Genomic DNA, 163,119 nt, shown 5'->3' with positions numbered 1-163,119 from the left:
AACCGGGGGCCGGCCCCGCAGGCTTTAGAAGAAGCCGAGCGGCTTGTCGCTATAGCTGACGAGCATGTTCTTCGTCTGCTGATAGTGATCGAGCATCATCTTGTGATTCTCACGTCCGATGCCCGACTGCTTGTAGCCGCCGAACGCCGCGTGCGCCGGATACGCGTGATAGCAGTTGGTCCACACGCGTCCCGCCTGAATCGCGCGGCCGAAGCGATAAGCCCGCGTGCCATCGCGTGTCCACACGCCCGCGCCAAGACCATAGAGCGTATCGTTCGCGATTTCGAGCGCCTCTTCCTCGGTCTTGAAGGTCGTCACCGACAGCACCGGCCCGAAGATTTCCTCCTGGAAGATGCGCATCTTGTTGTGGCCTTTGAAGACCGTCGGCTTGATGTAGTAGCCGTTCTTCAGTTCGCCGTCGAACGTGGCGCGCTCGCCGCCGGAGAGGCACTCCGCGCCCTCCTGCTTGCCGAGATCGATGTACGACAGGATCTTCTCCAGTTGCTCCTGCGACGCCTGCGCGCCGATCATCGTCTTCGTGTCGAGCGGATGGCCCTGCGCGATCGCCGCGACGCGCTTCAACGCGCGTTCCATGAAGCGCTCGTAGATCGATTCCTGCACCAGCGCGCGCGATGGGCACGTGCACACTTCGCCCTGATTCAGCGCGAACATCGTGAAACCTTCGAGCGCCTTGTCGAAGAAGCTGTCGTCGGCGTTGAGCACATCCTCGAAGAAGATGTTCGGGCTCTTGCCGCCCAATTCCAGCGTCACGGGAATCAGGTTCTGGCTCGCGTACTGCATGATGAGGCGGCCCGTCGTGGTCTCGCCGGTGAACGCGATCTTCGCGATGCGCTTGTTCGACGCGAGCGGCTTGCCCGCTTCCAGACCGAAGCCGTTCACGACGTTGAGCACGCCCGGCGGCAGCAGATCTCCGATCACTTCGAGCAGCACGAGAATCGACGCCGGCGTCTGCTCGGCCGGCTTCAGCACGACGCAGTTGCCTGCGGCGAGCGCGGGCGCGAGCTTCCACACGGCCATCAGGATCGGGAAGTTCCACGGAATGATCTGCCCGACGACGCCGAGCGGCTCATGGAAGTGATACGCGACCGTGTCGTGATCGATCTCGGAGATGCCGCCTTCCTGCGAACGCGCGGCGCTCGCGAAATAGCGGAAGTGATCGATCGCGAGCGGAATGTCGGCGGCCATCGTCTCGCGTAGCGGCTTGCCGTTGTCGATGGACTCGGCCAGCGCAAGACGCGGCAGGTTCTGCTCCATGCGATCGGCGAGCTTGAGCAGCACGTTCGCGCGATCGGTGACGGAAGTCCTGCCCCACGACACCTTCGCCGCGTGCGCCGCGTCGAGTGCGGCTTCGATATCGGCTTCGCGCGAACGCGGAATCGACGTGAAGGGCTCGCCCGTGATCGGCGAGATGTTGTCGAAATACTCACCGCCCGCCGGCGGCACCCACTTGCCGCCGATGTAGTTGCCGTACTGCTTCTTGTAGGGGTATTCGGTGCTCAGGAACTGCATCTCTGCGTGATTCATTTCTATGTGCTCCTCGCATGTCGACGTGAACGGGCCGGTACTGCCGATGTCCGGCGCCGGTCGCTCTTGATTGCGAGTTCCATGCCATGGCGCGCGCGACGATGCGACCGGCGCGCAAGCCGCATCGGCACGCGGTTTCGGGACGAATCGTCAGGGTTTCTACGAGGCCGATGTGAACTGTTCACATTCAGAACACCTGCCCCGTCGCTGTAGCGATGCGACACAGCATCCCGGCAAACCGGACGCGCCCGGTTCGCCTCGGGCAAACGCTTATGGCACGGGTGTTCATATTGCAAAGCCTTACGCAGTTGTCTATGGTCATGCCAGCCGTGGCAAAGCGCCGCACCTATATGGCATTTGATCGCATGTTTGGATGGCGCGAAATGGCCTTGCGAGCGCGCGATGCAGACCGCATCGACGTTCGCACGACCACGGCGGGCTGCTCGTGTCCGGCCACCCCGGACGCCGGCACCTCAAGCAAACGATGAGCGCGCACGTGCATGCATGACGCGCCACGGAGACCACAATGAACAGCACAATCAATCAGGGGGCCGTGCACGGCCCGACAAGCTTCTTCTCCAAGGAGGCGACCATCGCCCGGCCCGGGTTCTCACGCTGGATGGTGCCGCCCGCCGCGCTGGCTGTTCACTTGTGCATCGGGCAGGCGTATGCGTTCTCGGTGTTCAATGCGCCGCTCACGAAGATCATCGGCATCACGAAGTCCGCGCCGGATGACTGGTCGCTGACGACGCTCGGCTGGATCTTCTCGCTCGCGATCGTGTTTCTCGGCTTGTCCGCCGCGTTCGCCGGCAAGTGGCTGGAGAAGGTCGGCCCGCGCCGCACGATGTTCACCGCGGCCTGCTGCTTCGGCGGCGGCTTTCTCGTTTCGGCGCTCGGCGTCTATCTGCATCAGATCTGGCTGCTGTATCTCGGTTATGGCGTGATCGGCGGCATCGGGCTCGGGCTCGGCTATGTGTCGCCGGTATCGACGCTCATCCGCTGGTTCCCGGACCGCCGCGGCATGGCGACGGGCATGGCGATCATGGGCTTCGGCGGCGGCGCGATGATCGCGGCGCCCGGCTCCGTCGCGCTGATGAACCACTTCAAGAGCGCAACCAGCGCCGGCGTCGCGGAAACGTTCGTCGTGCTCGGCGTGCTCTACTTCATCTCGATGACGATCGGCGCCCTCGCGATCCGCATCCCGCCGGCGGACTGGAAGCCGGCTGGCTGGACGCCGCCCGTAACCGCCAGCAAGATGATCACGAGAAACCACGTGCACATCGATCAGGCGCTGAAGACGCCGCAGTTCTATCTGCTGTGGCTCGTGCTGTTCCTGAACGTGACGGCGGGCATCGGTGTGCTCGGCCAGGCTTCGGTGATGATTCAGGAGAGTTTCAAGGCCTCGATCACGGCGGGCGCGGCGGCGGGCTTCGTCGGATTGCTGTCGCTCTTCAACATGGGCGGGCGCTTCGTGTGGGCGTCGGCATCGGACTGGATCGGGCGCAAGAACACTTACTTCGCCTTCTTCGCGCTGGGCGCGGTGCTGTACTTCCTCGTGCCGCACTTCGCGGGCTCGGGCAATATCGCGCTGTTCGTGCTGGCGTACGGGATTATCCTGTCGATGTACGGCGGCGGCTTCGCGACCATTCCGGCCTATCTGGCGGACATGTTCGGCACGGCGTTCGTCGGCGGCATTCACGGCCGGCTGCTGACCGCGTGGGCGGCGGCGGGCGTCGCGGGTCCGGTGCTCGTCAATTACGTGCGCGCGTATCAGGTGGCGCACGGCGTCGTCGGCGCAGAAGCGTACACGATGACGCTGCACATCATGGCCGCGCTGCTCGTCGTCGGCTTCGTCTGCAATCTGCTCGTCACGCGCGTGCATGAGAAGCATCACATGGACACGTCGGCGCAGATGGCAAGCTAAAAATCAAAGAGGAGATTCGCGATGAATACCCGCATCGATACTCAGGAAGCGCATCCGTCGAATAAGGGGCTGCTGGTGCTGTTCTGGGCGTATGTGCTGATTCCGCTTGCATGGGGCGTCACGAACACGCTCACGCAGGCAGTCAAGCTGTTCCACTGATTCGGCAGGTGATGTTTGCGCGCGCCGGACGGCCGATGTGATTCATCGGCTCACGGCGCGCGTTTCATTTGGCGACGGGAAGTTATTCGGCTTCGCCGAGGTGAGCTGAAAGATCCATCTGCTGATGGAGAATCCGTACGATCTGGATCGTGTCCGCGGCATCTTTGAAGAAGAGCACGTGCATGCCGACGAGCGCCTTCCGATAACCGTCACGAATGTCTTGTGCAGACAGGCTGCGCTGCGTGCCCGCGCCGAGTCCGACGACCGTGTCCTGGATAATGCGCAGATAGCGCTCGGCCTGCGCGGGGCCCCACTTGTCAAATGTGTAGTCCCAGATGCCATCGATATCCTGAATGGCCGCAGGCGTGAATACGCACTGCTTCATCGGGTGGACTTGCGCTTACGTGCGATGAACGCATCGAAATCGAGCGGCTTCGATGGGCCCGACTGCTCCCCCGCTTCAAGCGCAGCGCGCAATGCACTGAGTTTTACTTCCTGTTCTTCGAGCAGGCGCAAGCCGGCGCGGACCACATCGCTCGCGGTGCTGTAGCGGCCAGCGCGTACCCGATTCTCGACGAAGTCCGTGAAATGATCGCCGAGCGAGACTGACGTGTTCTTGGGCATGACATTCCCCCGTTGCTTGAGCGTCGATAATACCAAAAGTTGGTATTGTCGACGAGCACAGGGGAATGTAACCCGACTGTTCTGGATGCTCTCAGTGACCGCGATCCTCCACCCTGCTCAAGCTGCGGCGCGCGAGCACGCTCATGAAGAGCGTGCCGCTCACGAGCGCCGCCATGTACACGCCTGCCATCATCCAGTCCAAGTCACTCACGGTGGTTCTCCTTCGAATTGAGCCGCGGCCGGGGCGCCGCGCGGGGTTGATTCACGCAATTTCAACTACGTTCTGGCCTGATTTACGGCACGCACGCGCAAAGGTTTAGTGCGATGGAATGAACGACGTTGGCATCACGTTGAAAGAGAATGCGAAAACGGGCTTCGGAGAAACCGATCGCGCGTGCGATTCCGCAAACGTATGGCATGCAACCACCGCGATCCGGGCAGGCCGGCGTGCGTCGAGGTATCGTTCGACTAGCGCCCCGAGAGCGCATGAAAACATTCCCCGCAGACAGAAAAACGGTCCACGACAATGAACACGTCCCGTCGCAGCTTCATGGTTGTCAGCATCGGCATGGGCACGGCGCTGTGGCTCACGCGAGCCCGCGCCGATGCGCCGCACTTGAGCGAATCCGATCCGGCGGCGGTCGCCGTCGGCTATAAGGAGGATGCCGCGCAGGTGGACAAGGCGAAATATTCCAACTTCGCGGCAGGACAGACGTGCGCGAACTGCTCGCTGTATGAGGGCAAGTCGAGCGACGCCTGGGGTGGCTGCTCGCTATTCAGCGGCAAACTCGTGGCCGGACGAGGATGGTGCGCGTCCTACACGAACATGTGAAGCCGGTTCAGCGCACCGAATAGCCGGCGAAACGCCAGACCTTGTCCGAATCGAGAAAGAACGTCACCATCTCGCGCGACGACTGATCGGGCCGACTGAACTGGGTGTCGTAGAGAACGTTGATATATGCGCCCGCGGGCAGATTGCCGGTGCCGTCGTAGCGATAGTGCTTCTCGCCCATGGGCATGCGCAGACCCGGTGCGCCGAGCGGCGAACGGTCGCGCGCGACCTTCTTCATGAAGTCATCGCGGGAAATAATCTGCTTCGCGATGGGCGAGGCCTGGTCCCACACTTCCCCCGCCTTGTTCTGATCGATCAGCGTGACGACAGCCGACGCGACTTGCGCGATGTCACGGTCCTGCTGGTCGAGCGCCGTTTGTTGCTCCTTCGTAAGCGATCGAGGAGCAGCGGACTGAGTCGGGTTCTGCGGCAACTGAGATTGCTGTGCACGGCAGGCAATGCCGGCGGAGAAAAAAAGGAGCGTGGCAAGCGCGGCGGAGATGCGTGATTTCATGATACAGACGACATAGGTTTCCAGGGCGTAGATTGTATCGCCGGCAGTGGCTGAAAACGGTAAGAAATACTTAGTTTCAGAATTTCGCATGGAAGCGCGAACGCACCGTGCCAAGCACACGTCTTGCTGCCGGGAAAGTACGAGCACCTTCCAACGCTTTTTCGCCGAGGCTGAACATGCGACTCGTCGACTGGAACATCCAATGGGGACGCGGCGTGGATGGCCGCGTCGATCTCGCGCGCATCGTCGCCGAAGCGAAGGCGCTGCACGACTTCGATATCCTGTGCCTGCAGGAAGTGACGCGCGGCTTTCACGAAAGCGAACAGGCGGGTGGACTTGCGGGCCACCCGAGCGCGGACCAATTCGCGGAACTCGAAGCGCTGATTCCCGGCGCGACCGTCATCGATGCAATCGGCTCGGATCTGCCGCCCGTGGGCGCCGGCATCGCACGCCGTCAGTTCGGCAACGCGATCGTCAGCCGACTGCCGGTGCGTCAGGTTCTGCGTCATTCATTGCCGTGGGCCGCCGATCCCGCCAAGCCGTCGATGCTGCGCGTCGCGCTCGAAGCCGTCATCGATACCGACGTCGGCCCGCTGCGCATCATCAGCACGCATCTGGAGTTTTATTCGGAGAAGCAGCGGCTCGCGCAAGTCGCGCGCTTGCGCGAACTTCACGCCGAAGCATGCGCGCACGCACGTCAGCCCGCGAAGGCCGAAAGCCAGGCAAGCCCGTTCGCCGACACCGCGCGGCCGATCTCCGCGATCGTCTGCGGCGACTTCAACAGTGCCTTCGACAGCTCGGCCTATCGCGCGATGCTGGAGCCGCTTGCCGATGCGCCCTCGTTCATCGATGCATGGACCTGCGCGCATCCGAACGAGCCGCGCGCGGCGACCGTCGGTCTGTACGATCACGATCAATGGCCCGATGGCCCGTTTGCGTGCGACTTCATCTTCGTCACCGAAGAGCTGAAGCCACGCATTGCGGGCTGCGAAGCGGACCAGTCGAGCCGGTCATCGGATCATCAGCCGATGTGGCTCGAACTGCGTTAAGCGCCCTCTTCGCGCGAAAGGCCGTAGAGCGCCTGCAACACCGCCGCCCGCGCCTGACCGATGATCATCCCGCGCCAGATATCGTCGTCGATATAGAACGCCGCGCGAATCTGGCGGCGAATGTCGGCCTTCAGCGCATCGGGCGCATCCGCGTGATGGCGCACCCAGACATCCGCGCGCAACATGTCGAGCATGTCGGTGAGCGGCACGGTGCCGTACTCGATCGCGATCGATGCAATCGCGGCATGGGCGCACGTCTGCCGCAAGGTATCGAGCAAGGGCCCGGCGACATCCGCCGCGATCGACGTGCCATCCGCCGGGCTCGTCACGTCCGCGCCCCACCAGCGCCGCGCGCGCGCCACATCGCCGACGCAGATCTTCGCGCCGAAGCCGCTCGGGCCGAGTCCCGTATGAAAATCGATCCAGCCGATCGCCGTGCACGTCTCGCCGTATTCCGCGAGCAGATTGCGCATCGTGCGCGTGCTCCACGCCGTCTCTTCGCCGCCGTAGAACATGCCCTGCGCGTGCGTGTACTGGCCCGTCGTCACCGCCTGCTGATACGTCCATTGACCGCGCGTGTCGATATAGGCACGAATTGCCGCGACGTTCGCTTCGTCGGGCGGCCAGGTCGCGGGAACCAGCAAGTCATGCAGTTCCGCGTAGCCGGGGTTCTGCGGCAATGGCCCGCTGAAATCCACGCTGTTGCGATTCAGATCGACATTGCCCTCCGTCGTGCGGCTCAGATACGAAAAGCCATACGGATTGATCGCATGCACGAGCAGCATTGCGACGCCGAGCTTCTCCATCAGCGCGGGCAAAGCTTCGTCGCGCATCAACGCGATCTGCGCGCCCGAGCCGCAAAAGCCTTCGACGCCATGCGTCGCGGACGTGAGCACGAGCAAACGCTTCGCATCGGCCGGGCCGATACGCACGACATCGGTTGCGAGCGTCTCGCCTTCGAGACCGTCGACACCTTCGAGCACGCGCGTATCGACTGCGAGTTTTCGATGAGCGGCCGTATCGAGAAATCGCTGGCGCGCCTCGCGATATGTCGATGAAAACATGTCCGCCTCCTCAGGCGCGCGAGAGAAATGCTTCGACCAGACGCACCCAGTACGTCGAGCCGAGCGTGAGGACGTCATCGTTGAAATCGTAGCTGCTGTTGTGCAGCATGCACGGCCCGATCCCATGACCGTGATCGCGATGCGCACCCAGTCCGTTGCCGATATACGCGTAGCAGCCAGGCCGCTCCAGCAGCATGTACGAGAAGTCCTCCGCGCCCATCGTCGGATCGATGTTCGTGTTCACCTTCTCCTCACCGACGACCTTTTGCATCACGCCGAGCGCGAACTGCGTCTCGGCTTCCGTGTTTACCGTCGGCGGATAATTGCGCACGAAACTGACTTCGGCCTTGCATCGATACGCCGACGCCGTCGCCGCGACGATCTCCCTCATGCGCGTCTCGATCAGATCGAGCACGTCGACGGAAAAGGTGCGCACGGTGCCGGCAAGCGTCGCGGTCGTCGGGATTGCGTTGATCGCGTGGCCCGCCTGCATGCGCGTGATCGAGAGCACGGCGGCGTCGATGGGCCGCTTGTTGCGCGTCACGATGCTCTGCAAACCCGTGCCGATCTGAAGCGCGGTGAACACGGGATCGACGCCATCGTGCGGAATCGCGGCATGTGCGCCCACGCCTTCGATGCGGATCTCGAACTCATTGCTCGATGCCTGCGTCGCACCGACGCGCGCGCCGAATTCGCCCGCCGCCATGCCCGGCCAGTTGTGCAGCGCGAACACGGCATCGACGGGAAAGCGCTCGAAAAGGCCGTCTTCGATCATCGCTTTCGCGCCGCCGCCGCCTTCCTCCGCAGGCTGAAAAATGAAGACGACCGTGCCGTCGAAGTCGCGATGCTTCGCGAGATATTGCGCGGCGCCGAGGAGCATCGCGGTGTGGCCGTCGTGGCCGCACGCATGCATCTTGTTCTCGTGGCGCGACGCATGCGCGAAGGTGTTCAGCTCGGGAATCGGCAGCGCATCCATGTCGGCGCGCAGGCCGATCGCACGCTTGCTCGTGCCTTTCTTCAACACGCCGACGACGCCCGTCTTGCCGAGCCCGCGCGTCACTTCGATATCCCAGCTCTCGAGCTTTTGCGCGACCAGTTCGGCCGTGCGCGCTTCTTCGTAGCAGAGTTCGGGATGCGCGTGAATATCGCGGCGAATGGCCTGAATCTCGTCGCGCGACCGGGCGATCTCGGGAATGATCGACATGCTTTTCCTCGTGTGTGATTGAGTGACCGAAGCATTGTCGATGGCCGGAAATAACAGCGAAAGCTGATATTTCTTGTCCGTGACTTAAGGAAAGCTTTAGCTTTCCTTCGACGGTATCGCGCCCCGCGAACGCATGCGGATGCGTTCCTGCACGACGCTCATGACCGCATGACGGTCGTGAATCCTGCGCTCCAGCATGCCGACGACACGGCGCGGCGTGTTCTTCGCGAGCGGCATCACGCGCAACGCCGGATCGCTCGCCCACGATCCGTATTCGAGCAGCGGCACGACGGAAACGCCCGCATCCTGCCGCACGAGTTCGACGATCACTTCGAGCGAATTCAGTTCGAGAAACTCGTTTACCGCGAGACGGTTGTGCTTCAGCGCGCGATCGATCAGCGCGCCGGTGCGCTGCGCACGATCGAAACGCAGGAATGGCCGGCTCGCGAGCATGTCGGCCACGCTGGCCGGGGCGATGGCGCGCGAACCAACCGCGACGAGCGGCTCCGAATAGAGCGGCGTCCAGTTGAGACTCGCCGGCGTCTTGCCTGCCATCTCGACAATCACCGCGGCGTCGATCTCGCCCGCTTCGACTTGCGGCGCGAGCGCGAGCGCCTTGCCGGTGAAAAGCCGCACATCGAGCCGCGAATACTGGCCTTTCAATTCGGTGACGACAGACGCGAGCGCGCCCATCGCCGAATCGACCGCGCCGATGGCGACCGATCCGGCGATTTCATCGTCGAGGCCGGTGAGACGCATGCTGTCGTACAGCGCAACGATGCGCTCCGCCTGCGGCAAAACCTGCTTGCCGATGCTCGTCAGCCGGTTGGTGCGCCCCACGCGATCGAAGAGCGGCCGCTTCAGGTCGTCTTCGAGCGATTGCATCTGCATGCTCACCGCGGCTTGCGTGAGCGCGACTTTTTCGGCGGCGGCGGCGAAGGAGCCGTATCGCGCGACGGCGATGAAGGTGCGCAAAAAACGAATGTTGCTCATCGTGCGTTGGGGACAACCCGGATCGTTCGATCAGGTTTCCTTGAGTGTCAGTTCAGAAATTCTATATTTTCTTATTTCAACTCGGCGTAATGTTTGCGTGTTGCAGCGGCTCGCGTGCATGGTGCGAGCCGACATAAAAGCGGATGTCGTCGCCCCTGATCAATCGCCCCACGCCCACGGAGTGCATTCGATGAGCACCGTACTACCCGCAGCCCACGCGGCCGAAGAGAACGCCGCGATCAACATGTCCGGCCGGCGAGCGATCGTCGTATCGACCATCGGCAATGCGCTCGAATGGTTCGACTTCATGGTCTACGGCTTCTTCGCCGTGATCATCGCCAAGCTGTACTTTCCCGCGACGAACCCCACCATCTCGTTGCTCGCGACCTGGGCGACGTTCGGCGTCGGCTTTCTGACGCGGCCGCTCGGCGGCATCGTGCTGGGCGCGGTCGCGGATCGCGTCGGGCGCAAGTCGGCGCTCACGCTCACCATCTCGCTGATGGCGGTGGGCATCGCGATCATCGCGTTCGCGCCGACGTATGCCGCGATCGGCATCGCCGCGCCCTTGCTGATGCTGCTCGGCCGCCTGATTCAGGGCTTCTCGGCCGGCGGCGAAGTAGGCTGCGCGACGGCGTTTCTCGTCGAATACGCACCCGCTAACAAGCGCGGCTATTTCGGCAGCTTCCAGATGGTCGCGCAAGCGGCGGCGAGTCTCGCGGGCTCGTTCTTCGGCGCCGTCCTCACGCGCACGCTTAGCCCCGAGCATCTCAATAGCTGGGGCTGGCGCGTTCCGTTCGTCTGCGGTCTGCTCATCGTGCCGGTCGGTCTGTACCTGCGCTCGAAGCTCGATGAATCGCCGGTGTTCGTCGAGAAGGCGCAGAAGAACGAACTGAGCGCGCGGCCGATCCGCGACACCGCCACGAAGCACTGGATGCCCGTGCTCGCGGGCTTCGGCCTCACGGTGTTCGGCACCATCGGCACGTACATTTTCCTGCTGTATCTGCCGACGCACGCCACGCGCGTCCTGCACATGGCGCTCACCGACGGCCTCATCAGCTCGACGATCGGCGCGCTCGTGTATCTCGTCTGCTGCCCGATCTTCGGCCGGCTGTCGGATCGCGTCGGCCGCAAGAAGCTGATGGCGACCGCGCTCGCGCTGTCGCTCGTCACGGCGTATCCGATCTTCGCCGTGCTCACCGCGCATCCGAGCCTGCCGATGCTGATCGTCTGCCAGGCGCTCCTGATGACCTATCTCGGCATCTTCCAGGGCTGCTATCCGGCGTTCATCTCCGAACTGCTGCCTTCGAGCGTGCGTTCGACGGGCATTTCGGTGAGCTACAACGTCGCGGTGATGATCTTCGGCGGCTTCGCGCCGGCCATCGTGCAATGGCTGACGATGACCACGGGCGACCCGCTTTCGATCTGCTACTACGTGATCTTCGGCAGCGCGGTCGCGCTCCTGACGATCCTCCCGCTGCGCGACCGCTACAGCGACGCGCTGCGGTAAGCCTGCTGCATTGCGCTCGCAAAGGAAGGAGAATGGGCGGCCCGCACGGAAATCCGGCTCGCTTAAGTCTGAATTAAGAAAGCGCGCTTACGCTGAAGACTGACTGACCCAACCCCTCCTTCCGGCCGCGCATGCGGCCATTTTTTTTGGAGCGCCACGATGCAGATGATTCTTCGCCTGATCCTGATCCTCGTGGCGCTCGTCGTCTTTACGACGGTCGGGGAGTTCCTCCTGTCGCTCGTCGCGCGGGCCGTGCTCACGCACTGAACCATTTTGCCGCTGCGGGCATGCTTCGTGCACCCGCAGCATCTCGTGGCCCCCGCCAAGCTTTCGATCGGGAAAGTTTCGCGTCAGGTGCCTATACTGGCTGAGTGTCGTCTTCGCCGCATCGCCGGCGCACGAAGGTCCTGCGCCCGCCGCACAGACCCTTTTTCGCCGCCCTTCCTTCGCGCCATCGGCGCCCGACACGCTTCGCCGCATCTTCGCCTCTCTCACGCCGTGCCGCTTCATCGCCGCATTCGTGCAGCAGCTTGCTGCACAATTCCAGGAGATTGCCCGATGCCACAACGTCACATCCCCCAATCGAAAACCACGCACGCCGACACACCCAACAAGATGCGGCGAGCCAAAGCCGACGACTCGACCGCCACGTTCACCTTCACCGTCAACGGCAGCAGCCACACGCTGTCGCTCGATCCGCGCACGACGCTATTAGATGCATTGCGCGAGCATCTTCATCTGACCGGCACGAAGAAAGGCTGCGATCACGGCCAATGCGGCGCATGCACCGTTCATGTGAACGGCCGCCGCGTGAACTCGTGTCTGTGCTTCGCCGCCGCCTGCGATGGCGACACCATCACGACGATCGAAGGCATCGGCGAAGTCGAGGCGCTGCATCCGCTGCAGGCCGCGTTCGTCGAATGCGACGGCTATCAGTGCGGCTACTGCACGGCCGGCCAGTTGATGTCGGCGGTGGCGCTGCTCGATGAACCCATCGGCCCGAGCGACAGCGACGTGCGCGAAGCGATGAGCGGCAATCTGTGCCGCTGCGGCGCGTATCAGAACATCGTCAGCGCGATCCAGTCGGTGCGGGCGACCAAGCCGTCATCGAAATAAGGAGAGCCGACATGGACACGTTCCAACTCTCCCGCGCGCGCGACATGCGCGACGCGATCAACGCGGGCGCGCTCGCGCATACCGCGCAGCAAGGCGCGGAAGTGCGCTTTCTCGCGGGCGGCACGACGCTGCTCGACCTGATGAAGCTCAATGTCGAGCGGCCGATGCGCGTTGTCGATATCAGCCGCCTGCCGCTCGACAAGATCGAGGAAACGAAGGACGGCGGCGTGCGTATCGGCGCGACCGCGCGCAACTCGGATCTCGCGCATCATCCGCTGATTCGCGATCGATATGCGGTGCTGTCGCAAGCGGTGCTCGCCGGCGCGTCCGTGCAGTTGCGCAACATGGCGACCACCGGCGGCAATATCCTGCAGCGCACGCGCTGCGTGTATTTCCGCGACACGACCTCGCCGTGCAACAAGCGCGAGCCGGGCAGCGGCTGCTCGGCGATTCAAGGCTTCAATCGCATGATGGCGATTCTCGGAACGAGCGAGTCGTGCATCGCGAGCAATCCTTCGGACATGTGCGTGGCGCTGCAGGCGCTCGAAGCGACGGTTCATGTGGAAGGCACGGCCGGCAAGCGCGCGATTCCCATCGACGAATTCTTCCTCGTGCCCGGCGCCACGCCCGATCGCGAGAACGTGCTCGATGCCGGCGATCTGATCACGCACGTCACGTTGCCGCCGCCGGTCGAAGGCGCGCGCTCGGCTTATCTCAAGCTGCGCGACCGCGCGTCGTATGAGTTCGCGCTGGCGTCGGCGGGCGTCGTGATCGGCGTGAAGGATGGACGCATCGCCCATGCGCGCGTGGGCCTCGGCGGTGTCGGCACGAAGCCGTGGCGATCGCGCGAGGCGGAGAAGGAACTGCAGGACGCCGCGCCCGATGAAGCCACCTTCAGGCGCGCCGCCGATGCCGCGCTCGCCGATGCGAAGCCGCAAAGCGAGAACGGCTTCAAGGTCGAGCTATCGAAGCGTTGCATCGTGCATACGCTCAAGATGGTCACGCAAACATCCTGAACCCGACCGAGGAACCCGAACATGTCCACCGCGCCCGACATCACGCAGTCCTTCATTGGACGGCCCCAGTCGCGCATCGACGGACCGCTGAAGGTCTGCGGCCGCGCGACTTACACCTCCGACGTCGACTTGCCCGGCATGCTGTATGCCGTGCCGGTCGGCGCCACCATTGCGAGCGGCAGGATCACGTCGCTTGAATTCGCCGCCGCGCAAGCCATGCCCGGCGTGAAGCTGATTCTTCATCGCGGCAATATCGGCCGCTTCTATCGCATCTCCGGCAATTCGATCGATACCGGTTTCGTCGACGAGAATCGCCCGCCGTTCGAAGACGACGTCATTCGCTATTACGGGCAATACGTGGCGCTCGTGGTCGCGGACACGTTCGAAGCGGCGAGCGCCGCGGCCGGCGCGGTCAAGGTCGGCTACGACAAGACGCCGCACGACGTGAGCGCGACGCTCGATACGGACAAGAAGCTCGACGTGCACAGCGAGCGCGGCGATCCCGACAAGGCGTTCGACGACGCGCCCGTGAAGATCGACGAAAACTATGTGACGCCGGTCGAAACGCATAACCCGATCGAGCTGCACGCGACCGTCGCGCACTGGAACGGCGAGAGCTATACGTTCTATGAGACGAGTCAGGCGGTCGCCAATCATCAGGGCACGCTGATGCAGATGCTCGGCCTGCCGAAAGAGAAGGTGCGCGTGATCTCGCGCTATCTCGGCTCGGGCTTCGGCGGCAAGCTGTGGATGTGGCCGCATTCGCTGCTCGCTGCGGCCGCGACGCGTCAACTGGAGCGGCCCGTCAAGCTCGTGCTGTCGCGCAAGATGATGTTCCAGAACGTCGGGCACCGGCCGACCACGCAGCAGCGCGTGCGGCTCGCGGCGACGCAGGACGGCAAGCTCGTCTCGTTGCAGCACGATTTCGTGAATCACGAAGCCATCGCCGACGACTACGCGGAAGACTGCGGCGAAGCGACGCCGTCGATGTACAGCACGCCCAATCTGCGCGTGACGGGCGGCACCGTGAAACGCAATGTCGGCTCGCCCACGTCGATGCGCGGACCCGGCGCGGTGCCTGGCCTCTTCGCGCTCGAATCGGCGATGGACGAACTGGCCATCGCGTTGAAGATCGATCCTGTCGAGCTGCGTTTGCGAAACGAGCCGAGCGTCGATGAAAGCAGCGGCCTGCCGTTTTCGTCGCGGCATTTCGCCGAGTGCCTGAAGACGGGCGCGGACAAGTTCGGCTGGTCGAAGCGCACGCCGGAAGTCGGCTCGATGACGCGCGACGGTCTCACGCTCGGCTGGGGCGTCGGCGCTTGCAGCTGGCCGGGTCTGCGCTTTTCGGCGGACGCGACCGTCGATCTGCGTTCGGATGGCACCGCGCGTGTCGCATGCGGCACGCAGGATATCGGCACGGGCACGTACACGATCCTCGCGCAGCTTGTCGCGGAGCATACGGGCATACCGCTCGACAAGATCGAGGTCGGTCTCGGCGATACGTCGCTGCCGCTCGGTCCGGTGTCCGGCGGATCGGCGGCGACGGCATCGGTGATTCCGGCGGTATCGGACGCCGTTCGCGCGGCCATCAAGACGCTGCTCGCGCGTGCGGTGAAGGCGGAGGGATTGCCGTTCGCGGGCGCCAAGGCGGAAGAGCTCGCGATGAGCGGCGGTCATGTGCATCGCAAGAACGAGCGGCCCGAAAGCGGCGTGCCGTTCGGGCGCATTCTCGAAGCCGCGAAGCTGCATGCGGCGTCGGGTAGCGGCAGCGCGAAGGGCGGCTTCGACGATCCTCTGAAGAAGAAGTGGTCGATCCACTCGTACGGCGCGCACTTCGCCGAAGTGACGTGGGAACCGTCGACGGCGCGCTTACGGGTGAGCCGCGTCGTCACCGTGATCGATGCGGGCAAGATTCTCAATCCGCGTGCGGGACGCAATCAGATCGAAGGCGCGGTCGTGATGGGTGTCGGCATGGCGCTCTTCGAACACACCGTCTACGACGAGCGAAGCGGCGCGCCGGTCAACAGCAGCCTCGCAGATTACGTGGTCGCGACCAATGCTGATACGCCGAAGATGGACGTCACGTTCCTCGACTATCCCGACACGATCTTCAATGAGCTCGGGGCGCGCGGGATCGCGGAAATCGGGCTTGCGGGGATCGCGGCGGCGATTACCGGTGCGGTGTATCACGCGACGGGCGTGCGCGTGAGGAAGCTGCCAGTGATGATAGAGGATTTGCTGTAAGCGCGTTTGCGGCGCGTCCCGGCTTCCGTAGCGTTCGACGATGCGGAAGCCGGGCTGATTCCGTGCGACCGGTTTGTATAATGAGGTCCGTGGCGAATCGGATTTCGAATCGCGCATCCATTGGGCAAATGCATGAAAGACCGCACTTACAAAGCGCTGACCGAGCGCGAATTCGAGCGCCTGGAAGACTTCCTCGACTCCCTCGGCGATGAAGCGATGACCGTCGAAATGATAGACGGCTTTTTCGCCGCGCTCATTTGCGGCCCTGAATTGATCATGCCCAACGAATGGCTTTCCGCAGTACTGGGAAACAGCGTCCCCTTTACGACAACCAAGGAAGGCGAGCAGATCCTCGGTCTGATGATCCGCCACTGGAACACGATCGCAGATGAACTCGAGCGAACGCTGTACGATGAAGAGGCGCTTTATTTTCCGGTGCTGTCAGTGGACGAAGACGGCACTGCCTTGGCCAACGAGTGGGCCGTTGGCTTCATGAGCGGTGTGGAGATGCGGCACGGAAGCTGGCACGAGTTGTTCGATGACGACGACCACGCTGGATCGTTGGTGCCTATCTTGATGCTGTGTCACGAGCATGATCCAGACCCCAAGGCACGCACCGACCCGAAGGGACTCGAAAATCGGGAAGACGTGATAACAATGATGATCGCGGGCCTGAGCCACATCTACCGATATTTCGAACCGCATCGACGGGCAAGAGCGAATGCAGGCGTGCCGCAAACGGCGCGGCTGAAAGTGGAGAAAATCGGCCGGAATGAGCCGTGCCCCTGCGGCAGCGGACGCAAGTACAAACACTGCTGCGGCGCCGACGCGTCTTCGCTTCATTGAGTGGCGCGTGGCCACTTCATAAGATCGAATTCGAGTCAGGCGGCAACGCCCTTTCCCAGGAGACGCTACGGCAAAATCGCTATGCTAGACTGCCTGCGCGGTGCTACGTCAAAGAAACAGACACCGGACAACCGTCGAGTCGGGCAACAGATCAACCTTCCAGACAGCCATGAAGCCCTCGGTCGCACTAGAAGCTCATCGTGACGAGATCCGTCGCATTATCGAAGCGCATCGCGCGAAGAACGCGCGCATTTTCGGTTCGGTCGCACGCGGTGAAGATACGGAGGAAAGCGACCTCGATCTCCTGATCGACCCTACCCCGAAAACATCACTGCTCGATATCGGTGCGATTCGCCATGAGTTGCGCGAATTGCTTGGCGTGAAAGTGGATGTGTTGACTCCCCGCTCGCTGCCTGACCGGACTCGCGATGCAATCATCGCAGGCGCCATCCCGGTATGAGCCGGGACGCGCTTACGTTAAGCGAATACGTCGATCACGTTATAACGGCGATCGGACGAATCGCGCGCTATACAGACGGGTTGAACGAAGCAGCCTTCAGCGCTGACGAACTGGTGCAAGACGCCGTGGTCCGCAATATCGAAGTCATCGGCGAAGCGTGTCGAAATATCCGCCGATACTTTCCTGCCTTCGTCACCCAGCATCCCGAAGTCCCGTTCCAGTCCGCGTACGAAATGCGAAACGCCTTGACGCACGGCTACCATAAGATCGATTTCGGCGTCGTCTGGGTGACGATCTGTGAAGACCTGCCCGCGCTTGGCAAACAGTTCGAGTCGCTCGCCGTCGAGCTGAAGAGCGCCAGTTAGCGTCCTACAGGACGATTCCATCAGGCGCGGCTCCGGTCCCGCGCGCACACAGGCACACCGCTTGCAACGCCTCCACGCTTCGATCCTCCCCCAAGACGCGCTACCATAGCTACCTGCCCATCCCCAAACCCCTGTGCAGCAGCAAACTCAGCCGGAGTGCCCATGACCGACATGATCAAACAACACGGCCTTCAGGTCGACGCGAATCTCGCGAAGTTCGTCGATGAAGAAGCCATCCCCGGCACGGGCGTCGATAGCGCGTCCTTCTGGAAGGGATTCGATGCCATCGTCCACGATCTCGCGCCGAAAAACCGCGCGTTGCTCGCCGAGCGCGACCGTCTTCAGACCGAGCTCGACAACTGGCATCGCAGCAACCCCGGCCCGGTGCGCGATCCGCGCGCCTATCGCAAGTTTCTCGAAGAAATCGGCTATATCGTGCCCGCGCCCGCGCATGTGCAGGCGAGCACCGCCAATGTCGATCGCGAAATCGCCGAGCAGGCAGGCCCGCAGCTCGTCGTGCCGCTCTCGAACCTGCGCTATGCGCTCAACGCCGCCAACGCGCGCTGGGGCAGCCTCTACGACGCGCTCTACGGCACCGATGCAATCGATGAAAGCGACGGCGCCGAGCGCACCGCGCAGTTCAATCCGAAGCGCGGCGCGAAGGTGATCGCCTATGCGCGCGCGTTCCTCGACGACAACGCGCCCCTCGCGCACGGCTCGCACGCCGACGCGACGAAGTACAGCGTCGAACAGGGCAAGCTCGTCGTCACGCTGAAGGACGGCGCCAAGATCGGCCTCGCCAACGCCGAACAATTCGCGGGCTATCAGGGCGACGCGAAAGAACCCGTCGCGATCCTGCTCAAGCACAACGACCTGCACTTCGAGATCCAGATCGACGCCAGCAATTCCATCGGCAAGACGGATGCCGCGCATGTGAAGGACGTGCTCATCGAAGCGGCGGTGAGCACGATCATCGACTGCGAGGATTCGGTCGCGGCCGTCGATGCCGCCGACAAGACACAGCTCTATCGCAACTGGCTCGGGCTGATGCAGGGCCATCTCGCCGAGCAGGTGACGAAGAACGGCAAGTCCTTCACGCGCAGCATGAATCCGGATCGCGAATACACCGCGCCGAACGGCTCGACGCTCAAGCTGCACGGACGTTCGCTCTTGTTCGTGCGCAACGTCGGCCATCTGATGACGAACCCCGCCGTGCTCGACCGCGACGGCCACGAGATTCCCGAAGGCATCCTCGACGCCGTGATGACCACGCTCGGCGCGTTGCACGATCTGAAGAACAAGATGAACTCGCGCACGGGTTCCATCTATATCGTGAAGCCGAAGATGCACGGTCCCGCCGAAGTGGCGTTCGCCGACGAACTCTTCTCGCGTGTCGAAGACCTGCTCGGCCTGCCGCGTCACACCATCAAGATGGGCATCATGGACGAGGAGCGCCGCACGAGCGTCAACCTCAAGGCGTGTATCGCGGCGGCGGGCGCGCGCGTCGCGTTCATCAACACGGGCTTCCTGGACCGCACCGGCGACGAGATGCATTCGTCGATGGAAGCCGGCCCGATGATGCGCAAGGGCGACATGAAGTCGTCGAAGTGGATCAGCTCGTATGAGCGCAATAACGTGCTCGTCGGCCTGAACACCGGCTTGCGCGGGCGCGCGCAGATCGGCAAGGGCATGTGGGCGATGCCCGATCTCATGCACGCGATGCTCGAACAGAAGATCGCGCATCCGAAGGCCGGCGCGAACACCGCATGGGTGCCCTCGCCCACGGCAGCCACGCTGCACGCGCTGCACTATCACATGGTCGATGTGCAGCAGGTTCAGCAGGAACTCGAAAGCATCGACTACGACGGCCAGAAGAACGAACTGCTCGATGGCCTGCTGACGATTCCCGTCGTCGACAAGCCCGCGTGGTCGGAAGAGGACATCAAGAACGAAATCGAGAACAACGCCCAGGGCATTCTCGGTTATGTCGTGCGCTGGGTCGATTCGGGCGTCGGTTGCTCGAAGGTGCCGGACATTCACGATGTCGGCCTGATGGAAGACCGCGCGACCTTGCGCATTTCCAGCCAGCACATTGCGAACTGGCTGCGTCACGGCATCGTCACGGAAGAGCAGGTTCGACAGACGCTCGAACGCATGGCTGCCGTCGTCGACAAGCAGAACGAAGCCGATCCGTACTATCGCCCGATGGCGCCGTCGTTCGACAGCTCGTTCGCATTCAAGGCCGCGTGCGCGCTCGTGTTCGAAGGACGCACGCAACCGAGCGGATATACGGAACCGCTGCTGCACAAGTTCCGTCTCGCCGTGAAGGCATCGGCGTAAAGCGATGAATCGCGCACATACGGCATCGCGCCGTATGTGCGCATCGACAACTTACTGCTCCGACCAGAGCTTGCCCGCGGTCGCCCAGTTCTCGCGCTTCACGTCCGTCAGAATGATGTCCACCGAGCCCGGCTCGCAGCCGAGCGTCTCGCACGTCGTGCGCGTGATCGCCTCGACGAACTTGCGCTTCTCTTCCGTCGTGCGGCCTTCGAACAGCTGAATGTTGAATGTCGGCATGCCGTTGATCTCCTGTTTGAGTTGAACCGGTATTCAGTCGCGATACGACGCGTCGATGCGATCGAGCTTGCGCAATAGCGCGGGCCATTCGAGCGCGCCTTCGACGGCGTCGTCGTCGTGCAATTGCGCCGCGGTGCGCGTGACCACGTCCGGCGTCGGCACGATCATCTTGCTCACGCCCGCGAGCGCGCGCAGTTGAATATCGCATGCCTTGACGAGCATATCCATCAGCACATAAGCCTCGGCGATGGTGCGCCCGAGCGTGAGCGGCCCGTGATTGCGCAGCAGCATCGCGCGATGCGCGCCCAGACTCGCGACGAGGCGTTCGCCCTCCGCCGGCGAAAACGCGAGGCCTTCGTAGTCGTGATACGCGAGATGGCCGTGAAAGCGCATCGCGTGTTGCGACGCGGGCAGCAGGCCATGCGGTTGCGCCGATACGGCAATCGCCTCGCGCACGTGCAGATGCATCACGCACGCGGCGTCTTCCCGCGCGGCGTGCACGGCGCCGTGCAGCGCGAAGCCCGTCGCGTTCACCGGATGCGAGCTCTCGCCGATCACGTTGCCGTCGATATCGATTTTCACGAGATTCGACGCCGTGACTTCATCGAATGAAAGCCCGAACGGATTGATCAGAAAGCGACCCGGCTCGCCCGGCACGCTCGCGGAAATATGCGTGTAGACGACATCGTCCCAGCCGTTGAGCGCGACGAGCCGGTACGCGGCGGCGAGTTCGACGCGCGTCGCCGCTTCGGCTGCCGAGCGCGGCCCGCTTTCCGCGATCCTGCGCTCAGGCGTGTGGGTGAACGACATGCGAATCTCCTTGTATCGATGGTCCGGTCAAGCGCCGCTGCAGGGCGATGACCGCCCATGACGCCAGCACGAACGGCGCGGTCAATGCAGCGATGCCGATGCAATCGATCACGCGCTCGATGAGCACCGCCGCGACGATCGCGATGATCGCATAGCGTTTGCCGAGCGGCGCGGCCGCGAGCGCCGCAAGCGCCGCGTTGAAGCCGCACGCGCCCGAGAGCACGACGGCATCGCTCGCGCCGCCGAGGCCGTGCAGCGTCGCGCCGAGCGCGCTGCCCGCGAGCGCCCAGCCCGCCTGCGATGGCCGCGACGCGAACAATCCCGCTGCGATCAATGCGCCCGCGAGCGCGCCGGTCGCGAACGTGATCGGCGCGAGCCCGGCGAACGCGGCCTGAAGCAACGGAATGACGCCGGCGGCGACTTGCGGGATCGCGCCCGTATCGCCGCGATCGGCGAAGAGCGGCAACCAGCACCAGGTGACGATGATGGCCGGGCTCGAAAAGGTCGGCAACCGGTAGCGCGAGAGAACGTGCGTTAGCTTGCTGGCGAGAAAGGTCGCGAACATCGCCGCGACGATGGCGACGGCCGTGGCCTGCGACGCATCGCCGATGAAGGCGAACGCGGCGAGCGCGGCGAGCGCGCCATTGAAGCCGTAGAGAGCGTCGCGAAACGCGGGCGCGTCGTCATCCTCGATGATTACGCTGATGACATTGCCCGTCAGCGTGCCGATCAGCAGGCCGCACGCGAGGCGCGGGCTCGCGCACAGGACCGCGAGAAACAGGAGCGCGCCGGTCGCGGCATTGCGCTGAAGCACGATTTGCCCGATCGCGCGGGCGAAACTGCGGAGTTGGTCGCCGAAGGCGGCGTTCGAATGGAGAGCGGAAGACATGCTGGGCGGCGACGGCACGGGAAGCCGCCAGCATAAAGCAGTCAGCGCGCGCCGGGCGGCGGTGCGCCGAATAACCTGTATGTGACCTGAAGCAGAGGGTGCGGCAACGCTTAATTGAAGGCCATCGGAACCAGCGGAGTCGGCTCGCCGACGCCCGGATTGGCCAGCGAAAGATCCGCGCTCATTTTCACGATTTCCGTGACATTTTCGCGGAAGTTGGGGTGGCTTTCCCAGGTGATGTAGCTTGCGTCCATGACAGCGGACAGCGTGAGCAGGGCAAAAGCAACTTTTTCGATGACTTCGTAACGGCGGCGCATGGCAAGGTCCTCAAACTTTGTGACATTGTAACAGATTTAAGGGTTTTCCCTTAAGGGTATGTTGCAACGCCGCAAATCCGCCGCCGTTACTGCGTTTGCGCTCCGGCCCTCATTCGGTGAACACGTTTCAAAAGCGAAAATCGTTGAAGAACTTTTCGCGGTCGATCACGGTGAGCGCGGCGCGCTTGTGCGGGAAGTCGAATTCCTTCAGCGTATGAAAGCCCATGCGATGCATGTACGCGATATGCCGCACATGATCGACGCGCGGTTCGCCGACGAGCCGCTCCGTGCGCGGATCGTCGATGAACATGTAGTGCAGCACGCCGCTCCACCATGCCTTGAGCTTGCCTGCGCTCTGGAACTGCGCATCGCCGATGAGCAGATGCAGGCCGCGATCGAAGTCGCCCGCATCGTAGAACGGGCCCAGGCGATCTTCTTTCGCCCAGTAGAACTCGAAGTAACCGAAGGGATGGTCGTTGAAGTAGCCGATCATCGGATGCATGTGCGGATCATCGCGACGTTCCTTCAGGTAAGCCGCGTGCTCGGCGCGTGTGCCGCGCTGGTCCCAGAAGTGCGCGACGCGGTCGAGATTCATCCAGTCGCTGAAGACTTGCGAATCCGCTTCAGGGTCGGCGGTGCGCAGGCTGAAGGTCATGTCGATCTGAGGGAAGTGACGTTCGTAGATCGTGCCTTCGGTGTTGTTTGGTCTCACCGGATGGGTGACATCGCCGGTTTGCGTGTAGCTGAGCAAGGTTTCGCTCGATGCGGGGGCCTTGAGCCACGGTTTGGCGATTTGCCAGAACGTCTGGCGTGATGTCGTCAGCCGCAGTTGGTCTTCGACGTGTTCTGCGTTGTCGATCAGGTTTTGGTTTTTCGCTTGTGCTATGAAGGCTTCGGCTCTTTGTGCGTCGGTGCTCGAATAAGGTAGTGCAAGCGTCGCCGTGCGGCGCTCAGGCTCGTTGCAGTAGATATCGCATAGCGCTTCTAGCAACGCGTCGGCGTTCCATGTTGTTAACGTGCGGTTCGCTGGTTGCTTTGCGGTAGCCGCTAGGTCTGGATCGAAACGTATGTTCATCGGTGAGTCTCGGGTAGGTTTGGGTTTGGGTTCGCTTGGGCTTTCGGTAAATCCTGTTTTCGTGTCGGTCTATTAGCTCTGCCCCTCCCCGGGGCGGGGGTCACTTTCTTTGCTGCTGCAAAGAAAGTAACCAAAGAAACAGCTATCCCCAGCCTAAGCACTTCACACCGGCCGCGGCACAGACGATTGGCCTAATGGCCCGGCAGTAGCGAGTGCCCCCACAAGCAGATAAGGGCTTGGATCGCGCACGGTCCGACACATCGCACCACACAACGAACTGGCTCAGCACCAAATAGCTCCGGCCTGCTTCGCGGCCGATGGGTCAATCGGGTCTGCGCGTGCTTCTTTGCTGATGCCCCTCCTATAGATGGTTTCCTTTGCAAACCCCACGGCAGCGCGCAGCGCTGTGCCGAAGCTATTTCGTGCTGAACCAGCGCACTGAAACGTCTCGGGCGGCAGACCGTGCGCGAGCCAAGCCCGGTAAGTCCTTCGAGGGCGACACTTAGGCGAGGGCCACCGCGGGCTGGCAAGCATGGCCAAACTGCGTGTGACCGCGGGCCTAAACGAGCTGCTTTCTTTGGTTACCTTCTTTGCAGCAGCAAAGAAAGTGACCCCCGCCCCGGGGAGGGGCAGTGCTAATAGACCACTGCGAATCCGGGATCCGGCGAAAACAAAAAACCCCCTAAACAACATCCCCGGCAAGCGTTTCGGCCATAGCCAAAAGCCCTCCTTCAAGCGCAGGAAACAAACTCCGCTGAAAGTTATTCCAGCGCAGTTCGAGAATAGTGTCGACGGGATCGATACTCGTGCCGAGCACATCGAAAATCACTTCACCCGAATCGATCCCGTTATCGACGTAATGAAACGAAGCCCCCGTCCGATCGATCACCGGAGCGGACTGCACGCGCATCGTGCTCCAGTCCACCACGCGCTGACCCCGCACGCCATAAAGCGCATCGAGCGTCGCATAAGCTCCGCGCCGCTCAAACGGCGAGCCCAACCGCGTGACACCCGGATGAATATTCGCGATACGCCGACAAAATTCCGCCCCCGGCCGAACGAGCTCATCGAGAATCACAAGCAATCCATCGAGCACAACGAAATCCGCATCGAGCGCATGAAGCTTGTCGAGCAGACGCTTCTCGAACACGCTCTTCTGCACCGCGCGCTCGCCAACCGCATCCAACGCCAAACGCCGATAAGAAGACGGAATCGCATGCAGCAGACTCGTCACCCGCACGCCTTGCACCGAAAGCTTCGGCGGATGAATCCACTGTCCACCCGGCGCGTGACGAAACCCATATCCTGCGAGCTTTTCGCGATCTCGCGGCGAGCCTTCGTCATCGTCATAGATCACGCCTTCGAGCGAATAGAGATCGCCCAGAGGCGAAACATTGAGTTGCTCAACAAGGTATTCCAGCGGCGACTTCATATAACGCGTGCCGCCCTTGTACTCGATATGCTGTCCCGCGCGATCCGCCGCGGCGTTGCGCAAGGACATGATGTAGACCAGCTTTATCTTCGTCATTGAATCCTGCTCGAAAGAATGGCGGCGCGAATCATGAGCCAAGCGCGCCGCCGACGATCATCACCAGTTATAACGGGCGCTCGCGATCACCGTGCGCGGATTGCCATAGAAGCAGGCCGAATCAGACTGGCATCCGCTCACGAACGTGCGATTGAAAATGTTCGACGCGTTCACCGCGAAACGCCAATGCTGCGTGTCGTAATGAACGGCCGCGTCGTAGACCGTATAGCTCGGGATATAGAGCGAGTTGTCCGCCGCGCCCGCAAGGCCGCTTTGATAGCGGATGCCCGCGCCGAAGCCGAGGCCGTCGAGCGGTCCCGAATGCCACGTCCAGTCCGCCCACAGCGACGCCATCTGGCGCGGCAGCGGAATCGACACCGGCCACTTGTCGAGCGTCACGTCGTTCGCGCGGATGTTCTTCACATCCTGATAGACGTATGCCGCGATAACGGACAGATTGCGCGTCACGTTGCCCACCGCGGAAAGCTCGATGCCGCGCGAACGCACCTCGCCCGTCTGCACGGAAAACGTGCCGGTGGGATCGGTCGGATCGGGCGTGAGGACGTTCGTCTGGTTGATCTGATACACGGCCGCGCCGAGCATCAGGTTCTTGCCCGGCGGCTGCCAGCGCAGACCCGCTTCGATCTGACGTCCCTTCGTCGGCGCAGGCAGGCCGCCGTCGGCCATCTTCACGCCGATGATCGGATTGAACGAAGTCGAATAGCTGATGTACGGCGAAAGACCGTAATCGCCGAGATATGTCAGGCCGACGCGTCCCGTGAATGCGCTGTCGTCCTGCTTCAGTTGCGTGCCGCCGACGATGTCGTCCTGCTTCGTGTTGCTCCAGTCCTCGCGGGCGCCCACGGTCAGCATCCAGCGATTCCACTTCACCTGATCCTGCGCATAGAGGCCGAAGCTATCGAGCGTCGTGCGCGTGTTCGTCTGGCCGAAGGAATCCGGACCGCTGAAGATCGCGGTCGATACCGGCGTATAGACCGGGTTGTACATGTTCAGGCTCGGAGCCTGCGCGAGCCATTCGCTATCGGTCGAATTCTGGCGGTTGTACTCGAAGCCGAGCAGCACCGTATGTTCGAGCGGCCCCGTCCCGAAACGTGCCTGCGCGTTGTTATCGATATCGAAGCGGCTGTAGTTCGGCTGGAACAGACCCGCATAACGCGCAAGCGTCTGCTCGCTCGGATCGCTCGGATCGAGACCGCCGCCCCACACCGCGCCGTTGTCGAGCGAGAGATGCATCCAGCGCGTGTTCTGGCGGAACGTCCAGATGTCGTTGAACTTGTGCTCGAACTGATAGCCGACCGACCATTCCTTCTTGCGATAGTACGAGTAGGTCGGATCGCCCGTGTAAAGGTTCTCCGAAATCTTGCCATTCGGATTGGGCAGCACCGTGCCTTGCGCGGGCAGGAAGTTATTCGATGCATCGCCCCAGTCCTGCAGATAACTCGCCGCGATCGTCAACGACGTGTTCGCGTTCGGCTGCCAGCGCACCGATGGCGAGACCGCGAAGCGCTGCTCCGCATGCGGACCGGTCATCGAATTGCCGTCGCGCCCGACCGCGAGCACGCGATACGACAGCGTGCCGTCCTTGTCGATCTTGTCGCCGATATCGAACATCACCTGCTTGCGCGCATAGTTGCCGATCTGCACGCCCGCCTCGCGATAACGCCCGCCATCGGCGAGCTTGCTCTGCACATCGACGATCGCGCCGGGATCGCCCTGACCGTATAGCACCGATGTCGGCCCGCGCAGGATCGTGATGCTGTCGATCATGTACGGATCGACACGCCAGCTCGACAGATTCAGCGTATTCGGCACCTGCAGTCCATCAACGAAGACCGTCGGCGTGAAGCCGCGCAACGCCGAATACCAGTCCGAGCGAACATCCGAGCCATACGACGAAAAGCCCGGCACATAGCGCAGCGCTTCGTTGATGGTGGTCGCGCCCGTTTCCTCGATCTGCGTCGACGTGACCACGTTGATCGTCTGCGGAATCTCGTCGATCGGCGTATCGGTCTTCGTGCCCGTGCGGCTCTTGCGCGCGACGAGCCCGACCGTATCGTTCTTGTCCGCCGCCGCGTTCACGCGAACCGCGGGCAATGTGCTCGTCTGCGGCGCATCCTGCTGCGCTGCCTGTGCCTGTGCCTGTTCCTGTGCCAGCGCATGATCGGCGGCCGCCAGGCTGAATGCCATGCTCGCCGCTATGGCAATCGCACGGCGCGTCCCTCTTCCCCACGTCATTCTTCTACTCTCCATCGCAATGCGGCTTCCTGTGCGCCGCTACTTTGTCAAAGAGCCACGGCCACGCGGCCGCCGCTCACCCCGGTTTTCCTCGTATCCGCCGCTGGTTGCGCGGCGTGTTCCTGTCCCGCACCGGCAAGCGATGCGGCGATCTCGTCCGAGCGCACCGCAAGCACCGAAAGCAGCGTGTCGGAGAGACCGTGGCTGTCTTCACAGCAGCCTTGCAGATAGATGCGCGCCTTGAACTTCGAAGGCGTGACGAGCCGATAATCACGGCCGACATTGCGTTGCGCGAGCGCGTCGTCCAGATGCGGCGCGAGGTCGTCGAGCAATGCGAGATGCGTGTCGCGCCGATAGCCCGTCGCGAGCACGAGCGCGTCGAATCGCTCCGCGCGCGCGTGGCCGGTCAGCACGTCGCGCATCGTCAGTTCGATCTCGCCGTTCGCGCGGCGCGCGGCGTTTTCGATCGCCGTGTTCGCCAGCAGCCGATGCCGCGTTTCATCCGAAACCTTCTGCAGATAGAGCATTTCGTAGATCTGCTCGATCAGCGGACGATCGACGACCGCGTAGTTCGTGTCGCGAAAGCGCTCGATCAGCGAGCGGCGTCCGTCTTCCGATTGTGCGAAGACGACATCGGTGAATTCAGGGCTGAAGATCTCGTTGACGAAGGGTGTATCGTCGGCGGGCTTGAGTGCGCTCGCGCGAATCACGAGCGTCGCATCGACATGCGGGAAGCGGCGCGTGAGATCCGAGAACACTTCGGCCGCGCTCTGTCCCGCGCCGATCACCGCGATGCGCTTCTTGCCATCGCGTCCATCTCCCGCGACGCGCTCGATCGAACTCAGATACGCCGACGAATGAATCACGTTATGCGGCCCGAGCGATGCGAACGGTTCCGGCACGCGCGCCGTGCCGCCGACGCCGACCGACAACGCCTTCGTCACGCGCCGCCATTCGCGGCCGTCTTCGTCCTGCGAAACCACGCGCAGCGCGCTTACGTCGCCGTTCGCTTCGAACACCGGTTCGATGGCCGTGACGCTCTGTCCGTAATGCACGCGATCGTCGAAGGCTTGCGCGACCCAGCTCAGGTAATCGTGAAACTCGACGCGCGTCGGATAGAAGTTCTTCAGGTTCACGAATTCGTTCAGACGTCCGCGCTCGAACAGATAGTTGATGAACGTGAAGCGGCTCGTCGGGTCGCGCTGCGTGACGAGGTCCTTCAGAAACGAAATCTGCATGCGGCAATCGTCGAGCAGCATGTCGCGATGCCAGCCGAACTCGGGCTGCCGCTCGATGTAGCACTGCTTCATGTCCGACGTGCCGCGCTCTTCGGCCAGACGCACGGCGAGCGACAGATTCGACGGCCCAAAGCCGACGCCGATCAGATCGAATACGGTTTCTTTCTTCATTTCCCTGTGTCTCTCAGATGTCATTGGTCGATGCCAGCGAGAAGCGGCGTGCGAGCGTCGAGGCGAGGCCCGCGAAATGCGGTGTGGCGAATACGTCGCGAATGGCGATATCGAAACCGGCCTTGCGTGCCGCTTCGACGAAGCGCACGACGGCGAACGATGTCGCGCCTGCTGCGAAGAGATCGTCGTGCGGCGTGAGGGTTTTGCCATCGAAGAGTTCGCTCCAGATGGTCGCGAGCGTTTGCGCTTCGCCGGTCTCATCGTTCTCTTTGCTCTCTTCGTTCGATGGCTGCGGCGTGATACGCGCCACGCTTTCGAGCGTGGCTTCACACGCGTCGAAGACTTCCTGCGGCGCGTGCGCGAACTGTTCGACAGTCGCGAGATAACGCTGCGCAAGCATCTCGACGAACGCAGCATCGACGCGTTCGTTCGCATAGGAAAACGCGCAACTCACGCGGCCATCGGGATGTTCGGTCACGTCCAGTTCCAGATCGAACACCACGCGATGACGCATGTCATCGAAGCCTTCGATTGCGAGGCCCGCCCAATCGCGCGAGGCCATCGCGGCCGGGCGAAGGTAGTTGAACATCACCTGGAAGAGCGGATTGGCCGCGCCGGGCCGCTCTGCATTCAGCGCAGACACGACATCGGCGAACGGCGCATCGGCGTGTGCATAGGCGGCGAGCGCCGCGTCGCGCACGGTGGCGAGCAAGGTCGCGGGCGTATCGTTCTTCGACATGCGCGTGCGCACGACGACCGCGTTGATGAAGAGCCCGAGCGCATCGCGTGCGGCATCGCCCGTCGATTCGCGTGTCGATGCAAGCACGCCGATCGGCTGATCGAGCGCGCCCGTCAGACGATGCAATGCCGCGTTGAGCGCCGCATGCAGCAGCATCGGCAGCGTGGCGTGGCATTCCATCGCGAGCGCGCGGCTGCCTTCGACGAGCGCATCGTCGAGATCGAACGCGATGCGGCTTGCGAGCCATTGCGGGTCTTCCACGCGGCCCGATGCCGGCGCGGGCAATGCGATCGCGGGCAGTGCCTTTAGCGCGTCGCGCCAGAACGCGAGACGCGCGCCCGTCGCTGACGACGGCAGCACCAGCGCATTCGATACACGTTCCGCCACCGACGCGCCCTTCTGCAAGGCTACATACGTCGCGCGGATATCGTCGAGCCAAAGATCGATCGACGTGCCATCCGACACGATGTGATGCACGACGAGCGACAGCACGTGGTCGTCGTCGGCCAGGCGCAGCAGACGCGCGCGCCATAGACGCTTCGCGTGCGCGAGATCGAAGGGCGTGAGCGCGTCTTCATCGGTGATGCGCTTCGCTTCATCGATGCGGCCCGCGACATCGATCACCGGCAACTCGAAACGCCACATCGGCGCGATGCGTTGACTTGGCGCTGCGCCCTCGCGCTCGACCAGTTGCGTGCGCAAGGCCGGATGACGCGCGGCGGCTTGCGCAAGCGCTTCGCGCAACGCGTCGGCATCGAGCGGACCGCGCAGGCGCACCGCGACCGGAATGTTGTACGCGGCGCTTTGCGGCTGCGCCCGCCACAGGAACCAGAGGCCGAGTTGCGCGGCGGACAGCGGCCATATGCCGTTCTCGTCGGGCTCGAAGGTGTCTTGCACCGTATCCGATGCGCCTTCGCATGCGCTCGCCTGCTGCACGCGTTTCGCGTATTGCGACAACACCGGCGTTTCGAACAATGCGCGCACCGGCACATCGCGTCCGAGCATCTCCGCGATGCGCGTGACCACGCGCACGGCCGCGAGCGAATGCCCGCCGAGTTCGAAGAAATGATCGGCGCGTCCGACGCGCTCGACGTTCAGCACCTCGCGCCAGATTTTCGCGAGCGCGGCTTCGGTGCCCGCGGCAGGCGCTTCGTAGCGGCGCTCCTTCTTCGGCGGCTCCGGCAACATCGCGCGATCGACCTTGCTGTTCGCGTTGCGCGGCAATGCATCGAGCACGACGATATGCGCCGGCACCATGTAATCGGGCAACGTGCGGCGCAGATGCGCATCGAGTTCGGTGGCATCGGCGGCACGGCCGAGCGCGGCACGTTCGCGCGCATCGGCCTTCAGTTCGACATACGCGACGAGCGCCGCTCGCGCGCCCTTGCCGCGCACCACGGCGCATGCTTCGCGCACATCGTCATGCGCGGCGAGTTGCGCTTCGATTTCACCAAGCTCGATACGCAAGCCGCGCAGCTTCACCTGATGATCAACGCGACCGATGAAGTCGAACACGCCATCGGCGCGGCGTCGCACGAGATCGCCCGTGCGATACAGACGCGCGCCCGGCTCGCCATACGGATCGGGCACGAAACGCTCGGCGGTCAGCGCGGGACGGTCGAGATAACCGCGCGCGACGCCGACGCCTTCGCCGCCGAGATAAAGCTCACCGATCACGCCGACGGGCAGCGGATTCAAACGCTCATCGAGCACATGCGCGGTACGCGCGCCGACGAGCGTGCCGATCGGCAGATACGCGCAATACGCGAGCTTCGCGGGATCGTCGCCGGGATTGAACATCCACAGCATCGGCGTGATGACAGTTTCAGTCGGACCGTAGCCATTGACGATGCGCGCGTTCGGGAACGCGCGGCGCATCAACGCGAAGGCTTCGCGCGACGTCGCTTCGCCGCCGACCGTGATCGACTTCAACGTGGGCGGCGCGCCGTGCACGAGCGCCCATTCCGCGAGTTGCGTCGCGCAGCCCGGCGGCACGTAGGTCATCGTCACGCCTTCTTGGCGCATGAGCTTGCATGTCAGCGCGGGCGGCCAGAGCGTGTCGGCGGTGATCGCGACCGCCGCGCCCGAGATGTACTGCGAGAACCAGCCTTCGTGCGCACCATCGAAATTAACCGACTGGAACAGCATGAACGTGTCGCGCTCGGTCGCGCCATAACGTTCGGCGATGGCCACGCAATGACGCGCGAACGAACCGTGATCGACGATCACGCCCTTCGGCTTGCCGGTCGATCCCGATGTGTAGATCGCGTAGGCCGCCTGTTCCGCCGCGACTTCGGCCAACGCGACGCGCGATGTGTGATCGCCGGCGTAGAGGCTTTCATCGTCGAGCAGCAGGATGCGCGCGTTCGCGGGCACGGGCAGCGCATCGAGGCTCGCGCGTTCGGTGACGATGTGATCGATGCGCGCATCGTCGAGAATCTGTGCGAGACGTTCGCGCGGATGGCTCGGATCGAGCGGCACGAATGCACCGCCCGACTTCAGCGCCGCGATCAGGCCCACGAGCAGATCGACCGAACGGCCCAGCGCGACGCCCACGCGCATCTCCGGACGCACGCCCGCATCGATGAGACGTTGCGCGATACGCGTCGCGCGCGCATCGACTTCGCCGCGCGTGAAGGCTCGCTCCATATCCGCGACGCCGCGCGCATTTGGCCGAGCGCGCGCATGACGGGCGATGTGTTCGTGCACGGAGATGAATTCCGGCGCGCGTTCAGGCGCATTGCGATTCCATGCCTCGAGCTGCGCGCGCTCGTCCTGCGGCAGCCATTGCAGATCGCCGACGAGCGTGTGCGGCGCATCGAGCGCGTTGCGCAACAGTTCGACGAAGCGGCGCGCAAGACGCTCGATCGCATCGGCATCGAAGAGATCGAGCGCGTAGATGAACGCGGCATCGAGCGAGCCGTCCGCGCGTTCCTCGAAGTTCGCGGTCAGATCGAACTTCGCGAACGGCGTGCCGGAAGGTAATTCGGTTGGGCGCACATCGGCGAATAAAGGCAGTGAACGACGCGCACCATAGGCCGCCATGACCTGAAATAGCGGATGATGACTCGCGCTGCGCACGACGCCGAGCGCTTCGACCACTTGCTCGAACGGCACGTCCTGATGCGATTGCGCATCGACGAGCGCGCCTTGCGCGGCATCGACGAGTGTCGAAAACGGCTGCGTTACATCGACGCGCGCCGCGAGCGTCAACGTGTTGACGAAGAAGCCGATCAGACCCGCCATTTCCGCGCGCTCGCGATTCGCGGCGGGCACGCCGATCTGGATATGCGCTTCGCCCGATGCGCGCGCGAAGAGCGCATCGAGTGCGGCGAGCAGCACGGCAAAAGGCGTCGCGCGGCGTTCGTTGGCAAAGGCGCGCAGACGAGCGGCGAGCGCTGCATCGAGCGTGAACACATGACGCGCGCCGCGCGCGCTGCGTTCGCCGGGACGCGCCGCCACGCCCGGCAACATGAGCACGTCGCGCGAAGGATCGAGCCGAGCGCGCCAGAAATCGAGTTGCCGTTCGCGCTCGCCCGCATCGAGCCAGCGACGCTGCCAGAGCGCGTAATCCGCGTATTGAATCGGCAATGGCGCGACGGACACCGCTTCGCCTCGTGCATACGCGCGATAGAACGATGCGAGTTCGGCCAGCGCGATATCGGCGGACCAGCCATCCGACACGATGTGATGCGTCGTCAGCGAAAGCCAGTGCGTGTTTGTATCGAGCCTGATCAGATGCGCGCGCAAGAGTGGCGCATGCGCGAGATCGAAGGCGCGCGATTCGTCGGCGAGTGCGAGCGCGGCGGCACGCGTCTCACGCTCCGCGACGGGAACATGCGTGAGATCCACCGATTGCCACGGACAGCGCATCGGTGCATGCACGGTTTGCAGCACGCCGTCCGCGCCTTCCGAGAAGGTCGTGCGCAGCGCTTCATGACGCGCGATCAACGCATCGCACGACAGGCGCAGCGCGTTCGCATCGAGCGCGCCGTCGAGTTGCATGCGCTCGGTGATGTGATACGCAGCCGGCTCGTCGATCATGCGCGCGTGCAGCCACAGACGCGCCTGCGCAAACGATGCGGGCACGGCCGCCACCGGTTCGTCACAGGCCTCGCTTCTTGCGCGCGGCGGAATCGGCAGCATGCGAAAGTCGATGCCCGCGTCGGCGAGCCGCGCGACGAACACCTTGCGCTGCGCATCGGGCAACTGCGCGAAGCGCGTCGCGAGCGAGAGCAGATCGGGTTTGGCCTGCGTCATGCGTTTCCTCTTTTTCTTGCGGTTCTCATTGCGTCTCCAGTTCGCCGAGCAGTGCGTCGATGGCGCTCGCCGCGTCATGTGCGCCGCCCGTTGCATCGCGTTGCGTGAGCGCGGCATCGATCGCGACGGCGCAGCGCGCAAGCGTCCGCTCATCGAAGAGCGTGCGCAGCGGCAATGTCAGTGACCAGTGCAGGTTGGCCTGCGCGTTGGCCTGTGTCGCGAGCAGCGAATGGCCGCCGAGCGCGAAGAAATCGTCATCGCGGCCGATGGCTTCGAGATGCAGCACGCGCTGCCAGATCGCGGCGAGTTCGCGTTCGGTCGGTGTCTGCGGTGCTTCGATACTTCCTTGCGTGCGTATCGGCGCGGGCAGCGCGTTGCGGTCGCACTTGCCATTGGGTGTCACCGGCAGCACGTCGAGCGCGATCACGTGCGACGGCACCATGTAGGCGGGCAGTTGCGAACGCAACGAATCGAGCACGGCGGATTCATCGAACGCATCGGGCGCGGCGCATGCGATGTAGCCGATCAACTGCTCGTCGCGCACGATCACGACGGCATCGCGCACATTCGGCTCGACGCGCAGCAGCGCCTCGATCTCGCCCAGCTCGATGCGCTGCCCTCGCAGCTTCACCTGCGTATCGATGCGGCCGAGATAGTCGAGCGCACCATCGTCGCGACGACGCGCGAGATCGCCCGTGCGATAAAGACGCGCGCCCGCGATGAACGGATCGGGCACGAAGCGTTCGGCGCTCAGCGATGCACGCCCGAGATAACCGCGCGCGAGACCCGCGCCGCCGAGATACAGTTCACCGATGCCGCCGGAAGGCACCGGATGCAGCGCCGCATCGAGCACATGCAGTTGCAGATTCGCGATCGGATGACCGATCGGCACGGAAGCCGATTCGATATCGCGCGCACCGCATGTCCAGTGCGATACATCGATGGCGGCTTCGGTCGGACCATAGAGGTTGTAGAGCCGCGCGTTCGGCAGCAGCCTGGCGACGCGCGCGACGAGTTCCGGCGCGAGCGCTTCGCCGCTTGCGACGATTCGCTCGATGCTCGCGCAGCGATGCGCGTCGCCGAACTCGTCGATATGCGCGACGAACGCCGCGAGCATCGACGGCACGAAGTGCAGCGTGCTCACGCGATGCGCTTCGATGGCCGCGACGAGCCGCGCCGGATCGCGATGATCGCCGGGCGCAGCAATGGCGAGCTTCGCGCCCGTCGCGAGCGGCCACACGAATTCCCAAACGGACACGTCGAAGCCGAATGGCGTCTTGTGCAGCACGACGTCGTCGCGCGTCAGGCGATACGCGTCCTGCATCCACGCGATGCGATTCGCCAGCGCGCCGTGCGTGTTGCCCGCGCCTTTGGGCTTGCCCGTCGAGCCGGATGTGTAGATGAGGTACGCGAGTTGCGCATCGCTGACTTCGATGGGCGTTGCGAGCGTCGCGTCGTTCTGCATGAGCGTGGCGATATCGAAGACGCGCGCATCGGAGGCAACGGCCTCGACACGTTCACGCAAATGCGTTTGCGTCAGCACGACGGAGGGCTTCGCATCGTCGAGCAAGTACGCGATGCGCTCGGCCGGATAATCCGGATCGATCGGCAGATAGGCCGCGCCCGCCTTCAACACGCCGATCAGCGCGACGACCATTTCGAACGAACGCTCGACGCACAGCGCGACCGCCGTGTCCGGCGCGACGCCCACGCTCACGAGCGCGGCAGCGACGCGCTCCGCGCGCTCGTTCAACTCGGCATACGTCATATGCTTCGAAGCGCCATCGCCAGCGTTCATTTCAAGCGCGATGGCATCCGGCGCAGCCTTGGCCATGCGCTCGAACTGCCGATGCAGCGGCGCACGTTCAACATCGTTCCAATCGCGGGCCGTTGCATTGAAACGCGCGGCGTCTTCGGCAAGCGAGATCGCGCCCAGCGGCGCATCGGCGTTCGCGGCAAATGCATCGAGACAGGCGGACATCGCGCGATGCAGCGCCGCCACGCGCGATTCATCGAGACGCGCCGCGTCATACCCGTAAGCGATGACGATGGACTCGCCCGCCTCCACCACGAGCGTCAGGGCGAAGTCCGTCGCTTCGATATTGCGCAGATCGCGCATCGCGAGCGCGCGTTCATCGCGGCCGGCCCATGCTTCATCGACGGGATAGTTTTCGAAGACGACGAGCGTGTCGAACAGCGCACCGCCGCCCTGACCCGCCCAGCGTTGAATCTCCGCGAGCGGCGTATGGGCATGTTCGTTGGCCGCGGCGTTGTCCGCCTGCAATTCTCGAAGCCACGCGGACGCGGCACGCTGCGGCAGCGGCGCGGTGATCACCGGCAGCGTGTTGATGAAGAGGCCCAGCACGTCGTCGATATCGGCGAGCGTGTCGGGGCGGCCCGCCACCGTCGAGCCGAACGCGACGCTCGTCCGATGCGTCATGCGCTGCAACGCGAGCGCCCACGCGCCCTGCACGAGCGTGTTGAGTGTCACGCGCAGACGGCGCGCGGTATCGATGAGGCGTGCGGTCGTCGCGGCATCGAGCGTCGCGCGCCACGTACGGTGATCGTCGAGCGAAGGTCGATCGCTCGCCTCGCGTTGCGCGATAAGCGTCGATTCGTCGAGACGTGCGAGACGTTCGAGCCAGAATGCCTCGTCGGCCTGCGCGTCGCGTGCGGCGAGCCATGCGATGAAGTCGCGATAGCGCGTCTTCATGGAATGCGCGGCGAAAGGCTGCGCGCGAGGCGGCTCGATGTAATCGCGCAACACGTCCGCGAACATGCGCGCCGTGCTCCAGCCATCGAGCAGCAGATGATGACGCGTCCACACGATGCGCCATTCTTCATCCGAAAGTCGAATCAGCGTGACGCGCATCAAAGGCGGCACCGCGAGATCGAAGCCGCGTGCGCGGTCGTCCGCGAGCCACGTTTCGAACGAGGCAAGCGCATCGCTTCGATCGCGCCAGTCGAGCACGTCGAACGGCATGCGCGCCTGGCGATGCACGATCTGCATCGGCGCGGCTTCGTCGGGCGTGAAGCCGGTGCGCAGGATATCGTGACGCGGCACGGCCGCTTCGAACGCGGCGCGCAAGCGCTCGACGTCGGGCGCGATCAACGTCGCCGCGAGCTGGTTCACATACGTCGATTGTTCCGGCGCGAACAGCGAATGAAACAGGATGCCCTGCTGCATCGGCGACAACGGATAGATGTCGGTCACGCCGCGCAGATCGACCGGCAGACGTTCGAGCGCCGCTTGCGTCAGGCCACCATCGCGTGCGAGCGGGAAATCGCCCGGCGTCGCGCCTGCGCCTTTGATCGCGATGCGTTCCGCGCACGCGCTCACGATTTCGGCAAGCGCGCTTTCGAACCGTTGCGCGAGCGCTTCGATCGTCGCGCGCTCCAGTTGCGTCGAACCGTAGACCCAGTGCAGTTTGAGCGTGCGTTCGTCGCTGTCGTCCACGTAAGCATGAATCGCGAGTGCATTGCCGAGCGGGCCCGAAGGATCGCGCTCACAACCCGCGCCGCCAAAACGCGGCGTGAACGCGGTGTCCCGCGCGTTCTGTGCTTCGAACTGGCCGAGATAGTTGAAGGTCACGCGCGGGCGCGGCAATGCTTCGAGCGATGCGCGCGTCGCTGCGTCGCCGTAATGGCGCAGCACGCCGAAGCCGAGACCTTTGTGCGGCACCGCGCGCAACATGTCCTTCGCGGCGGCGAGCGTGGCGACCGGCGATGCTTCCACCGGCACCGACACCGGATAGTGACTCGTCAGCCAGCCGAGCGTGCGGCTTGCGTCGATGTCGTCGAAGAGCGCTTCGCGGCCATGTCCTTCCAGCTCGATACGGCACGTCTTGCCGATCGCATGTGCGAGCGCGGCGATCAGCAGCTCAACCGTCTGCGTGCGATAAGCGGCGTTCGCTTCGGCGAGCACGGCGCGCGTGAGCGTGACATCGAGTGTCTGTTCGATGACGGCGGCATCGGCGTTCGTCGCCTTCGCTTGCGGGTGATCGAGATGCAGCTCATCGCCTGTCGCGAGTTGCGTCGTCCAGTATTGCGCTTCTCCGGCGAACGGCGATTGCGAATCGCGTGCCGCCTTCGCAAGCCGCGCCGCCCATTGCGACGCCGTTGCGCCGGTGCGCGTGAGGCTCGCGATGCCGCGCGTTGCGGCCGCGCGATAAGCATTGAGCAGATCATCGAGCAGGATGCGCCACGACACGCCATCGACGATCAGATGATGAATCGCGAGGTACAGCTTCGTGCGTCCGTCGGGCAGCGATGCGGCGAGCGCGCACGCGAGCGGGCCGCGTGAAATGTCGAGCGTACGCTGGATCGCATCGAACTGCGCGAGCGCATCGGCTTCGTCGTATGCGGTGACAGCGGCGAGCGGCAACGTGTCGAACGCCTTCGAAGCCTGCACGATGCGCCATGCGTTCGTCGCGGCGTCGTGCTCGAAGCGTTGCCGGAAAATCTCGTGATGCGTCAGCAGCGCATCGAAGGCGCGCGCGAAGGCATCGAGATCGAACGATGCGTGCGCATCGAATTCGATCGACTGATTCCAGTGGCCGCGTTGCGCAATATCCAGCGCGAAGAAGCGCAATTGCGCGGGCGTGAGCGTTGCGTTTTCATCCGCTTGCTTCGTTGCGGCGACGGGCGCTTTCGCTTCGGCCGTCTCGATCGGCTTGGCAACGCGCGCAAGTTGCGCGACCGTCGCGTTGTCGAAGATCTGCTTCGGCGTCGCGCGAAGGCCGCGTTTGCGCAGGCGCGCGATGATTTGCAGCACGAGAATCGAATCGCCGCCAAGCTCGAAGAAGTTATCGTCGCGGCCGATGTGCTTCGCCTTCAACACGTCCTTCCACACCGATGCGATCGTTTCTTCGACTTCGCCTTGCGGTGCGTCGCTCGTTGCGGCGGCTTCGACCGGCTTCATCGCGATATCGCGCAGTGCGGCGCGGTCGATCTTGCCGTTGGCCGTCACGGGCAGCGCGTCGAACACGACGATCGTCGCGGGCACCATGTATTCGGGCAAGCGTGCGGCGAGCGCATCGCGCAGCATGGCTTCGCTTCGCACCGTGCCGCTCACGAACGATGCGAGTTGCAGACGGCCATCGCGATCGATCGGCAAGGTCTCGGCCTGAGTCACGCCTTCGATCGCGCGCAACGCCGCGCTGACCTCGCCCGGCTCGACACGATAGCCGCGAATCTTGACCTGATCGTCGATCCGCCCGAGGAACGCGATGCGTCGATCTGCGAGCAGGCGCGCACGATCACCCGTGCGATAAAGCCGCTCGCCATGCGCAAACGGATGCGGCACGAAGCGCTCGGCCGTGGCGGCCGCACGTCCGAGATAGCCGCGCGCGACGCCCGGGCCGCCGAGATACAACTCGCCGATACCGCCCGGCGGCACGCACGCGCCCGATGCGTCGAAGACATAGGCGCACGCGTTCGGCAACGGACGGCCGAGCGGCGCGCCCTGCGCGTTGCGTTCATCGTCGGCGAATGCGGATGCCTCGCACGCGATTGCGCCGACCGTCGCTTCGGTCGGACCATAGTGATTGATCACGCGGCACGAAGGCTTCAGCGCCCTGACACGATCGACGAGCGCCCACGGCAAGGACTCGCCACCCGTCACGAGCGCATGCGAAGGCAATACGTCGGCGGGATGCTGAGCTTCCAGGAGCGCGTGCAGATGACTCGGCACGATCTTCAACACGCCCACATCGCGCGCGCGCATCTCGGCGGCGAAACGGTCCGGATCGAATGCGCATCGAGCGGGCAGCAGATGCAGCGTGCGCCCCGAGCACAGCGCGCCGAAGAGCGTCGTGTGACCGAGATCGGCAGCGACGGTCGAGACCATCGCCATCGACGCGCCCGGCGCGAACGCGAGTTCATCGAGCATGCCTTGCACGTAGTCCGCAAGCGCGCGATGCGATACGGCGACGCCCTTCGGCGTGCCCGTCGAACCCGATGTGAAGATGACGTAGGCGGTTTGTTCCGGCGCGGGTTGCACGCGCTGCACGGCGGCATTCGCGAGCGATGCATCGTGCGCGAGCGTATCGACATCGAGCAACTGCGCGTTGCCGAGCGCAGGCGGCGCGTTGTCGTCGTTCGTCGCGACGAGCGCGAGTCGCGCGCCGCACGCTTCGATCGCGCCATCGAGGCGTGCCTGCGGCATCGACGAATCGAGCGGCACCGCGTATGCACCCGACTTCATCGCGCCGATCAGCGCGACGACGAAGCGCACCGAACGTTCGATGCACACCACCACTGCGCGCTCGGCCTGCGCGCCCTCCTGACGCAACGCGAGCGCGACGCGGTTCGATGCGTCGTCGAGTTCGGCGTAGCTGATTTGCGTGTGCGCATCGGCGAGCGCGATGCGATGCGGCGTCGCGCCCGCATGCCGTGCGATCAGCGCGAGGATATCGTCGGCGGCGAACGTCAGCGCGCGGCCGCGTTGCGATTCGCGTTGCGTCGTGCAATCGAGCGATGCGATCGCACGCGAAGGATCGCGCACCGCATCCGCGACGAGCGTCGCGAAGCTCGCGAGCCATGCGTGCGCGGTGGCGTCATCGATGCAATCACGCGCATGAGCCGCGACGAGTTCGATGCCGCGCGCATCGTCGGTGAAATCGAGCGCGAAATCGAAGCGCGCCGCGAGATCGGGACCGGGCGTGGCGATTGCCGTTGCGTTCGGTAGCGCCGCCTTCAATTCGGCATCGAACTGCTGGGCGAATTTCACGCGCAGCCATTCTTCGCCACGCGCGACGGGCGGCTTCACTGCATCGAGCACGCGATCGAACGGCACGTCCTGATGCGCGAATGCATCGAGCGCATGTGCGCGCACATCGTCGAGCAGACGGGAAAACGATTGACGGGAATCGACGCGCGCGCGCAAGGCCAGCGTATTCAGACACAGCCCGATGAGCGATGCAGTCTCGGGCCGCTGCCGATGCGCGACCGGCGTCGCGACAACGAAATCGTTTGCGCCGGTCAGCCGATGAAGCCATGCATCGAACGCCGACAGCAGCACGACGAACGGCGACGCGTGCCTGTGGCGCGCGAGCTTACGCAACGCGTTCGATGTCTCGACGGACAAACGCAACGACACACGTCCGCCACGATGATCGCGTTCGGCGGGACGCGAGCGGTCGTATGGCAGTGCGAGCGGCTCGGGCGCCGCATCGAGCGCCTTGCGCCAGAAGCCGAGTTGACGCTCGCCCTCCGCGCCTTCGACCAGATCGCGCTGCCATTGCACGTAGTCCGCGTATTGAATCGGCAGCGCGGGCAGCGACGGCGCTTTGCCTTGCACGTAAGCGCCATATGCGTGCGCGAGTTCTTCGAAGACGATGCGCGAGCTGTAGCCATCGGTGATTGCATGATGCGCGGTCAACATCAGGCGATGCGATTCATCGCCGAACGTTACGAGCGTCGCGCGCAACAGCGGACCATTCGACAGATCGAACGCTTCGCTCGCGTGACGTTGCGCAAGCGCTTGTGCATCATCGATTGCATCGGCGTTCACGCGCGCGATCGTCACCGGCAACGACGCGTGAACGCGCTGCATGACGATGCCGTCGTCGTTCTCGACGAGCGTCGTGCGCCATGCCTCGTGACGCTCGATCACATGATCGAGTGCGCGCTGCAAGGCGTTCGCATCGAGCTTGCCGCTGATATCCCAATGGCACGCGATGTGATACGCCGAACCCGCATCGCGCGTTTGCGCCAGCACCCAGAAGCGTTGCTGCGCGAACGATGCCGGCCGATCGATGTGACGCACGTTCGTCGGTGCCGCGCTTCTCACGATGACCGTATCGCTTGTCTCCGCGTCGCTTGTGTCGATCAGCGCGGCGAGTGCTTCCAGCGATGGATCGTCGAAGATCGCGTCGAGACGCAGGTTCACGCGCCAGTCGATGCGAATCGCCGCCTGCAACTGCATCGCCGCGAGCGAATCGCCGCCACGTTCGAAGAAGCGATCCGCGCGGCCGATGGGCGCGGCATCGTCGAGAATGCGTTGCCAGGTTTGCGCGAGACGTTGTTCGGTATCGGTCGCGGGTTCGATGTACTCCGCGCCACGCACGGCCGACGCTGACGCAATCTGAGTGTTCAACGCATCGCGATCGAGCTTGCCGTTCAACGTATAAGGCAGGCGCGCGAGCCGCACATAGCGATGCGGCTGCCACGCTGCGGGCAAGTGTTCCGCGAGATACGTCTTCAACGCGGCATCGCTCGCAGCTTCATGTGCGACGACGAGACAGGCGGTTAGTTGCGTGCGGCCAATCGTCGATTCGGCAAGCACGGCGGCATCGCGAATCGATGGATGCGCGCGCAAACACGCCGCGATTTCCGCAGGCTCGACGCGCACGCCGCGAATCTGCACCTGATCGTCGATGCGCCCGAGATAGTCAAAGGCGCCATCGGGGCGTTCGCGCGCGAGATCGCCCGTGCGATAGATGCGCGCGCCCGGCTCGCCCGAAGCATCCGGCACGAAGCGCTCGGCCGTCAGCGCCGCGCGTCCGTGATAACCGCGCGCGATGCACACGCCGCCGAGCAGCAGCTCGCCATCGTCGATGCGCGCGACACGCGGACCGATCACGCGTCCGATGGGCAGCGACGCGTAGGCATCGGCATCGCTCAGATCGGGCGTGACGTGCGGCTCGACGGGCCACAGCATCGGCGAAATGACGGCTTCTGTCGGCCCATAACCGTTGATGAGACGCTGCGCCGCGAACACGCGCCGCACGCGTGCGAACGCTTCGCGCGACAGCGCCTCGCCGCCGAACGCGAGCACGCGCAACGTCGCGGGCACGCCCTTGCGCTCGGCAAGCGCCGCGAATTCGCGCAGGTAAGCCGGCGGAAACGCCGCGACGTTCACGCCTTCGCGCTCGATCAACGCATGCGCCGCTTCAGGCGCGAACGGCGGCGGCGGGGTAATGACGATGCGCGCGCCCACCGCGAGCGGCGCAAGCCAGCACTCGTGCGCGGCATCGAAATTGACCGACGCGAAATGCAGCAGACTATCGCCCTCGCCGATGCAGAGCGCTGTCGCGAGCGCGTCGCAATGCGCGGCGAGCGGACCATGTTCGACGACGACGGCCTTGGGCAAGCCCGTCGATCCCGACGTGTAGATCATGTATGCGGCGGCGCGCGGATGCACGGGCGTGTCTTCATCGAGCGCGGGCGCATCGGCGTGATCGTGATGGACATCGAAACATTGCGCGAAACGTGCGCGCATCGCATCGTCGGCGGTGGCATCGACGATGCCGTGCGCAAGGCCCGCATCCTTCGCGATCCAGTCGAGGCGCGCAGCGGGATGATGCGGATCGAGCGGCACGAACACGCCGCCCGCCTTCAGCACGGCAAGCAGCGCGACGAACAATTCGCACGAACGCTCGACGCACACGCCGACGCGCACTTCCACGCCGACGCCTGCCGCGCGCAGTCGCGCCGCGAGCCGGGACGCGCGAGCGTCGAGTTCGCCGCGTGAGAGACGCGCGTCGTCTTGGGCGTTGAAAGCGAGCGCGGGCGCATCGGGTTGAAGGCGCGCAAGGTTCTTGATACGAAGATGCAGCGCGGTCGGGAAACTCGTCATCGGCATGAATTCCTTCGGTTCTGGCCGCATCGGAAAAAGCTGCGGCATGAACGGTGGGCCGCTGAAAGTGCGGCTTCACTCGGGATGACGATTCGCGCGAAAAAATATTTACCGCTTTTCTGGTGCTAAAGATTCGCCGCGCTGAAACGTCTCTATGTAGAGGTGCCTTCAGCACCGCTTTCCCGACTTCAGTGACGCCTTGCCAATGACTGCCATCAACGAGCCTTTAGATTCCTCCGCCACGCAGAAGCCCGCGGCGCGCCTGATCCTTGCGTTGCTCAGGCGCTCGCGCGGCGCGTTCGCGACCGCGCTCGTCGCCTGTGTGATGAACGGCATCGCGAGCGTGATGCTCGTCGCGACGCTCAATCGCGCGCTGTCGACGCCCTCTTCCGCCGATGGCGCGCTCGCATGGCGCTTTGCGTTATGCGCGGTGATCGCGCTCTTCACGCGCGTGATATCGGGCGTGCTGTTCGCTAGGCTTTCGCAGGACACGATGGCGCAGTTGCGCGAACACGTCGCGCGACGCGTGGCGGCGGCGGAGTTGCGCGATGTCGAGCGCATCGGCGCGGCGCCCGTGCAATCCGTATTGACCGACGATGCCACCAACGTATCGATGCTCTTCTTCGCGTTGCCGAACATCGTCATGCACGGGTCGATCGTGTTCGGCTGCCTCGGCTATCTCGCGTGGCTGTCGTGGCCGGTGTGCCTGCTCGCGCTCGCGGCCATCGTCACGGGATCGCTCGGCTATCACCTCGGCGACAAGCGCGCGATCGCATCGCTCGAAGCCGCGGGGCAATCGCAGGACAAACTGTTCGGCTATCTCGGCGCGTTATTCGCGGGAGCGAAGGAACTGAAGCTGCATCGCACGCGCTCGCAACAGTTCGTCGACGGGCAACTGGGCGCGGCGATCGGCGAAGTGCGCGATCATCGCCGGCGTGCGTTCAGCGCGTATGCGGTCGGCGTGGGCTGGATCATCTTTCTGTTCTACGGCTTTCTCGGCGCGGCGGCGTTCTGGCCGACGCTCGGCGTGCGCGCCGATGCAGGCTCGACGGCGGGCTATGTCGTCGTGTTTCTCTTCATGCTCGTGCCGCTCGATGGTCTGCTCAACAACATTCCCACGCTGAACGCGGCGCGTGTTTCGCTCGCGCGCATCGAGAAGGTGATGGCGGAGTTCGGCAGTCTGCGCGTGCAGGCGTCGCCGGTTTCATCGACGCACGATGCGAGCTTCAAAACGCTCACGATGCGCGGCGTCACGCACTCGTATTTTCATGAGCGCGACGAGCGCATGTTCCGCATCGGTCCCGTCAATCTGACGTTCAGGCCGGGCGAGCTCGTGTTCATCGTCGGCGGGAACGGCAGCGGCAAGACCACGCTCGCGAAAGTGCTGACGGGGCTTTATGAACCGGAGTCGGGCGTGATCGAAGTCGATGGCAAGGCGGTCGATGCCGATAGCCGCGCCGCGTATCGCGAGCGCTTCACGGCCGTGTTCAACGACTTCCATCTTTTCGATGCGCTGCTCGGCATCGTCGATCCCAACGATGCATCGCGCGCCGCCGCCGATGCGCGCGCGAATGCGCTTGTCGCGCGGCTCGCGCTGGATCACAAGGTGAAGGTGATCGATGGCGCGTTCTCCACGCGTTCGCTTTCGACCGGTCAGCGCAAGCGGCTCGCGCTGGTGGTCGCGTATCTGGAAGACCGGCCGCTTTATCTTTTCGATGAATGGGCCGCGGATCAGGACCCGGCGTTCAAGGCGGTGTTCTACGAGCAGTTGTTGCCCGAGTTGCGCGCGCGTGGGAAGACGGTGATCGTTGTCACGCATGACGACCGGTATTTTTCGCTCGCGGATCGGGTGCTGAAGCTGGAGAACGGGATGGTGGTGAATGAGACGCGCAGTGGGGTGAGGTCGGCGGTGATGGATGTGGCCGCGAATGGGACGATGGGGTGAAGGAACGGGGCGCGGAGCCCCGTTTTTTGCAGGCGAGACACGCAGCCGCCCCATGTATCTCGAAATTTTTCTTTGATAGAGTGCGAACCCTCGTTCGCGATGCACGCAAGCTGAGCGCTTCAATATCTCTATCGATAAGGAAAACAAAATGGCCCGCAACTCTTCTCAACAGCCTTCATTCGCTTTCGTATCCGCATCGTGGGGCGCATTGCTCGCCGGCTTTTGCGCCTATCTCGCCGGCCTCTGGAACGCAGGCATGCAGCTCAACGAGAAAGGCTATTACTTCACCGTGCTGGCATATGGGCTCTTTGCGGCGGTCTCGCTTCAAAAGAGCGTCCGCGATCGCGTGGAAGGCGTTCCGGTCACCGGGATCTACTACGGCTTGAGCTGGCTGTCGCTCTCGCTCGCCATCCTGCTTCTGGTAGTCGGCCTGATGAACGCGACGCTCGCGCTCAGCGAGAAAGGCTTCTACGCAATGTCCTTCGCGCTGACGCTATTCGGCGCGATCGCGGTTCAGAAGAATACGCGCGATATGCAGGCCGCGCCGCACCCCGCCGAATAACCGGCCTTCAACCGATTTCGCCCGCTACGGAGCAGTTCGCGGCAACGCCAGCAACTTCTCCGTAATCACATCCCCGAGCCTCAACGCCGACATCGGCCCGCCGAATCCCCAGATATTCGGTTCGACGAGCGTCACGCGCCCTTCCTTCTTCGCGGGCACGAAGCGCCACACGGGCGAATCGAGTTTCGTATCGACGGGCGCGTCCGCACCCGAAGTCGTCACGAACAGCACGGCCACATCCGGCTGCTTCAAGAAGTCCGCCGACGTCAGATACACCGTGCCCTCGCGCGTCGGCTTCTCCGGCCACAGACGAACGCCAAGCGCGCGCGCCACGCCCGCCGCCGTGCTGTTGCCCGTATAGGCCCAGTATCGATCGGGCAAGCCGAGTTCCTGCAACAGCGCGAAGCGCGTGCCCGTCAAACCCGCTTCTTTCAAACGCGCCGCGTCGCGCGCGAGACCCGCATCGAGTTTCGCGTCGGCATCGCGGGCTTGTTGCTCGCGCCCCGTCATGCACGCAATCGTGTGAAAGATGCTGCGTGTCCATTCGAGCTGCGTGCGCGCGCCGTCGCCGTTGCCGTTCTCGACATCGGGACTGAACTGAAAGAGCACCGTCGGCGCAATGCGATCGAGCGCCGCGAAAATCGGCGCATGACGGTACCCCACGCCGATGATCAGATCCGGCTGCGTCGATGCAATCGCTTCCAGGCTCGGCTCCTGCCGCGTGCCGACCGTCGGCACGCCCTTGAAGCGCGCGCTGTCGTAGCCGATCCAGCCGTCGTAGTACTCGGGATCGACCACGCCGACCGGCGTCATGCCGAGCGCGGCCACGTCCTCCGCGAACATGAATTCGAGCACGACGATGCGCTTCGGATGCACGGTCATCGTCTTGCTGAACTGCGAGACCGTCGGATTGCCGGCGAGCGGCGCGCATGCCTTGCTTTCGTCTGCGAACGCATGACGGCCCGCGAACGCGATGCACAGACACGCCGCAAACGAAACCGCGCGCTTCAGCGGATGGCGTCCTGCAACGCGAGTTCGTCGTCGCGCATCGTCAAAAGCAGCGGGCAGCTTGCGCACAGTTGCGTCTCTCCGGGAATTTCATAGCGCACGCAGCACACGCGGCGCGCGCGGAACGGGTTGGGCAGGAGCGGCGAACGCGGCGTCGTGTCACGGAGCGGCGCGCGCAGCGGGTTGTCATCGGTCGCGCGGAAGAGCCATGTCGAATCGATGTCCGCGTCGCTGAGAATCGAAGGGCAATGCGCGAGCAGATAATCCAGCAGATTGCCCGCGTTGCTCCACAACACGCGCGGCGCGATCTTCGTCATGCCCGCAATCATGCCGATCACGCCTTCCAGATGCGCGACGAGGCTCGTATAGCGGCGCGCGGGATCGGCGTCGGGCGCGCGCAATGCATCGGCATCGAAATGAAGGGCGACGGGCATGCCTTCCTTCAGCACGAGATGCGTGCGTTCGGGCGACATGTCGAGCGGACGGCCGAGCAGCCGCGCCGCCGCCACGCCCGCCGGCGCGGCAAGTCCGAAGTAGTACTTGCTCCACTGCGACAGCAACGCGCGCGCGTGCAGACCGGCATCGCCGCCGTAGAGCGCGATCATCGCGGCGAGCAATGCATCGCGATGATCGACGAGCGCTGTCAGTGGAATGCGCACGGCGTCATCGCCGGGACATTCATCCGGCGTGCCGAGCCACACGTTTTGCAGATACGGCGCGAGTTCGGGCGGCGCGAACGCGGCGAAGCTGCACGCTTCGGGCTTCATCGCGCGCGGCCTCGTCCCTTGTCGCGGCGCGTTTCGATCACGAGCAGCGCCAGCATGTATGGCGCGCCGATCAGCGCAGTCAGCACGCCCGCCGGAATCTCGCGCGGCGCGAGCAGCGTGCGCGCGGCGAGATCGGCGGCGGCCAGCACGAGCGCGCCCAGCAACGCCGCGAGCCAGAGCCGCGTGCCGTGCGAACGCGCGCCAAGCATCGTCGCGAGATGCGGCGCCATCAGACCGATGAAGCCGACCGGTCCCACGGCCGCGACCGCCGCGCACGCGGCGAACGTCGCCACTGTGAGCACGAGCGGACGCAGCAACGCGATCGGCAATCCGAGCGCGGATGCCTGATCGTCGCCGAGCGCGAGCAGATCGAGCGGACGCGCGATCAGCGCGAACACCGGCAGCGCCAGCACGCACCACGGCAGGATCGTCGCGACTTCGCCCCAGCTTCGCCCATACGTGCCGCCGACCAGCCACACGACGAAGCGCGCCGGCTGCACGCTCTGCTGCGTGATGAGCCATTGCGCGAGCGTCGTGCACAGCGTGCCGATGACGATGCCCGTCAACGCCACCGCGAGCGGCGCGTATTGATGCCGTCGATTGAAGAGCAGCGTGACGACGAGCGTCGCGCCGCCGCCGACGAGCGCGGCCGCGGCGAGAAAGAGATGACCGGCGAGCGGCCAGATCATCAGCGCGGCGAGCGTCGCGAGTCCCGCGCCTTGCGTCACGCCGAGCACTTCGGGACCAGCGAGCGGATTGCGCACCATGCTCTGCATCAGCACGCCGCTCGCCGCGAGCAACGCGCCCGCGAAGAGCGCGCACAAGAGACGCGGCACGCGCAGTTCGAGCAGCATGCGGGCGATGTCGTCGCGATGCGCGAGTGCATCGATCCAGCGCGCGGGGCCGAGCATCGTCGGACCGATGGATGCGCCGATGACGAGCACCGCGCATCCGATGACGACGAGCAGCGCCGCGAGCGCGGGCCACGGCAGCGCCGACAACATCCGCACCGCGCGCATGCCGCGTTTCACCGATTCACCCGCCTGGCCCGCATGCAGCGCGCCGGACCACGCCGCGCCGCTGCGGATCATCGCGAGCATCAGCGGCGTGCCGACGAACGCGATCGCGACGCCCGTCGACAGGGTCGAATCGAGATCGAGCGCGAGCACGGCGCTGTCGGTGGCGAGCACGAGCGCGCCGCCCGCGAGCGCCGAAAGCGGCACGAGCGCCGCCAGCTTCGACGACTTCGCGCCGCGCATCATGCGCAGCAGATTCGGCGCGATCAGCCCGACATACGACAACGGCCCCGCGATCGCCACCGCGACGCTCGCGAAGCCGACCGCGACGGTCATCGCGAAGAGGCGCGTCGCATCGACGCTCACGCCGGCGGCTCTGGCGGCATCGTCGCCGAGCGCGAGCGGATCGAGCGGACGCATCACGAAGGGCAAGGCGGCGAGCGGCAGCACGAGCCACGCAAGCGCCGACATCAAGCCCGACGCGCCGGGCTGGTACAGACTGCCGCTCGCCCACAACGACGCCCCGACGACCGTCTGCTCGAACAATGCAAGCAGGAGCGTCGAGACCGCGGAGAAGAGCAGCATGCACACGCTGCCCGCGAGCACGAGCCGCAGCGGTGTCGCGCGCCAGCCGCCCGCCGCTGCCGCGACGCAGCCCGCCGCCGCGAGTCCGCACACGAACAGCAAGGGCACCGACGCCGCGCCGACGATCTGCGGCACGATCATCGCCGCGAGCAGGCCGAGTTGCGCGCCGCCGGTGATGCCGAGCAGATCGGGCGCGGCGAGCGGATTGCGCGTCAGCGCCTGAAAGAGCGCGCCCGCGACCGCGAGACACCCGCCCGCGACGAGCGCCGCCGCGACGCGCGGCGCACTCAGATCGAAGAGGAAAACGTGCGCGAGCTGCGCGGCATCGCTGCCCGGCGGCGCACCGAGCCACGCGCGAAATTGCGGGCCGAGACGCCACGCGGCGAGCGCGAGAATCGTCGCGATCAACGCAGCCGCGATCACGCCGACGCGATTGCGCGCAGCCACGCGATGCGGCGACGCGTTGGCATAAACATGCGTCGTCATGCGGTCTTCCGTCCGACGATCAGTTCGATCACGAGCGACACGCGCCGCCAGAACGAAGCCTTGTGACGCCAGCGGCGCCGGGTAGCGAGCGTCGTCATGCAGCGATATCCCTTTGCCCGATGCCTTCGTAAGCGGGCACGCACATCGGCGCGCCGGTCTGCGGATGCGTGACGCGCAGCATGCGCACGCCGAAGGTCTCCAGCAAATGACGCGGATCGATCATCGCCTCGGGCGAGCCTTGCGCGATGATGCGTCCCGCGCGCATCAACACGATCTCGTCGGAGAACGCCGCCGCCTGATTCAGGTCGTGCAGCACCCAGACGATCGTGAGTCCGCGCTCGCGATTGAGCCGTCGCAGTTCCTGGAGGATGTCGAGTTGATGATGGATGTCGAGATACGTCGTCGGCTCGTCGAGCAGCACGATGGGCGCTTCCTGCGCGAGCGCCATGCCGATCCACGCGCGCTGCCGCTCGCCGCCCGAGAGCGCGGCGACATCGCGTGCGGCGTCGTCGATGAGTCCGCTCGCATCGAGCGCCGCATCGATCGCCGCGTGGTCCGCGCGGGTCAAGCCGCGCATCCAGCCGCCGTGCGCATAGCGGCCATACGCGACCAGTTCCCGCACCGTAAGCCCCGCCGGAATCTGGTTGAACTGAGCGAGCATCGTGAGCGTGCGGGCGAGCTCGCGGCGGCGCATCGATGCGACCGGCTTGCCGTTCACGTCGACGATGCCCGCCCGCGCGGGCTGCAATCCGGCGAGCGTGCGCAAGAGCGTGCTCTTGCCGCAGCCGTTCGGCCCGCACAGCGCGGTGACGCGGCCCGCGGCGATATCGATATCGAGGTTCTCCAGTACGACGTCGTCGCGATAACCGACCGTCAATGAACGCGCGCGAAGCGCCGGACGAACTGTCATCGCGGCTCGCGATAACTCTGCGCCATCGCGACGACGACCTTGCGCGGCCCTTCGAACGGATCGCGTGCGTGCGCGCTCAGCATGTTGTCGAGCATCAGCAGATCGCCCGTGAGCCACGGGAACGTGATGCGCTCATCGTCGAGCGCAGCGCGGATTTCGGCGAGCGCATCGGCTTCGAGCGGCGCGCCGTCGCCGTAAAAGACGTTGCGCGGCACGTTGTCCAGACCGACGGCATCGACGAGCGCTTCCTGCATGTCTTCGTCGAGCGTCGAAAGATGGAAGAGATTCGCCTGATTGAACCAGACCATGTCGCCCGTGCGCGGATGGCGCGCGACTGCCTGACAACGCTCCTCCGTGCGCAGCAGCCGTTCGCCGTCCTCGCTGTCGCGCCATGCGCAGGCGATGCCGCGCGCCGCGCAGATCCGCTCGACCTCGCGCGGATCTTCCGTGCCGAACGCGTTCTGCCACGGCAGATCGAGCCCTTGCCCGAAGTTGCGCACGTAGAGCAGTTCGCGCTTCGCAAAGCGTTCGACGAGCGATGGAGACAACGCGCGATACACCGCGCGGCTGTCCGCGATCGGCGTCGCGCCGCCCGAGCGCGCGGCGAGCGCGCAGTGGAACCAGATGCGCATCGGCCATTCGCGCGTGTACGACTGCTCGTTGTGCAGCGGAATCGAGCGATGCGGCGGATATTCCGTCGACGTGTACACCGCGCCTTCGACCTGGCTGCGCGGCGTCGATGCGAATTCATAGCCGATCAGCGGATCGCCGAACGACGCGGCGAAGCGCTGGAACGCCTCGATCGACTCGACGCGAAAGCCGGTGAAGCGCACGCCGCCCGCGCGTTCGAGCGACTCGGCGACGATTCGTTGCAGCAGCGGCGCGGCGTCGGCGAGCGTCATGTCGGCGCCCGCGCGCGGCGATACGACGACCGGCAGGCCCGGCTCGATGCGCAGATCGGCCAGATCGGGCGCGGTCACGGATAGTTCGGTCATGCTGAATCCTCGAAGCGTGCGGATCAGTTGAGGCGCGACTTCGCCTGCGCGTTCAGCGCGTCCATGTGACGCCGCAGGCTCGCGGGCCGCATGTCGGTCCACGCGCTCTCGATGTACGCGAGGCAATCGGCCTTCGCGCCGCGCTTGCCGGCTTCGCGCCAGCCCGCCGGCACTTCGCGGAAGGTCGGCCAGATCGAGTACTGCTCTTCGTCGTTGATGACGACCGTGTAGACGAGATCGTCCGCTGCGTGATTCTGGTTTTGCTGTTGCGTCATGGTGATGGGTCTCTCTGATGCGAAATGGGCCTTCATCGAATAGACGTTCGACGCGCGCGCTTTTTTACCGCCGACGCGCCCGCCCGCCGACGAACACCGGACACGCGACATTGCGTTCGCGCGCATCGAGACAATCGGCGCAATGCTGTTGCGCGTCGCGCACCATGAAATGCACGAGCGTCTGCGAGACGTTCAGCGCGCGCGCCGTGCTCTGCAGCGTCTCTTCGCCGAGGCGAACCATTTCGAACGCGGTGCGGCTGCGATCGGGCAACTGCGCGAGCGCATCGCAGACGCGGCGCAGCGTGTCGCGCGCCTGCACGCGCGCTTCGGGCGTGAGTTCCTGCGAGGGCACGTCGAAGCCGTCTTCCTCGTCCGCGCGATAGATGTTTTCGAGGCTCTGCCGGCGGCATGCGTCGATCGACGCGTTGCGCACCATGCGCGCGATGTAGCCCATCGGCTGACGCACCGCGTCCTGTTGCGGCAAGTCGATGAGACTGACGAAGACGTCGTGCACCACGTCCTCGGCGCGGCTCGCGCAACCGACGACGCCGCGCGCCATGTTCACGAGCATCTGCCGGTTCGCGACGGCGATATCGAGCAGGCTCGGCTCGACCGACGGACGCTCGGGCGCCGGTTCGGGCGCGACCGGATCGAGCCGATGCCAGTACGCATCGAGAGACAGATTCGAGGGCGGCGGCGAGATCGAAGAACGCTTCGACGATGCCGGCTGGACGCGCATGTAAGCCATAAATCGTGCTCCACTTTCGTAGGAGCCGCAAAGCTAGCGTAAACGCGAATCATTCTCAACATAGCCCCTGCGCGTCAGGAGGTTGTAAGTTTATGCCCGACTTCGGCGCATTCCCTGTGTGGGCGCGGGAGTCCGCGAGGCGGACAAAATGTCAAGAACGTCCGCCGAATCAATATTTTTTATCGCGCGTGCAATCTCCATCGCTCGCGTTCACCGGCGGCCGCCTGCCTAAAGTTTCGATCCGAACGACCGTTATCCGATGTGTGGTCCGGCTTTCCCGCGAGGGTTCAGCCATCGCCGGACCGCCGCCGGAATCCAACATGGACCAACAGACTGAGGTGTTCACCCTGCCGCGCGGACGTGCGGCAACGTGGTTGCTGCACGCGGGAGCCGATATTCCCCGCGCGATTCGTGTCGCCCTCGTCGGGAGCCTGTTCGGCACGCTGCCGATTTTCGCGGGCGGCGTGCTGAATACGGTCGCCGTCGCGTGGGTGCTGGCTCGCCGGCATCCGACGACCGCCTTCCACATCTGGCTCGCGCTCGAAATCGCCGTGTGCCTCGTGCGGCTGTGCGTGCTCGTCGTCGCCCGGCGTCGGGCGCGCGCGCGCAAATCCACGCTGACCGACACCTACGTGCTGCTCGCGCCGCTGTGGGGCGCGACGGTCGGCTACGGCGCGCTCGTCTCCGTGCTATCGGGCGACTGGATCGCCTCGACGCTCTCGTTTCTATCCGCGGCCGCGATGGTCGGCGGCATCTGCTTCCGCAATTTCGGCGCGCCGCGTCTCGTCGCGGTGATGATCTTTCTGTCGCTCGGGCCGTGCTGCATCGGCGCGGTGCTGGCAGGCGAACCGACGCTCTGGCTCACGCTGCTGCAAATCCCCTTTTATCTCTTCGCGATGAGCGCCGCGGCATGGCGGTTGAACGGCATGCTCGTCTCGACGATGAAAGCGGAGCAGGAAAACGATCGCCGCGCGCGCCACGACGAACTGACCGGCCTGTTGAACCGCGCGGGCCTCTTTCAGGCGGTGCGTTCGCGCGTAGCGGGGCATGCGCGAGACAGCGCGGGCACCGCTCTGCTGTATCTCGATCTGGACGGCTTCAAGGCCGTCAACGATGCCCACGGCCACGAAGTCGGCGACACGCTGCTCGCGCTCGTCGCGCGGCGCCTGCGGCATCTGTCGGGCGAAGGATCGCTGGTCGCGCGGCTCGGCGGCGACGAGTTCGTGATCGTCACGCCGCCGCACGCCGATCCGCTCGCGCTGCCCGATGTGATCGTGCGCGAACTGTCGAAGCCGTTTCTCACCGATGGCGGCGTGACGCTCGAAATCGGCGTGAGCATCGGCATTGCGATGTTCGACCATCACCACGACGAGCTCGACGGCGTGCTGCGCGACGCCGACAACGCGCTTTATGAGGCGAAGCGCGCGGGCAAGAGCCGCTGGGTTTCGGCGGGCGTGCGCGAGGTGGTCGGGCTCGTGGCCTGAAGCGTCAGCCGCTCAGGGTGCGCCTTCTCAAGCACGATCTTCGAACAACCGCCGATCCCACAGCACCGGGCGCGGTTTCGACACGTCGAACCTGGCGGCATCCGGATGCGCCGGATTCACGATCGCGTTGTACTCCGCGCGCGCCACGACGGATGGCACGAACAGGATGGCCGACCTCGCTTCATCCAGCCATTGATCGCCGATTCGACGTGCGATGCGCAAATCCGGGCCGTCCCATCCTCGGGGCAGATCGGCGGCTTCGATGCGCTCGATGCCGACATCGTCGGGCACGGTCGCCTCGACCCAGACATGCGTCTTCGGCACTTTGCCGATGCGTGCATGCACCAGCACTTCGAGCATCGCGCCCGCAAAATTCAGCGCGGCATAGATGGCGAACTTTCCCGGACTATTGAAGCGTCCCCCGACCAGCATGGCCCCCGTGCCGTTCCAGACCGGGTAGCGCCCATCGGAAATGCGGAACAGCCTCCGTTGACCCGCGCCTTGTTCTTTTTGCTTTCTTGCAGCGTTCACGCAGGCAGCCCATAGAAGAGTTTCCACATCAACTCTTCGACGCGCCGGGCGCCGAGTTCCGTGAGCGACACCTCGAGCGGCGTGCGCCCTTCGAGCATCGGATGGGGAACATTGAGGAATTCGCGTGCATCGTCCTCGTCGTCCCACACATACTGCGCGGTCGCGACGACGCGCGCGAGCCGCTCCGTCCTCTCCGATTCATCGGGACTCAAACGATCGCGGCGACGCTTGAAGGTCGCCTCCGGAACGATGCGCGCCAGCAGCGCGCGACGTTCTTCGGCGCTGCGCGTCGCATGTTCGACCCCTTCCTTCAATGCGGATTTCGGCAATCCGCCACGAATCTGCTCGTCCAGTTCCGCGACGGAATGAGGGACGGGCTTGAGCGCCATTACTGCGGCGATTCTTTCGGGGGATACGAGTATCATTCTGACCACCTCGGCATCATATGATGCTTACTGATAGCTCAAATGATACCGTATTTCGGCATCGCACTCAGCGCTTCTCCACTTCCACCGTCTTCGCGTACCCCGTCAGTTCGAGATACCCGCGCCCATTCCCGCCATCGCCGTTCAACGTCACCGCGCCTTCCCAATACAGCGCCCCGGTCGAATCGCGCGAGTCGAGTTCCTGATCGTCGATGAGCGGAGTCAGCCGCCAGCGCATCCCGCCGACGCGCACGTCCATCGCGACCGGATAAACCGTGTTCGTGCGCGGCGAGCGCCATTGCCGCTCGGGCGTGAACTCAACATCGCCCGGGCCGAACTGCCGCATTCGACCGTCGGGCTCGCGCAGCGCGGCGTGCGCCCAGACCGCATGGCCGTCGCGGGCGCGGACCTTGAAGGCCATCAGCGCGGCGCCGTCGTCGAGGTTGGCGCCGAGCCAGTCCCAGCCCGCTGCATCAGATGACAACAGCGTGCTCGACCATTCGTGATCGAGCCACGCGCGGCCCGTCACCGCGACGCTCGCATTCGCCTTTCCCGATGCCGATGGCCGCGTCACGCTGCCCGTCACCTGCAACTGCGGCTCGCTGTAGTAGTAGCTCGCCTGTTCCGGCGACGGACCCTTGCGCGAGTAGCCCTGCTCGCCCTGGATCATCGGCGGCTGCGTCGGCGTGAAGGTGAGATGGAGCGCGAAGCCGGCGGCATCGGCGATGACCGAATAGCGGCCATCCGCCTCGCGCGTCATGCGCCACGCGTCGAGCTTGACGTCGGTGTTGCCGTCCTTCGCATACGCGAGGCCGAAGCCCTGCCGCGCGACGTTCTGATCGTGCACGAGCCGTCCATACGCGGGATCGGACAACGCCGCGTGCGCGATGATCAGTTGCGACGGATCGAACGCGCTCCCGCCCTGCTTCTTTCCCGTGTTCGAGCGAAAGAACGTGATCTGAAAACCGAGCGGCCGATGATCGGGCGTTTCGAGCCAGCCGGTCGCGTACCACCATTCCGTGCGATACGACGGATGCGCCCCAGTATCTTTCGGCCATTCGATCGCGTGTCCCGGCACGACGGGCGCGAATGCTGGTTCATCGGCGAATGCGGCCAACGACGAAAACAGCCACGCGAGCAGCACGACGCGCATCACCAGTCCTCCCGCACGGCGCGCACCGCATCGACGGAAACGGCGCGTCGGCCCGACAGCACCGCCGTCGCGCACGACGACGCCAGCATCACGCACGCGATGATCGCGATCATCGTCCACGGAACATGCAGCGACATGCTCCAGTGAAACGACTGCGGATTCACGACGAACACGAGAATCAGGCTGATCGCGAAGCCGAGCACGCAGCCCATCGCGATGCCGAGCAGCGTGAGCCATCCCGCTTCGGATGCCAGCAACGCGAGGATCTGCGCGCGCGTCACGCCGACGTGCCGCAGCATGCCGAATTCGCGCGAACGCGCGAGCGTCTGCATCGAAAACGTCGCGCCGACGCCGAACAGGCCGATCACGATCGCCACCGCCTCCAGCAAGTACGTCACGGCGAAGCTTCGATCGAAGATGGTCAGCGTGCGCGCGCGAATCTCGCCGGGTTGCGAGAATTCGAGCGCGTCGCCGAACGGGAGTTTTTTGATCGCGCCGATGACCTGCGCCGCGCTCGAACCCGCGCGCAACGTGATCGCGACATCGGTCGCGGTCGTGTCGCCGGTGAGCCGCCGGTAATCGGCGATACGCATTTGCAGCGCGCCCGTCTGCCGCACGTAGTCGCGCCAGATTCCCGCGACGACGAAGCGCTCGTTCGCCCCGCCGACAGGCAAGCTCACGCGCTCGCCCACGCGATAGCCGTACAGATCGGCCATCGCTTCCGAAGCCCACACCGGGGTCTCGTCCGCGCGCCACGACGAAGGCGGCAACACGTCGCCGGTCATTTGCAAGCTCGCGCCGGGATCGGCGGCGTCGAGTTCGCGGGCGATCAGCGCGACGGGCGGTTTCGCGGCATCGAGCGTCAGTTTCGACGCCCGCGTGAACGCAGCGTGCGCGACGCCGTTCGCCGCGGCGAGCTGCATCTGCTGATCGGGCCGCAAGCCGCCCGTGTCGCCGCTCGACGCCATGCGCACATAGAGATCCGCCGACAGCAGATGCGCGAGCCAGTCTTCCACCGACACGCGAAAGCTCGTCACCATGATCGCCATCGCGACGATCAGCGTGAAGCTCGACAGCACGCCGCCCATCGCGATCGACGCCTGTCCCGGCGCATTCGCGATCCTCGCGAGCGCGAGCGCCGCGACGGCGTTGCGCGGCATCGGCGCGCGGCGAAACACGATCGCCGTGAGACGCGGCATCAGCGCGATGCCGCCGACGAGCAGCAGCGCGACGGCGACATATCCGGCGATGGGCGTATCGAAGACCGGCGGCGCCTGCGTCAGCGCGGCCCCGGCCGCGAGGCACACGAGCGCGGGCCACGGCGTGCCGAGCGGCGCGAGCGCGGCTTCCTCGCTGCCCGCCTTCAACGCCGGCGCGGGACGCGCGCGCGCCGCCTCGAGCGCGGGAACGAGCGTGCCCGCGAGCGCGACGCCGATGCCGAGCGCGAGAAAGATCGCGCTGGCGACCGGCTCGAAGGCGATGCGCGGCTCGACGCCGGGGAAATATCCGCCGCCGAGATCGCTGCCGAAAAAACGCAGCGCGAGCGCCGCGACCGTGAAGCCGAGCGCGATGCCGAGCACGCCGCCCACGACGCCGAGCAGCGCGCCTTCGAGCATGATCTGCCGCACGAGCGACGCGCGCGTCATGCCGAGCACGCGCAGCATCGCGAATTGCGCGCGGCGGCGCACGACGCCCGCTGCCTGCGTGGAAAACACGAGAAACGCGCCGGTGAACAGCGCAACGAGCGCCAGCACGTTCATGTTGATGCGATACGCGCGGGAAAGCCGGTCGGTGCGGCTTTCGATATCCTGCGTTTCCGTGACGACGAGCCGCCCGCCGAGTTCGCGTTGCAGCGTCTGCCGGAACGCATCGCGATCGACGCCGCGCGCGAGCTGCAGATCGACGCGCGAGAGCTTGCCTGCGAGCGCGAAATGCGTCTGCACGGCGGCAATGTCCATCACCGCGATGCGCTGCCCGGCACGCGTGCGCGCGATGCCGCCCGCGACCCGCAGCGTCACCGGCGACGTGCCGCTCTGCAACTCGACATGCCCGCCATCGTGCGCGCCGAGCCAGGTCTGCGCGGCAGGCGAAAGAAAGATGGCGTCGCCGTCGAGCACATCGAGCGATGCTTCCGGTCTCGGCACGCCGGTCAGATCCGGCGCGATGCGTTTCGCGCGGAACACGTCGATGCCGAGCACCTTTAGCGGCGTGTTCTTGCCGGGCACGGCGACATCGACTTCGAGCACCGGACTCGCGAGCGCGACGCCCGGATGCGTCGCGAGTTGCGGATAGACGTTCTCGTCGATGAAAGGCTGCGCGCCGCGCACCTGCAAATCCGCTTGCCCCGAGAGACTGCGCGCGGCGGCGGAAAACTCGTTGAACGCCGCGCCGTTGATGAGCTGCACCGCATATCCCAGCCCGACGCCCAGCGCGATGGTCAGCATGGCGACCAGCGCGCGGCCCCGATGACTGCGCCATTGCGCGCCGAGCAGCCAGCGCGTGAGCATGTCGAAACCGCGGCGCGTGACGGCGACAGCGTTCATCGTGCGAGCGTCGCGGCGTGCAATGCGCCGTCGCTCAGAATCACGATGCGATCGGCGAATGCGGCGGCCGCTTCCGAATGCGTGACCATCACGGTCGCGGCTTGCGTCGCCTTCGTTTCGGCGCGCAGCAATTCGAGCACTTCGTGCGCGGTCTGCGGATCGAGATTGCCCGTGGGTTCGTCGGCGAGCAAAAGGCGCGGCCGATGCACCAGCGCCCGCGCAATCGCGACACGTTGCAGTTCGCCGCCGGAAAGCTGGCGCGGCATGTCGTCGCCGCGTCCGTCCAAGCCGACCGCCGCGAGCATCGCCCGCGCCGGTGCGGGCGGCATGCCGTTCAGCAGAAGCGGGACCGCCACGTTCTGATAGAGCGTCAGATGCGGCAGAACATGGAACGCCTGGAACACAAAGCCGAGCTTTTGCCGGCGCAAGCGCGTGGCGGCATCGTCGGAGAGCGTGGAGATCGATGTGCCGTCGATCAGCACGTCGCCGCTGTCGGCGGTATCGAGACCCGCGATCAGATTCAGCAGCGTGGATTTGCCGACGCCCGAATCGCCCATGATCGCGACGAACTCGCCCGCCCCCAGCGCGAAGTCGAGCGCGTCGAGCACGATGCGGCCGCTGCCGTACTTCTTCGAGAGGCGGCGGCATTCGAGGGCGGGAGAAACGTCCGGGTCGGCGGGTCGCATTGCGGGTTGGATGGGGAGGATGTCGCGGTTCGGGATTTCGCAAGCATTGTGCCCAACGATCGCGCTTTCGGCTTGAATGCGTCGCGAGGCATGTCGGGTTATCCCTGATGCGCTCCGCATTGACTTAAAACGACGTCGAAATCAAACTGTGATCACAGATCAAAGATCAGCAAGGAAATGCACGTGTCGCCCCGATCCCTGACGCAACCCATGCCGCAACTCGAAGTCATCGCCACGGAAACGATGGCGACCAAGGTCTATCAGCAACTGCGCGAAGCGATCATGAGCGGCAGTTTCGCCGCCGGCCAGCCGCTGAGCCTGCGCGGCGTCGCCGAAGCAGTCGGCCTCTCGACGATGCCCGTGCGCGCCGCGCTCACGCGACTGCGCGCGGAAGGCGCGCTGGTCGATGGCCCGTCGCGCGGCCTGATGGTCCCGCCAATGACGCTCGACCTGCTCGAAGAACTGCGCGACGTGCGCATCGCGCTGGAAGGCTGCGTCGCGGAGCGCGCGGCGGCGCGCATGACGAACGACGACGTCGCCGCCGTGCAGCGCATCTTCGACGAAATGGATGCCCACGTCGAAGCCGACGATGCCCGCGCCTATCTGCGCTGCAACTTCGCGTTCCATACGAGCATCTATCGGCACGGCGCAAGCGAGATGACGCTCGCGACGATCCAGAACATGTGGATGCGCATCGGTCCGTTCCTGAACATGGTCGCGCCCGACGTGGCGCACATGCGCGTGTCGATGCAGGCGCACCGGCAGATCATCGATGCACTGTGGAAACACGACGGCGCCGCCGCGCGCGAAGGTATCGCGAAGGACATTCGCGACGCGGCGAGCGATCTCGAAGCGCGTCTGCGTTCGCAGGAACCGCGTATGCGGCGTCACGCGCAAAGCTGAACGACGAAGGCGCAACGCGCGCCTCTTCATACGATCATCAGTATTACTAATCGCTTGAGCGAGGACGGCGCACGTCCCGCAAAACATAACCAGAAAGGAGTCACTCGATGGATTTCACCAAAATGCTCGTCCCGCGCGCAGGCCTGCGTGTGCTGATCACGGGCGGCGCGTCGGGCATCGGTCTCGCGATCGCGAAAGCGTTCGTATCGACAGGCGCGCGCGTGCATGTCTGCGATGTCGATCCGAAAGCCATCGACGCGGTGTCGACCGTTTCGCCGTCGATCACCGGCACGCGCGCGGATGTCGCGAGCAAGGACGATGTGAAGCGCGTCTTCGAAGACGTGCGGCGCGAGCTCGGCGGCCTCGACGTGCTGATCAACAACGCGGGTATCGCGGGGCCGACGGGCGGCATCGACGCGATCGATTCCGACGACTGGGAAAAGACCATCGACGTGAATCTGAACAGCCAGTACTACTTCTCGCGCGACGCGGTGCCGATGTTGCGAGACGCGACCGATGGCGGCGTGATCGTGTTCATGTCGTCGGTGGCGGGACGTCTCGGCTATGGCTTCCGCACGCCTTATTCCGCGACGAAATGGGCCGTGGTCGGCCTCGCGAAGAGTCTCGCCATCGAGCTCGGCCCCGACAACATTCGCGTGAACGCGGTGCAGCCGGGCATCGTCAAGGGTCCGCGCATGGAAGGCGTGATCGCCGCGCGCGCGAAACAGCTCGGCATCGGCTACGAAGAGATGGAGAAGCAATATCTCGCGAAGATTTCGCTGCGCCGCATGGTCACGCAGGAGGAAATCGCCGCGAGCGTGCTGTATCTCAGTTCGCCCGCCGGCAGCGCGGTCTCGGGTCAGGCGCTCTCCGTCTGCGGCAACGTCGAAACGCTTTGAAGCAAGAGGAAAACATGGCAACGAAACGCAAAGTCATCATCACGTGCGCACCGACGGGCGCGATCCATACGCCGTCGATGTCGCCGTATCTGCCGGTCACGCCCGACCAGATCGCCGAAGCCGCGCTCGCGGCGGCGAAGGAAGGCGCGGCGATTCTGCATCTGCATGCGCGCGATCCCGAAGACGGACGCCCGACGCAAGACCCCGCCGTGTTCCAGCGCTTCCTGCCGCGCATCAAGTCGCAAACCGATGCCGTCATCAACCTGACGACGGGCGGCAGTCCGCACATGACGGTCGCGGAACGCCTCAAGCCCGCGCATCACTTTCAGCCGGAAGTGGCGTCGCTGAACATGGGCTCGATGAACTTCGGTCTCTATCCGATGCTCGACCGCTTCAAGGATCTCAAGCACGACTGGGAACGCCAGCATCTCGAGAAGAGCCGCGATCTCGTGTTCAAGAACACGTTCGCCGATATCGAATACATCCTCACGTCGTGCTCGGCCAACGGCACGCGCTTCGAGTTCGAGTGCTACGACATCTCGCATCTGTATAACCTCGCGCACTTCGTGGATCGTGGGCTCGTCAAGGGACCGTTCTTCGTGCAGAGCGTGTTCGGCTTGCTGGGCGGCATCGGCGGGCATCCGGAAGATCTCGCGCACATGAAGCGCACCGCGGATCGGCTGTTTGGCAACGACTATGTGTGGTCGATTCTCGGCGCGGGCCGCAATCAGATTCCGCTCGGCTCGATCGGCGTCGCGCAGGGATCGAACGTGCGCGTGGGTCTCGAAGATTCGCTGTGGATCGGGCCGGGTCAGCTCGCCGAGTCGAGCGCGGCGCAGGTGCGCAAGATCCGTCAAGTGATCGAAGGCTTGTCGCTCGATGTCGCGACGCCCGCCGAAGCGCGGCAGATGTTGTCGCTCAAAGGCGGCGACAACGTGAACTTCTGATTTTCAAACGCACGCGCCGCGTGACCGGCGCGTGCGCTCGCCATTAAAAATACAACGCTTAACGGAGACACTTTCTTGAAACGCCTTCCCGACACCGCATTGCCCGCGCGCCTCGCGCGCCCCTTCTGATTCCGGGAGTCATCATGTCCAAGCCCAACACGACGAGCGCGTCGCACGCATCGCTCAACAGCCTGATGCTGCGCAAGCTGATGCCCTTGCTGGTGATCGTCTATGTGATCAGCTTTCTCGATCGCACGAACATCGCGCTTGCGAAGCATTCGATGAGCATCGATCTCGGCATCTCCGCCGCCGCATACGGACTCGGCGCAGGTCTCTTCTTCCTGACCTATGCGGCCTTTGAGATTCCCAGCAACCTGATCATGCATAAGGTCGGCGCGCGTTTCTGGATTACGCGCATCATGGTGACATGGGGCGCGCTGTCCGTCGCGATGGCCTTCGTCACCGGCGAGACATCGTTTTATGTGATGCGCCTCTTGCTCGGCGCGGCCGAAGCCGGACTCTTCCCCGGCGTGATGCTCTATCTGACGTACTGGTTCGGTCGCGAGGAACGCGCCCGCGCCACCGGCTACTTCCTGCTCGGCGTGTGCGTGGCGAATATCGTCGGCGGCCCGCTCGGCGGCGCGCTGCTCGAACTCGACGGCCGGCTCGGCTTTCACGGCTGGCAATGGCTCTTCGTGATCGAAGGCGTGCCCGCGATCCTGCTGGCGTTCGTCGTGTGGAAGATGCTGCCCGATCGTCCGACGAGCGCGTCGTGGCTTTCACGCGATGAAGCCGTCGCGCTGGAACGCCGCCTCGCCGCCGAACAGGACGCGCAGGGCGGCGGCCACGGCGCGGGCGCATTGCGCAGCGTGCTCGGCGATCGTCAGGTGTGGCTCGCGATTCTGGTCTACTTCTGCCATCAGCTGACGATCTACACGGTCATCTTCTTCCTGCCTGGCATCATCGGCGCGTCTGGGAAATTTTCTCCGCTGATGATCGGCATGCTCAGCGCGACGCCCTGGGTCGCAGCCGCGATCGGCGCAGCCACGCTGCCGCGCTTCGCGAGCGATTCGTCGAAGAGCCGTCGCATCCTGATCGCCGGACTCGTCATCATGGCCTCGGGCATGCTGATCGCGGCATGGGCTTCGCCGGTGATCGGACTGCTCGGCGTGTGCCTGTCGGCGCTGATGTTTTTCGTGGTGCAGTCGATCATCTTCACGTTCCCGCAGTCGCGCCTGTCGGGCAGCGCGCTCGCGGGCGGTCTCGGCCTCGTCAATTCGTGCGGCCTGCTGGGCGGCTTCGTCGGACCGACGGTGATGGGCATCATCGAGCAGACGACGGGCCGCGCGATGAACGGGCTCGTGTGTCTCGCGGTCGCGCTCCTGTTCGCCGCGGTGTGCAGCACGCGCCTGCGTCATGGCAACGAGGATTGCGCCGACGACAAACGCGGCGTGATGTCGAACGCGTAATACGCCGACGCTTCAACCCTGCGGCAACGTGCCGGGCCGGATATACGCGAACATGTGCGCGATGTAATCCGGCTTGCCGAGCGGCACGCCGTGATTGCGCAGGATCGCGTACGCGGTCACGGCGTGAAAATAAAACTGCGGCAAGCACCAGTCGCGCGCGTATTGCTCGCCGGTCATATCGAACACGATGCCGTTGGGCAGATCGAGCGCGATCTGCGCATCGGCACCGGCATCGAGCGCATCGGGCGCAAGGCCTGAAAGAAACGCGATCGCTTCCGCAATGCGCGCCTGCGCGTCGGCGAACGAGCCGGGCTGCTCGTTCGACTTCCATCCTTCTTCACGCACGCTGCGCAAGGTCGGCGGCACGGCTTCTCCGCGCAATCGATACGCCGGCTCCTGCGCCTGAAAGCACACGAAGCGCACTTGCGCCGCGAGCGGATACATATCGGGCGCGAGACGCAGGGTCACGAGCGCATCGGGATTCGCGTCCTTTTCCTGCTGATGCGCGGCGGCCTTGTCGAGCCATGTCGACAGGTTCTTCAGCGTCTGCAAGAAGGTCGGAACGAGAAGACGGGTCAGTTGCATGAAAAACGCTCCACGGGTTGAAGTTCCGCGATCTTATCCCGATGCGGAACTTCCTCGCGCGGAACGCTTCATAGCAAGCCGAATACGACGACGCCCGTTTTCGTGCCCACGTAGACCTTGCCGTTCGCGATGGTCGGCGAGATGAACTTGTTGTTGCCGAACTGATCGCGCGTGCCCGCCTGATTGCTGTTGTACAACTCGGTCGCGAGATTGCCCGCGTTGTACGCATGCAGCACGGCAGTGGGCGTGGTGTTCTCGACGCCCCATACGATGCCGTTCGTGTTGCCGTTCGCGGAGATGACGGGCGCGAGGCCGGGGAAATTCCAGTTTCCCGCCGGGCTCGTGGTCTGACTCGACGCGACCGTCGCCACCACCGCATTCACGACCGGCAGCGCCTTGAGGTGATCGCCCGCAGGACCGATATAAATCGTGTTGTTGTAAAACGCGGGCGCGGTGAACACGGGGCCGGTGATCGTCGAGTACAGCGGCTGATAGATGTGATCGCCGTTCGAATCGAACTTGCCCATCGAGTCTCGATTCACGACGTACAGCACGCGCGTCTTGCCGCCGCCTATCGCGAGATGCTGCACGTTGCCGTTGAAATCGGTGACATCGGGGAGGACCAGCACGCCGCCCGAGCCGAGATCGAGGTCCGCGTTCGATTCCGCGATGGTATCCGACGGCTCGAAATAATCGCTCACCTGAAGCGCCAGCGTCGGCGTCGGCGTGACCTTCAGGAAGCCGTTGCCGAAGTCGTTCTTGTTGGGCATCTCCTGGGCGTTGGTGGTCGGATCGAAGGTGCCGTTGCCGTCGAGGAAATAGATCGACGTGCCATCCGATGCGAGGCCCGCGCCGCCCATCCAGATGCCGCCCATCTGGCCGTTCGGCGTCACGTTGACGATGCCTGTCTGCTTGAGCGTATCCGCGCTGTAGCCGATGACCCAGCCGGTGTACGGCAAGGCGTCGCAATGCGAACTCCATGCCGTATAGACGACGCCGTTCATGAGCAGCAACGACGCGCGCTCGATGTACTGACCGGGCGTGAAGGGCACGACGCCGTTCACGCTGCCCGATCCGGTGCCGGGATACGAACCGGTGATTTCGGTCGGGCCGCCGAAGAGCTCGGCGCCTGTCGCGATGTCGATCGCGTGAATGCGCTGGTGATACGCGCCGCCGCTGTCCTTCGACATGCCGACGACATACATCGCGCCATTCGGCCCACGCGTGCGATCGATGACGGGCGTCGCCGTGATGCCGATGGTCGGCGTGGTCTGGTCGCAACCGTGATCGTCGCTCGGAACTTCGCCTGCGAGCAGCGTGGAGACGTGCCAGAGCACGGTGCCCGTGTCGGCATCGAACGCGTAGATGCTTGCGTTCTCCGTTTCGACATACAGCACGTTATGCGTGCCGCCCGCGATCGGCACGTTGCCGAGAAAGAGCGGCTGGGCATCGACGGCGCCATCGACGGTATAGAAGCCGAGCTTGCCGAATGTCGAGCTGTTGACGTTGGCCAGCGTGAGTTTGGTTTCGGCGAGCTGCTGCGCGGTGCGGCGGATGTCGTTGTGATACGTGGTGACGTCCATCGGCGTCGATGCGGACGGCCGGGTCGTCGCGGGCGTGCTCGCGCCCGACGGTGCGCTCGCGCCGCTTGCCGGCGATGCCGACGATGCGGGTGATGCCGGCGACGCCGGCGTCGCCGGACTCGACGCCGCAGCCGGCGATGATGCCGATGCCGCGCCTCCGGATGTCGTGGACGGATCGGAGCTGGAACTGCCTCCGCTGCATCCGCCGATGATCGCTGCAATGGCAACTGCGGTCACGCCAACCGATAAATGCCCTTTCATCTGCGGATCTCCGTTTCGGGACGAGCGGCCGGCCCCCGATGCTCGCGATTATTGTCTGCGGCGGCTTAATACGGGAAAAGATCGTCGGGGGACGGCTAGGATTTGGCGGAACGGTCGGTCTCGCTCCCGTGCGCCCTTCCCTCTGAGTTAAGCACACGCCGGAGAAAAGTAAAAAAGCTTAAATCGGATAAGCCGACAAAAATTGAACGGTTAGGCTTATTGCTTACGGAATGAAGGGCATCACAAGTGCCACTCCACCGAAAACATAGAACCTGAGAGAACGATGACCCAATCAGAAAATGTCATCTACAAAGGCCATGTGCTGAGCGCGACCGCCGTGCTTGAGCAGGACCGCTATGCCGCGATGCTCATCGTCCGGGAACCGGACGGCACGCGCCGCTCGAGCGGCATGCTCGGCGAATTCGCCAGCGCGACCGGCGCGGTCCGCTACGCGTTCGCTTATGGCATGGCCGAGATCGATCACCGGCAGTCCATGCAGCACCCGCGCCCTTCCAGCGGCGCCCGCGTTGACCAGCACGCCTGATCCCGGGCGCAACTCGCGGCACGCATGCCGCCCGCGCCTCCGACCATTCCGACAAGTCAAATCTATGATCATCTATCATCGGGGAGCGGCTTTTCAGCCCTCCGTCACTCGTGTGGGCAATGCGTTCGTCGCGACCGCGTCGATTCTGGAAGAGGACGGCCACGCCACCTCGCTCGGCAATCTCGGCGCGTTCGCAAGCAAGGACGGCGCGCTCGGTTTCGCGGTGCGCTGCGCGACCGCCTTTCTCGATGGCGACGAACTGCCCATGCCGCCTTTCCGGCTGACTACGCAATAGCATTGCAGCGCGTCGCACGTTGCTTGCGCGCCTGCCCCTTGCAACGATGACGAACGCACCCGCAACCGAACCCGTCGATCCACGCGCGCCGCTCTCGCCCTCGCTGCAGACGGATGCGTCTTTCCGGCTTCTCGTGGAGGCCGTCGAAGACTACGCGATCTTCCTGCTCGACGCGCACGGCAACGTCGCGACATGGAACAACGGCGCAAAAAGGATCAAGGGCTATGACGCGCGGGAAATCGTCGGCAGTCATTTTTCCGTCTTCTATCCGCCCGAGGACATCGCGGCAGGCAAACCGCAAAGCGAGCTCGCGATAGCGGCGCAGGCCGGGCGCGTCGAAGACGAAGGCTGGCGCGTTCGCAAGGATGCGAGCCGCTTCTGGGCGAACGTCGTCATCACCGCGCTGCACGACGCGCGCGGCAATCTGCTCGGCTTCGCCAAAGTCACGCGCGACATGACCGACCGGTTGCGGCTCACCGAACTGCAACACGCGCGCGAACTCTCCGCGCACGTGCAGAGCGCGCTCGAAAACGAGCGCGCGTCGATCGCCCGCGAACTGCACGACGATCTCGGTCAGCAACTCGCCGCGCTGAAGATGCAGATATCCCTCCTCGACACCGGCGCGCACGATGCGCATATCGCGAAGCAATCGCTCGCGCAGATCGACACGATCATCGGATCGGTGCGGCGCATCGCGGCAGGCCTGCGTCCGCCCGTGCTCGACGACCTCGGTCTCTTCGCCGCGATCGACTGGCTCGCCTGCGACTTTCGCCGGCGCTACGATCTGACGATTCATCTGGATCTCGAAGGCGAGGAAGACGGATTCGACACGACCGCCTCCACCTCGGTCTTCCGGCTGGTTCAGGAAGCGCTCACGAACATCGTGCGCCATGCGCGGGCCAGCGAGGCGCGCATCGCGATCGTCTGCGCGCAGTCGCGCTGCACGCTGACCATAGAAGACGACGGCTGCGGCGCCGATGTCACGCGCGGGCGCGCCGCCGGCGCGTTCGGCCTGCTCGGCATGGGCGAGCGCGTGCGTCAACTGGGCGGCGTCATCGCGTTTCGCAGCGCGCCCGGCGAAGGCTTTCGCATTCGCGCGGAGATTCCGCTCGGGCATCGCGCCGGCGACGGCTTCCCTTGATTTGAATCAAGCGCTACGAGGCTGTCGTCGGTAAACTCGAACTCCGCGCGAGTCGGTCGACAAAAGGAATCGCATCGATGACGATAAGAGTGCTGATTGCCGATGACCATGCACTCGTGCGCGACGGCCTGCGCCACATCCTCGCGAACGCACACGGCTTCGAGGTCGCCGGCGAAGCGAGCGACGGACCGGCCACCCTCACGCTCGCACGCGCGACCGATGCCGACGTCCTCGTGCTCGATCTTTCGATGCCGGGCCGCGGCGGCCTCGACCTGCTCAAGCAGATCAAGGACGAAAAGCCCGAAATGCGCATCCTCGTGCTCACCATGCACGCCGAACAGCAATACGCCGCGCGCGCCTTCAAGGCGGGGGCGTCGGGATACATCACCAAGGAAAGCGCGAGCGCGGAACTGGTCGCGGCGGTCGGCAAGGTCGCGTCGGGCGGCGTCTACGTGAGCCTCGCGATGGCCGAACGCTTCGCGCAGAGCCTCAGCGAACCCGCCGACGCGCTGCCGCATCAGCGCCTGTCGAACCGCGAGTTCGAGGTGTTCCGGCGCTTGTGCGCGGGCGAGTCGATCAGCGATATCGGCGAGGCGCTGTGTGTGAGCGCGAAGACCGTCAGCACCTACAAGGCGCGCATCCTCGACAAGATGCGCATGCCGCACGAAGCAGCGCTCGTGCGTTACGCGGTGCGCCATCAGCTTTTCGACGACGACGGCGCCTGATCCGTTTCGACGCGTGTCAGCGTTTCCCTACACGGCTTCCCGATCGCCTACAGCACGATCCGCCTGCGCCGATTTATTTTCGAGATGAAACGGCCAATAATCCGATGCGAGGCATTCAGGATCGCGCATCGATGCGCGATCCGGTCCGACAGGAGGCGCAGCATGATTCCCGCGAGCGCAGAGACTCTCGGCACGAGAGCCGAGGTGAAGCGCACGAACACACGTTGTTCGACATGCTCGATGCAGCGCATCTGCATGCCGTCGGATCTATCGCCGGTCGATTACGAACGTCTCGACGCGATCATCTGCTCGACGCGCTCGGTGCGGCGCGGCGAAACGCTCTTCCGTTGCAGCGATCCGTTCCAGAGTCTCTACGCGGTGCGCAGCGGATGCTTCAAGACCGTCGTCATGCACCGCGAGGGCCACGAGCAGGTCACGGGTTTTCATCTGCCGGGCGATGCGCTCGGGCTCGACGGCGTGAGCGCCGATCGCCACACGTGCGATGCGATCGCGCTGGAAGACAGCGTCGTCTGCATCATTCCGTTCGATCTGCTCGAATTGCTGTGCCGCGAAGTCAGGGCGCTCCAGCATCACGTGCATCGCGTGATGTGCGGCGAAATCGTGCGCGAATCCAACCTCATGATGATGCTCGGCACGATGACGGCGGAGCAGCGCGTCGCGGCCTTCCTGCTCAATCTCTCGACGCGCATGAAGGCGCGCGGCTATTCGCCGGCGCAGTTCGTCCTGCGCATGACGCGCGAAGAAATCGGCAGCTATCTCGGCCTGAAGATCGAAACCGTCAGCCGCATGTTCTCCAGGCTGCAGAAAGCCGGCGTGATCGATGCGCGCGGCCGCGACGTGCGGATTCTCGATCAGGCCCGGCTCGAAGAAGTCTGAGCGCGTGCCTGACGGAAGCGGAAAAATCCGCTGCGCAGCATGACCGATGTGCCGCCGACGCGGCTCAGCACATGTTCGGCGGCCCCTTCGATCGACGAGCGATGGCTCTCGAAAGCCTGCTGTAAATCTTCCTCCCGCCACGACGCAGCACCGAAGTGATCTTCCAGCGCCTCGGCGGAAATGGTGCACGCGATGCGCTCGCCATCGGCGAAGGCGGCGAACGTGAGTGAAGGGACATCGCCCTGATAGACGGGCGGCTGGCTGGGAAAGGTGATGTTCATGCCGATACCTCGCAATGGTTTCGACCTGCGGCGCATATCCACTGAGTCTCGGCCATGAATTCGCGCTGCGTATTGATCTGGATCAATACCGCTCGCGCAGGATTCGCACGGCGTCGTCGAAGGCGTGATGCATCGCCACGGTCGGGTCGGCGTCGGCGTTGCGTTGCACCGTGACCTGCTCGGAGTCGCGCGTGAGAAGCACCAGTTGCGCATCGTAGACGGGTTGCCCTGACGGATCGGGACAGGCCTTGATCGTGAGCCGGCAATCGACGATATCCGTCGCGACGCCCGCAAGCCGCACGAGTTCGACGCCCGCTTCCCGTTCGATCACGTTCGAGCCGGAAAAGCCGAGGTAGGCGATCTGCATTCCGAGGCCCATGTGATTGTTTCTCCTGTCAGGCCGATGATCCTCACCCATCCTTGCCCTCACCATTCGACGCACGCATCAGCAGCACGGGACACGTCGAGCGTCTGACGAAAGCTTCGGCGACGCTGCCAAGCGCAAGCCGCCGCAATCCGGTCCGGCCATGCGTGCCCATCACGACGAGATCGGCGGGCATATGCGCCGCGCGTCGCTGCAGGCATTTCGCGATCGTGTCGGTCACGTTGCGCGTTTCGGCGAGTTCGGTTTCGCAGTCGATGCCGGCCGCGATCGCGCGCGCCTGCGCGGTCTCCAGCGTGCGCGTGCCGTCCTCGCGCACGCTCACGCGATACTGCGCAGGAAACGACGAAAGCGCGGCCACGTCGATGACGAAGACGATGTACACCCTGGCGAGCGCGCCGATACGGATCGCCTCGTCGAGCGCGCGTTGCGAGCATTCACTGCCATCGAGCGCAACCAGGATATTGCGGTACATCGTCTTTCGTCCTTCACGTCTGTGCGATGCGATCGCCCACACGGCGCGGCGAACGCACTCACTCTATCGCGGTGCCCGTCTGCGCAATTGACCTGAATCAAGCGCAAGCGCATCGGCGCGCGACCCCGCTTCCGTTGATCTGAGTCAAGCGAACAATGGCGGCGTCTCCTTAGACTCGGGGCCATCAACTCTCAGTGGACTCCAGGAGTCATTCGATGAGCTACAAGACGATCCTCGTGCACCTCGATACGAGCGTGCGCGCCCATCCCCGTCTGGAAACCGCGCTGCAACTCGCGAGGCAATTCGACGCGTATGTGATCGGCCTCTATTCGGTTTTCGAGCCGAACGCGCGCGCGTTCAACGTGATGGCCGGCACCGCCGCCTATTACGAAGCGCGGGCGGCCGTGCGCCGCGAACAGGCCGGCGCGCTGGAACGGCTCTTTCACGCGGAATTGAACCGTGCGGGCGTATCGGGCGAATGGCTCGCGCCAGCCGAACCGGCGGACCATGCGGTGCCGCATCACGCGCGCTGCGCCGATCTCGTGATCGCGGGCCAGGACGATCCCGGCGATCCCGAGTCCTATATCGGCGACGGCTTTCGCGAAAATCTCATCCTGTCCGCGGGACGTCCGGTGCTGCTCGTGCCCTGCACCGGTTTCTTTCCCTCCATCGGCCGGTTTCCGATGATCGCGTGGGATGGCGGCCGCGAAGCTGCGCGCGCGGTCCACGACGCGTTGCCATTGCTGAAGGCGGCCGGGCGCGCGACCATCGTCAGGGTCGATGAGAAAGCGGACGAACGCATCGCGGACGCGGACATCGCCGCTTGCATCGCGCGGCATGGCGTGGAGGTCGATATCGTGTCGGGCGCGAGCGGCGCGGATGCATCGGCGGGCGACATCCTCCTATCGCGCGCCGCCGATCTCGGCGCGGATCTCGTCGTGATGGGCGGCTACGGTCATGCGCGCTGGCGCGAACTCGTGCTCGGCGGCGCGACGCGCACCTTCCTGCAATCGATGACCGTGCCGGTGCTGATGTCGCATTGATGTGCGCCGTGTACGATAGACACGTCGACTATCGGATTTCAGGAGGCGCCATGAAAGCGGTATGCCCGCTGCACGGGCCGACGACCATCGTCCGCACGAACGCGTACGGCTTTCCGGTCTACGCGTGCTGCTGCGACGACGTGCCTTATGCCACGCCGCCGGATGCATGCACGAGGGCGCCGACGCAACGCGGCGCCCCTTCCGAGCCGCAGAAGCCCCGGCAGCCGAAACCTCGAAAGGAATGATTGCGGGGCGCGCGCAATTGCTTCAAACCGGATCGGCCTGCGCAGCGGGAATGGCGCCAGCTTTTCGCGGTGAACGGCGCGAATCGATCAGGCACACCGCCAGCATCGCGATGACGCCAGGAATGGCAATCGCGACGAAGTTCTGCTGAAGCGGCAACGCGCGGCTCACGAGAAAACCGATCACGATGGGCGCGAGAATCGCACCGCTGCGCCCGATGCCCGACGCCCAGCCGATGCCCGTCGATCGAATGGCCATCGGATAGAACTGGCCGGCGAACGCATAGGTGACGATCTGCGTGCCGATGGTCGATGCGCCCGCCAGGCCGACAAGGAAAAACAGCACACCGATCGGTACCTTCACGCCCAGCAGGCTGATGGAGATAGCCGCGAGCGCGTACATCGCGATGAGGACGTATTTGATGTTGAAGCGGTCGGCGAGCCATCCGCCGCCGATCGCACCGATCATCGCGCCGAAGTTCAGGACGAGCACGAACGTGAGGGCCGAGCCGAGGCTATGTCCGGCACTCGCCATAAGCTTTGTGAGCCATGAACTCAGCGCGTAGACCATGAAGAGGCACATGAAGAACGCGATCCACAACATGACCGTGCTCAGGCCGCGACCTTCGGCGAAGAGTCGTGCGATCGTCGAGCCGGGGACGGCTTCGCGGTCGGAGAGCGAGAAGTTGTCGCCTTGCTGCGGCACGTATGCTGGGTCGACGCGCGGAAGAATGCGTTTCAGGTTATCCGCGCGATTGTTTCGAATCAGGAACGCAAGCGACTCGGGCATGTACTTCAAAATTACGGGCGCAAGCAGAGCCGGAAAGCCCGCGGCAATGAACACCGATTGCCAGCCGTAGCGCTCGATCATCGCCTTGCCGACGAGCGCCGCAAGCATGCCGCCGATGGAATATCCGCTGAACATCACCGTCACCATCGTGCTGCGGATCTTGCGCGGCGAATACTCCGTCATCTGCGCGACGACGTTCGGCATAACACCGCCGATGCCGAGTCCCGCGAGAAAGCGGGCAATGCCGAAGATCACGGGGTCGCGTGTGAATCCCGCGGCCGCCGTGAATACGCTGAACAGCAGGAGACAAATCACGATTGCGGGCACCCGGCCGATTCTGTCGGCGATCGTTCCGAGGAACACCGCGCCGAGCATCATGCCGAGCAAGGCGGAACTCACCATGAATCCGGCGCTCGTCGGTTGAATGCCCATGTCGCTCATGATCGACGGAAGCGCGATTCCGACGACGGCGAGATCGTATCCATCGAAAATAATGATGAGCGCGCACCAGCAGAGAAGCAGCAAATGAAACTTTCTGAACCGGGCTTCGTCGCATAACTTTTGAACGTCGATATGACGCATGGTGTCTCCTTTAATGTAGGACTTGCTTTAAATCCGCGTTTTCTATTTCGATTGATTCGACGGCTCGATGCACGCGCGCGCGTTTCCCTTGCCGATTCCGAAGAGCAGCAAAAGTCGAGGCGGGCTGATGAATTCCTGCGCTGACGTTCTTATGTGTTAGTCGGCTCAGGATAGGCGAGCCGGTTATACACCGTCCAATACCGAATTGGTGCCCGGCTATACCTTTCGGGAATGAAAGAAGTTATCCGCTTTCGCTTAATTGAATTCGGCGCGAAGCCGGTCTTTCAGATCGAGCAGGTTCGTTTCATGGGTTTGCAAAACGTCCTGCAATCGCGCGGCCTGATCGATCGATCGTTCAATCGAAGTCCCGCATTGCGCGGTCGCGTCGCGGCAAAGGCGCAGGATATGTTGACGAATCGCATTGCCCAGCGCGGCGTGCAGGCGCTGATAGTCGATACCGGCGACGGTGTCATCGAACGCGGCATCGTCATCGAGGTGAATAACCGCGAGCGAGGCGTCCGGTTCGACGACGTAATCATGAAGCCGTTCGTTTGCCTCGCGCGAAAACGATTCGAAGATCGCCTGCGATAAGCGATCGACGATAGCTTTCACGTCGCGTGAGGACGAATGCGCATCGAGCAATGCCGGCAAGGTCGGAGCGACGCTGCGCCGCACGGCATTCGCGATCTGCTCCTGCCGCTGTTCGAGCGCCACGATAGCCGCATCCGATAACGCGCGCAGGTTAGCAAGCAACGCGTACACGTCGCGGCACAATGCGCTCATCACGTTTTCTTCCAGATGATGCAGGAACACTTCGGCCTGCTTGCGCCGCTTATAAGCCAACGTCTCTTCGGCAATCGCCATCAGCGCCGCGTAGAGCTTTTCGAATCCCGCATCGCTCATTGCCGCCTGTGTTTGTCGCTGCTCGCGGGCGAGATATGAGGAGATCGATACGGGCGTCTTCAACAGGCTTGTGGCCACGCCCATCGACACGAGCTTTTCTTCCGCGCGCATCTTTACGTCAGTCTCCTGCTCGGCGCGGTTCTCCGGCGTTTTGTTGCGCAGGTACTTGACGATTTCACCATCTATCTCGTCTTCCTCGTACACGTCGCTACGCGTGACCACGGGCAGCAGCGGCTTGTTGCGATGCAGTTCGCGGCCGAGTTCATCCAGTTCCTGCACTTGTCCCGGCGATGTGGAACTCGTCAGCCATAACACGCCATCGGCGCTATCGGTGAAGCGTTGAGTGAGCACCGCGTTTTCCGGCGTTACCGAATGCAATCCCGGCGTATCCACGAGAACCAGCTTTCCCGCGAGACGTACGCCTTGCAGTCGCGCGGTGGTTTCCGTCACGCCTTCCCTGAAGCGTTCCGGCGTCTCGACGATACGCCCCGCATCGAGATAGAAGTACTCCACCGTCTTGCCGTGCGCTGTAAATCGATCGGCGAGCAGATTGCAGAAAGAACTCTTGCCCGCGTTGAACTTGCCGAATACGAGCAGCAGAACTTTATCGTCGAAGGTTTCGGCGAGCGCCTTTGCGGGTTCGAGATGCGCCCATTGTTGCGACCATGCGTGCATGCTTTTCTGCACTACCGCGTTGATCGTCTCCGCAAGTTTCGCCAGCGCGCCCTGCTCGTTCAGCCCTGCGCACACGAGACGGCTGGATTGAAGGTTCGCGCCCAGTTGCGCGAGCCAGTCTTCCATCGAATGCAAAATGCGCCCGAGATCATGCGCGATGAATTCGAACGCATCGACATCGGCGATGAAGCGTTGCTCGTTGCTCGCGTCCGCTTTCATGTGGCGCCTTCCAGCGCGCGCAATGCATTCGACGCGTTGTTCAAGGCATCGATCATCGATTCGCTTTGCAAGATCCGCGCCGCCAATGCTTTCCTGTCGGCCGACAACTCGAAGTAATGCGCGAAGTCGCGCTGCATCCGTTCACGGCCCGCGTCCGTGCAGAACATCCTGCGCAAGTCCTTGCGAAATTTCACCGACACGCCCATGACCGCCACCATCACGGAATTGAGCGCGCGCGCCACCGTTTCCTGTTCCGATGGCAAGCCGATTACGCCGTGCCCCGCGAGAAAGCTATCGATTGCGATACACGCACGCGAATAAGCGATCTGTATATGCGCGCGTTCGAGCTTGCCCGCGGTGATCGCATAAGCGTCCTTCGCGGTATCCGGCACTGAAGCGTGGTCCGTACCGAGCGCGTTCAGCATCGCGTCGATATCGCCGCTTACTTTGTCGATGACGCTTTTCAATCCATGATCGAAGTCCACGCGCTGTTGCCGCTGCGTCTGGCGCAAATCATCGAGCAACTTCTCCTGCGCGATCAGAAGCTGCGCCAGTTCCTCGCGGGTTTCGTCGAACAACAGCGCGGCTTCATGCGCGCGTGCTTCCGGCACGCGAGCGAGCGCGGCGTCGATAGTCGCGCGCAGCGAAGGCATGCCGCTCTTTTCGAGCATCAGCTTCTTGCCTTCGTCCAGCCCCTTTCGATAACGCGTCGACGAAACGGCGTTCAAGCCGATGTCAGGCCATTGAGCACCGATCGCGTGACTGACTTTCTGCAACTCTGCATCGTCGGCAAGCTGGTCCACTTGCGACAGCACGAACAGCGTCTGACGTTTCGACCGCTCACCGTCCGCGCAGAGTTCGGCGAGCAAGGCCAGTTCCTTCGCGTCGAGTTCCCCTTCCTTCGCGGCATGCACGAACAGGCGGATATCCGCATGCAGCCACGCGGCATGCAACGCGTGACGATCGTCTTCGGTGCCGACATCCGCATCGAGCCCTGGTGCATCCAGCCAGCGCACGCCCTGATGGACGCTGTCCGACAGCTTCACCGTCTCGCGTTTGTCCGCGACGGCGAACGTGTCCCGTCCGATCAACTCGTTCAGCAGACGGCTCTTGCCGTGGTTGTATTTGCCGATGACAGTGACGATCGGCTCGCCGTCCGCGAGCAGGATCGCGAGACGCGCCATGTCGTCCGCGCGATCCGGCAGCACGGACACGACCTCATGCAATGCCCCGCCGCGCGCGTTCATTTCCCCGCTTCTGGCAAGACCGCGACCGCCTTGATTTCGACGATATAACCCGCCGCGCCACCGAGCATATGCGCGCCGACGGCCGTCCACGCGGGAAGCGGATGCGTGTTGAGATAGCGCTCGCGCACCTGCATGAACAAGGGCAGATCGCGCATGTCTGTGTGGAAGGTGGTCACGTCGACGACATCGCTCAACGACGCGCCCGCCGTTTCCAGCACGAGCTTCAGATTCTCGAAGGCCTGCACGATCTGCGCTTCGCGGTCTTCGACCAGTTGCATCGCCGCGTCGCGGCCGATCTGCCCGGACACGTAAATCGTGTTGCCAGCCCGGACTGCGGGTGCGTAGCGAATCTTCTCGTACACCGCTTCCATTCCCGGTGGAACGATAGCTTTGTGTTCACTCATGGCATGCGTCTCCTGCACACTCAACCGTTATCAACCGTTATCGCCGCCGGCGACCGGCAGCACCGCGCCCGTGATATAGCCCGCTTCGTCCGAAGCGAGGAACAGAATCGGCGCGACCTGCTCTTCGAGGGTGCCATAGCGCTTGAAGAAGGTCGATTCGGTAACCTGCTTCACCGCTTCGCCCATCCAGATTTTTTCCTGCTCGCTGTCGCCGCTGGCGTTGCGCGGGACGCGTCGGGCAGGCGCTTCGGTTCCGCCGGGCGCTGCGGCAACCACGCGGATATTGTGCTCGCCATATTCCATCGCCAATGCCTGCGTCATCGCGTTGACGCCACCCTTCGCGGCCGAATACGGCACGCGTCGAATTCCGCGCGTGGCATTCGAAGACACATTCACGATGGTTCCACCGCCGCGTTCGAGCAAATGCGGCAACACCGCGTGGCAGGCGTAGAGCGTAGGCATGAGCGAGCGTCGAATCTCGGCGTCGATCTGCGCGGGCTCGAACTCCGCATACGGGCGCATGCGGATCGCGCCACCGACGCCGTTCACGAGAATATCGATGCCGCCGAACCTGCTCACCGCGAAAGCCATCGCGGATGCCGCGCCTTCATAGGTTTCGAGGTCGGCGATGAAGCCGGCGGTATCCGCGCCCTCTGCTTCGGCCGCCACTTCGGATACGAAGTCCGCACGATCGACGAACAGCACTTTCGCGCCCTCGGCGGCCGCACGCAGCGCCACGCCGCGTCCGATGCCCTGCGCCGCGCCAGTCACTACCATTACCTTGCCGGCAAATCGTTGCGTGTTCATGCGGTCACCGGCGCGGCGTTGGGCGTGAATTTCTCGTAGTGGAAGCTGTTGGGCTTCACACCGTTGTCGTCGAAGTGCTTGCGCACCGCATCGACCATCGGAGGCGGACCGCACAGGTACACATCGACATCGCCGTCGTTCAGCGATTCAGCCGGCATGTGCTGCGTCACCCAGCCCTTGCGCGGATGATTCGAATCCGCATCGGCGACGACGGTGCTGAACGTGAAGTTCGGCAGCTTCGCCGTGTAGGCTTCGATCGCTTCGACCTGCACAAGATCGAGGTCGCGCGTCACGCCATAGATCAGGTGAACCTTCTGCTGCGAGCCGGTGCGCGCGAGCACTTCGAGCATCGAGAGGAACGGCGCCAGGCCCGTGCCGCCCGCGAGGAACAAGAGCGGCCGCTCCACGGCGCGCAGATAGAAGCTGCCGAGCGGGCCGGTCAGTTCCACCGCTTGTCCCGCCTGCGCGGATTCGAGCCACGTGCTCATCACGCCGCCGGGAATCTTCTTGATGAGGAAGCTGATCTTCGTCTGACCCGGCGCGGACGAGAACGAATACGAACGATGCTGGCCGCTGCCGGGCACATCGATATTCACGTACTGGCCCGGCAGGAAAACCGGTGCGGGTGTGGCGGCATCCACGTCCAGTTCGAGCACGACGGCGGCATCGTTGTGCGGCTCGATCTTCGTGACCGCCGCGGCGAACTTGCTTTGCGCCGTCTTGCAGGCCGTGGAAGACGCCGGGACCGCGATCACGCAATCGCTCGACGGCACCATCTGGCAGGTGAGCACGAGACCGCCTTCCTTCTCGTCGTCGGAGAGCGCGTCTTCGATGTAGTCGTCGCCGAGATCGTAGCTGCCGCTTTCGGCCCGGCACTTGCAGGTGCCGCACACGCCGTCGGAGCAATCCATCGGCAGATTGATCTTCGCGCGGAAAGCGGCGTCGAGCACCTTCTCGCCCGCCTTGCATTCGACGAACCGCGTGACGCCATCTTCGAAATTCAGTGCAATGTTGTAGCTGGACATGTTGCCTCCTACTTACTGTCTCATCACCGGGAGCATCAGACGTGGTAGACGTCGAGCACCTGACGGATATAGTCGTTCTTCAGCACAATCTTCTTGTGCGCGATCACCAAAATGTCGCCGACCTTGCGCAGCGTCACGAAGATCGTGCCGAAGAAATGATCGGTGATCTTGTAGCGATGACTGAGCGTGTCGAAGTTGTAGCGCACATCCACTTCGTTCTCGCGCTCGGCCAGCACTTCCACGTTGGTGACGTTATGGCTCGTGCGCGGCTCGGGCATCGATGCGCCGCTGCGCTCGGTCTTGATGCGGAACACGCGATCTTCGAGGCCGCCGCGATCCGGGTAATACATCAGCGAGATCTGGCTTTCGTGATCGTCGGTGATCCGGTCGTCGTCGTCCCACGCGGGCATCCAGTAGGTGACGTCTTCCGCGTAGCAGCCCAGCCATTCGTCCCACTGACGGTCATCGAGAAAGCGTGCTTCGCGATACAGCGTCGCGCAGATTGTGTGGTAATCGAAGCTCATGCCAGTGCCTCCGCTTGTTCCTTCTTCAGGGCGTCGCGCATCACGTTCACCCAGTATTCATGCTGCACGACGAAGAGGCCTTCGTCCTCGCTGCGTTCGCCCGAGATGAGCGGCTTGAGACCCATGTTCTTCGCGTTGTCGTCCGGACCGTGAACCCACAGCGGCGCACCGCGCGACAGGTCGTTCCACATCGCCGTGATGCCGGCATAACCCGACTGGCAGGCGCGGAACTCTTCGAGGTCGTCGCTCGTGCCCATGCCCGAGACGTTGAAGAAGTCTTCGTACTGGCGAATGCGAATCGCGCGGTCCTCGGCGCTCTCGCCCTTCGGCGCGAAGCAGAAGATGCTGACTTCGGTCTTGTCGACACCGAGCGGGCGCACCACGCGAATCTGCGTGCTGAACTGGTCCATCAGGAACACGTTCGGATAGAGGCACAGGTTACGCGTCTGATTGACGATGAAGTCTGCCTTCTCTTCGCCCACGCGCGCCTTGATTTCCTCGCGATGCTGATAGACCGGGCGCACTTCCGGGTTCATCGTCTTGGTCCACAGCAGGATGTGGCCATGATCGAAGCCATATACGCCCGCGACCGACTTGCTCCAGCTATTGGCATCGACGGCTTTGGTGCCTTCGACCTTGCGGCGGCCCATCGTCGCGGCGTAGTTCCAGTGCACGGTGCTGACGTGATAGCCGTCGCAGCCGTTCTCCATCTGCATCTTCCAGTTGCCGTCGTAGATGTACGAGGAATTGCCGCGCAATACTTCGAGTCCGTCCGGCGCCTGATCGACGATCTGATCGATGATGACCTTCGTCTCGCCGAGATAGTCTTCGAGCGGCATCGAATCCGCGTTGAGGCTGCCGAACAGGAAGCCGCGATAGCTCTGGAAACGCGGCACCTTTCGCAGATCGTGCGAACCGTGCGTATTGAACTGAATCGGATATTCGGTGGTCTTTTCGTCCTTCACCTTCAGCAGCTTGCCGGTATTGGAGAACGTCCAGCCGTGGAACGGGCACGTGAAGCTGCCCTTGTTGCCATGCTTGCGACGGCACAGCATCGCGCCCTTGTGTGCGCAGGCATTGATGACCGCGTGCAGTTCGCCGGTCTTGTCACGCGTGACGACCACGGGCTGGCGGCCGATCCACGTCGTGTAGTAATCGTTGTTGTTGGGAATCTGGCTTTCGTGCGCCAGATACACCCAGTTGCTCTCGAAGATATGCTTCATCTCGAGTTCGTACAGATCGGCGTTGGTGAAGATATCGCGGCGGCAACGGAATACACCGTTTTCCTTGTCGTCCTGAACGGCCGTTTGCAGCAGTTCGTCGAGCTGGCTGACTTTGTTGGTAATGGCGGACATGTGTGCTCTCCCTATGCGGCTCCGGTCATGGAGCGCTTGCATCGGTATCGAATGAATCTTGCGGAGTGTCGAGCGGCGACAGAACTGTCGCCGCTCCGGGCGCGCGCCGGGCGATTACGCCGTGGCGGATACGCGCGGGCGATGGACGAGCTGGTTGTCCTTGCCATGCAACAGCGGCGTCAACTGGATGTCGAACGCGATTTCCTTGTAAGCGTCGGCCTTGAGCCCCAGCGCCGTGCCGCCGGTCTTTTCGACGACGTGCGGCACCAGTTCCTCGCGGGTCGCGTAGGCGAAGTCATCCCAGATCAGCGGATCGCCTTCGATATTGATCTGCGTCGTCAGCTTGCGATGGTTCTCGCTCGTCGCGAAGAAGTGCACGTGCGCCGGACGATTGCCGTGACGCGCGAGCGTGTTCAGCAATTGCTGCGTCGCACCGTGCGGCGGGCAGCCGTAGCCCACGGGCATGAGCGTGCGGAATTCGTAGGTGCCGTCGGCGCCCGTCTTGACCGCGCCGCGCAGGTTGAAGTCGCTTTGCGCGCCGGTCGGGTCGAAGTGCGAATAGAAGCCCTTCGAGTTGGCGTGCCAGCATTCGACCACCGCATTCGCGACGGGCTTGCCGTCCGTGCCGGTGACCGTGCCGCGAATGATGAGCGGACCGGCATCTTCATCGGGATCGAGATCGATCTTCGACACGCCGTCGCGCACCGGCGCACCGGCCACATACAGCGGGCCTTCGATGGTGCGCGGCGTGCCGCCGTGGATGTCCGCCTCGCGGTCCTCGGCATCCATGCGGATGTCCAGATACTTTTCCAGACCGAGGCCGGCGGCCAGCAGCGCCGCTTCGCCGTCCTGACCCAGCTTGTTGAAGTAGGTGACGCCGGCCCAGATTTCATCGGGCGTCATATTGAGGTCGTCGATCGCCTTGAACAGGTCGCTCAACAGGCGGTGCGTGATCTCCTTCGCGCGAGCACTGCCGTCCTGACTTCCGAGGTTGGCAGCGGCCTTCAGCAGGTCCTGCACTTCCTTCGTATCGAACACTTTGATGCTCATGTCTGCTCCTGAATCTCGCAATTTTATGGTGGGGGTTAACCCTTGCTTCAACACCGGTACGAATATGCTCGGAAGGTATGGTCGGGTGTTGAAACAGAGCGTGAAGGCAGGATAATGGACGCAAAGAAGGCCAGTCCAACACTGATTTAGTATTGGGCCATATCCAGGAGGTATAGAGATGGAGCTGCGGCATCTCCGCTATTTCGTAGCGGTGGCAGAAGAACGCAATTTCACGCGCGCCGCGCAGCGACTGCATATCGCCCAACCGCCTTTGAGCCGTCAGATCCAGCAGCTCGAAGAGACGCTCGGCGTGCAGTTATTCGAACGCAACTCCCGGCCGCTGAAGCTCACGGAGACGGGCAAGTTCTTCTATTCGCACGCGGTGCAACTGCTCGCGCAGACCGCCGAGCTGGAATCGATGACGCGTCGCGTAGGCAATATCGAACGCAGTCTTTCGGTGGGTTTCGTGGGCTCGACCCTATATGGGATGCTGCCGAAGATCATCCGGCGCTTTCGCGACGAGAACGCCACCGTCGAACTCAGTCTGCACGAAATGTCGACGATGGACCAGATCCGCGCGCTCAAGGATGGCCGCATTGACGTGGGTTTCGGCCGCATTCGTCATGAGGATGCGAATATCCGCCGCGTGATTCTGCGCGAGGAGCAGATGATCGTCGCGCTTCCCGTCGGTCATGCGCTCTCGCTCGGCAAGCCCATTCTCTCGCTTCGCGACCTGACCAACGAGACCCTGATCATTTTCCCGAAGGCGCCGCGCCCCAGTTACGCGGATCAGGTGCTCGCGGCCTTCCAGGACCGCGCGCTCGCGCCGCGCAAGATCTATGAAGTGCGCGAATTGCAGATCGCGCTGGGTCTGGTCGCGGCGGGCGAAGGCATTTCCGTCGTGCCGAGCAGCGTCAATGGCCTGAAGCGCGACGACGTGATCTACCGGGAACTCGACGACCCGACGCTCACCTCCCCCGTCATCATGAGCATGCGCGCGCTCGACGAATCGCGCGACATCAAGGAAATGCTCGAACTCGTCTACCGGCTGTACGAGGAGGAGCACATCAGCTATACGCCGCGCACCGATCGCGGGTGATGACGCGCGTCATACCTTCGGGGTATGGCACTAGACGTCAACGGTGTTGGACAGGCGGCAAATGGGCGGGCAATACTGCAGCAACCCTTCCTTTCCGACATTCCAGGTATGAACGCCCAAATCACATCCGTCGAAGCGATTCTGGTTGACCTCCCGACCATTCGCGCGCATCAACTCGCAATGGCGACGATGCAGCAACAAACCCTCGTCATCGTCCGTCTGCGCACGAGCGACGGCATCGAGGGCCTTGGCGAAGCCACGACGATCGGCGGCTTGTCTTACGGCGATGAAAGTCCCGAGGGGATCAAGCTGACCATCGATACTTACCTCGCGCCCGCGCTCGTCGGACAGGATGCGACCAATATCAACGGCGCGATGCTCAGGCTGAACAAGATCGCGCGCGGCAACCGCTTCGCCAAGTCCGCGATCGAAACGGCGCTGCTCGACGCGCAGGGCAAGCGCCTGGGCGTGCCGGTGTCCGAATTGCTCGGCGGCGCGGTCCGCAAGACGCTTCCGGTGCTCTGGACGCTCGCGAGCGGCGATACCCAGCGCGATATCGAAGAAGCCGAAATGCTGCTGGCCGAACGCCGTCACAACACGTTCAAGCTGAAGATCGGCCGGCGCGGCGTTCGCGACGATGTCGCGCATGTGTCGAAGATCAAGGCCGCGCTCGGCGACCGCGCCAAGGTCACCGTCGATGTGAACCAGGCCTGGAACGAAACCGATGCGGCGCTCGGCATCGAAGCGCTGGAAGCGGCGGGCATCGACCTGATCGAGCAGCCGACGCCGCGTGAGCAGCGCGGCGCGCTCGCGCGGCTGTCGGCGCGCTTCATCGTGCCGATCATGGCCGACGAAGCGGTGACGGGACCGGAAGACGCGCTCGAACTCGTGCGTCATGCATGCGCCGACGTGTTCGCGCTGAAGATCGCGAAGTCCGGCGGCATCTACGGGATGATGCGCACGGCCGCCATCGCCGATGCGGCGGGTGTGTCGCTCTACGGCGGCACGATGCTCGAAGGCAGCATCGGTTCGATTGCATCGGCGCATGGCTTCAGCGCGCTGCCGCAACTCGCGTGGGGCACGGAACTGTTCGGGCCGCTGCTGCTGAAGGACGACATCGTGACGGCGCGCCCGCAGTACCGCGACTTCGATCTGCATATGCCGGAAGGACCGGGCCTCGGTCTTCAGATCGATGAAGAAAAGCTCGCGTTCTATCGCCGCGACAAGCACTGAACGCTCACACTCAACACCTGATCGAGGACACTATGCTTTATCTCGTAAGAATGGACGTACACCTGCCGCACGACATGCCCGCCGCGAAGGCCGATGAAATCAAGGCGCGCGAGAAGGAATACTCTCAGGAACTGCAACGGCAAGGCAAATGGCAGCAGTTGCATCGCGTCGTCGGCGAGTATGCGAACTACAGCGTCTTCGATGTCGATTCGCACGATGAACTGCACACCATCCTTTCGGGCCTGCCCTTGTTTCCCTATATGACGATGAAGGTCACGGCGCTCGCGCGTCATCCTTCGTCCATCCGCTGACACGGCAAAAGGATTTCATGAAGCGCGACCCGGAACCCGGTCTGATGTCGGCCGCGCCGAAGGGCAGCGGGTCCGTGGCGGCGGTGAGCGCCGGGCTGCTTGCCGTCATCATCTCGTATGCCGGGCCGCTCGCGATCTTCTTTCAGGCCGCGCATGCGGCGCATGTCGGCAACGACGTGGTCGCGTCGTGGGTCTGGTCCATTTCGATGGGCGCGGCGGTTTCGGGCATCGCATTGAGCTGGTGGCTGAAGCAGCCGATCATCACGGCGTGGTCCGCGCCCGGCACGGCCTTGCTGGTCACGCTGTTTCCCGGCATGCCGGTGAGCGAGGCGATCGGCGCGTATATCGTCGCGGGTGCGTGCATCTTCGCGCTCGGCGTGTCGAGATGGTTCGACCAGATCGTCAAGCGCATACCGAAAGGCATCGCCTGCGCGATGATGGCCGGCATCCTGTTTCAGTTCGGCACCAATGTGTTCAAGTCGGTAGCGCTCACGCCGTGGCTCGCGCTCGGGATGGTGGCGAGCTTCCTCGTTTTCCGCCGATGGGCGCCGCGCTACTGTCTCATTCTGGTTCTGCTCTCTGGCGGCGCGCTCGCCGTGGCGCTCGGCCTGACGAATTTTTCGTCGGTCAGCTTCCATCTCACGCGCCCCGTCTTCACGATGCCGACGTGGACTTGGCAATCGACCGTGAGTCTCGCGGTGCCGCTCGTCATCGTCAGCCTGACGGGTCAGTTCCTGCCCGGCTTCGCGATCCTGCGAGCCTCCGGCTATCACACGCCGACGCGGCCCGTGCTCCTCACGACCAGCCTCGCATCGATGCTGGTCGCGTTCTCGGGCGGCATCACGATCGTCATCGCGGCGATCACGGCGGCGCTGTGCACCGGGCCCGATGCGCATCGCGATCCTGGGCGCCGCTATATCGCCGGCATTGCGAACGGACTCTTCTATCTCGTGGGCGGATGTTTCGCCGGAACGGTCGTGATGCTGTTCGCCGCGCTGCCCAATGCATTCGTCGCCGTGCTCGCCGGCCTCGCGCTGCTCGGCGCGATCGTGGCGAACGTCGTCGGGCTGGTGCAGGACGAGGCGCATCGCGAGGCGTCGTTCATCACGTTCATCGCCACGGCGTCCAACATGAGTTTTCTGGGGCTGGGTTCGGCGTTCTGGGGGATCGTGTTCGGCACGCTCGCCCATCTGATTCTCGGACGGGCGAAGCACACGCGCTGACTCACGAGGCGCTTTGCGAGTCTCCATCGACGGGAATGATCTGACCGGCGATGGATCGTCCCGCGCCCGATGCGAGAAATACCGCGAGCGCGGCGATATCGGCCGGATCGACGAAGTGCTTGATCGACTGATTCGCGAGCGCCGCCGCTTCCTCCTCGGCCACGCTGCGGCCGCTCACCGATGCGCGTCCCGCGAGCACCTGCTGAATGCGCGGACCTTCCACCGCGCCGGGCAGAATGGCGTTGACCCGGATGCCGAATTCGCCCAGCTCGCGCGACAGCGTCTTCGTGAACCCGACGAGCCCCCACTTGGTCACGGCATAAGGGCTGCGGTTCGGATAGCCGAACCGGCCGGCAAGCGAGGACATGACGACGATCGTGCCCGCGCGAGACTGCTTCAGATGAGGAATCGCATGTTGCGTCACGATGAAGGTGCCGGTGAGATTCACGCGCAGCACGCTTTCCCACGCGTCCGGGTCCATGTCCGCGACACTGGCGGCGGGACCGGCGATGCCCGCGTTATTGACGAGCACATCGATGCCGCCGAGCGCGGCCGCGGCCTCATCGACCATGCGCGCGGCGGCAACGCGATCGCCGATATCGCATACCAGCGTCACGACGTCCGGCATCTGCGCACGCAATTGCTCCAGCGCGGCTTCGTCCAGATCGCAGACGCAGACCTTCGCGCCCGCGGACACGAACGCCTGCGCGATCGCGCGCCCTATACCGCTCGCGCCGGCGGTCACCAGCACGCGTTGAGCCGTCGATATCGTCATGGAAGTCTCCATCAGACGCAGGCAGCGCGGATGAACTCGGGGATGGGAACGGCCTTGAGGCGTCCGTCCGCCTGCTTGACGCACAATGCGCGCGTCGCGCGGCCTTCGCAGATCAGCGTGTCGCCGCGCATGATGCGATGTTGCTGGATAAACACCTTGCCGCGCCATTCCTCGATGCTGCTATGAACCTCGACGGTTTCCCCGTAGGTAACGGAAGTATGGAAGCGCGTGTGCATCTCCAGAAGCGGCGCGCCGATGCAGTTCGGCAGGTCCGTCATCGCGCGCCACGGCGGCAGGCCGCACTGGATGAAATAATCGTGCGAGGCGGCGTCCATCCAGCGCGAAAAGTTCGGGAAGAAGACGATTCCCGCCGGGTCGCAATCGCCGAACTGCACGTCGATACGGTAGATAGTTTCCTTGCTCATGAGCTCATGGCCTCCCTTCGATTACCTTCATTGTGCCCGTCCCGGCTTCGCGACACTGTCGATCCCGCGACAATCGTGAGCGCGACCCGATGACCCGGCCCAAGCGCATGCCGGTTCCATCGCTCACGCTCGACGAACTGCTCGCGCAGTCGGCGTGGTTCGCGCGGCTCGACGAATCCGCGCGAGCGCGCGTGCGCGCGGAAGCCTCGGAGCGCGTCGTCGCGATGGGTCAGGTGCTCGGGCATCATGGCGAGCGGCAGCACATGTGGTTCGGCATGCTCGAAGGCCTCATCAAGTGGTCGATCACCGCACGCGACGGACAGACCGTGACCCTCGGCGGCCAGTCCGTCGGAAGCTGGTTCGGCGAAGGCACGCTGATTCGCAATGCGCCGCGCCAGTCCGATCTCATCGCGCTGCGCGACAGCCGTGTCGCACAGATTCCGTCCGCCACGTTCAACTGGCTGCGCGAACGTCAGCCCTCGTTCAACGAGTTCCTGCTGTTGCAGGTCAATGAACGTCTGCACTGGTTCATGGCCGTCGCCGCCGCGCACGGACTGCTCGATACCGACAGCCTCGTGGCACGGGCGCTCGTGGGCATGATTCATCCGCTGTCGAATCCGGGCGGCACGAATCATTTGCGCATTTCCCAGGAGGAACTCGCGAACCTCGCGGCCGTGTCGCGGCAGACCTGCAACAAGGCGATGAGCCGCTTCAAGAGCGCCGGCCTCGTGCGCGCCGAATACGGCGAAATCGTCATACTCGACCTGCCGGGATTGCAGGACATCGCGCAATGAGGGCTTCGCGTATACGCTGACCCGGACTGTCGCCCGATCGACAGTTGCCATAAACGGATGTCGAAATAATGCGTGTCATACAAGACAGGGAGACACGCAATGAATCGCATTCGTTCGCTGACCGGCGCGGCGGTTATCGAGAGTTCAATCGGCCGCTCGGAAGAAGACGCCGTCTTTCGCAAGATCAGTCTGCGTGTCATGCCGCTCGTGCTGATCGCTTACGTGTTCGCGTTTCTCGACCGCATCAACATCGGTTATGCGCAACTGCAGATGAAGCAGGATCTCGCGTTCTCCGATGCCGTCTACGGTCTCGGCGCGGGCATCTTCTTCGTCACTTATCTGCTGTTCGAAGTGCCCAGCAACCTGCTGCTCGAAAAGATCGGCGCGCGGCTGACGTTTCTTCGAATCATGGTGCTCTGGGGCCTCACCTCGGCGGCCACCGCGTTCGTCTCGGCGCCGTGGCAGTTCTATGCGATCCGCCTGATGCTCGGCATCTTCGAGGCAGGCTTCTTTCCCGGCATCATCCTGTATCTCACGTACTGGTATCCGAGCCAGCGACGCGGCCGCGTGACGGGACTCTTTCTCTTCGGCATGCCGATCACCGGCGTGCTCGGCGGCCCGTTGTCCGGCACGATCATGAGTGGCATGGAAGGACTTGGCGGCATGCACGGCTGGCAATGGCTCTTCATCGTCGAAGGACTGCCGACCGTGCTGATGGGCTTCCTGCTGTATCGCATGTTGCCGAACAAGCCCGCCGAAGCGTCGTGGCTCGACGATGCCGAGAAGGAATCGGTGCGCGCGGCCATGAGCGCCGATCACAAGGATGAGGCCGCACACGGCGGCCACGGCAAGCTGCTCGCAGCACTGGCCGATCCGATGACCTACGTGCTCGCCTTCATCTACTTCTGCTGCGCATGCGCCGTCTACACGCTGACCTTCTGGCTGCCGACGATGATCAAGGGCATCGGCATCGCCAGTCTGTCGACGATCGGCTGGTTCACCGCCGTGCCGTATTTCTTCGGCGCACTCGGCGTGCTCATTATCAGCCGCAGTTCGGATCGTTTCGGTGAACGTCGCTGGCATGTGGGCGGCACGCTCGCCATCGGGGTGATCGCGCTGGCATCGACGTCGTTCGCCGGTTCGGGCGTCAGCATGGTGATGACGCTGCTGTGCGTCGCATCGTTCTTCATTTTCGGCGGCGGCTCGCTCTTCTGGTCGATCCCGCCGACGTACCTCGGCCGCAATGCAGCGGCGGCAGGCATCGCGGTGATCAGCTCGCTCGGCATCCTCGGCGGCTTCGTCAGCCCGACGCTGATCGGCTGGATCAAGGGTGCGACGGGCAGCATTCAGCTCGGTCTCTTCGCGTTGACCGCGGTCGTGCTCGCCGGTTGCCTGACCACGCTGATCGGTCTGCCGAAGCGCGCGCTTCGCGTCGGTCCCGGCGCGAACTGAAGCGCCCACGAATCAAAACCTATATCTGGAGAGAAAGATCATGAGCAAACCCAAAGTCATCGTGACGGTGGCGCCCACTGGCGGCATGGCGACAAAGACGATGAACCCGAATCTGCCGACGCAGCCGCGCGAAATCGCCGACGATACCTACCGCTGCTACAACGCGGGCGCGAGCGTCGTCGCCGTGCATGCGCGCCGTCCGGACGATCAGGCCACCTGCGATCCCGCGATCTACAGCGAGATCAACCGGCTGATCCGCGACAAGTGCGACATCGTCCTGAACAACTCCACGGGCGGCGGCATCAACGGCGACATGGTCCGCGAGCTGGACAACGGCTTGTGGGAGATCATGTGGGAAGAGCGCCTGAAAGGCATGCAGGGCGATGGCGTCGAAATGTGCACGCTCGATGCGCAAACCGTGATCGCGAGCTTCGAAGGCAAGGAGATTCTCGTTGCGACGCCGCCGTCGCGCATCCGGCAGATCGCCGGCATGATGAAGGAACGCGGCATCAAGCCCGAATGGGAAGTGTTCGGCCTCGCCGATATCGTTCAGGACGTGCAGCGCGCGCTCAACGAAGGCCTCGACGATGCGCCGCATTTCATCAACATCGTCATCGGCGCGAATGCGTTTCAGGGCGCGCTGCCCTACACGCCGCGTCTGTTGCAGACCATGGTCGATCATCTTCCGGCGCATACCGTGTTCAATGTCAGCGCGATCGGCGCGGCGCAATTGCCCGCCGCGATGAACTCGCTGTTGCTGGGCGGACACGTGCGCGTCGGGCTCGAAGACAATCTGTACTACCGGCACGGCCAACTGGCGACGAACGTGCAACTGGTCGAACGGCTCGTGCGACTCGTGCGCGAGATGGGATACGAACCGGCCACGCCCGACGAGGCGCGCGAGATCATCGGGCTCAAGCCCTTGCGCGCGGAAGCCGGCGTTGCCTGCCTGGAGCATTGAACATGACGGCGAATGGTATCGAACGCGTCGCGGTTGTCGGCACGGGCGTAATCGGCGCGAGCTGGGCCGCGTATTTTCTGGCGCGCGGGCTCGCGGTATCGGCGACAGACCCTGCACCCGGCGCGCGCGAGCGGCTGATGACGGCCGTCGCCCGGCATTGGCCGACGCTCGAAGAGATCGGCCTCGAGCAAGGCGCTTCCATAGCGAATCTCACGTTCCACGACGATCTGGAAAGCGCGCTGTCCGGCGCGCAGTTCGTGCAGGAGAACGGACCCGAGCGCGAAGACCTGAAGCTCGATCTGCTAAAGCGAATCGATGCGGCGCTGCCTGAAGATGTCGTGATCGCATCGAGCACGTCCGGTCTCCTGATGAGCCGCATGCAACGCGCGTGCCGTCATCCGGAGCGTGTCGTGCTCGGGCATCCGTTCAATCCGCCGCATCTGATTCCGCTCGTCGAGGTGATCGGCGGCGAGGTCACGTCGGCGGCATCGCTCGGACGCGCGATGGCCTTCTACACGGCGATCGGCAAGCGTCCCATCCATCCGCGAAAGGAGCTGAAGGGCCACATTGCCAATCGCTTGCAGGCGGCGCTCTGGCGCGAAGCGTTTCATCTCGTGTCGATCGGCGCGGCGAGTGTCGCGGATATCGACGATGCCATCGCGTACGGTCCCGGCCTGCGATGGGCGGTGTCGGGACCGTTCGCCAATCTGCATCTCTCGGGTGGCGAAGCGGGCATTGCGCATACGCTCGATCATCTCGGCCCGCCGATGCAGGATTGGTGGGATGACCTCGGCACGCCGCGACTGACGCCGGAACTTCAGCGCAGAGTCGTCGAAGAGATGAAGACGGCGCTCGATGGCCGGTCGTCGGCGTCGATGGAGACGGAGCGCGATCGCGTCATGCTGGCACTGCTGAAGGCGAAGCGCGCGGCCTCTCCTCGCTGACGACGCCCGCATTCGACGCGTCCCTGCATAACCGCCCGATCGCCGCGCGATTCACTTTCCCCTGCTCGGTGAGCGGCACGCGTTGCACGGCGGCCATCCGCACGGCCTTCGCAACGTCCACGCCGCACGCCGATTCGAGCGTGCGCATGCATCGCGCGATATCGACACGCTTACCCGCCCACGGCACGACGACGACATCCCACAGATAGCCGCGCGCGACATCCGCCGATGCCACGGCGCGCGCATAGCGGACATCGGGCAACGCGCACAGCGGCGTTTCGATCCGCGCCGGACCAATGACCGCGCCATCGATCTCGGCGACATCGGCGGCGCGTCCGAGCACATGGAGATGCACGTTTTCGTCGATGAAGCCGATATCGCCCGTCAGGCACCAGCCGTCGCGAAACTTCTGCGCCGCTTCGATCGGCTGCCGGTAATAGCCCTGCGCCACCGCTCTCGATCTCACCTCGATGGCGCCGTGCTGCCCCTCGCGCGCGAACCTGCCATCGGCGCGGCGCAGGCGCACATCGACGCCCGGACGGATGCGGCCCGCCGTGTCCAGCAAACCGGGATCGGCGAGATAATCCGATGGCGTCAGCACGCTCACGAGCCCCGCCTCGCTCGCCCCGTACATGTGCGTGAGCACGGGTCCGAGCCGCGCGATCGCGCGCCGCCGCAGAATCGCGGGCGCCGATCCGCCGATATGCGCGATCGAGCGCAGCGATGACAGATCACGCCGATCGACGTCCGGGTGATCCATCGTTTCGAAGAGTTGCGGCTCGACGAGGAGCACATCGGTGATGCGTTCGGCTTCGATCGTCGCGAGCGTGCCGGCGGGATCGTAGGACGGTTTCAGCACCACCGTGCCGCCGCCCGTCAACGTGTTGTCGACGAGCACTTGCGACAGATAGGCGAGCGCCCCGTTGACGAGCTGACGGCGGTCCTCGGGACTCGGCGCGCTCACCATCGTCGAATACACCGCGAAGCTGCGGCGGCTCGCTTTCGGCGCGCCGGTCGAGCCGCCCGACGACACGACCACCGCGAGATCATCGCGCCGTGCGCGGCTTTGCACGGGCACATCGTGCTGCACGCGTGCGCGCATGTCCAGACGCGAACGCGCCGGGCCCGTGCCGACATAAGCGAGACGCGCGCCGCTGCGCTCGGGCACAAGATGTTTTGTCTCCGCGTACGCGACAAGCAATGCCGGTTGCATGCGCGTCACGAAGGCCGCGCGCTGCTCGGCCGATGCGATCGCGGGCAGGAACATCGTCGCCGCGCCGAGCAGGTTCGTCGCGTAACGGATGGCGAGCGCGTCGGGGCAATTCGGCGCGAAGATCGCGACGAGCGCGCCGCGCGTAATGCCGAACGACGCGAGCGCCCGCGCGTAGCGATAGATCGACGCGCGTAGCGCGCCGCCCGTCACGTCCTCGTCGAGATAGCGCAGCACCGCGCGATCGGCGTGCGCATCGAGTTGGTCGAGCAGGACATCGACATAGGACCGATAGGCCGCTTTTTCACAGGTTTCCATGACTGCATCCCTCCTTTGTGAGCGATGGATGCAGTGTGCTTATGGAGAATGAGGTGAAAATGAGCGGCTACGCGATCTCTTTCGAAAGCACTTCGCCGATGGCGCTCGCCGTCGCTTCCACATTCCGTTCGTTCAACGCCGCGACACACATCCGGCCCGAACGAATCAGATAGACGCCGTGCCGCTCGCGCAGCGCATCGACCTGTTCGGCGGAAAGTCCCGTATAGGTGAACATGCCCCGCTGCGCCAGATATCGCGCGAGCATCGCGTCGGGCACGTTGCCGCGCAGCCGTGCGTGAATCTCGCCGCGCATGCGCGCGATGCGCGTGCAGATCGACGCCAGCTCCTCTTCCCACGATTGCCGCAGCGCCGGCGTCGTGAGCACGCGCGCGACGATCATCGCGCCGTGCGTCGGCGGGTTGCTGTAGTTCGCGCGCACGGCGCCCGTCAGTTGCCCGAGCACGCGCGGAGCCGATTCCGCCGACTCGCAAACCACCGACAGCGCGCCGCAACGTTCGCCGTACAGCGAGAAGTTCTTCGAGAACGAATTGGCGACGAACGCCGGCACGTTCTGGCGCACGAGCTCGCGAATCGCGAACGCGTCCGCATCGAGCCCGGCGCCGAATCCCTGATACGCCATGTCGATGAACGGCAACAGGTCTCGCTGCCTGATCGCTTCGATCAGCTTCACCCATTGCGCATCGGTCAGATCGACGCCGGTCGGGTTGTGGCAGCACGCGTGCAGCAGGACGACGCTTTTGGCGGGCAGATCGCGGATGGCCGAAAGCATCGCGTCGAACTTCAGGCCGCCGCTCGCTTCGTCGTAGTACGGATACGTGCCGACCGTGAAGCCCGCGCGCTCGAAGATGAAGCGATGGTTGTCCCACGTCGGATCGCTCACCCAGACTTGCGAGCCGGGAAAATAGCGCTTGATGAAGTCCGCGCCGACCTTGAGCGCGCCGGAGCCGCCGAGCGTCTGCACAGTTGCGATGCGGCCTTCGGCTCGCGCCACGGAGTCATCGCCGAAGACGAGCGACTGCACGGCGTCGCGATACGCTGCAAGCCCCGACATCGGCAGATACGGCTTCGCGGCGGGTTGCGCGAGCCACTGCGCTTCGGCCTCGCGCACGGCGCGCATCACGGGCAGACGGCCTTCGTCGTCGTAATAGATGCCGATGCTGAGATTGACCTTGCTCTCGCGCGGGTCCTTCGCGAAGTCTTCGTTCAGCGAGAGGATCGGATCGCCGGGATAGGCATCGATGTGTTCGAACATGACTGTCTCCTTCAGACGCGCGACAACGCCGCACTCGCGCGACGACGGTTGCGAATGGCATAACCCACGCCCAGCACCACGAGCCACACCGGAATCAGATAGACCGACATGCGCAGGTCGGGAATCAGGCACATCACCACGAGAATGCCGCCGAGGAACGCGAGGCACAGATAGTTGGTGAGCGGATAGCCGAGGCTCCTGAACACCGTCGTCTCACCGGCACGCGCCTTTGCGCGGCGGAATTGCAGATGGATGAGGCTGATCATCGCCCAGTTGATGATGAGCGCCGACACGACGAGGCCCATCAGCAGCTCGAACGCCTTGCCCGGCATCAGATAGTTGATGAGCACGCACGCTGCCGTCGCGATGGCGGAGACGCCGAGCGCGATGAGCGGAATGCCGCGCTTGTTCACCTTGAGCAGCGCGCGCGGCGCGTTGCCTTGTTGCGCGAGGCCGTAGAGCATGCGGCTGTTGCAGTACACGCCGCTGTTATAGACCGACAACGCTGCCGTGAGCACCACCGCATTGAGCACGTGCGCGACGAAGTTGCTGTTCATCGCATGGAAGATCAGCACGAACGGGCTGCCGCCGGTCACGACCTTCTGCCACGGATACAGCGAGAGCAACACGCCGAGCGCGCCCACGTAGAAAATCAGAATGCGGTAGATCACCTGATTGGTCGCACGCGGAATGGTGTGCGACGGATCGTCCGCTTCGGCGGCGGTGATGCCCACGAGCTCGAGCCCGCCGAACGAGAACATGATGACGGCCATCGCCATCACGAGACCCGAGACGCCGTTCGGGAAGAAGCCGCCATGACGCCACAGGTTCGTGACGCTCGCTTCCGGTCCGGCGCCGCCCGAGACGAGCAGCCAGCCGCCGAAGCCGATCATGCCGACGATCGCGACCACCTTCACGATCGCGAACCAGAACTCCAGCTCGCCATACGACTTCACGCTCGTGAGGTTGATCGCGTTGATCACGCAGAAGCACACGAGCGCGGACACCCACGTCGGGATGCCGGGCCACCAGTACTGCACGTAGATGCCGACCGCCGATAGCTCGGCCATCGACACGAGAATGTAGAGCACCCAGTAATTCCAGCCCGACAGAAAGCCCGCATATTGCCCGCAGTACTTGTCCGCGAAGTGGCTGAAGGATCCCGCGACAGGTTCATCGACGACCATCTCGCCAAGCTGACGCATGATGAAAAAAGCGACGATGCCCGCGATCGCATAGCCGAGCAGCACCGACGGTCCGGCCGTCTTGATCGTCTGGGCGATGCCGAGAAAGAGCCCGGTCCCGATCGCGCCGCCGAGCGCGATCAGCTGAATGTGACGGTTCTTCAGGCCGCGCTTGAGCGTGCCGTGTCCCTCATGTGCCACGTGTCTCTCTCCTGTGCTCAATTTAGGGGAATCAGTGTAAATTTGATACGGCACAATATGATTTCCTAAGACGCGCAGACAAACCCTAGTTTCCGCGTCCGGATTTCATGATTGGGCTCATCGGAGAAAGAAAATTGCAGACTATCGAGTTCGATCGTATCGACCTGCGTTTGCTCGGGATTCTGCAGTCGCGCGGACGCATCTCCAATCTCGAACTGGCGGAAGCGATCAATCTGTCGCCCGCGCAGACGCTGCGGCGTCATCGAAGGCTGGAGGAACTGGGTGTGATCAAGGGCTACGAGACGCGGCTCGATGCGCAGGCGCTCGGTTTCGGCGTGGTGGCCTTCATCCAGGTGACGATGGAACGCGGCCACGTGCGCGATCTCGCGAAGTTCAAGAACGTCGTCGCCAAGCTCGCGGAGATACAGGAATGTTTCGCCGTGACCGGCGATATCGATTACATGCTGAAGGTGATTGCGCGGGATCTGAAGGGGCTGTCGGAGTTTCTGCTCGATACGCTGATGCGCATTCCCGGCGTGAGCGGCGTGAAGTCGAGCGTGTGTCTCGACGAGCTTAAGTGCGTGAGCGCGGTGCCGCTGGACGCATAGCGCGGCCCGCGCTCGCTTGCGCGATGTTCAGATCGACATCCCGCCTGACACTTCGATACGTTGCGCATTGACCCAGCGATTGTCCTCGGACAGCAACGACGCGATCATCGGTCCGATGTCGTCGGGCAGGCCCGCGCGGCCGAGCGCCGTCATGTCGGCGATGCGTCTGTTCAGCTCGGGATTGTCGCGCACCATGCCGCCGCTGAAATCGGTCTGGATCGCACCCGGCGCGACCACGTTGACGGCGATGCGGCGCGGCGCGAGTTCCTTCGCCATGTACTTCGTCAGCACTTCGACCGCGCCTTTCATCGAGCCGTAAGGCGCGCTCTCCGGCACGATGATGCGTGTCAGGCCCGAGGACATATTCACGATGCGACCGCCGTCGCGAATCAGCGGCAGCAGCTTCTGCGTGAGGAAGAACACGCCCTTGAAGTGGACGTTGTAGAGCGCATCGAGCTCGGCTTCCGTCGTCTTCTCGATGCTGTTGTGATGCGACGTGCCCGCGTTATTGACGAGAAAGTCGAAACGGTCGGCGCCCCAGTCGGCGAGCGTCGTGCGCACATCGTTCACGAAGGCGTCGAAGGCGCTCGTGTCGCCGGTATCGAGTCGCAGCGCGCGCGTCTTGCGGCCCGCTTCGGCGACGAGCGCCGCGACCTGCCCGGTTTGCGCCTCATTGCTGTGATAAGTGAAGATGCTGTCGATGCCTCGCGCGGCAAGGCTCAGCACCGTGTTTCGGCCAAGCCCGCGGCTGCCGCCCGTGACGATCGCGATCTTTTCCTTCGACATGGCTCACGCTCCTTCAAAGCCCACAGAATAGCGAGCGGAGCGCTGATCGATAATCCACTTCAATCCGCACGGGCCGTGCGAAAAGTCGAACAGCCGCACGATCAGGCGCGTTGAAGCACGCGCGAAAGCACTTGCTCTTCGAGTTCGGCGAAGCCCGGCGCGGTGCGCGTGCGCGGTCTTTGCAACGAGACCGCGGTATCGAGCGTGATGCGCCCCGCATCGATCAGCACGATGCGATCGCCGAGCGACACCGCTTCCTGCACGTCGTGCGTGACGAGCAACGCGGTGAACTTGTGTTCGCGCCACAGCCGCTCGATCAGCCCCTGCATCTCGATGCGCGTCAACGCATCGAGCGCGCCGAGCGGCTCGTCGAGCAGCAGCAGATCAGGCCGATGCACCAGCGCACGCGCGAGCGCCACACGCTGACGCTGCCCGCCCGACAGCCGCGACGGCCAGTCCTTCTCGCGCTCGGCGAGGCCCACTTCGGCGAGCGTCGCGCGGGCGTCGTCGCGCTTGCTGCGCGGCAACCCGATCATCACGTTGTCGAGCACGCTCTTCCACGGCAACAGGCGCGCGTCCTGAAACATGATGCGCACCTGCAGCTCGCTTGCGCTCGCCGGTGCGTTGCGCTGCACGACGCCGCCCGTCGGCTGATCGAGACCGGCGACGAGCCGCAGCAAGGTCGACTTGCCGCAGCCGCTTCGTCCGACGATCGACACGAAGCTGCCGCGCTCGATCGAGAAATCCAGTTGATCCAGCACCTTGCGCTCGCCGAAGCGCTTCTCGACGCCGCGCAGCGAGACGGCGAGATCGCGGCCCGCGAACGGCGCGCGCGCATGCGGTTGCGTTTCGGCGCGCCTGAATACGGGCGTAAGCGTATCGATATCGATCAGATTCATGATTGCGCCTTCGTTTGATAGGCCGGATGCCAGCGCAGCGTCGCGCGTTCGATCGCGCGCGCGGCCATGTCGGCGAACTTGCCGAGCAGCGCGTAGAGCAGGATGCCGACCACCACGACATCGGTTTGCAGGAATTCGCGGGCGTTCATCGTCATGTAGCCGATGCCCGATTGCGCGGAGATCGTCTCGGCGACGATCAGCATCACCCACATCAGGCCGAACGCGAAGCGCACGCCGACGAGAATCGAAGGCAACGCGCCCGGCAAAATCACATGCCGATACAACGCGAAGCCGGACAGACCATAGCTCTTCGCCATCTCGATCAGATCGCGATCGACCGAGCGAATGCCGTGATACGTGTTGACGTAGACCGGAAAGAACACGCCCAGCGCGACCAGCACGAGCTTGGCTTCCTCGCCGATGCCGAACCACAGGATCAGGAGCGGAATCATCGCGAGTGCGGGGATGTTGCGGATCATCTGCACGGTCGAGTCGAGCGCGACCTCGGCGGGCTTGAAAAGACCCGTCGCCAGCCCGAGTACGAAGCCGATGCCGCCGCCCATCGCGAAGCCCGCGAGCGCGCGGCCCGCGCTGACCTTGACGTTGGCCCACAGATCGCCGGATTCGATCAGCGTCCACGCCGCCTTCACCACCGCGAGCGGTTCGGGCAGCACGCGCGATGAAAGCCCGCCGGTGCGCGCGGCGCTTTCCCATGCGATCAGGATCAGCACCGGCACAAGCCACGGCAACGCGCGGCGAGCGATGGCATTCAGCGTCATGATGCCGATACCTTCGGCAACTCCGACGTGCCGATGACTTCGCCGAACGGCCCCGACAGCGGCCCGCTCGCCTGCTCGCGCTGCTTGCGCGGCAACAGCGGAAACACCAGTTCGGCGAAGCGATACGACTCTTCCAGATGCGGATAGCCTGAGAGAATGAAGGTATCGATGCCCAGTTCCGCATATTGCTTCATGAGGCCGGCGACCTGCTCCGGATTGCCGACGAGCGCCGTGCCCGCGCCGCCGCGCACGAGCCCGACGCCCGCCCACAGATGCGGATACACCTCCAGCTTGTCGCGGCTGCCGCCGTGCAGCGCGGCCATGCGGCGCTGGCCTTCCGAATCCATCTTCGCGAACTGCGCCTGCGCGCGGCGAATGGTGTCGTCGTCGAGCTTGCTGATGAGCTTGTCGGCGTCCGCCCATGCTTCCTCTTCGGTCTCGCGCACGATCACATGCAGACGAATGCCGAACTTGATCGAGCGCCCTTCGTCGGCGGCGCGGCGGCGGATGTCGGCCAGTTTCTTCCCGACGTCTTCGGGCGGCTCGCCCCACGTCAGATACGTGTCGATGTGCTTCGCCGCGATGTCATGCGCCGCCGCCGACGAGCCGCCGAACCACAGCGGCGGATGCTGCTTCTGCACCGGCGGATACAGCACCTTGCCGCCCTGCGATTGCAGATGCTTGCCGTCGAAATCGAAGCTGCCGTTATCGTGCGACTGTTCGAGCAGGCCACGCCAGATGGTGAGGAATTCGTCGGTGATTTCGTAGCGCGTGTCGTGATCGTGGAAGACGCCGTCGCCGGCGAGCTCGTTCGGATCGCCGCCCGTCACGACATTGATGAGCAGACGCCCGTTCGAGAGCCGGTCGAACGTCGACGCCATGCGCGCCGACAATCCGGGCGAACTCAGTCCCGGACGGATCGCGACGAGAAACTTCAGGCGCTTCGTCGCCGGAATGAGGCTCGACGCGACCACCCATGCGTCCTCGCAGGAACGTCCCGTGGGCAGGAGCACGCCTTCATAGCCGAGCGTATCGGCGGCGACCGCGATCTGGCGGAAGTAGTCGTAATTCGCGGCGCGCGCGCCTTGCGAGGTGCCGAGATAGCGACTGTCACCGTGAGTGGGAATGAACCAGAAAACATTCATCGCGGAATCTGCCTCGTCTGTTCGTCGTATGTTGAATGAGTGCTTGCCGCGCACGATGGCAGCGGCGCTCCGACGAGTCTAACGACGCGTCGCGCGCAGCCGAACCATCGATTCGCGCGAAGGATATGCGTGATCGTGCTAACGCCCGGAACGCGCTCAGGCGACGTTCCAGCGCGCCTCGGTCACGTCGAGTTTCTTCGGAATCAGCTTGAGCCCGGTGAAGGTATCGGCGATCTGCTGCTGGTACGCGAGCGTCGCCGGCTCGATCGGCTGCACGCCGTACGACGTGCGCCTGAGCGCGATTTCGAGGATGTCGGTATCGAGCCCGACGAGCGGCGACAGTTGCGCGGCCACGGCCGGCACGTTGTCGCGCGCCCAGCGATCGACCTGATCGAGTTCTTCGAGCACCGTATGCACGAGCTGCGGCTGCGCCGTGGCGATCTTGCGCGTCGCGAGGTAGTACTGCACGTTGCGCACGAGCCCGCTCGCGTCGGTGAGCTGACGGGCGCTGGCCTGCTTCTCGGCGGCGGCGAGATACGGGTCCCAGATCGCCCATGCGTCGATGCTGCCCTGCACGAAGGCGGCGCGCGCATCGGCGGGCGCGAGATAGACGGGCTGGATATCGGACCAGGCGAGGTTCGATTTTCTGAGCGCCTCGACGAGCAGAAAATGAACGTTCGATCCTCTGTTCAGCGCCACTTTCTTGCCGCGCAATTCCGCGACCGACTGGAGCTTCGAGTCCTTCGGCACGACGATGGCCTCGGCGCGCGGCGCGGGCGGCTCGTGTCCGATATAGACGAAATCGACACCTGCCGCCTGCGCGAAGATCGGCGGCGTTTCACCGACCGTGCCGATATCCACCGCGCCCGCGTTGAGCCCTTCGAGCAGTTGCGGCCCGGCGGGAAATTCGAGCCATTGCACGCTGATGCCTTGTGCTGCCAGGCGTTTGTCGAGCGATCCGCGCGCCTTGAGCACGACGAAGTTGCCGTACTTCTGATAGCCGATGCGCAGTGTCTTCGGCGCGTCGGCGGCTTGCGCGATGCGCCCGGCGAGTCCGCCCGACAGCCCCGCACCGAGCGCGGCGAGCGTGAAAAGCGTGCGGCGACGCGCGGGAAGAGAGGGCGTGTTCTTTCGGTCGGACATGCGGGTTTCCTCGTTGATCGAAGGCATCTTTACCGATGCCACTCCGAGGATGCTATCAACGCCCGCCTGTGCGGCTAAACGAGAAATCGTGATATCGATATCGCTCGCAGCGAATCTCAATCGTCACGCATATCGATAGCGCCCGATGTTATTTGTCGCGCACGCGCCGCGCCTCTAGCATCACGCTTCCCTCAATAGCATGCGTGTGCATCATGAAGATCAAGCATCCATTCAAAGCCACTCTGTTCTCGATCCTGCTCGCGTGCGGCGTCGTGAGCGCAGAGCCGTCGTTCGCGGCGAATCAGACCGTGCGGGTCGGCATCATGTCCGGCGAGGACGAAGACGTGTGGCGCGCGGTCGCCGCCAATGCCGCGAAGCATGGCATCACGGTGAAGGTCACGACCTTCTCCGACTACACGCAGCCGAACGAAGCGCTCGCGCAGCACGACCTCGACGCCAACTCGTTCCAGCACAAGCCCTATCTCGATGCGCAAATCCAGGCGCGCCACTACGACATCGTGCCCGTGGGCTACACCTATGTGCAGCCGATCGGCCTGTATTCGCGCAAATGGAAATCGGTCGATGCGCTGCCGCAGAACGCGGCCATCGGCGTGCCGAACGACCCGAGCAACGAAGGGCGCGCGCTTCTGCTGTTGCAGGCCAACGGCGTGATCAAGCTGCGCGAGAACGTCGGCCTCCTGCCGACCGCGCGCGATATCGCCAGCAACCCGAAGCACGTGCAGATCAAGGAACTGGATGCGGGCATCGTCGGCCGCGCGATCGGCGATCTCGACGCCGCCGTCGTCAACACCGACTGGGCGATCAAGGCCGGCATCAAGATTCCGCAGGAACGCATCGCGCAGGAGCAGGTGCCGGGCAATGCGTATCGCAACTTCATCGCGGTCAATGCGAAGGATGCGCAGGCGCCGTGGGTCAAGGCGCTCGTCGAAAGCTATCAGCAGACCAATGTCGCTTCGTCGATTCTGAGCGTGTATCGCGGCGCGACGCTGCCCGCGTGGGAGGGCGCGCCCCAGCATTGAATCGCCGAAGTCTCGATGACGCGGCGGCGCAATGCCGCCGCGTTGCCTGAAGTCGTTAGCCGCACAAACCGATTGTCGCGCGCCGTTCTCCAAAGCGTCTCCCTGACGGGCGTTTATCCGCCCGCGCCTAGCCGACATACTCGCGCTCATTGCGACATTTCGATGCGGCGGCATTCGCCGATCAGGCAAGAGACTCATCATGAACATTTCACGGTTCTTCATCGACCGGCCGGTTTTCGCGGCCGTGCTGTCGGTGGTCATTCTGCTCGCGGGACTCATCGCGCTCACGAAGTTACCCACTGCGGAATATCCCGAGGTCGTGCCGCCTTCGGTCGTCGTGCGCGCGCAGTATCCCGGCGCGAATCCGAAGGTGATCGCGGAGACGGTTGCATCGCCGATCGAGGAACAGATCAACGGCGTCGAGAACATGCTGTACATGCAGTCGCAGGCGAACAGCGACGGCAACATGACGACGACCGTCACCTTCAAGCTCGGCACGGACCCCGACAAGGCGCAGCAACTCGTGCAGAACCGCGTGTCGCAGGCGTTGCCGCGTCTTCCCGAAGACGTGCAGCGGCTCGGCGTGACCACGGTGAAGTCATCGCCTACGCTCACGATGGGCGTGAATCTCGTATCGCCGAACGATCGTTACGATCTCACCTACCTGCGCAACTATGCGCTCATCAATATCAAGGACCGCTTCGCGCAGGTGCCCGGCGTAGGTGAAGTCGTGCTATGGGGCTCGGGCGATTACTCGATGCGCGTATGGCTCGACCCGACGAAAGTCGCGCGCCAGAACATGACCGCGACCGATGTCGTGAAAGCGATCCGCGAGCAGAACGTGCAGGTCGCGGCGGGCATCGTCGGCGGCGCGCCGATGACGACCCACGTTCCGCTGCAACTGAGCGTGAATGCGCAGGGGCGTCTGAAATCCGAAGACGAGTTTCGCCGCATCATCCTGAAGACTTCGCCCGATGGCGCCGTCACGCATCTCGGCGATGTCGCGCGCGTCGAGCTGGGCGCGTCGGAATATGCGCTGCGCGCGGGCATGGACGGGAAGAAGGCGGTGCAGATCATCATCTTCCAGCAGCCCAACGCGAACTCGCTGCAAATCTCCGACGATATTCGCAAGATCACCGCCGAGCTGCAGAAGGACATGCCCGAAGGCGTGAAGGCCGAGATCGTCTATGACCCGACGCAGTTCGTGCGCGAGAGCATCGACGCCGTGGTGCATACGCTCTTCGAAGCGGTCATTCTCGTCGTGCTGGTCGTGATCGTGTTTCTGCAGACATGGCGCGCATCGCTCATTCCGCTGCTTGCCGTGCCGGTGTCGATCGTCGGCACGTTCTCGCTGATGCTCGCGTTCGGCTTCACCATCAACGCGCTGTCGCTGTTCGGCATGGTGCTCGCGATCGGCATTGTCGTCGATGATGCGATCGTGGTCGTGGAGAATGTCGAGCGCAACATCGCGTCCGGTCTGTCTCCGCTCGAAGCGTCGTATGAAGCGATGCGCGAAGTGAGCGGGCCGATCATCGCGATCGCTTTGACGCTCGTCGCGGTGTTCGTGCCGCTCGCGTTCATGTCGGGGCTGACGGGACAGTTCTACAAGCAGTTCGCGATGACCATCGCCATCTCGACGGTGATATCGGCGTTCAATTCGCTCACGCTCTCGCCCGCGTTGTCCGCGCTGCTGCTGAAGGATCATCACGCGCCGAAGGACTGGCTCACGCGCGCGATGGATCGTGTGTTCGGACCGTTCTTCAAGCTCTTCAACCAGGTGTTCAATCGCGGCTCGGAGCGTTATGGCAGCGGTGTGCGCGGCATCATCAACCGCAAGCTCGCGATGAGCGTGATCTATGCCGTGCTGCTCGGCGGCACGGTCCTCTTCGGCAAGATCGTGCCCGGAGGCTTCGTGCCCGCGCAGGACAAGGACTATTTCGTCAGCATCATGCAACTGCCCGCGGGCGCATCGCTCGATCGCACCGAGAAGGTCGTGAGCGATATGGGCCGGATGGCGCGCCAGCAACCCGGCGTCATTCACACGCCCGAGTTTCCGGGGCTTTCCGTCACGGGCCTCATGAACTCGTCGAGCAGCGGTCTCGTGTTTTCGGTCGCGAAGCCTTCGAAGGAACGCGGCAAAGGAGAAACGGGCGCGGATATCGTCGCGGGTCTCGACGCGCAGTACAGCGCGATCAAGGATGCGGCCATCGCCACGTTCCCGCCTCCGCCGGTTCAGGGGCTCGGGACCATCGGCGGATTCAAGCTGCAGATCGAGGATCGCGGCGCGCTCGGCTACGAAGCGTTGAACAAGGCGACGCAAGCCTTTCTCGCGGCGGCCGCGAAAGCGCCCGAGCTCGGGCCTGCGTTCTCGAGTTACCAGATCAACGTGCCGCAACTGAATGTGGAGCTGGACCGCGAGAAGGCGAAGCAACTCGGCGTCTCCGTTACCGATGTCTTCGACACGATGCAGATCTATCTCGGCTCGCTCTACGTGAACGACTTCAACAAGTTCGGCCGCGTCTATCAGGTGCGCGCTCAGGCCGATGCGCCCTTCCGCGCGAACGCCGACAGCATCCTGCAACTGAAGACACGCAACGAGCGCGGCGAGATGGTGCCGCTGTCGTCGCTCGTGAAAGTCACGCCGACGTATGGCCCAGAGATGGTCGTGCGTTACAACGGCTTTCTCGCCGCCGATATCAACGGCGGTCCGGCGCCCGGCTACTCGTCGGGTCAGGCGATGGCGGCGGTCGAGCGCATCGCGAAGGAAACGCTTCCGCGCGGCATCCGCTTCGAATGGACCGATCTCACCTATCAGCAGATCCTGACCGGCAATGCCGCGTTCTGGGTGTTTCCGATCAGCGTGCTGCTCGTGTTCCTCGTGCTCGCGGCGATGTACGAGAGCGTCACGCTGCCGCTCGCGATCCTGCTGATCGTGCCGATGAGCATTCTGTCCGCGCTCGCCGGCGTGTGGCTCACGCGCGGCGACAACAACATCTTCACGCAGATCGGCCTGATGGTGCTCGTGGGGCTGTCCGCGAAGAACGCGATTCTGATCGTCGAGTTTGCACGCGAGCTGGAGATGCAGGGGCGCTCGATCGTGCAGGCGGCCATCGAGGCGTCGCGGCTGCGCCTGCGTCCTATCCTGATGACGTCGATCGCGTTCATCATGGGCGTCGTGCCGCTCGTGGTGTCGACGGGCGCGGGCTCGGAAATGCGCCGCGCGATGGGCATCGCCGTGTTCTTCGGCATGCTTGGCGTGACGTTCTTCGGCCTGATGCTCACGCCCGTGTTCTATGTGATCCTGCGCAAGCTGTCCGGTTCGAAGCCGCTGCGCGACAGGCGCAACCGATCGACTCCGGCTGCGTCACCCGTGACGCGTGTGCACGCCGAAGAGAAAGCGCGAGAACCCGCGTTGCTCGACTAACGCGATTACGCCGTGCGCTGCAAGGTCTCGGCGAGATGATTGACGACCGCGCGCGTCTTGGCGGCCATCTTCTGGCCGAGCGAAATGATCGCGTGCACGGGCGGGCCGTCGACATCGGCTTCGGGCAACACGTGCACGAGCCTGCCTGCGCGCACATGCGGCAGCGCAACGCGATCGAAAATCTGCGCGATCCCGAAGCCCGCGACGGCCGCCTCGACGAGCGCCTGACCGTCCGCGAGCACGAGCACCGGCTGCGGCGCGAACTCTTTCGCCGATGCACCGTCGCGCAAGGACCAGGACCGCAACCGCCCCATCGGACCACGGAAGATGACGGCGTCGTGATCGCCCAGTTGATCGATGCTCTCAGGCGTGCCTTTGCGATCGAGATACTCCGGCGACGCATACAGGCCGCTGCGCAGATCGCAGAGCTTGCGCACCGTCAGTTCGCTGTCCTCGGGCAGCGCGCCGATGCGCACGACGACATCCCAGCCCTCGCCGATCGGGTCCGACATGCGATCGGTCAACGCAAGCTCAAGCGTCACCTTCGGATGCTGCGCGCGAAAGTCGAGAAAACTCGGCAGCAGCAGCCTGCCGAAGCCCGCGGGCACGTCGATCTTCACGCGTCCGGCCGGCTCCGAGCGGCGCGCCGCGAGTTGCTGCTCGGCTTCGCGCAGTCCGTCGAGCGCATCGCGCGCGGCTTGCAGATAGGTCTCGCCATCTTCCGTGAGCCGCACGGCGCGCGTCGTGCGTTGAAAGAGGCGCGTGCCGAGCCGCGCTTCCAGCCGCTGCACCGCCTTGCCCACGTTCGACTTGCTGTGGCCCATTTCTTCCGCGGCGCGCGTGAAGCTGCCGGTTTGCGCGACCGCCACGAAGACGGCGATTTCGTTGATCGGTGCATCGACGCGCTCGCTCATTGCTCGCCCCTTTTGTTGGTGCAAAGCACTGTAGCAGCGTTGCCCGGACGTCGCCCGCCATGCCGATTGTCTCCGCGCGAGCGACGGTGCGACGCCCGCGGCGGCGTTTATCGGCGCGACGATTCCCGCGATACTTCATTCCAACGGGAAGCACTCCCGGCACTCCTTCAACGATACAAGGCACACCATGAAACTCTTTATCGCTCAGGCCACCTGTTCGCTCGCGGTGCAAGCCGTCGCCAACGAACTGGGTCTCGCGCCCGAACTCGTGCATTTCGATGTATTCGGCAAGACGACCTCCGATCAGTCCGACTTCGCCGAAGTGAACGATCTGCTCTATGTTCCCGCGCTCCAGATCGACGGCGAAGCTGAACCCTTGACGGAGACGATCACGATCGCTTCATATCTCGCGGACCAGCATCCGGAGTCCGGACTGATCCCGAAACACGGAACGATCGAGCGCGCGCGCATGGATCAGTTGCTGACGTTCGTCGCAACCGAGATCGCGCAGAAGCATATCCCGCTCATGCGCAAGCTGATGACGCCGGAAGGCATCGCGTTTCACAGCAACAAGCTGCTCAAGGCGTACGGCAAACTCGACGCGCGTCTCGCCGATGGCCGCGCGTATCTCACGGGCGAGCAGTTCACCGTCGCCGATGCGTATGTGTGGGCAACGATGTGGCACGAACGCTCGGGCGTCAACCTCGATCATCTGACGAACCTGAAGGCGTATATCGAGCGCATCGAAACGCGCGCCTCGGTACGCAAGGCGTTACGCGACGAGGCGGAACTCGTCGCGGCGCACAAGGAACGGCTGGCGGCGTAAATGTGGCGGCGAACCCGCCGGTCGATTCAATGAAGACGCCGCACCGCACGCAGCAGCAGGTCGCCGTCTTCCGTGATGCGAGGCAGGCGGGCGCCGCTCACGAGTTGTTCCATCGCGATGAGCTGGCGTTCGAGAAGCGTGTCGAGTTCGTGCCGGTCGCCGATCTGGTCGGCGGCGTCCTTGACTAGCATAAGGGTTGCAAATTCGTGTGCGCTGAGCATACCTGTCTCCCGATCGTTCGAATAACTGATGTAGGTCGGCGTCGGTTGAAGGCAGGGGCGCGCATGATTTCAGCGCGCGCTTCAGGACACATGACCCGGGGGTACCTCTGGCCGCGAAAAGCAGCGGGATTTGATAATAGGGCGGGGTCGTCATCCGGGGCAATTCGGGTCGTCCCGGATATTGGGAGTTTGAAAGCCGCCAATCGCGATTCTCACAGCCCGTGCACCACCTCCCTCACAAACGCCGCAATGACCTCCTCGTTCCTCGACAGAAGCAGAAACGATCCCACCCGTTTCGACACGAGCAGCCCCGCTTCGATCATCGACGCGACATGCGCCGAAACGGTCGACTGCGAGAGCCCGCTACGTACCTGAATCGCGCTTAGGGGCACGCCGCCATCGAATGCGGCGTGCGTCTGCGTGAAACCTTCCGGCGCTTTCAGCCACGCAAGAATCTCGCGCCGCAAAGGATTCGCGAGCGCCTTGTGTATGAGATCGGCGTCCATTTCAGAACATGTCCGCCGCAGGTTCGCTCTTCGCGGCCGGGACGACCGTCTCTTGCCCGGACCGCGATGCGATGAACGGACCCGTGATCATGCTCGAATAGCTCTGCCCCGGTCCGACCATCGGAAACACATCGGCGTTCTGATCGATCATCACTTCGAGAAAGGCCGGGCCATCGAACGCGACGAAGTCACGCAGCTTGTCTTCCAGTTCGCCCGGCGTCCGGACGCGACAGGCAAACTCGAAACCATCGGCCTGCGCCGCCAGCACGAAATCCTTGCGATGCAGCGCCTTGTCGCTCACGAACATGCGTCCGTCGTAGAAGAGACGTTGCCACTGCCGGATCATCCCGTCGCCGCAATTGTTGAGCAGCAGCACCTTGACCGGCACGCCGTAGGTGCTCGCCGTTTCCAGTTCGCCGACATTCATGCGGATGCTGCCGTCACCATCGATATCGATCACGAGCGCATCCGGCCGCGCGAACTGCGCGCCGATCGCCGCGGGCAATCCGAAGCCCATCGTTCCCATGCTTCCCGATGTCAGCAGGCTTCGAGGCTCGACGAAATCGAAGAACTGCGCGGCCCACATCTGATGCTGGCCCACGCCCGTGCTGATGATCGCCCGCCCGCCGGTGATGTCGCTGAGTTTCTCGATGACCCATTGCGGCTGAATCGCGCGACTGTCGCGATCGTAGTTCATGCCATGACTGCGCTTCAGATCGTTCACACGCTCGATCCAGTCGGAAGGCGCCCGCGATGCCGGACCGTGTTCCATCAGCGAAAGCAGCGCGCGTTTCGCGTCGCCTACGTGATTCCAGTGCGTCCGTTTGACTTTGTCGATCTCCGCTTCGTCGATGTCGATATGCGCGACATGGCGCGCTCCCGGTGCAAACGCATCGGGACGGCCGCCGGCCACGCGGTCATCGAATCGCGCACCCACGGCGATCAGGAAGTCGCAGTCTTCCACCGCGTAGTTCGCGCACGCAGCGCCGTGCATGCCCAGCATGCCGAGCACACGCTCATGTTTCGCGGGCATCGCGCCGAGTCCCATCAACGTCGTCACGACGGGAATCTCGTAGCGTTCGCTGAAGCGGCGCAATTCGGCCGTCGCACCGGACGCGATCACACCGCCGCCCACGTACAGAAGCGGCCGCCTGCTTTGTGCAAGCAGATCGAAGAATGCCGCGCATTTGCGTTCATCGAGACGATCGCCCTTCGCCATCTGACGAAGACGCTCCGAATAGCCGCGAAGCTGCAACGTGCCCTGCCCGCGATACACGCCCTTCCAGTTCTGGATGTCCTTCGGCACGTCCACGACGACCGGCCCTGGCCGTCCCGTGCGCGCGATCTCGAACGCGGTGCGCAGCGTCGGTTCCAGCTTGTCCGGATCGGTCACGAGAAACACCTGCTTCGCGCACGCCGACATGATGTTGAAGACCGGCGCCTCCTGAAACGCATCGCTGCCGATCGCGGCGCGCGGCACCTGTCCGCAGATGAGCACGACGGGCACCGAATCCCCGTTGCAGTCGGCGATCGGCGTGACCGCGTTCGTCGCGCCCGGACCCGACGTCACCATGAATACGCCGACCTTGCCGCTGGCTCTCGCATAGCCCGCCGCCATGAAGCCAGCCGCCTGCTCGTTGGCCGGCACGACGAAGCGGATCTGCTTCTGCGGCTCATCCGCATGCATTTCGTTGAAGCGGAAGACCGCGTCGTAGGTCGGCAGGATGGCGCCGCCGCTATATCCGAACAAGGTATCGACACCTTGTTCGGCAAGCACGCGCAGGATGATGTCGGCGCCTGAAATCGCCTCGTCGATGTGCTGGGTCATCGCCGCCTCACTTCGCGAATGCACGCGTGATGACATCGCTCTGTCGCGCGATATGCTCGCCGTGATAGCCCGGCGCCGTCGATGCGGAAGCAGCGGGTCCCACATACGACAGCGTCGCGCCCGCTGGCAGAATCTCACGCAACTGCGGCTCGACGAAACTCCACGCGCCCTGATTGCGTGCTTCCTCCTGACACCAGATCACGCGCTTCACGTTCGGATAGCGCGCGAGCACCGCCGCGAGCCCTTCGGATGGAAACGGATAAAGCTGTTCGACGCGGATGATCGGCGTATCGTCGATGCCATGCTTGCGGCGATAGTCGAGCAGCTCGAAATGCGCCTTCCCGGAAGTGACGATGACACGCTCCACGTTGCCGTCACGCGCCGCGTCCAGGGCTTCATCGGGCAGAATTTCATGGAACGCGCCGTGAGCCAGCTCGTCGAGCGTGCTGACCGCTTCCGCGTGCCTGAGCAGCGACTTGGGCGTCATCACGACGAGCGGACGGCGATCGAAAGCAAGCGCCTGCATGCGCAGCAGATGGAACATTTGCGCGGGCGTCGTCGGCTGCGTCACGCGCATGTTGTCCTGCGCGCTCAGTTGCAGATATCGTTCGAGCCGCGCCGATGCGTGCTCCGGGCCCGCGCCTTCCTGCCCGTGCGGCAGCAGCAAGGTCAACGCGCTGCGCTGTCCCCACTTGGCCGCGCCCGCCGCGATAAATTGATCGATGACGACCTGCGCGCCATTCGCGAAGTCGCCGAACTGCGCTTCCCAGATCACGAGCGCGTCGCGATTCACCGTGGAATAGCCGTATTCGAACGCGAGCACGGCTGCCTCGGAGAGAATCGAATTGGTCACCGTGAAGCGGCCCTGCACGTCGCGAACGTGATCGAGCGGGATGAACACGCCGTCGGCACGGCTCGCGCGCTTCTGGTTATGCAGCATCGCATGCCGATGATTGAACGTGCCTCGCGCGCTGTCCTGTCCGCTCAGACGCACATCGACGCCCGCGTGGAGCAGCGAAGCGAACGCGAGATGTTCGGCCATGCCCCAGTCCAGCGCCTTCGTTCCGCTCGCCATGTCGCGGCGCGCGTTCAGCAGCTTGTTGACGAGCGGATGAAGCTCATAGCCATCGGGCACGCTGGCTATGCGTCGCGCCAATACGCTCACTTGCTCTGGCGACGGCGGCTCGTAGCGCGTCGGGATAACCGCATCCGCTGCGCCCGATGCTTCGATGACCTCGCTGCCGCGCGCCTGATCGAAGACCTCACGCCGAGCGCCGACCAGCGCCTCCACCTGCTCCGCCGTCATCGCGCCCTGCGCGATCAGCTTGCGCGCATAGAGCGTGCGCACGCCGGGATGCGCCGCGATCGCGCGATACATCAGGGGCTGCGTGATCGCGGGCGTGTCCTGCTCCTGATGCCCGTGCTTGCGGAAGCAAACGAGATCGATCACCACGCTGCGCCTGAACTCCGTGCGATAGTCGAGCGCGAGGCGCACGGCCATCGCCACCGCTTCCGGATCGTCGCCGTTCACGTGCAGAACCGGCGCCTCGATCAGCTTGACGATATCGGTCGCATAGAACGACGAGCGCGTATCGCGCGGGTCCGAGGTCGTGAAGCCAATCTGATTGTTCACGACGACATGCACGGTCCCGCCCGTGCCATGCCCGCGCGTGTAGGAAAGGCTCAGCGTTTCCATCACGACGCCCTGACCCGACATCGCGGCATCGCCGTGAATTTCGACGGGCAGCACGCTGCCGGCATCGTCGGATATGATCGCATCCGCTTTCGCGCGCGCCATGCCCTGCACGACCGGATTCACGATTTCCAGATGCGACGGATTGAATGCGAGCACGACCTCCACCGCTCCGTCGGCGGTTTGCGTGAAGGTGCTGAATCCCTTGTGATATTTGACGTCGCCTTCCGGAAGCGTGTCCGCGTGCCTGCCTTCGAACTCGTCGAAGAGCGCGTCGAGCGGCTTGCCCGCGACGTTGACCAGCACGTTCAGGCGTCCGCGATGCGCCATGCCCATCACGACGGAGCGCACCTTCTTCGACGCGCCGTATCGCACGAGTTCATCGAGCAATACGATCAGCGATTCGCCGCCTTCGAGCGAAAAACGCTTCTGTCCGACATAGCGCGTGTGAAGATGCTTTTCGAGTCCCTCGGCCGCGCTCAGGCGTTCGAGAAAACGGCGCTGGTCCGCGGTCGAAAACGATGGCTTCGCCCGCGTGGATTCGAGTCGCATCTGCCACCAGCGCCGTTCGTTCGCGTCGGTGAGATGCATGAACTCCGCGCCGAGCGTGCCCGTGTAGGTTTGCTCCAGCGCAGCGACGATCTCTTCGAGCGTCGCGTCCTCGTCGAAGAAGTACGTGTCGGCGGTGCTGAATCGCGTGGTCATGTCCGCCGCCGTCAAACCGTAGTACGCGGGCGTGAGTTCGACAAGCGCGCGCGGCGGCTCCCATTGCAGCGGGTCCAGGCGGGCCGTGCGCGTGCCGACCGTCCTGAACGCCGCGATGAGCGCCTGCACCGCGACCTGCTTTCTTGCAAGCGCAAGTCCGCCATCGCGCGACATCGGCGTGTCATGCCGCCCTTTGGCAAGCTCGATGAAGCTCGACACCACGGGCGCGTGCGGCTCGTCATCGCGATCGCTTCCGTCGATGGCGGGTGTGTCGTTCAGCGCATCGAACCAGGCGCGCCATTCATCGGTGACCGATGACGGATCGCCCAGATAGGCTTCGTACTGCTCTTCGACATACGGCGCATTGGCGCCGAACAGAAATGAGTTTTGATGTGTCTCGATCAACATGATGACTATCCTTCGAATGCTTTCTCGAGATGAAGTCTAGTCAGCCACGCTCGCTGCGGCTCATGCATTTGGCGCGTTGTCTGGCCAGTCGATGCCGGATTTGGGCCACGCCCGCTTGGGCGCGATCAGGCGTTCGCTTGTTACATCGAAGCAAAAGTCAATTACCGGGCAAGGCGTACTTCGCGCGCGAGCGTTGGGATAGACTGGGCCGTCCCCAGCGATTGAAGCTCCTACTTAACGAAGGTCACGGCATGAAAGTCGCCATTGTTCTGTTCGACGGCGTGCAGGCACTCGACGTTGCAGGCCCGCTCGACGTGTTCGCGGAAGCCAACACGCATCTCCCCGATCATCAGCGTTATGAAGTCTCGCTCGTCGGGCGCGAAGCGGGCATGGTCACGTGCTCGAACGGGATGCAGATCGTCGTCCCGGTCGGCTATCTCGATTCCGATACGCAATACGACTTGCTGCTGGTGGCCGGCGGACCGAACCTGCCCGACTGGAACCCGCCCCACGACTTCATCTCGTGGCTTCAAAAGCAGGTGCGCGGCGCCGCGCGGTTCGGCTCGGTCTGCAACGGCGCATTCGTGCTGGGACATGCCGGCTTGCTCGACGGCATGCAGGTCACGACGCACTGGGCCGATGCGGGCCGCCTCGGCAAGGCGTTCCCGCGCGCATGCGTGCAGCCCGACAAAATCTTCATTCGCGATGGCCGCCTTTTCACCTCCGCCGGCGTATCGGCGGGCATCGATCTGTGTCTGGCGCTCGTGGCGGAAGACTGGGGACACGAACAGGCGGTTCGCGTCGCCAAGCGCCTCGTGGTCTACATTCAGCGCGAAGGCGGGCAGTCGCAGTACAGCCCTTATGTCGCGGCGGACAAGGAAGAAGCGCCGATCATCGGCAAGGTGCATCAGTATGTGACGGATCATATCGGCGACGCGCTTTCCATCGAGCAACTGGCCAGCGCGGTTTCGGTGAGCCGTCGCACGTTCTCGCGAGTGTTCGCGAAGTACGCGCAGGTGACGCCCTCGGCGTTCGTCGAACAGGTTCGCGTCGATACCGCGAGGAAGCTGCTCGAATCGAGCGATGCGCCGCTGAAGACCGTCGCATTCAAGTGCGGTTTTCATAACGCCACGCACATGCGCACGACTTTCTCCCGGCGCCTGAACGTCACGCCGAAGCAGTATCGCGAGCGTTTTCGTGGCACGGCGCAAATCAGCACGCTGCCGAGGCCGCTGGCTCATGAAGACGTCGCCAAGGAATTCGTGCTGGAGGAACTGGCGGAAGCCGCATAGGTCTTGCATGAGCACGACGCCTGTGACCGACACCTCGCCCTTTCTTGCGGATATCGTCGCGCCGAAGTTATCGGTGATTTTCTGCGGCATCAATCCGGGGATGCTTGCCGCATCGACGGGACATCACTTCGCGGGACGAGGCAATCGCTTCTGGCGGGTCGTGCATCTCGCTGGCTTCACGCCGGAGCAGTTGCAGCCCGAAGACGATCTCGCGTTCCTTCGATACGGATACGGCCTCACCACCGCAGTCGCGCGTGCGACCGCGCGCGCCGATGAGTTGTCGCGGTCCGAGATCGAGGCCGCGGCGTCGGCGTTCGAGCAGAAGATCGCGAGTCTCGCGCCCCGGTATATCGCGTTTCTGGGGAAGATGGCGCTGTCGGCCATTACCGGCAAGCGCGATATCGCATGGGGACTTCAGGCCGAACCGTTCGGCGGCGTGCATGCATGGGTGTTGCCGAACCCGAGCGGTCTGAATCGCTCCTTCAGCCTCGATGCATTGGAGAGCGCATATCGCGAGCTTCACACGGCCGTTGCATCGGCAGATGAGGATCACGCCGCGCGATCGGCGTAAGCGCGCGGCGCTTTTTCTCTGTGCCCGCATCGCAACTGCGTGTTCTTGCGCAAGGTCTCGGTCACGAATTCCAGAAACGCGCGAACCTTTCCGCTTGCGCCGCGACGCTCCACATGCAGCACGCTTACCGGCAAGGGATCGGTCTCGAATGACGTGAATATCGGCTTTAGTCTGCGTCTCAACACGTCGGGCGCCGCCTGATAGGAAAGCAACTGCGTGATGCCGACACCATCGCGCGCGGCGGCGATCGCAGCAGGCGCGAGATCGACGATCATGCGCGGCTGAAGCCGCACCGGCAACCTCGCGCCCCGCTCCGCGAACACCCATTCGTGCGGATGCGTGACGCCCGTGAAAGACACGCAGTCATGCCGCGTCAATTCCCTCGGATGAACAGGTTCGCCGCGAGCTTCGAGATAGGCCGGCGCGGCGTACGTCCGACGCCGAACGAAACCCAACGGCACCGCGAACGTCGTCGAGTCACCGAGATGACCGATACGAATGGCGACATCCACGCCTTCCTCCAGCAAGCGCGTGGTGCGGTCCACATACACGGCATGGATGCCGACATCCGGATAACGCAACGCGAACGCATTGATGAGCGGCGCCACGAATCGCTGGCCGAAGAGCACGGGCGCCGAGATGGTCAACGTTCCCACCGGCTTGACGTGATAAGCGCCGATGCTCGCGTCCGCATCCGCGACGGCATCGAGCACCTGCCGGCAGGTGTCGAGATACACCGTGCCTGCATCGGTTGGCCGCACTGAACGCGTCGTGCGCGCGACGAGTTGAGCGCCGATGCGCGCTTCGAGCGAGTTGAGCGCACGCGAAACCGCCGCCGTCGACAAGCCCAGCTTTTCCGATGCCCTCGTGAAGCCGCCGCCATCGACGATGGCGACGAACACTTCCATCTCACGCAATCTGTCCATTCCGAATCCCGCCCACAAGCTGTTTGCGTTGCGATTGTAGGCAGCATGTCCGGCGAAGCGGTGAGCGGCGCATCGACATGGCCCGAATCGGACGCACTTTGGCCGATGGCGAACCGTTGCATGCGCATTCGATGACCTTGGCCGAATCGGCACATTCATTGGCCCGATTGCGCTGTCGCTCGTCCTTCAACAACGAAGTTTCGTCGCCGACAATAAAGCTACGCGATGCGTGGCCAATATGCCCCATCGATTTGCATCGTTTCACTAACTAATCGAAGAGCCTCATATGTTCTCTGCCATGCTGGAAGTCAATCCCGTTCCCGAGCAATTCGACGCCTACCTCGGCATGGCGAAGATGCTGCGGCCCGAGCTCGAAAAGATCGATGGTTTCATCGACAACATGCGCTACGCGAGCCTGACCCGCGACGGCTGGCTGCTGTCGTTGTCGAGCTGGCGCGATGAGAAGTCGCTCGTGCGCTGGCGTACCGAGGCTCGGCATCACAAGATCATGCAGGCCGCGCGCGACCGCGTGTTCGCGGACTATCGTCTGCGCATCGGTCAGGTCGTCGCGGACACGCACATTCCCGAAGGACAAGCGTTGCTGGAACAGCGTCTGGATGCCACGGAAATTGGTGAAGGCAAGGCCGTGACGCTGCTCGATGCGAGCCGCAAGCCCGCGTGGATAAAGCAGACAGGCGCGCAAGGCGTCGCTGAATCGCTGGGGCTCGATCTGGCAGCGCCTGGCCTCGTCGCGTGGGATGTCTTCGATGCGCTGCTCGCGCCGGGGAACGTCATCGCCGTGGCGACGTGGCGCGATCAAAGCGCCGCCGATGCGTTCTCACGCGAAGCCACGCTGCCGATCGATGTGCGCCTGCGCCACATTCGCGTGATTCGCGAGTACGGCATGTTCGATCGCCGCGAAGCGCCGCAATACTTCGAAGAGGCACAACGCAGGATGTGATGGGCACGCATATGAACACGACCGAATCCGTTCTCGACGCGCCTCGCGAAACAACCGCCGAACGCGCGCCCGTGAAGCAGCCCGCGCTCTCGCGGCGTCTTGCCGCGGGCCTGATCGGGATGCTGCTCGCGTCCCTGCTCGCGATATTGAACGAGCAGGTCACCGCATTCGCGATGGCCGACATCCAGGGCGCGCTCTCGATCGGACACGACGACGGAACCTGGCTCACCACCCTGTTCGAAGCGGCCAACGTCGCGACGATGGTCTTTGCGCCGTGGTTCGGCATCACGTTCACGCTCAAGCGATTCACCATCGGCGCCGTACTGGCCACGATGTTCTTCGGCGTACTGTGTCCGTTCGCGCCGAACCTTCCGGCGCTCTATACGTTGCGTGTGTTGCAGGGCATCGCCGGCGGTTGTCTGCCGCCGATGCTCATCATCGTGGCGCTGCGTTATCTGCCGCCGAAAATCAAGCTATACGGGCTTGCCGGATACGCGATGACGGCGATCTTCGGGCCCGCGCTCGGAACGCCGCTCGCCGCTTTGTGGACCGAGTATGCGAGCTGGAAGATGGCTTTCTGGCAGATCGTGCCGCTCGGCGTGCTGAGTTGCATCGCGATCCAGCAAGGTCTTCCCGACGATCCGCTCAAGCTGGAACGCATTCGCGCCTTCAACTGGACGGGGTTCCTCACCGGATGCCCGGCCATCGCGATGCTCGTGATCGGCCTGTTGCAAGGCGATCGTCTGGACTGGCTGAACTCGGATTTCATACGCGTGATGTTCATCGGCGGAACTGCGTTGCTGGCGGTGTTTCTCGTCAACGAATGGTTTCATCCGGTGCCGTTCTTCAAGCTCCAGTTGCTGTCGCGAAGAAACTTTGCGCACGGACTCACGACGCTCGCTGGCGCCGTGATCCTGCTGGTCGGCGTGGCCGCGATACCGGGACAGCATCTCGCGAGGATTCACGCGTACCGGCCGCTGCAGACGGCGCCGCTGTCGTTGCTGGTCGCGCTTCCGCTCCTGCTTGCGCTGCCATTGACGGCCGCGCTGCTGAACCTGAAACGCGTCGATTCGCGCTGGGTGATGGCGGGCGGTCTCTCGCTGATGATCGCGACCTGCCTGATGGGAAGCTTCATGACGTCCGAATGGATCCGCGACAACTTCTATCTGCTTCAGTCCTTGCAGATCGCCGCGCAACCGATGGTGATTCTCGCCATCCTGATGGGCGTTACCACAGGTTTGCCGCCAGCCGAAGGCCCCTTCGCCTCCGCGATGTTCAACTCGCTCAAGACCTTCAGCGCCGCTGCCGCGACCGCGTTGATCGAAGGACTCGGCACGGCTCGCGAACGCTTCCATTCGACCATGCTCGTGGATCAGCTCGGCAATCGGGCGCTCGTCACGAGTCAGGGCATCGATACGGCCAGTGGTCTCAGCGAACTCGCCCATCGCGTGCATGAACAGGCATTGGTGCTGATGTCCGCCGATCTCTATCGCGTGATGGCGTGTGTTGCCATCGCGCTTCTTTTCCTCGTTCCGGTGTTGCCCGTGCGGATCTTTCCGCCGTGGACCGCTACGCCGCCCTCTTCCCATTAAGGGAGGCTTTCATGTCATCCATCATCCGCTCTCGTTCCAGACTCATTCGCATTGCAACGCCGGTGATCGCGCTCGCCGTCGTCGCGTGGGCGGGCGTCAGGCTTCTTTCCGATTCGACCAGCCAATCCACGAACGATGCCTATGTTCAGGCCGATTTCACGCTCGTCGCGCCGCGCGTCGCTGGCCAGATTGCCGATGTGCTCGTCGATGACAATCAATCGGTCAAGGCGGGCCAGGTGCTCGTGCGTATCGACGATAGCGATTTACACGCCGCGCTGATGAGCGCGCAGGCCGACGTAAGCGCGGCGAGCGCCGCCGTCGCGAACTTCGATGCCGAAATCGCGCGGCATCCGTCGCTTGTCGATCAGGCTCGCGCGACACTGCGATCCGACGACGCCGCCATCGAGTTCGCGCGGGCCAACGCATCGCGCTATCAAAATCTTTCGGACACGGGCGCGGGCACCGCGCAGGAGCAGCAGCGCGCGGCCAGCACGCTCGCTCAGCAGCTCGCGCAACAGGCCCACGACCGCGCCGCGCTGACCACGACCGAGCAGAACCTCGATGTGCTGCGCACCCAGCGCGACAAGGCGGCAGGCGCGCTGGCACGCGCGGAAGCGGCGCTCGCGCAGGCGAAGCTGAACCTGTCGTACACGGAGATTCACGCGCCCGTCGACGGCAAGGTCGGAAGGCGCTCCGCGCGCGTCGGCGCATTCGTCACGGCGGGCGCGCCGATGCTCGCCATCGTTCCGCTCGCGGATGCTTATGTCGTCGCCAATTTTCAGGAGAACCAGATCACGAAGATGCGTCCCGGAGAGAGCGTGCGGATCAGGATCGACAGCTTTCCCGGCGTGATCATCAAAGGCCGTGTCGATAGTCTCGCGCCCGCCACCGGCGTGAGCTTCGCGCCGATCGCGCCGGACAACGCAACCGGCAACTTCACGAAGATCGTCCAGCGCGTGCCGGTCAAGATCACGATCGATCGCGGGCAGAAAGCCGCATCGGCGCTGAGCGTGGGTCTTTCGGTCGAGGCGGAAGTGGCGGTCGGCCGGCATGGCGAGACGCTTGCGCAAGAAGGAGGTGCGAAATGAACGAGAACGACATTTCCCTGCGCGCGATCGCGCTCGCCATCCTGGCTTGTCTGACGATGGCGGGCTGCACGGTCGGGCCGGACTTCGAGCACCCGAAGACCGCGACACCGGACGTCTTCGAGCGCACGCAGACGGCGCAGGCATCGAGCAGGACGGTGGAAGCTGACTTCAATCCGGACTGGTGGACGCTGTTCGACGATCCCGTTCTGAACGCGCTGGAAAAGCGCCTCGCCGACGATAACCTCGACGTGGCCGCGGCGTCCGCACGTTTGCGTCAAAGCCGCGCGGAACAGCGCGTTGCGGGCGCGGCCGCGCTTCCGACGCTCGACGGCGCGGCATCGTATAACCGCGAGCGCGGCAGCGAGAACGGCATTCTGTCGTTGCTCGGGGTCACGCCGTCGCAAAGCCAGCCGCAATCGGCGTCGGGGAACGCGCCGCTCGGCGTGTCGGGGATGCCGGGCTCCAAGGGCTCGCCCGCCTACAACCTGTATCAGGCCGGCTTCGATGCCTCGTGGGAACTCGACATCTGGGGCCGCGTGCGGCGCGGTGTCGAAGCCGCGAGCGCCTTGTCGGATGCTTCGTTCGAAGATCGCAATGCGATTCTGCTCTCGGCGCGTGCGGAGCTCGCGCGCGACTATATTGAACTGCGCGATACGCAGTCGCTGCTCGATATCACGAAGCAGAACCTCGATATCGCTCGCGATGCGGTGAGGCTCACGAAAATCCGCGTGCGCGAAGGCGTTACGACGGACCTCGATGTCGCCAATGCTTCGGCGCAAATGGAAACGATCGAGAGCCTGATTCCGACGCTCGAATCGCGCCGCGATACGACGATCAACGCGATCGGCGTGTTGCTCGGCGAGCAGCCCGGCGCGCTGCGGGACATGCTGGGCGATGCGCGCGATGTGCCGAAGCTGCCTGCGCAGGTGCCTATCGGATTTCCATCGGAGCTGGCGGAGCGCCGGCCGGACATCAAGAAGGCCGACGCGCAACTGCATGCGGCCACGGCGTCGATCGGCATGGCGAAGGCCGATTTCTATCCGCGTATTTCGTTGAACGGGAGCGCGGGGTTTCAGAGTCTTCAGCTTTCCAGTCTTGCCGATTGGGCGTCGGGGCAATTTGTTGTCGGGCCTTCGATTACGTTCCCGATTTTTGAAGGCCGGCGGTTGAAGGGCACGTTGGAGCTTCGGGAAGCGCAGCAGCAGGAAGCGGCGATTCTCTATAAACGCACGGTGCTCGAGGCTTGGCGTGAGGTGGACGATGCGCTGCTCGTGTATGACGCTGAGCAGCGGCGGCGTGATCGGTTGGCTTCGGCGGTGAGTTTGAATGAACGGGCGCTCGGGGTCGCGCAACAACGGTATAAGGCTGGGGCGCTTGATTATCTGGACGTGCTTAATGTGCAGAAGCAATTGCTCGCGGCGCAAAGCGATCTTGAGCGGAGTAAGGCGACGGCTGCGGAGAATCTCGTTACGTTGTGCAAGTCGCTGGGGGGGTGGGTGGGAGGGGGGTTATTAGGGGCGGTGAATGTGGATGATCGGAGGGTGGCAGTCGGGTTAGTTTGGGCTCGGTTTTTTGCGCGTGTTGTTTAGTGGTTGTTCGCGGATTTGCGGGGGCGGCGCTTGTCGACTCGTTGCGGCAACTAGGGCCGATTTGGGCGGCTCTTAAGGCGTAACGGACGTTCGTCGAGTCGCATTGGAAGGCGGGAGGTCGGCCTTTGCGGACGCTCGACGAGCTTTCCTTGGACGTCGGCAATATGGCGGATTGTCGCCGTTGACAGCTCGCGCAGCGGATGGGCCGTTTCCTGCAATCGCCAACTCACAATTTCGATCTGTACAGTCGATGATTGACCGCCGGGAGAAGCTCGGGCTCCCCTCATTTGTCTGAGGGGAGAACGGCGCTTTTTTCAAGGCGTTACTACATGGCATCTTCCACCTTCTTACTCCACCTTCTGACTCAGCCAAAAATATTGGAAGGATGGCCGAGTTCCCCGTCATAGAGCGTCGCCGCAAGATCCGAAGATGCCCAGCCGCGACTTTTTGCATCGGATCGTTGGGCGTACAATCGCATCTCAAAAAAGAACTCGGTCAACATCGCCGACCAATGAATACGAAGGGTAGTCATCCGTGAAAGTCGCATTTATCTATGCAATCTCGGCTGTGATCTGCAGCATTATCCTAGCGGAAGCCTTCAAGGGTGGAATGGACAAGCTCCGATTCATGCCGACTCAAGGTAACTGGACCGTCCAACGTCAGGACAGCGAGGGCTGGCTTCTTTTTGACAAGGAAACGGGCCAGATGTGCTATGTGCGAGCGGGCTCCAATGGCCGGGCCGACTGCACGAAGCTGACGACGTACTAATGACGCGTTATGACATGGAGCACAGCCTCTGTCGGGCTAGTGCCACTCAATTCCATTGCTACGGATTGGACCCGCATGCAGCCGAATCTGTTTGACTTCGCACCCTCGGAACTGTCGCAGGATGCATTTTTGTGCTGGGCTCTGACCCACGCGGACCCGGAGCGCGGCAAGGACCGTTCGGAGATTCAGGCCCTTGGGCACGCGTTCCTTAGTGCGATATTCGCTAAGGATGATACGGCCTCGCCGCCACCGCAGATTCGAAGCGTCAAGGTGCGACGCCAGGTCCAGAGCATTGATATCCTCGTTGAGGTGAACGAGAGCATCGCGATTGTTCTAGAAGACAAGGTTGGCACCACTGAGCACTCCGACCAACTCGCAAGGTATAGAAAGGTTGTCGCGAAGCGAGGTTACGGCGAGGAAGGCAAGCGGATCATTCTAATTTATCTTCAAACCGGCAACCAGTGCACCTATAAACAGGTCCGGGACGCCGGCTATCACGTATTCAGTCGTCTCGACCTGCTCGCGCTTCTGGAAGGACCAGTCGGCAGTTTTGCACAGGATCGAAGCGATATCGTACTGGATTTCACGCGACGTCTTCGACGCATCGAGGCGGAGGTTCAGAGTTATAAGGAGCTCGCCTATAAAGACTGGACGGCCAACGCGCGGATGGGTTTCCTTATGGCGTTGCAACAGGCATTTCCTTCGGCGCGATGGCGCTATGTGGCGAACAAGGGCGGCGGGCTATTCGCATTCTTCTGGGGCGGAAAGAAAGCGGAAGAGGATGTCAATCTCTATTTACAAGTGGAGGCGTCGACGGCCCGTCTCGGTCTTTGCGTCAAGCTCGACACAACACGTAAGGAGGATCTTAAGGTCTTGCGGAAGAAATGGCATAAGGTCATCCTCGCATTAGCTCCTTCCCTGGAACTGGAAGCCACTCGCCCTTCCAAGTTTGGGAGCGGCAAGACGATGACCGTCGCCACGTTCCGCGACTTTCCTATTCTTGACGCGCAAGGTCGAGTCGACGTGCCGATGATATGCGATTTAATGGGCAGAGCAGAGAATCTGTTGGAGGTGTGCTTGGCACATACTGTTCGTCCGCGCGAGGCAACGGAGCTTCCCTGCCCGCGATTACGGTTGCTGGAGATTCGGTCGCGACGTTCGAAGGTAGATCTCTCCATGATTGGTCAACGGGCTTGTTATCGCCACCCACCGATTGTCGACAATTCAGCGCTGGACATCGAATGACCCTCCTTGGCCGAACCCAGAACTTTTTGCAGCCGGACATGCTCTTCCAGAGAGCCAGATAAATGAACTGCCCTTCGAGAACTTCCTTTGACGCTGATTGCAGTGTCGTAACAACTCGCTGACAATGATGCAGGCGTGCTATTACGCAAATGCCTTAAAGCGCGGATCACGTTGCGGTCGGGCTTGCGGTCGTCAACCGACGCATCGCGACTGCAGCGCCGTTCACGATGGGCGCGCTCCACGGATCGGCCGGCAAACTCCACGTGCGCAATGCCTTGGCGGAGGCCGCCACAAACGCTCCCCGATGCCTCATTGATGCATCGGCGCAAAGGCCACAACGACGCGACCTGAATACAATGGACGACCCAGAATCGCTTTCCCTGGCACTGCCCGACGGCTCTCAGGTCTCTGCGCTCCTCCGAGTGCCGGAGGACGCGCGAGCCCTATATGTCTTCGCGCACGGTGCCGGGGCGGGCATGCGGCACGCCGGCATGTCGTCATTGGCCGACGCGCTTGCGGCGGCCAATGTCGCCACATTGCGCTACCAGTTTCCGTACATGGAGCGGGGCTCCAAGCGGGTAGACTCGCCGGCCGTGGCACATGCTGCTGTGCAAGCAGCCGTCGCAGAGGCCCGCCGGCGGCTGCCAGCCCTGCCGCTCTTCGCGGGAGGCAGGTCGTTCGGCGGCCGCATGACGTCCCAGGCCCAAGCCATCTCCCCGCTCGACGGCGTGCGTGGCCTCGCTTTCGTCGCGTTCCCGCTGCACCCGGCGGGCGCGCCCGGCGTGGAGCGGGCACACCACCTGGCGGACGTCACGGTGCCGATTCTCTTCCTGCAGGGCACGCGCGACAAGCTGGCCGAACTTCACCTGCTGACGTCCGTCGTCGAGACGCTCGGGCCACGCGCCACGCTGCGTGTGGTGGACGACGCAGATCATTCGTTCCACGTGCGCGCGTCCTCCGGCCGGACCGACGCGGAGGTCGTGCTCGAACTAGCACGGACGATGTCGGCGTGGTTCTTCGCCGAAGGAGAGTCCGTGCGCGTTACCTGAGCAAGTGCAGGAATGCTTGTAGCAGAGTCGGGACGGGGAGCCGGCGAACTCGCCGTGCTGCATTCGCCCGCTCGATCCCTTTGCTATCCCCAGATGGTCTGTCGCATAGCCACGATAAGCGACGCCTGTCGCGTCGGCGGCGTTTTCCCAGTGCCGAGTGAGTGAATTTGTCAGATCCGCTTGCGGTGATCTCGCCCCCGGAAATCGCGGAGGGCCATCTGCTTTGATTTGGCTGGCGCCGATTCGTGAGCGACCGCTTAAGGATGCGGCCGGAACCAGATGGCGGAGCGTCGAACAACGCGCACTGGCCGGTCACCGCCAGACGCGGTCGCTCGAAACCGCCCCCCTACCGGCCGCTCGAGCCGGCGTCGTCTGTACGACCGCTATCAAGGAGAACCGGCTGGCCGCAGCCTCACCGATAACTGGAATCTCGACGATAAGAGTTGTACTGCCATGTCATCGACGCAATCCACCTTGCGCGACATCGACCGCCGCTATGCGGGCGCGCCGGCCGTCGCCACCGACGCCGCGCGGGAAACCACCGGACAGATTGGCGCGCGGCTCGACCGGCTGCCGGCGACGCGCACGATCTGGTCGCTGGTCGTGCTCATCTCGCTCGGTGGTTCTTCGAGTTCTACGAGTTGTTCGCGACAGCGTACATCGCACCGGGCATCATCCGTTCAGGACTGCTGCATGCCACGTCGAGCGGCTTTTTGAGCTTCGACAGCGTGGCCAGCTTCATCGCCGCCTCGTTTCTCGGCCTGCTGATCGGCACGATGATGTTCGGCACCGTTGCCGACCGGCCCGGCCGCCGCTCGGTGTTCACGCTGTCGCTGCTCTGGTACACCGCGTCGGCCGCCATCATGGCATTCCAGACCACGCCGCTCGGCCTTAACTTCTGGCGTCTGATGGTCGGCATCGGGCTAGGCGTCGAGCTCGTGACGATCGATGGTTACCTGAGCGAGCTGGTGCCGAAGCACGTGCGCGGCCGCGCTTTCGCGCTGAATCAGCTCGTCACGTATCTCGCGGTGCCGGTCATCGCGTGTCTCGCGTGGCGGCTCGTCCCGCTCGCGCCGTTTGGCTTCGACGGCTGGCGCTGGGTCGTATTGATGGGATCAGCGGGCGCAGTCGTGATCTGGGTGGTCCGGTTGCGCGTGCCGGAAAGCCCGCGCTGGCTCGCCGCGCGTGGCCGCCACGAGGAAGCGAACGCGGTAATGGAAGCGCTCGAAGCACGGGTCGCGCGCGAATCGGGCGCTTCGCTGCCCTCGCCTGCTGCGGAGACCGGAGAGGTGGTCGAACAGGGCCGCCTCAGCGAGATATTCCGTCCGCCGTATCGTTCGCGCACGCTGATGCTGTCCATCTTCCACGTGTTCCAGACGGTCGGGCTCTACGGTTTCTCGAACTGGGTGCCGACCTTCCTGATGCATCAGGGAATCGAAGTGACCGCGAGCCTCGCGTACACGCTCGGTATCACGCTCGTTGCGCCTTGCGGGCCGCTCATTGCGATGTGGTACGGAGATCGTGTCGAGCGTAAATAGCAGATCGTCGGTTCGGCGATGCTGGTGGCCATCGCCGGACTCTGCTTTGCGCAATCGCGCGCGCCCGGCCTGACGGTGCTGGCCGGCGCGCCGGTGACGCTCGGAGCAACGACACTGTCGTACAACTTCCATGCCTATCAGTCGGAGCTCTATCCGACGCGAGTGCGGGCGCGGGCGATCGGCTTCGTCTATGCGTGGAGCCGGCTCTCCGGCATCTTCAGCGGCTTTCTGGTCGCCTATGCGCTGCGCGGCGGCGGTGTGTCGGCCGCGCTTCTGTTGATCGCCGCATGCATGGGCATCGATGCCCTGGTGATTGCCGTTCTGGGACCGGCGACGCGCGGGAAGTCGCTGGAGTCGATTTCGCACTAAGCTTTGCAAAGCGCGCCTGCGACGGTGCAGACGGTCGCGTGTGGCCGGCCGCCGTCCGGACTTTCACACGGCGTCAAAAGCTGGCCCAAAACGTTTCATTCGACGTGTCGATACTGGACAGTAGCCACGCCCAGGCGATGCCCATCCGCGTAAAGGAGTTCCGCCCATGCGTTCCTTCCTTCGCCCGCTCAAACGCTCGTCGTTCGTACTCGTTGTCCTCGCGGCGACAGTGGGCACATCTGCTGTCGCGTTTGCGGCCGATCCCACCGATACGAGCGTCGAAGAGGCACCCTTTCTCGCCGAAAACGACAAGGCGATGACGAAGATGATGGACGACATGTCCATCAAGCCCACAGGCGACGTCGATCGGGACTTCGTGGCGATGATGGTCCCGCACCATCAGGGCGCGCTCGACATGGCGCAGGCCGAGTTGCGCTACGGACACAACGAACAACTGCGCCGCATTGCCCAGGAGATCGTGGTCGAGCAACAGCAGGAAATCGTCGCGATGCGGCTCGCGCTGGGTCAGCCGCTGCCGGCGCGCGCCACAGCACCCGACCAGCCGGCGCACGCATCCGCCCCGGCACCGTCGCATTCGATGTCTCATGACACGGCTCACATGAACATGCAGAAGGAGTCTCGATGAAAACCACGTCCAGTGTCGTGACCGCCCTGGCGGTCTTCGCCCTCGCCGCAGCGCGGTCCGTGCTGGCTGGCCAGGCGCCAGGTTTGCTGGCCGATCCGGACATCCCGGTCAGCCACCATGACCGCGTGTATGCGGCCGAGCAGTTCTCCAACACAGTCTCCGTGACCGACCCTGCGGATAACCACCTGGTCGGGGTCATTCGCCTCGGCGATCCGGCGCCCGCCAGCTTCAGCCCGCTGTACCGTGGGCAGGTGCTCGTGCACGGCATGGGCTTCTCGCCGGACCACCACACACTCGCAGTCGTGTCGATCGGTTCCAATTCCGTCACGTTCATCGACACGCAGACGAACGCGATCAGGCATGTCACCTACGTCGGCCGCTCCCCGCACGAGGCGTTCTTCACGCCGGACGGCAAGGAAGTCTGGGTGACCGTGCGCGGTGAAAACTATGTCGACGTCCTTGACGGCAAGACTTTTGAAGAGAAGATGCGCATCACCGTTCCCGCGGGGCCCGGCATGCAGATCTTTTCTCCGGACGGCAAGTATGGATATGTGTGTTCGTCGTTCAATCCCGAGATCGAGGTGATCTCAGTGGCCGACCACCAGATTGTTGGCAAGGTCATGCAGGCAAGCCCCTTCTGTCCCGACCTCGCGGCGACGCCGGACGGCAAGCAGGTCTGGTTCACGCTGAAGGATATAGGAAAGACCCAGGTGTTCGACGCGCACCCGCCCTTCGCATTGCTGACAACGATCGACACCGGTCCGATCACCAATCACGTCAACATCGTACACAACGCAAATGGGATGTTTGCCTACGTGACCGTGGGCGGGCTTAATCAGGTGAAGGTTTTCCGGACCGACGATTTCTCGCAGGTCGCGACGATTCCGGTCGGCAACTTGCCGCATGGCATCTGGCCGTCAGGCGATGGCAGCCGCGTCTACGTTGGCCTCGAGAACGCCGATATGATGACTGCCATCGATACGCTAACGAACAAGGTCATCGCCAATGTAGCGATCGGGCAGGCGCCACAGGCGGTCGCCTATGTGCCGAATGCCGTGCCGGACGGCGATGGCACCCAGAATATACAAGCGCTCGGATTGGCTGGGCAAACCATCCATCTCGCGCTAATGCCCGCTGGCACGGGCAAACCGGGGGGCGCCGCGAACGCCCCCACCACCGTCACTCTGTTCGATCAGGGACTGGTTCAGGTTCTCCAGGCTGCCGTCACCGGGTTGCAGCCGAAGCAGTCCTACGTGCTGGGTTTTTCGGACAAGTTCGACGGCACCGGCAACGTAGAGCCGCTCGCCAACTTCACGACGAACCCGGCCGGCGCTGCAATTGTCAATGCGCTGGGCCAGATTCGCCAGGTCGTCGCACCGGGAGACGCCACGGATCGCGACAGACGCCGCTATCTTGTGATCGCTCCGCTAGTATCGGGTAAGCCGGGTGCGGTGGTGCAGATTCAGGCGCTTTAAAAGCCGCAACGCGTTCGGTCGCTCTTTCCAAATCAAACGTGGGCGATCTGAGGCAACATTCGGACGAGGCGCGGAAGCAACTCCGTGACCGGCACGCGTACTGCATCGGTCAACTCCCGGATAGCGACGCGTTCCCCGCCGGCAGACGAACCAGGCATGCGCATCGCCCGCGAGTCGCGCGCCACCGCGAGATTCGCAGCGATCGCGCCTTCATCGATGTCGACCCGAGCAGGATGCAGCAAAGTTGATAGTGCCTGTGGATGATCGCGACGGTGAGTTCGTACCAACCCGCCGTGCAACCATTTCATGCTTTGCGGGCTCCTCACGCCTTTAAGCCTATGCTTTTCAGGCATGGAGACGAGCCTCGAAAGTCTTTCTCGTCTGAAGGCCTAACCGCTAATCTGCGTGCAGGAGCCAGAGCATTCCGGCGGACCTGAACAGATCGCGGTCTTCCAGTTTTTCTCGTTTCCCGTCGACGCGCGCTACATATCGAGTGATGAATTCGACGCGCGCACCTGGGCGCCATAGCTCTGGCGACTTGCACTTGTCATGATCTACTCTATCGGAGCCACAAATGACCCAATCCGTAGTCCTTATCACTGGCGCCCTCACCGGCATCGGCCGCGCAACCGCTTTTGCGTTTGCCCGCTCGGGCGCACGCCTCGTCGTGTCGGGCCGCCGCGTCGCACAGGGTGAGGCGCTCGAGGCAGAACTCCGCGAATCAGGCGCAGAAGCGTTCTTTGTACAGGCCGACGTACGCCGCGACGAAGACGTGCGTCGCCTAGTCGATGAAACCGTTGCCCGCTTTGGCCGGCTCGACATCGCAGTCAACAATGCCGGCACGGAAGGCCGGCCGGGGCCGGTGATGGAGCAGACCGCCGAGAGTTATGCCGATACCTTCGACACCAACGTGCTCGGCACGTTGCTGAGTCTCAAGCACGAACTGCGCGTGATGACCGCGCAGAAAGCCGGAAGCATCGTCAACATATCTTCGACTTATGGTCACGAGGGCGCCGCGTTCGCCTCGGTGTATGCGGGCAGCAAGCACGCCGTGGAAGGCATCACGAAATCGGCCGCGCTCGAGGCCGCACCGGCGGGCGTTCGTGTCAATGCTGTCGCGCCCGGTCCCACTGACACAGGCATGCTGGACCGTTTCACGAGCACGCCGGAGAACAAGGCAGCGCTCGCCGCAACGGTGCCGCTCGCGCGAATCGGCAGGCCCGACGACATCGCCGCGGCCGTGCTCTACCTGGCAAATGAAGGTGCTGCGTTCGTCACGGGGCAGATTCTCACCGTCGACGGCGGCAAGACCGCAGGCTGAACGCTCAGCGCGTATTCGCCTTCCTGCTCAAGCGGCAAAACACCATATAAGCGACGTTTCTGGATAACAGACAATGAACACCGATCTCACCTTCTTCGAATCCAAGGCCTCCCCCAACTCTCGCAGGGTCCGTATCTTCCTCGCCGAGAAAGGCATCGAATTTCCAACCAAACCGGTGGACCTCGGCGCGAAGGAGCAATTTTCTGATACCTACGTCGCAATCAACCCGCGCCGGCAGGTTCCCACGCTCGTGCTCCGAGACGGCACTGCGATTGGCGAAGTCCCGGCAATCTGGCGCTACGTCGAAGAGGCCTACCCCGAGACGCCCGCGCTGCTAGGCACGACGCCAACGACGAAGGCGCTCGTCACGATGTGGGAACGACGCGCTGAACTGGACGGATTCTCGGCAGTGATGGAGGGCGTCAGGAATGCCGTCGCGGGGTTGAAAGGCCGGGCGCTGTCAGGTCCGCATGGATATGAGCAGATTCCCGAAATCGTCGAGCGCAGCAAGTTGCGCGTCGCGAACTTCTTCGGCGATTTCAATGACCGGCTCAAGACAGTACCGTTCGTCGCGGGCGATGCGTTTTCAGTGGCGGACATCACGACGCTGGTGACGATCGACTTCGCGGCGGGCGGCATGAAGCTCGGCATTCCCGCCGGGTTCGATGCGCTGCAGGCGTGGTATGACAAGGTGTCGGCGCGTTCATCGTCGAAGGCATGACCGATGCCGCGCGCTCAGTGCCCGTGCGCGCGGCTTCGGTGCTTGGCCTCAGCGCCGGTAAGCGCTGCGCCGGCCCGTGTCGCGCCCGCGTCCGCGGACTGCCGCGTCGCGGGAAAGATGGCCTCCAGCGCGGCTTGCGCGTCGCCTTTCATGTGCCGGAGCCTGGCGAGACTCATCGCGCAACGCGACTGCCACGCGACGAAGCCGAGTTCCCCCGCCATCTGAAGGGCTTCGCACAGAATCGATTCGGCCGCCGGTATCGCCTCGTCGCCCCGGCTCGCAACCAGCATCTCCGCCTTCGCTCTCCACAGCTCGGGCAGAGCGCACCGGTCGTCGGTGCGAACCGCGCGTGTCAGCGACGCGTCGATGACCTCGGCCGCCTCGGCAATCATGCCCCGCCTGCACAACGACTCGGCGAGCGCCGTGACGTAAGGCGAGAGCGACACGTAGAAGCGCTTCGAACCGATGTTCGTCATCGCCGGGGAGATGGTCCGGCCGAACGCGGCCGTGTCGCCCGCGCGCAGATCGAGCAGTCCTTGCCACATCCGCGCACGGGCGCGCCAGGTCGAAATACTGTGACGCCGCGTTTCCACCGCGAGAGACGCGACGGCCTCCTCGAGCGTGGCATCGTCACCACACAATACGGCCAGCGTGCAAACGGCTTCGCTCAGCGCATAACAGATCGAGACGGGATGGTCGAACTCTCGCGCATCATCGAGCGATTGTCGTGCTGCCTGCCGCGCCTCATCCACGTTCCCCATGAACCACAGCGTGAGTGCGAGCGATGCGTGAGACAGCATCTTCTCGTCGTACAGGAAGCGCATCCGTTGCGCGCGCGTCAGCGGCGAAGGATCATTCGATGCGCGTTCCAGGTTCACGAGAGCGCCCTGGAGATCGCCGCCGAATAGATGCGACATGCCATTCAGACGACAGGCTGCGAGTTGATCGCATTTGCATGCCGACGTCGATGCGAGGTCACTGAACCGATGAGCAAGCGGGATGGCCCGCGCGTATTCGCCATTCAGGTAGTGGCACATCCAGCGCCCCCACATGCCCAGCAGTTGATAATCCGGGTTACCGACCCGCGCCGCGATTTCCACGACTGATTCGAAGGCATCACTGGTGCTGGCTGCGACGGTATGACAAAGCAGACACATCCCTCGCGCCGCATGAAGCTTCATGTGCCGCTCGTCGACCGGACCGCCTTCGACCGACAGCCATTCCAGCGCCACGTCCACTTTCTCGAGACACTCTTGAAGCAGCGCCAGATGCATCAGAAACGGAATGCCGGCGACCGTGAGTTCGATTGCCAGCGGCATGTCCCCTTCGGCGCTGAAGCCCCACAGCATCGCGGCGCGAAGGTCGTTCAGATGCGGCGCATAGCCATTTTTCCAGTCGACATCGGCGCGCACCTCTGTCTGCCGCTCGGCCGCCCGGAAGATTTCGAGGAAGTAGCTTGCGTGCCGCCTCGACCATTCACGCATCGCACCGCTCTCGCGTAGCGCGTCCCGCGCGTACGCACGCGTCGATTCCAGCAACCGATACCGGACATAGCCGCTGCCAGGAACCACCGAAACAAGCGACTTGTCGACGAGCTGCATCAAGGCCGCCACAACTGCGTCCGGGGAAAGCGCCGCGCAACTCGCCATTTCCTGCGCGGATGCCAACGTGAACGTTCCCGAGAAAAGGCTCAGCCGATTCAGCACGGATCGCTGATCATCGGACAGAAGGCTGTAGCTCCAGTCGAGCGTGGCGCGCAGCGTCTGCTGCCTCGGCAGCGCCGTGCGCGCGCCGTGCGTGAGGATCTGGAAGCGATTCCCGAGCCGGTCGGCCACACCCTGCAGACCGAACGCCGGCACGCAAGCCGCGGCAAGTTCCAGCGCGAGCGGAATGCCGTCGAGCTGTCGGCAAATTTGCGATTTCAGCCGCAACGCCGCACGTGTATCCAGACTGACGGCGCGCGAATTCACGCGCTCGTCGAAGAGACGCACGGCGCTGTAATGGAGCGCGCCGTCGCAATCGTCGTCCGGCGGCACGTCGAGCGACGGAACGCGATAAAGCAGTTCCCCATCGATGCGCAACGGCTCGCGGCTCGTCGCGACTACAGTCGCTTGCGGGGCAATATGCAGCAGCCGCTCGGCGATCCTCGCGGCACCATCGATCAGATGCTCGCAGTTGTCCAGAACGAGTAGCAGATGCCGCGACACCAGGCTCGGCGCGAGCCGGTCGAGCGAAGGCGTTCCATCGCCCGGGGGAAAACCGAGCGCGACGGCGACGGTCGTCGGGATATGGTCCGCAGATGTGGTTGCGGCGAGTTCGGCCATGAACGCGCCATCGGCAAAGAGAGGCGCCGCCTGACGCGCAGCTTCGAGCGCCAGCCGCGTCTTTCCCACACCGCCGGTACCCACGAGCGTGACCAGACGATGCGTTTGCAGGCCACGGCAAATCTCGCGCACGGCCGCTTCCTGACCAATGAGAGGACTGATCGCGGCAGGCAGCCGCGAGCCCGAAAAAAACGGACCGTCCGCTCGCATGGCAGTTGACTGGTCCGATTCCCTCGCTGGCGCGAGCGGTTCCGCGGTGAACTGGTATCCGCGCCCCGTCACCGTACGTATTGCCGCCCGATCGTCTCCGAGCGCCCGGCGAAGCGCGGAAACCTGAGCTTCGACGGTATTGTCCTCGACGACGCGGTCGTGCCACACGCTCGCGATGATCTCGTCCTTGCTCACAACGGAACCACGCGACTCCACCAGAACGAGGAGCAGGTCGAACGCCCGCTCGCCGATGTCGACTCTGATTCCGCGATGCAACACCTCTCGGCGGCGCGGCGCGACGATCGTTGCCCCGAAAGCGAAGTCATCGTGATGCGGCATGCACGCGTTCATGCGGGCCTCCTCGTGACGAGGTGCGGACAACCGGGATCGAGCGTGAATCCGGGGCGCTCTCTTCATTCACCGGTTCAGCGCGCGCATCCGATTGTACCGCCGGGCCTGCGATGCAACGATGGGCGTGACCTCCTGCTGCCGTGGCATCAGCACGTTTCAGCAAGTTTCAGCGCGTAGAGGGCCGCATCACGCAGATGTCAGAGTTTCGAGCCGCCGTCGACGCGCAGCGTATCGCCTGTGACCCAGCGGGCCAAATCGGATGCCAGGAAAACCGCGGCCCCGGCGATGTCGTCAGGCTGGGCCACACGCTTGAGCGCCTGCATGCCGAGCGTGAAGTCGCGGCCCGCATCGGTTTTCGCGAAGTTCGACATGTCCGTCTCGACGACACCCGGCGCAATCGCGTTGACACGAATGCCGCGTTCGCCGAGCGCGGATGCGAAGTGCCGCACGAGCGTATCGATCGCGCCCTTGGTCGCTGCGTAAGCGGACAGATTGTTCACGGCGCTGCGTGCCGCGAGCGACGACAGCAACACGACGCTGCTGCCGTCGCCGAACATCGGCAGCAATTGCTGTACGAGAAAGTACGGCGCGCGCACGTTGACCGCGAAGAGGTCGTCAAAGTCTTCGACGGTCGTTTCTTCGATGGTGGCCGCCTTGGAGATGCCAGCGTTCGCGACCAGGACATCCAGCCGGTCGCCGGCCAGCGCACGCACCCGTTTTGCAAGCTCGTGCGGGCCATCCGCCGCGCGCAGATCGGCCGCGACCTTTTCTGCGCTGCCGCCCGCGGCGCGAATCGCTTCGACGACTGAATCCGCGGCGTCTTCAGCGCTACCGAAATGAACGAGTACGCGCGCACCGGCCTTGGCCAGTGCCAGGGCGATGGCCCGGCCGATGCCGCGTGAAGCGCCCGTGACGAGCGCGGTTTTTCCGGTCAGACTGGTCATGATCAAACTCCTGAGGATGATTGGCGAGGACGTCGGCGGTTGTGCTCAGGCGTACGGGCGTTCCGAGAGAAACTGCGCAACGTGCGTGACGAAGCGCTCGGGATACTGATACAGCGAGCCGTGATTCGCATCGGGATAGATGATCAGTTGGGCATCGGGTATGTGCTGCTGCAGGATCCACGAGTTGATCGAATAGATGATCACGTCGTTGTCGCCGTTCACGACGAGCGTCGGCTGCGTGATGGCCTCCAGATAGGCATACGGGTTTTCGCGCGCGGCGCCCCACTTGGCGAGCGCGGCGAGCTGAGCCGGCGCGACCTTGTCGTTCGCTTCGGGATCGCGGTTTTCCTTGCGCAGACGAAACCGTTCGAGGAAAGCGCGCCCCGCTGTCTGGCTCGCGGCAGACGGCGCGAAGTGCACGCGTAGCCAGAGGTGGTCGGGCTCGTCATAACTCACGCCGAAGATCTCCTGTGCCTCCGGAGTCAGCGAAGCCATGCCTTCACCGCTGCGCGGGCCGGTACCCACGAGAATCAGCCTGCGCACCAGCGGAGGTCTCGTGAGCGCGAGTTGCTGCGCGATAAGACCGCCCATCGAGAAGCCGAGCACGTCGACCTGTTTCAATTCCAGTGCATCGATGAAAGCCGCCGCGTTCGCCGCCATTTCCTCGATCGATTCCGGCACCGTGCCCGAGCTGCTGGAGATGCCCGCGTTGTTGAACAGGATCACTTCGCGGCCTTGGGCGAGACCGTCGCTGACGGCCGGATCCCAGTGATCCATCGTGCCGGTGAAGTGAATGTTCATGATGAGCGGCACGCCTTGCGGATTCCCGAACCGGCGGTATGCGAAACGGATGCCGTTCGCTTCGACGTACTGCGTGGGTGCTGTGTGATGGGTATGGCGGGTCATGGCTGTCATCCTTTGAGTCCGGAAAAGAGTCAGGTGACTCATATCTGGAACGTATGGGGCATCCGCTGATGCGCTGCCTGCTGATGCTCAATGTAGGCGCATCGCGCACGCTTGAAAAAGACTTTTGAGGCAGCGCCCCATGCGTGACAGGCATGGCTAACAACGTGCTGCCGCGCGCGGGATCAGTCTGGAAACAGGTCGCCGAACATCGGCAGGCCGCTGACGGATTGGGATTCGGTTGCCTCTTCCTGCAAGACGTCCCAGTGCTCGGCCAGCTTGCCGTTTTCGAAGCGTACGATGTCGGCCGCGATCCACGCCGCCGCACGCCCGTTGCCGGAGAAGCGACCATGCGCGATCACATAGTCGCCTTCCGCCACCACGAGCTGGTTTTCGTAGCGCAAGGTATCGGGCAACGTGCGGATCAGATCGAACAGGCCGTCGCGTCCGGGCGCGATGTGCGCGCTGTGCTGGATATAGTGCTCGGACCAGAAACGGTTTGCGGCTGCGTAGTCCCGCTTGTTGAAGAGCGTGTCGAAGGCTTCCAGCAGCAGCGCCTTGTTGCGCTCCGAAGATGTGTTGGTCATGTCAGTCTCCATAGGTCGGCTTGACGATCGTCGCTCGTTCAGGCGGTCAGTTCGCAGAGGCTGTTCCCGCGGCGGTGCGCGCCGACCGGCCGAACAGCATGATGGCGAGCATCGCAAGCACGCACAGCGCGGCCCCGGAGTACATCGCGTCGAACAATCTGTAACGGTCGACGATCACACCGCCTGCGAATGAGCCGAGCGCGATCGAGATCTGGAAGACCGCGACGAACAGCGCCATGCCGCACTCGCGCATGTCAGGAGCGGCTTGCGCCATCCACATTTGCAACGCGACTGGCATCGCACCGTAAGACACGCCCCACACCGCGAGGGCCGCGATCGCCGAGATGCGATGGATGCCGAGCGCAGGAAGCATCGCCACCGGGAGCGCGATGAAAAGGATCGTAGCGAGCAAGGTCGTACGCACATCGCGTTGCGCCCCTGCGCCGCCGATGAAATTGCCGAACAGGCCGATCAACGTGTAGCCGAGCAACAGCGACGAGATCGTCTTGCCGTCGAACCCCGAGACCGTCGCCAGGAACGGCGTCACGTATGTGTAGGTCGTGAACTGGCCGCATAGCGCGAGCATCATCGCCACGAGCCCGACTCGCCCCGGCCGCCTTGCCAGAATGCCCAGCAAGTCGCGCCCGCTGATGCGCTGTATCACGCGAAGCTCGGGCAGCACCGCCATTTGTACAAGCAACGCGAGGAGCGACATCGCCAGCGTAGCCCCGAATGCCGCGCGCCAGCCGGCAAGCTCTCCGATCAGGGCGCAGCGGGACCGCCGATCAGCATGCCGAGCGATACGCCGGCGAATATCAGCGAGGTCGCGCGCCCGACATGCCGTTCGGCCACCAGCCTCGCGCCCAGGCCCGCCCCGATGGCCCAGAATCCCCCAATCCCGATACCGAATAACGCGCGCGCGAAAACGAGGACAGCGAAATTCGGCGCAAGCATGGCGATCAGGTTCGATGCAACCAGGATGAAGCCCAGGCCCTGAAGCACGCGCCGGCGATCGACGCGCCGCACCGCGACCGTCACCGCAGGCGCGGCGATGGCGGCCAGCAGCCCGGGCGCGCTGACCATGATGCCGGCAGCGCCCTCGCTGACGGCGAGTCCTTGGCTGATGTAGCGCAGGAGGCCTACGGGAAGAAACTCGGTCGTGCAGAATACAGTCGCGCTCAAGGCAACCGAGAGGACTGCAAACCATTCCGGTGACTGGGTGGATCGACAATTTTCGGACGGGTTCATGATCCTTTTCCTTTTGGATGTGATGAAATATCGATAGCTTTCTTCAGCCAGTGGTTCGGTCATTGACTCGCACGACTTCACCAGTGACCCAGCGCGCCGCGTCAGACGCGAGGAATGTGACGACGCTGCCAACGTCATTGGCGGCGCCCTCGCGTGTCTGTTCAGCCAACGCTGGCTTATCCCCCTCTACGAGGCTTTCCGCGACTCCGTTGACGCGGATGCCGCGGCCCCCCAGAGCGAAGGCGAAATGCCCGACCAATGTCTGAATGGCGCCGCCGATCGCCGCGTCGACTGCGTGACGTCCACCCGCGGCTTGACGCGCTGGCAGAAGAAGAAACGTGACGTTGCTTCGCATGCACATGATGGGAAGCAACTGCTGGACGAGAAAAAACGGCGCGCGGACGTTGAGCGCGATCTGATGATCGAAATCGTCGGCGGACATGTCGCCTATGACGTCGCTCGTCGACATTCCCGCGTTCGCGACGAGGATGTCGAGTCGGTCGCCCACGATAGCGCGGACCTGCCGTGCGAGCCGATACGGTCCCTCACGCGTCGTCAGGTCTGCGACGATCGCACCGGACCTGCTGCCAATGCCGCGGATCTCGCGCACGACGGTCTCGGCCTCGCCCGCGCCCCGACCGTCGTGAACGATGACCTGCGCCCCGGCTCTCGCAAGCGCCAGAGCGGCGGCGCGGCCGCTGCCGCGCGAGGCGCCCGTGACGACAGCGGTCTTTCCTGCGAGGACATTCATGTCGTCTTCCTTTCGGCCTGTCTTTGCGGTGGCGGCGCGTAGGGTTGCGCCGCCGATGGACACGAAAGATAGGCTGTGCAGGCCGTCGCGAGAAAGACTTTATAGGCTGGTCTCCATACCTGCGAGGCATGGACGGGAGATGGCGTTTTGCCGCTGGCGATAGTTCATCGACGTAGCGGAAGAAGGCAGGCTGACGGTGGCAGCGGCGTGCCGCTACTGATGCGAAGTGCGCGTGGAGTCGAGCCGGCCGATGCTAGCGAACGTCGGGTGAGGCGATCTGGGCACAGACGGCTCTTAAGCCCCGAAAATCACCGACTACGACGCCAGCACGCACCACCGCAGCGTGAAGCCGTCGGACATCAAGAAGCGCCGGGTGGACGTCGTGGATGACAACCAGACCGCCCCGCGCGCTCTACGCCACCGTGAACTGCGCCATCATGGCGGAGTCCTCATGTTCCAGGATGTGGCAGTGCGCCATGTAGGGCGCGTCGGCAGCGGCCGGGTGAGGAAAGCTCAGCAGCAGTTCGCTCACGCCCGCATTTGTGATCGGTGCGATGTCCTTCCAGCCGGCCCGATGCGGCTGCGGCGGTCGCCCGTTCTCGGAGAGGATGCGGAACTGGCAGCCATGGATGTGCACCGGATGCAGCATCTTGTCGTCGCCCTCGGAAACCCGCCAGCGCAGCAGGTCGCCGCGCCCGGCCGTGAAGCCCGGTTCCTTCAGTGCGAAGGGCTTGCCGTTGACGCCGTTAAGCGCAAGCTGCTCGGCCATCGGCAAGGCCGGCTCGCCCTCGATCAGCCGGGTAACGCGAGCGACCACCTCAGGTGCAACGGGGCCCGGCATCGCCATGCCCATCATCAGCCCGGCCTTCATCAGCGGCATCATGCCGGCCTCATCGCGGAACATGTTCATGACCAGCGCCTGGCTGACAGCGGGCGGCTCCGCCGGCAATGAAGGCAAGCTCGCCAGCACGTCGGGAAGCTTGCCCTTTCCTTCCGCCCCCGTCGGCCGGATCGTCAGCAGGCGCAGCGGCGCATCGAAGGGCGGCAGCCGCATGACGGCTTCACCCTCGGGCTGCGCGACCAGGTCGAACGGCTTGCCGGAGCGGCAATCCACCATCAGTTCGAAGCGCTCGCCCGCGTGCAGGACGAGTTCGTTCACTTTCACCGGACGCTCCAGCAATCCGCCGTCGGAGCCGATGACGAAGAGCGAGCGACCGTCCGAGGCGCTCAGCCGGTAGCTGCGCGCATTGGACCCGTCCAGCACGCGCAGCCGCACCCAGCCGCGCGCGGTGCGTGCCTCGGGATAGTTTGCGCCGTTGACCAGCGGCCGGGTGCCGACATAGCCGTTGATCGCCGTGATGATGTTCATCGTATCGAAGAAGGCGCCGTCGCTGCGAAAGCGGCGATCCTGGATGATCAGCGGAATGTCGTCGATGCCCCAGCGCGAAGGTAGCGCCAGCCGGTCCGCCTCTTCGTCGTCGACGATCAACAGGCCGGCCAGGCCCTTGATCACCTGCGCTGCGGTGGTCGGATAGAAATGCGGGTGGAACCAGAGCGTGGCGGCGGGCTGGTCGATCGGCAGCGTCGGCCGCCAGCGCTCGCCGGGTGCCACGGGGCGGTGTGGACCGCCATCGACATCGCCAGGGATGATCAGCCCGTGCCAGTGCACGGTCGTCGCCTCGGGCAGGCGGTTGGTGAAGTCGATTGTCACCGCCTGGCCGCGCCGCACGCGCAGCGCCGGACCCAGGAAGTCGCCGTCATAGCCGTAGGTCGGCGTGTTCCGGCCCGACAGGAAGCGGCGGCTGCCGCTGCGGGCGTCGAAGGCGATGACGCCCTGCGCGTCCGGCCTGCGTTCCGGCGGGATGGGCAGGCTAACCCGGGCATCGCTGGCCCAGCTGGGGAGCGCCGCCAGCGCGCCGAACGCGGCAACGGTCTGGAGCGCCTGACGGCGTGACATGGGCGTCATGGTGAGTTCCAAGGCAAAGCCGGCATGCCGGCGTCAGGATTCGTATGACGTCTTCACCGCGTCATGCAGGTTCACGGACAGCTTCGAGACCATACGCATCGGTAACCACTGCGCGGTCCATCACGGCATCCAGCTCCCCACGGGCGCTCACGCGCGCTGATCCAGCCATCGCAACCCGGCGCCTGCAGGCAACCGCCTAACGCGGGGGGCGATGTCATTGTAGGCGACGGCAAGGCCCGTGCAGCGCGACGTTTCGATCGAGTAGCCGTCGTTGTTCCGTACGAAAATTACCGGCTCAGGTCATCCCGGCCGAGCTTGCCCGGCATGTGGCCGCACACGTAAGCAAGGCTCTCGACTGCGCCCTGAACTTCGTGATGCCGAGCATGACTGGATAGCCCGCGCGCGGCCTTCCCGAATGGAGCAAGGCTAGGTTCCGGCGGGATGAAAGTCCCGAACATCAGCCGAACTTTTGCCGAGATCGCGGCTTGGTCGCGTTCGGATATGATTTGCCGAGACGAACGGGAACAACTCAGCCATGGGTGCCGATGATCGCGCAGTTATCCGGTTTGACGAATTCGCCCTGAACACGGCGAGCGGTACGCTGCACGATGCGCGCGGCGCCGAGATCATGCTGCGCCCGAAGGCGTTCGCGCTGCTGCTCTACCTTCTCGAACGCCCGTGCGTGTTGCATCCGCGTGAGGCACTGCTCGACACCCTTTGGCCCAACCTCGCCGTGACCGATGACAGTCTGACGCAATGCGTGGGCGATCTGCGGCGTGCGCTGGGCGATCGCGCAACCACCGTGCTGCGTACCGTACCGCGGCGCGGCTACATGCTGACGACGGCTGTGCTGCGAGAGACTGCCGCCGCCGACGTTCCCGCCTCGGCATCCACGACCCTTTTGCCGATTTCAATCGCAGTGCCGCCGGATGGCGATCTGCTGTTATTCGAGGCGCTCGAGCCGGCATCGGACGATGTCGAGGCCCAGCGCTTCGCCCGTGCCCTCGGCGCGGAGTTGCTGATGACCTTCAGCCGGTCCGAGACGATTCTGGTCCAGACGCGGGTGACGCAGCCCTTGCCACCCGAGAGCTTTCGCCTGTCGGGCGCGGTGCGGCGCAGCGGGGAGGAAGCGCAGCTTTCGCTGCTGCTGGAGGAGGCGGATAACGACCGCGTCTTGTGGGCCGATCAGTTGACCTTGCCCCCGCCGGACCAACGAGAGACGGCATTGGCCGCCCTCGCCGCCCGGCTGGAAACGCTGGTTATGGGAGAAGGATTGCGCCGCGCCCGGCAGAAACCGGCACACGCGCTCAGATCCTATGACTTCGTCCGGCTGGGCGCCGCGCTCTACGGCCGTGGCGGCGAGGAAGAGAAACACGAGGCGGAACGGCACTTCCTGCGGGCTATTGCGATGGATTCCGGGATCGCGATCGCGCATGCCTTCGTCGCCATGATCCTCATGAATCGCCTGCACGTCGCGCAGGGGCAGGACCGAGCCTCCGAACGCCGAAGGGCGCTGGATTCCGCGCGCCAGGCGGTCGAGTTGAAGCCACGGTCCGGCTTTTGTTTGGCTGCATTCGCCTATGCGCTCGCCCGTTCGAAGCAATGGGATACGGCGGTCGAGAATGCCCGGCTGGCGGTGCGGCTCAGTACCCTGTCAGCCATCGGCACACGTACGATGGCCGCGGTAGCGCTGCTGGTCAGCGGCGAGGCCGCCGAAGGGCTCCTGGCATTGCAGCCAGCGATCGCGCTCGACCCCCTTCAGCGCGGCAGGACCGCGCTCCGCGCTCGGTACCATCCTGCTGCTAACGGGCCGTCGCGAAGAGGCCTCGGCCGAATTGCGACGCGCCGCCGCGCATCTGCCCGATTTTCCGCCTTGTTTGCGTTCCACGGTCGTCGCTGCCGCCGAACTGGGACGGATGGACGAAGCAAAGGAAGCGCTGGCGCGACTGAGCCGGATCGATCCGGACTGGCTCGGCAGCCTGAGAGAATTTCTGTCGTTCATGCGGGATCGGCAAGTCGTCGACCGCTTTCTGAACGCCTTCGCGGCCTGCGGTGAGTCAGAGATGGAATGCGCGGGCCCTTCGGTCGCGGCGGATGGCGGCGCGGATCGAGGCTGAGCCTTCCGGGCACTGATCCGTCGCCCCCTGTCAAGAACTGGCGGTGACCCATGTCCTGGACGTCCACTGCGTTTAGGCCGAAGGCTTCGGCCCATCCTCCGCGCATCCTGTTCTGCAACACTGGCTGCGCCGGCCAAATCAGCGAAAAGAGGCCAGAAAAAAGGTCTTTTCGCGACGCCAACATATGCAGGTGATCGATAGAATTTCGTCCTGTATCCACGTTACGCACCGTCACGCATCTGATATCTGTCAGATCGCTTTTCCACATCGGATTTCCGGTTCATCCAGCATGACACGGCTCGCACGCCACTACGTCCCGGCACAACCACAGCACGTTATCTTGCAGGGGTTCACCGGCCCCGCCTTCCTGGACGAAGGAGACTATCTGTACTTCCTCTCCTGCCTGGCAGACGCAGCGCGCGTCGCCGATCTGGCCGTGCACGCGTGGGTGCTGATGCCTGAGGCGGTACAGTTCCTCGTCACCCCTTCATATCAGTCGAGCGTGGCCATTACGATGCAGGCCGTAAGCCGTCGGTATGTCGAGACCTTCAACCGCCGCCATGGGCGCCGCGGCGCGGTATGGGGCGGCGGGTACGGCGCAGCAGTGATTGAGCCCGAGCGGTACTTCCTGCTCGCGAGCCAAGCTATCGATCATGCGCCGGTGCGTAGCCGACTTGTAGCCGACCCGGGAAGCTACCGGTGGTCGAGCTACACGCACCATATCGGGCTGCGTGTCGATAGCTTTATCAAGGACCATCCACTTTACGGCGCGCTCGGCAATACGCCGCTCGAGCGCTACCGGGCATATGAGGCTTTGGGCGCACAACCTCCTGACGAACGCGAGGTCGATAACCTGATGCAATCGACCCTGAAGGGCTGGGTGCTCGGCAGCGCCGCGTATTGCGAGTGGGCGGCGCAAACAGCCAACCGGCGTTTGATGCCACTGCTCCTGCGCGACCGGCCGCAGAAGGAACGATTGCGTACCTAGGAAAGTCATCTGCTCGCTTCAAGCAGGCCGCAGGGCCGAATGGGTTCGCGACCAACCCGGCCGCTGCGAACGTCGCCCTTTGAAGGTGGCGTTGAGCCTAGCCCGGCACACAGGCCCCTTACCGTGTGTGGCCGTTCAAAGGCTCGTTCAGCAAGGCTGTTTCAGGCGGCTGTTGCTTTGAAATCCCCGAGCTGTTGCTTTTCAACGATGCTCTTCAATGCCTCATGCCGACCCAGAGCGGTCCACCGGCACCAAGTCGTTGGACTGCGGCTTGCACGAGACCATCGGACTTTTCGAGGACGCCGGTGCAACGCGGGACCGACATCATGGGCGAGATCGGGGCGGCGTCAAATAAGCATCATCGCGCACTACCCCTTCATCCGCTCTTCCAAATACCTCACCGCCCGCGCGCAGGGCGCGGGTAACGGCCATTCCGCGCGATGGATGAGCCATAAAGTCTCGACCACGGGCGACCCGCACTCCACCACTTCGATCTTGTACTGCTGCGCGAACGCTGCCCGCGCATAACGCGGAATGACCGTGAATCCCAGCCCGCGCGCCACGAATTCGAGGATGAGTGCGATCTGGTTGCTGAAACCGTTGCGCGGCAGGTCCGCGACGCTTGCGTTCTTCCGAAAGCGCCGGCTCAGCAAGCGATTCGCCATCGCCCGCCCATCCGGATGATCGATGAAACCGAGCGTTTCGAGATGGCTCCACGCACGCACTTTTGCACCCGCTGGCACGACAAGTTCCAGGGGCTCCTGCATGAATTTGCTCGCGGTGAGACGCGTATCATCGGGCTTGAGTGTGACGATGCCGAGGTCGTATCGATTGGTCAGCACCGCGTCGAGCACTTCAGGATCCGGCGCGAAACAATAGCGAATCTTCCATTGCGGATGCTGCGCCTGCCAATCCAGCATTAACGGAAACAACGCCAGCCCGATGCTTTCCGGCGTGATCAACCCGATCTCTCCAGCTTCTGCAGGACCGGACACGCGCGCATCGAGCCGCCGGCGTGCCTGTTCCATCGCTTCGCAATAGTCGAGCAACGCGCGCCCGGCAGGCGTCAGTTCGATGGCACGTGGTCGGCGTATCACCAGCAGACCGAGCGCATCTTCCAGATGGTGCAAATGTTGAGAGACGGCCGCCTGCGTCAGATCGAGCCGTTCCGCCGCGCGCGTGAAGTTGCCGAGTTCGGTCAGCGCAGCGAACGTGCGCAGCCATTGCGGATTGAGCATGATGAGTTGTAGCTGCACCTGGCCATTCGTCGGTAAGGGCTTCGTGTAAGGGCCGATCACCTCGGCGGCGAGGGTCTCCGATTGACCTCGGGCGGTCAACCACCAGCACTGACATCGAAGCAAAAGCGGTCGCACATGCGACGCGCATCCGCTCCTGATGCTGTCCCCATCGGTTCCGTCAACTGCGTGCGATTCCCTCGACTAGCACCGCTCGGTAGGTTGCACCCCTAAACCGATCACGGCGCCGCCGCAGTGTCAGCGAAATGCTTGGCGGCCCGGGTCAGGCAATCCATCCGCCGTCGACCGTCAGGCTCTCGCCGGTCGTATAGCCCGCTTCAGGGCTGGCTAGATAAGCCACGGCCGCCGCGATTTCTTCCGGTTTTCCGAAACGGCCAACGCTTGCGAGCTTCGTCATCGTTGCGTGGTCTTCCGTGCCAGGTTGCGGAGCGAGTTCTGTATCGATCGGGCCGGGTTGCACGGCATTCACGGTCACGCCGAATTTCCCGAGTTCACGCGATAGCCCGCGCGTAAAGCCTCTGAGGGCGAATTTCGAGGCGATGTAGAGCGTCACGCCAGGCAAGGGCGCGGCTTCGCCGAAAGCCGAGCCCACGTTGATGATGCGCCCCCAGCCTGCCGCGACCATGCGCGCTGCCGCGTCTTTTGCCAGTTCGATCGGCGCGCGCACATTCAGGTTGAAGTGCGTGTCGTACGACGTGTCCGACGAATCGAGGAACGGCCCATATTCGACTGTGCCAGCGTTGTTGACGAGAATATCGAGCCGCCCTTCGAAGCGGCCGCCGAACGCACCATACAGCGAGTCAATGAGGCTCTTGACGCCTTCTGGCTGCGACAGATTGGCGCCGACAGCCTCAGCCTCGCCGCCGGCATCGCGGATTTTCTTGACGACGGCTTCGGCCCGCGCGGCACTCGATGCGTAGTGAACGATGACGGATGCGCCGTCGCGCGCAAGACGCGCCGCAATAGCTGCGCCGATTCCACGCGAAGCGCCCGTCACGAGCGCGAGTTTGCCTTTCAGAGCTTGGGTCATGCTTTTCCTCAACAGTAGGTTTTGAAGCGGTCCTCCGGCTTGATGAGCCGGAAGGGACTGCTGCATCGGAGCCAATGTTTCGTGCATTGGTTGATGCGTATCCTCCGCTGAGGCGGAATCGCCCGGTAGCCGCGGGCGGGGAATAGCGCCTATTCCTGCTGCGAGGGGGCAAAGGTGCGCAGCGTCTAGCCGGTGAGGCCTGCGCCAGAGTTGCGCTCATTGAGAAGGTGCTCGACAAACGCAACGAAGGCACGCGCCTTCGTGGTTGCCATGCGACCGGACGGGAAAACCGCCCACAGGTCGATCGGCGGCAACGTCCAGTCAGTCAGGACGGCCTGAACCGTGCCGTTTGCGAGTTCGGGGGCGAACATCCATTCCGAAGCGACGGCAAGGCCCATGTGCCCGAGTACCGCCGTGCGCATGCCTTCAGCCGCGTTCACGCTTATCCGGCCGGACAAGGTCACGGTCGAGTCGGAGCCGTCACTGCGGCTGAACAACCACGATTCACCGCCGCCTCGCAGAGAGTAAACGACTGCCTGATGCCGGTTAAGGTCGACAGGTGTTTGAGGAATGCCGGCTTCGGCGAAATATGATGGTGTGCCGACGACGAACCGCCGCGCGCTGGAGATGCGACGCGCGGTCATGGTCGAATCGTCCAGCGTGCCCATACGCAATGCGACATCGACGCCCTCTCCAAGCAAATCGACGGATCGATCGTCAAGTACGATGTCGATGCTCAGATTGGGGTGCTGATCCAGAAAAGACTTGAGGGCTGGCAAGACATGCAGCCGGGCGAACGTAACGGCAGCGCCGATGCGCAATCGTCCCGACAAGCCTTCCGACGACTCGCGCACAGCCTGCTCGGCCTGATCGGCCTCATCGATGGCCCTCAGTGCGTGATCGTAGAAACGCTGACCGGCATCCGTCGGCGCGAGGCCACGCGTCGATCGCAGCAGCAGACGGGCGCCTAGACGTTCTTCTAGTTGTGCCACCGCCTTTGAGACGGCTGGCTGGCCGAGCTTCAAGCGGCGTGCGGCGGCAGAAAACGAACCCGCATCGACAACTGTTACGAAGGTCTCCATCGCCACCATGCGGTCCATGCGCCTTCTCCTAGCAGATCGTTAGCGAAAGTGCGCAGTGTAGCGAAACGACGACCTCCCCAGACAAAGCACGCGTTAGGTGGGACGCCGACCTGACTTAGGCGATCAGATGCTGGGGGCCGCTTCTTTTTTCCTGACTCCGATGACTGCCTTCGAGTAGAGTGCGGCCCCTTGGCAGCTTGATCTCAAGCGCGGCTGGGTGTCGCTGATTGGCCGGCAAGCGCACGCTCGCCGGCCTTGAAAGCCTTCAAGTCGTCCGCGTCGGTGACCGTTGTTCGCCAAAACGGTCTCCTTGATATTGAGTCGCCGCAGTCTCTCGCGAGTTTGGGGCAAAGCTTCCTCTCCCCGAAGACCAACGGCCGATGGGCCACGAGAATCTCTGCCTCCGATATGCTTGCTCAACGTGTACACACCAGCTATGAGGCAAAGGAACTGGATCCTATTGTCCTTAAGCGTTTGTGACTCGCCTCCATACACCTTCCAGCATCGCCGGTACCCATTGCTCGGCCGGGCACCGACTCCAAGTATCGGCAAGGAAAATCATCGATTCGTCACCGCTCGCCTGCCGAGCTTTCTCCAGCTCCAACAACAGCAGCGTACCCGCGGTGTAGGGGCAGCCACCCACCGTTCCATTCGATGTCGCTTGACGAAGGACCACGCCCGGAGCAAAAAGGCAGCGTTCGCTGGCCATCTCGGGCGCGAGTGTCTGCCGCACCGAGGTGTCGAGATAAAGACAGCGCATTTGATTCAGGCCTCTTACGACATTGTGTATTGCTACACTGACCGCATGGACGCCTGCAAGGTCTCCACCGACCATCGAAGCGAGCAACGCCTTGGCGCGCGTCACCTTGCCCGTCACTTTCGAAGCCAAATTGCGCACCGCATTACCCGGCGCTAGCGACGCAGCAATCACTTCCGCAGCGGCCCAGGTATTGTCGTCAGCTTCGAACGTGGGGCTGAATAAGCGGCCGATGATCTGCTGCACGAGCGGCCCGACCGCGACATCGGGGTTCGACTCGCGAATCCACGCTGCCAATGGCTCCAAATCGGCGGGGGCCGCACGGATATTCGGTGCGGCCGTGTTGAGTTTCTTCCACAACGCGTCCTGTTGAATTTCTCGTCCGATTGCCTTTCTCGCGCTCATCGTTGGGAATCGGTGTCCATTGTAGGACAGCACCCCAAGTATGCGGCGGACCAACAGACTGTTGAGCAATGGCTTGCCAGAGCCAAAAACGCGGTCAAGCGTGTCGTCACGTGCGATTTGAAGGATGTCAGCAGGCTGATCCACCTTGATGACATCGACAAGACCCGGAATGTGTTTATGTTCCACGACTGTGTACCTCGAAGGAGTCATTCTTTCAGCTCGCGTGGGGCGGCAGGCCCAGGCTATTTCCATCGCTGCCACTTGCGCCGCTCGAAGGGCTGACGCCCGCGATGACCTTCCCGCGTCGTCAGATATGAGCCCCGATCATGCCGTCGAAACCGGCTAATATCTATCAGCTACCCGACAGATTCGCACTCTATGACTTCCGATGCGCAGCGCTATCGACCACAACTTGCAACAACACCGTGGTTCAAGGATTTGCCGATCGAGCTTCAGGACTATCTTGTCGCTCGCTCTGACCTGCTCCGATTAGAGAAGGGGCAACAGCTTTATCGGCGCGGCGAACAGTCGTTCGGCCTGTACGCAATTCTTGATGGTGCATTGTCGATTGGCACCGTCGGCGCGGATGGAAAAGAAGCGTTGCTCGCCGTCGTTGGGCCGACCGCCTGGATCGGCGAAGTCTCGATGTTCGATGGGCTGCCTCGCCCGCACGATGTGTCAGCCATGCGTAAGACTCTCGTGCTTCACGTACCCGGTCCCGCGTTGGAAAGCCTGCTTAGAGTTCATCCTGCTTACTGGCGGAATTTTGGCTTGTTGATGGCGCAAAAAATCCGGATCTCTTTTGAGACCAGCGAAGCCATAATACTGTTGCCCGCCGCTCAGCGCCTAGCAAGTCGCTTATTGCTGATCGCTGGTGGCTACGGCGGGATTAATGCGGAACACAGCAAGATAATGCTCTCGCAAGATACCTTGGCTTCAATGGTTTCGCTTACTCGGCAGACGACGAACCAACTACTCAAGAACCTTGAGAGTCAGGGTATTGTCGATCTGAAATTCGGGGAAATCGTTATTCTTGATTTTGATGGCCTGCGCGCTGCCAGTGTCAATGATCCCGGCCCTTGTGGCGCAAATCCGGCTGCCTAGATCGTGGCTGCTTCAGTGCGCCACTTTGAACGACGAACGAGAAAGGCGAGTTGGAAGCCTGTGCAGCCAATTTGTCCGCCAGACACCCCTTACCAGTCATCTGCGGATCAATACTGAGGTTCGCCTCTTGGCCGAGCCCTGTCGGATGACCGACGTGAGAGCTTCGGCCTTTGCGGACGTTCGCTGATCGCGGCCGGGATGACCGGTCGACATTCAGCACTGGCCGTCGATACCACAGTCATGCCGAACTGCGGTTCGTCCCTCGACCAACAGGCGAAATCGACCCCTTGCCGCCATTCGGTTTGCCGCGAAAGCAACGGCCGATTGCAATGCTCAACGGCCCTTCACTCGCGCGGATTTTCTGGTGTTCGCTGGGGGCCTGGCGACGTGCGGCCTGAACCCGCCAGCGCCGTAAATTTTTTCTGACACGAGGGCGGTCGAACAACCATGCTGAAATGCCGCTTGTTCCGTCGGCGAGCCGCAGTACAGGCCGCCCTGTTGTCGCTTGTGTCCTGCGACGGCTCCGCTCCAGATTTTAGTATGGTCTCTCTCGTAATCCGGATCGCCTTATCAAAGCTGCTATCCGTCGCGACGTGCCTGTTGTCAATGCTCACGAGCCAATGTTCAGCGCTAAGGCACCAGGGGGATCCTACGCTCCTCGATGAGCAATGCGAGCCATCGCCGAATCGAGGCATCTATGGCCTTTTGCCGCCGACGCCGCCGCTCTGATGTACTTCACATCATCCAAATTAGGCACTTGCCGCCTGATCAGAGGTTGGCTGCTGCTCGATATAGAGTGGTTCAATGCGGATCGGCAACGCTCAATCCGTGGAAGGAAGCGGGTACGTTTCGTCTTGGCTGCCTAGCTGCGCTTTTGGAGCGCCACTCGGCCGACGGCAGGGACGGCCGCCGGAAACGATGACCGTGTTGCCACCTCCCATCGGAATGTCGATGCCTTGTGGTACCTAAACTCGTAAATATCTTTATTCGCCTTCGCGCCAAGGGTAAACGCGGGTACGATGAACCTGAAATCGAAGTTCTAAATCCGGGATCAACGCCATTACGAAAGCGAATTGATCGCCAACGATATTTGCTTCCGAGCCCGACCTTCCCAACAGCCACGCGTCCAACCTGGTTTCCAAGGATTCACCGCATTTGTCCTCGGCGAGAAAAATACATTCGAGTTTCCGGGCACCGACCGGTGGCGGGCCATTGTTAGATCGATACTCGGCAATCGCGCAAATCAGTCCGAATAAAAGAGTCCAATGAAAAATATCAACGCAACAGCCGTAATGCACAATTCGGGTCACCCCTCTTTCGACAGTTCATCGTCTCCCTTAATAGGCTTGTTTGTTTCTCGCGTCGCCAACGACGTGGTCAAAGCTGCGGATTTCGATTCGTGCTCACCGGAAGCTCAAAAGAAAACCACTCGCGCGCTTCAACCGGGTCCGCAATGGCTCTCAGGTCGGTTTTCCCACCCGACGGGCGTCCACGACTTCAAGGTCTACGTTCCGGCGAATTACCGCGGCGCACCCACCTCCCTTATCGTCATGCTTCATGGCGCCAGCCAGGACGCCGATGACTTTGCACTCGGCACCGGAATGAATCGGGCCGCTGAAAGTGGCGGCTGTATCGTCGTTTATCCCGAGCAGGGAACGAGTGCCAACATGTTCAGGTGCTGGAATTGGTTTCGGCCGGCAGATCAGGTCCGCGATTCAGGCGAAGCCTCGATCATCGCGGGAATTACGCGCGAGGTGATGGCATCCTACGCGATCGACCCGACCCGCGTTTTCATTGCCGGAATGTCGGCCGGCGCGGCGATGGCAGTGAACCTTGCGGTCACTCATCCCGACCTTTACTCGGCCGCCGGGATTCATTCAGGCTTGGCGTTCGGTGTCGCCGACGAAGCATTTTCGGCGATGACCGCAATGAGGACGGGAACCTGCGCCGCCCAGCTGAGCGCCGCACGAGACGCGATGGGCGTTTGTCGTGCGGTGCCCCTCATCGTCTTTCACGGTGATCAGGACACCACGGTGCATCCGCTGAACGCCCAGGGGCTGATGCAGATGCATCGGAGCCTGATGCTCGGCACGGATGAGGCATACGCATCGGTTACCACCGAACTCGGACAAGTGGAGCAAGGCTATCCCTATACCCGCAACACGTATCGACGTAGCGGCGGCGGGGAGGTCTTCGGCGAACAGTGGCTGATCCACGGGCTTGGTCACGCCTGGTCGGGTGGCGATCCCAACGCCACTCACACGGACGCCCGGGGACCGAACGCTGCGCGAGAGATGATGCGATTCTTCGAGGCCGTCGCCGACTCACGATAGATGGCCCGCAAACGCGCGGGCCAAATAGGCAGCGCGTCAAAATAATAATTGGGTCGTTTATACCTTTTTCAAATTATCCAGCTTAGGAATAAAAAAGGGCGACGTAAAAAATACGAACCGCAAATTGCATTCTTGCATAAATGAAATAAGGCTTGACGCTTGAATTTAATGCTGTAGGATGAATTTCACCGTGCAATGCAGCAACGCATTTTTCACCTCTCCCGAAATTCCAAACCCGTCTAAAAATTAAATGGAGTAATTTATGTTCTTTCTTCCTCCGCAGCAAATGGCAGCATTTCAAAAAGCTAAATTCCAGGCGTGGATGAGCTTGACCGATAAGTATATGGACGGCTTTCAAAAGCTAACGCAACTTAATGTGCAAACCATTAGAACGCTCATTTCCGAAAACGAGGGTGTAACCAGGCCAGCGCCTGAAAATGCCAGCGACGTGAACGAATGGCAATCGAAATTGCTTACGCAAGTTCCGGAAAAGGCAGCATCGTATAGTCGGCATTTTTTTGCGATTGTCTCGGCAACAGGCGAGCAGGTGGCGCGTGAGGCGCAAAGCCAGTTTGCCTCATATGGCGGTCACATGAACGAGATCTTCAAGACTGCGGTTGATCACGCATCCGAGGCGTCGGAAAAGGCTGCTGTGGCCTTGGAGACGAACTTGAAGCAAGCGACCACGGCCTCGGTCGAGGCGACAGCGAACGCGGCTGATTCCCTGGCGAAGGAAACCCAGTCGAATGTCTCGGCCGCGAGCAATGCCATGAAGACCGGCGGCGATACGGCCATGCAATCGATGAACAAGCCGAATCAAAAGCACTAAGCATCTGCAGTCCCGCTGCTTCGGGACTAGTCTCTGCAACGACAAGCAAAGGCCCGCTTCCGAGCGGGCTTTTGTTTGTTGAACTCGGAAAGCAACGCAAGCGCGCCCCTTCGCGACCTGGCGTGGCTGTCCGCCGTTTCAAACTTTTGAATCATCCCTCAACTCGAACTTGCTCCAGTGCAACGCTGGCCTTTTCGTAGTGGGCAATAAATTCTTTCGATTCTCACGCATGGAGCGGATACCCCCTATTTGCATTCGCACAAGCGGCGTAACTTGCAGATAAGGGTTCGGGCCGTCGTCCGACCCACCTGGGAATAGCCCTTGCGCTATACACCACAACACCAATTTCCAAGAACATCATTTTTTTTCGTTTTCCTAACTTCACGGATTTCAAAATGCGCCTGCTCACTACACAAGACGGTCTTCCCCGTATCTCCTGGGGTGCCGTCATCGCCGGGGTCATCCTCTCCCTCATCGCTTATCTGATCCTCACGGTGCTCGGGACTGCAATTGGAGCGTCTGTCCTGTCGCCGCTTACTCAGCCCGATCCCGCGCGCGGATTCGCCTTCGGATCGGGCGCTTACATGATCGTGATGACGGTGATCGCAGTGTTCATCGGTTCATACTTCGCCGGCCGTTGCGCGCCGGTACTGGGCTGGCTTCACGGCCTCCTCGCCTGGGCGGTGATGATCATCGTTATGGCTTACGGCGCAACGTCGCTGGTAGGAAGCGCCGTCAATGCCGCGGGCAGTATTGCGTCGACAGGCGCAACGGTGACCGCGGCAGCGGGTCCGTCCGCAGCCAGTGGAACGATGATGAGCTCGCTCAAGGAGCAGGTCCAGGGCGCGGTGGCCTCGGCGACGGCCATGGCCTCCAGTCCGCAAGCTGAAGCCGACACACGCCAGGCCGCAGACACTGCAGCGCGCGGCGTCGCCCGTGCATCATGGTTCTCGTTTGCTGCGCTCGTGGTCGGCGCGATCATCGCAATCGTGTCCGGCGTTGCGGGCTTTCGCCATCAGCCGCCGTTCGAGGACGCCGGTGGTGCTGCATACAAGGACGACGCCGTGCGCTCACCGCGACGCACCGTACCGGGCAGCCGTCCTGCGCACTGAGCGCGATACAACTTTGCGAGTCGGAGGACGGGCATGAGCGGTAACGATGAACCGACGCCGAATCTCGAAGGCGGACCGACTACTTTAATCGCGAGCGAGGAACGGCTTGCCCTTACGGCTCGCGAACAGGAGACCGGCGCGCTTCGGGTTCGAACCGTCACTCATACCGAGCTACACGAGCTTCCCGTCCTCTTGCACAGCCGTACGGTGCAGGTAGAACGCGTTGCAGTCAATAGATTCGTCGACGCCCAGTTCGCCCCGCACCAAGAGGGCGACACCTTGATCGTGCCCGTCTTCGAGTACGTGCCCGTGACCGAATTGAAGCTGTTGCTCAAAGAAGAGGTACGTATAACGACCGTCGTCTCTACCGAGACCGACGTTCACGTTGCAGAGGTGCAGCGTCAGCAAGTCGTCGTTGAAAGACGAGTCGGATCAGCGGGAGACTGGATTGCGGACCCCGCGATACCGTCCTCTGGCGCAGGCGATTCCGTTTCAAATCCCGCTGTATAGATTTTATTTCCTGGCCGCACGTCAGGCTGCTCAATCTCATTCGGAGTTTCACATGACTCAAGTAATCGTAGGTGTATTCGACTCGTTTCAGGACGCCGAGACCGCTGTCTCCCGTCTGGTCGCGAGTGGCCTGAATCGTACCGACATGGAAATGCATGCCGCTGATCAAGCCGGCGCGCCCGGTGACGTTGCTCTAGCCGACGCTCGACCGTTGACCGTAACGACCGAAGAAGCCGGCGTATTCGGCAAGATCGAGCACTTCTTCAGCAATATGTTCGGCGCCGACGATCGGCCAGAAGAAGTGGGCCATTATCAGGAAGCCGTCCGGCGCGGTGGCGCCTTGCTGACCGTCACGGTGGCCGATGAAGCGCACGTCGGGATGGTTCGTTCGACAATGCATGAGGCAGGGGCCGTAGATGTCGATGAGCGAGCCGCGCAATGGAAAAGTAATGGTTACACAGGCTTCGACGCGACAGCCAAGGCTTACACCCCCGATGAGGTCATCGCAGATCGCAAAGCGTTCGCAGTGACGCGTGAATCGCTCGACGTAGGCAAGCGCGAAGTGGAAACCGGCGGCGTGCGGGTCTATTCCCGTTCCACGGAAACGCCTGTTTCCGAGAGCGTGAATCTGCGCGAAGCACACGCGACGATCGAGCGGCGGCCGGTGGATCGCATTGCCACGGCAGAGGACCTGAAGGAAGGCTCGGTGGAAATTCGTGAAACGGCTGAGCACGCCGTGGTGGCAAAAACCGCACACGTGATTGAAGAGGTCGTCGTGGGCCGCGAGGCAACGGAACACACGGAAACCATCAACGAGACCCTGCGTGGCACGGATGTCGAGGTCGAGCGTGTTGGCGCGAGCGCAGCTGGACTTGAGCCGGCGGAGTCGGAACTTCCGCGTGGCGTGCCAAGCGCGAATGAATCGATGATCAAGACGCCGACGAAATCTGCCTAAATCAAAGACAAGGCGATTGCCCGACAGCCTGGAGGGCGCTCGCCTGCTCACAGGAGCATCCATGAAGAATCCCTGGACGAAAAAGAATCCGTTTATGAGCATGTGGTTAAGCGGCGCGAACACGGTGATTGGCTCGGCGCGAGGTCGCGCGAACGCCGCAGCAAAGCGCGGTGTGGTCGATTTCTGGACCGCAGCGCTTACGCCCGCCAAACCCAAAAAGCGCAAGGTAAATCCATAACTGACCTCCGGTGCTCACATTTCATCGCGAGATGAAGTCATCTCTTCCCCACAAACCCCGTCAGCAACCTGAAGTAACCACGCCAAAGCGATATTCGCTTTGAGAACTGAGCGCCTTCATGAGAAGGCGTGCCGCGTCAATTCTGGCGCGGGACCGCTCGGCGAAAGAGCGTCACTCGCGAGAAACGCTCACCAAATGCGCAACGTCGCGCGTATGGCGAAAGCTCTTCTCCAAAGGAAAAAGTCATGTTCATTCATAACAAGCGCCTTCAATATACGGTGCGCGTCGCGGCGCCCAATCCCGGTCTTGCAAACCTGCTGCTGGAACAGTTCGGGGGACCGCAAGGCGAACTCGGCGCTGCGTGCCGTTACTTTACGCAGGCAGTGGGTGAGGACGATCCGGGCCGTAAGGATCTCCTGTTCGACATTGCAACCGAAGAATTGAGCCACCTGGAAATCATTGGTTCGATTATCGCGATGCTGAACAAGGGTGCAAACGGCCAGTTGGCCGAAGCGGTCGAAAGCGAGGCAGAACTTTATCGCTCGATGACTGGCGGCGGCAACGATTCGCACACCACGTCCCTGCTTTATGGTGGCGGACCCGCGCTGATCAACTCGGCCGGCACGCCGTGGACGGCTGCGTACGTCGATACGATCGGCGAACCGACCGCCGACCTGCGTTCCAACATAGCGGCCGAAGCACGCGCCAAGATTGTTTATGAGCGACTCATCAACGTAACTGACGATCCGGGCATTCGCGAAACGCTGGGCTTTCTAATGACGCGAGAGATCGCGCATCAAAAGTCATTCGAAAAAGCCCTTCATTCGATACAGCCGAACTTTCCGCAAGGCAAACTTCCCGGCTTCCCGGAATTCACCGGCGTCTACTACAAGATGTCGCAAGGCGAAGAGTCAGCAACGCGTGGCCCGTGGAATGAGGGACCGGAGTGGACGTTCGTCGACGATCCCCGACCCGCTGTGGATGGCGGCGATGGATTGGCGACGGTAACGGTGACTTCGGCGGATGTGGAAACACTGCAAGCCATGGCGGCACGCACGGCTTCCGACGCTAGCAGCGACCCGGTCACGGGTGCTGAACTCGGGGCGGGTCAAGCTGCCTGACTCGTGGCGTTGCGCCTAAAAATCCGGAAGAGCGGCCCGCAAGGGCCGCGTCGGGTTGGCCGTCATACACATGCTGCATTCCATCCTTACCGAACCGTCCGACGACTCTGCTCAGTGGCGATCGGACGGCGCCGCAGAGCCCTTTCATGCCACGAGTGCTAATCTGCTACATCACTCGAATATATGCCCAGCAAGTATTCACGTTGTACCGTCGGTCGGCCGAAAGTGCTTGAGCGACGGGTCAAGATGAAAGTCCAGCGTTCGCAGGAGCGCCTCGAACTGAACAGGCTTAGTGAAGTGATAATTGAAACCTGCTTGAATCGACGCTAACCGATCCGCGAGGGACGTCAAGGCCGTCAACGCGATCAGCAAGGGTTGCGTTTCTAACACCATGGCTCGAACGTTTCGAGCTACGGTGCGCCCATCCATCAGTGGCATTTCGATATCGAGTAAGGCAATGTCTGGATGCCAGTGCTGAATAGCGGTCAAGGCAGATAATCCGTCGATGACCGTGTGAACTTCGAAACCGTGCAGTATCAGAGCAGCCGCGCTCGCGTTAAGCACTACAGTGTTGTCATCAGCCAGGAGAAGCCGAGGTGCTGTCGGTTTGCGCATTGTCTTCTCGATGGTGTGCCCTACATCAAGCGCACGTGGCATTCCCGACGGACGGATTATTATTCCCTCCCAGATCGAACCGCTGTCTAACGTCGACAAGTTCAGACATTGGGATGAGCTTTCAGGGAAGTCAGGCGAAGTGCCGCCATAAGTTTTGCCCGTTCGACGTTGTTCCCGTACAGGTCGAACTCGATGCCGACTGCATGCGTACGCGATGATTGCTCGCTCGCGGAAAAGAGTGATTCGAAGAATTCAGGTGCTAATTTCCGAACCATCTCTCTTCCCATCGATGACGTCTTCGGCCAGCCGTGTGAGCCGGGTGAGCGCTTCCGCTTCCGAGAATACGGCGGTCCGCCAGGCAGGCGTGAACTGTCTGTCGTCGTCAGCGTCACCCACCTCATGCGTGATAACGAACGTTCCCGAGTAAGCACCGCGAGCGTCAGGACCGATCACATCGACGCTGATGTTGCAATCCCTGTATGTTGAGTTTTGAACTGTCATCAGCCCTCCCTCCAGTGAGCCACCGCGGCAATCACGGTGACGACGGCGCTGCTGGCGCGGCAGCGAATTCGTCCGAATCCTCGACGAGATCGGATTGAGTCGGCTTTTCAATAACGCCGAGTTGCAACTGGGCACGCTGCCAGAATTCGTCAGCCCGACCTTCCGGACACCCCGCTTCGGTCCAAAGTTGATATGCGCACGAGCGGATTTGGTCTTCGGTGATGCGAACGTCCATGTCTTGCCTCGCTGAGGTTGTGCCGACCCTGCGTGCGCGCCCGTCATGGTGCCGTCACACGTTTCGAATATTCACAGGTCGAGTCCTGATGATGCGCTTTTTTGCGGCGCGAAACTCAGCGCGATTTGATTGATATTTGAAAAGACCCGGCGACCCGCGGATAGATTCGTTCAAGTCTTCCCCGAAGCCATCTCCGTCTCGGCGAGCGCCTTCAAGAACGACTCGGACCACCAGCGAACATTCTCTTTGCGGACCCGGTCCGCGAGTGCGGTATGTCGATTGATGCGCTCATCGAGCGGCATGACCAATGCGCGCTGGATAGCGTCTGCTGTGCCCTGCGTGTCATAGGGGTTGACGAGCAGCGCTTCCGTCAGCTGCTCGGCCGCGCCGGCGAAACGCGAAAGCACCAGCATGCCCGGGTCAGCCGGGTCCTGAGCAGCGATAAACTCCTTCGCCACCAGGTTCATGCCATCGCGCAACGGCGTCACCAGCGCGACACGACTCGCGCGATAGAGTCCCGGCAGTCGTTTTCGGGCTACATTGCGATGAATGTACCTGACCGGCATCCAGTCCAATTCTCCAAAGTCACCGTTAATCTCGCCGCACAGGCTGTCCATTTCACGGCGAAGATCATCGTACGCCCCGACGTCCTCGCGGCTCGGCGACGCGATTTGAATCAGCGTAGCGCTGTCACGATTTTCCGGGTAGCGCTCCAGCAATTGCCGGAAAGCGTGAATCCTTTGCGGTAATCCTTTCGAATAATCGAGTCGGTCAACGCCGAGAAGCAAGCGCCGCCGCGAGTATTCGTCACGCATGCGCGCAAACATCTCGCGCCCTTCCTTGGCCCTCGCAAGGCGTGCAAATTCCTCGACGTCGATGCCGATCGGAAAGGCCCCTACTTGTAACGTGCGATTGAAAGCACGGAGGTGATTCGGACCCACGCGGACGGCCCGAGCCTCGGATTCGACATAGTGCGAAAAGTGCGTGACATCGGACTGCGCCTGGAAGCCGACGAGATCGTATGCGAAGAGCGACCGCATGAGCCACTCGTGCTCGGGGATCGCCGCCATGATCAGTGGGGGCGGCATCGGAATGTGCAGGAAAAAGCCGATGCGATGGTTGCAGCCGGCCGCACGCAATTCTGCGGCCAGCGGGATCAGATGATAGTCATGCACCCACAGGATGTCATCTGGCTTCAACATCGTGAGCAACTTGCGCGCGAACAACCGGTTCACGCGTCGGTACCCCTCAGCGAAGCGCGTGTCGAATTTCGCGAGATCGAGGCGATAGTGGCACACCGGCCAAAGCACGCCGTTGGAGTATCCAACGTAATAGGTGTCGTGCTCGTCGCGGGTCAGATCGAGCGTTGCCAGTGTCACGTTGCCGCTTGTATGAATCTCAAGTCCATGCCGGTCGGCAGCCCCTCCCTCCGTGTCGTCGCTTAGTTTGCCACTCCAGCCGAACCATACTCCGCCAGTTTGTTCAAGACTTTCCCGCAGGGCGACGGCGAGGCCTCCTGCCGCAGATTTGCGAGGATCGGAAGTGCGGTTTGATACGACCACCAGACGGCTCATATCAGGCTCTGAGTTGGCAATTTAATCCACACTGGCACGGTAACATGATGCGTCGCGCTTTCAGTCGATAAGGCGTCGCTAATACGACTTAATTTACCGCCCACCGTCTGTCCAGGCGCGCGAGACGGTCCATATCAAGGACATCGTAGGAGTTGGCTCACGGAGACGACCAGCATCTGTGTGCAGGTCGATTAGACATAGGCGTCTTTTTTGCTTCGCACCATTTATGTCGCTTCTCCGTTATGCCGATTCGCGGTTGGTTTGACTGGCCGATGGGAATCAAATGTTCGAACGCGCACGGTTCGACTTCCAGGCGGAGGACAGCGAGCTTCGGGAGTAGTTTGGCTTACGGCATGCATCGTGCAGGAGGCGCCATGCTTCATACGTTTCTAGCAAATAACCGCGATGAACTGATCGTGCGCTGCAGGTCCAAAGTGGCGCTGCGGCCGGCACGTGGTGCGTCCGCGCTTCAACTCGAAAACGGCGTTCCGCTGTTTCTTGAACAGCTGATTGAAACGCTGAAAATCGAGCAAACTGAACGCCCGTCAGAAAGCCTCATTGTGTCAGGCTCGCCAGGAGGTAATTCAGGCCGTTCGGAGATTGGGGAGGCAGCGGCCCGTCATGGACACGAATTGCTGACGTTGGGATACACGGTTGACCAGGTCGTCCATGATTATGGAGACCTTTGTCAGGCCATTACTGACCTCGCACATGAACGCGATGCCCCGTTTTCGATCGACGAGTTCCGCACGCTGAACCGCTGCCTGGACAACGCGATCGCCGATGCTGTCACCGAGTTCAGTTACCAACGCGATTTCAAGATAGCTACTCAAAATGCACTTGATGAAGGCGAGCGCATGGGGTCTTTCGCCCATGAACTTCGCAACTTCCTGCACACGGCGACCCTTGCGTTTGCTGCTGCAAAAGCTGGAAATTTGCCCTTGTTTGGCGCTACGGGCGCCGTATTGGAGCGGAGCCTGACGGGCTTGGAGAAGCTCATTGAGCGTTCAATCGACGACGCCCGCGTTCCCGCAGGTGATAGTGCTAAATGGGCGCTGTTTTCAGTTTCTGACTTCATAAACGAAACAAAGCACGCGGCAAATCTGGCCGCACAGCTACGCGGGTGCAAATTTGTCGTGACGTCAGTCGATCCCCAGCTCGCTGTCAGCGGAAACCGTGACCTCCTTTATTCAGCGCTCGGCAATCTCATACAAAACGCCTTTAAATTTACCCAACCAAACTCCGAACGAGCGCGTATGCCATCGCCGACAAGATACTTATTGATGTGAAGGATCATGGCGGTGGTTTGCCGCCAGGCAAGGCAGAACAGATGTTTCTGCCATTCACCCAGTTCGGAGCCGACAAATCCGGGCTAGGGCTCGGATTGTCGATAGCACGTCGAAGCGTCGAACTGAATGATGGCATTCTGAGCGTGCGCGATGTTCCGGGCGTCGGATGCATATTTACGATCAGCCTTCCGCGACACACGTTGATGAAGAAATAGCCAATGTTGCGTCGGACATCACAGACTGAGCGTCGTTGGCGCCTCATGACCGAACAGAGCCCGACGTCAACATTCACGAACCCCCGACGCGCGGGATCAGTCAGTTGGGCCGAGCAACACGTCGATCGCTGCTTGTCCGGCGATCTCCGCAACCAGATAGGCCCATCGTTCAGTGAAACGGCCGATACTTTCGCGGCAAGCCGAATGGCGGCAAGGGGCCGGCAAGACAAGAGGTCGCCCCTGCCAAGAAGTTCCTGGCAACAGTTCCGACCCAATTCGCGGTTTGCCGCTTTTCCACCATTTTCAAGCATTTCTGCATTGAAACAGTTGTCTCAGTCGCCCAGGCTTATTCCTTTTGTTTCTGACGCGAAGAATGTGGCGACAAAACTAATGACTGCCAGAACTGCAAACTAGGTTGCGATAGGCCAATAGGCGTTCTCTACCCAGGCCAGAGCATCATCACGCTGTACGGCAACTACACAGACGGCGGCAGCGTCGATTTCTGCTGACAAATTTTTCTAACGCGAGGGCGACCGAACAACCATGGTGAACGTCCTCTTCGACTGCCGGCGAGCGCCAGTACCCGCCCCCATTTCGTCGCCTTGGTCTTCGCGACAGCATTGCTCCGATTTTGATATGGCCTCTCTCGCAATCCGGATGGCCCTATCAAAGCTGTTCTCCGTAGCGACGTGTCTGTTGTCAATGCTCACGAGCCAATGATCATCGCGAAGGCACCAGCGGATCCTGCGCTCCTCAACGAGCAATGCGAACCATCGCCAAATCGAGGCGTCGTCTGCATTTGCCGCCGAGGCCGCCGCCGCTCTGATGTAACTCATATCATCCAAATTGGCCACTTGTCACCCGGTTAGATATTGGCTGCTGCTCGACATACCGTGGTACGAATGCGGCCCCGTCACGCTCATCCGCGGAAACAACTAAAGACCGGTCCCATTACGTCGCACGACGTGACCTGCCACGCTCCATTGAGAAGATCAGACACTTCGTCATCCGATGCCGCTCCCGAAAATGCAGCAAGCCGGCGGACCTTCTCAGCAATTTCATCACGCGATAGCGTGTTGCCCGGATCGCCCTTTGGTTCATCGATCCGCCCGGCGTAGTGTCGGCCATCGTGGGTAACGACAGTCACCTTGCCGATCCACCGGGCCGGATACGCGCGGTCCACTTCGTCGTCGAAAACCATTTCTACCTTGTCGCGAAACGCCGCCACTGACTCCGCGTCGAAGCTGCCTTCGAACTCGTTGACTCCGGCGTACCCATGCAACGCGACAAGTCCAAGCACGTTCCCATATTGAACTTCGCCTGATGGACGGTGCGCGGCACAACCACCGCTCCGAGAACGTCGAGCGCGCCCTGATGCACATGCGCGGTGACACGCGCGATATCGGAAGCCAGCAATCGCTCGCGCCCGGTAACCGCAAGCAGCGCATCGGCGGCAGGATGTGAATGGCGGCACGATGCGTGATATTTGAACGACGTTTCCGCAGTCGCCCACCGCTCGCCGAGCCGATCGACAAGCCGCGCCGGGTCGGCATCGCTCGACATACCCGCGGCCATGCCCTGCGCTCCCTCCAAGATACGTGTCGCCCCTCTGAATCCGTCAGCTGCGAGCTCGGCGGCCATCAGACCATTGGCGGCCGCCATTGCTGTATGAAGTTGTTTCGAATCGGCGGCGTCGCGCAGGAACTCCCATAAGCCACTAGCCTGTGTGCCGGCCGAACCGAACGCATCCAGCATCTGTTGCGGCGACAGGCCAAGCAGTCGGCCTGCCGTGGCCGCCGCCGCCACCGTCCCGGCAGTGCCCGTCGTATGGAACACTTTGTAATGAGATCGGCCGAGAAACTCGCCAACGCGGATGCCCGTTTCGTAGCCCGCAATCGCCGCCGTAATCAGGTCGCGGCCCGAAGCACCGCGAGCTTGCGCAAGCGCCAACGCAACGGGAAAAACGACGGTTGCCGGATGGAACACGGAGCCGTTATGCACGTCATCCTGCTCCGCAAAATGCGACGCAGCGCCATTCACCATGGCTGCGAAATAGGGCGTGGAGCGCGTGCGGTCGATCAGCACTTCGGCCGCGCCACCCTCGTCCGTCCCGCCGCCCAAGGCTGCGCGGCGAGCGAAGACGGCAATCGTTTCGACGGGACGCGCGCCTTTACCCGCCAGCGCGGAGCCAAGCCAATCCACGTAGAGGTTTACAGCGCGCTCCACCACGTGCGACGGGATCACGTCGAAGCGCAATTGAGCAGCAAAAGTCGCGAGGTCAAGACTGGGATGATCGGTCATGGTTGTAGAAACAGAAAAACAGAATCGATATGGGCGATAGATCGTGTTCGCTTCGCATTGCGCGTGATGTGCACGTCGTCGTAGTCAGATTTGCGGAGGATTGCCGTGGATTCAGGAAGCGTCGGTGCGCACAGGCTGGATCAGCCTCGCCGGAAACGCCGCCAACAATCCCACCGAGGCGACGATCATCAGCAGTCCGACCGCACCCATCGCGACATCCAGGCTTCCAGTGAGGCTCTTCACCCAACCGATAATTGCCGTGCTGAGAAAGCCGCCGAGACACCCGAGACTGCTAATCAAGGCGATTCCGCCTGGAGCATTCGACCTGGAAAAATAACTGGTGGGAATCGCCCAGAATACGGGAATCGCGCCATACAGTCCGGTCGCCGCGAGCGCCAGCAGCGCGATCGTCCAGCCGACGCTTCCGCCTGTGAATCCAAGCAGAATGAATCCCACCGCTGACGCCACAAGCGACATCGCAACGTGGTAACGCCGTTCGAGTCGATAGTCCGAATGCCGCCCAATCGCCCATAGACCCACCGTCGCGGCAACATAAGGAACGGCGGATAGCCATCCAATCGTGCGAAGATCATTCACTGCCAGACCTTTGATGAGCGTGGGTACCCACAGGCTCATCGCGACCGTCGCGCACGTGATGGAGAAATACGCAAAGACCGCTGCGTAGAATCGTGGATTGCGGAAGAGCATCCGCAACGACCCGCCCCCCGGATTCCGACTTGCTGACATGCTCGGCTTGCACGTCGGCAAGCACGATTGCCTTTTCCGAATCCGATAGCCACTTCGCTTGCGCAACGCCGTTCGTCAGGAAGAAATAAGCTGTGATCCCCAGCGCGATGGCGGGCAGCCCCTCATAAATGAACAATAGTTGCCATCCGCGCAAGCCATGCAATCCAGAAAGGTCGTGCATGATCCATCCGGCCAGCGGGCCACCGATCCAGCCGGACACAGGAATGCCCATCAGAAAGATCGATATGATCCTGGCCCGATAACGTGAAGGAAACCAGTAGGTCAGGTAGAGGATCACGCCAGCGATCGACGGCCCAAGTGTCCCAACTCTAGCTGCGATCCAATGGATCCTGGGGCGCTCGACCGGCGCGAATCGGCCAGACCCTATATCGGATTCACGTTTTCCGGTCAACATCATCGAGACTGTCGAGCAGTGCGATCGCGGCCGTAACGTCCTGGCAGTCCCGCCCCTCGGTGCAGGCGCTAACAACGCGCCCGAGCACGACCTGTGCTTGGCGGCATTTTCCGTCGGCTTTCCACAAGCTGGCCAGGGACATCGCCGCACGCAGTTCGACGAGTGTCAGACCAAGCGAGCGCGCGTCGGTCAGGGCAACGTTGAACCAGTGTTCCGCGACGCGGGCGTCAGATCCGGGATCAAGCAGTTCGGTCACGGCACGGGAGTAGGCCAGCTCGATCAATGAGATCATTTGTCCAGTGCTGATGCATTCGGCGCAACCCGTCTCGATGTCGCGCCGCGCATCATCGAAACGGCCCAGATTTGCGAGCGCTTGCGCCCTGCATGCGTACATGTATCCCAGATCGCTGCGGCCACCGCCTGCAGCGAGATGTTCGATTGCTTGCGCGAGGCGCGCCTCAGCCTGCTGATGTTTTCCGCGCCGCTCGAGCGCGACTCCCTCGTACACCATTGCCCAGCCTTTCCAAAACGGAAGGTTCTGCGTGTCGCACAGTTCGATACAGCGATCGCACAGGTCGAACGTCGTCTCTTCATCACCGGTTTCCGCGAAGGCCCGTGCCGCGACGCTCAGTGCCTGTGACAGCACAAACGGCTGCGCAATATCCGTCGCATGGTCGACGGCCAGTCGCGCATAGTGCTTCGCCTGATCGAAGCGGCCACCAGCCAGATGGCAATAACTGAGCCAGTTGCATGCAGTCACCTTCGAGTCGTTGAGCCGGCCGAAACCGCTTTGCCGGTCTGGTCGGTACGAGTCGATGACAAATTCGAGCAATCTGGTGCAACGCTCGAATTGACCCTGTTGGTGGAGAATGGGTCCGACGCACGAGAACGCGACGAGCTTGCTGTCGATGTCCTGTGTACTCTCGCCCAGCAAGATCAGCCGTTCCGCGGTGGCGAGCGCCTTTCGGGTATCCGCACCAGCATACGCACAGATGTTGATGCCCGACAGCGCGAGGATCGAGAGCCGTGGATCAGTCACCTGATCGACCAACGCTTCGACACGTGCCCACAACGCCGAAGCCTGTTTGCACGCATAGCCTGTAAGCACCCAATGACAGGCGGCGCCCGTAACAAGGAGTCCCACTTCGTGGTCCGCACGGTGCTCGATAGCGGCCCGATCGATCAGTGCAAGGCCTGCATCGACATATTCCAGGGCTTCGCGATGACGGTTCTTCGTGATCGCCGACCGCGCAGCCGTACGCCACTGCGGCAGTGCGAGATCGACCAGGTCCGCGCGTGTCAGGTGCAACGCAAGCAGTTCGGGCCGGGTCTTCGTCCGGTCCTTGAGTTCGG

Annotated in this window: 139 protein-coding genes and 5 pseudogenes (1 of these 144 cut by a window edge); 64 read left to right on the top strand and 80 right to left on the bottom strand. The window is 63.2% G+C overall.

Going from position 1 to position 163,119, the window contains the following annotated elements; translation table 11 throughout:
* Nucleotides 1–24 precede the first annotated feature (24 nt).
* Complete coding sequence (gene adh, locus PQR08_RS09100) at nt 25–1,545, bottom strand: aldehyde dehydrogenase (RefSeq protein WP_035508704.1); 1,521 nt, start codon at nt 1,543–1,545, stop codon at nt 25–27.
* Between the two features lie 526 nt (nt 1,546–2,071).
* Between adh and PQR08_RS09095 the strand changes: the two genes are divergently transcribed.
* Both PQR08_RS09095 and PQR08_RS09090 read left to right on the top strand, forming a co-directional pair.
* Entirely contained in the window at nt 2,072–3,469 is a 1,398-nt protein-coding gene (locus tag PQR08_RS09095; protein ID WP_250486057.1) for an L-lactate MFS transporter, read from the top strand.
* A gap of 21 nt (nt 3,470–3,490) precedes the next feature.
* A complete protein-coding gene (locus PQR08_RS09090; RefSeq protein ID WP_035508698.1) occupies nt 3,491–3,628 on the top strand; it encodes an MFS transporter small subunit in 138 nt (45 codons plus the stop codon).
* A gap of 82 nt (nt 3,629–3,710) precedes the next feature.
* Here the strand turns inward: PQR08_RS09090 and PQR08_RS09085 are convergent, their stop codons facing one another.
* Nucleotides 3,711–4,013, bottom strand: coding sequence for a type II toxin-antitoxin system RelE/ParE family toxin (locus tag PQR08_RS09085; RefSeq protein ID WP_250486055.1), 303 nt, complete (start codon nt 4,011–4,013; stop codon nt 3,711–3,713).
* Nucleotides 4,010–4,252, bottom strand: coding sequence for a type II toxin-antitoxin system ParD family antitoxin (locus tag PQR08_RS09080; protein WP_250486054.1), 243 nt, complete (start codon nt 4,250–4,252; stop codon nt 4,010–4,012). Before PQR08_RS09080 ends, PQR08_RS09085 begins: the two co-directional genes overlap by 4 nt.
* 526 nt (nt 4,253–4,778) lie before the next feature.
* Here PQR08_RS09080 and PQR08_RS09075 point away from each other — a divergent pair.
* Nucleotides 4,779–5,084, top strand: a complete 306-nt coding sequence (locus tag PQR08_RS09075; protein ID WP_238215135.1) for a high-potential iron-sulfur protein — start codon at nt 4,779–4,781, stop codon at nt 5,082–5,084.
* A gap of 7 nt (nt 5,085–5,091) precedes the next feature.
* On the opposite strand, the gene PQR08_RS09070 is transcribed toward PQR08_RS09075, so the two are convergent.
* Nucleotides 5,092–5,745, bottom strand: a complete 654-nt coding sequence (locus tag PQR08_RS09070) for a DUF4019 domain-containing protein (RefSeq protein ID WP_250486052.1) — start codon at nt 5,743–5,745, stop codon at nt 5,092–5,094.
* 29 nt (nt 5,746–5,774) lie between these two features.
* On the opposite strand from PQR08_RS09070, the gene PQR08_RS09065 reads away from it, so the two are divergent.
* Nucleotides 5,775–6,647, top strand: a complete 873-nt coding sequence (locus tag PQR08_RS09065; RefSeq protein ID WP_250486051.1) for an endonuclease/exonuclease/phosphatase family protein — start codon at nt 5,775–5,777, stop codon at nt 6,645–6,647.
* Here PQR08_RS09065 and PQR08_RS09060 read toward each other — a convergent pair.
* The 3 genes from PQR08_RS09060 to PQR08_RS09050 all read right to left on the bottom strand — a co-directional run bounded on the left by PQR08_RS09060 (nt 6,644) and on the right by PQR08_RS09050 (nt 9,908).
* The gene (locus PQR08_RS09060; protein ID WP_250486050.1) at nt 6,644–7,711 is read right to left on the bottom strand and encodes a M14 family metallopeptidase; all 1,068 of its coding nucleotides are present in this window, start codon (nt 7,709–7,711) and stop codon (nt 6,644–6,646) included. The two genes, PQR08_RS09065 and PQR08_RS09060, sit on opposite strands and share 4 nt — an antisense overlap.
* Before the next feature lie 10 nt (nt 7,712–7,721).
* On the bottom strand, nt 7,722–8,915 hold the full coding sequence (locus PQR08_RS09055; RefSeq protein WP_250486049.1) for a M20 aminoacylase family protein: 1,194 nt from the start codon (nt 8,913–8,915) through the stop codon (nt 7,722–7,724).
* Nucleotides 8,916–9,011: 96 nt separating this feature from the next.
* Nucleotides 9,012–9,908 (bottom strand): LysR substrate-binding domain-containing protein, encoded by an 897-nt coding sequence (locus tag PQR08_RS09050; RefSeq protein ID WP_187604399.1) that lies wholly within the window; start codon nt 9,906–9,908, stop codon nt 9,012–9,014.
* Nucleotides 9,909–10,098: 190 nt separating this feature from the next.
* Here PQR08_RS09050 and PQR08_RS09045 point away from each other — a divergent pair, with 190 nt between their 5' ends.
* The 8 genes from PQR08_RS09045 (at nt 10,099) to PQR08_RS09010 (ending at nt 19,802) form a co-directional block, all read left to right on the top strand.
* Complete coding sequence (locus tag PQR08_RS09045; protein WP_187604400.1) at nt 10,099–11,415, top strand: MFS transporter; 1,317 nt, start codon at nt 10,099–10,101, stop codon at nt 11,413–11,415.
* A gap of 615 nt (nt 11,416–12,030) precedes the next feature.
* Complete coding sequence (locus PQR08_RS09040) at nt 12,031–12,531, top strand: (2Fe-2S)-binding protein (protein WP_250486062.1); 501 nt, start codon at nt 12,031–12,033, stop codon at nt 12,529–12,531.
* An 11-nt stretch (nt 12,532–12,542) separates the two neighbouring features.
* Nucleotides 12,543–13,547: an FAD binding domain-containing protein gene (locus tag PQR08_RS09035; protein ID WP_187604402.1), complete on the top strand. Its 1,005-nt coding sequence runs from the start codon at nt 12,543–12,545 to the stop codon at nt 13,545–13,547.
* Between the two features lie 21 nt (nt 13,548–13,568).
* A complete protein-coding gene (locus PQR08_RS09030) occupies nt 13,569–15,791 on the top strand; it encodes a xanthine dehydrogenase family protein molybdopterin-binding subunit (RefSeq protein WP_250486047.1) in 2,223 nt (740 codons plus the stop codon).
* A 132-nt stretch (nt 15,792–15,923) separates the two neighbouring features.
* Nucleotides 15,924–16,637 carry a YecA/YgfB family protein gene (locus PQR08_RS09025; protein WP_250486045.1) on the top strand — a complete coding sequence of 238 codons (714 nt, stop codon included), beginning with the start codon at nt 15,924–15,926 and terminating at the stop codon, nt 16,635–16,637.
* Between the two features lie 169 nt (nt 16,638–16,806).
* A complete protein-coding gene (locus tag PQR08_RS09020; RefSeq protein WP_250486044.1) occupies nt 16,807–17,097 on the top strand; it encodes a nucleotidyltransferase family protein in 291 nt (96 codons plus the stop codon).
* Entirely contained in the window at nt 17,094–17,462 is a 369-nt protein-coding gene (locus PQR08_RS09015) for a HepT-like ribonuclease domain-containing protein (protein ID WP_250486043.1), read from the top strand. The genes PQR08_RS09020 and PQR08_RS09015 overlap by 4 nt, the downstream gene beginning before the upstream one ends.
* Before the next feature lie 162 nt (nt 17,463–17,624).
* Nucleotides 17,625–19,802, top strand: a complete 2,178-nt coding sequence (locus tag PQR08_RS09010) for a malate synthase G (protein WP_250486042.1) — start codon at nt 17,625–17,627, stop codon at nt 19,800–19,802.
* Between the two features lie 51 nt (nt 19,803–19,853).
* On the opposite strand, the gene PQR08_RS09005 is transcribed toward PQR08_RS09010, so the two are convergent.
* The 10 genes from PQR08_RS09005 to PQR08_RS08960 form a co-directional block, all read right to left on the bottom strand.
* Nucleotides 19,854–20,039 (bottom strand): 4-oxalocrotonate tautomerase, encoded by a 186-nt coding sequence (locus PQR08_RS09005; RefSeq protein ID WP_187604407.1) that lies wholly within the window; start codon nt 20,037–20,039, stop codon nt 19,854–19,856.
* A gap of 33 nt (nt 20,040–20,072) precedes the next feature.
* Nucleotides 20,073–20,849 (bottom strand): class II aldolase/adducin family protein, encoded by a 777-nt coding sequence (locus PQR08_RS09000; protein WP_250486041.1) that lies wholly within the window; start codon nt 20,847–20,849, stop codon nt 20,073–20,075.
* Nucleotides 20,827–21,738 carry an urea transporter gene (locus PQR08_RS08995; RefSeq protein WP_250486040.1) on the bottom strand — a complete coding sequence of 304 codons (912 nt, stop codon included), beginning with the start codon at nt 21,736–21,738 and terminating at the stop codon, nt 20,827–20,829. The genes PQR08_RS09000 and PQR08_RS08995 overlap by 23 nt, the downstream gene beginning before the upstream one ends.
* Before the next feature lie 110 nt (nt 21,739–21,848).
* Nucleotides 21,849–22,055, bottom strand: a complete 207-nt coding sequence (locus tag PQR08_RS08990) for a hypothetical protein (protein WP_187604410.1) — start codon at nt 22,053–22,055, stop codon at nt 21,849–21,851.
* Nucleotides 22,056–22,182: 127 nt separating this feature from the next.
* Nucleotides 22,183–23,130: a GNAT family N-acetyltransferase gene (locus PQR08_RS08985; RefSeq protein WP_250486039.1), complete on the bottom strand. Its 948-nt coding sequence runs from the start codon at nt 23,128–23,130 to the stop codon at nt 22,183–22,185.
* 682 nt (nt 23,131–23,812) lie between these two features.
* Nucleotides 23,813–24,658, bottom strand: coding sequence for a formyl transferase (locus tag PQR08_RS08980; RefSeq protein ID WP_250486038.1), 846 nt, complete (start codon nt 24,656–24,658; stop codon nt 23,813–23,815).
* A gap of 60 nt (nt 24,659–24,718) precedes the next feature.
* Nucleotides 24,719–26,914, bottom strand: coding sequence for a TonB-dependent siderophore receptor (locus PQR08_RS08975; protein ID WP_250486037.1), 2,196 nt, complete (start codon nt 26,912–26,914; stop codon nt 24,719–24,721).
* 47 nt (nt 26,915–26,961) lie between these two features.
* On the bottom strand, nt 26,962–28,323 hold the full coding sequence (locus PQR08_RS08970) for a lysine N(6)-hydroxylase/L-ornithine N(5)-oxygenase family protein (protein WP_250486035.1): 1,362 nt from the start codon (nt 28,321–28,323) through the stop codon (nt 26,962–26,964).
* Between the two features lie 13 nt (nt 28,324–28,336).
* The gene (locus tag PQR08_RS08965; RefSeq protein ID WP_408161262.1) at nt 28,337–33,322 is read right to left on the bottom strand and encodes a non-ribosomal peptide synthetase; all 4,986 of its coding nucleotides are present in this window, start codon (nt 33,320–33,322) and stop codon (nt 28,337–28,339) included.
* 25 nt (nt 33,323–33,347) lie between these two features.
* A complete protein-coding gene (locus PQR08_RS08960; protein WP_250486032.1) occupies nt 33,348–42,902 on the bottom strand; it encodes a non-ribosomal peptide synthetase in 9,555 nt (3,184 codons plus the stop codon).
* Nucleotides 42,903–43,107: 205 nt separating this feature from the next.
* On the opposite strand from PQR08_RS08960, the gene PQR08_RS08955 reads away from it, so the two are divergent.
* Nucleotides 43,108–44,847 (top strand): cyclic peptide export ABC transporter, encoded by a 1,740-nt coding sequence (locus PQR08_RS08955; protein WP_250486031.1) that lies wholly within the window; start codon nt 43,108–43,110, stop codon nt 44,845–44,847.
* 148 nt (nt 44,848–44,995) lie between these two features.
* Nucleotides 44,996–45,409, top strand: coding sequence for an inner membrane protein YiaA (yiaA, locus tag PQR08_RS08950; RefSeq protein WP_250486030.1), 414 nt, complete (start codon nt 44,996–44,998; stop codon nt 45,407–45,409).
* A gap of 24 nt (nt 45,410–45,433) precedes the next feature.
* Here yiaA and PQR08_RS08945 read toward each other — a convergent pair whose 3' ends face one another.
* The 7 genes from PQR08_RS08945 to PQR08_RS08915 form a co-directional block, all read right to left on the bottom strand.
* The gene (locus PQR08_RS08945; protein WP_284509120.1) at nt 45,434–46,477 is read right to left on the bottom strand and encodes an ABC transporter substrate-binding protein; all 1,044 of its coding nucleotides are present in this window, start codon (nt 46,475–46,477) and stop codon (nt 45,434–45,436) included.
* Nucleotides 46,417–47,184: a siderophore-iron reductase FhuF gene (gene fhuF / locus PQR08_RS08940; RefSeq protein WP_250486028.1), complete on the bottom strand. Its 768-nt coding sequence runs from the start codon at nt 47,182–47,184 to the stop codon at nt 46,417–46,419. The genes PQR08_RS08945 and fhuF overlap by 61 nt, the downstream gene beginning before the upstream one ends.
* Complete coding sequence (gene fhuB, locus PQR08_RS08935; protein WP_250486026.1) at nt 47,181–49,271, bottom strand: Fe(3+)-hydroxamate ABC transporter permease FhuB; 2,091 nt, start codon at nt 49,269–49,271, stop codon at nt 47,181–47,183. The genes fhuF and fhuB overlap by 4 nt, the downstream gene beginning before the upstream one ends.
* Before the next feature lie 94 nt (nt 49,272–49,365).
* A complete protein-coding gene (locus PQR08_RS08930) occupies nt 49,366–50,181 on the bottom strand; it encodes an ABC transporter ATP-binding protein (RefSeq protein WP_250486025.1) in 816 nt (271 codons plus the stop codon).
* Entirely contained in the window at nt 50,178–51,176 is a 999-nt protein-coding gene (locus tag PQR08_RS08925) for a TauD/TfdA family dioxygenase (RefSeq protein ID WP_250486024.1), read from the bottom strand. The genes PQR08_RS08930 and PQR08_RS08925 overlap by 4 nt, the downstream gene beginning before the upstream one ends.
* 23 nt (nt 51,177–51,199) lie before the next feature.
* The gene (locus PQR08_RS08920; protein WP_250486023.1) at nt 51,200–51,451 is read right to left on the bottom strand and encodes an MbtH family protein; all 252 of its coding nucleotides are present in this window, start codon (nt 51,449–51,451) and stop codon (nt 51,200–51,202) included.
* A 64-nt stretch (nt 51,452–51,515) separates the two neighbouring features.
* The gene (locus tag PQR08_RS08915; RefSeq protein ID WP_250486021.1) at nt 51,516–52,199 is read right to left on the bottom strand and encodes an RNA polymerase factor sigma-70; all 684 of its coding nucleotides are present in this window, start codon (nt 52,197–52,199) and stop codon (nt 51,516–51,518) included.
* A 320-nt stretch (nt 52,200–52,519) separates the two neighbouring features.
* Here PQR08_RS08915 and PQR08_RS08910 point away from each other — a divergent pair, with 320 nt between their 5' ends.
* Nucleotides 52,520–53,683, top strand: a complete 1,164-nt coding sequence (locus PQR08_RS08910; protein WP_187604425.1) for a GGDEF domain-containing protein — start codon at nt 52,520–52,522, stop codon at nt 53,681–53,683.
* Nucleotides 53,684–53,710: 27 nt separating this feature from the next.
* Here the strand turns inward: PQR08_RS08910 and PQR08_RS08905 are convergent, their stop codons facing one another.
* The 5 genes from PQR08_RS08905 to PQR08_RS08885 all read right to left on the bottom strand — a co-directional run bounded on the left by PQR08_RS08905 (nt 53,711) and on the right by PQR08_RS08885 (nt 59,021).
* Nucleotides 53,711–54,214 (bottom strand): RES family NAD+ phosphorylase, encoded by a 504-nt coding sequence (locus tag PQR08_RS08905; RefSeq protein ID WP_456264720.1) that lies wholly within the window; start codon nt 54,212–54,214, stop codon nt 53,711–53,713.
* Nucleotides 54,211–54,639 (bottom strand): Xre family toxin-antitoxin system antitoxin, encoded by a 429-nt coding sequence (locus PQR08_RS08900; RefSeq protein WP_187604427.1) that lies wholly within the window; start codon nt 54,637–54,639, stop codon nt 54,211–54,213. Before PQR08_RS08900 ends, PQR08_RS08905 begins: the two co-directional genes overlap by 4 nt.
* Nucleotides 54,640–54,706: 67 nt before the next feature.
* On the bottom strand, nt 54,707–55,792 hold the full coding sequence (locus PQR08_RS08895) for a lipocalin-like domain-containing protein (protein WP_250486019.1): 1,086 nt from the start codon (nt 55,790–55,792) through the stop codon (nt 54,707–54,709).
* Complete coding sequence (locus PQR08_RS08890; RefSeq protein WP_250486018.1) at nt 55,792–58,335, bottom strand: FtsX-like permease family protein; 2,544 nt, start codon at nt 58,333–58,335, stop codon at nt 55,792–55,794. Before PQR08_RS08890 ends, PQR08_RS08895 begins: the two co-directional genes overlap by 1 nt.
* Nucleotides 58,332–59,021: an ABC transporter ATP-binding protein gene (locus PQR08_RS08885; protein WP_187604430.1), complete on the bottom strand. Its 690-nt coding sequence runs from the start codon at nt 59,019–59,021 to the stop codon at nt 58,332–58,334. The genes PQR08_RS08890 and PQR08_RS08885 overlap by 4 nt, the downstream gene beginning before the upstream one ends.
* Before the next feature lie 210 nt (nt 59,022–59,231).
* On the opposite strand from PQR08_RS08885, the gene PQR08_RS08880 reads away from it, so the two are divergent.
* The 4 genes from PQR08_RS08880 to PQR08_RS08865 all read left to right on the top strand — a co-directional run bounded on the left by PQR08_RS08880 (nt 59,232) and on the right by PQR08_RS08865 (nt 63,239).
* Nucleotides 59,232–59,924: a GntR family transcriptional regulator gene (locus PQR08_RS08880; protein ID WP_284509118.1), complete on the top strand. Its 693-nt coding sequence runs from the start codon at nt 59,232–59,234 to the stop codon at nt 59,922–59,924.
* A gap of 107 nt (nt 59,925–60,031) precedes the next feature.
* On the top strand, nt 60,032–60,823 hold the full coding sequence (locus tag PQR08_RS08875) for an SDR family oxidoreductase (protein WP_250486015.1): 792 nt from the start codon (nt 60,032–60,034) through the stop codon (nt 60,821–60,823).
* Nucleotides 60,824–60,837: 14 nt separating this feature from the next.
* Nucleotides 60,838–61,770 carry a 3,5-dioxohexanoate:acetyl-CoA acetone transferase gene (gene kce, locus PQR08_RS08870; RefSeq protein WP_250486014.1) on the top strand — a complete coding sequence of 311 codons (933 nt, stop codon included), beginning with the start codon at nt 60,838–60,840 and terminating at the stop codon, nt 61,768–61,770.
* A gap of 143 nt (nt 61,771–61,913) precedes the next feature.
* Entirely contained in the window at nt 61,914–63,239 is a 1,326-nt protein-coding gene (locus PQR08_RS08865) for an MFS transporter (protein WP_250486012.1), read from the top strand.
* A gap of 12 nt (nt 63,240–63,251) precedes the next feature.
* Here the strand turns inward: PQR08_RS08865 and PQR08_RS08860 are convergent, their stop codons facing one another.
* Both PQR08_RS08860 and PQR08_RS08855 read right to left on the bottom strand, forming a co-directional pair.
* On the bottom strand, nt 63,252–63,824 hold the full coding sequence (locus tag PQR08_RS08860; protein WP_250486011.1) for a DUF1993 domain-containing protein: 573 nt from the start codon (nt 63,822–63,824) through the stop codon (nt 63,252–63,254).
* Between the two features lie 68 nt (nt 63,825–63,892).
* Nucleotides 63,893–65,668: a pyrrolo-quinoline quinone gene (locus tag PQR08_RS08855; RefSeq protein WP_408161261.1), complete on the bottom strand. Its 1,776-nt coding sequence runs from the start codon at nt 65,666–65,668 to the stop codon at nt 63,893–63,895.
* Between the two features lie 283 nt (nt 65,669–65,951).
* Between PQR08_RS08855 and PQR08_RS08850 the strand changes: the two genes are divergently transcribed.
* The 5 genes from PQR08_RS08850 (at nt 65,952) to fnr (ending at nt 69,270) form a co-directional block, all read left to right on the top strand.
* Nucleotides 65,952–66,212 carry a hypothetical protein gene (locus PQR08_RS08850; protein ID WP_250486008.1) on the top strand — a complete coding sequence of 87 codons (261 nt, stop codon included), beginning with the start codon at nt 65,952–65,954 and terminating at the stop codon, nt 66,210–66,212.
* A gap of 64 nt (nt 66,213–66,276) precedes the next feature.
* Nucleotides 66,277–66,507 (top strand): hypothetical protein, encoded by a 231-nt coding sequence (locus PQR08_RS08845; protein ID WP_187604437.1) that lies wholly within the window; start codon nt 66,277–66,279, stop codon nt 66,505–66,507.
* Between the two features lie 46 nt (nt 66,508–66,553).
* Complete coding sequence (locus PQR08_RS08840; RefSeq protein WP_250486006.1) at nt 66,554–67,648, top strand: PAS domain-containing sensor histidine kinase; 1,095 nt, start codon at nt 66,554–66,556, stop codon at nt 67,646–67,648.
* Between the two features lie 77 nt (nt 67,649–67,725).
* Complete coding sequence (locus PQR08_RS08835; RefSeq protein ID WP_250486005.1) at nt 67,726–68,373, top strand: response regulator; 648 nt, start codon at nt 67,726–67,728, stop codon at nt 68,371–68,373.
* Between the two features lie 162 nt (nt 68,374–68,535).
* On the top strand, nt 68,536–69,270 hold the full coding sequence (gene fnr / locus PQR08_RS08830; protein WP_250486003.1) for a fumarate/nitrate reduction transcriptional regulator Fnr: 735 nt from the start codon (nt 68,536–68,538) through the stop codon (nt 69,268–69,270).
* Here fnr and PQR08_RS08825 read toward each other — a convergent pair.
* The 3 genes from PQR08_RS08825 to PQR08_RS08815 all read right to left on the bottom strand — a co-directional run bounded on the left by PQR08_RS08825 (nt 69,246) and on the right by PQR08_RS08815 (nt 70,408).
* Nucleotides 69,246–69,551 (bottom strand): DUF1488 family protein, encoded by a 306-nt coding sequence (locus tag PQR08_RS08825; protein WP_035505033.1) that lies wholly within the window; start codon nt 69,549–69,551, stop codon nt 69,246–69,248. The genes fnr and PQR08_RS08825 overlap by 25 nt on opposite strands.
* A gap of 82 nt (nt 69,552–69,633) precedes the next feature.
* Nucleotides 69,634–69,930, bottom strand: a complete 297-nt coding sequence (locus PQR08_RS08820) for a hypothetical protein (RefSeq protein ID WP_238215211.1) — start codon at nt 69,928–69,930, stop codon at nt 69,634–69,636.
* Nucleotides 69,931–69,961: 31 nt separating this feature from the next.
* The gene (locus PQR08_RS08815; protein WP_238290352.1) at nt 69,962–70,408 is read right to left on the bottom strand and encodes a universal stress protein; all 447 of its coding nucleotides are present in this window, start codon (nt 70,406–70,408) and stop codon (nt 69,962–69,964) included.
* Between the two features lie 215 nt (nt 70,409–70,623).
* On the opposite strand from PQR08_RS08815, the gene PQR08_RS08810 reads away from it, so the two are divergent.
* Both PQR08_RS08810 and PQR08_RS08805 read left to right on the top strand, forming a co-directional pair.
* Complete coding sequence (locus tag PQR08_RS08810) at nt 70,624–71,451, top strand: putative universal stress family protein (RefSeq protein WP_250486001.1); 828 nt, start codon at nt 70,624–70,626, stop codon at nt 71,449–71,451.
* Nucleotides 71,452–71,501: 50 nt separating this feature from the next.
* Nucleotides 71,502–71,696: a hypothetical protein gene (locus tag PQR08_RS08805; protein WP_075583912.1), complete on the top strand. Its 195-nt coding sequence runs from the start codon at nt 71,502–71,504 to the stop codon at nt 71,694–71,696.
* A gap of 22 nt (nt 71,697–71,718) precedes the next feature.
* Here the strand turns inward: PQR08_RS08805 and PQR08_RS08800 are convergent, their stop codons facing one another.
* From PQR08_RS08800 to catA, 9 genes are all read right to left on the bottom strand, one after another.
* Nucleotides 71,719–73,065, bottom strand: coding sequence for an MFS transporter (locus tag PQR08_RS08800; protein WP_250486000.1), 1,347 nt, complete (start codon nt 73,063–73,065; stop codon nt 71,719–71,721).
* Nucleotides 73,066–73,320: 255 nt separating this feature from the next.
* On the bottom strand, nt 73,321–74,862 hold the full coding sequence (locus PQR08_RS08795) for a GTPase (protein WP_250485999.1): 1,542 nt from the start codon (nt 74,860–74,862) through the stop codon (nt 73,321–73,323).
* Nucleotides 74,859–76,109, bottom strand: coding sequence for a GTPase (locus PQR08_RS08790; RefSeq protein ID WP_250485998.1), 1,251 nt, complete (start codon nt 76,107–76,109; stop codon nt 74,859–74,861). The genes PQR08_RS08795 and PQR08_RS08790 overlap by 4 nt, the downstream gene beginning before the upstream one ends.
* A complete protein-coding gene (locus tag PQR08_RS08785; RefSeq protein WP_250485997.1) occupies nt 76,106–76,513 on the bottom strand; it encodes a RidA family protein in 408 nt (135 codons plus the stop codon). Before PQR08_RS08785 ends, PQR08_RS08790 begins: the two co-directional genes overlap by 4 nt.
* A gap of 30 nt (nt 76,514–76,543) precedes the next feature.
* Nucleotides 76,544–77,320, bottom strand: a complete 777-nt coding sequence (benD, locus tag PQR08_RS08780) for a benzoate diol dehydrogenase BenD (protein ID WP_250485996.1) — start codon at nt 77,318–77,320, stop codon at nt 76,544–76,546.
* Nucleotides 77,317–78,345 carry a benzoate 1,2-dioxygenase electron transfer component BenC gene (benC, locus tag PQR08_RS08775; RefSeq protein WP_250485995.1) on the bottom strand — a complete coding sequence of 343 codons (1,029 nt, stop codon included), beginning with the start codon at nt 78,343–78,345 and terminating at the stop codon, nt 77,317–77,319. Before benC ends, benD begins: the two co-directional genes overlap by 4 nt.
* 35 nt (nt 78,346–78,380) lie before the next feature.
* Entirely contained in the window at nt 78,381–78,869 is a 489-nt protein-coding gene (gene benB / locus PQR08_RS08770; RefSeq protein ID WP_250485994.1) for a benzoate 1,2-dioxygenase small subunit, read from the bottom strand.
* A complete protein-coding gene (locus tag PQR08_RS08765) occupies nt 78,866–80,224 on the bottom strand; it encodes a Rieske 2Fe-2S domain-containing protein (RefSeq protein ID WP_238215227.1) in 1,359 nt (452 codons plus the stop codon). Before PQR08_RS08765 ends, benB begins: the two co-directional genes overlap by 4 nt.
* Before the next feature lie 114 nt (nt 80,225–80,338).
* Entirely contained in the window at nt 80,339–81,274 is a 936-nt protein-coding gene (catA, locus tag PQR08_RS08760) for a catechol 1,2-dioxygenase (RefSeq protein WP_250485993.1), read from the bottom strand.
* Nucleotides 81,275–81,452: 178 nt separating this feature from the next.
* On the opposite strand from catA, the gene PQR08_RS08755 reads away from it, so the two are divergent.
* From PQR08_RS08755 to PQR08_RS08740, 4 genes are all read left to right on the top strand, one after another.
* Nucleotides 81,453–82,373: a LysR family transcriptional regulator gene (locus PQR08_RS08755; protein ID WP_250485992.1), complete on the top strand. Its 921-nt coding sequence runs from the start codon at nt 81,453–81,455 to the stop codon at nt 82,371–82,373.
* Nucleotides 82,374–82,481: 108 nt separating this feature from the next.
* Nucleotides 82,482–83,606 (top strand): muconate/chloromuconate family cycloisomerase, encoded by a 1,125-nt coding sequence (locus tag PQR08_RS08750; protein ID WP_035505068.1) that lies wholly within the window; start codon nt 82,482–82,484, stop codon nt 83,604–83,606.
* A 32-nt stretch (nt 83,607–83,638) separates the two neighbouring features.
* Nucleotides 83,639–83,917, top strand: coding sequence for a muconolactone Delta-isomerase (gene catC, locus PQR08_RS08745; protein ID WP_035505070.1), 279 nt, complete (start codon nt 83,639–83,641; stop codon nt 83,915–83,917).
* A 17-nt stretch (nt 83,918–83,934) separates the two neighbouring features.
* Nucleotides 83,935–85,140 carry a benzoate/H(+) symporter BenE family transporter gene (locus PQR08_RS08740; RefSeq protein ID WP_250485991.1) on the top strand — a complete coding sequence of 402 codons (1,206 nt, stop codon included), beginning with the start codon at nt 83,935–83,937 and terminating at the stop codon, nt 85,138–85,140.
* Between the two features lies 1 nt (nt 85,141).
* Here the strand turns inward: PQR08_RS08740 and PQR08_RS08735 are convergent, their stop codons facing one another.
* Together PQR08_RS08735 and PQR08_RS08730 are read right to left on the bottom strand one after the other, a co-directional pair.
* Nucleotides 85,142–85,915 (bottom strand): SDR family oxidoreductase, encoded by a 774-nt coding sequence (locus PQR08_RS08735; RefSeq protein ID WP_250485990.1) that lies wholly within the window; start codon nt 85,913–85,915, stop codon nt 85,142–85,144.
* Nucleotides 85,916–85,926: 11 nt separating this feature from the next.
* A complete protein-coding gene (locus tag PQR08_RS08730) occupies nt 85,927–86,340 on the bottom strand; it encodes an acyl-CoA thioesterase (protein WP_187604455.1) in 414 nt (137 codons plus the stop codon).
* An 89-nt stretch (nt 86,341–86,429) separates the two neighbouring features.
* On the opposite strand from PQR08_RS08730, the gene PQR08_RS08725 reads away from it, so the two are divergent.
* The 4 genes from PQR08_RS08725 (at nt 86,430) to PQR08_RS08710 (ending at nt 90,491) form a co-directional block, all read left to right on the top strand.
* On the top strand, nt 86,430–87,134 hold the full coding sequence (locus tag PQR08_RS08725; RefSeq protein ID WP_250485989.1) for a Crp/Fnr family transcriptional regulator: 705 nt from the start codon (nt 86,430–86,432) through the stop codon (nt 87,132–87,134).
* A gap of 99 nt (nt 87,135–87,233) precedes the next feature.
* On the top strand, nt 87,234–88,586 hold the full coding sequence (locus PQR08_RS08720) for an MFS transporter (protein WP_250485988.1): 1,353 nt from the start codon (nt 87,234–87,236) through the stop codon (nt 88,584–88,586).
* A 40-nt stretch (nt 88,587–88,626) separates the two neighbouring features.
* Nucleotides 88,627–89,547, top strand: coding sequence for a beta-keto acid cleavage family enzyme (locus PQR08_RS08715; protein ID WP_250485987.1), 921 nt, complete (start codon nt 88,627–88,629; stop codon nt 89,545–89,547).
* Nucleotides 89,548–89,549: 2 nt separating this feature from the next.
* Nucleotides 89,550–90,491, top strand: a complete 942-nt coding sequence (locus PQR08_RS08710; protein ID WP_250485986.1) for a 3-hydroxyacyl-CoA dehydrogenase NAD-binding domain-containing protein — start codon at nt 89,550–89,552, stop codon at nt 90,489–90,491.
* Here the strand turns inward: PQR08_RS08710 and PQR08_RS08705 are convergent.
* The 3 genes from PQR08_RS08705 to PQR08_RS08695 all read right to left on the bottom strand — a co-directional run bounded on the left by PQR08_RS08705 (nt 90,445) and on the right by PQR08_RS08695 (nt 94,677).
* Nucleotides 90,445–92,019 (bottom strand): class I adenylate-forming enzyme family protein, encoded by a 1,575-nt coding sequence (locus tag PQR08_RS08705; RefSeq protein WP_408161260.1) that lies wholly within the window; start codon nt 92,017–92,019, stop codon nt 90,445–90,447. The genes PQR08_RS08710 and PQR08_RS08705 overlap by 47 nt on opposite strands.
* 67 nt (nt 92,020–92,086) lie before the next feature.
* On the bottom strand, nt 92,087–93,292 hold the full coding sequence (locus PQR08_RS08700; RefSeq protein WP_408161259.1) for an amino acid aminotransferase: 1,206 nt from the start codon (nt 93,290–93,292) through the stop codon (nt 92,087–92,089).
* A gap of 11 nt (nt 93,293–93,303) precedes the next feature.
* Nucleotides 93,304–94,677, bottom strand: a complete 1,374-nt coding sequence (locus PQR08_RS08695; RefSeq protein ID WP_250485983.1) for an amino acid permease — start codon at nt 94,675–94,677, stop codon at nt 93,304–93,306.
* 134 nt (nt 94,678–94,811) lie between these two features.
* On the opposite strand from PQR08_RS08695, the gene PQR08_RS08690 reads away from it, so the two are divergent.
* Entirely contained in the window at nt 94,812–95,285 is a 474-nt protein-coding gene (locus tag PQR08_RS08690; RefSeq protein WP_035505088.1) for an Lrp/AsnC family transcriptional regulator, read from the top strand.
* A gap of 27 nt (nt 95,286–95,312) precedes the next feature.
* On the opposite strand, the gene PQR08_RS08685 is transcribed toward PQR08_RS08690, so the two are convergent.
* From PQR08_RS08685 to PQR08_RS08665, 5 genes are all read right to left on the bottom strand, one after another.
* Nucleotides 95,313–96,071, bottom strand: coding sequence for an SDR family NAD(P)-dependent oxidoreductase (locus tag PQR08_RS08685; protein ID WP_250485982.1), 759 nt, complete (start codon nt 96,069–96,071; stop codon nt 95,313–95,315).
* A gap of 101 nt (nt 96,072–96,172) precedes the next feature.
* Complete coding sequence (locus PQR08_RS08680; RefSeq protein WP_250485981.1) at nt 96,173–96,970, bottom strand: ATP-binding cassette domain-containing protein; 798 nt, start codon at nt 96,968–96,970, stop codon at nt 96,173–96,175.
* Entirely contained in the window at nt 96,967–97,749 is a 783-nt protein-coding gene (gene ssuC, locus PQR08_RS08675; protein ID WP_187604464.1) for an aliphatic sulfonate ABC transporter permease SsuC, read from the bottom strand. The genes PQR08_RS08680 and ssuC overlap by 4 nt, the downstream gene beginning before the upstream one ends.
* A complete protein-coding gene (ssuD, locus tag PQR08_RS08670) occupies nt 97,746–98,894 on the bottom strand; it encodes an FMNH2-dependent alkanesulfonate monooxygenase (RefSeq protein WP_250485980.1) in 1,149 nt (382 codons plus the stop codon). Before ssuD ends, ssuC begins: the two co-directional genes overlap by 4 nt.
* 156 nt (nt 98,895–99,050) lie before the next feature.
* A complete protein-coding gene (locus PQR08_RS08665; RefSeq protein WP_250485979.1) occupies nt 99,051–100,037 on the bottom strand; it encodes a sulfonate ABC transporter substrate-binding protein in 987 nt (328 codons plus the stop codon).
* Nucleotides 100,038–100,249: 212 nt separating this feature from the next.
* On the opposite strand from PQR08_RS08665, the gene PQR08_RS08660 reads away from it, so the two are divergent.
* Together PQR08_RS08660 and PQR08_RS08655 are read left to right on the top strand one after the other, a co-directional pair.
* Nucleotides 100,250–101,077: a MetQ/NlpA family ABC transporter substrate-binding protein gene (locus PQR08_RS08660; protein ID WP_408161258.1), complete on the top strand. Its 828-nt coding sequence runs from the start codon at nt 100,250–100,252 to the stop codon at nt 101,075–101,077.
* Between the two features lie 199 nt (nt 101,078–101,276).
* Complete coding sequence (locus tag PQR08_RS08655; RefSeq protein WP_250485978.1) at nt 101,277–104,501, top strand: efflux RND transporter permease subunit; 3,225 nt, start codon at nt 101,277–101,279, stop codon at nt 104,499–104,501.
* Between the two features lie 5 nt (nt 104,502–104,506).
* Here PQR08_RS08655 and PQR08_RS08650 read toward each other — a convergent pair whose 3' ends face one another.
* Nucleotides 104,507–105,415: a LysR family transcriptional regulator gene (locus tag PQR08_RS08650; protein ID WP_250485977.1), complete on the bottom strand. Its 909-nt coding sequence runs from the start codon at nt 105,413–105,415 to the stop codon at nt 104,507–104,509.
* Between the two features lie 187 nt (nt 105,416–105,602).
* On the opposite strand from PQR08_RS08650, the gene PQR08_RS08645 reads away from it, so the two are divergent.
* On the top strand, nt 105,603–106,241 hold the full coding sequence (locus PQR08_RS08645) for a glutathione S-transferase family protein (RefSeq protein ID WP_238290197.1): 639 nt from the start codon (nt 105,603–105,605) through the stop codon (nt 106,239–106,241).
* A 26-nt stretch (nt 106,242–106,267) separates the two neighbouring features.
* On the opposite strand, the gene PQR08_RS08640 is transcribed toward PQR08_RS08645, so the two are convergent.
* The 4 genes from PQR08_RS08640 to PQR08_RS08625 form a co-directional block, all read right to left on the bottom strand.
* Nucleotides 106,268–106,462 (bottom strand): hypothetical protein, encoded by a 195-nt coding sequence (locus PQR08_RS08640; RefSeq protein ID WP_035505105.1) that lies wholly within the window; start codon nt 106,460–106,462, stop codon nt 106,268–106,270.
* Nucleotides 106,463–106,674: 212 nt separating this feature from the next.
* Nucleotides 106,675–106,968 carry an ArsR/SmtB family transcription factor gene (locus PQR08_RS08635; RefSeq protein ID WP_250485976.1) on the bottom strand — a complete coding sequence of 98 codons (294 nt, stop codon included), beginning with the start codon at nt 106,966–106,968 and terminating at the stop codon, nt 106,675–106,677.
* Nucleotide 106,969: 1 nt separating this feature from the next.
* The gene (gene ilvB, locus PQR08_RS08630) at nt 106,970–108,796 is read right to left on the bottom strand and encodes a biosynthetic-type acetolactate synthase large subunit (RefSeq protein ID WP_250485975.1); all 1,827 of its coding nucleotides are present in this window, start codon (nt 108,794–108,796) and stop codon (nt 106,970–106,972) included.
* Nucleotides 108,797–108,803: 7 nt separating this feature from the next.
* Nucleotides 108,804–111,602, bottom strand: a complete 2,799-nt coding sequence (locus PQR08_RS08625) for a 2-oxoglutarate dehydrogenase E1 component (RefSeq protein WP_250485974.1) — start codon at nt 111,600–111,602, stop codon at nt 108,804–108,806.
* 251 nt (nt 111,603–111,853) lie between these two features.
* Between PQR08_RS08625 and PQR08_RS08620 the strand changes: the two genes are divergently transcribed.
* A complete protein-coding gene (locus PQR08_RS08620) occupies nt 111,854–112,894 on the top strand; it encodes a GlxA family transcriptional regulator (protein ID WP_250485973.1) in 1,041 nt (346 codons plus the stop codon).
* Nucleotides 112,895–112,901: 7 nt separating this feature from the next.
* The gene (mug, locus tag PQR08_RS08615; protein ID WP_250485972.1) at nt 112,902–113,465 is read left to right on the top strand and encodes a G/U mismatch-specific DNA glycosylase; all 564 of its coding nucleotides are present in this window, start codon (nt 112,902–112,904) and stop codon (nt 113,463–113,465) included.
* Here the strand turns inward: mug and PQR08_RS08610 are convergent.
* Entirely contained in the window at nt 113,444–114,391 is a 948-nt protein-coding gene (locus PQR08_RS08610) for a LysR family transcriptional regulator (RefSeq protein ID WP_250485971.1), read from the bottom strand. The genes mug and PQR08_RS08610 overlap by 22 nt on opposite strands.
* A 286-nt stretch (nt 114,392–114,677) precedes the next feature.
* Here PQR08_RS08610 and PQR08_RS08605 point away from each other — a divergent pair, with 286 nt between their 5' ends.
* From PQR08_RS08605 to PQR08_RS08560, 10 genes and pseudogenes are all read left to right on the top strand, one after another.
* Nucleotides 114,678–115,352: an antibiotic biosynthesis monooxygenase family protein gene (locus tag PQR08_RS08605; RefSeq protein WP_250485970.1), complete on the top strand. Its 675-nt coding sequence runs from the start codon at nt 114,678–114,680 to the stop codon at nt 115,350–115,352.
* Nucleotides 115,352–116,944: an MFS transporter gene (locus PQR08_RS08600; RefSeq protein WP_408161257.1), complete on the top strand. Its 1,593-nt coding sequence runs from the start codon at nt 115,352–115,354 to the stop codon at nt 116,942–116,944. Before PQR08_RS08605 ends, PQR08_RS08600 begins: the two co-directional genes overlap by 1 nt.
* Before the next feature lie 11 nt (nt 116,945–116,955).
* Entirely contained in the window at nt 116,956–118,032 is a 1,077-nt protein-coding gene (locus PQR08_RS08595; RefSeq protein ID WP_250485969.1) for an HlyD family secretion protein, read from the top strand.
* Nucleotides 118,029–119,547: pseudogene (locus PQR08_RS08590) on the top strand (efflux transporter outer membrane subunit). Before PQR08_RS08595 ends, PQR08_RS08590 begins: the two are co-directional and overlap by 4 nt.
* A gap of 701 nt (nt 119,548–120,248) precedes the next feature.
* Nucleotides 120,249–120,389 (top strand): hypothetical protein, encoded by a 141-nt coding sequence (locus PQR08_RS08585; protein ID WP_374191220.1) that lies wholly within the window; start codon nt 120,249–120,251, stop codon nt 120,387–120,389.
* Nucleotides 120,390–120,464: 75 nt separating this feature from the next.
* A complete protein-coding gene (locus tag PQR08_RS08580) occupies nt 120,465–121,634 on the top strand; it encodes a PD-(D/E)XK nuclease family protein (RefSeq protein ID WP_250485966.1) in 1,170 nt (389 codons plus the stop codon).
* 356 nt (nt 121,635–121,990) lie between these two features.
* A complete protein-coding gene (locus tag PQR08_RS08575) occupies nt 121,991–122,683 on the top strand; it encodes an alpha/beta hydrolase family protein (RefSeq protein ID WP_250485965.1) in 693 nt (230 codons plus the stop codon).
* 453 nt (nt 122,684–123,136) lie between these two features.
* A pseudogene (locus PQR08_RS08570) lies at nt 123,137–124,590 on the top strand (MFS transporter).
* Nucleotides 124,591–124,756: 166 nt separating this feature from the next.
* Nucleotides 124,757–125,236 (top strand): DUF305 domain-containing protein, encoded by a 480-nt coding sequence (locus PQR08_RS08565; protein WP_250485964.1) that lies wholly within the window; start codon nt 124,757–124,759, stop codon nt 125,234–125,236.
* Nucleotides 125,233–126,711, top strand: a complete 1,479-nt coding sequence (locus tag PQR08_RS08560; RefSeq protein WP_250485963.1) for a YncE family protein — start codon at nt 125,233–125,235, stop codon at nt 126,709–126,711. The genes PQR08_RS08565 and PQR08_RS08560 overlap by 4 nt, the downstream gene beginning before the upstream one ends.
* Before the next feature lie 32 nt (nt 126,712–126,743).
* Here the strand turns inward: PQR08_RS08560 and PQR08_RS08555 are convergent, their stop codons facing one another.
* Complete coding sequence (locus PQR08_RS08555; RefSeq protein ID WP_250485962.1) at nt 126,744–127,019, bottom strand: hypothetical protein; 276 nt, start codon at nt 127,017–127,019, stop codon at nt 126,744–126,746.
* A gap of 266 nt (nt 127,020–127,285) precedes the next feature.
* Here PQR08_RS08555 and PQR08_RS08550 point away from each other — a divergent pair, with 266 nt between their 5' ends.
* Nucleotides 127,286–128,032, top strand: a complete 747-nt coding sequence (locus PQR08_RS08550) for an SDR family NAD(P)-dependent oxidoreductase (protein WP_250485961.1) — start codon at nt 127,286–127,288, stop codon at nt 128,030–128,032.
* A 73-nt stretch (nt 128,033–128,105) separates the two neighbouring features.
* Nucleotides 128,106–128,753: a glutathione S-transferase family protein gene (locus tag PQR08_RS08545; protein WP_250485960.1), complete on the top strand. Its 648-nt coding sequence runs from the start codon at nt 128,106–128,108 to the stop codon at nt 128,751–128,753.
* Between the two features lie 14 nt (nt 128,754–128,767).
* Here PQR08_RS08545 and PQR08_RS08540 read toward each other — a convergent pair whose 3' ends face one another.
* The 8 genes from PQR08_RS08540 to cueO form a co-directional block, all read right to left on the bottom strand.
* Nucleotides 128,768–131,638 carry an ATP-binding protein gene (locus PQR08_RS08540; protein ID WP_250485959.1) on the bottom strand — a complete coding sequence of 957 codons (2,871 nt, stop codon included), beginning with the start codon at nt 131,636–131,638 and terminating at the stop codon, nt 128,768–128,770.
* A 197-nt stretch (nt 131,639–131,835) separates the two neighbouring features.
* A complete protein-coding gene (locus PQR08_RS08535) occupies nt 131,836–132,582 on the bottom strand; it encodes an SDR family NAD(P)-dependent oxidoreductase (protein WP_250485958.1) in 747 nt (248 codons plus the stop codon).
* A 45-nt stretch (nt 132,583–132,627) separates the two neighbouring features.
* Nucleotides 132,628–133,488 carry an alpha/beta fold hydrolase gene (locus PQR08_RS08530; protein ID WP_250485957.1) on the bottom strand — a complete coding sequence of 287 codons (861 nt, stop codon included), beginning with the start codon at nt 133,486–133,488 and terminating at the stop codon, nt 132,628–132,630.
* 182 nt (nt 133,489–133,670) lie between these two features.
* Entirely contained in the window at nt 133,671–134,072 is a 402-nt protein-coding gene (locus PQR08_RS08525) for a nuclear transport factor 2 family protein (RefSeq protein ID WP_250485956.1), read from the bottom strand.
* Between the two features lie 46 nt (nt 134,073–134,118).
* Nucleotides 134,119–134,787, bottom strand: a complete 669-nt coding sequence (locus PQR08_RS08520; RefSeq protein ID WP_250485955.1) for an MFS transporter — start codon at nt 134,785–134,787, stop codon at nt 134,119–134,121.
* A gap of 47 nt (nt 134,788–134,834) precedes the next feature.
* Nucleotides 134,835–135,320 carry an MFS transporter gene (locus PQR08_RS08515; RefSeq protein WP_250485954.1) on the bottom strand — a complete coding sequence of 162 codons (486 nt, stop codon included), beginning with the start codon at nt 135,318–135,320 and terminating at the stop codon, nt 134,835–134,837.
* Nucleotides 135,321–135,363: 43 nt separating this feature from the next.
* Entirely contained in the window at nt 135,364–136,071 is a 708-nt protein-coding gene (locus tag PQR08_RS08510; RefSeq protein ID WP_250485953.1) for an SDR family NAD(P)-dependent oxidoreductase, read from the bottom strand.
* 412 nt (nt 136,072–136,483) lie between these two features.
* Nucleotides 136,484–138,049: a multicopper oxidase CueO gene (gene cueO / locus PQR08_RS08505; protein WP_408161256.1), complete on the bottom strand. Its 1,566-nt coding sequence runs from the start codon at nt 138,047–138,049 to the stop codon at nt 136,484–136,486.
* Nucleotides 138,050–138,572: 523 nt separating this feature from the next.
* Between cueO and PQR08_RS08500 the strand changes: the two are divergent.
* The 3 genes and pseudogenes from PQR08_RS08500 to PQR08_RS08490 all read left to right on the top strand — a co-directional run.
* Nucleotides 138,573–138,863 (top strand): annotated as a pseudogene (locus PQR08_RS08500) (winged helix-turn-helix domain-containing protein); the annotation flags it as partial.
* A 1,009-nt stretch (nt 138,864–139,872) separates the two neighbouring features.
* A complete protein-coding gene (locus tag PQR08_RS08495; protein ID WP_408161255.1) occupies nt 139,873–140,154 on the top strand; it encodes a hypothetical protein in 282 nt (93 codons plus the stop codon).
* Nucleotides 140,155–140,443: 289 nt separating this feature from the next.
* Nucleotides 140,444–141,142: a transposase gene (locus tag PQR08_RS08490; protein WP_250485950.1), complete on the top strand. Its 699-nt coding sequence runs from the start codon at nt 140,444–140,446 to the stop codon at nt 141,140–141,142.
* 368 nt (nt 141,143–141,510) lie between these two features.
* On the opposite strand, the gene PQR08_RS08485 is transcribed toward PQR08_RS08490, so the two are convergent.
* The 4 genes from PQR08_RS08485 to PQR08_RS08470 all read right to left on the bottom strand — a co-directional run bounded on the left by PQR08_RS08485 (nt 141,511) and on the right by PQR08_RS08470 (nt 145,858).
* Nucleotides 141,511–142,380: a LysR family transcriptional regulator gene (locus PQR08_RS08485; protein WP_250486058.1), complete on the bottom strand. Its 870-nt coding sequence runs from the start codon at nt 142,378–142,380 to the stop codon at nt 141,511–141,513.
* Between the two features lie 280 nt (nt 142,381–142,660).
* Entirely contained in the window at nt 142,661–143,428 is a 768-nt protein-coding gene (locus tag PQR08_RS08480) for an SDR family NAD(P)-dependent oxidoreductase (protein ID WP_408161254.1), read from the bottom strand.
* A 185-nt stretch (nt 143,429–143,613) separates the two neighbouring features.
* The gene (locus tag PQR08_RS08475; RefSeq protein WP_250485948.1) at nt 143,614–144,528 is read right to left on the bottom strand and encodes a LysR family transcriptional regulator; all 915 of its coding nucleotides are present in this window, start codon (nt 144,526–144,528) and stop codon (nt 143,614–143,616) included.
* Nucleotides 144,529–144,976: 448 nt separating this feature from the next.
* Entirely contained in the window at nt 144,977–145,858 is an 882-nt protein-coding gene (locus tag PQR08_RS08470) for a hypothetical protein (protein WP_250485939.1), read from the bottom strand.
* Between the two features lie 192 nt (nt 145,859–146,050).
* On the opposite strand from PQR08_RS08470, the gene PQR08_RS08465 reads away from it, so the two are divergent.
* From PQR08_RS08465 to PQR08_RS08430, 8 genes are all read left to right on the top strand, one after another.
* The gene (locus PQR08_RS08465; protein ID WP_250485938.1) at nt 146,051–146,776 is read left to right on the top strand and encodes a Crp/Fnr family transcriptional regulator; all 726 of its coding nucleotides are present in this window, start codon (nt 146,051–146,053) and stop codon (nt 146,774–146,776) included.
* Between the two features lie 1,265 nt (nt 146,777–148,041).
* On the top strand, nt 148,042–149,109 hold the full coding sequence (locus tag PQR08_RS08460; RefSeq protein ID WP_250485937.1) for an extracellular catalytic domain type 1 short-chain-length polyhydroxyalkanoate depolymerase: 1,068 nt from the start codon (nt 148,042–148,044) through the stop codon (nt 149,107–149,109).
* Nucleotides 149,110–149,371: 262 nt separating this feature from the next.
* A complete protein-coding gene (gene phaP / locus PQR08_RS08455) occupies nt 149,372–149,938 on the top strand; it encodes a TIGR01841 family phasin (RefSeq protein ID WP_250485936.1) in 567 nt (188 codons plus the stop codon).
* Nucleotides 149,939–150,333: 395 nt separating this feature from the next.
* Nucleotides 150,334–151,050 carry a YrzE family protein gene (locus PQR08_RS08450; RefSeq protein WP_250485935.1) on the top strand — a complete coding sequence of 239 codons (717 nt, stop codon included), beginning with the start codon at nt 150,334–150,336 and terminating at the stop codon, nt 151,048–151,050.
* A 33-nt stretch (nt 151,051–151,083) separates the two neighbouring features.
* Nucleotides 151,084–151,560, top strand: a complete 477-nt coding sequence (locus PQR08_RS08445; RefSeq protein WP_250485934.1) for a YsnF/AvaK domain-containing protein — start codon at nt 151,084–151,086, stop codon at nt 151,558–151,560.
* Nucleotides 151,561–151,612: 52 nt separating this feature from the next.
* Entirely contained in the window at nt 151,613–152,515 is a 903-nt protein-coding gene (locus PQR08_RS08440) for a YsnF/AvaK domain-containing protein (protein ID WP_250485933.1), read from the top strand.
* 61 nt (nt 152,516–152,576) lie between these two features.
* Nucleotides 152,577–152,753: a hypothetical protein gene (locus tag PQR08_RS08435; RefSeq protein ID WP_238218426.1), complete on the top strand. Its 177-nt coding sequence runs from the start codon at nt 152,577–152,579 to the stop codon at nt 152,751–152,753.
* Between the two features lie 245 nt (nt 152,754–152,998).
* Nucleotides 152,999–153,874: a manganese catalase family protein gene (locus tag PQR08_RS08430; protein WP_250485932.1), complete on the top strand. Its 876-nt coding sequence runs from the start codon at nt 152,999–153,001 to the stop codon at nt 153,872–153,874.
* A 198-nt stretch (nt 153,875–154,072) separates the two neighbouring features.
* Here PQR08_RS08430 and PQR08_RS08425 read toward each other — a convergent pair whose 3' ends face one another.
* The 4 genes from PQR08_RS08425 to otsA all read right to left on the bottom strand — a co-directional run bounded on the left by PQR08_RS08425 (nt 154,073) and on the right by otsA (nt 156,799).
* Nucleotides 154,073–154,489, bottom strand: a complete 417-nt coding sequence (locus PQR08_RS08425; protein WP_408161253.1) for a response regulator — start codon at nt 154,487–154,489, stop codon at nt 154,073–154,075.
* Between the two features lie 252 nt (nt 154,490–154,741).
* Nucleotides 154,742–154,990 (bottom strand): hypothetical protein, encoded by a 249-nt coding sequence (locus PQR08_RS08420; RefSeq protein ID WP_187609336.1) that lies wholly within the window; start codon nt 154,988–154,990, stop codon nt 154,742–154,744.
* 31 nt (nt 154,991–155,021) lie between these two features.
* A complete protein-coding gene (locus PQR08_RS08415) occupies nt 155,022–155,225 on the bottom strand; it encodes a DUF2934 domain-containing protein (protein ID WP_250485929.1) in 204 nt (67 codons plus the stop codon).
* Between the two features lie 170 nt (nt 155,226–155,395).
* Entirely contained in the window at nt 155,396–156,799 is a 1,404-nt protein-coding gene (gene otsA / locus PQR08_RS08410; protein ID WP_250485928.1) for an alpha,alpha-trehalose-phosphate synthase (UDP-forming), read from the bottom strand.
* Between the two features lie 374 nt (nt 156,800–157,173).
* Between otsA and PQR08_RS08405 the strand changes: the two are divergent.
* A pseudogene (locus PQR08_RS08405) lies at nt 157,174–158,303 on the top strand (ATP-binding protein).
* A gap of 919 nt (nt 158,304–159,222) precedes the next feature.
* On the opposite strand, the pseudogene PQR08_RS08400 reads toward PQR08_RS08405, so the two are convergent.
* The 4 genes and pseudogenes from PQR08_RS08400 to PQR08_RS08385 all read right to left on the bottom strand — a co-directional run.
* Nucleotides 159,223–160,604 (bottom strand): annotated as a pseudogene (locus PQR08_RS08400) (MmgE/PrpD family protein).
* A gap of 111 nt (nt 160,605–160,715) precedes the next feature.
* The gene (locus PQR08_RS08395) at nt 160,716–161,312 is read right to left on the bottom strand and encodes an MFS transporter (protein ID WP_250485927.1); all 597 of its coding nucleotides are present in this window, start codon (nt 161,310–161,312) and stop codon (nt 160,716–160,718) included.
* A complete protein-coding gene (locus tag PQR08_RS08390; protein ID WP_284509116.1) occupies nt 161,194–161,766 on the bottom strand; it encodes an MFS transporter in 573 nt (190 codons plus the stop codon). Before PQR08_RS08390 ends, PQR08_RS08395 begins: the two co-directional genes overlap by 119 nt.
* Nucleotides 161,747–163,119: the 3' portion of an adenylate/guanylate cyclase domain-containing protein gene (locus tag PQR08_RS08385; RefSeq protein WP_250485924.1), read on the bottom strand. Its footprint extends 1,969 nt past the window's final position; 1,373 of the gene's 3,342 nt are visible here — the last part of the coding sequence; its start codon lies beyond the right edge, outside the window — the gene reads right to left on this strand; its stop codon occupies nt 161,747–161,749. Before PQR08_RS08385 ends, PQR08_RS08390 begins: the two co-directional genes overlap by 20 nt.

Source organism: Caballeronia jiangsuensis, assembly GCF_046030135.1.
Lineage (GTDB): Bacteria > Pseudomonadota > Gammaproteobacteria > Burkholderiales > Burkholderiaceae > Caballeronia > Caballeronia jiangsuensis.
This window is presented reverse-complemented; position numbering and strand designations above follow the sequence as displayed.

Bases quoted from the DNA above. Each gene is read 5' to 3' on its own strand.
- PQR08_RS08730 (WP_187604455.1), bottom strand. From the start codon at position 86,340: ATGAGCAAGGAAACTATCTACCGTATCGACGTGCAGTTCGGCGATTGC.
- PQR08_RS09025 (WP_250486045.1), top strand. From the start codon at position 15,924: ATGAAAGACCGCACTTACAAAGCGCTGACCGAGCGCGAATTCGAGCGC.
- PQR08_RS08795 (WP_250485999.1), bottom strand. From the start codon at position 74,862: ATGAAAGCGGACGCGAGCAACGAGCAACGCTTCATCGCCGATGTCGAT.
- PQR08_RS09065 (WP_250486051.1), top strand. From the start codon at position 5,775: ATGCGACTCGTCGACTGGAACATCCAATGGGGACGCGGCGTGGATGGC.
- PQR08_RS08960 (WP_250486032.1), bottom strand. From the start codon at position 42,902: ATGACGAGTTTCCCGACCGCGCTGCATCTTCGTATCAAGAACCTTGCG.
- PQR08_RS08700 (WP_408161259.1), bottom strand. From the start codon at position 93,292: ATGTTCGAACACATCGATGCCTATCCCGGCGATCCGATCCTCTCGCTG.
- PQR08_RS08740 (WP_250485991.1), top strand. From the start codon at position 83,935: ATGAAGCGCGACCCGGAACCCGGTCTGATGTCGGCCGCGCCGAAGGGC.
- PQR08_RS09095 (WP_250486057.1), top strand. From the start codon at position 2,072: ATGAACAGCACAATCAATCAGGGGGCCGTGCACGGCCCGACAAGCTTC.
- kce (WP_250486014.1), top strand. From the start codon at position 60,838: ATGGCAACGAAACGCAAAGTCATCATCACGTGCGCACCGACGGGCGCG.
- PQR08_RS08890 (WP_250486018.1), bottom strand. From the start codon at position 58,335: ATGAACGCTGTCGCCGTCACGCGCCGCGGTTTCGACATGCTCACGCGC.
- PQR08_RS08840 (WP_250486006.1), top strand. From the start codon at position 66,554: ATGACGAACGCACCCGCAACCGAACCCGTCGATCCACGCGCGCCGCTC.
- PQR08_RS08790 (WP_250485998.1), bottom strand. From the start codon at position 76,109: ATGAACGCGCGCGGCGGGGCATTGCATGAGGTCGTGTCCGTGCTGCCG.
- PQR08_RS09050 (WP_187604399.1), bottom strand. From the start codon at position 9,908: ATGAGCAACATTCGTTTTTTGCGCACCTTCATCGCCGTCGCGCGATAC.
- benB (WP_250485994.1), bottom strand. From the start codon at position 78,869: ATGAGCTTCGATTACCACACAATCTGCGCGACGCTGTATCGCGAAGCA.
- fhuF (WP_250486028.1), bottom strand. From the start codon at position 47,184: ATGAAGCCCGAAGCGTGCAGCTTCGCCGCGTTCGCGCCGCCCGAACTC.
- benC (WP_250485995.1), bottom strand. From the start codon at position 78,345: ATGTCCAGCTACAACATTGCACTGAATTTCGAAGATGGCGTCACGCGG.
- PQR08_RS08580 (WP_250485966.1), top strand. From the start codon at position 120,465: ATGCAGCCGAATCTGTTTGACTTCGCACCCTCGGAACTGTCGCAGGAT.
- PQR08_RS08850 (WP_250486008.1), top strand. From the start codon at position 65,952: ATGACCCAATCAGAAAATGTCATCTACAAAGGCCATGTGCTGAGCGCG.
- PQR08_RS08785 (WP_250485997.1), bottom strand. From the start codon at position 76,513: ATGAGTGAACACAAAGCTATCGTTCCACCGGGAATGGAAGCGGTGTAC.
- ilvB (WP_250485975.1), bottom strand. From the start codon at position 108,796: ATGACCCAGCACATCGACGAGGCGATTTCAGGCGCCGACATCATCCTG.
- PQR08_RS08970 (WP_250486035.1), bottom strand. From the start codon at position 28,323: ATGAAGAAAGAAACCGTATTCGATCTGATCGGCGTCGGCTTTGGGCCG.
- PQR08_RS08465 (WP_250485938.1), top strand. From the start codon at position 146,051: ATGACTTCCGATGCGCAGCGCTATCGACCACAACTTGCAACAACACCG.
- PQR08_RS08610 (WP_250485971.1), bottom strand. From the start codon at position 114,391: ATGGACAGATTGCGTGAGATGGAAGTGTTCGTCGCCATCGTCGATGGC.
- PQR08_RS08680 (WP_250485981.1), bottom strand. From the start codon at position 96,970: ATGAATCTGATCGATATCGATACGCTTACGCCCGTATTCAGGCGCGCC.
- PQR08_RS08390 (WP_284509116.1), bottom strand. From the start codon at position 161,766: ATGTTGACCGGAAAACGTGAATCCGATATAGGGTCTGGCCGATTCGCG.
- PQR08_RS09045 (WP_187604400.1), top strand. From the start codon at position 10,099: ATGAGCACCGTACTACCCGCAGCCCACGCGGCCGAAGAGAACGCCGCG.
- PQR08_RS09060 (WP_250486050.1), bottom strand. From the start codon at position 7,711: ATGTTTTCATCGACATATCGCGAGGCGCGCCAGCGATTTCTCGATACG.
- benD (WP_250485996.1), bottom strand. From the start codon at position 77,320: ATGAACACGCAACGATTTGCCGGCAAGGTAATGGTAGTGACTGGCGCG.
- fnr (WP_250486003.1), top strand. From the start codon at position 68,536: ATGATTCCCGCGAGCGCAGAGACTCTCGGCACGAGAGCCGAGGTGAAG.
- yiaA (WP_250486030.1), top strand. From the start codon at position 44,996: ATGGCCCGCAACTCTTCTCAACAGCCTTCATTCGCTTTCGTATCCGCA.
- PQR08_RS08720 (WP_250485988.1), top strand. From the start codon at position 87,234: ATGAATCGCATTCGTTCGCTGACCGGCGCGGCGGTTATCGAGAGTTCA.
- PQR08_RS09090 (WP_035508698.1), top strand. From the start codon at position 3,491: ATGAATACCCGCATCGATACTCAGGAAGCGCATCCGTCGAATAAGGGG.
- PQR08_RS08835 (WP_250486005.1), top strand. From the start codon at position 67,726: ATGACGATAAGAGTGCTGATTGCCGATGACCATGCACTCGTGCGCGAC.
- PQR08_RS09010 (WP_250486042.1), top strand. From the start codon at position 17,625: ATGACCGACATGATCAAACAACACGGCCTTCAGGTCGACGCGAATCTC.
- PQR08_RS08395 (WP_250485927.1), bottom strand. From the start codon at position 161,312: ATGCTCTTCCGCAATCCACGATTCTACGCAGCGGTCTTTGCGTATTTC.
- PQR08_RS08800 (WP_250486000.1), bottom strand. From the start codon at position 73,065: ATGCGTCATATCGACGTTCAAAAGTTATGCGACGAAGCCCGGTTCAGA.
- PQR08_RS08525 (WP_250485956.1), bottom strand. From the start codon at position 134,072: ATGACCAACACATCTTCGGAGCGCAACAAGGCGCTGCTGCTGGAAGCC.
- PQR08_RS08575 (WP_250485965.1), top strand. From the start codon at position 121,991: ATGGACGACCCAGAATCGCTTTCCCTGGCACTGCCCGACGGCTCTCAG.
- PQR08_RS08725 (WP_250485989.1), top strand. From the start codon at position 86,430: ATGACCCGGCCCAAGCGCATGCCGGTTCCATCGCTCACGCTCGACGAA.
- PQR08_RS08820 (WP_238215211.1), bottom strand. From the start codon at position 69,930: ATGGGCCTCGGAATGCAGATCGCCTACCTCGGCTTTTCCGGCTCGAAC.
- PQR08_RS08765 (WP_238215227.1), bottom strand. From the start codon at position 80,224: ATGTCCGCCATTACCAACAAAGTCAGCCAGCTCGACGAACTGCTGCAA.
- PQR08_RS09030 (WP_250486047.1), top strand. From the start codon at position 13,569: ATGTCCACCGCGCCCGACATCACGCAGTCCTTCATTGGACGGCCCCAG.
- PQR08_RS08990 (WP_187604410.1), bottom strand. From the start codon at position 22,055: ATGCGCCGCCGTTACGAAGTCATCGAAAAAGTTGCTTTTGCCCTGCTC.
- PQR08_RS08440 (WP_250485933.1), top strand. From the start codon at position 151,613: ATGACTCAAGTAATCGTAGGTGTATTCGACTCGTTTCAGGACGCCGAG.
- PQR08_RS08845 (WP_187604437.1), top strand. From the start codon at position 66,277: ATGATCATCTATCATCGGGGAGCGGCTTTTCAGCCCTCCGTCACTCGT.
- PQR08_RS08880 (WP_284509118.1), top strand. From the start codon at position 59,232: ATGCCGCAACTCGAAGTCATCGCCACGGAAACGATGGCGACCAAGGTC.
- PQR08_RS08600 (WP_408161257.1), top strand. From the start codon at position 115,352: ATGGGCACGCATATGAACACGACCGAATCCGTTCTCGACGCGCCTCGC.
- PQR08_RS09000 (WP_250486041.1), bottom strand. From the start codon at position 20,849: ATGTCGTTCACCCACACGCCTGAGCGCAGGATCGCGGAAAGCGGGCCG.
- PQR08_RS08595 (WP_250485969.1), top strand. From the start codon at position 116,956: ATGTCATCCATCATCCGCTCTCGTTCCAGACTCATTCGCATTGCAACG.
- PQR08_RS08430 (WP_250485932.1), top strand. From the start codon at position 152,999: ATGTTCATTCATAACAAGCGCCTTCAATATACGGTGCGCGTCGCGGCG.
- PQR08_RS08980 (WP_250486038.1), bottom strand. From the start codon at position 24,658: ATGACGAAGATAAAGCTGGTCTACATCATGTCCTTGCGCAACGCCGCG.
- PQR08_RS08660 (WP_408161258.1), top strand. From the start codon at position 100,250: ATGAAGATCAAGCATCCATTCAAAGCCACTCTGTTCTCGATCCTGCTC.
- adh (WP_035508704.1), bottom strand. From the start codon at position 1,545: ATGAATCACGCAGAGATGCAGTTCCTGAGCACCGAATACCCCTACAAG.
- PQR08_RS08995 (WP_250486040.1), bottom strand. From the start codon at position 21,738: ATGTCTTCCGCTCTCCATTCGAACGCCGCCTTCGGCGACCAACTCCGC.
- PQR08_RS08490 (WP_250485950.1), top strand. From the start codon at position 140,444: ATGACACGGCTCGCACGCCACTACGTCCCGGCACAACCACAGCACGTT.
- PQR08_RS08515 (WP_250485954.1), bottom strand. From the start codon at position 135,320: ATGAACCCGTCCGAAAATTGTCGATCCACCCAGTCACCGGAATGGTTT.
- PQR08_RS08555 (WP_250485962.1), bottom strand. From the start codon at position 127,019: ATGAAATGGTTGCACGGCGGGTTGGTACGAACTCACCGTCGCGATCAT.
- PQR08_RS08715 (WP_250485987.1), top strand. From the start codon at position 88,627: ATGAGCAAACCCAAAGTCATCGTGACGGTGGCGCCCACTGGCGGCATG.
- PQR08_RS09040 (WP_250486062.1), top strand. From the start codon at position 12,031: ATGCGGCGAGCCAAAGCCGACGACTCGACCGCCACGTTCACCTTCACC.
- PQR08_RS08475 (WP_250485948.1), bottom strand. From the start codon at position 144,528: ATGGACCGCATGGTGGCGATGGAGACCTTCGTAACAGTTGTCGATGCG.
- PQR08_RS08520 (WP_250485955.1), bottom strand. From the start codon at position 134,787: ATGTCGCTCCTCGCGTTGCTTGTACAAATGGCGGTGCTGCCCGAGCTT.
- PQR08_RS08605 (WP_250485970.1), top strand. From the start codon at position 114,678: ATGTTCTCTGCCATGCTGGAAGTCAATCCCGTTCCCGAGCAATTCGAC.
- PQR08_RS08420 (WP_187609336.1), bottom strand. From the start codon at position 154,990: ATGACAGTTCAAAACTCAACATACAGGGATTGCAACATCAGCGTCGAT.
- PQR08_RS08620 (WP_250485973.1), top strand. From the start codon at position 111,854: ATGAAAGTCGCCATTGTTCTGTTCGACGGCGTGCAGGCACTCGACGTT.
- PQR08_RS08650 (WP_250485977.1), bottom strand. From the start codon at position 105,415: ATGAGCGAGCGCGTCGATGCACCGATCAACGAAATCGCCGTCTTCGTG.
- PQR08_RS08550 (WP_250485961.1), top strand. From the start codon at position 127,286: ATGACCCAATCCGTAGTCCTTATCACTGGCGCCCTCACCGGCATCGGC.
- otsA (WP_250485928.1), bottom strand. From the start codon at position 156,799: ATGAGCCGTCTGGTGGTCGTATCAAACCGCACTTCCGATCCTCGCAAA.
- PQR08_RS09035 (WP_187604402.1), top strand. From the start codon at position 12,543: ATGGACACGTTCCAACTCTCCCGCGCGCGCGACATGCGCGACGCGATC.
- PQR08_RS08930 (WP_250486025.1), bottom strand. From the start codon at position 50,181: ATGACAGTTCGTCCGGCGCTTCGCGCGCGTTCATTGACGGTCGGTTAT.
- PQR08_RS08825 (WP_035505033.1), bottom strand. From the start codon at position 69,551: ATGAACATCACCTTTCCCAGCCAGCCGCCCGTCTATCAGGGCGATGTC.
- PQR08_RS09020 (WP_250486044.1), top strand. From the start codon at position 16,807: ATGAAGCCCTCGGTCGCACTAGAAGCTCATCGTGACGAGATCCGTCGC.
- PQR08_RS09085 (WP_250486055.1), bottom strand. From the start codon at position 4,013: ATGAAGCAGTGCGTATTCACGCCTGCGGCCATTCAGGATATCGATGGC.
- PQR08_RS08985 (WP_250486039.1), bottom strand. From the start codon at position 23,130: ATGAACATACGTTTCGATCCAGACCTAGCGGCTACCGCAAAGCAACCA.
- PQR08_RS09005 (WP_187604407.1), bottom strand. From the start codon at position 20,039: ATGCCGACATTCAACATTCAGCTGTTCGAAGGCCGCACGACGGAAGAG.
- PQR08_RS08560 (WP_250485963.1), top strand. From the start codon at position 125,233: ATGAAAACCACGTCCAGTGTCGTGACCGCCCTGGCGGTCTTCGCCCTC.
- PQR08_RS08425 (WP_408161253.1), bottom strand. From the start codon at position 154,489: ATGCGCAAACCGACAGCACCTCGGCTTCTCCTGGCTGATGACAACACT.
- ssuC (WP_187604464.1), bottom strand. From the start codon at position 97,749: ATGACGCTGAATGCCATCGCTCGCCGCGCGTTGCCGTGGCTTGTGCCG.
- PQR08_RS08460 (WP_250485937.1), top strand. From the start codon at position 148,042: ATGAAAAATATCAACGCAACAGCCGTAATGCACAATTCGGGTCACCCC.
- PQR08_RS08865 (WP_250486012.1), top strand. From the start codon at position 61,914: ATGTCCAAGCCCAACACGACGAGCGCGTCGCACGCATCGCTCAACAGC.
- PQR08_RS08510 (WP_250485953.1), bottom strand. From the start codon at position 136,071: ATGAATGTCCTCGCAGGAAAGACCGCTGTCGTCACGGGCGCCTCGCGC.
- PQR08_RS08480 (WP_408161254.1), bottom strand. From the start codon at position 143,428: ATGACCCAAGCTCTGAAAGGCAAACTCGCGCTCGTGACGGGCGCTTCG.
- catA (WP_250485993.1), bottom strand. From the start codon at position 81,274: ATGAGCATCAAAGTGTTCGATACGAAGGAAGTGCAGGACCTGCTGAAG.
- PQR08_RS09015 (WP_250486043.1), top strand. From the start codon at position 17,094: ATGAGCCGGGACGCGCTTACGTTAAGCGAATACGTCGATCACGTTATA.
- PQR08_RS08685 (WP_250485982.1), bottom strand. From the start codon at position 96,071: ATGTCGAAGGAAAAGATCGCGATCGTCACGGGCGGCAGCCGCGGGCTT.
- PQR08_RS08885 (WP_187604430.1), bottom strand. From the start codon at position 59,021: ATGCGACCCGCCGACCCGGACGTTTCTCCCGCCCTCGAATGCCGCCGC.
- PQR08_RS08415 (WP_250485929.1), bottom strand. From the start codon at position 155,225: ATGGACGTTCGCATCACCGAAGACCAAATCCGCTCGTGCGCATATCAA.
- ssuD (WP_250485980.1), bottom strand. From the start codon at position 98,894: ATGAATGTTTTCTGGTTCATTCCCACTCACGGTGACAGTCGCTATCTC.
- PQR08_RS08815 (WP_238290352.1), bottom strand. From the start codon at position 70,408: ATGTACCGCAATATCCTGGTTGCGCTCGATGGCAGTGAATGCTCGCAA.
- PQR08_RS08530 (WP_250485957.1), bottom strand. From the start codon at position 133,488: ATGACCCGCCATACCCATCACACAGCACCCACGCAGTACGTCGAAGCG.
- PQR08_RS08975 (WP_250486037.1), bottom strand. From the start codon at position 26,914: ATGACGTGGGGAAGAGGGACGCGCCGTGCGATTGCCATAGCGGCGAGC.
- PQR08_RS08705 (WP_408161260.1), bottom strand. From the start codon at position 92,019: ATGGAAACCTGTGAAAAAGCGGCCTATCGGTCCTATGTCGATGTCCTG.
- PQR08_RS08855 (WP_408161261.1), bottom strand. From the start codon at position 65,668: ATGAAAGGGCATTTATCGGTTGGCGTGACCGCAGTTGCCATTGCAGCG.
- PQR08_RS08445 (WP_250485934.1), top strand. From the start codon at position 151,084: ATGAGCGGTAACGATGAACCGACGCCGAATCTCGAAGGCGGACCGACT.
- PQR08_RS08450 (WP_250485935.1), top strand. From the start codon at position 150,334: ATGCGCCTGCTCACTACACAAGACGGTCTTCCCCGTATCTCCTGGGGT.
- PQR08_RS08875 (WP_250486015.1), top strand. From the start codon at position 60,032: ATGGATTTCACCAAAATGCTCGTCCCGCGCGCAGGCCTGCGTGTGCTG.
- PQR08_RS08645 (WP_238290197.1), top strand. From the start codon at position 105,603: ATGAAACTCTTTATCGCTCAGGCCACCTGTTCGCTCGCGGTGCAAGCC.
- mug (WP_250485972.1), top strand. From the start codon at position 112,902: ATGAGCACGACGCCTGTGACCGACACCTCGCCCTTTCTTGCGGATATC.
- phaP (WP_250485936.1), top strand. From the start codon at position 149,372: ATGTTCTTTCTTCCTCCGCAGCAAATGGCAGCATTTCAAAAAGCTAAA.
- PQR08_RS08895 (WP_250486019.1), bottom strand. From the start codon at position 55,792: ATGCGCGTCGTGCTGCTCGCGTGGCTGTTTTCGTCGTTGGCCGCATTC.
- PQR08_RS08485 (WP_250486058.1), bottom strand. From the start codon at position 142,380: ATGCTCAATCCGCAATGGCTGCGCACGTTCGCTGCGCTGACCGAACTC.
- PQR08_RS08965 (WP_408161262.1), bottom strand. From the start codon at position 33,322: ATGACGCAGGCCAAACCCGATCTGCTCTCGCTCGCGACGCGCTTCGCG.
- PQR08_RS08900 (WP_187604427.1), bottom strand. From the start codon at position 54,639: ATGATACTCGTATCCCCCGAAAGAATCGCCGCAGTAATGGCGCTCAAG.
- PQR08_RS08635 (WP_250485976.1), bottom strand. From the start codon at position 106,968: ATGGACGCCGATCTCATACACAAGGCGCTCGCGAATCCTTTGCGGCGC.
- PQR08_RS08750 (WP_035505068.1), top strand. From the start codon at position 82,482: ATGAACGCCCAAATCACATCCGTCGAAGCGATTCTGGTTGACCTCCCG.
- PQR08_RS08955 (WP_250486031.1), top strand. From the start codon at position 43,108: ATGACTGCCATCAACGAGCCTTTAGATTCCTCCGCCACGCAGAAGCCC.
- catC (WP_035505070.1), top strand. From the start codon at position 83,639: ATGCTTTATCTCGTAAGAATGGACGTACACCTGCCGCACGACATGCCC.
- PQR08_RS08710 (WP_250485986.1), top strand. From the start codon at position 89,550: ATGACGGCGAATGGTATCGAACGCGTCGCGGTTGTCGGCACGGGCGTA.
- PQR08_RS08545 (WP_250485960.1), top strand. From the start codon at position 128,106: ATGAACACCGATCTCACCTTCTTCGAATCCAAGGCCTCCCCCAACTCT.
- PQR08_RS08585 (WP_374191220.1), top strand. From the start codon at position 120,249: ATGCCGACTCAAGGTAACTGGACCGTCCAACGTCAGGACAGCGAGGGC.
- PQR08_RS08540 (WP_250485959.1), bottom strand. From the start codon at position 131,638: ATGAACGCGTGCATGCCGCATCACGATGACTTCGCTTTCGGGGCAACG.
- PQR08_RS08625 (WP_250485974.1), bottom strand. From the start codon at position 111,602: ATGTTGATCGAGACACATCAAAACTCATTTCTGTTCGGCGCCAATGCG.
- PQR08_RS08665 (WP_250485979.1), bottom strand. From the start codon at position 100,037: ATGTCCGACCGAAAGAACACGCCCTCTCTTCCCGCGCGTCGCCGCACG.
- PQR08_RS08735 (WP_250485990.1), bottom strand. From the start codon at position 85,915: ATGACGATATCGACGGCTCAACGCGTGCTGGTGACCGCCGGCGCGAGC.
- PQR08_RS08860 (WP_250486011.1), bottom strand. From the start codon at position 63,824: ATGCAACTGACCCGTCTTCTCGTTCCGACCTTCTTGCAGACGCTGAAG.
- PQR08_RS09075 (WP_238215135.1), top strand. From the start codon at position 4,779: ATGAACACGTCCCGTCGCAGCTTCATGGTTGTCAGCATCGGCATGGGC.
- PQR08_RS09055 (WP_250486049.1), bottom strand. From the start codon at position 8,915: ATGTCGATCATTCCCGAGATCGCCCGGTCGCGCGACGAGATTCAGGCC.
- PQR08_RS08915 (WP_250486021.1), bottom strand. From the start codon at position 52,199: ATGGCTTACATGCGCGTCCAGCCGGCATCGTCGAAGCGTTCTTCGATC.
- fhuB (WP_250486026.1), bottom strand. From the start codon at position 49,271: ATGACGACGCATGTTTATGCCAACGCGTCGCCGCATCGCGTGGCTGCG.
- PQR08_RS08910 (WP_187604425.1), top strand. From the start codon at position 52,520: ATGGACCAACAGACTGAGGTGTTCACCCTGCCGCGCGGACGTGCGGCA.
- PQR08_RS08535 (WP_250485958.1), bottom strand. From the start codon at position 132,582: ATGACCAGTCTGACCGGAAAAACCGCGCTCGTCACGGGCGCTTCACGC.
- PQR08_RS08655 (WP_250485978.1), top strand. From the start codon at position 101,277: ATGAACATTTCACGGTTCTTCATCGACCGGCCGGTTTTCGCGGCCGTG.
- PQR08_RS08920 (WP_250486023.1), bottom strand. From the start codon at position 51,451: ATGACGCAACAGCAAAACCAGAATCACGCAGCGGACGATCTCGTCTAC.
- PQR08_RS09080 (WP_250486054.1), bottom strand. From the start codon at position 4,252: ATGCCCAAGAACACGTCAGTCTCGCTCGGCGATCATTTCACGGACTTC.
- PQR08_RS08755 (WP_250485992.1), top strand. From the start codon at position 81,453: ATGGAGCTGCGGCATCTCCGCTATTTCGTAGCGGTGGCAGAAGAACGC.
- PQR08_RS08810 (WP_250486001.1), top strand. From the start codon at position 70,624: ATGAGCTACAAGACGATCCTCGTGCACCTCGATACGAGCGTGCGCGCC.
- PQR08_RS08805 (WP_075583912.1), top strand. From the start codon at position 71,502: ATGAAAGCGGTATGCCCGCTGCACGGGCCGACGACCATCGTCCGCACG.
- PQR08_RS08640 (WP_035505105.1), bottom strand. From the start codon at position 106,462: ATGCTCAGCGCACACGAATTTGCAACCCTTATGCTAGTCAAGGACGCC.
- PQR08_RS08925 (WP_250486024.1), bottom strand. From the start codon at position 51,176: ATGACCGAACTATCCGTGACCGCGCCCGATCTGGCCGATCTGCGCATC.
- PQR08_RS08565 (WP_250485964.1), top strand. From the start codon at position 124,757: ATGCGTTCCTTCCTTCGCCCGCTCAAACGCTCGTCGTTCGTACTCGTT.
- PQR08_RS08435 (WP_238218426.1), top strand. From the start codon at position 152,577: ATGAAGAATCCCTGGACGAAAAAGAATCCGTTTATGAGCATGTGGTTA.